This window comes from Rheinheimera aquimaris (assembly GCF_020531985.1).
In the GTDB taxonomy this organism is placed as follows: domain Bacteria; phylum Pseudomonadota; class Gammaproteobacteria; order Enterobacterales; family Alteromonadaceae; genus Alishewanella; species Alishewanella aquimaris.
Map to the genome: position 1 here is coordinate 346029 of NZ_JAJAVQ010000003.1, position 230686 is coordinate 576714.

Below are 230686 nucleotides of genomic sequence, written 5' to 3' on the forward strand. Positions count from 1 at the left end.
GATTGCCGCCAAGGCTGCAGTACTGCTTATGCCACTGGCGCTTAAATATATTGTTGATGCGCTGGATAGTGGCCAGCATACGTTGGTGCTGGTACCGGTAGTGTTGTTGCTGCTATACGGCGGTCTGCGCTTTGCCGGGGTGTTTTTTGGTGAAGTACGCGATGCACTGTTTGGCCGTGTTACCGAGCACGCCATGCGACAGCTTGGCCTTAAAGTGTTTCAGCAGCTGCACAGTTTAGAGCTGGCATTTCATCTGGACAGGCAAACCGGCGGCATCAGCCGCGATATTGAGCGCGGCACCAACGGCTTAAGTTTTTTAATGCGCTTTCTGATGTTTAACATCGCACCAACGCTGTTTGAAATTCTGGCAGTGGCGGTAATTTTCGCCACGCTGTTCTCGCCGTTGTATTCCGTGGTTACTGTACTGGCCGTTGCGCTGTACATTTTTTTTACGGTGGTGATTACCGAGTGGCGCAATAAATACACCCGCGAGGCCAATCAGGCTGATAACACCACTAACAGCCGCGCTATCGACAGCCTGCTGAACTACGAAACGGTAAAATACTTCAATAATGAGCACTACGAAGCCCAAACCTACGACAGTTTTTTAGCCAAATGGGAGCAGGCACGGTTAAAAAACCGTTTAAGCCTGCTGGCACTGAACTCGGGGCAGGCTTTTATAATTGCCGCCGCCATCACCGCGCTAATGTGGCTGGCCGCTGATGAAGTGGTCAGCAAGCAACTGACATTGGGCGATTTGGTGATGGTTAATGCCTATATGATCCAGCTGTTTTTACCGCTTAACTTTTTAGGTTTTGTTTACCGCGAAATTCGCCGCGCCTTAACTGACTTGGAGAACATGCTGGGCTTATTAAAACGTAAGCCACAAATAACCGACCATCCAGACGCCGCAGAGCTGCAGTTGAAAAAAGGCGAGCTGCAATTTGCCGAGGTGAGCTTTGGCTATCAAGCCAGCCGCCCTATTTTGCGCCAGCTGAGTTTTCGGGTAGCGGCCGGCACTAAAGTGGCGGTCGTTGGTGCCAGTGGCGCCGGTAAAAGCACGCTGGCACGTTTGCTGTACCGCTTTTACGATGTCAGCGCTGGCAGCATCCGCATTGATGGTCAAGACATCAGCCGTGTTACGCTCGACAGCCTGCGCCGCGCTATTGCAATAGTGCCGCAGGATACCGTGCTGTTTAACAGCAGCATCCGTGACAATATCCGCTATGGCCGCCCCGATGCCAGCGATGAAGAAATCGACCATGCCATAGAGCTGGCACATTTAACCGGCTTTATTGCCAGCCTGCCCAAAGGTGACGCTACCGAAGTGGGCGAACGCGGCTTAAAAGTGTCCGGCGGTGAAAAGCAGCGCATCGCTATTGCCCGCGCCATCTTAAAACGCTCGCCAATACTGGTGTTTGATGAAGCCACTTCCGCGCTGGATTCTGCCGCTGAGCAGGCCATATTGCAGGCCATGCGCGAGGTGGCTCGTAATCATACCAGCCTGGTCATAGCGCATCGCTTATCTACCATTACCGATGCAGACAATATTATCGTGCTGAAAAACGGCGAACTGGCCGAGCAAGGCACGCATGATGAGCTGCTCGCAGCCAAGGGTGAATATGCCCGCATGTGGCAGTTACAGCAAAAACAGCAGCACTGAGCTGCTGTATACTGGTTTGCTTATAGCGCTGTGGCTATACTGGCAGCGCTAATTACAATAACGATATACCAGGGGATACCTATGACACCTTTTAAACTCTCGCTGACAGCAGCCTTAGTTGGCTCAGCGTTACTGCTGGTCGGCTGTGGCGACAAACCACAAACCGCCGCCCCCGCTAAAGCGGAGCAACGCGCCTTAACCGAAGCCGATGCGGTCGCTTTTTTAGATGAAACGGCAACCAAGCTCGAGCAGCTGTACTTAGAATCTAACCGCGCCGAGTGGATTTATTCTAACTTTATTACTGAAGATACCGCATCACTGGCGGCTGATGTCAACGAAAAGCTGACAGTAGAAATGGTAAACCTGGCCACGGCAGCGGCGAAATTCGACCAGGTAGCATTGTCGGATGACAGCCGCCGTAAGCTGGATAAACTGAAACTGGCCCTGACCTTACCGGCACCGCAAGATGCAGCAAAAACCGCCGAGATGGCGAAAATCGTCGCCGAATTAGGTGGCCTGTATGGCAAAGGCAAATATTGCAAAGCCGATGGCAAATGTTTATCACTGGGCGATATGTCAGCCATTATGGCCAGCAGCCGTGATTACGACGAACAGCTGGAAATGTGGCAGGCCTGGCGCGAAATCAGCAAACCCATGCGCCCGCTGTACACGCGGTTAATTGAGCTGACCAATGAAGGTGCGAAAGAGCTGGGCTATGCCGACACCGGCGCGATGTGGCGCTCTAAATACGATATGCCGGCCGATGATTTTGCCAAAGAGCTGGACCGGGTATGGGATCAGGTAAAGCCATTGTATGAAGCGCTGCACTGCCATGTGCGCAGCAAGTTATCCGAGCAATACGGCGCCGACAAGGTACCGCTGGATAAACCTATTCCGGCGCATTTACTGGGTAATATGTGGGCACAAAGCTGGGGCAATATTTACGATATCGTTGCACCTAAAGATGCCGATCCGGGCTACGATGTGACCAAACTGCTCGAGCAGCATAACTATGACGAAATTAAGATGGTTAAAGGCGCAGAAGGCTTCTTTACCTCGTTAGGCTTTGCCCCGCTGCCAGAAACTTTTTACCAGCGCTCGCTGTTCTTAAAACCGGCCGACCGTGATGTGGAATGCCACGCCTCCGCCTGGGATTTAGACGCCAAAGACGACTTACGCATTAAAATGTGTATTCAGCGTACCGGCGAAGAGTTTTCGGTTATTCACCACGAGCTGGGGCATAACTTCTACCAGCGCGCTTACAAAGACCAGCCGGTATACTTCCAGGAAAGCGCCAATGACGGTTTCCACGAAGCGATTGGCGACACTATCGCGTTATCAGTGACACCGGGTTATTTAAAGCAGATTGGCCTGCTGGATAAGGTGCCGGATGAGAGCAAAGACATCGGCCTGCTACTTAAAATGGCGATGGATAAAATTGCTTTTGTGCCTTTTGGCCTGTTGGTAGACCAGTGGCGCTGGAAAGTATTTAACGGCGAAATTACGCCCGAGCACTACAACGAAGCCTGGTGGCAGCTGCGTGAAAAATACCAGGGCGTAGCAGCGCCGGTAGCACGTTCAGAAGCCGATTTTGACCCGGGCGCCAAGTACCATGTGCCAGGCAATGTGCCTTACACCCGTTACTTCTTAGCGCATATTCTGCAGTTCCAGTTCCACAAGGCACTGTGTGATATCGCCGGTAACGAAGGTGCTGTGCACCGCTGTTCAATTTACAACAGCAAAGAAGCCGGCGCTAAGTTAAACCAGATGCTGGAAATGGGCTCAAGTCAGCCATGGCAGCAAGCATTAGAAGTAGTAACCGGCAAGCCGGAGATGGACGCCACCGCGATACTGGATTACTTCGCCCCGCTGCAAGCCTATCTAGACGAGCAGAACAAAGGCCAGCAATGCGGCTGGTAAGCTAGTCGGCTAAAGTAAAAAGCCCGCACAAGCGGGCTTTTCTTAGTAAGTTAGTCCTTGAAGCTTAATTACGCTTTTCATCTGCTCGACACTATCATTTTCAGAGCACTTAACCTGCCATCAGTCTCCATCAAGATTTTGAAAATCTTGCAACGTTTTCTGCATAAAAAGTATCATTGTTCTTTGAGTATCTAGCGCAATGTCGTGGCGCCTCTCATTCAAGAGCTTATAAGCTGGGGTCTTAACTAACTCAATGAGTTGTCTAAGCTCCTCCTCAGAGAATTGTCTTTTATAAACTTCGGCTTTGGATCTTCTATATTCCTCAGATTGAAGTGCTTTGACTAAAAATGCATGTATCTTATGTATTTTGGATTCATCTCCAGCTGCATGCATTTCAATTAACGGCATCTTGCTGTCCACAAAAGCTAATTTGTCTGAAGAACTACTCAAATCTTCGAAAACTAATGCCAATCTCAAATGCTCATCATCTGCCAGCAGCGCTGGCGGAAGCACCAATAGTAAAATAAAAAATAAGCGAATCATTCTGTAAACCCTCTGGTTCAGCCGACGCATCTTATCAAAACCAGGTGTATCTTCGAACGCAACTAAGCTTCTTGTGCAAGTGGCTAATAAAGCTGCAATTTTTCATTTTTGTTTAATCCCGTAAATTCCCATAGGTAATTAGCCAAATTGTACAGCCCGACTAGACCTCTTTCTTCATAGTTAACACTAGGCGTCCAAAAGCAGGCTTTTGTATAATTAATTCCTCTCTGACTTTCTAAACACCATGTAGAGCCATCCACTCCCATAACATCATCTAAAGTGTTATAAGACAAAGCTTTTTTATAGAGGGAAGCAACTTGGGCATATTCTTGTTCGAACAACTGAATTCTATATCGCGAAGCACGACTGGCTAATGGCTGGCTTTCATCTACCTTTACAAAATCAATTGTAGAGACAACTAAATACTTTTGAGATTCAGATTTACATAATTTGAACTCTGACGTTCCATGAAATGACGTGGCGATACTTAAAGAGAACAATTTTCCTGTGTAAGCTCCGTAACGACCACAATCTTCATCTAGCCAATCTATTGCAAAAGCTGACTGGCTGAGCAAGCTCAAAACTGCGAAAAAATATCTTACGTGAATTCTGCTCATCGAACGTCTCAATAATTTCACTTTAGAGGTATATCATTCTCTATCAGCTAAATTCCCGCAGCTGAATCACATTGCCGTCTGAATCTGTGATATTGCACACGGTAAAAATTGGATTTGACCATTCGCCATCAAACGCCTTACCACCAAGTTGCTGCGCTTTTTCCCTTGCCGCTACCAGACTATCGACCGTCATAAACAGTTTCACCGCACTGAATTGCGCCGCTGGCATATCAAATGGCGGGGTATGAATAACGATATTAAAACCATCTTTCACTAGGCTAATCAGCTCGGGCGTTTCGCGGGCAATCTGCATGGAAAATAGGTCAATGTAAAACCTTGCCAAGGCTTAAATATCAGATGAATACACTATAGCGCCGTACTTTGCTGGTAAGAGGTTCATGTTAGCGATGGCTCTTTAGTTTTCTCGAAATCCAATAAAACACAAAACTCACTAATATTGACCACAACAGATAGGCTGGTAATGTTGTCTGCAGCATCAATAAACCGCTTTCTACCCGCTGCTCTTCCACTAAAAAAGGCGTAGCTTGCTGGTTAAAGGAATAATTAAAAATAAAAAAACACACCGCAAAGTTCAGTAATGTCAGGCCGGTATATACCAACAATGTTTTCATAGGCTGATTATTTCACCTCCCAAAACCAAATTTCTTTTGCCTGATTTAAATCACTTACTCGACCGAAAAACTCTAAAATACTGCGGGTGAACATAGACGAGCTGGTTATCTGATCTTTGTTCCATAAATCAATGTGATCGCCACTCCGACTGGCAAAAGATTCATTGCCCCGTGTCCAATAATCTTTGAAAAAGATGATGCCAGTGCGGCCTTCCAGTTTCTCCTGAAATTCAGCGGGCAAGATGCTTTCTCTTTTTCCAAGCCCTTTTATATTGCTTTTGAACAACCAGTCTGCCATCTGTTCAGCTAGCAAAATATGCTTCATGCCCGCATGTGACCAGCATTTGTTTGCTCCAGAACTCGCTGTTGAAACACCTGAACGTATCAAGGTCTCACTGAGTAAAATGGCACAGTAATCACTAAAAGGTTGCGACGTGTTTTGCTGTTTGTTAAAGCATCTTCCTTTTATCTCATTTTTCTTGGGGAAATCTGACCATAGCTTTTCGAAATTTAACATAAAGGACTCCCTGTCGGCTTATTCCATACGAGTTTGTTTTTCGGAAAATTAAACTAACCAACAACGCCAAATCAATCAACCTTTAATTTACTTAATTTAAACATGAAATGAAAATCTTATACCCCAGCACTAAAGTGCTATGGTGCATTTTTCAGCAGCTGCTTAGCTTGTGTTGCAACCCAACAGGAGCTAACACCATGTATAACTATAAAAATATCGTCCTTACTACCCTCTTTAGCCTTTTCGCCAGCTGCAGCCTGATGCTGCAGGCAGCTTGTGTTGATGCCGTAGTGCTGGTGCACGGCAATACCGCGACGCCGGCCAGCTGGAACAACACTTACAACTACTTAATCAGCAAAGGCTATAGCAGCAGCGATATTTACCGGCCAGACTGGGGCTCGAAAAGCTGCGCCGCCTGTAATGACCACAGCGGCAGTGAAGAAACACCGGTACGCAATGCTTTGCAACAGGCCTTAGCCAGTTCCTGCACCGGCAAAATAGATGTTATCGGCCATTCAATGGGCGCAACATTGGCAGCGCAGCAAATTGATAAGCTGGCTATTGCGTCACAGGTGAACAGTTTTGTCGGTATTGCCGGTGCGTTTCGCGGCTTATTAAGCTGTGGCGTGTACCCGTACAATGTGTGGAACTCTACCTGCGGCAGTGCTGGGCTGTCGGTATCGAGCCCGTTTTTAGATGGCTTGTACGGCACCCGCTTTGGCCAGAAAGTGTATTCAATAAAAAGCTACAGCGATCAGGTAGTATGCTCAACCGGCAGCTGCCTGGTGTACGGTATACACAGCAGCAGTATCTGGGGTGAAAATGGCAGTTATACCTATGTATTGGGCCATTTTGGTTTACAAACCGATACCGCTGCACAGCAGTATCAGCTGATAAAATAGCCAGAAAAATTACAGAAAGCTGCAGATTTGCTCCAGGCTTTTCTTTTTCAGCGCATGCACCGGCACAGTGGCATCTGCTGCCGGATAGCCGGTAACAATCAGCATATATGGCCGCTCATTGTCGTTATCGCGGCCGCATATTTTGCTTAAAAAGCTCATCGGTTTCGGTGTGTGGGTTAAAGTGCCCAAACCGGCGTGGTGCAGTGCCTGCAGTAAAAAACCGGTAGCCAGACCAACCGATTCGTGTACGTAGTAATTGGTTTTATCGTCCTGATCTTCAACACCGCCGCGCTTTTTACTGAATACAGCTATCAGCCAAGGCGCTGTCTCTAAATAGGCTTTGTTGGCATTTGTCCCCAACGGTTTTAATGCATCCAGCCATTCTTCGCCGGCGCGGCCAGCATAGAAACCCTGCTCTAGCGCTTCTGCTTCGGTGCGAATTTGCTGCTTAACCTGCTGGCTTTGAATAGCAACAAAGTGCCAGGGCTGATGATTGGCGCCGCTTGGTGCTGCGCCTGCCGCCAGTATGCATTGCTCTATTAGTTCGCGTGCAACCGGCCGGTCAGAAAATTTACGGATAGAATGGCGGCGACGGATGTCAGCCAGGTGCTCCGTAGCCCGGGCCAGCATTTGCTCTGGCGGATATTCAATAAAATCGGTCAGCGGTACGTGTTGCTCAGTCATAGCAGTGGCTCTGGCAAAATGAAGTTATCGGCGTTTATAACGAAAATTCGCTCACTTTGCCAGCCAGCACTTAAGCACTTTCCCCCAACAGCCACTGCTGCAGCTGTGCCAGCGAGCTGACTTCGATATGCGGCGTGATGCCCTCTGGCCGTGCTGCGCCGTGGCGGTTGAGCCAGCAGGTATCGATACCGGCATTGATACCGCCTTTAATATCGGCGTGCGGGTTATCGCCAACCATTAGAATATGCTGCTTGGGCGGGTGGCCCATCAGGGAGAACGCATGGTTGAAAATATCAATATGCGGTTTGGCCACACCGACCTGCTCAGAAATCACCAAAGGTGAAAACACATCGGCAAAGCCGGTGCGCTCCAGCCGGATTTGCTGCAGCTCGGTAAAGCCGTTGGTGATAATGCCCATCTTTACCCGGCCTTTTAGGGCGCCAATCAGCTCTGCCGCCCCCGGCAGCGGGGTACACACATCGGCCATCGCCTGCATAAAAGCGCTGTTAAGTGCCGAGGCTGTGGTACTGAGCTTATCAGCCCAGGGGGTAAAACGGTTTACCTGCAGCTGTTTTGCGCTGATCTCACCTTGCTGGTACTGCTGCCACAGCGGCAGGTTGATTGACTGATAATAGTCGTACTCGGCGGTATCAAACTGATAGTCATGGCGGGAAAACATTAACTGTAAACCGGCAAAGGCATCAAAATGAAACAGGGTTTCATCGGCGTCAAATAAAATCCACTGATACTGCAATGTGTTCTCCGTTGGCTGGTGTTACGGATAAAACTGTGATGACAGTCATAACCGCTTACACTTTGTTGCTGGGTTAACACCGCTTGCGGCGCTAACATTGTGCTAAATCAAAATCGCGGGGCTGCACAAGGGTATAGTACCCCAACGCACTCCTCTGCGTGTTTAGTGGCCGGTCAGAACCCCAACCTTCTGGCTGGTCTTTTTTTTGGGTTTATCATTCAGCCGCCTAATTGCTGCACGACATACTCACATAACTGATGGCTACTGAGCGCACGTTTGTTTTCTGTCACGTTGGTACCGCCCTTCTCCAGTTGGCTGATAAAGGCTTGCAGCATGCTGACAAAACCACGCCGCTGCAGGGTGCTGTGCCAGTCGTGCTGCGCTAACCGACTGATCTGGCCCGCTTCTGCGAAATGCCCCTGTACCAGATTATCTACCTGCCAGTGCTTATTGTGACCGTAGTATTCCAGCCGCTCCATATTAACGCCTGACAGCCGGTTCATCGACACCGATACGGTAGTTTTACCCAGTTGCCAGTTTACCTGCACCGCCCCCAGCAGTTTGTTGCCGGCCTGGCTGGTATCAAACTGGCCGTACACCACCGGAGTAAAGTTACCTTTGTTATGCATCACCGTAGCGTAATGGGCAAAATCGAGCAGGTGAATAAAGTCGTCATAGACAAAAGTGCGTGTATCAGCGGGCAGATTATAGCGGTGTTTCTGGTAGTGCAGTTGCACTGGCAATTCCGCGAGCGGCTCCTGATACAGCGGAACATAGCGGCGGTTAAAGCCAACAAATAATGGCAGGTTGCGCCGCTCGGCAAATGTCAGTAACTGCTCACACTCATCCAACTGGTAACTGATAGGCTTGTCGACAAACACCGCTATGCCGGCCTGTAACAACTGCATGGCGATGCTAAAGTGACTGTCGGTACTGCTGTGGATCATCACCGCATCGGGCCGGGCTGCAATCAGCTGTGACAGCTCAGTGTAACCTTCGCGAATGCGGTATTGCTGCATCAGTTTCTGCAGCAGCGCGGCCTGGCGGGTGCAAAGCAGCGGTGTTACCCCCGCCATACTGCTCAGTAAAGGTAAATACGCTTTTTGCGCAATATCGCCAAGCCCCAGCAACGCTATTCTCATACCGCACCCTTGTCAGTGAAATTACTACACAGGGTACGTAAAGCGGCTGCTGCATACAAGGTGCAGCAACGGCTGCACAGTTAAAATAGCTGCTGTAGCGCTATTCCAGCACCGTTTTCTGGCATTGCAGCGCCGCCGCGCCGTAGCCCCAAATCAGCATGATGCCATCTTCCTGTTGCCACAGGCTTTCATTTGGCCCTTCGTAGCGATAGCCACTGCCGGTTTCAGTGTGATACATCAGCACTGTTTTATCGCCCCGCTCTGCCAGCAGCGTTGGCGGTACTGTGCTGAAAAAAGTGACCACCACTTCGTCGGCTACTGAGGTACCACACTGAAACCTGACAGGCCCGGTAAAGTTGGTCAGCCGGTAATGTGCCTGTAGCTCGGCAATACGTCTGTTGTAAGCGGCTTTAACACAACCGGCTTTATCCTGGCTTTTCCAGCAGTCATTGCGGCCTTTTATCCAGCCACGCTGCTCGGCTTGTAGCTGGTTGGGTTGCTCGTTTTGTGCCTTTTCCAGTGCACTGGCGTACACGGCAGCCAGCTGGTTGTCCAACTCAGCCAGCTCAGCCTGCTGGCAAATCAGCTGCTCTATACTGTCACTTGCCACATCATCACAGCTAAACGATGGGTTACTGCGCGCTTCTGTTTGCCTGGGCAAGCTGTAATCAACACTGTGATCGCAGCTGCCATCATTTTCACAATCGTTAATACCATCCTGATCCAAATCCCAGCTTGGGTGCATTGTTTTTACTGCTGCGCCGTCAGCTTGCGGGGGTGCTGCCGGCGGCGCGGTTTTGCCACAGCTTTGTAGCGCCAGAGCCAGCAGCAAAGCCACCATGCAGGTTACAGTTTTCATAATTTTTGCCTGTTGTAGGAGTAAAGTTAACTGCGCAGATGCTGGTTAAAAAATGCCAGCGTACGCTGCCACGCCAGTTCAGCCATGGGTTCATTGTAACGGGCTGTCGAGTCATTATGAAAACCATGATGTGATGCTTCATAGCGCTCGATTTTATAGTTAATATTGTGTTGTTTCAGCAAGACTTCAGCATCCGGCCACATCGCATTAACCCGCTCGTCCAGCTCACCCAGTTGCACCAGTAGCGGCGCTTTAATGGCGCTGATACTGTCAGCCGGTGGCGGCGAGCCGTAAAACGGCACAGCAGCATCCACGGTATCCGGCAGCTCTGCAGCCAAACGCCCGGCCATAGCGCCGCCAAAGCAGAACCCTACCACACCCAGCTTGCCGTTACCGCCTTCAAGCTGCTTTAACCAGCTGGCCGCGGCCTTAAAATCGGCAATAATTTTGCCTGGTTCAAGGCTGCGCTGCATTTGCCGGCCATCATCGTCATTGCCCGGGTAACCGCCCAGCGGCCACAAAGCATCGGGGGCAAAGGCAATAAATCCGGCTTTAGCCAAACGGCGGGCCACATCTTCAATATACGGGTTTAAGCCGCGATTTTCGTGCACCACTAATATTACCGGCACGGCAGCGCGGGTATTTTTCGGCCTGACCAGATAACCACGCCCTTCGCCGTGGCCATTGGGGGCAGCAAACTTCTGGTAGCTGGCACTAATATCAGGGTCGTTAAACGATACCTGCTCGGCCAGCGCATAATTGGGCAGCATACTGTTAATAAAACTGGTTGCCAGCGTGGCATTAACAGCCAACGCACTCATACTGGCAAAGAAAGCCCGCCGGCTCATCATGCCGTGGGCGTATTTATCATATAACTGGTAAGCCTGCTCTGGTATGGCAGGTGTCTGACGTGGTTCAGGTTTTGTCATGCTATTGCTCTTCTGTTTGCGTTAAAAACGGGACGAAAAATAAACAGCAATACGCGTTATAGTACAGAACAGATCCACTGTCAGTATTTACTGCTACTTCAGCGTCAGCGGAATTTTGATATAGCTGACACCATTAGCTTCAGCTTTGGGCAACTGCCCGCCGCGGATATTCACCTGCACCGAGGGGTAAATGAGCCGCGGTACTGCCAGGGTTTTGTCGCGCGTTTCACGTTTTTGCACAAACTCCTGTTCCGGCGTATCGGCTTTGACATGAATATTGGCCGCCTTTTGCTCTGCGACACTGGTTAGATAGCGCAGTTCCCGGCCATTTGGCTGATAGTCATGGCAGATAAAAATGCGGGTATCTTCGGGTAGCTGATAAATACGCTGAATAGAATGGAATAAAATGTGCGCATCGCCGCCGGGAAAGTCACAGCGCGCGGTGCCGGCGTCCGGCATAAACAGCGAGTCGCCGACAAACAGATTACCGGCTATCAGATAGCTGACACTGTCATTGGTATGGCCCGGCGTATTGATGACCTGCGCATCTAAACTGCCAATAGCAAATGTTTCGCTGTCACTAAACAGCTTATCAAAGTAATCACCTTTTGCAGTTAACTCATCATCGCCGAGGTTAAACACCAGTTTAAAGGTTTGCTGCACTTTTTTTATGCCCTCGCCAATCGCAATCGGGGCACCGGTTTTACGTTTCAGGTAATCGGCAGCGGATAAATGGTCGGCATGGGCGTGGGTTTCTAAAATCCACTGCAGCGTAAACTGCTGCTGCGCCAGGTAAGCTAAAATGTTATCTGCGCCGTCGGTTTTAATGCTGCCGGCAGCGGCATCGTAATCCAGTACCGGGTCAATCACAGCAGCCTGCCGGCTGTGTGTATCTGCCACCACATAACTAAAAGTTGAACTGTCTTTATCAAAAAACATTTCGATATGCACATTCGCCGTACCCATACGCACCTCGTAAATTAGATTTTTCTAAATTTAGATTGCAGCTTAGCCAAAACCATCCTAGAATGCAATTACTGTTATAAGCATATTCCACTTAGTTATATAAGGTAAAGCCATAATGTTAGCCTTAGTCGGTGCCATTGTTATTGGTGTAAGCCTGGGCCTGTTTGGTTCCGGTGGCTCTATTCTTACTGTACCTGTACTGCTGTATTTACTGCATATGCCAGCACAGCTGGCGATCGCCTCGTCATTACTGATTGTCGCTGGCATCAGTTTATTCGGTTCAGTGCGTAACGGTTTGCAGCGGCTGATCAGTTGGCGCCACGTGCTGTGGTTTGGGGTGCCGGGTATGCTGGGTACCTATGGCGGAGCCTGGCTTGGCACACTGGTGGACGCCCGCTGGCAACTGTTGGTATTTGCACTTTTGATGTTGGTTGCTGCGGTGATGATGTGGCGCAGCAAAATAGGCGAGCACAGCAGCAAAGCTTTTAAGCCCATAAAAATAGTTATCGATGGCTTGCTGGTTGGGTTAATAACCGGTTTTGTCGGCGTTGGCGGCGGCTTTTTAATTGTACCGGCACTGGTGTTACTGGGTGGGTTAAGTATGCCGGTTGGCGTGGCCACCAGCCTGGTCATTATTGCGATGAAATCTTTTGTCGGCTTTGGTAAATACTACTGGGTGATGGCGGCACAAGGTGCGGTATTTGACTGGCGCAGTATAGGCCTGATGATTATCGCCGGCATTATTGGCAGTTTCGTGGGTTCGGCACTGGGTAAACGTTTGCCCAAACAACAGTTGCAGCGCGCCTTTGCGGTGTTTTTAGCCATTATGGCCGCTGTCGTCATTTATCAGTCTGTACTTTAAACATCAGCACAGGAGCTTGATATGAAAACATCGCAACAATTAATCGCAGAGGCTAAAGCCGTAATACAGGAAATCAGCGTAGCGCAGCTGCAGCAGGTGCTGCAGCAAGACAGCGAGGCGGTACTGATTGATGTACGTGAAAGCAGCGAATTTCAACAGCAACATATTTTGGGTTCGGTAAATTACCCGCGTGGCGTACTGGAGATGACTATTCATAATCACCCCAAAGTCGCCGCTGCCGGCTGTGAGCCTGCTATAGCACTGAAGCAACTGGCCACACAGCCTGTTTACCTGATTTGCCGCTCGGGGGGGCGCAGTGCACTGGCGGCCGAATCGCTGCAGCGTATGGGTTTTGCCAAAGTGTACTCGGTGGCAGGTGGCATGCAAGCCTGGCTTGATGCCGCTTTACCGGTTAAACACTAAACCGGAGGTAATATGGAAAACTTTACGCCAGTATCCGCATTAATCGGCGGCGCGCTAATTGGCCTTGGTGCTTTGCTGCTGTATATGTTCAGTGGCCGTATTGCCGGTATTTCCGGCATAGCAAGCAATACGCTGTTCAACCGCGATGGCCGCAGCTGGCGTCTGGCATTTGTTGCCGGCATTCTAATTGGCCCTTTGCTGGTTGGCTTAGTGAGCAGTAATTTTAACTACAGCACCCCCGAGTTTAACTGGCAGCTTATTGTCGGCGGCTTACTGGTAGGTATTGGCACCGGCTGGGGCAGTGGCTGCACGTCAGGCCACGGTATTTGTGGTATCAGCCGTTTGTCTGTCCGCTCGATCGTTGCCACGCTGATTTTTATGCTGGCAGGCATGCTTATTGCCACCCTGTTGCACTGATTCATTCACACGGATTAGAGGACCACTACCATGCCTGTGTTAATCGCTTTAGTTGCCGGAATATTAATGTCAGCCGGCATTGCTTACTCACAAATGATCGACCCGGCAAAAGTGCTGGGGTTTCTTACGCTGAATGAACACTGGGATCCCAGCCTGATGCTGGTGATGGCCGGCGCGCTGGCTGTATATGCCAGTGGCTATTGGTTATTTGCCGGCAAACAGAAACCCTTGTTTGCAGAACATTTTCATCTACCGTCCAAACGTGAGCTGGATAAACCCTTAGTACTTGGTTCAGCGCTGTTTGGTGCCGGTTGGGGCCTGGTTGGTTATTGCCCCGGCCCTGCACTGGCAGCACTGAGCAGCGGCAGCAGTGCCACACTGGCGTTTTTGGTGGCGATGATAGCAGGCTGGTTTATCAGCCGGCGCTGGTCAATCTGACCAGCTGTTGTTTCAGATCAAGCTGTTATGCGTCGTTGTAGTCGCAGCTGAACTATTGCTATGTTATGCTGAATTTATTTCGTTTAACCTGGCAGGACTATTAACCTTATGAATGGTTTTACTTCGCTGTACCTGTTTGTTGAGCGCACATTTTTCGGCACCTTAAGCCGTAAAATCGTGGGTAATATCAGTTTTCTGGCGCTGTTCTTTTTACTGGCGCTGTATATGGCCTATCCCGAAGGCGGCGCTAACGGCCACTGGTGGGCTCTGTTACTGCTTGGTATTGGCGCCTTTATTTTTACCATCGGCTATATGCATTATCTGATTGTGCGGCCGGTAAAAGCACTGGTTAGCGCACTGCATGATACCAACCGCAAAGGCACCGATCTGAATCACCGCTTGCCGGCATTTACCTTTGATGAGTTTCGCACTTTATCAGAAGAGTACAATCAGTTTGTCAGCCAGCTGGGGGTGTTACTTAGTGACATTCACCAGCAGGCCCATGAAACACATCAGGTGAATGAGCAGGTATCAGGAGCCGTTAACAGCACCCGTAGCCACTTGCAGGACACCGAAAAACGCAGCGGCCAGATCCGCCGCGAAAGTGATCAGGTACTGCAATATCTGGCAGACATTGTGCAGCACGGCGATGAAGTCAGTCAGGTGTCCGGCGTGGCCGTGGATAAAGCCAAGGTTGCCAGCAACCAGATGCAACAGTTAACCGGCCAACTGTCAGGTATTGTTAAGCTGCTCGACAGTTTCGGCGCCACCATTAATGGCCTGCACAAAAACTCGGAAAATGTGCGCCAGATCCTGGTCATGGTAGAAACCTTTTCTGATCAAACCAACCTACTGGCACTGAATGCGGCAATAGAAGCGGCCCGTGCCGGCGATGCTGGCCGGGGTTTTGCTGTGGTGGCTGATGAAGTACGTACGCTGGCCGCCAAAGTAAATGACGCCACCAAACAGATATCCGGCTTTTTAAATGAGATGGAGCAGTTGGTTAGCGAAACCCGCAGCGAGTCGCAAAGCCTGAACCAGCAAGCGCAGCAGGCACAGCAGCAAATTGGCGATACCAGCACAGAGTTTGCTGTACTGCAAAAAGAGCTGCAGCAGGCGAAAACCGGTATTCAGAGTATTAACCAGACAGTGCTGGAACTGGAACAACGCTATCAGCAAACCCATCAGCATTTAAGCGCCATTGAACAAGTGACCAGTGACGCTTACAGCCAGATGTCATCTATAGATCAGGCTGCCAAAGATCTGCTGACCGGCACCGCCCGCACCCAGCAACAACTGGGCCGTTTCGCCCGTAGCTAAATTCGCCGCCAGCTTAGCCCTGTCTTTGTTAAGCTGGCTATATTTGCTTACAGTTGTCAGCTTGCTGCCATCTGTTGCTGTCAGTATATTCCACATTATGTGACACACTGCTCCCCGCTTTTGCCGTCAAGGATTTTGCTATGTTAAAAAAACTGTCGTTCTCGCCCGTTATCATCGCCGTAATACTCGCAGTTGCGCTGCTGCTATGGCTGTTCAGCGGTGATAATTACAGTGCAAAACAGCAGGCTCCTGCCGAGCAGCAAGTGCCTAAAGCCGAAATTGCGGTAGTGGAAACAGAGTGGTCTGATGCTAAAGCCTATCAGGCGACACAGGTAGCTCAGGGCCAGGTAATGCCGTGGCGCAGTGTCAGCATTAAAGCACAACAGGCAGGCACAGTTGAGGCAATACTCAAGCAGCAAGGGGAGCGCGCCAAACAGGGTGACAAGCTGATCAAACTGTCAGATGAGGGCCGCGCCGCGTCCTTAGCACAGGCTAAAGCAAACCTGGTACTGCGTAAAAGTGAGCTCGACAGTGCCCGTGCGCTTGGCAAAAACAAGTTTTTATCCGCTACTGAACTGACGCGGCTGGAAAGTGAGCTGGCCAAAGCGCAGGCTGAATTAACCGCGGCAGAGCTGGCCGTAACGCAGCGCGAGCCGGTGGCACCTTTTGACGCTATGGTCGACCGCCGTCATATCGAAATTGGGTCACTGGTGCAACCCGGTACCGAACTGATGCAACTGGTACAAATAGACAAACTGAAGGTAACCGCCCAGGTGCCGCAGCAACATGTGTCGGCGCTGGCGCTGGGGCAACATGTTTCTCTGCGTCTGCTCGATGGCCGTAAACTCGACGGAGAACTGAGCTTTATCAGTTACGCTGCCGATACCGCCACCCGCAGTTTTTATATTGAAGTGACTGCCGAAAACCCGGAATTGTGGCGCATTGCCGGTGCCAGTGCCACTGTAGAAATCGCGTTGGATGCGATACAGGCACACCATATATCGCCTGCGCTGCTAAGCCTGGATAACAGCGGCCAGTTGGGGCTGTCAGTGGTGAATGAGCAAAAGCAGGTAGAATTTTACCCGGTAACCCTGCTCAGCGCAGATAACGACGGTGCCTGGGTCAGTGGTTTGCCTGAACGGGCACAGATCATTACCCAGGGTGCCGGTTTTGTTAAGACAGGAGACACAGTACGCATCGCCGGAGCCAAAGCATGAATACCATTATCCAGGCGGCGATACAGCGCAGCCGTGCCAGCATTATGCTGCTGATATTTTTATTTATTGCCGGTATCAGCGCCTATCAGTCCATCCCGAAAGAAGCCAACCCCGATGTGGCTATTCCGATGATGTATGTGTCGATGTCACTGGATGGCATCAGCCCGGAAGATGGTGAACGCTTACTGATACGGCCGATGGAGCACGAGCTGCGGTCGCTTGAAGGCATTAAGAAAATGACCTCTACCGCCAGCGAAGGCCATGCCTCGGTAATGCTGGAGTTTGATGCTGGCTTTGATGCTGATCAGGCACTGGCCGATGTACGGGTGAAAGTCGATGCCGCCCGCTCAAAATTGCCAAGCGAAGCAGAAGAGCCGGTGGTCAATGAAATAAACGTTGGTTTATTCCCGGTATTATCAGTCGGTTTATCAGGCCCGGTATCAGAAAACCAGCTGGTGTACATAGCCCGTCAGTTACAGGAAAACATCGAAGCGATACCGGAAGTACTGGAAGTCGATATCGGCGGCGACCGTGAAGATTTGCTGGAAATTGTCGTCGACCCGCAGGTGCTTGAAGGTTATGGCCTGGATTATCAGCAACTGTTTAATCTGGTATCAAACAATAACCGTCTGGTCGCTGCCGGTAGCTTAGATACCGGCGCCGGGCGCATGTCGATGAAGGTTCCCGGTGTTATTGAAGATCTGGATGATGTGTTATCAATGCCAATTAAGGTTGACGGCGATACAGTGATCACCTTCGCCGATGTGGCTACCATCAGCCGCAGTTTTAAAGATCCGCTTGGTTTTGCCCGTATTAATGGCCAGCCGGCCGTGGTGCTGGAAGTGAAAAAACGCAGCGGTGCCAATATCATTTCCACCATTGAGCAAACCAAGGCGCTGATTGATGAAGCCAGTAGTCGGTTTCCTGAAGGTATGCATATAAATTACATCATGGATCAGTCCAAAGAAGTAAAAAGCATGCTGTCGGATCTGTTAAACAATGTACTGACCGCTGTGGTACTGGTGCTTATTCTGATCATCGCCACTATGGGTGTGCGCTCGGCGGTGCTGGTTGGTATTACCATACCCGGCGCCTTTTTTGCCGGCATTTTAATGATTGCAGCCCTGGGCTATACGATGAATATCATCGTGTTGTTCGCGCTTATTCTGGTAGCAGGTATGCTGGTAGACGGTGCCATAGTGGTCAGTGAACTGGCAGATCGGCATCTGGCAGAAGGACAAACACCAAAACAAGCCTGGGCCAACGCAGCCGGCCGTATGGCGTGGCCAATTATCGCGTCAACCGCCACGACACTGGTGGTGTTTATGCCGCTGCTGTTCTGGCCTGGCGTAGTTGGCCAATTTATGAAGTATCTGCCGGCGACAGTGATCCTGTGCCTGCTGGCATCGCTGTTTATGGCGCTGATATTCCTGCCGGTAATGGGCAGCCTGAGTAAGGCCAAAACCACGCCGCAGGATACGCAGCAAAGCCGCGCTGGCAAAGCGTACCGCGGCTTACTTGGCCGCCTGCTGCACCGGCCGGGCTTTACCTTTATTGGTATGCTAGGTGCCATGGTGCTGATCTTTCTCGCCTACGGTAAATATAACCACGGCGTGGAGTTTTTCCCGTCAGTAGAGCCTGAGTCTGCGCAGGTCTGGGTGCGTGCCCGCGGCGATATGTCAATATACGAAAAAGACGCGCTGCTTAAGCAGGTAGAACAGCGCCTGCTGGGTTTGTCAGAAGTTAAAGCACTGTATGCCCGCTCTATGGCAAGCAGCAGTGGCGAGTTGGCAGCAGATGTGGTCGGCACCTTGCAGTTTCAGTTTATCGACTGGTATGACAGACGCAAAGCCGCGCAGATCCTGGATGAAATGCGCAGCCTTACGGCTGATATTCCCGGCATCATTCTGGAGTTTCGTCAGCAGGAAGAAGGCCCTTCAGGTGGTAAACCAATAGAGCTGCAGGTAAGCAGTATGGAAAGCGCGGCAACCGACAAAGCAGTCGCGAAGATCATCAGCCAAATGCAGCAACTGGGCGGCTTTGTCGATATTGAAGATGACCGCAGCCTGCCGGGTATTGAATGGCGGCTTGAAGTAGACCGGGCAGAAGCGGCCCGCTTTGGTGCTGATGTGCTGACCGTCGGCAATGCGGTACAGATGATCAGTAACGGCCTGCTACTGGCAAAATACCGGCCGGAATATGCCAGTGATGAAGTGGATATCCGCGTACGCTTTCCACAAAGCTGGCGCTCATTGGATCAGCTGCAGCGCCTGACTATTCAGACATCACGCGGCCAGGTGCCACTGAGTAACTTTGTTGAGCTGGTGCCAGCACCTAAAACCAGCATTATTAAACGTATCGACAGCAACCGTGCGGTAACGATAAAAGCCGACTTAGCGCCGGGCTTTCAGGTAACCGAGCGGCTAAAAGCCTTGCTGGGCAGTGATATAAAGCTGCCAGACAATGTGCATGTGAAAACCGCCGGTGAAAGTGCCGACCAGCAAGAGGCGATGACATTTCTGCTTGGCGCCTTCGCCACAGCGATCTTTCTGATGCTGATGATTTTGCTGGTGCAGTTTAACAGCTGGTATCAGACGTTACTGATCCTGTCAGCCATCATCTTTTCCACCGCAGGTGTGCTGCTGGGGTTGCTGGTAAACGGCCAGAGCTTCGGCATAGTGATGGTAGGCATGGGTATCATTGGTCTGGCCGGTATAGTGGTAAACAATAATATCGTTCTGATTGATACCTATAACCAGTTACGCGACAGTGGTTTATCTGCGTTTGAAGCGGCACTGGAAACTGGCTGCCTACGCCTGCGACCTGTGCTATTAACATCAATCACTACCGTGCTGGGTTTAATGCCAATGGTACTGGCAGTGAACGTTAACCTGCTTGAACCCAGCCTGGGGTTTGGTGCGCCTTCTACCCAGTGGTGGACACAGCTTTCCAGCGCTATTGCCGGCGGGTTAACTTTTGCAACGGTGCTGACACTGTTTTTAACGCCCTGTATGCTGGTACTGGGCGAGAAGCTGCGCCCGCGCAAGGTTAAGCCGGCTACTGCCGCTATACCAAACAGCGGCGATGATATAGCGCTGCTGCTGAAAATGCGTGCCTGACGTAACCAACCGTCGCTAGGGTAAAGCCTGCGCCAGCTGGCAGTCATTACAGTCGGGTGGTAATGGGTTACGGTACAGCTGCTCGCGGTACAACAAAGATGGCAGTAGTACCTGCGCCAGCGCCCTGCTCTGCTGCGTAGCAGAAACCGGCTGTGTTGACGTCGTCAACCGGCGACTAACAGGGTTGTAAACGGCATGCACGGGCGCCTGCTGCGGCCGGAGAATAGTCAGATCTTTATCCTCCATCAAAGCAAAATACTGGTCAAACTGCAGCAGGGCACGGCCCGGGCTGCTCGCATCACGACTAAAATCGCGGCCTATCAGCGGGGTTTGCGCCGAAATACCCAGCAAGGACAGCAAAGTCGGCGCCAGGTCTATCTGGCTGGCAACCGGGCTAATATTTTTGGCTTCAATATCCGGCCCCAGTATCAGTGCCGGAATATGAAATTTCTCTACCGGCACCAGGTTATCTCCATACACCCGGTTATCATGGTCGGCAACAATCAAAAATATCGTATCCTGCCAGTATGCTGACTGCTTTGCCTGAGCAATAAACTGCCCCAGTGCGTAATCGGCATATTTGACCGCATTATTAACGGTATTTTTTGGCTGCTCGTGCAGGCTGATACGGCCATCGGGGAATTCAAATGGCTCGTGATTCGAAGAGCTGAAAATCAGGCTGAAAAAGGGTTTGCCAGCCGCATGCATCTGCTGTAAATGCTGGTCGGCAGTACGAAACAGATCTTCGTCGCTGGCGCCCCAGCTACCGACAAAAACCGGTTTGTCGATTTTTGGCATATCAATCACTTCGTCAAAGCCATTGCCGGTAAAAAACGCGCGCATATTGTCAAAATGCGCCTCGCCACCATAGACAAAGCTGGTGTGATACCCCTGCTCTGCCAAAGCACTGCCCAGGGTGTAAAAATGCTGCTGCGCCAGAGATAGCTTCACGACACTTTGTGCCGGCGTTGGCATAAAGCCACTGACAACTGCCTCTATACCACGCACAGAGCGGGTGCCGGTGGCATACATATTTTCAAACCACCACCCCTGTTGTTTTAGCTTTTCAAGCTCAGGCGTAACAGGCACGCCGCCGAGTGATTCAACAAAAGTGGCACCTAAACTTTCTTCCAGTACGATAACCAGATTAAGCGGCCTGGCCCGCGGTCGTGTGGCCTGATGAAAATGCGATGTCGGATAATTTTCATCAAACTGCAACTGTTGCAGCCACGGCCAGTCGAGCGCATCGGACACGATCTGCTGACGGCTTAGCTTACCGTAAACCTCGCTGGCATTGGCTTCATGGCGCAGACTGTAAATGGCATAAAGTACCGAATAAGGTGAGCTGATTACCAGAGAGTTAACCATGGCATCGCCGGTTACAGCAAAAAAAGCCGGGTTGGCAGGCCGGTGATCGGTAGTGGAGCGCACCATAGCAAATACTAAACAGACCACCAGTGGCCAGCTAAGCCAAAGCGTGCGGTTGCGATAGGCGAAGGTATGGTTTTTCGCTGAGCGCAGTACCCGGTTAGACAGCACCAGTAATACCGCTGTCAGCATTATGCCGGCTAACAGCATGGCGCGAAAACCGTGCCATAAGGTGCTAAACACTTCGCGTGGGTACTTCAGATACTCGACATACAAGCGGTTGGGCCGGATATCATATTGCAAGATAAACTGCGGCGTGGACAGCTCTATAAAAATAATCACAGTTAAGCCAAGTAAGGCCCAGCCATGACAAAAACTACGCCAACGATTGATGTTGCCAGCCGTGGCAAGCGCCGGAGCCAGTAATACCGGCAACACCAGCCATAATCCTACAAGGATCAAGTCAGCCCTTATGCCCTGCAACAACAGAGGCAAGATATCAGCTGCAGCTGCAACCCGCTCGTACTGCCAGATAAACAGCCCCACCCGGCTGAAAGACAGAATCGCCAGCATCAACAATGCCATCACAACTAACGGATAATAAGGGCCTGACAAGCGGTTTACAGATATTTTCATCGCGGTACAGCAGCTTTGCAAAACAACAATTGCCGCCAATGCTAGATGTATAAGCTTAAGATTTTCTTAAGATTGCCCAATCATAATAAACAGGTGTTTAAACAACCGATATTCGGCGCGCCAAAGCTGTGCAGGTAATATTTAATTATGCTTATTAAACAATTCGTCAGCGATAGCAGTGTGCACCGGCTGCTATTTTTATATGTTATTGCCTGGCTGTTACTGGATGTTGCCGGCGGCGATATCTGGCTGGCCAGTAAAATATACGCAATGGAAGGGTATCAATGGTCACTGCAACAACACTGGCTGACAGAGAGTATTCTGCACCGCGGCGCGCGGCAGTTAAATTATGTCTGCTGTGCTGTCGTGCTTATTGCGACAGTCGTTGCCAACTTTAAACGCGCTAAATACAAACAGCTGGCCGACAGCCTGCTGGCATTGAGCCTGGCACTGCTTAGCGCTTTTGTGCTGGTAGCTTATCTTAAAGCAATCACCAATATTGCCTGCCCCTGGGATCTGGCCGTGTTCGGGGGGACAGAGCCTTATATCCATCTTTTGCAAAAGCGCCCCTCCTATCTGCCTTACAAACAATGCTTCCCGGCAGGGCACGCCAGTGTCGGCTATGCCTGGGTTGCTCTGTATTACTTTTTAAAACAGGTAAAACCCGGCTGGCGTTTTGCCGGGCTGGCAACAGGCCTTATCAGTGGACTGGTTCTGGGTATTGCCCAACAGCTGCGCGGCGCGCATTTTTTATCACACGATATCACGACGTTACTGCTGAGCTTACTTTGCGCTAAGTTTTGCTTTATGCTCATTTCAGAGACACCGACCACCAAAGAGAGTACTTATCTCTGATGCGCATTTTACTGGTTGAAGACAATGTTACGTTAGCAAAAGGCATGATTACCAGCTTAAAGCGCCTCGGCTACCAGATAGAACATTGCACTCAGGGTAAACACGCGCTGCAGGCTTTATCGTGCAGCGAGTTTTCGCTGCTAATTCTCGATCTCGGTCTTCCCGATGGCTTTGCCATCAGCGTGATCAAAACCTTGCGTAAAGCTGGCAACACCATACCGGTATTAGTACTGACCGCGCAGGATGCACTGGAAACCAAGCTCGATGCCTTTAACAGTGGCGCTGACGATTATGTGGTGAAGCCGGTGGACGTATTGGAACTTGAGGCAAGAGTCAGGGTATTAAGCCGGCGTAATACCCTAAGACGGGACGATGTGCTGGCCGTAGCAGAGGTGTGTTTAGACGCAGCTAACATGCAATGCTCTTATCAGGGTCAGGCTGTCAGCCTGACGCGACGCGAATTTATGCTGTTAAAAGACTTTATGCTGCATCCAGACCGCATTTTGTCGCGGCGCTATCTGGATGAACTGTGCCATGGCTGGGACGGCGAAACTGAAAGTAACGCGCTGGAGGTGCATATTCACAGCTTGCGTAAAAAGCTGCATCCACAACTGATTAAAACCATACGGGGGTTGGGTTACATGCTCAACAGCCACTATGCAGATTAACAGTATCAAAGTCTGGCTACTGATTGTGATCAACCTGATCGTTATTTGCAGTCTGAGTTTTACTGCGTTGGTATCGTATAAAGATGCAATGCATGAGCTGGATGAAATTTACGATGCCCAACTGGCCCGTAACGCCCGCCTCGTTGCAACGATGCTAACAGCCATGCCGGTGCAGCCTGATGCGAACCCATTGGTGGTCAGCGTACCAGAGTTCACGGATACCGGTGAAAACCTGACGTCGGCGCAGGAGCGCCGTCAGGGCGGCCATAAGTATGAGCAGAAAATAGCGTTTCAGGTCTGGCAGGACAACCGGTTAGTTATGGCATCAGAAAATGCCGGGCAGTTTCCCGAGCCGATGACAGAGCAAGGTTACCATGAGCTGTTAGAGCAAGGTGTACACTGGATCAGTTTCAGCCTGCCGCAGGGCAATGGCTTATGGGTATTCACCGCACAGCGGGAAGATGTGCGTCAGGAAATGAGCGAGCATATTGCACTTGCCCAAATCAGACCGATTCTGGTGATGATGTTGCCGCTTAGCATCCTGATTTATCTGGTGGTAAAACTGATACTACGGCCGTTGAACCGCCTGCAACATAGTGTCGCAGCCCGCCAGGCTGAGCAGCTAACTGAAATATCGCTAAAGCAACCGGCGGAATTGCAACCGATCCAGCAAGCGATAAATCAGCTGATCCAAAGGGTCAGGCACTATATTCAGCAAGAGAGACGCTTTGTCGCCGATGCTGCGCATGAACTAAGAACGCCGCTTAGCATATTGCAGCTACATGCACAGAATCTGCAAAAAGCCACCAGCACCGAAGAACAACACGAAGCCATTAGCGCTATTATTGACGGCAGCAAACGTATGACACACCTGGTAAACCAGCTGCTTACCTTAAGCCGGCTTGAGCGGATACAGGATATCCATTGCAGCCGCGCAGCATTAGTTTCTGTAGTTGAAGATGCACTCTCGCAGTTACCATTACCCCTGCTGGACAAAGTCAGCTGGCAGCTGGACATTGCCAGCAACATTGTCATAAGTGGTGACCATATTCTGTTGCAATCGGCCTTGCGCAATATTTTTGACAACGCCAGCAAATACGCCAAAAACAATAGCCTTATCAGTGTCGTAGCAACTGTAACTGAGGCATCAAACCTGACTTTGACTGTACAGAATCAAAGCGCTGTTCTGCCGGAACCGCAGCGTATGGGTAACCGGTTTTTCCGTCATCAGGGCCACCAGCATATCGACGGTTCAGGCCTGGGCTTGTCAATAACACAGCGTATTATCGAGCTGCATGGCGGTACCATCCAGTTTGAGGTGCAGCAGCCGGATCAGGTCATCGTTACGTTAGCATTGCCTGTTGCTTTAGCTTGATATCACCGTGCCGGTTTTAAGCTTTGCTTAAGAAACCCCCTTTACACTGCTGCTAACTTCGTTACCCGGTGCAGTATGTATGTCATCAAGTGTGTTAACTACGATAACGCTGTCTCTTCCGTCCCGCCTGCGTCCGGCGGTGTCATTTTTATTTTCCAACCTGGCGGTCGCCGCCTTGTTGACGCTGGCATTTAACCAAAGCTTTATGCGCAGTATTTTGCCTTTAGGTGGCTGGCCTGTCGCCTGGCCTTTGATCAGCTTACTGTTTTTGTTGAATTTGTTTATCTGCCAGCTATTTGGCATTGGCAGGCTACAAAAAGCCTGGTTGATAATACTGATCACCATCTCTGCCGTCAGTCAGTACTTTATGCTGCAATACGGTGTGCTTATTGACAAAGGCATGCTAATAAACGCTATTGAGACCGATAGCCATGAAGTGTATGCGCTGCTCAGCGCGGAAATGCTGCCTTACTTTATCTGCTATTTACTGTTGCCTGCCGTATTGGTGGTCCGGGCAAAACACCATACTGCGTCACCTGGACGTAAACTAAAGCAATATGTATTTAGCATGATATCAATCATCAGCCTGATACTGCTGCTGGTCATGACGCAATATCAGAATCTGGCAGGTGTAATGCGTGAGCACCGCTCACTGAAACATCAGGCTACCCCGTTCAATGCATTGAATGCTGTTAGCGGTGTTGTCCGCAGCGAAATACTGCATCCGGTGATACCGGCATTTAAACACTATGCACAGGATGCCCGTCTGGTACCGGCCACCGCCAAACCCCAACTGCTAATAATGGTACTGGGGGAAACAGTGCGTGCAGATCATCTTGGCTTAAATGGCTATCACCGTAATACGACGCCGCGGCTGGCCAAGCGTAATCTGCTTAATATTGGCGCCATAGATGCCTGCGGTACGGCTACAGCAATATCGGTCCCCTGTATGTTCAGTTACCTTGAACACGATAACTATGATGAAATAACCGCCAAGCACTCTGATAATCTGCTGGATGTACTGCAACGGGCCGGTGTAAAGGTGCTGTGGCGGGATAATAATTCAGGCTGCAAAGATATGTGTAACCGGGTAGAGCAGGATCAGAGCTTTGCACTGGATTGTGTAGCAGGTGAATGTCAGGACAGTGCGCTGTTAAATGGCCTGCGGCAAAAAATTCTGACGACAGCTCAATCAGCCGCCCCTATGCTGGTCGTGTTACATCAACAGGGTAATCATGGCCCTGAATATTACAAGCGTAGCCTGAAACAGCAAAAACAATTCCTGCCCGAGTGTGAAAACAATTTACTGGTGCAGTGCCAGACTGAGCAAATTATTAATGCCTATGACAATGCATTACTGGCAACAGATGAACTGCTGGATAACACCATAGCGCTGCTGCAATCACTGTCTGATACTTATGATACCTCCATGCTGTATGTGTCTGACCATGGCGAATCGTTGGGCGAGAACGGCGTGTATCTGCATGGTCTGCCTTACTGGATGGCACCAGAGGCGCAAACTAAAGTGCCAATGTTAATGTGGTTATCTGCGCAAACTGTGCGCCGTAACATGATTGATACCCGCTGCGTACAACACAATGCCGAGCAGGCCGGTAGCCACGATATGCTATTTTCGTCGTTATTAGGCTGGATGGAAGTAAAGTCTGCAGCAATTTTACCGTCGCAAAATATCTTTGAGCAATGCAGTGGTCAGACGATAGCGAAAAGCAGCTGAAAAGCACGCGGCCAGCTTGGTCTACACACCGGACTAAGCTACTATATCAGCGTGTAATTAAGCAGGTGCTGATATGCGATTTTTCGTGCTGGTATTGTTTGCCGTGAGTGCAGTAGCCCAAGCTTCTGCTGACGAAATACGCCTGGGTGTACATAACTTTCCACCCTATTTTGTATCGACAGGCAACGGCCACTGCGGCGGGGAAGCCGTAGAGCTTACGCGCAGTATTTTGCAAACCGACAGCCTTACCGTGCGGACGGTTTGTGCCACGCCGGCCCGTTTATACAAAATGCTGCAAAGCGGTGAAGTGGATTTAACCATCAATATCAAGCAAACCCAGGCATTACCAGCAGATGTCAGCTTTGTTGCCCCACCCTATGTGCAGTTGTCTTTAGTGTTGCTGACGCACGGCGCGGCCGTAGCGCGGGAAAAACAACCAACAATAGCGGCAATCCGTGGTTTTGATTACCATGGCCAGCGTCAGCAACTTAGTGACAGTGGTTACAGTTTTATTGACCTGCCAGACAGCATCAGTGCAGTAGAGATGTTTATCAAAGGCCGCAGCAGTGCGTTACTGACCTATGAAGCACCGTTTAACTATTACCTGCAACAACAGGCGCTGCCCTTTGCCAGCCATTATCAGCGCCGCCTGCTCGATACCATAGACGCCTATTATGTGGTATCCCCTCAGTCAAAGCACCTGGGCTATATCAGCACAACCTTAAATCATTATGCAGAAACTGAGCAACTGAGCTACTTTTCACACTGAGCCGTCGGACTGCTGGGTTAAACTCTGCTCAATTTCAGCCAGACCAGCAGGCCTGGCAAAGAAAAAGCCCTGGCCAAACTCACAGCCAAGTTCAGTCAAAAGTTCATGCTGCTGTTGCGTTTCAATACCTTCTGCAATTACGGCAACCTCAAGTGCCTGCGCCATTGTCAGCATGGCTTTAACCAGACCGAGATTTTTCCCTTGCTCCAGGTGTTGAATAAAAGCACGGTCTATTTTGATAAAGTCTATCGGTAAGGTTGTCAGATAAGATAACAATGAGTAACCGGTACCAAAATCATCAATCGCGACTTTGATACCGGCACTGCGACAGGCTGACAGGTTGTCCTGAATTGTCGGCGAGTCATCCATGACCACGCCTTCAGTAATTTCCAATTGTAAGCAGTCCGCTCGCAACCCCAGCTTGCTAAGTTTGGCTTCAATAAAGTTGTACAGCGCAGGGTCAGAGAAATGTTTGGCAGTGATATTTACTGCTACCGGTTTTGGCTGCAAGCCCATACTCTGCCAGCTCTTGATCTGATTAAGTACTGTTTTAATTACCCAGCAATCCAGTGCTTTGCCAAGGTTGACGCTTTCTGCCACCGCCACGAAAATATCCGGTGGTACTGTGCCAAGTTCGCTGTCATGCCAACGTAACAACGCTTCGTAGCCAATCAGGCTCTGATTGGTCAGCTGATATTTCGGCTGCAGTACCAGCTGCAGTTTGTCTTGCTCCAGCGCACGTCGCGGCCTATACCAATGATCTTGGCGGGCCCGCCACTTTTATAGTTTTGTATAATAGCCATCATGCTGCCGGGCGTGAGCCTGCGTCATCAACATGCTGATATTTTGCCAATCACTTCCTGTTTGTTGTAGCCAAATAACAGCTCGGCACCACGGTTGAAGGTTTGCACAATCCCCCATTCATCAATAGATGATAATGCCGTCGACTACAGCTTCAAGCAACGCATCCTGTATTGAACGTAAGCGGCGGTGAGCTTTAACGCTGGCCTGATAAGCCGTTAAGTCATGACAGATGCCGACGAAATAGCGGGCATTATCCGTATTGGCTTCGCCAACCGATAAATGCATCGGAAAAACGCTGCCGTCTTTACGCTTGCCCTGAACATCACGCCCTATGCCGATAATTTTTGCGCTTTGGCCGTGGCTGACATAGTTAGCCAGGTAAGTATCATGCTCACTGTGAAAAGGCTCAGGCATTAACATGCGCACGTTGTGGCCGAGACACTCGGCAGCACTGTAACCAAACAGCGTCTCAGCTGACGGAGAAAAAAAACAGATCTGGCCGCGCTGATTAATCACAATGATGGCGTCAACCGCGGAATTGACTATAGCATCCTGCAGCTGACTTAGCTCAAAAGTATCCATACCGGGTGTAACCTTGTTGTTATCAGCAAGAACAACACTTATGCATCTAAGCTGCTATTTATTGACAAGAGTTACAACTTTAGAAGTGAAGTTCCCTTTTTTCCAGACAAATCATTTAAATAATTGCTCAGACTGTTGCTAGAGCAGGAATAGACGTTAAATTTCAAACCGATATTCATGTAACCTGTAAAAAGTTCGTATAACATAAACTGACGGCTTTAATATGCAGCTTGGTTTAATACTAAACGGACTATAGTTATTCACTACGACAATTATATCGAAGCAAGGCATATTTCCCGACTATAGGGACCTAACAACTGACGTAAAGCATCTGACTATTTTGATTAACCATAATTTCGCCCCTAGGGATGTGTATAGCACTATAAACCTGGTCATATAAATACAATTGTACGTTTATATTTCTATAAATAATTGAATTTATCCGGAGGATGGAGAGATTGTTTTACTTAGAATGTATTACAACTCTTGTAACTGTTGTCTTAATTGTGGGTCAGAAAATAAATCCAGCACGTTCGGTGGGATCTTACCATTGTTCTCCGCAGCACATTTAGCTAGAAATAACAGCAACGAAAGGTTTTGCCTTGAATATACCCAGTTTGGCGCTGCACTCCATAACAATGTTTGACATACCTGCTCACTGTAGCCCCATGAAGTAAGAAAGTATGCCGAAACTGCTGCTGTCAGTTTATATCTAGGCCAATCAGCAAAAGTATTAGCATACTTACCTTGCCAAATACTGGTTGATATCACCAATTCACCAATAGCAGATAACAATGCTGTCGCAAATAACTCCTCTTGCACACCTTTGCTTAGATCCAGTAATTCACCAAGCCGTTTTGTATATGATGCAACACTGAATGCATGCTCATTTATTCTAATATGTTCAGCTCTCTCCAGTAGCGCTGCCGTTGCCTGTTCAACAGCTATTGCAGATATAATATTACACGTCAACCTAACGCCCAAACGCTTTACTGCTTCTTCAATCGATAATGTCGATTTATTAAAACCAAAAAACGCAGAGTTAGATAGTTGTAGTATACGAGCGACAATGAGCGGATCATGTGAAATAACAGCGATAATATCAGACACCCTAAATTTATCATTCTCCAATATCACTCTAACTTGTTTAACCAAATCAGGTTGAGGTAACAAAGATGAGCTAGCAATTAATATTTCACGAACAGAGTTCGAAAATGGCAATGCATGTATTCGTTCAATACAAGTAAATAAATATACTATATCTTGCTCATTAAATGGCTTACTTAATATAAAGTGAGCTATTTTACCTGAAGTTAAGATAACCTCTTCAGTTGGGTCGCCGGTTAGCAGAGCTCTGATTGCCGATGGTTGCGTTTGAGACACCTCTGCAAGCACTTTTACACCATTCATGTTAGGCATCTGATAATCGCATATCACCAGATCCAACTTTATTTGTTCAGTTAACAACTTATTCCAGCGACTTGCGTCCTGCTCAGCCAAAAAATTCCACTCAGGTTTTAGTCGTTTTGCCATACGTTGTAACGCGTGTAGCATAGAACTATCATCATCTATGAAAAGGACATTAAACATTTTCAGCACCTTGATTAACCAGAGTTAGTCCAATGTTGGGCTGAGATAGGAATTTGACATAATTCTGTTCGGATAAGGGCTTAGATATATAGTAACCTTGGATAAGGTCGGCTCCCATTCTATTAACTATATCCAATTGCGCGGTAGTTTCTACACCTTCCACAACCACTTCTAAATGAAGGTCATGTGCCAATCGAATCACATTTGCTAACACACTCTGAGTACTTATATTACAGTCCAAATCAGTGACCATAGAGCGATCAACCTTCAACACATTAACTGGGAGCTTGTATAAATAACTCAATGAAGAATACCCAGTGCCAAAATCATCTATTGCGATACTGATACCCAACTCAGCCAACGCTTTTAATTTTGCGATGCAATCATCGAAATTATCTAATAAAAAAGTTTCTGTAAGTTCAAACTCTAATTGCTCCGGAAGCACACCAGTCTGCGTTATATTATGCTCTACCCAGTGTAAAAAGTTTTGCTCCATTAATTGTCGGCCCGAAATATTTATTGCCATTTTCCCAACATTGAGGCCTTGGTCACGCCAGGCTGAAAGCGTCTTAAAAACATTTCTTAATACCCAGTAGCCAATATCTATAATTTGACCATGTTGCTCCGCTAACGGAATAAATAATGATGGCGACACCATGCCGAAATCAGGATGTCGCCAACGCAGCAACGCTTCACCACCTGACACACTATTCTTCAATAAATCGAATTTGGGCTGATAACACAAAAACAGCTGTTTATCTCTGATCACGTGATGCAAGGCCTGACTGAGTGATAACTGATACCTCTTACGCTCTACTGCCTGCCTGTCATATCGAATAAACATACGCACTGAGCTTTCAGCTATCATCACATTGCCCAACAACAAATTATTTAGTATTGCTCTTGGTTCATTTCCATCTTCTGGCATTAAACAATAATTTACTGCAAAATCCACTACTCGTTTTGCCATATTGCAATGCTGCCTAACATAGTCAAGTATCTCTGAGATCTGTTTTATCACCTGCATTTCGCTGCATAAGTTAGGAAAACACATAACAAACTGTTCATTAGCAAGAAACGCTAAACTTCCCACCTTGTTGACAGCCGTGAGAAGTTGTTCAGCCACTAACTCAAGAGCACATTCAGCTTCGTTATAACCAAGAATGCTGCTCCACATATCGAAGCTTCTTACTTTCAGAGCGACTAAAGTTACTGAGGAACGAGCTTCAATTTGACGTTCAATCAAGGACACTAGTTGTCGATAGTCCAGCAAGGTCGGGAGATCAAATATTGTATTTATTAATGCGCCGACAGCTACGGGTTCTAATAAAAGCACCACACCGGTGGGCCCTTCCAACTGGCAGCTAACTTCCAGTTCAATGCTATTCCATAGAGTCAATGGCACGCTATCGCCATTCATATATGAAACTACGGCGACTTTCTCTTTATCATGCGCCTCTACAAAATCACTCAAAAATTTTCCGTTTATGTCTTCGGCACGCCCTAGTAGTTTTTTAGCGTGAGGATTGGCACATAAAATTTGTCCGCTTGACGATAGTTCGATAAAGGCATCAGTACTATCAAACATCATTTTTTGTGTTTGCTTTTGAAAATAGTGTTGTTCGTAGTGTTGAAAGGCAAGCTCAATTTCAGCCAACAGCTCATCTTCACGCCACGGCTTTTCCAGGAACTTGAATGCGGTCCCCGCGTTGAGCAATGTCCTAACTGAGGAAAAATCGGCATAACCGCTGATAACAAGTGCCACAATGTCTGGGTATTGGCGACGTACTAACGCCAGCAAAGCTGCTCCATCATTATCTGGCATTCTGAAATCAGTCAGTATCACTTTACATGCATAAGTTTTCAGAATAGCAAGCGCTTTTTCAGCGCTATTTGCAGTTTTTATGGTGTAGCCATTTCGAATCAGCAACCGAGAAAGAGCATTGAGAACTCCCACTTCATCATCAACAATCAGTAAAGATCTCTCCATTTACCCATCCTCACCTTAATCAAGTAAAAGGCTAACCCAATGAGAAAACTTCTACGCTCAATTAATTTACTATTAGCACAACTCTAACTCTGTTGCTAAAACTTTAAGATTTAAATTCAATAATTCTTCAAGTCGTACAGATTTGTCCCTAAAGACCTGATATCAGATTTGCGAAGCATTTGGAATACGTTACACAGTACCACCCGACCTTGCACTGTAAACAAAGCACATAGGCGGTTTTCTGTCGACAAACTTGATTAGTTATTGGGTATAACATATTTTTAAAAAACAGCATAAATGCAAAAGGTTATAGAATGCCTGCTCTACCTGAAAACACTAAACCACGGCTCCTATGTGTTGATGACGAAAGCAGCATCCTGAAGTCATTGCAGCGACTTTTTCATGCGACCGAAGCTGATATATTAACGGCTAGCAGCGGAGCGGAAGCACTGGAGTTGATGCATCAGTACAGAGTTAATGTAATTATTACCGACATGCGCATGCCAAATATGACAGGTGCAGAGTTTTTAGCTTTGGCAGCACAACGTCAACCAGACGCTTACCGCATTTTAATGACAGGGTATGCTGACCTTTCTTCTACGATACAAGCTGTAAATCTTGGTAAAATTCATCGTTATATCCAAAAACCTTGGGACAATCGGGAGCTAATGACAGCAGTGGAAGAAGGCCTGTCGTTATATCATCTGGTAAGACAAAATAAAGTACTAACAGCTAAAGTCGCAATACAAAATAAACAGCTCAAAGAGCTAAATCATTCTTTGGAAGAAATTGTCCAGCGCCGAACTATCCAGCTCAGAAATACGTTGACTAAGTATAAAGATCTGGCGGCACAACGCGAAAAAGAAGAAGCTGCCACATTGGAAGTGCTTTACAACATTATCAGTAGTTATCCTCCATTAAGTGGCGAGCTTGCTCAGAAAATAAGTACTACCTGTGAAAGTATTGCGAAAGTTATGAAGTTACCGGCCGAACAAATAAATTTTGTAACGAAAGCGGGACTGTTCTGTGAGATTGGCAAAATTGCTCTACCGCTTAACATTATCCAGACTTCGTACTCAAGACTGGATGGCAGTGAACGTCGGCAATTCAACGAACACCCGCAATTTGCGGAAGAAATTCTGCTTCCAGCCCAGCACCTGAGTGATATGGCGCTCATTATAACTAACCAGTTAGAGCGTTTTAATGGGGGAGGAGAACCAGCCCAAAAAGTTGGTTTAGACATACCTCTTGGTTCAAGAATTCTGGCAGCTGCAAGAGATTTCTGGTTGTTGGTTGAAGGACGACTGGATGGAAAAAAAATGACTCTTAGGCAAGCATTTGATGTAATAAAATTACAGCAAGGCAGCAATTATGATCCTGATGTTGTCAAGGCATTGATGACAATTGTTATCAATAATGAACTGGACCTAGTACGAACATTACAACATGGTAAAGATGTAGCTCAGCTCAGAGTTGGGATGAAGTTAAAGCAAAATCTTTATAACCATAATCATATATTATTACTACCTAACGGCCATGTTCTGACTGAAAAATCTTTAGGTAAGTTAGTAGAATATCAAAACAGGCACAAAGAAGTGTTGTATGTCACTGTAGAAACATTCGATACAACTAACACAGAATAATTGGTACCCTTCGCAAGGCATCTCATGGTTGGAAAGAGGCGGCGTCTGCCGCCTGATCTAGCTGATAATCTTCCGGTGCCAGAAATGGCAGCTGTAACGTAAAACAGCTGCCCTCATTAAGCGTAGATTCTACTAATATCTCACCCTTATGTTTTTTTATAATGCTATACGATAATGACAGACCAAGCCCTGTTCCCTGCCCCACGGGTTTTGTTGTAAAAAACGGCTCAAATATTTTTCGTAAATTGTCCGGGGCAATGCCCGAACCGGTGTCCCGAATAGCAACGTAAAGCATCTCTTTTGTTGCAGAAACATCAATAAATATATCGCCTTTATTTTCGATAGCCTGAGCAGAATTAACCAATAAGTTAAGAAATACTTGATTCAACTGCATGGGCTGACAATATAACTTTGGTAAGTTCTCCTGATAGTTACAGTGCATTGTGGCTTTATATTTAATCTGGTTAACAGCTATTTTTAGCGTGTTCTCAAGACCTTCAACGATATCCGCAAACTGCCATTCACTATTGTCGACATGAGAAAATAACTTTAAATTCTTAACTATGACAGCTACTCGCTCTAACCCATCTATTGATTCTCTAATTAACTCGGGTAAATCACTACTGACAAACACATACTGCTGGCGTTGCAACATGTCTTTTTCCAAGGCTAAATATGTTGGGTTATTAATTTTTTGTATCAATTTACGATAAAAATGAATCATCTTAAATAATTTAGCATTATAGTCTTGCAAACTCTGCAAGTTAGAACTGACGAAGCCTACCGGATTATTAATCTCATGAGCCACACCAGCAGCTAACTGACCAATAGCCGCCATCTTCTCTGATTGAAGTAGCTGGTTCTGAGCTGCTTCAAGTTTTTTATTAAGTTCAGTTAGCGCTTTGTGTTCTTGCTCTAATTCTTCAGACAACGCTCTCTGCGCTCGGTAATAACTGGCTAACTCTGTCACATCCTGAACGACCACGCATACAGTTTCGACACTATCATGGAGAATATCGAGAGGAAAAAACTCAATGTTTTGATACATTAGTGTTTCTTCACCTGTAATAGGCCGACTGCTACTAAAATTAAATACATGTGGTTTATGCTCCCAATACGAAAAACTAGCATTATTCAGTACAAACACGCTATTAATTTTCTTAGCCAAATATTTTGCGGCTTCTGGATATAAGTCTAAAAGATTCTTATTATAAACATCACCACCAACATGACGTAAACGATCTGTAAAAAAATCATTCAAGTAGACAATCTGGTACTCTTTATTTACAACGCAAATACCAAGAGGTAAACGAGAGGTCAGTTTTTGCAGCAAAACTTGGTGACTCATAATCACTCCAACAATTGCTGCAAAGTTGCCAAAAGAGTCTGTACTGAAGCCTCCTCAAGACAAATTACTATTTTTGAATCAAAATGACTGGCTTCAACTTTAAACTCTACCTCCATTATTAGTGTACTCGCCCAGCGGTACTGCTCCACACGCAGCGCCGCAGGCATAAATATTGTAGGCATACTTAACTTAGCCTTTAAAGATAACTGCTCAGCGAATCCCGCCAAGCAAGCCCCGGCAAGGATATTAGCCAACTCTAACAACAATTCATTCAGAGTATCTTGCGTTAGTGGTAGATCGTAGTCCATTAGCAGTGCTATGGCGTCGCAACCGTCTTTAGATAAGATTGCAACGACCTCACCTTTGATAGCACCGAGAAATGATTGTCGAGTGTACCAAACAGTTCTTTTTGTCAACATAGCCAAAAATTTATGCGGTGTAACAGCACTTATTTTAGGTATAGACAGTGTAATTTTTGCAGATATCAAACGAGCAAGCGCGTTGGCCGCTTGGCCCATAGAAATATTCATTAGTTCTTGTAAAGCGTCGCGTTGCTCCTCGGATAGTAAGGTATTCATATTAATCCCACTTCAAACAATACTTCTCTTAATTGTTCTGATTGAAGTGGTTTCTGCAAAAATCTAAAAGCTCCCAATGAATCAACTAACCTCTTGGCTTCAGGTTGAATATCAGCACTGATAACTATTACAACGGTTTTAGTATGATGTTCATGTAAATATTTTAATACACCAAAGCCATCCAGTTCAGGCATAGTCAAGTCAAGAAACAATACTTCAGCCTTACCGGACTCTACAGCCGCTAACGCTTGCTTGCCATCACAAGCCTCTGTAATATCGACTTCCCATTCTATCGGAAATGCCCGTCGGACAGCTTTTCGCGACATCAAAGAGTCATCTGCAATAGTCACTGGTATAGGCATGTAGCCCCCAATTAACATTAATGTTTAGTTTTTCTCATATTAGACGCTTTTCACTTGCCGTCAATATTTAGCAAAACACAAGATGCAGCCAACTCTAGTGCATGCGACTACTAATTAAATCATTCTTCAGTCAATGTTGTTAATAGCTAAGCGCGATGACTTTGGCTGCAACCATTGCAACTTTTCACAAGATAGAACGGCGAAATCATTGACAGAAAAGGTAGCTGAACTGCTATCGGTCCTCTGCTTCAAAAAAGGCTAACACACTACCTGTTTATATAACTCCGCCGACAGGATTAAAATCTGTAAAATGACAGGCAGGCTAAGCTGATATTGGAATGCAACCTACTGAGCTGCAGCGCAAGGACAAACTATGAAAAGCAAAAAAAATCGCAAGATACTGACTTACCGTACCAAAGCCTCCAGAGCTTAAACCCGCGAACATTGTGGCGTATGGCACGACAAGCTGGCTAAACTCTTAACAGAAAGCGATCGACTGAACTACCACTGCTAAAAAAACAAAAACCAGCAAAATGCTGGCGTAAAGTGGCGGAGCGGACGGGACTCGAACCCGCGACCCCCGGCGTGACAGGCCGGTATTCTAACCGACTGAACTACCGCTCCGCGCTGGAGTGATGAGCTTATGCTCAAATGGTGACTTACTGAAGTGGCGGAGCGGACGGGACTCGAACCCGCGACCCCCGGCGTGACAGGCCGGTATTCTAACCGACTGAACTACCGCTCCGGATCAGGAAGCTTAATTCGATACATTGGCGGAGCGGACGGGACTCGAACCCGCGACCCCCGGCGTGACAGGCCGGTATTCTAACCGACTGAACTACCGCTCCGGTGTGTATCGAAAATTGGCGGAGCGGACGGGACTCGAACCCGCGACCCCCGGCGTGACAGGCCGGTATTCTAACCGACTGAACTACCGCTCCGCACCAATTACACTACAGAATTTCATTTGGGTATCCTGCAGTGCGGCGGGAATGATACGGATTAGCCGATAGGCCGTCAACACCTTTTTTGCCGCTTTTGCCTAATCCTTAATCATCCGGTAAAGTCAGGTCGAGAATGTCATCCATATCGTTGTTTTTTTGTGCATTTGCGCTATTTTTCTCAGCAACATCCTTGGCTGGCTTGCCCGCTGTTGCCTCCGATGCCTGAGCTGGCTCTTTTTTACGCCAGAACATCAGATCAGCAACCTTACGATCTGTCATGACAAACCAAATCGCAAAACCGCCACCGACTAAGATAACCAGATTAATACTTATCACCAGCCCCCACGGGAATTCCGGTTCAGGCTCAGCCTGCTCAGCCGCAATTTCATCTTTAATACTTTGTGGCAGTTCCTCCAGTACCGGAGCTTCAAACACCGGCCGGTTTACCACAAAACTGATCTCGGGCAGGTTCAGCATAAATTCGCGACCATCCTGCATAGCACCGTAGGCTGAAACATCCAGGATGTAACTGCCATGGCCACGGTTGTGCAGCTCTAATTGCCGTGGTGTCATACCCGGTTCGTTTAGCGCAAAGTCTTCCACCTCGCCGTTGGGGTAGCGTACCCGCCCCTGCAGTAATACCGACGCTTTATTGACGCTGTCATCAGTGATCCGAAACAGCACCTGATGCGGTTGTGCCGGCTGTTCCGGCTTTAATTCATCAGCCGCTGGGGCAGCGGTAATATCGGCAATTATCGGCGCGGGTTTAAGCACAACGGGCGGCTGTTCCACTTCCCGCGTGTATAAAGGTGTACGCACGACATATTTAGGTATCCATTCTCCGGCGACAAACCTTAGCTGAAATTCACCGGTAAACACGCCGTCGCGGGCTCGCTCGTCGTAGCCTTTCCCATCATCGCGAAAATGTGCCACCTGCACGACACCACGGCCGAAATTGTCATAATCTGCATTGTTGGTGCTGACAAAAATCACTTCCAGCGCCAGAACCTCGCGAAAATCTTTCGCATTAATAGGCTCTTCACCATTGGTTAAACGGGCGGTTATTTTTACGGTTTCACCGACTAGCAGGTTATCAGGTAAGGGATCAACGCTAAGTTTTATGTCGGTCAGTACCATAATGCGGCTATTCGGCAGCAATTTACCAATCGCTTGCCACGGCCCCGGAGTGGGGTTTTTAATCTGGATCAGGTCATAGCTACTGGCATCATGCCAGCGTACCTGTTGCTGCTCTGCGGTATTAAAATGAATTTTACTGCCGTCTGGCCGCACCAGCACGACGGAGGCCGAACCGCGTTTTCGAAACAATAGCAGTGTGATTTCGTCAACATTGTCGTCAATGCGAAACCTGTTATCAAACAGTGGGATCTGGTTTTTGGTTGGCAGGTCTTCCAATAACGCAAAGCCGCTGCTAAAGGGGCTTTCGTCTTCTTCTGAACCGGCTTTGGGAGATTGCAGTAAATCGGTGCTCGCTATTGTATCGGCATTGAATACTGCGCAACCAAGCAACAGACATACTACTGTTATCCATTTCGCCACAGGCAACTGCCTCCTTTTTTCTGCACTAAGTCCAACCTGGTTTCATGGGCTGCCAGCTCAGCATCTGTTGCCCGCAGCACTTTAAGCCGGCCACTACGCTGTATTACTGCCGGGCCTGACTGGCCATCCGTGCCGTCCTGCTCGTTCGCCAGATTAAGACTGACCTGACCACCTGTCATCAACAGATATACATCTGCCAGAATTTCCGCGTCGAGCAAAGCGCCGTGCAAAGTACGGTGACTGTTATTAATGTCGTAACGCCGGCACAATGCATCCAGATTATTCTTCTGGCCAGGATGCAGTTCGCGTGCCAGCATAAGAGTGTCAAGAATAGTACAGTACTGCTCTACCGGCGGCAGCACAGGATGCAGCATAGAAAATTCGTGATTAATAAAGCCAACGTCGAACGCGGCGTTATGGATCACCAGCTCTGCTCCCTGAATATAGTCGTAAAAACTTTTGGCGATATCACGAAACTTAGGTTCATGCGCCAACCGTTCATTGGTAATACCGTGCACTGCCACAGCCTCAGCGTCAATAATTCGCTCCGGGTTAATATAGACATGGAAGTTGTTACCAGTAAAACGCCGGTTAATCAGTTCAACACAGCCAATTTCAATGATACGGTGACCATCTTTAGGGTTAATACCTGTGGTTTCAGTGTCGAGAATAAGTTGTCTTTTCGCCATTGTCGTTTCGCTTTTTACTGCACTTGGGGTAGATTATACGCCGTTTGGGTTTGAGGAAAGGCTTTATGCGTAAAACTGTTGCAATCTACACCGATGGCTCTTGCCTGGGCAATCCGGGCCCGGGTGGCTACGGTGTGGTGCTGAAATATAAGCAGCACTGTAAAGAGCTAAGCGGCGGTTTTCGTTTAACCACCAATAACCGTATGGAACTGCTGGCCGCTATCGTTGCGCTGGAAACATTGAAAGACAGCTGCGATGTTGACCTGACAACTGACAGCCAGTATGTGCGCCTTGGTATTACCCAGTGGCTTGCAGGCTGGAAACGCAACAACTGGAAAACCAGCCAGAAACAGCCGGTTAAGAATCAGGATTTATGGCAGCGGCTGGATCTGGCAAGCCAGGCTCACAACGTCAGCTGGCATTGGGTGAAGGGCCATGCCGGCCATCCGGAGAATGAACGCTGCGATGTCCTGGCCCGCACAGCGGCTGAAGCTAAACCTTCGGCTGTCGACCTGCCATTTGAACAAAGCCAGAGCACTGAAGCTTAGCCACAACGTAACAGGCAGCCCAATTATGGCAAGATACACCGTATTTTTTCACACCATCAGCCGTTTTGGCGGGCTATGTTTGCTGAGCTTACTGTGGTTTTCGGCCAGCGCGCAGGCACAGTGGCACCGGCAGGCTTTTCAGACGCTCGGCACCCAAGCCTATATCGAGTTGTGGTGTGAAGACGCCAGCCAGGCTTCTGATTTAATTAATCAGGTGCAGGCCGAGTTTGAGCGGATTAATCAGCTGATGAGCCCCTATATCAACAGCAGCGAACTCAGCCAGCTTAATCTGCTGGCAGCGCAACGTCCAGTGCAGGTATCTGCTGAGTTGTATCAGCTGCTTAAGCAAGCCAAACTTATCTCCAACCTGAGCCAGGGCGCTTTTGACATTACTTTTGCCTCAGTCGGCTTCTACTATGACTACCGTGCCCATAAAAAGCCCGATGCCAGTCAGCTACAACGAGCCCGGCAATACGTTAATTACCAGAGCATTGAATTGCTGCCAGACAATAAAGTGCATTTTGCCCGCGACGGTGTAAAGATTGATTTAGGCGGCATTGCCAAAGGTTATGCGGTTGAGCGCGGCATTAATCTGCTGGCACAGCAGGGTATTTTGCATGGACAGTTAACCGCTGGCGGCGATAGCCGTTTACTGGGAGATAAACGCGGTAAACCCTGGCTGGTGGGCATAAAACACCCGCGACAGGAAGATAAGTACGCCGCAACATTACCATTGGCGAACAGCGCTATCAGCACATCTGGCGATTATGAACGCTACTTTATTGAAGACGGAGTGCGTTACCATCATATAATAGATCCGAAAACCGGCTTAAGTGCCAGCGGGCTATTCAGCGTGTCCGTACTCGGGCCAGATACTACCCAGACCGATGCACTTTCAACCACACTATTTGTGCTGGGCTTGCAACATGGCATGGAGCTGATCGAGCAGATTGATAATTATGAAGCCATTTTTATCGATGCTGACAGGAAGATGCATTTCTCCAGTGGCCTTGGCCAGTAACCCTGTTAAAGTTCAGCTGTGCATCCGGGAAAATATCAGGTAGATTCTGTATTATTGGTTTAAGTCGGGCTGTGCCAGAGTACATTATGCGATCATGGCATTTACTGTTAACCAGCGCCCTGTTGTTATCAGGCGCTGCAGTACCTTTAGCTGCGGTAGCTGAAGAACAAGCCTGCACACTGCGTATGTCCGCCGAAACCGACTTCCCGCCACACCTGATTAAACAGAATGATAATTGGACCGGCCTTAGCGTCGAACTGATGCAGCGCCTGGCCGATGAAGTACATTGTAAACTCGAATTCATTAACAGCCCCTGGCTCAGGGCTTTACAACAAAGTGAGCAAGGACAGCTGGACGTACTCAGCCATTTGTCATTCAGTGAGCAGCGAAAAGGCCAGTTTGCTTTTATCGGGCCTCATCACATAGAGGCAATTTATCTGGTAGGCGATCCGGCTACCTTACCTGCCAGCAGCCAGTTATCGGATCTGATTGATAAAGTCGATTATGGCCGCATTGCCGTGTTACATGGTGCTTATTATGGCGAGGACTTTGCCCGGTTAAGCCGGCAACCCGCGGTACAGCGTCAACTGGTGGAGATCAGCAGCATTCAGGATAAACTGGCACTGCTACGCGCAGGTCGCGTCAATGCGATCCTTGAAGATATCAGCGTGCTACACTACTGGCAACGGCATCACTACCCTGACGCTGACAAGTATCAGCCACTATTAAAAGTATATCAAAGCCCGGTGTATTTCGGTTTCAGTAAAACCTCGTTACCCGCATCAACACTGACTACGCTGGCAGAAGCCTGGCAGAAACTTTACCGGCAGGGCGACCTGGCGGCGATTTATCAGAAGTACCAGATCAGTAATTACGCTGAACTTATTCCGGCGTCAATTCTATAGCTATCGTTCGGGTATAATGGACGCAGGCTCCGGCAGCTGCCAGCGGTATTCTGCTAACTGATAGGTTTGTAAAATGGCTTGTAAAGTACCTTCTGCGTATAATTTTTGCCATGCCTGCTCTAATTGTTTTAACTGAATCACACTTAACGTTTTGCGGTTAAAACCAAAAAATACCGGGCTCTGATACACCGGAAACAACGGCACATAAGCAGCCGTTGGCAGCTCAGACTGCTTTTTCCAGTAATGATAAGCCGCTATATCTTCCAACACGCCATGCACACGGCCATTAAGCAGCAGTGCTTGCTTATCCTCATTGCCGCGGATAAACACAAAACGGGTGCGGTTTTTCGCATCGTTCAGCACGGATTCCAGCTCTTCGCCGTAGTAAGCGCCATTTAACAGCGCAATAATGCCCGAGGTGCCGGCTTTTCTCAGCTGCGAAACCGAACTTAAACCGGAAAACGCCTGCGGCAGCCCGACCAGATAAATCTTTTCCAGCTGATGTGGGCCAATAAAAGCGAAGCTCTTGCTGCGCTCATCGTTGTAACTTAAGTGGCTAAGGACATCCAACTCCCCCTGTTCGATAAGCCGCAGCGACCTTAACCAGGGGCTATGAATAAACTCCAGCTCACAACCAATTTCCTGCGCCAAGCGCTGCAACAGCTCGACATTGACGCCTCGCCAGCTATTGTCTTGCTGAATAATATAGGGCGCAAAGCTGGTTTCTATTCCCATCCGCAGCACACAGCTATATGAAGGTAAACTAAGTAATAAACACGCTACGTAAAACGTCAGATAATGCATGCGTTAACTGCTTCTGCTGAACCCGTTCATTCTACTATAAATGCTGTTAATACTTTTTGCCGCTGTGGATGCATAAATTCTGTTTATGCATCAGACGATAGGCGCAAATGCTGTTAAGCGGTCAAGACTGGCTGCATTACCAAGGCCATGAAACGGTGCGACCTCGGCAAGCCGGCCCTGCTCACCATGCAGCGCCAAATAGTTCAGCAGCACAGTTTGCACCAGCAGGTTAACGTTATTTGCCGACGCGGCTGAGCCGGTTTCGACCGATGCATCCGGGCGCATAAAGCCAATTTGCTGATGCCTGGCTTGCTCTGCCGCCGATCCGCCCAGTAATGCAGGACGGCCATTCGGGCTATAAACCAGCATATAAGATGCCGCAGTGGACGAATTATCGCCAGTCCACTCGCCTTTGCCACGGCCAGCTTCTGAGTCATCAATACGACCATTACTGGCAACCGAGCCATCGCTGTATACATATACCATCAGTGGCTGGTTCATTCGGGCGGCGTATTCAAGACAGGCACCTATGCAGCGCCCGGCTCGCAAGTCTCTGAGCTCGCCGGTGCCGCGCTCACCGGTATGATAGTCATAACCGCCTATGGTTACCGAGCCAGCGCCAGCAAAGCCATTGACCACCAGTTTCATCACTGACGCCGTTTTACGAAATTCTGCATCGTCATTGAATTCCTGTGCGGAGAAAATACCGGCGGCGCCGACGATATCAGGATCAGCGGCAGGGTCTAACGTCGCAGGGTTACCAAAGCGGTCGGCCAAATCAGCACTTTTTACATAGCCGCAGCGAATAAGATCTTTAATCACATCGTCGCGGCTGATATTGGTATTAACCCGGCCAAGCTTACTGTCACTGATACGCTGCACTGACTCCATCACGGCAACGGCATCGCTCTGGTTTAGCAAACCAAACAAATCCCCCACATCCACTAAACCGGTCACATCACCGGGCCGATCGATTTTTGTCGGCCTAAGCTCGGGGTTATAAAACTCGGCCGGCGTCATTGAGTTGGCACCTGAGTCGGAGTTACGCGAGCCAATCAGCGGCATTAACGAGCCATTGGCGCCGGCTTTAGCGATGGCGAACATCGGATTATGCGGATTATTACCGGTATCGTTTTCGGACCGCGATGGCAGAACCGCACCATTGGTCATCGCCTGTGTGGCCAAGCTGGTACGCTCTAAAATACCAGCCAGCATTTGCGAGTCACTGTGAAAAGCCAATCCCAGCTGGTTGTTGATAAAGCCGGCAGCCGGGTCGGCAGCATTGACAGCCGTCGGTACCTGATCAGCAGGTAAACCCAGCTTGCTGTAGCCTTGCACTGACAGAAAATCGAGTTGACCACCAGCACCACCTACCAGCACATTGGAACCGGCGATATTGGCACCACCGGCCAGATCAAAGCAGATAAACGGAATTTTACCGGCGCCCTGCACATTAATGCCGCACAGCTGTTTCAGCGCTTCTAAATCGGGCGATAGCTGGGCATGTGCCTTATTCGGGTTGGCAAAAAGCCCCAGTACTGAACCACTGGTCAGCACGGCTGCACCATAGCTTAAACCACAGGCAATAAAATCGCGGCGGCTAACCGGCTTGCTGTGGCAGGCATGCAGTAATGGGCTATCGGGGTGCAGCGGTTGCTTTCTTTTCATTTTCATCTCCTACTGCAACAAAAGTTCTGCACTGGCCAGCACTGCGGTGCAAGCTGCTTTGGCAATAGTGCGGCTGCGATCGCTGCTACAGCTGCCGTTACAGCTGCTTAGCCGGTTGATCAGCGCATCCAGCTCGGTCTCTGCATCAGCGCGTAGTACAGAGTTTTGCGGTGATAAAGGTATCAGCCTGTCGAGCAATGGCTGGATAAAAGCAGGCCGGTTGGCCATGCTGTACGTCACGCCCGGGCTGGCATTAAAATCAACACCACTGAACCAGTTTTGACGAATAGCGCTGTCTTCTATCGCGGCATTGCAGTAGGCAATGGCCAGTTGGGTGATGGCCATTTGCTGCGCCGACACAAAGGTATCGACAGTATCTGCTGAGGGCAGCTGGCGCTGAATGGTCTGGTAAACCTGGGCCACGGCCGCTTGTTGCTGTGCAACCCCGGTCAGCGCACTCATACTGGCATGCACTTCAGCAAAGGTTTTAAGGCCGATATCACTGCTTTGACTACCGGAGGCAATAATACTTTGTACCGGTACGCTGATGCCGGTACGCACGTTCTGCCGCTCACCAATGCGGCCAAAAGACAAAAAGAATTCATCGGACGCGGCGCCAAGCTCTGCTCCTATGATGGTACCCTGGGTTGACAGCACAGCGCCGGTATCCAGTGCAGTACCAGAAGCCAGCTCAAACTGTTGCTTCAGCCAGGCCTGGCCGGTTAGTGCTTCTTTGCCATTAATGCCAATCGCCATATCGCTTATCGTCAAGCTTTGTGGCAGCGCCCGCCCTTCCAGATTAACCAGATAAGGTGCATTAAACAGGTAGGAGTAATTATCAAACTGCGCGACTTCAAACACGATATAGCTATCGGCTAAATCGATCAGCTCACCTATGCTAAACAGCAGATAAAATTTCTGGCCTACGCCCACTTCATAGTTTTGCCGGATTTGAGCTGCGCTTAGCGCTTTATTATGAATAGCCAGTAAACGGATACTGCCCTGCCACTGCCGGTTGCCATTGGCTTCGTTGCCGATGATCAGCGCATAGGTATCATCCCAGTTGCGAATAGCATCAGCAGCTGAGCGCACGCCGGTATCATTGCCGTTGACATAAATACGCTGGCCGTTTACCGGGTCTTGTGTCAATACCACATGCTGCAACGTTGCCTGCAGCACTTCATCAGCATCGGGCGTGCTGAGCGCCGGCATACCAGCGAAATCACTGCCGCTGCGACGCAGTAAAAAGTCATAGTTGTACTGGGTCTGGCCCAGCGTAACGTTGCGCTCAGTACTGCTGCCAGCATAGCTGACAATGGCGGCAGGGCCTTCCTGCACCACATTGGCCGGCACGACCCAGGCTTCGACGGTCATTTCACCGGTAGCACTTATCAGCTGCGCCAGCTTAGCGCTGTTTTGCGTGCTGGCTTGCGCCCGGCCACTGTTAATCTGTAGTCCCCAGCCGGTTACCCAGCTAATATCGCCTTGCAGGCTTAAATTAGCCGCCGGTTCAACCCCGGAGGTGTCATAGGCAATAACGCCGCTGCCGGTTTTAAACTGATAAAACGCTATCTGGTTGGCTTCAAAGCGGCCGCCACTGGAGGCCACGACACCATCGCCCAGCCGCAAGGCTTTGGACGGTACCAGAGCCGGATCCAGTTCGGTTAGCTCGACACTGTCCGCTATTTGCCTGATGGCAGCGAGCATCGTCGCAGCATCGCTGTCACAGCTGGACCAGCAGTTATGAAACTCGCCACCAAGCCGGGCAACAAAGCGCGAGAGCTCAGGTTGATCCAGATTCAGTAACTTGCGGCTGGCGTCATAAGCGGCGCTCAGATCACTGCCGGCAAAAAACGGCGCTTGCGGCTGCGCAGCATCAGGTGCATGGCAGTTAACACAAAACTGGCGCAGCAGCGGGTATACCGTGTTACCAAACAGCGCTGGCGATTCAGGTAAGGCTTTACTGGCGCCGGGCTCACGTATTGGTGGTGCCACTAGTGTTACTGTAGCGCTTTCGGTTTCGCTGCTATTGGCCCAGTTACGGATCCACTGCGTTAGTGTATCAGCACAGGCAGTATCGCTGGCTAACCAACAGTTATGGCCGCCGGCAATTTTACTGACCAGAGCCGACTGCGCCGGATCGGCCAGATTAACCAGAGGTACCGCGGCGGCGTAAGCCAGATTAATATCATCATTACGCACAAACGCCGGTGCGGTATTGCCCTGCACATGGCAGGCACCACAACGGTTGTTAGCGGCAATATTATCCCACAGTGTCAGTTTAAACAGCTGAATATCGGCGGTTTGCGGCGCCGGACCGTTGTAGTTGGTATTATCTTCCTGCACCGGCGGCGGTGGGTTCTGCTCTACTTCGGCGCCGCCGCAACCGGCCAGCACAAGGGCACCCAGCAGCAACAACGCTTTGAACAACATTTTTGCTGTTAACACAGTTTGCATAGAAAACCGCATCTTTAGTCTCCCATACAGTAGGTGGCGGTATCGGCAAATACCTGTTTCAATACATAGCCTGTGGCACGGAAACTGTCGGTAATGCTGTGCAGCGCATTAACATCAGACAGGCTTTGCGGTTCTCGCAGGCACACAGCCCGGAATACCTTTTTCACCTGACACTGGGCAAAAACGGTGGTGTTTGCCAGCTCCTCGCCCAGGCTTTTTGCACCACTGCCGCTGCCTGGTAAGCTATTATCCCAACCTAATGCCTGGTTCTGGCCTTCTCGCCAGTAATTAACCCAGCTATCGTCCGGTGTGCGGTAACCATAAGGGAAACTACCGGCGTTAATATGGTACTTGGGCTGCACCCGGCTTTGCGTAGTGGCATTCTGGGTACCACTTTGCTGATAAAAAATGCGGCCATTACTGCCATCTTCATCGCTAAACTGGTAGTCATAATATGCAAAGGCCTGCGCCATAGGATCCATACCGGCATGGCAGCCGACACAGCGGTTATTAAAAATACGGCTGTCACCACCCGGGCTGCGGCTGACATCCTGCCGGATGCGTCCGGTTGGCATGGTAATATCCTGTAGCGGCTCTAAATCCGTACACAACTGGTTCATCAGTGTAAAACGGAACATGGCGCGGTTAGTGCCAAGATAAAAAAAGGCTTTAGCCGCCGCCCGGCTCGTCATCACACCGGCCGCCGCCTCAGCTGGAATATTGTTCAGGCTGCTTTGCGAGCGGGGTTCAAGATACTGTGCTAAATCAACCGCCTGACGCTCCAGCGCCAGATAGTGTTCATTATTGTTACTCTGATAGGGCGGTAATCCCAGGCTGTCTGCACCGACATACAACACATCCGTTTGCAGGATCTGCCGAAAATCCACCCCATCGCGCACCAACCCAATCACCGTAGCGCTATAGTCATTCAGCGGCTCAAACACATCCTGCTCACGGTTAGTGGCGACAGAGGCAAATAGCTTCAGCGTTGTGCGATAAAAATCCGGATGCTGCATCGCCAGCTCTGCAGCAGCAGATGCATTGCCCGCATCAATCAGAGCCTGCATCTGACTTAATGTCACAGCGTCGGCCGGCACACCGGCAATACGCTCATGCAGCCGCTTGGCCTGTTCCAGTGACCCGGCCTGAGCACTGGCTGCCAGCAACACTGCGCTGACGCTCAACGCTCTAATAAAGGCTAAATAATGCATCTACACCACCTCCGGCTGATTATCAGCCCGGTAAAAACTCGACTGTCCACTGCGAACGGGTTAACGCCACCGGCTCAGCACCAAAATCGACCGAGCGTAATCTCAGCATCAGCTGACGCTCCAGCTTGGTATCGTTTAATTCGCTGCGCACTATGTTGACTTCAGCCAGACTGCCGTCGGCATTAATCACCAACTCAAACACCACCTTACCTTTCAGTAACGGATTGGCGCGAAGCGCCCGGCTGTACAGGGTGTATAAGCTGCTTTTATTTGCTTCCAGTATGCGCCTGATTGCCGCCTCTGAGCGCCCCTGTGGCCCACTGCTATTGGCATCAGCGCGACTGTCATTGCGGCTTTGGCCAGTGCTTTCACCGCGACCGGTAGATGACAGCCCTTTCATCTCGGTCTCTGCCAGCGCAGTCGTGCCGGTGTCTGCCAGTTCAGAACGGGCAATATCACCGGCGACCGCTGCCGCTTCACGGCTGGCAAACTTTTTGTCTGCCTCATTGCGCAGCAATTTACGATCTACCTGAGTCGCCTGTTGCTCGCCGCGGCTTTTCACACTCGGCGCCGTATTATTAAGCTGAAAACTCTGCCTGAGCTCGGCTAAATCATCCCGCATCGCCAGCAACCCGGCTTGTTGTGCCTGCTCTCTGGCCCGTTGTGGATCTGGCTTTACCGGTTCGGCGACAGCCGCCACCGGCTCAGGCTTGGGTTCTGGCTTAGGCTGCTCTATCACCTGCTGCTCTACCGGCTCTGGTTCAGGCGGCGGTGGCGCTTTGCGCTGCTCCAGTACCACTTTTGCCAGCTGCGGTGGCAGCTGTTCCATCACCTCACGGCTGGGTTCCGGTACTTTCAACGCCGGCACCAGCACTGCAAAAATCAGCCATAAGGCAAAGCCAAGCCACAACAAACGGTAAAAGCGTTTATCTTCAAACTGCCAGCTGTCAGCTTGGTTAATCGCCAGCGTGGTCATGATGCCCCCTCTGGCGCTGCCGCAGCGGTTGTCGCTTCAACGGCCAGCGATAAATCGCGGTACTCAGTTGCGGCGCAGATTGCCATCAACTGGCGCAGCACGGCGTAAGGTGTTGCCGCGTCGCCAAGAATGGTCAGAGCCCGGCCTTGTTGCTGCTGCTCTTGCGCTAACGGGCCAGCGCGCTCAGCCAGATAGGTCAGCTCAGCCGTCAGCGCCTGTGTCAGATCTTCCAGCCAGACATCGCTATCTTGCTGCCAGTCGCCCTGCCATACCGGCTTACCCTGCACCAGCACGCCGTTGGCAGTAATGGTCAGCATGACTTTTTCGCTCGGCAGTTGCTCTGATACAGAGCGCGGCAGGCTGATGTCTTTATTGCTTTGCAGCACTTTGACTTCAGACTGGTTTACCATCAGAAAGAACACCAGGATGGTAAAAATGTCCATCAGAGCAACCAGGTTCAGCTTACCTGCCTGCGCCAGACGTTGGTTTTGCCGGTCGAGCCGCTTGGCACGAAATGACATTTTCATTGTCCGGCCTCCTGCTGCGGCAGCTGCCCAAGCGAAATCTGCGGGAACAGTTCAGCATCTACCACCTGGGCGGCCACTACGGCTTTAAACGAGCGCACTGTGTCCATCGCCGTCACCAGTGTCTGGTAATCCAGCTCGTCCGGCGCCAGCAAGGTGATATCCTGCTTTTCTATTTGTTTTTGTGAAAAGGTCAGCTTCAGGTCCTGCAAAAACAGGCTTAGCGCGGCGAAATCGAGTTTGCCGTCGTCAGTCAGTTCAAATACCCGCAGCGGTTCGCCGGCCGGATAATTCAGCCGCAGACGATCGGCATGAATTTCCAGCTCCAGTTGCTGTGGTTGTTCCTGCTCCTGCTGCAGTTGCTGCTCAGTCAAAGGCGGTAGCTGAATATTCAACACCCGGATCTGGGCAAACACCAGGCTGAGTAACAATACCGGCACCAGCACGATCATCAGGTTCATAAAGGACGTGATGTCCAGCTCAGCGTCGGCCAGAGGAACTTTACGCCGCTTTATCATCCGAACCACCATCTGCTTGCTTGGCAATACTGTTCATCAGCTTAATACCGACCATTTCCATGGTGTCGATAATACTGGCGGTTTTGCCCTGTAGCAGCGCATGCACAAATACCAATGGAATAGCGGTGATCAAACCAAAAGCAGTCGTGTTCATCGCCACCGAAATACTGGACGACAGCAAGCTGGCTTTCTCTGACGGATCGGCATTGGCCACGGCCGAAAATGCCGCGATAAGCCCCATAATGGTACCGAGTAAGCCGAGCAAGGTTGCCACGTTAGCCAGCGTGGCCAGAAACGGTGTGCGCTTTTGCAGTCGCAGGCTGTATTCCAGTACCACTTCTTCCATTGCATATTCCATGTCCTCGCGACGCGAAGATGAACGCAGCCGGTTGACACCACTGGCCAGCATTGCCAGTAGCGGAGCGCTGCTGCTTTCGGCCAGCTGCAGAATACGCCGGGTGTCAGCCTGCGCTACCGCCGGTTGCACCTGCGCCATAGCCCGCTGGTTTACCGCATAGACTGAGCGCAGAAACCACCAGCGTTCAACGGCAATCACGATGCCAAGCACCAGGATAAAGGCAATAGGGTAGATAAATACGCCGCCTTCCTGTAAAAACCGTACGATGCCGTTTATAAAATCCATGAAAAACATCCTCTTATTGCTTTTTTGGGTTAACTTTCTCTGACGTCAGCGATGCTGAAGTGCTTTGCTCAATGGCGATAAAACGTAAAAACTGCTGCCGGTCCAGCGGTGACACACCCAGCTGCTGTTGCGGCAGCGGCTGCCCGGGTATCCGGATCACACTGACCGGGCTTTGCCAGGGCAGCACATAAATGGTTTTAGGCTGTTCCTGGTTACCACGGATGGTGCTTTCAACCTGTACCCTGGCCGGCTGCTGCGCCGCGGCCAGCACAGCGAACAGGCTGATACTGAGCAACAAAGTGTTATAAATCAGTTTGCTCATGCTTTTCTTCCTGTGTCAGTTGTTGTTCAAGCAGTACCAGCCAACCTTTAGCCTGTTCATCCGCAGTCAACTGGTAGTACTGCTTATAGTGGTAATGCGCCTGTAACAGCTCGCCCAGATACAGCTCGTATAAAAAAGCCAGGTTTTTATGTGCTATGGCGTAGCTGGCATCAGCTTGCAGCGCACGTTGAAAGTGACGCTCGGCCTGACGAAAATTGCCCTGTTGCCGCGCCAGTACACCGAGTAAATTATGCGCAGCAGTGTAATCCGGCGCCACACCGACCACCTGCAGCAGGCGTTGCTGTGCCGCCTCCAGATTACCACTGTGCCATTGCGCCAGCGCCAGGTTATAACCTACCCCAGGCGCTGCAGGCACAGCCTCTGCCAGTTGCTGCAAAACTGCAACCGCAGCGGCGTAGTCCTCAGCCTGTAACAGGGCTTTGGCCTGTTGAAATTGTTGTTGCTCAATATCACTCAGTGATGCTGGTACTGGTGCTGCCTGCTGTTGAGCAGTTAGGGGCACTGACACACTGGGGGCAGGTAGCTGGCTGCAAGCGCTCAACCCCAGCAATACTGCGCTACAAAGCAGAGCCCTAATATGCATCTTCTGCTACCCCACTATAGGCTTCTGTTTTATCAAACCGGGCAGGCAGCAGTGTCGCCAGCCGCTGAAAGCTCTGCTGTACCCACTGATCCCACACCTGCTGCTGGGTTAAACGACTATTTTGCTGATATATGGCAATCGCTTGTTCTTCAAACGGATAAGCCTGTTCCTGCAGCAGCAGCTCATACTCTTCCAGCGCCAGCTCATCCAAGCCTTTGGGCCGGTCTGATGCTAGCAGCGCAGCCGCCATTTGCTGATATAACTCACCAACGTGAAACTGGGCTTCGGTTAACATAGTGGCAATGCCGTATTGCATACTTTGCTCGTAGTGCTTTATCGCTGCACTCATATGCTGGCGTTTTTTCTGCAGACTTTGCTTCAGCGGGTGGCTCAGCTTTACCTGTGCGAACAAGCCACTTTCATGCCGCCCAAGCTCGAGCAGTGCCTGTGCCGCCAGATAACGGCTGCGTTCATTCCCCTGCGCCGCGTTTCTCTGTTCGAATACCGCAATTTTGTCGCGCCAGAAATTCTGCCGGTACAGATCCTGCTGCAGTTGATACAGCTCAACTAATTGCAACCGCGCCTCCTGCGCCAGCAGGTGCGGCTGCGGATAGCGGTTGGCATAGCTGCGCCAGCTATCCAGTGCCCGGGCATTGTCACCACTGCGCTGATAATATTGTGCTGATAAATACAGCGCTTCGCGCTGCTGCTCTGGATCGTTACTTTCTGCGGCTACTCTGGCCAGTTCAGCGGCGGCTTTATCCCACTGCTGTGCCTGTTCATAACTGTCGAGCAGTTGTGCTTTAGCGGTGCTTGTTCTTTCAGTATCCGGATAACGCTGCAAAAAGGTGGTCAGTAAGCTTATTGCTGCAGCGTAGTCACCGGCGCTGCGTGCCATCTCAACTTGCTGATAAGCTGCAGCCTCGTGGTACGCTGAATCCGGTAACACAGAGAGTAACCGCTGCAGATGCTGCTGTACCGCTGCAAGCGGTGCATCGGGCTGCTGGGCCTGCTGATAAATACTCGACGCCAGTTGCTCAGTCAGCAATTTACGCCTGTCGGCACTGAGATCAGCTGCACCTTGACTCAGCAAAGCGCTGATACTGTGCTCAGCAGCAGCATACTGCTGCAATGCCAGCTCACTCTGGCTATGCAGAAATTGCGCTTCCTGTACCAGTGCACTCTGGCTCTGTGCTGGCAGAGGCCAGTCTGTAACAGCATTGCTGTGCTGAATGACGCCATAGTAATCCTGCTCGCTATAACGCTGCTGTAGCTGTTGCAACGCGACCTGTTGCGCCGCCGGATGTGACCTGTGCACGTTGACAAACTCAGTTTGTAGCTGCCAGTGGCGCTGTGCTGTGCTGGCATGTTGCTGTGCCAGCTTCTCACTGAGCAGCAAGGCTTTGTAGGCCGCGTCCTGCGCAGTAAATAACGTACCGGGCTCTGTTGCTGTAAAGCCAAGTTGGGTGTAAAGCGCCAGCGCATCTTCCTGTAAGGTGGCACCGGCATAAGACTCTGCCAGCAAATAGCGGATATCAGCAGCAGAATAATCCCCGGCTGCCTGCTGTTTTTGTAATAGCGGCTCGTCCAGCACTGCCAGCATTTTTTGCCACAAAGGCACTGCGTCGGCGAACGCCTGCTGCCGCGCCTGCCCACTTAATGTTAACGCACTGGCATAGCGGTTACGGGCAAAATAGTCCAGGTATTGCAACAGCGGCGGTGTGGTTTCGGCCAGCTCAGTTACAGTTGCCCGCTGCCAGAATAAGCTGCCCGGGCCAAACAATTCAATGTAGCGCTGCTGTGCCGCTAACGCTTGAGTGGCATCAGCATCGTCCAGGTAATGGCGGATAAGCTTTAACTGAAACTGTGCTGCGAGCAGCGTATCAGGGTACTGACTAATAAACAGTTGATAGGTTTCCAGGCTGGCCGCAAGCAATTTTTTCTCTGCCAGAAAATCAGCCAGTCGCTGATACAGCTGCGCCACCATTACTAACGGCCGCTGCCCCGGTGGGTAAGGTACCCGTGCCAGCAATGCCTGTAAACTGTGGCCCTGCTCCTGATAACTCAGTGAAATACTCAAGGTTTGCAGGACTTCATCGCGCAAACTTTGCTGCGGCTGTTGTTGCTCAGTCAGCAGTAACTCAGTGTAACTGTGATCCAGTACCCGCAAAAACTGCTCATCTGCCTGCTCAAATTCTTGCAGCTTAAAATAGCTCCAGCCCGCCATATAGCGGGCATGTAGCTCAAGCGAGGCGTCATTATTGCCAAGCACGGCCAGATACGCCTGCAACGCCTGCTGATACTGGCTCAGCGCGTAGTGAATATCGGCTTTACGAAACCAGACTTCGGCCGCCAAATCCGACTGTGGATACCGCTGCAAAAAGGCATCCAGCTGTTCTAGACAAGCTTGCTGCTGCCCTAGCAGATCATAGCTGCGCGCCAGTTGGTAGCGGATAAGCTCGTTATTCGGATCGGCCGGATAATCCGCAAGCAGTTGCTGGTAACGTGCTATTAGCTGCTGCAATGCCTCGCGTTCTTGGGCAGGCGGCAACTCTTGCTGCTCCAGCTGGCGGGTGTGCATTTGCGACAACCGGTACAGAATTTTCTGCCGCGTCTGTGGTGCTGGCTGTAATGTCAGGATTTGCTGATACAGTAAGTCGAGTTGCTGTTCATTTACCTCAGGCGGTGTCAGCAACATACTGCGGTCAAACGCCGGTAAATCGGCCAGCCGCGGCCGCTTGATATTGTCGGGCGCGACACTGCAGCCAGACAATAACACAGCACAACACAGCGCCAGTGTCGTCAGCGGATAACGCTCAATGACGGTTAACCTCATAAGCCGGCCCCACTGTTGTCAGTGCCACTGCTGAGCAATACGCGTTCCATCACCCGCGCCATCGATTCTTTATTGTGCCGCTGTAAGTCATTAAGAGTTGCCAGTTGCTGCTGCAGCCGTTGCTGCAATTGCTGATTCAGCTCAGCCAGTAATTGCTGCTGCTTACTCAACAACGCCAGATTCAGCTGTTGCTGATGGTTACTCAACTGGGTAAGACGCTGCTGCACCTGTTGCAGCCGCTCCGTTTTATTTCCCTGCCGCGCCAGTGCGGCCATTTGCAACTCCAGTTGTTCAAGTACACCGGCTGTTTGCTGCAGTTGTTTTTGCCGCTGCCAGCGCCGCTCTGCAGCACTATTACTGTACTGCCACTGCAATAGGCCGCGCAGGCGGTTGAGCCTTTGCGGGTAATTCTGCAGCGGTTGCTGATGCTGCTGCAGCACTGCCAGCCGCTGCTCAGCACGGTCTAATCGTTGCAGTTGCTGATAGGGTTTGCCTTGCCATAGTGACAACGGCATGGGTTGCTGCTCGGCTGCACTGATCTGCTGTTGCAGCTGGCTAAATTGTTGCTGTAACGCATCGCGCTGCTGACGCAGCTGTGGCAGGCGGCTACTGAGCAATTGCCGTTGCTGTGTCAGCTTCAGGTTTGTCACATCCTGCAATTGTGCCAGGCGCAGTTGGCGCTGTGCAGCGGCAGTTAAATGTTGCTGCACAGAGAGAATATCCTGCTGCAAGTGAAATAACTGACTGTCATTGCTAATTTGTAATTGCTGCCAGGCCGACAAGCCCTGCTGCAACTGCCCAACCTCGACCGGACGGGCCTGTTGTTGCATCTGCTGCGCTTGCTGGACGTAGTATTGATCAGCCCAGCGGTACGCCCCGAGTGCATCATCAACCTGCAATACGCGCTCCAGTTGCTCGCCGATACGGGTTGCCGCCAGCCAGGCCGTGTGACTGAACGGCTGCAGCCGGATCTGTTGCTGCAATACCGCCAGCAATGCCGGCACATGCCGCTGTTCGGTCAGAATATGGCTGTACAGCTGCAATGCATTGCGGTTTAGCACGCTGTCAGCGGCAAAGTTACTCAAAATGGCATCGGCTGCAGCAAATTCCTGACGCTGAATATGCAGCTGAGCCTGTGTCAGCGCGACGTAATCAGACAGAGCTTCGTGCTCAGCACTTGGGTAAATAAAACCGTCCGGCTCACTTAGCAAGTGCCACTGGCCACTGAACAACAACTGCCAGAAGCCCTGTCCTTCACTGGTTTTTAGCTGCTGCCGGATTTGCGCCAGCCAATCAAGCGCAGTGTCAGAATGATCAGTCTGCGCCAGCACCAGCGCCTGATTGCTAATGATATAAGGCATTTCAGGCTGATGACGCAAGCGTTCAAACTCAGGTGCCGGCGGCAGTGTAATATCGGGCCAGTTGATCAGTTGCTCCAACAGCAATTGCTGGCCTAACCAGGCATTATCGTCGGTGATCTGTACCTGCTTAAGATAGTCTCTGGCCGGTGTTTTGTTGCCTTGCTCTAACTGATAACGGGCAAACTGCAGCAGCGCGACATTTTTCAGCGCTTGCGGCAAGGCACCTGGGCTGGCCGCGGTGTCGCTTAGCAGCGTATCAATCAGCGCGATAGCATGCTGCGGCATACTCAGCTGTAAATATAAACCGGCTTCCAGTAAGCGGGTTCTGGCGTCATGCTGCGGTGCCAGTTGCAGCGTTTCCAGCGCTTGTGCCGGCTGCTGTAAATAAAACGCCCAGGCCGCCTGACGATAGTGCTTCTCGGCTATGGTTGCCGGTGTCGCTGCAGCCTGCGCAGAAGCTGCCGCCTGAACCAGTAGTGGCAGCAGCAACAGCAATGCGCAACTCAGTCGTTTGACCATGGCTGCACAACAAAATCGGGTTGGTAATCGCTGCTGCGATCGTTAATTTGCAGCTCCAGCAACACGGCATCGTCAGCTTTGGCAAAACGATAATTCACTGCGCGGCGATAATCACGGTTGTCGGGCCCTTTACCAACAAACACAGCGGTAAGATTGTGCTCGCCAGCTTTCACATTGCCTTTGTACAACGGCTGAATAGCACCGCGCTTTAGCGCATCCCACTGCTGCGCAGTGTATAAGTGCGCCCCAACCGGTTTATCATTCAGAATAAGTTCTACACTATCGAGCTGAAAAAACTGCCCGGTATCCGCTGATAAAAACACCGCCAGCTGGGTTTGCGGTGGAAACAATAATTCTTCTTCTAACAAAAACAGCTCGCGGTTAAGCTGAATAACCTGCTGCTTTAACTGCTCCAGCTGATCGCTGACCGGTGCTGTTTCAGCACTGGCCAGTAAACTAAACCACATTAACACGCTGCACAATAGCACTCTCATGATGACGCCCCGCTAAAAGTAAAGGCTGAAAAACGCCCGTATCACATTGGCATCCAGCCGGTACAGTGGCTCCAATCCGGCCTCTGCATCTGTTACTGTGACATTACGAAAGTTTTTGTAATTAAAACGAATATGATCCCACTGCAGCGTCAGCTCCGGTGTCGCTTCTGGCCAGAAGCTCCAAACCGGTAGAGCGTAACTGGCGCCGATACCTAGCGTCAGATTGTTAAACTCGCTTAACTCTTTATCGCGCGCCATAAAATTCTGCTGGCTGGCAAAATCAAATAAGTCGCGGTAAAAATCGGCCTGGCCCTGGCTATACCAACGCAGTTTGCCTTCCAGCGTCCAGTGCTGTGTCAACGGGTGCACATACTCCACTTCGGCGTCCAGCGCGCGGATATCCCAGCTGTCCTGGTAATGCCGCAGGTTAAAACTGAGCGCGGCACGGTAAGGCAAGTACACTTTATTCACCAGCGACACTGCGAAGGCATTACGGGTATCGGGGTAAACCTCACGCTGGTAGGCATACCCTCTGGGATCGCTGGTGTCGCGGTAACGCACGCTGCGATAAGGGTTATTCAAAAAACCTTCATCCAGGTCAACCTGCATATTAAGCGCGGCTATCCAGCTACTGCTCAGCACCTGCGTCCAGCCGAGTTTGTAGTTGTAACGTTTTACGCTTTCACTGAAGCTGTCGTCGCCGTTACGGCCAACTTCATCATCGCCAAGCCCGGCTTCCAGGCTCAGTGTCGTCATGCCGCCGAAGGTATCGTGGGAAATGGCAAAGCTTATTGATTTGGCGTTGTAGTCATCTTCGTCACTTTGCGCATAGTTCGCGCTGAGAATACTGTTACCGGCCAGATAATCGACCCCCAGCCGCTTTTCCTGCCGGGTTTCGCTGTAGGCTGATGCTGTTGCCTGCACATCAACTGAAGCACCGGATACCGTATCAACATAGTAGTAGGCTGAAACTGATACCGACTGACCGGCTTTTTTCCGCAGCATCACGGCCGGGCCGTCAATAGACACACCGCCGCCCTGATAGGAGTGGTACATCAGATCAGCCCTGTCCTGTGGCAGTATTGCCGCTTGCGCCGCAGCACCACAGATAAGCAGTAGCGATATCAGTAGTTTAATTACAGCCACAACCACCGCCCCCGCTACCATTTGCGCCTTTGGCGGCCTCACGCGAATCGCGCACATGCGCTATATGCTGCTGCGCCACCGGATGACGGCCAAACGCCATAATAGGATCGGCCAGCTTGTCGCGCTCGTACGGCTTAACCCAGGGCTGAACCGTTGTACAGCCTGACAGCATAACCAGTAGCGCACTGATAATCAGCCAGGGCCTACTCACGCAGCAGGCCTTTAATATCTTCTTCATATTTTTTCTCAACGCCAGGTTTGTAACCCCGGTGCACACTGCGCACCTGGCCGTCTTTATCCAGGATCACTGTGGTTGGCATAGCTTCAACCTGATAGGCTTTGGACACTGCGTTGTCCTGATCCAGCAAAATAGGAAAACCGACACTAACCTTATTCAGATACGCTTTAGCTGCACTGCTGTCGCTTTCTACATTGACGCCCCATACCTGCACACCGAGCGGCTGATACTTTTGCGCCAATTTATCCAGCTGCGGCATTTCCTGAATACAGGGGCCACACCAGCTGGCCCAGAAGTTAATCAGCATAATGTCGCCGCGTTGTTCAGCCAGCCGCAGGTTGGTGCCATCAAGGGCTTTCAGCGTAAAATCCGGTGCTTGCTCTGCTGCCGCAACGCCATTGATTGCCAAAGCTAGAGCCAGCGCGCTGTATTGAATAAATCGTTTCATGCTTACCTCTTTACTACCTGATGCTGACTAGCTGCAGCTAAAAGTACACCGCTACGCCCAGCGCCAATGCCAGGTTGTGCGTTGTTTTGCTGCGTGCCAGTATCGTCGTTTCAAACACGTAGTCGCTGAAAGTCAGCTCTACTGCCAGCCAGTCAGTAGCGTACAGTCTGAACTGACTGCCAAACTGCAGTGCAAATACGTTATCACCGGCAAAATCTACGGTACCGGCACCGGCAAATACCGATAAACCACTGTTCATCGCATAATCCCGGCTAAGAAACACTTCGCCTGGTAACAGCATATAACCAAGCTGGCCGCCGTAATAACGCCACTCACGCTCACTGTCGGTTAAAAGGGGCGCAGCGCCACTTAACTCTTCAAATGACGTTCGGCCGGCTTTTGCCATGGCGTAATCGGCTGCCAGATAAAAATCCTCATTGATGTGATATGTCAGCTGTATTGCCGCCAGCGCACTACTGCCAAAATCTTCGATACCCAATACACCAACTTGGGCGCTGAACAGCCAATTCTCACTGTCCAGTAAATCCTCCGTGACCACTTCTCGCGGAATATCAGGTTCAACCTGCTGCGCAGCTGCCGCTGCGGAGGCTAAACTCAGAGCTAAAAAAATACGCTGAAGCCAAGTTTCCATGTATCGATCTCTTCATTATCATTTCGGTCAGTCACAATTACGCTACGCCGGTAACCGGCTCTGGCAATAAAATTCCGGCTCAGGTAATAGCGTAGCCCAAGCTCCATACTGGCAAGACTATTGTTACGATCCTGGGTTTGTACCAGTATCGTCCTTGGTGTGGTACGCAGCACGCCACCGCCGATACCAAAATATGGCGATATACGCCAATGCGGCATAGGGCTCAGATAAACACTGAGCTCAGCCGACAGGTTATCGGCCTGATCGCCATTGGCCTGGCCTATTGCCAGTTCAGTTTGTATGTAGGGGGTAAAGTTATAAGCCACGGACAGCTGGTATAAACTACTGCCGTTGAAATCGCCCAGCAGCAGACCGGCTTCCAGCGACCGTTGCTCATATGCCGCCAACCGATCATCACTGAGCGAAAATGTCTGTTGCTGTAATGTCATTAGCTGTGTCAGATCAGCACGCGCCAGCCAGTATTTTTGCTGCTTAAACTCTACCTGCACCCAATCGGTGCGCCGTGTCAGTAGCGTTAGCTGCTCGCCTTTTAAGGCAACCTGCAGCACCGGGTAGCCGCGCCCTGCACCAGAGTGCAGATTAACGAAATCACCACTGACTTTGACGGCTACTGGCTCTGCCAGCAGCGGCCAGGTTATAAGACATAAACACAGTAGCAGGTATCTCATCGTCTACTGCTCCGGCACCACAAAAGGTGAGTTGTAATACTGGGCACCAATATCAAGCCAGTCGGCAATTAGCTTAAGCTCTGCCGAAGATAAATAGCCCTGATGTGTTGCGCCGGCGCTGAATACGCTGAAAAATGCACTGCCCGCCGCATTACCCGCGCGCATACTGCCAGGTACCGCTACCGGCACCAGCACTGGGATCGGATTACCGTCATCGTCCAGCACTAAGTCACCGTTTTCGTCGGTTACAAACACCGGGTTGCCATCAGCGTCTGTTGCCTGAACCTGCCGGTCAACCAGCACGCCGCCGATGAGCTCCTGTTCATTGTCGCCGCTTAGCAATTCACGATAACTACGATACTGAGCCGGCTCCAAATCGGAAGGCTCTGCATCCAGTTCGAGCTGAGCAACCGGCACACGGGCATTGCCTGCCGCATCGGTGCGGCTATGACAGCTAACACAGGTATTATCCTGCAATACGTCGCCGCTAACCGGGTCAAGCTGACGCCGCTCCATAGTCCACAGCGGCTGGATATGGCTGGGATAATCAATACGGATACGGCAACTGGCCAGCCATTGGCTAAAACATTCAACACCAGCCGGTAGAGGGGTTGTAAGGCTGTTAAAACTGGTTAACTGCTCGGCATCAGGCGTACGCAGAGAAGGATCAGTCCAAATGTCTAAGTAATGCAGGGCTTCATTAAGCTCAGGAGTACCGTTGATGCGGGCAGCCGTTTGCGCCATAGTCTCACCGGCCTGCGCCAGTAACTGCGGATTGGTGTTAGGGAACCGGCCATCACTGCTCAGGCCAGGGTTGATGCTTGCGGCCTCGCCTGCCAGCCGGCCATGCGGTGCTGTGCTTTGCGCGCTATGGCAACCGTTACAACTGCGGGTTTCGCCAGGCCGCAGCGTGATCCACTGCTGATGTAGCGGCGATATTGCCTGCCCCTGCGCATTCAGTAGCGCCAGGTTAAAAGGCACATTGGCCGGCACTTTAACCCGTACCGACCCATCGGGTTCAATGGCAACAGTGCCGAGGATCTCTCTCATCAACTGCCGTGCACTTACCCCGAAAGCAAACCCGGGCACGTCGATAACCTCTTCCGGCGGCTGTGGTACACCCCGCACCAGCCGCAGATAACGCGCAGGTCTGTCCGCTGCAGTAGTTTGCATCGGGTCCGCCAACGCGGCCAAATTAACATTGCTGCTGCCGGCAAAATCATACACGCTGCGAATATCCAGCACTGCAGCATTTTCAGCCGCAAGCTCAGCGTTAAGTTCAGGGTTTTGCGGGATAAAAGCAGGCTCGGTATAAGGCTGTAACACCACAGGTTCAGTAACCAACAGGCCTTCCTGTCCCGGCCGCACTGGCACCTGAGTTTGCTTTTGGGTATCAAATAACCACAGCCCGTACAGGGGGGCTGCCAGTTCCGAGTCGTTATCCGGCTCTGCCTGAGCACAACTGAGTACAATTTGCTGTTGCACCACGCGGCACGGTGACCAACTAACCAGATAGCGGCCGGTACCGTCTTTCAGTGCGGCATAACTGTTTATCGCACCGGCCCGCTGTGGCTGGTTGCTGTTGTCAAACGCCCACGGAAACAGTGGCGTTTGAGCTGGCATATTCAATACTTCACCCGCCAGCGGTTGCTGATTGTCGCTGGCTAATGCCAAGGCGACCCGCTGTGGCCAGCTGTTATAGTAAGGCGCATCGACGCTGCTCAGCGCCAGCGACACAGCGCCATCGTCCAGCACAACCGCTTTGGTAAATTCCACCCTTGACGCATCAATGCCACTCTGGTGCGAGTGCCAACCATACACCAGCTGGTTTTCTGAACCATCTGGTCGCATTTGATACCAGTTAAACATCGAACGATCACTCTGATTATCCCAGCGACTGTACAACACATAGCCGTTATCCAGCACTACCGGATAAAGATCATGACTCAAATTGAAACTGAGCTGAGTGATATCCGTGCCGTCACTGTTCATCACGTGCAGGTTAAATGCGGGCGAGTTTAAGTCTTCATCAACCGCGGTGTATTGCGGTTTAAATTCATCTAACAGAATCTGGCGTGACGTGGTTTGACGGCTGGAGCTGAAAATAATGCGGCCATCCGGTAAAAATGCCGGGCTGATATCATGGCCACGCTGTGCTAACTGCGCATCACTTATCAGTGGGCTGACGGTTTTACTGAGCACATCGTAACGCCACAGATCCCACTTAGGTTGCAGCTCCTCTGCTACATTAGCCAACTGCGGCGCGCGCAGGGCAAATAATAAGGTTAAGCCATCAGGCGACGCCACCAGGTCTTTAACGTCATACAGGCTGTCTTCATCAAACAAGGCGGCAGTGAGATCAGTTTCTGCCGACTCAGCAAATGCATTTTGTTTTAGTATTAAACGGGCACCGGGGTTAAAAGCTGCAGGGTCGGTCAGACGGGTTTGATAAGCACTATCGTCGGGTAATAAAAGCGGGCGTTCTACAAAAGCCAGGGCGATTTCCTGCACTACCGGGTCGGTCGGTTCGTCGCGAACACTGATATCAGCGTCACAGGCAACCAGCAAAGCTGCTGCAGTGATAAGGCAAAGCCTTGTTATTATTATCATTATTATAGGTACCGGCTACCAATTACTGCATGTTGCGTTAAGGGAGCTGCCGTAAAGGCGAAGTCTCAGCTTAGCGCTGGCTTAACAACAGAGCAAGTGAAAATTTCTAACAAAAAAGCCAGCATAAGCTGGCTTTATTAACGTCAGATGAACAGTTTTTATAAATCGGCTTCAAATGCCTCAGGAACACTTTCTTCTATCGGCTTTTCACCCGGTTTCAGCAGTAAGCGGCTACGCAGTTCTTTTTCGATTTCATCTGAAATGGTCTGGTTATCCTGCAAGAATTTCATTGCATTCGCTTTACCCTGACCAATCTTATTACCCTGATAGGCATACCAGGCACCGGCCTTATCTACCAGGCCTTGTGCGACACCTAAATCAATCAGCTCGCCCAGCTTATTAATGCCCGCGCCATACTGGATAATAAACTCAGCTTGTTTAAACGGCGGTGCAACTTTGTTCTTAACCACTTTAACCCGGGTTTCATTACCGGTAATTTCATCGCCTTCTTTTACAGAACCGATACGACGTATATCTAAACGCACTGACGCATAGAACTTTAACGCATTACCACCGGTAGTCGTTTCCGGGTTACCGAACATAACACCAATCTTCATCCGGATCTGGTTAATGAAAATACACAAGGTGTTAGAGCGCTTAATGTTAGCCGTTAACTTACGCAGCGCCTGCGACATCAAACGGGCCTGTAAGCCCATGTGGCTGTCGCCCATGTCGCCTTCAATTTCGGCTTTAGGTGTTAATGCGGCTACCGAATCGACAATCACCACGTCTACTGCAGCTGAACGCACCAACATGTCGCAGATTTCAAGCGCCTGCTCGCCGGTGTCTGGCTGCGATACCAGTAACGCATCGACATTGACACCCAGCTTTTTCGCATACACCGGATCCAATGCGTGCTCCGCATCGATAAAGGCACAGGTTTTACCGGCACGCTGCGCTTCGGCTATAACCTGCAGTGTTAAAGTAGTCTTACCTGAAGATTCAGGACCATAAATTTCGACAATCCGGCCATAAGGCAAACCGCCAATACCCAGAGCGATATCCAGACCCAGTGAGCCGGTTGATACCGCCTCAATGTCCAGCGCTGTACTGTCGCCCAGACGCATAATAGAGCCTTTACCGAATTGACGTTCAATCTGACCTAAGGCGGCTGCGAGCGCTTTTTGTTTGTTATCGTCCATTTTAATATCCATGGTTGAGCCGGGCTTGCCGGACAATTAACACTGTATGCTCGTACAGTAGTCTAGTTTGATAAGGCTGTCAACAGCTCGATGCTTTGTTTAAGCGCAAAATTGATGGCTTGCTGGCGTACTTGCTGCCGGTCGCCGGCGAACACCAGGTGGCTGCTGGCAACGTGGCCGGCCAGGTAAAAACCAAAACAGACAGTGCCTACCGGCTTATAGGCGGAACCGCCATCAGGCCCGGCAATGCCAGACACGGCAATGGCAACATCCGCTGCGGCCGCCTTGGCTGCCCCCTGCGCCATTTCACGTACGGTTTCTTCGCTAACGGCGCCAAACTGCAATAATGTTGCACTACGCACTGCAAGTAACTGCTGTTTGGCTTTGTTGCTATAGGTAATAAAACCACGGTCAACATAGGCAGAGCTACCCGGCACAGCGGTTAACCAGTACCCTATACCACCACCGGTACAGGACTCCGCCGTCGTAATGCTCCACTTTTTTTGTAACAGTAGCTGGCCCAGTTCTGTCGCCAGCTGCAGGCTGTCTGCTGCGACCGTCATATATTATCCAACAGAAAATACACAGCACCCATTATGCCGTCAGAGATGAAAGCGGGGCAAGAGGCAACTGCCAGCTTTGGCAGCACCCTGTTCGTACGACCTACGCAGCTGACTAGTTCGCCGATAGCTTCTCGTTTTTAAACAGCAATGCAAATAACACCAGCACGACGGCGGCAAAACCTGCCGGGAACAGCCAAATGTTAAACCAGTTGTGTCCGGCCATAGCACTATACTGTTCGGTGATATAACCTGCCACACTAAAGCCAACCAACATACCCACGCCATAGGTGGCCAGCGTGATCAGGCCTTGCGCAGCGCTTTTAACCGCCGGACCGGCTTTGCTGTTAGTATAAATCTGCCCGGAGACAAAAAAGAAGTCGTAACAGATACCGTGCAGAGCTATGCCAACCAGCAGCAGAGCAACACCTTCACCGGAATCGCCGTATGCGAATAATACATAACGCAGTACCCAGGCGAACATGCCAAGCAGTAATGTCAGTTTAATGCCAAAGCGGCCAAGGAAAAGCGGTAATGCCAGCATAAACAACACTTCTGACATCTGCCCCAAAGTCATTTTGCCGGTAGCATTGGCAACACCAATTTCGGTCAGAAACGGATTGGCATTCTGGTAATAGAAGGCCAACGGAATGCAAATTAACACTGAGCTGGCAAAGAACACCGCAAAGTTCTTATCTTTTAACAGCTTCAGTGCGTCCAGCCCCAGCAGTTCACCCAAACGCAGCGGTTGCCCCCGCCCGGCAGGCAAGGTAGCCGGTAACGTAAAGCTGTATATACCCAGCACCAGTGACGCAATCGCCCCCATCAGAAATGTGTACTTCAGTGCACCGGTACTTATACCAACCTGGCTATCCCAGCCAAACACAAAACTGATCACCAGCCCGGCGACAATCCAGCCAACAGTGCCCCACACCCGGATCTGGCCAAACTCGGCCTCAGGCCTGGCCAACTGCGCGAACGACACTGAGTTCACCAGTGCCAGTGTTGGCATATAGGCCAGCATATACCCCAACACTAACGGATAGAAACCGGCAAAATCTACCGTGTGATACATCAGATACATTAATACCGCACCGGTAAGGTGCAGCATGGCAAGCAAACGTTCAGCATTGAAAAACCGGTCGGCCACCAGGCCAATAAATACCGGTGCAATGATGGCTCCCCAGGACTGGGTAGAAAATGCCAGCGCTGTTTGCGCACCACTGGCTGCCAGGTTCTGTGCCAGAAAGGTTCCCAGGGTAACAAACCAGCCTCCCCAGATAAAAAACTGCAAAAACATCATCAGGCTTAAACGTAGTTTAATTATGCTCATGTCAATCCCCGTCGATCGCCCTGTCGGCAGGGCTTGTTATAGAGAGTTTATTGGTATTTGTTATTGTCAGTCTGTCAACCCGAGAATACGCCTGTTACGCGCGGTATCTGTGTTACTGCCGGCAAAGTCGTCAAAGGCACGATCGGCCTTTTTAATCAGATGCTGCTGAATAAAAGGTGCGCCTTCCTGTGCTCCCTGCACAGCATCTTTCAGACAGCACTCCCACTCCAGCACCGCCCAACCGTCGAAGCCATATTGGGTTAGCTTGCTGAAAATGCTTTTAAAATCTACCTGGCCATCACCCAATGAGCGAAACCGCCCGGGCCGGTTAACCCAATCCTGATAGCCGCCATAGACGCCGCTCTGACCGTTTGGTCTGAACTCGGCATCCTTCACATGAAACATTTTTATCCGCTGATGGTAACGATCGATAAAGTCGAGGTAATCAAGCTGCTGCAGGACAAAATGGCTTGGGTCAAACAGAATATTGGCGCGCCGGTGGCCGCCAACAGCGCCAAGGAAACGCTCGAAGCTGGCGCCATCGTGTAAATCTTCTCCGGGGTGGATCTCATAACACAGGTCTACACCTGCCTCATCGAACGCATCCAGAATGGGTAACCAGCGCTTTGCCAGCTCGGCAAACCCTTGCTCAACCAGTCCGGCAGGCCGCTGTGGCCAAGGGTAAACCAGGTGCCACAACAGCGCGCCGGAAAACGTCGCATGCGCGGTTAAACCAAGCCGCTGGCTGGCTTTTGCTGCCAGCTTCAGCTGCTCAATAGCCCATGCGGTGCGCGCTGCCGGTTTGCCCTTTAATGCGGCAGGGGCAAAATTATCAAACAATTCATCATAAGCCGGATGCACGGCAACCAACTGCCCCTGCAAATGCGTAGACAGCTCAGTGATCTCGACACCTGCTTCACGGCAGCGGCCTAAAATCTCATCGCAGTAATCCTGACTGGCTGCAGCCTGGGTTAAGTCAAACAGTGCGCTATCGTTGGTGGGAACCTGAATGCCGCGATAGCCTAAATCTGCCGCCCACTTAGCCATACCGGGTAATGAATTAAAAGGTGCTGTGCTGCCAGCAAATTGCGCCAGAAAGATGGCGGGTCCCTGAATACTCATGTTTTGCTCCTGTATCAGCTTAGGCGGTAACCGGCACGTCCAGCCATTTTTCACTGCTGGTGCTGCTTTGTGTTACGGTTTCAATAAAGGCCATGCCGCGTAAACCGGCTGAAATACCCGGTACACCTGCAGGCGTGCCCTGTTCAGCACGGCGAATTGCAGTGGCAAAATCACGGTACAGATTCGCCATGGCTTCAAGGTACCCCTCCGGGTGTCCTGCCGGTAACCGGCAGCGTTTGAGAGCTTCATCAGTAAGCCCGGCCTGACCTTTGCCGGCCCGCAGCAACTGAACAGGGGCTCCGTGTGGCCGCAACACCAGAGTGTTTGGTTCCATCTGCTGCCACTCCAGGCCGCCTTTGCTGCCATACAGGCGGATTTTCAAAGCGTTTTCTTCGCCGGCGCACACCTGGCTGGCAATTAGTACGCCGCTGGCGCCACCGTCGGTCTTAAATAACGCTGCGCCATCATCATCAAGCCTGCGCCCTGTTATATGCGTTGCCAACTCTGCACACAATTTAGTGATACGCTGACCACTGATAAACTCTGCCAGACCGAAAGCATGGGTGCCGATATCAGCCATACAGCCGCTACTACCAGCTTGCGCCGGATCGGTGCGCCAGCTCGCTTGTTTAGCCTGCTGCGCTTCAAGATTATCTGTCAGCCAGCCCTGCGGGTATTCAACATAAACCTTGCGCAGCACTCCTAACTCACCGCGGCTGACCAGCTCTCTGGCTTGCCATACCATAGGATATCCAAGATAAGTATGCGCCAGTCCGTACAACAAACCGGAAGCAACAAGCACTTCGTGCAGCCGTTCGGTTTCTGACAGCGTTACCCCGGCAGGCTTTTCACTGAATACGTGAAAACCGGCCTGCAAAGCAGCAATGCTTATTGGCACATGTAACTGATTTGGCGTCACTATCACCAGCAACTGCATGCGCTGCTCAGCGGGTAACGCCGCTTCTTGTTCCAGCAACTGCTGCCAGCTGTCATATACACGCTCTGGCGCAAGCCCAAGCGAAGCACCAGTACGCTGGTTATTATCAGCATCCCGGCTAAACGCACCGCAAACCAGTTCAGTCTGGCCATCCAGGGCTGCAGCATGACGATGTACAGCACCGATAAAAGCGCCCTCACCGCCACCTATCATGCCAAGGCGAATTCTTTGTTGAGAAACAACAGCCATAAAGAGTCCTTATCAGCCAATATCAAAAACTTGCTGGGAACAGAAACCTCAGCATTATCACTCTGCCTGCGCCAGACAACAGATGTAACGGATTACATTTAAACTTGTCAAGCCAACCTCTGACCAAAACCCACCAAATCAGCCTAAAAAACCGGCAAAAATCAGCTTAAGGCATAAATAAAGTCGCAGTTTTTCGCTTAAAGCACTTTCATTTTAAGTCTATTTCACCTATAACAGCAAATAAAATGATATCGGTTACATTTTAGTTATGTCTAACATCCGTGAAGTGGCCCGTCTGGCCGAAGTGTCCGTTGCCACTGTATCAAGAGCCTTGCAGCAACCGGAGCTGGTGTCTGTTAAAACACGCAATAAAGTGCTGGCTGCGGTAAAGCAGGCTGGCTATCAACCGAATTTGCTGGCAGTAAAATTCCGTTCAGGCAAAAGCCATAATCTGGTGGTGCTGGTACCAACCGTCGCCAATGTGTTTTTTGCCAGAGTGATTAGCGGCATGCAGGAAGCGGCCCAACAAAGGCGTTACTCGTTGCTGCTGGGCAACACTATGGCAGATGATAACGCCGAAATTGCTTATGCCCGGCTGGTACAAACCTCTCAGGCTGACGGCCTGATCCAACTGCGCGCCTTTGACCCTTTTGCCACTTTGGATATGACAACAGAGCGTCTGCCGATGGTTAATGCCTGTGAAGTGCTGGACAAAGCCCCCTGCCCGGTAGTAACGCTGGATAACAGAGCGGCCGCCATGGCAATGACCGAGCATTTACTCAGCCTGGGGCATCGCAACATTGCGATGATTAAAGGCCCTGCTCGCAGCCCTCTGACGCGGGACAGAGTTGCAGGCTATCGTGATGCACTTGATGCTGCAGGCGTCGCGTTTGACGAAACCCTGCTATGCCCCGGTAACTTTACACTGCAGTCAGGTCATCAGGCTACCGCTCAGCTCTTGCAGCGCAAACAAAGGCCTACCGCTATTTTTTGTGAAAACGATGAAATGGCCATTGGTGCTCTTCAGTGCCTGAAACAGCATGGTTTAAAAGTGCCTGAAGATATTTCAGTGGCCGGTTTTGACGATATTTCTTTTGCCGCCTTTTCTGATCCTCCACTGACCACCATTGCCCAGCCAGCCGAAGAGTTTGGCCGTACCGCGGTTAATTTGCTGATTGATGTACTGGAGCAGAAGCTGACGCTGTTGCCTAAAGTTATCCTGCCATTTGAGCTGGTACTACGTGGTAGCACCGGCCCGGTAAAAATGTCTGAACCGGCAACTGATACGCCAGCTGTGCATTTGACCTAACACATAACAACAAGCACTACGACAACAGGAGAACGACCGTTATGACCAGATTTTATCTACCCGCGTTACTGCTGGCATTTAGCAGTTTCAGTGCTTTGGCTGCTGATAATCAGCTAAGTGCAGAGGAACAGCGTAACGGCTGGCAGCTGCTGTTTGATGGCAAAGACATGTCGCAGTGGCGTAACTTTAAACAGCAAGGCCTGAGCAAGCAGTGGATCATCGAAGATGGCGCAATGAAGCTAAACGGCAAAGGCGGCGGCGATATTCTGACCAAAGCACAATACCAGAATTTTGATTTGAAACTGGATTGGAAGATTTCAGAGGTTGGCAACAGCGGTATTTTTATTCTGGCTGACGAAACAGGCCAACAAATTTACTCTCACGCGCCGGAAATTCAGATCCTCGACAATGAGCGCCACCCCGATAACAAGCTGGCCAGCCATTTATCCGGTTCTTTATATGACCTGATTGCCTCCCCTGCCGCCTCGCATAAAAAAGCCGGTGAGTGGAACCAGGTACGGGTGTTGCTAGAAGACAACCAGCTGACCATCTGGCAAAACGGTGTGCAAACCGTCTCAGTAAAAATTCAAAGCCCACAGTGGCAGCAACTGGTGGCCGAAAGCAAGTTTGCTAACTGGCCAGGCTTTGCTGCAAAAAGCAGCGGTCACATCGGCTTGCAGGATCATGGCGATGTGGTGTGGTTTAAAAATCTGAAAATTAAAGAGCTGAAATGATGGACGATTTTGCTTACGAAGTACTGATTGTCGGCTCCGGCGCCGGTGGTGCTATGGCAGCGTATGAATTGACGCGTCAGGGCCACAAAGTACTGCTGCTTGAAGCTGGCCGTAACTACGACCCGAAAACCGAAACACCGATGTTCAGACCCAATTCAGCCGCACCGCTGATGGGCGCATCGACGCCGGACAAAGATTTTGGCTTTTATGATTCCACCGTAGATGGTGGCTGGCAGGTACCGGGTGAACCCTACACCAAAGCCGAAGGTTCCGACTTTCTCTGGTGGCGCGCGCGCATGCTGGGCGGGCGCACCAACCACTGGGGGCGCTACTCGCTGCGTTTTAGCGAACATGACTTTAAAGGCAAAAGCCGGGATGGCCTAGGGGCTGACTGGCCATTTGAATACAATGACATTGCGCCCTGGTACGACAAAACAGAAGCGTTAATTGGCGTATGTGGCACCAACACCGGCCTTGACGATATGCCGCCCTCTGGCGAGGGTATATTGCAACCGCCACCAACGCCCAGGGTACCGGAGCTATTAATTGCCGCGGCGGCGAAAAAACATGGTATCACTGCTGTACCTATGCACCGCGCAGTACTGACAAAACCATTGGATAGCAGAGCGGCCTGTTTTTATGCCACACCATGCGGTCATGGTTGTTCAATCGGTGCAGCCTTTCAAACCACAACCTCGTTACTGCCGATGGCGCAAGCAACGGGCAACCTGCGCATTATTACCGATGCAATGGTCAAAACCGTTACAGTCGATAGTAGCGGCAAAGTGACGGGTATCAGTTACATCGACAAGAAAACCGCGACAGAACAGCAGCTAAATGCCAGGGTGATTATTCTGGCTGCCAGTGCCTGCGAGTCAGCACGTATTTTGCTGAACTCTAAAACTACCACCCACCCGAATGGCCTGGCTAACTCCAGTGGCCAGGTCGGTCGTAATCTGATGGACTCTACCGGTGCCGGCCTGTCAGCACTGGTGCCTGCGCTGATGAACCGCCCACGTTACAACGAAGATGGTCACACTGCGAATCATTTGTTTATTCCATGGTGGGGCCATAAAGCACAGGCGAATAAAGAGCTGGATTTCCCGCGCGGTTATCACTTTGAGCTCGGTGGCCGTTTCAGTGAACCAGGTGCCTATGTCGGCGGTAATTTGCAAGGCTATGGGCCAGCACTGAAACAGCAGGTACGGGCAAACTATGGTGCTTATGTTAGTTTTGCGCTGCGTGGTGAAATGCTGCCAAACGAGCACTGTTACATGGATATCGACCCTGAAGTAAAAGACAAATGGGGTATTCCGGTGGCACGTTTTCACTGGCAATGGTCAGAGCACGAGCTTAAACAGGTCGAACATGGCCTGAAAACCGCCAAAGCCATTCTGGAAACCATGGGGGCTGAAGTTGGCGAGCTGCCAGCGGCAGAAGATGCCATTAAAAAAGGCGGCGAAATTATCCACGAAGTCGGCACCACCCGCATGGGCAGCTCCAGTGCTGACTCGGTAACCAACCAGTGGGGACAAAGCTGGGATTGCCCGAATCTGTTCGTTATGGATGGTGGCGTGTTTGCCTCTAACCCACATAAAAACTGTACTCTGACCATTATGACACTGGCGATGCGTAACAGCGCCTGGCTGGCTGAACAGTTAAAAGCGGGGAAATTATAATGAAAAAACCAGGCTTTATGCATACAACCGCCGGCGATGACTTACAACGAGACCCTTCGCCGGCTTACACCAACCGTTTAAGCAGGCGTGACTCATTAAAGCTGCTGGCAGCGCTGGCCGCCAGCACTATGCTGCCGGCGTTATCAGGCTGTGAACCGGTACCCACAACGACCCAAACGGGCAACGCTACTGGCACTGAACACTGGCCAGAGCTAAAGCTGCCGGCCATTAACGCTAAAGGCTATGGCAAAGATCCTAACCTAATTATGCCACCCGAAGCGCCCTGGCCATTAACCTTGACACCGGCACAGCTGACGACGCTGGCGCTGCTGTCAGACATTCTGGTGCCACAGGAAGGCGATTCGCCTTCGGCATCGCAGGTACAGGTGCCTTCTGTGGTCGATGAATGGGTCAGCGCACCTTACCCCAGCCAGCAGCGTGACCGGCTGACGATACTATCGGCACTGGCCTGGATTGATGACGAAGCGCAGCTGCGTTTTAACGGGCAGTTTAGCGCCCTGACTGCAAAACAGCAGTTGGCTATTGTTGATGATATTGCCTATGACAACGAGAACACTCCGTTGCAATTTCAGCGCATTGCCAAAGCGTTTGCGCGGCTGCGTAATCTGGTACTGGCTGCGTATTTCTGCACGCCACAAGGTATTAAAGATATTGGCTATCTGGGCAATGTGCCTATTGCCGGTGTATACCCGGGCCCAACAGCAGAGGCTTACGCCCACCTTGATAACACTCTGGCACAGCTTGGGCTGACTGAGTTTGCTTATCAGGTTGCTTAAGCAAATAAAATACGGCCGCTGATGCGGCCTTGTTTTTATTGTATGGACTGGCGTAATGCCGCGTCGTGCGCAGCGAAAAACTTCTGTTATAATCCCCTGCTTTATCAGCACACCTAGCCGCGGATCAGACTATCTGTATGACCATAAGTAAAGACCTGAGCGCCCACACCCCGATGATGCAGCAGTATCTGGGGCTTAAAAGTGAACACCCTGATATCCTGCTGTTTTACCGCATGGGTGATTTTTACGAGTTATTTTTTGACGATGCCAAGCGTGCAGCTGCCCTGCTGGATATCTCGCTGACCAAGCGTGGTCAGAGTGCCGGTACGCCTATTCCGATGGCAGGTGTGCCTTATCATGCCGTAGAAGGTTATCTGGCACGGCTGGTACAACTCGGCGAGTCGGTCGCGATCTGCGAGCAGATAGGCGATCCGGCAACCAGCAAAGGCCCGGTTGAGCGCAAAGTGGTGCGTATCGTCACCCCGGGTACAGTAACTGACGAAGCACTACTGAACGAACGTCAGGACAATCTGCTTTGCGCCATTACCCAGTTACGCGGCCAGTTTGGTTTAGCCCAACTGGATATCAGCAGCGGCCGTTTTTTACTGAATCAGGTTGATAACAGCGATGATTTAGCCGCCCTACTGCAACGGCTAAACCCGGCCGAACTGTTATATCCGGAAGATTTTGCCGAACACTATCTGGTTGAAAAACGCAAAGGTGCGCGCCGCCGGCCGGTGTGGGAATTTGAGCTCAGTACGGCACGGCGTTTATTGTGTCAGCAATTTGGTACCAAAGATTTGCTGAGCTTTGGTGTCGACGACGCGCCGGTGGCGCTGATGGCGGCCGGTTGTGTAATGCAGTACGTTAAAGATACCCAGCGCGCTGCTTTGCCGCATATCCGCGCCGTGGCACTGGAGCGTGCACAGGACAACATCGTGCTGGATGCCGCCACCCGGCGTAACTTGGAACTGACGCAGAATCTGGCCGGCAATTACGAACACACGCTGGCGGCTGTGCTGGACCGCAGCCAGACGGCGATGGGCTCGCGCCAGCTTAAACGCTGGATCCACGCCCCGCTTCGCGATCAACATGCCGTGAATGCCCGCCTTGATGCGGTAACAGAACTACGGCAGGAATACGATGACCTGCAAAGCGCGTTAAAACAGATTGGCGATATCGAGCGGGTTATTGCCAGGCTGGCTCTGCGCAGTGCCCGCCCGCGGGATTTCGCCCGCCTGCGCCAGGCGCTGCAACAACTGCCTGAACTTGCGCCGGCATTGGCTCAGCTAAATGCGGCACAGCTGGTGCAGATCAGCCACGCAGCCAAGCCGGTACCAGAGCTTTGTCAGCTGCTGCAACAGGCTATTGTCGACACGCCGCCGGTGCTGATCCGCGACGGTGGTGTTATAGCGCCAGGCTACAATGCCGAGCTTGACCAGTGGCGCGCACTGGCAACGGGTGCCACCGATTATCTGGAGCAACTCGAACAGCGCGAGCGCGAGCGTACCGGCATCGCCTCGCTGAAAGTCGGTTTTAACAAAATTCATGGCTATTACATCGAAACCGGTCGCAGTGCGGATACCAAAGTGCCGCCTGAATACGTGCGCCGCCAGACACTGAAGAACAATGAACGCTACATCATTCCTGAACTAAAAGAGTACGAAGACAAAGTGCTGGGCAGCCAGAGTAAAGCACTGGCACTGGAAAAACAGTTGTACGAGCAGTTGTTTGACTTAACGGCACCCTACCTGGCGCAGCTGCAACAGCTGGCCCAGGCGCTGGCAGAGCTTGATGTACTTTGCACCTTTGCCGAACGGGCTGACAGCTTAAACTACTGCCGGCCAACGCTGACTACCACAACCGGCATTGTGTTGGAACAAGCGCGGCACCCGGTAGTAGAGCAGGTACTGACCGAACCTTTTATCGCTAACCCGTTAACACTCAATAGCACACGGCGCATGCTGATGATCACCGGCCCTAATATGGGCGGTAAATCAACCTATATGCGCCAGACCGCGCTTATTGTGTTAATGGCGTATATTGGCTGTTTTGTGCCGGCACAAAGTGCCAGCATCGGCCCGGTAGATCGTATTTTCACCCGTATCGGCGCGTCCGATGATTTAGCTTCAGGCCGCTCGACCTTTATGGTGGAAATGACAGAAACAGCCACCATTTTGCATCATGCTACCGAACATAGTCTGGTGCTGATGGACGAAATTGGCCGCGGCACCAGCACCTACGATGGCCTCAGCCTGGCCTGGGCCTGCGCCGATTATCTGGCAACAAAAATCAAAGCCCAGACCCTGTTCGCAACCCATTATTTTGAGCTGACCGAACTGGCCGAGCAGCTACCAGGGCTGGCCAATGTGCATCTGGATGCGGTAGAACACGGCGATGATATTGTGTTTATGCACCATATTCAGGAAGGCGCTGCCAGCAAGAGCTTTGGCTTGCAGGTTGCTCAACTGGCGGGTGTGCCTAAGCCGGTTATTCAGCGTGCACAGCATAAACTGCTGGAATTGGAACAGCATGCTAAGCCGCAAGTATCAGGCGCTAACATAACGGTGTCGCCCCAAAGCGCATTAACACCTCAACTTAGCCTGCTGGAGACCGAGCACCCTATTATCGAACAATTGCGGGATATAAACCCGGACGATCTAAGCGCGCGCCAGGCACTGGAGCTGCTGTATCAGCTAAAACAACAGTTATAGCTTGACTTAAAATGTATACATTTTAAATTAGGTATACTTTTTACGTTCAGGTGTAGTTATGCAAGTAAAAGACATCAGCCTGTCAGCCATAGTGGCAGGCTTTGTGGCAGTATTAGTGGGCTTTGCCAGCTCGGTAGCGATAGTGCTGCAGGCCGCAGCGGCGGCTGGCGCCAGCCAGGATATTATGGCGTCCTGGTTGCTGGCGCTGGGTATTGGCATGGCACTGACATGTATCGGCCTGTCGTGGTATTACAAAGCCCCTATTATCACCGCCTGGTCAACGCCGGGCGCAGCCTTACTAGCGACCAGCCTGCAAGGGTTAAGCATTAATGAAGCCGTTGGTGTGTTTATTTTTACCGCCGTACTGGGGTTGCTGATAGGCATTAGCGGCTGGTTTGAAAAGCTGACCCGTCTTATTCCATTGCCACTGGCCAGCGCGATGCTGGCAGGCATTTTACTGCAGTTTGGCTTGAATATTTTTACCTCATTACAAACCCAGTTGCTGCTGGTTGGTTTGATGTGCTTAAGCTACTTACTGGCTAAACGGTTATCACCGCGCTATGCCATTTTATGGGTGTTAGTGACAGGTTTAGTTACCGTATTGCTGCAAGGCCAGTTTAATTATCAGGCTGTGACACTAAGCCTGACGACGCCGGTCTGGGTGACACCGCACTGGTCACTGAGTGCTTTATTGGGCGTTGGTTTGCCATTGCTGCTAGTGACAATGGCATCACAGAATATTCCGGGCGTTGCTGTGCTGCGCACCAGCGGCTATCAAACACCGGTTTCGCCACTTATCAGCCATACCGCGCTGTCAACACTGCTGTTGGCGCCCTGGGGCGCATTTTCGATTAATCTGGCGGCCATAACCGCCGCTATCTGTACCGGCAGCGAAGCGCACCCGGATAAAGACAAGCGTTATATTGCCGGCATAGCAGCAGGAGTGTTTTACCTGCTGGCCGGGCTGGCTGGGGCTACTGTTGTCGCCCTGTTTGCAGCTTTTCCGCGCGAAATGATTGCTGCTCTGGCGGGGCTTGCGCTGCTTGGCACTATCGGCGCCAATCTGGCAGTAGCCACTGCTGAGGGCGAACACCGCGAAGCAGCAGTGGTCACCTTACTGGTTACCGCCAGTGGCGTCAGCTTTTTCGGCGTCGCATCTGCCTTTTGGGGCATAGTTGCCGGTGCGGTCACTCTGCTTATCATCAACGGCTTACGCGGTAAAAACTGATGTTAAAAAAACATCAGCTGTATCAGCAGCTCAAGCAGGATATTCAACTGCTGCAGTGGCTACCAGGTACAGTGTTAACGCAACAACAGCTGGCGCAGCACTATGGCGTCAGCCGTATTGTTGTGCGGGATGTGCAACAAAGTTTGCTCAATGAAGGCTGGTTGCTGGTGCATGGCAAGGCGGGCATGCAGGTACCGGGGTTTAGCGCAGCAGAAGCCGAAGAGCTATGCTTACTTCGGCTGCAGCTGGAGCCGCTGGCACTGCAGTTAGCCGCCGCTAACATCAGCTTCAGCCGGCTTGGTCAGGCGGAAGATATGCTGGCCAGCATTGATGCCGGAACAACCTTACCGGCCTATCAGCGCGGCGAGCTGAACTGGCAGTTTCATCGTCTGCTGTATCAAGACTGTGGCAAACCGCATTTACTGCGTTTGCTGGATCAATTACATCAGCAGGTCTCGCGCTATCTGGGCTATCAGGAACAGGCGCTGGCCTATGCCGGCACCAGTGCAGCAGAACACCGCGAGCTCATCAGCTTACTGCGTGGCGGAAACATCAGCACCGCCTGCGAGTTATTGATCAGCCACATCAGTTCCGCCAGCAAATTGCTGGTGCAATACCTGCAAAAAAACAAGGCGCCGTAAGGCGCCTTGTTTTTTATGGAGAGTTCTATTCCTGAAATAAGGTTTCGATATTCAGGCCCTGATGCGTGACGATTTCACGTAAACGCCGTAGCGCCTCAACCTGAATTTGTCGCACCCGTTCACGGGTTAAGCCGATTTCATGGCCAACATCTTCCAGCGTCGAAGGCTCATAACCCAGCAAACCAAAACGCCTTGCCAGTACCTCACGCTGCTTCGGGTTCAGCTCGTTAAGCCACACCACCAGATGCTGACGGATGTCCTCATCCTGTAGCTCGGTCTCTGGCCCCAGCTCTTTTTCATCCGCTATCACATCAAGCAACTGCTTTTCTGAAGCGCCGGCAACCGGCGTATCAACAGAAGTAATTTTCTCGTTTAGCTTGAGCATCTTACGAACTTCATCTACCGGGCGATCCAGCGCTGAAGCGATCTCTTCCGGCGTCGGTTCGTGGTCGAGCTTCTGCGATAATTCACGTGCCGCGCGTAAATAGATATTAAGCTCTTTCACGACATGGATAGGTAAACGGATAGTGCGGGTCTGATTCATGATCGCCCGTTCAATGGTTTGGCGGATCCACCAGGTGGCATAGGTAGAAAAACGGAAACCGCGCTCCGGATCAAACTTTTCTACCGCCCGGATAAGGCCCAGGTTGCCTTCTTCAATCAGGTCAAGCAGTGCTAATCCGCGGTTGATATAACGGCGGGCTATTTTTACTACCAAACGCAGATTACTTTCGATCATGCGTTTACGGGCTGCCTGATCGCCTTTTAATGCCAGGCGGGAAAAATACACTTCTTCTTCGGCAGACAACAACGGTGAAAAGCCAATTTCTCCCAGATAAATCTGCGTGGCATCCATCGCTTTCTGACTGTCATCGCGGGCAAAAATTTCATCATTACTGCTTTCTTCAGCAGCGAGAGCGGCGGCATCCGGCTCTGCTTCGTCGTCAAGTAAGCCCTCTTCGACCAACTCATCTTCTTTAAATTCTAATACATCATCTTCACTTTTTTGTCCCATATCCTTTCTCCCACGTCTATAGGGTGCTGGGGCTGACCAAGCGCTATCACTTCCATTCCTGATAAAACTTGTGTTTCGATCTTATTATTGTGGTAAATATTTTAGTGGATCAACGGAGCTGCCACGGAAACGGATCTCAAAATGCAGACGGGCATCAGTAGCATCTGTGCTACCCAGCTCTGCAATACGCTGCCCTGCGGTAACCATTTGCTTTTCGGTAACCAGCAGTTTGCGGTTATGAGCATAAGCACTTAAGTAATCATCATTATGCTTAATAATAATCAGATTACCGTATCCTCTTAACGCGTTACCTGCATATACCACCTGCCCACTGGCGGCGGCATTAACTCTGTCACCCTCACGCCCGCTGATATCAATGCCCTTGTTGCCCTGTTGCTGGTGCGAAAAACCAGAAATAATTTTCCCTTTCACCGGCCACTGCCATTGCACAAGGTTCCCATTCAGGGTAATATTCGCGGTTTTATTATTTTTATCCTGCGTTACCTGAACATAACCCTTTTGATTTTTCGGTGCAACTGCTTTCACTGGTTTTACCGAACTATTTGATTTTGTTTGGCTTGAATTATTCTTATTTGTATTTTTAGCCACTGTGGTGGTAGCGGGTTTCTTTACTGGCTTAGTGTGTGCTGAAGCTGGCTTACCGCTTAGTCTGAGCGTCTGATTGGGGTAGATGGTGTAGGGGCTGGCAATACCATTTAATGCGGCAAGCTGACGAACATCTTTACCGGCCCGAAATGCAATGGAATATAAGGTATCACCGCGTTGCACTTTATAGCTGCTGGCGGTCAGTGTGCCGCGGTTACGCTGCTGATAAAAGTTTTCCCGCAGCTCCAGTGTCGACACCGGAGCTGGTGCTGAACGCGAAGAACAGCCCGCCAGCAATGCTGATAACAGCAACAACAGTGCATAGCAGCCATGGCGCCAGTATTGTGTTTGTACTAGATAACTGTTGTCAGAACAACGGATACCCGACTCCTTATTGAACTGATTTTGGCCCTGAGTTTACCACTGGCGGTTTTAACCACTTTTCCAGATTAAGTAAACATAGCATCAGTACTACTCCTGCCAGCGCACTGCCTAAAGCAAGCAATATATCCGCCTGACCGACAGCAGAGGCATAGTCCCAGGGAGAGTACAGCCGCTGCTCATGCTGCCACGGCCAGATGCGGTAAAGCGCACCTATCACTATGCCAATTAGCAGTGCCAGGCTGGCATCGTGATAATGCTTTAATAACCAGTTCAACAACCGGCTAAAGCTCAGTAAGCCTATAATGCAACCAAGCATAAATAATAACAAGACACCCAGCTGAAGCTCTGTCACTGCCAGTAAAACCGGCGCATACATGCCTGACATCAGCAAAATAAAGCTGCCGGAAATGCCCGGTAGGATCATGGCGCAGATGGCCACTGCACCGGCAACAAAAAACATCCAGCTTTGCGGCTGTAATTCTCTTGGTGTTAGCGAACCGACCGCAACTGCCAGTGCAATGCCTATCATACATAATACCGCCCGCCAGCTACTCCAGCGGATACTGCGGCATAAATGCGGTAAAGCAGTGACAATAAGCGCGCAAAACAGTGCCCAAAGCGGAATTGGCCGATGCTGCAACATATAGGTGATAAGGCCGGCCAATGAAAAAATGCTTAACAAGATGCCGCCAAACAGGCAGACCAGAAAAGTACCGTCTATATGTTGCCATAACGCCGTAATCCGGCCGCGCAGTAACAACCTGACAGCCTGTAAATCACAGTGACTGATCGCCGCCAGCAAGCGCTCGTAAATACCCAGAATAAAAGCCAGCGTGCCGCCGGATACACCGGGAACCACATCTGCGGCGCCCATTGCCAGGCCTTTGATTATCCATTGCAGATACTGCATTGTCTTTCCTTACGTCGCCACTGCGTTAAGCTTTGCAGTTTAATATCAGTATGTTAACGCCAGATGAAGCTAGGCTAGCTCGCCCGGAACCAAGGGAACAAAGCGTACAGCTTCAATATCGCGGCTGATAAAATCATCGCCGGTACGCTGGTAAACTCGCAGCACCTGCTCATGTAACCCCACAGGTATCACTAAACGACCACCTTCATTTAATTGTTGTAACAGGGCTACCGGCACTTCGGTAGGCGCAGCAGTCACAATAATGCTGTCAAAGGGTGCCTTACTGGGCCAGCCTTGCCAACCATCGCCATGTTTCATCGACACGTTGTGTAAATCAAGCTGCTGCAGGCGCCTTTTAGCCTGAAACTGCAGCGCTTTAATACGCTCCACACTACAGACATGAGAAAATAACCGCGCCAGGATGGCTGTCTGATAACCCGAGCCGGTACCAATTTCGAGTATTTTTCCAGGTGCTTTATCTTCAAGCAGCAGTTCGGTCATACGGGCAACAATATAAGGCTGCGAAATCGTCTGGCCCTGACCAATCGGTAAAGCGGTGTTTTCATAGGCTTTATGTGCTAGCACCGCTTCGACAAAAATATGCCTCGGCGTATTGGCGATAGCATTAAGTACCTGCTGCTGCGAGATGCCTTCGCTTTGAAGTTTTTGCGCCAGTACCGCGGCGCTGCGTGAAGTTGCGACGGCCATACTACAAACGTATCCCCTCTAGCCATTGTTGTAATCTGTCCATGCTTTTATAAGCTGACATATCTATCTGCAGCGGTGTAATGGACGCATAACCATTTGCCACTGCGTGAAAATCTGTGCCCTCACCGGCGTCCAGCTCCGGCCCTAACGAGCCATACCAATATATTTTACGACCCCAGGGATCTGTGGCACTGGTCATGGTTTCGGCTTTATGCCGGCGCCCGAGCCGGGTAACCTGAATACCTTTTAGCTGTTCGATTGATACTGAAGGCACATTGATATTCAGGATCTGATCTGCAGGTAACGGGTGCGATTTAAGCTTTTTAATTACCTGCACTGTAACGTAGGCCGCGGTGGCGAAATGTTCTTCTTCACGTCCGGCTAATGACACAGCAATGGCCGGCAGCCCCAGATGGCGGCCTTCGGTCGCTGCGGCGACAGTACCGGAGTAAAGCACATCATCACCCAGATTAGCGCCATGGTTAATACCGGCGACGACTAAATCCGGCGTAAAATCCAGCAACTGGCTGATAGCCAAATGCACACAATCGGTAGGTGTGCCGTTTACGGACAAAAAGCCATTTTCCATCTGCTGCACCCGTAGCGGGTTTATCAGTGTTAACGAATTGCTGGCGCCACTACAGTTCCTGTCTGGCCCCACAGTGGTGACATCCGCGATTTGGCATAATGCCTGTTGCAGCACCTGCATGCCTTTAGCATGCACGCCGTCATCATTACTTAGTAAAATCCGCATCTTTCACTCCATGTCTGCCGTCTGACGGCCGCAGTCACGATAATTAACTAGCTCGCGCAGTACACTGGTGGCAAAACATCCCGCCGGTAACGCAAAGCTCAATACCATGTCTTCGCCCTGCTGTTGCATTGTCAGCTGCTGCGGCAGCAAACGTATGGCCCGTCGCTCGGCTTTTAAGCGGTAATCTTCAAGCCCGCTGACTAAAGCATGGTAAGGTAACAGCGCATGTTGTTCAAACTCAGCCGCCGCTGAACTTACCATCGGCTCCCCTAATCCTGCCAGCACGGCGGTAATATGCACATCCTGAGTATCAAGGCGTTGTTGTAGTTGTTGGTCTGCCTGAGTGGTGCGAAATACCGAACCTGAGCCATTGAGCTGCAGCACATCACCATCAATTACCGTGTTAAACAGGCCCGCAGCAATACGCGCCGAAATCTGCTGATTGAATAAAAATGAGCGCGCGGCGGATAATGCCAGGCCCCTCAATTTGCGATCACTGATACTACCACCGGCAAACAGCTGCTGTGCCAGGGTTAAATTGCCGCCGTTAATACCAAAACGCTGTTCACCATAATAATTTGGCACGCCTTGTTTCAGCTTGTCGGCACGTTGCAACACCTCGTTGCAATCAGATACCTGGCGTAGCCGTATCGTAAAGCGGTTTGCCCTTAATGCGCCAAGCCGCAGTTTACGGTAATGCCGCTGCATACTGAGAATGGTGCAACCGGTCAGTTGCCAGCTTTGCCAGTCAAGCGATTGTTTTATTGGCCATTTAAAGCAAAACCATTGCCGTGTAACGGCATGGCGGTCTTTCAAACCGGCATAACTGATATCCCGGGCACGCAAACCGGTAATTTCTGCCAGTTGCTTTGCCACAAACTGAGTATTCTGGCCGGTTTTTTCGATATGCAGCAGCACGTGTTCACCGGCGCCGCTGGGAGTAAAGTTTAACTCTTCATCAACAATAAAGTCGTCAGGCTGTTGGCGCAATAAAGCTGCTGCTGTCGGTTCGCTATACAAATACGCTAGGGTCTTGCTGCTCATACACCTACCAGCAGCACCACCGCCTCTGCTGCTATCCCCTCTTTACGACCGACAAAACCTAACTTTTCAGTGGTGGTGGCTTTAACATTAATCTGTGATATATCTGCATCGAGATCATCCGCTATACAGCGGCGCATTACATCGATATGCGGTGCCATTTTCGGTGCCTGCGCCATAACAGTAATGTCGACATTACCGACTTTGTAGCCCGCTGCAGATACATCGGCAAACACTTTACGCAATAGAATACGGCTGTCGATGCCTTTAAACGCGTCATCGGTATCCGGAAAGTGATGCCCGATATCGCCAAGTGCAACAGCACCTAGCAGCGCATCAGACAACGCATGCAGCACCACATCACCATCAGAATGCGCCAGTAACCCCTGGGCATAATCAATTTTAACGCCACCAAGCGTTACTGGCCCTGGGCCACCAAAGGCATGCACATCAAAACCGTGCCCTATACGCAATTTCATTCAGTTACCTGCTCCAGATAAAACGCCGCCAGCGCCAGATCAGCCGGCTGCGTAATTTTAATATTGTCGCTGTGGCCCTCTACCAGCATTACCCTGTGACCGGCCCACTCCATCGCCGACGCCTCATCGGTGACATTCACGCCAGCCTGTATTGCATCATGCAACGCCGCTTTTAACATGGCGGTGGGGAAAAACTGCGGCGTCAGTGCATGCCACAGGTGTTCACGGCTGACGGTTTCAGCCACATAACATGCCCCACGCTTCATCGTATCCCGCACCGGGCTGGCCAGAATACCGCCCTCGCCCTGCTGCAGACATCGCGTTATCAACAGCTCGATATCCGCTTTGCGCACCAGTGGTCTGGCGGCATCATGCACCAACACCCAGGGAAACTGATGCTCATCAATAAACTGCAATGCATTTAACACCGAATGCATACGCTCGGCACCACCTTTGACGCGGTTAATATCACTGTGTGTCAGTTCAGTAGCATCAAAATAAGGATCATCAGCAGCAAGTGCCAGCCAGATTTGATTAACAGCACTGACAGCGCGTAATTTTGCCACGCTGTGTTCAAGCACGGTTTTACCGTGCAGCTTCAGGTATTGCTTTGGTACCGCACTTTGCATCCGTTTGCCAATGCCAGCGGCAGGCACTACTGCAGCAATAGCTGGCACAGAAGTATCAGTCATTGCTCACTCCGGCAGGGCTATCTTTAGCGTTGCCGCTTTGACTGAACATACGGAAAAACACTTCATCTTCGCGGATCAGGCCCAGCTCATTGCGGGCGCGTTCTTCAATAGCGTCCAGGCCTTGCTGTAAATCTTTAACGTCGGCACGTAACACCCGGTTACGCTTTTCAAGTTCCAGATTACTGGCCTGCTGGCTTTTCAGCTCTTCCTGCTGACGAAAATAGTCAGCAATACTGTGCTGCCCAAACCACAATCGGTATTGCAGCAGGCCCAGCAGCACTATCAGCAGTAAGGTGAGTATTCGCATAACATTACTTCGTTTATCCGGCTGCGGCTATTATGAAGCCTTAGCGAATGAATGCAAAGCGGGAAACTGTGCATCAGGGTAATAACGCTGGCAACGGCTTGGCGAAATTCTGCCAGTTTAGCCTACTGGCCAGCAACAGTTCGCGTAAGCTGAGCAACCGCGGCGGCTTTTTATCGCCATTTAACCACTGATGGCCACAGCAGGCGGCAGCCATAATACTTTTAACCGGCTTAAGCAGGAATTTATCGCTGTTTTGCTGCTCGAGCGGTGTGCCGGAGAAACTGAACCAGCCGTGTTCATTGCAATGCAGGCGTAATCCAGCCATGTCTACTTCATCAACACTGTCCAACAGGATGTGCTCATGAGTCAGCTCGGTAATGTACACAGGCACAATCAACCCGGGCTTAGCGTAGCGCTGATAAAAACTGTCTATCGGATCAGCTTGCTGCTTGCGCGCCGGGCAAGTGCCCGCCTGACGGCAAAACCAGGAGGCATTCTGGCTGTCAAGCTCCAGCGTTGAGTGTTGCTGCAGTATATTGGTCGCGGCGCGGCGGATATAAAATGGCAGGCTGGCCAAGCGGTTAGGTAAGCGTAATAACTGCTCGCTACTTAGCTGAGATAAACGCAGCAGTTCACGCTCATACAAAGCATTACACAGCTCGGTATAAGTCTGGTTTTCTCTGGATACCTGCCAGAAATGCGGTTGATTAGCGCCGGTCTCAGTCATGGCCAGATGTTAGCCAATTGCTTGCGCTTTGCAAAGCGAAAACCCCTGACTGTGTTTAAGTTTATTGCTGCAAGCTGGATTTGCGCTAAGCAAACTATCGCCTAACAGCACCTGATGCTGTTACATTAGCAGCTGAGCCCTGGGTTAGCTTCGCAGACTAATACAATGAACAGACGTAAATTTTTGCAGGCCGCGCTGATTACGCCGGTTGTTGTTTTTGCAGGTGTAAAAACGGTTGCCATGGCACGGCATTATCCGCTGGATGAACTGCTGACACAGCTAAAACGTTTACCGCCAGATAAGCTATTTAGCAGTGGTGATTGGAGTGTCAGTATGATTTTGCAGCACCTGGCGCAGAGCATTCGCTACTCGCGCCTGGGTTACCCGCAAGCAAAGTCAGCGCTATTCCAATATACCGCAGGCGCAGTGGCGTTAAATGTGTTTACAGCCTGCGGCAGTATGACACACCGGCTGGACGAAGCCATTCCCGGTGCACCGGCACTGATAAAAGCGGTGCCCAACGATGTTGCAATGGCTGAACTTATTGCTGAGATATCTCAGTTTATTGCCTGGCAAGGTGAACTGGCACCGCATTTTGCCTATGGCAATTTAACCAAAGCCCAGTATTACAACGCCCATTACCTGCATATTCAAAATCATTTAAGCGAAATCAGTCTCGGGTAATACAGTATTCAGGCCGTTTTGGCAGTTATCGGGGGCGCGTCTTTTATTAACGAAAATGCTGGAACCGGTTTGCTTCTTCGCTTGCTGTTTTGCGGCAGACGCCAGCGCTGCCACATCATGATGGCTGCGACACAGCAGTGGATCTGGTGTTGCCAGCCCAATCGATAACGTAATTAACGGATAAAATGATGCCACACCCAGCCGGTCCATCGCGCTGAACCCGCCCTGTTGCACATGTTCGGGCAGGTAATAGTGTTTTACCCGCTGCTCAAAGCGCTTCAAAATCCGTGCTGAGGTGGCTTCAGCGTGGTCGCTGCCAAACAGCACAATAAAATCATCACCACCGATATGACCGATAAAATCAGCTACGGTGTCAGATTCGCTTTGAATAATCTGCGCCAGAAGCTCAATAACCAGATCACCTTTACTGTAACCGTACTGATCGTTGTAGGGCTTAAAATTATCTATGTCGATATAGGCGATGGTAAAGCTTTGTTCCTGCTGCAGTAATTTATCAATCTGTGTATTAATCGGCACATTGCCGGGCAATAATGTCAGAGGATTAGCGTAGCGCGCCAGCTGAATTTTATGCTCGCTGATCTGGCGTAACACCTTACGAACCGAGCCCAGGCCATAGTACTTAGCGTTGTCGGTGACAATAAAATACAAACTGGCATCTTCATTGGCTTCAGCACTTAAAATAGCGCTGACATTGTCCATCGACAGTTTACGCTCTACCACTACCGGCGCCTGTTCCATACAGTGCTTAATCGCCTTTTTTTCATATAAAGCACGGCCAAACTGATGCGAAAAACGCTCGTTGATCATACTTTTACTAACAATACCTACCGGCTGTTGCCAGGCATCGACCACCGCAACACAGGGTAAATTTTTATCATTGGCAAACATCAACGCCACCTGCTTGGCGGGGGTTTGCTCATTAACAGCAGCAACTTTACTGATCACCGGTTCAAGCGACTCATTAAAGGGCAAACTTTTTTCAATCCGTAGCAGCTGTGCCGCTTTGGCCGACACATCACGGCATTCGGCTTCCGGCCGGCCAAGCAAATACCCCTGCCCCAGTTCTGCGCCCAGTTCTTTACAGGTAATCAGCTCTTCGCTGGTTTCAATCCCTTCGGCCACTATGCTGGAGCCGGTATTTTTAGCAATTTCAATAATGTTTTTAACGAAGGCTTTTTTAATCGGGTCGCGGTGTAACTGGTCAATAAAATAGCGGTCAATTTTTACAATATCTGGCTGCAATTCAGACCACAGCTTCAGGCCTGAAAAGCCACTGCCCAAATCATCAATCGCCACCTTAAAACCAAACTCACGGTAATGTTTTACCGCGCTGATAAACAGCTCAGTGTCTTCTACCTGAAACTGCTCAGACAGCTCAATAACGATGCGATCAGGCTGCAAACCGGCCTGCTGGATAAAGCGTTTGGTTAAGCCTGATGGATGATCAGAAGTCAGCAGCAATTTAGGGTTCACATTCAGAAACAGAAAACCCTCTACCGCCGCCTCAGCAAAGGCATTGATACTAAGCTCACGGCATAGCATCTCCAACGGTTCCAACAAATCAAACGCCAGTGCCGTTTTGAACAGTAATATTGGTGAGTGCAAGGCGCTATCTGACGGGCCGCGGATCAGCGCTTCATATCCCCAGATCTGGCCGTTTGTTAATGTAACCAGAGGCTGAAACAACGGCGTGAGCAGCTTATGCTGCAAAATCCGCAGTAATTCATTGCGATGAAAATCACTTAATCCCAAAACATCAGCCTGAGTAATACAAGTTTATGCCCGCACCTTCATTGGCGTTAAGTGTCTTCCTGACAGCTGAGCATCATAAGAGGTTACTGTGACTGATTTATTACAGCACGCACTTAGCGTCGGTTCGCGATTCTGGCAACAGCCTGCTGCAGGCTGACAATATTTTCACCGGCAGGTATTTGCTTCTCTGGCTGGGCATTATCGGCTGTTAACCCGTGCAGCCGCTGTCTGATCTGATGCAGGCTATCCTGTTGTGACGCATCTGCTGCCGTCGTTTGAGTGTCGGCGGTTAAAGCGCCAGCCAGCCGCTGGCGTACCGCGGCCAGCGGATCTGTTGCCGGTTCAACCAGCCCGAGCTTTTCCAGCGTCAGTCCCTGCTCGGCCATCCGCTGTAGCAGTTGCTCTGACGGCAAGCGCAGCGCTGTGCAGGCAAACTCAAGCTGCTCCCGCACGCTGGTTTGCTGCGCCAGGTTTAACGCCTGTATCGCGGCAGACAACTTTTGCGCAGATAAAAACAGCGACCGCATATGGCTGCGTAGCACCGTATCTGAACACTCAGGCAACTCAGATACAGCAGGCGCTGGCGCAAATTCGGCCAGGTCCAGGCCCTCGGCGCGCATTTGCCGCAGCAATTCTTTATCCGGGATGCCAAGCTGTTTAATCACCGCCTTGATATTGTGCTGAACCTTTAATGCCTCAGCCGCACTGTAACTGGCGAAGACCTGCTGTAAGTTTGTCAAATCGGTCAGAATACGGAACATACACTTTCCTTAGCCAAGCTTTGCTAAATTACCCAAACTTCTACCCTGCGGTTGCGCTCACGGCCGCTTTCGGTGTCGTTATTGGCGACAGGTAGCATCTCACCGTAACTCTCTACCGCCATCACCGGAATACCACGGGCTGTAAGCTCACGCTCAACCGCTTTCGCCCGCTTTAACGCCAGTTCAGCATTTTTAGCCACAGCGCCAACCGCATCAGAAAAGCCCATCAACACTAAGCGACGGCCGGAATTCTGCTCCATAAACCTGACCAGACGCTGTAAGTCACGCTTACCTTTGTTATCCAGCTCGTTGTCGCCATAGCTAAAACGGAAATTCAATGATAAGCGTTGCCCCTGGCTGGCATAGCTGTTGTAGCTTTGCGGCGCATTGCTTATCGGGTACACCTGCTCGACGCGGATATTCTGTGAAATCAGGCCGGTCTGTTCGACCAGATGCTGGCCTTCATCCGATATCGCAAACTGAGCAAAGTCTTTTGCTACCTGTGACGCGGCGGTAGGCGTATACAGGTATAACCGGCGCGACAATGCATAGTCTTCGGTACTGATGGTAAAGCGGGTTGGGTAGATGGGGGTGCTGTCTGCACCTTCTGAAATGGCCAGCGCCTTATTAAACGAGATGTAGTTTAAGCCGATAAAGCCGATGGCATATTCATCCTGCGATACCTTTGCCGACAATTCAGAGCTTGACTCAAACCGGCTGGCGTTGCTGCTTAGCTGCTTACCAAACTTGTCCAGTACCAGGCTTTTAAAGGTATCAAAAGTACCGGATTTATCATCCCGGGCATACAGCGTGATGGGCTGGTCTGCGCCGCCAAGCTGAGACCAGCGGCTAACGTCACCGGAGAAAATTTTTGCCAGCATTTCCGTCGAAATGGCTTTAAGCGCATTGTTCTGGTTGACGATCACGGCCAGGCCATCCAGTGCGACGATATGCTCGTTACCTATTTTGCTTAAATCACCCAGCTGTGGCTTTAGCTTTTCGACTTCATCCGCACTTATCCGCCGCGACGCCATACCAATATCGGCTTTACCGCTGGCCAAATCTTTAAAGGCCGTGCTGGAGCCGTGCGCATGCAACTCTACCATCTGGGGTGTGCCAGCTTTGTTAAAGTTCAGTATGCGTTCAACCGGTGACTGCGCCTGCTGCCAGGCAAAACCTTCCGCCTGCTGCTGTTGCAAAAAGGCCTGTAATAAAGCCGGTGCCAGCTTTTCGCCAACGGTGTTAGAGCCATGCAGACGAAATAACAGCTGTGCAGCAGCAGGTTTGGCCACCGGCACCGTATTAACAGTGACAGTAGTCGACATTTTGGCTGTCGGCTGCGCTGGTGGTCCAGCAACAACTGCAGCAGGTGACTGATTAAACCACCAGTAAGCACCGCCCGATACCAGAGCCACCAATACTGCAGCGACAGCCCACAGCAGTGTTGGCCGGCGTTGAGCAGTAACTGCTTTGGCTTCGGTGTTGGCTTGTTGCTGCAGCTTTTGCTGCACAGCAGCCAGCATCGCTTCCAGTTGCGGCTGGCGGATTTGTGATAGTTCCTGTAGCACCAGTTGGCGATAAGCAGCGTCATCACGCATTTTCTGCGCAGAGACAGCAATATCAAACTCGGCTTTGCACAACTGTTCAAGCTGTTGCAGCAAAGGGTATAGGGTGGCAGCATCCTGCATTTTTTCAGTCACGGCTTACATCTGTCAGATTTCTCAGGTGCCGACAAGTGTAAAAACCTAATATTTCAACGCCATGACAGAAACAATAAAGCCACCCGAAGGTGGCTTTGATTATTCAATCAGTATTTACGCAAGCAGTAATTACTGGCCTTTAATTTCGCTGCGGCCCTTGTACGGTGCCTTGCTGCCAAGCTCCTGCTCGATACGCAGTAACTGGTTGTACTTAGATACGCGGTCTGAACGGCACAGTGAACCGGTTTTGATCTGACCGGCTGCAGTACCTACCGCTAAATCTGCGATAAAGGCATCTTCCGTCTCACCGCTACGGTGCGAGATAACAGCAGTGAAGCCAGCATCTTTTGCCATTTTAATCGCAGCCAGCGTTTCGGTTAATGAACCGATCTGGTTGAACTTAATCAGGATAGAGTTACCGATCCCCTGCTCAATACCACGGGTTAAAATTTTGGTGTTGGTAACGAATAAGTCATCGCCCACCAGCTGTACTTTATTACCAATTTTATTGGTTAAGTCTTTCCAGCCATCCCAGTCGCTTTCGTCCAGGCCGTCTTCAATTGAAACAATTGGATAACGCTGAGTTAAACCGGCCAGATAGTCGTTAAAGCCGTATGAATCAAAGCTCTTGCCTTCGCCGCTTAACACGTACTTACCGTCTTTGTAGAACTCAGACGCGGCACAATCCAGTGCCAGCGTTACGTCTTTATTCATTTCGTAACCGGCAGCTTTAACTGCTTCCACGATCACTGACAGCGCTTCTTCGTTTGATTTCAGATCTGGTGCGAAACCGCCTTCATCACCTACAGCGGTGTTCAGGCCACGCTTTTGCAGCTCTTTTTTCAGGCTGTGGAAAATCTCAGCGCCCATACGCAGCGCTTCGGCAAAGCTTTTAGCGCCTACCGGCTGCACCATGAATTCCTGGATATCCACGTTGTTATCGGCGTGCTCACCGCCGTTAATGATATTCATCATCGGAACCGGCATGCTGTACACACCAGCTGTGCCATTCAGTTCAGCAATATGCTGATACAGCGGGATTTTCTTATCGGCTGCTGCTGCGCGTGCTACCGCTAATGACACGGCAAGAATCGCGTTGGCACCCAGTTTGGTTTTCATGTCAGTGCCGTCTAAGTCGATCATGATCTGGTCGATTTCAGCCTGCTTGTAAGCGCTTTTGCCTTTCAGTGCTGCCTGAATTGGGCCATCAATATTGGCAACGGCTTTGGTTACGCCTTTGCCGAGGTAACGGCTTTTGTCACCATCACGCAGCTCTAAGGCTTCACGTGAACCGGTAGAGGCACCTGATGGCGCACAACCACGGCCCATGGCGCCGCTGGCTAAATACACATCGGCTTCAACTGTTGGGTTACCGCGTGAATCCATGATCTCGCGGGCAATAATTTTTACAATTTCAGACATGTTTAAGTTCCCTGTTAAAACGAAAAAGCCGTGTAATGACACGGCTTAGCACAAGTTATACGCGTTGCTGCTTTTGCGCTTTAAACGCTGCGGCAACAAAGCCCTGAAACAGCGGGTGACCGTCACGCGGTGTCGAGTTAAATTCCGGGTGGAATTGCCCGGCGACAAAAAACGGATGAGACGGGATTTCAATCATCTCAACCAGTTGGTTATCGGCCGATAAGCCTGACACTACCAGTCCAGCCTCTTCTAATTTAGGCCGTAAGTGGTTATTCACTTCGTAGCGGTGACGATGCCGCTCCTGAATCACCGCTTTGCCATAAATGTCGTGGGCTTTAGTATTTGCAATAAGGTTACAGTTTTGGCTGCCCAGGCGCATAGTGCCGCCAAGGTCTGATTTATCAGTGCGTTTTTCCACTGAGCCATCAGAGTCCAGCCACTCGGTAATTAAACCAACTACCGGGTAAGGGGTTTCTTTATTAAATTCAGTTGAGTGCGCGCCGGTAAGGCCAGCTACGTTACGCGCATATTCAATCAGCGCCACCTGCATGCCGAGGCAAATACCCAGGTAAGGCACATTGTTTTCGCGGGCATACTGCGCCGCCAGAATTTTACCTTCGACACCGCGCTCACCAAAGCCGCCCGGCACCAACAGGCCATCTACACCAGCCAGAATGCCGACACCTTTGCTTTCAACATCCTGCGAGTCGATATATTTGATATTTACCGTGACACGGTTTTTCAGGCCCGCATGGCCCAGTGCTTCGTTCACCGATTTATAGGCATCAGGCAGTTCAACGTATTTACCGACCATACCAATAGTAATCTCACCGGTTGGGTTCGACTCCTGATACAGTACCTGTTCCCACTCGGTTAAATCCGCTTCCGGTGCTTCGATATAGAAACGGCGACAGACTAAATCGTCCAGCCCCTGTGATTTTAACAGCGCCGGAATTTGATAAATGCTTGATACGTCTTTCAGTGAAATAACGGCTTTTTCTTCTACGTTGGTAAACAGTGCAATTTTCGCCCGCTCGTTGGCCGGAATCGCCCGGTCTGAACGGCACACTAAAATATCCGGCTGAATACCGATAGAGCGCAGCTCTTTTACCGAATGCTGGGTAGGCTTGGTTTTAATCTCACCCGCAGTGCCTAAATATGGCACCAGCGTCAGGTGCATAAATAACGTGCGCTCACGGCCAACTTCGGTGCCTAACTGGCGGATAGCTTCTAAAAACGGCAGTGATTCGATATCGCCGACAGTACCGCCGATTTCGACGATGGCAATGTCATAGCCTTCAGCTCCGGCCACCACACGGCTTTTTATCTCGTTAGTAATATGCGGAATAACCTGAATAGTAGCGCCTAAATAGTCACCACGGCGCTCACGGCGCAGAACATCGGCGTAGATGCGGCCCTGAGTGAAGTTATTCAGCTTGCTCATTTTAGTGCGGATAAAGCGCTCATAGTGGCCTAAATCCAGGTCGGTTTCAGCACCATCTTCAGTAACGAACACTTCACCGTGCTGTATCGGGCTCATCGTGCCCGGGTCAACGTTAATGTAGGGGTCAAGCTTAAGGATGGTAACTTTCAGACCACGCGCTTCTAAAATAGCGGCTAAAGACGCAGCTGCAATGCCTTTACCTAAGGAAGAAACCACACCACCCGTCACAAAGATATATCTTGTAGTCATGAGACCCCTGGACCATGTTAATCAATAAATGAATACCAAAACTGAAAAACACTAAGCGCCCGGTGCCTAAACACTGGGGTACAACGGTTGTTCAAGAATTGGTATCAGGACGGGAGGAAAGTATAGCAAAGCCAGCCGATGCACTCAACGCAAAGCTGCAACCAAGTGCAATTTAACCATTAAATGCAGTGCAAACTGGCGGCACCGCGCCCACAGTCTGTAGTTGTTAGATCACCAACAACTTCTTTGATGTGCTTAGCACATGCTTCGGGTTGACTCTGCAGAATAAAGTGCGGCCCTTCCAATTCTATTACTTCTAAATTAGGAAACATTTTCCTAAATTCCGCTTCCCTGTTACTTACGAGAATATCCTTGGTTGGTCGTATATATGTAGCTTTGCTGTTGAAGCTATTACCAGAGTTCTTTATAGAAGCCATATAGCGCAGTCTAGCACGAAGTATCTTCGGGTCTACCTGGTAGAGCGCTTCACGGAATAGCTCAACAGTCTCGGCGCTTGCATCCCGCCCTAACAACAGAAACCGAATAAAGAAGCTTGAAACAAGTGGTATTGATGCTAATAGCCGCAATGGAAGAAAAGATGCAAGCGTGGCCCGAAATCGTGAAGGTCTGGACAGAAAGGAGGCCACGAAGATTACATGCCGGATATTGTGTGTTTTGTCCTGAAGCAGGGCTTTAGCAATCCCTCCTGAGAATGATTCAGCCAATAACACGTAATCTTGTTGATTAATACGCTTAGCTATTGCACTTGATATAGAATCGTAATCTTGAGGCCCTTCACTCGGTAAAGAAATTACCTCAGCCTCCACGCCATCAAGAAACTGAAGAAGTGGCTTAAATAAAAGCCCTGTTCCATCCATTCCCGGTAGTAAGATGAGCTTCACCCAATCTATCCTACCACATAAAGCTCGCCTAAACGGCGAGCAACTTGTTGCGAGTCCTGCGGCCGAAGGTCGCGATGTTTAAGGCGCTTGTTATGTAACACTTATCTCGAGCCTTTCATGATGTTTTGATTTAATTGCTCAAATTCTTGCATCAGTTTGTCACAGTCTACTTTTTTAGCTTGGCAGAGGGCAGACATTTGAATGTATATCTTTTGGTTTTTCTCAACAACTTTGCGCTTTATTGCGGCTGGGTGAGCTGGATGCGAATCAGGAGTGAATGACCACAAAACCAAGTTTGAATCCTCTTTATCCTCAATTATTGTCCAGCCGCCCTGGATGCTTAGATTTGTGCCCTCTTTACTTTTGAGCGCATTTAGTGCGAGCTCCACTGTTTTATATCCGATCGAGCTACTCTCAGAGGCGAAAGCGGAAAAAGCAATCGAAATGCTCAAGAACGCTAAAGGTCTAATTTTCATTAAACTCTCCGTGTTATATAACGCCAAGATTTGCGGTGCGAATCATCCGCAAGACTGTTTTGTTATGCATTTTTCCCTAATTCTGAGATAACTTTTTCACCTTCAGAAGTCCATATTCTAATTTCTCTAAATCTGTATTTTGGCGATTTGTAACGAATGCCCGAGGAAAATATGCCATTTGCATTTTCAACGAATAGAGAATTTCTTGGCATTACGTAGCTACCACCAAAGAATTTTATTACGACGATTGATTCATAGACACTATGCCGAACTAGCGGCCACGTGTAGTTGATCATATTAAATCTACCGCCACATATTTCTTCAAATATAGGTTTGAGACCGTCTTCGTCGTTCAGCTTGATTAAGGGAGATCTTATGACACGTGTAACACACCAAACCACACATATTAAAAGCACTACAACAAATATTCCCGGCAACAAAGTCATTTTGTCTTTCTCTCCTGTAATGCATAACGCTCGCAGCACAGGCCGAAACCCGCGCAGCGGTTGAGGTCCAGGCCACGCAGTGGCCGCTTATGACTGCGCTTGTTATATAACATGCTAATTTTTACCACCCACAAACTTGCCAATGACAACCAATATTGCCCCAACAACTAAAGCTGGTAACCGAAATTGGGCCCAATCAAAAGAGCTTTCATTAGTAGGCGCAATTTTTAAGTAAGAATCATTAGATGACGATTGAAACGCATCAACTGGCAAGAAGTCTACCGCGAAGCCTGCAACCGCATATAAAAGAACTAAACAGCCAACGATGATCAGGGCTTTACTCACGTGAATCTGCCTCTTGTTATATAACGCCGCCAGCACAGGCCGGAGCACGCAGTGCGGAGGTCCAGCCCACGAAGTGGGCGATTGTGCCTGGCCTTGTTAAGCACTGAACCTCTCCGACAGTGATTTACATTGGGGCAACGAGAATTCCTTTGCCCATTTTATTGATTCTTGAATTTCTGGCTCATGGCGCTCAAGAGCCTCTTTAGACCAGTATTGCCTAGGCGCACCTATTGGCAGATGATCAATTTCAGAAGCGACAGCTGTGAATACTAAAAAATCTTGATCGTCTTCTGATACCTCAACCTCGAATCGAAGTGAGGACAATTCAATCGCACCTTCAAGATAATGAATAGATCCATCAAGCATGCGCGAGGCAAGCTCGTGAACTCTTGCCCTCTTTTTCTCGACGTATTCTTCGTGGCTCATTTTCATAGGGTGCTTAACGCACAGCACACGGGCGGAAAAACGCGTTAGCGTTTGACGTCCCAGCGACCAACGGGAGCGCGTGATGCGTATTGTTATGTTTTGTAGAGGTTAGCACTAAGTTCATAGGTTTAAATAAGCCTCAGTTTTAGCCGAATCCAGATCATGAAAAAAACCGCCGATTCCCGACGGCGACCAGTATCCTTCACCAATATATTCCCAATCAGTGATATCCCATTTGTAAACATAATACGTATAAGCACCATCGGTACGCTGGCCAACAACAGCTACGCTTTGCTTTGAGTTGGAATATTTCCTCTCGATTTCGTTGAACCCTTCATGGGAGCCGGTGAATTCACGATACTCTGGTACTTCAGCCATACTTCGCCTCCAAAACATAACGCCCGCCTAAACGGCGAGCAACTTGTTGCTAGTCCGGCGCACGAAGTGCGCATTTTTAAGGCGCTTGTTATGGAGCATTACAGATGATCTTTCCAAAGACACTTGCCCTTATGACTTCGCATTGCTGTTTACCACCGATATCCTCAACGGCATCGCCGCAGGCTTTATCCCTGACTAGCGGTTGGCCTTGTGGTTCAATTCTATTAATACCTTTAGGACAAAGGCTGTGTGCTTTCTCATACCAGGGTTCAACTAAATCCGATCCCACTGTACCAGAGCCAGAAACAGTGAGGAGGTGAACCGTGCCAAGCTTATTACTATGCACTTCGAAGTCCAGGTTACTGCCGATGCTCGTGGTAGAAAGTAAAAGAAATACCGCAGGTAAAGTTAATTTCATAGAGCTACATAACGCTCGCAGCACAGGCCGAAATCCGGGCAGCGGTCGAGGTCCAAGCCACGCAGTGGCCGTTGGTGACTGCGTTTGTTATACATTATTTACCACCTTTGAATTGAAACGTAGGCTGTTCATCATTAGTGGCACGAATTAGAAAATGACAGCCTGTACTTTGAACAGCTTTATCATTGCAAATAAAAAAGGCATCCCATTGCTGATATGTGAAGTCATATGTTATGGATACATCATACTCTACGAGGTTGACGCCTGAGTGTTCAGTTATTAGATACTGAATAATTAATTCGTGTGCTTGATTTGGGCTCAGTACTGGCGATTTAAAATTAGGAACAGCAGTAGCGTCAGCTACTGATAACGTAGAAAATCCAAGTGCTACCAAAGCTAATAAATTTCTATACATTTTCGCTAATCCCGGATTTATGTATAACGCTTGGTTAAGGGGCCGGCTTTAGCCGGTCCCGAGTGAGCGAAGCGAACGACTTGAACCATTTGTTAGGCATTGGAGACGGGGGCGTCGGTTCTCGCAATACGGACGACTTTAGGGGAAAGTGCATCCATGAACATAAAGCATCGCCCATAGAGCGCTTTTTTACCAAAATCATTAAAGACATTGTGGCCCAATGGGGTAATCAAGACCTCATGGGTTGCTAATGCCCGTTGATGATTGAGGTCAATTTCGTTCCAATGTTCCATGGCAAAGTCGTTGACTACAATGTTAGCTACATTGTTTTTGTAGCCAACCAAAATATTTCCATCATCCATGTCTCGGGGGTTCATGTCTGGGTGAGAGTGGAATACCCCATGTAGCGCCTCTAGAGCGCTAGAGGTTGCCTCTTCAGCACTCAGGCCTTTGGCAAGAACTACAATTGTTCCGTGCTCGAATATGGCCAGGTCATGTTTTCCGTTTGTGTAATAGCTGGCTATTTCAATAATCTTGTCGAGTTCTGGAGCAAAATTTGGTTGCCAATCTGGAACTGGTGGAAGCTGTCTTGGCTGCTCCGGTGGAGGAGTCTTTTTCTTAAATAGATTAAACATGGTAATTGCTCAGTTTCAAAATTGCCTAACATTTTATTATTGTGCATGCTCGTTTTCTCATTTCCGATAGAGGAAACAGTGATATGCACATCGTTGTAAAGTAAAACTAATTTTTTGTATTTCGTTCTCTCGAACAGGCAAAACAAGCATGCGTCATATTTCGAGCGCTGTGCATGATATTTCTGCACACCCTCAATTTAAGTACCTAATTTATAGCATGTAAATAAATGCAGCAATGTGCTTATGTGCAATGTTAACGGGATATTTGACCTGAAATGGCTAATATTTGAAATAGCACTGCATATAAATACAGTTGCATTGCTATTCGCTTGAATTTGAAAAGAAGGCGGAGTCTTCGATCGCTCTTCGGCACTTAACGGTTATATATTACGAGGCTTTCAACAGGGGATAACTGCAGGTGTTACTGCTGGGTTTGCTTTTTTACCTGATTCCACAGCGCATCCATTTCAGCGAGATCAGACTGCTCAGGCGTTTTGCCCTGCTCTGCTAAAGCTTGTTCAACAGCGCGAAAACGTTTTTCAAACTTGCTATTGGCGGCGCGCAGCACGGCTTCAGGATCTAACTTGTGCTTGCGCACTACATTTACCAGCGCGAACATTAAATCACCCAGCTCTTCTGCGAGTTCTTCACTGCCGGTTTCGGTTTGCTCAACTTCGATAATTTCTTCTTTTACTTTATCCCAACAGCCTTCGACTGTCGGCCAGTCGAAACCAACATTGGCACAGCGTTTTTGTAGCTTGTAAGCTCGGCTAAGCGCTGGCATGGCCTGCGGTATATTGTCCAATACACTGTGCTGGCCGGCGTCTTTACGCTCGGTGCTTTTTAATGCTTCCCAGTTTTTCAACACCGTGTCTGCGTCATCAGCAGTCAGATCGCCAAACACATGCGGGTGACGCCGCTCTAATTTATCGCAAATAGCCGCGACACAATCATCAAACTCAAACCGGCCCTCTTCTTTGGCAATTTGGGCATAAAACACCACCTGAAACAGCAAATCGCCAAGCTCATCTTTTAGCTCATCAAAGTTTTCACGGGCAATGGCATCCGCTACTTCATACGCCTCTTCCAGCGTATAGGGCACGATAGTGGCGTAACTTTGCTTTAAATCCCACGGGCAGCCGGTCTGCGGGTCACGCAGCCGGCTCATAATGTTTAACAGGCGGTTGATATTGTCTGACACGAAACTCTCTTTCGGTTACTAGTGATGAAAGCGTTTTGCTTCCACCACATCATCTATCTGGCTGATTTTACTCAGCAGCTTATTTAACGAATCGAGGTTATACAGCTCCATGGTCATATTAATCACCGCTGTCTGGGCTTTAATATCAGAGGTGCTGCTCATCTTGGTCACATTGGCCTTTTCATTGGCCAGAATACTGGTGATATCGCGCAATAAACCGTTGCGATCATGTGCGACGATACGGATATCCACTTCATAACCGCTGGCATATTTATCGCCCCAGGTGGCATCGACCACCCGTTCCGGGTGACTGTCCTGCAGGGTTTTAAACTGATCACAATCATCACGGTGAATAGCTATACCGCGACCCTGTGTAATGTAGCCGATAATGGCATCACCCGGCAGCGGGTGACAGCAGCCGGCCATGTGGGTTAACAAATTACCCACGCCCTGTACCACAACATCACTTTTCGCTTTTGCCGGTGACAATGGCTTGGTAATTAACCGCGGGTCGATTTCCGGCTCTTCTAATTTGGCACTCTGGCTCTGAATAAAGTGCACAACCTGGGTCACTTTAATCTCACCGCCGCCAATGCCCACCAATAGCTCGTCCATACTGTTGACGTTAAAGCGCGACAATACCTTGCCCGGATGCTCCATCACCAGATTCAGCCGGGTCAGTTCGGTATCGAGCAACTCTTTACCGGCAGCGATATTTTTATCCCTGTCCTGCAAGCGGAACCAGTACTGCACTTTAGAGCGGGCACGGCTGGATTTTAAATAACCCAGATGTGGGTTTAGCCAGTCGCGGCTGGGGTTAGGTTCGCGCCCGGTCAGTATTTCTACCTGATCACCGGTCTTCAACTGATAGGTAAAAGGCACTATGCGGCCGGAAATTTTCGCACCTATACAGCGGTGGCCGACATTCGAGTGCACGTAATAGGCAAAATCGAGCGGGGTTGAGCCCATCGGCAAGTCGACAATGTCACCTTTGGGTGTAAACACATAAACCCGGTCTTCGATAACCTGATTACGCAGCTCTTCGGCCAGATCAGCGCTTTCAACAACATCTTCCTGCCATTGCAGCAGCTTACGCAGCCAGCCAATCTTTTCATCATTGGCGCCATCTTTACCGGCAACTGAGCCTTCTTTGTAACGCCAGTGCGCCGCTACCCCAAGCTCAGAGTCTTCATGCATCTGCCGGGTACGGATTTGTATTTCTACCGGTCGGCCAAGCGGGCCGAGTACCACGGTATGAATAGACTGGTAACCATTTTGTTTTGGCGTAGCAATATAGTCATCAAACTCTTTTGGCAGGTGCCGCCAACCGGTGTGCACTATGCCAAGCGCGGCGTAACAGTCTTGTACCCGCTCAGTGATGATCCGCACGGCGCGGATATCATACAGCTGATCAAACGCCAGCTGCTTTTTCTGCATTTTTTTCCAGATACTGAAAATATGCTTGGGCCGGCCATACACGTCGGCCGTTAAATTTGCATCCGCAATTTTCTGCCGCACAGAGGCGACAAACTCCTGCATATACTGCTCGCGGTCGAGCCGCTTTTCTTCAAGAAGGCTGGCAATTTGTTTGTAAAGCCTGGGGTGCAAGTAACGGAAGGCTAAATCTTCAAGCTCCCATTTTAACTGACCAATACCCAAGCGGTTTGCCAGCGGTGCGAAGATGGCGTTGGTTTCTTTCGCCGCTAATACCCGGGTTTCTTCATCGGCGTTTTTCACTTCGCGCAGATAACAAATTTGGGCTGCCAGTTTAATGACCACTGCACGCACGTCTTCTACCATCGCCAGTAACATGCGGCGCAGGTTATCTGCCTGTTGCGGGTTTACACTCTGGTTCGGCCCGGTTGGAATGGTACGGATAGCTTCCATTTGCTGCACGGCCTTGAGCATTGCAACCACATTGGCGGGAAATTCGGCTTCAAGTTGCTCGGTGCTGACCAACTGCGCTTCCAGTAACGGAAACAGTAACGCCGCCAGCAGCGAGTCACTATCCATCCGCAGCTCAGCCAGGATCTCAACCATTTCCCAACCGGTGCGCACTGCAGCAATGGGTTCTATCAGCTGATGTTGCTTCAGCCATTCAGCTGCATTCATCACGCTGTTTATTTTCTTCTCGGTCAGCCCCAGCGAACATAACCACTCCAGCGTTTCACCACTGTTGTAATCAGTACTATGTGACTGACGAACCCTTACCATGTGCTGTTCCCTCTATAATTTACGACCGGCTGAACAACGCCATCAATTCCAGGTGGTTAGTGTGTGTAAACATATCCACACCACTGATCTTGTGCAGACGATAACCACTTTGCAGCAATATCTTCGCATCACGGGCAAAAGTAGCAGCGTTGCACGACACGTACAATATCTGTGCCGGTTTTAGCTTAATAATTTGCTCTGTAGCACCGACGGCACCGGCCCGGGCCGGATCCAACAACACCTTGGTATACTCAGGCGTATTCCAACTGGCTTTAGGCCAGCTCAGATGTAAATCAGCCTGATAGGCTTCCACGTTGCTAAGACCGTTTAACTTAGCATTGGTTGCCAGCTGTTGCACCATTTTGGCCACACCTTCAACTGCACGCACTGTTTTTGCCCGTTGCGCCAGCGCCAGCGTAAAGTTGCCTATACCAGCATATAAATCCAGTACGGTGTCATCCGCATTGACCTGCAGCCAGTCAAGCGCCTGATTTACCATCTGCTGATTCAGCTCAGCATTTACCTGAATAAAATCATCCGGCGAAAATTGTAATCTCAGACCCTGCTCTGCCAGAGGGTATTCCGGTATCACGTCTTGCTGCCAGTAACTGAACTGGCCCTGCTCTGCTTCACCCAGCCAGATAGCCTGCGGCCAGGCATCGACAAATAACTGCCTATCCGATGCACTTAATGGCCGGATATGACGCAAAATAACAAACGGAAGCTGTTCTGCCAGCAACACTTCGGCATGGGTCACCGCTGCCGGGTCTTTTAACTGAGGTAATACCTGTTGCAATACATTAAACACTGGCGAGAGTGGCCCTGATAACACCATGCAGTGTTCAACCGCCACAATCTGTTTATCTGCCTGGCGACGAAAACCAATATCAAACCGGCGCTGCTTTTTGTCATACCAGATACCAATGCGGGCGCGACGCCGGTAGCCCGTAGCGGCTGATTCCAGCATAGACTGCCACGGCAACTGCGTCAGGTTGGTCTGGTGACGGATCAGGGCGTCAACGCCTTTCAGTTTGAGTTCACGCTGTGATTCTGGCGACAGATGCTGTAACTGGCAGCCGCCGCATACATTGGCGTACACACAAGGCGGCGCAATCCTCAGAGGGGATGGCGTTATTACGTTAACTGTTTGCGCTCTGATAAAGCCGGCTTTATCTTCCACTACTTTGGCTTGCACCTGCTCACCGGGCAACGCCGCAGCAACAAAGACAATTTTCTGCTGGTGCTTACTGATGCCCTGCACCTCGTAGTCACTGTTATCTATGTCGAAGTTTAGGGTTTTTCCCAGCAGGCTGGCTTTAGGTTTGGCTTTGTATATGTTAAGCATGGTGTCTCTGTCAGGTTGTAGGCAAGAACGACGTCTTATGTCATTATCGGGGCAATACTCATTCTATCGCAGCGGCAACAATGACAAAAATTGGATTGCGCTCCTGGTTACTGCTTTGCAGCTTACTGCCGGCACTGCTGGTCAGTGTATTCTGTGCCGGCTATTTTAGCTATGTTCGTTATCAGGAGTTAGCACTTTCTTTTTCCCAAAAGGCACAACATATTGCCCTGCCGCTGTCGATCAGCAGTCAGGACTTACTAAGCAGACAAAATACTGCCGCTTTGGAGCAACTGCTTAGCAGTGCACACCGGCTCAACTCGCCGCTCGTTAGCAATATCAGCCTGTTTGATACCAACCATCAGCCGCTTATTCATACCAACCCGCAGCAGTTCAGCCGGGCGCTGCAGTTAAGCAGCACGCAGAAACTGGCGCCCACCGGCTTACTGGCTGAAAATGCCAATGAACTGGTGTTTTATCAGCCTCTTCCAACCACTGACGATAGCGGTATTCAGGGTTATCTGCTGCTGCAGTTGCCCAAGGCACAATTGCAGTTACAGCAACAACAGCTGCTGCTGCACGTCATCTTAATAACTGTTGGTTGTCTGCTGGCGTTTATGTTGCCAACACTGCTGTTGCTGCGTCGGGTACACCAACCGGTGCGGCAAATATTACGTAATCTGCAATTGTTGTTAAACGGCCAAAAAGCTGAAACCGGCAGCGGCAATACCGGCGGCATAGTGCGTGAACTCACACAGCTGCAGCACAGTCTGAATCTGCTGGGTACCCACTTCAATGTGCAGGAGCAGGAAATGCAACAGCAAATTGAACAGGTGACCAGTGATTTGCAGCAAAGCATGGAACAACTGGAGGTGCAGAACATCGAGCTGGATTTTGCCCGTCGTAAAGCGCAGGAGGAAAACCGGCAGAAATCTGAGTTTCTAGCCAAAATGAGCCATGAGCTGCGCACACCGCTAAATGGCGTTATTGGCTTTACCCGGCAATTGCTGAAAACCCAGCTGTCGTCGAACCAGCATGACTACCTTACAACAATCCAGAAGTCAGCCAACAGCCTGCTGCACCTGGTTAACGACGTGCTGGATTTCTCCAAGCTGGAAGAAGGCCGGCTATCCATTAACCCGGAGCCCTTTTCGCTGCGGGATATGTTAAACGATGCGACTGAGCTGCTGGCCGCCAATGCCTTTGACAAGCATCTAGAGCTGGTACTGATGGTCGAGCCGTCCTGCCCGGATGATCTGGTCGCCGATCCGGCCCGCTTTGTTCAGGTACTGATGAACATTGCCGGTAATGCGATAAAGTTTACGGATCACGGCAGCATTGTTATCCGGGTATCGGCAGCCTTACTGAATGAAGATCAGCTTATTCTGCATTGCTCGGTACAGGATACCGGCCGCGGCATCAGTGAAGAGCAGCAAAGCCAGTTGTTTCAGGGTTTTAGCTACAACGACTCTCGCAGCCATCAAAGTGGCTCCGGCCTTGGGCTAATGATTTCACAGCGCCTGGTAAAAGCAATGGGCGGCAACATAGGTTTTGAAAGTAAACAGGCGGAAGGCTCAACCTTCTGGTTCACAATCAAATGCCTGCGCCATCACATCGCCGTCGCCGACAGCCTGCCGCTGGATGTACTGGAGAATAAGCATTTGCTGTATTTTGAACCCCAGCAACATTCGCGCGAAGCTACACTGTCACTGTTACACAATTGGGGGCTGCAGGTCACTGCCTGCGCGACAAAAGGCCAGCTACAACAGGCGCTGGCGCACCAGCAGCACTATGATATTGGCCTGATAGGCCGCACTATTGCCCTGAATCAGGTCAATCAGGTATTGACGCTGATCAAACAAATCAAGCCACAGTGCAGCCATACCTGCCTGTTGGTAAACACACTGTCGCCGCACCTGCGCGAGACGCTGCTCAGCTCGGGCGCCGATGCCTGCCTGTCAAAGCCGCCGCATTTGCGAAAGCTGGCTGCAGCATTGGCTCTGCCCTATCTGCAGAAAACTCAAACTGTGGATGAAACAACAGGACCACGCCAGGGTAGCCTTAAGGTGCTGACTGTCGATGACAACGAAGCCAACCTGAAACTGATTAATACCTTGCTGGCTGAACAGGTTGAACAAATCGACTCTGCCCGTGACGGCGCAGAAGCCTGGCATAAAGCGACACAACATGTATATGACATTATTTTTATGGATATCAACATGCCGGTTATGGATGGCATTAATGCCTGCCAGCGTATCCGCCAGAGTTCACTGAACGAACACACGCCCATCATAGCTGTGACAGCACATGCGGTAGACGGCGAGCGTGCCCGCTTGCTGACGTTGGGTTTCAATGAGTTTTTAAGTAAACCGCTGGACGAGAACATGCTGCATTGTAGTTTGCAGGAGTTCTGCCCAACCAGCCGGCCGCAGAGCCCACCGGCAAGCTGGCCGGCAAGTAAGCTGGTAAACTGGCCGATGTCGCTGGAACGCGCGGGCGGTAAATGCAGCCTGATGAAAGAAATGCTGCAGATGCTGGTAAGCAGCATTCCGCCAAGCCGGGCTGCGATACAACAGGCAGTTACTAGCCAGGATGTTACCCAATTATTGCAGCAGATCCATAAGTTAAACGGGGCCTGTTGTTACACCGGTGTGCCCAGATTAAAACAATTGTCTGAGCTGTTGGAAACCCAGCTCAAACAAGGCAAAAGCCTGACAGAGCTGGAACCGGAATTGCTGGAGCTGGACGATATCATGCAGGGGCTCTGGCTGGAGAGCCAGCACTGGCAGTGGCAATAAACAAGGCATGCAAAGCGGCTACTGTCGCTCCAGGATCACGGTAGCGGCTGCATAAGCCTGCTCATCCGTAATCGATAACCAGATATGGCTGACACCAAGCCCGGCAGCCAGTTCTGAGGCAAAATCGGTCAGCGCCAGCTGAGGGGCGCCATAAGTATTGTTGCTGATATGAATATGTTGAAATGACACGCCTCGGCCAATACCTGTGCCAAGCGCTTTCGCAGCTGCTTCTTTCGCTGCAAAACGTTTAGCAAAATAGCGCGCCGCATTACCCGGATGGTTTTGCGCCATCGCCTGAAAGATCTGCTGCTCGTTCTCTGTCAGCACACGCTTTATCAGCGCTGGGCTTCGGGACAGGCTTTGTTCAATGCGGGCAATTTCGACAATATCTGTCCCCAGGCCAACGATTGCCATCAGCGCCGGGCCTCAACCATCAGCCGCTTCATTTCCCGCACTGCACTGTCCAGCCCGCTGAACACCGCCCGCGCCACTATCGCATGGCCGATGTTCAGCTCGTGCATCTGCGGTATCGCTGCTATCGGCTGCACATTATGGTAATGCAAACCGTGCCCCGCATTTACTATCAGCCCCAGCGAAGAGGCATAGGCGGCGGCATCACTGATACGTTTTAGCTCCGCCCGCTGCACTGCCGCATCCTGAGCTTCGGCATATTTGCCGGTATGAATTTCAATATAAGGCGCGCCAGCTGCTGCTGCCGCTTCGATCTGGCGGTGATCGGCATCGATAAACAGCGATACCAATATATTCTGTTCACGCATTTGTGTAACAGCATCGGTAATACGCGTTTGCTGCCCGGCCACTTCCAGCCCGCCTTCGGTCGTTAACTCCTGGCGTTTTTCTGGTACAAAGCAGGCAAAATGCGGTTTTAGCTCAGTGGCAATTTGCAGCATTTCATCCGTAACCGCCATTTCAAAGTTCAGCCTGGTGGCGATGGTCTGACGCAATACGAATACATCGCGGTCAACAATGTGTCGCCTGTCTTCGCGTAAATGCACAGTGATACCATCTGCCCCCGCCTGCTCGGCCATTAACGCTGCATGCACAGGTTCCGGGTAATAAGTCCCGCGGGCCTGGCGCAACGTTGCAACGTGATCAATGTTCACACCAAGAAAAATAGGGTTATGCATACCTGACTCCACAGATAAAATTGAGGTTATTCTGACGCAAACAAGGCTCTGCTAGCCAGGGGTTTTGCGCCTAATAAAGGTGACAACAGCTGTCGGCTAAGCTGCTTGGCACAGCGCTTGGTTTCTGCAGCTTGCCACAGACCCTGCCCTATATTCAGCAGTGAGGCTCCGCTATAGCCATAGATTGCGGGCATAAAGCCGGCCTCGCTTTGCCACTCGTAGCTTGCCGTTGCATTGATAGCCTGTCCATTGGCGTCATACTGCCAGTCAATCGGTTGCCCCAATTCTGCCAGTAAGGCAAATTCAAACCGGCGCAAACAAGGCTCCAGTTCAGTGCCGGTGGCCTGCACACTGTCAAGTTGCTGCAAACCAGCCTGATATAACGCAAACAGTTGCTCAGACGCTAAATTGTCCGGCCACAGGCGGCAAATTAATTCATTGAGGTAAATAGCGCTGTATAGCACCTTACCGCTAAATATATGGCCCACAGCCGCTTCGTCGATATTTTTTACGGTTTTTAGCTCACTTTTGCCGCTAAGCTCGAGCATAAACAATTGAAACGGCTGCAACGTTAAGCGCTGCTTGCCCTGCTTCCTGCGCACTACGGCTGACAACCGGCCCTGCTCAGGCAGCAGCAACTGTAATATCAGTTTGGTGTCGCTCAGCGGACGGCTGTGCAAAATATACGCTGGCCAGAACGCTGATGACATCGGCAGTTAGTCTTCGCCGTAGCCCAGGCTGCGCAGCGCCCGCTCGTCATCCGCCCAGCCCGATTTTACTTTTACCCAAATTTGCAGAAACACTGGTTGCTCCAGCATGGCGGCCATGTCCAGACGCGCCTCAGTGGCGATCGTTTTTATCCGTTCACCTTTGTTACCAATCACCATTTTCTTCTGGCTGTCCCGTTCGACCAGCACCAGCGCAGCAATATGGTAATGTTTCTCTTCCCATTTAAAGCGCTCAATTTCCACTGTTACTGAATAGGGCAACTCATCACCAAGGAAGCGCATCAGTTTTTCACGCACAATTTCTGCTGCCATAAAGCGCATTGAGCGGTCGGTAACATAATCATCCGGAAAGAAAAACTCGCACGGCGGCAAATGCTGTTGCACCACGGTTCGCAGCGCATCGATGTTGTCGCCGGTTTCAGCAGACAGCGGCACCACATCAATAAAATTCAGTTGCTGACCTAACCACTGTAAGTGCGGTAGCAGCGTGTCTTTATCGCGATACAAATCGACCTTATTCACCACCAGTACCACCGGCTTCTTCGCCGCAATAAGCCGGTTTAGCACCATCTGATCATCATCCGTCCAGCGCGTGCCTTCAACGACAAACAGCACAAATTCAACATCGAGAATAGAGCTGGCCGCTGCTTTGTTCATTAAACGGTTTATCGCCCGCTTTTCTTCACTGTGCAGGCCGGGCGTATCGACATATACCGTTTGATAATTATCACGGGTGTCAATACCGACAATGCGGTGCCGGGTAGTTTGCGGCTTCTTCGAGGTGATACTGACCTTTTGCCCGACCAGCTTATTGAGTAACGTCGATTTGCCAACGTTAGGCCTGCCAACAATAGCGACCAGAGCGGCGTAGGTTGGCAGGGTATTATTTTCTGTCATGCTTAATTTTTTCCAGCGCCATATGAGCGGCGTCCTGCTCTGCCTTGCGGCGTGAACTGCCGCTGGCGGTAAATGGGGCCATGCCCGCTATGGTACAACGTACAGTAAAGGTTTGCTGATGCGCCTCGCCTTCAGTGGCAATAACATCATATACCGGCAACGCTAAGCGTAGCCCTTGCAGGTATTCCTGCAACAATGTCTTAGAGTCTTTCTGCTCGCCCGGCGTAATAGTTTCTATGCGCGAGCCGAACCAGAATAAGATACGCTCTTTACAGGCCTCCATGCCAGCGTCGAGATAAATCGCGCCGAGAATAGCCTCAACTGCATCGGCCAGAATAGACTCACGGCGAAAACCGCCACTTTTCAGCTCGCCAGGCCCTAAGCGCAGATATTCTGATAACCGCAGTTCCTGAGCAATTTCGGCCAGCGTCACGCCTTTTACCAGCGCCGCGCGCATCCGGGTTAAATCACCTTCACGGGCTTTAGGAAAATTGGCAAACAATGTTTCAGCAATCACCAGGCTCAGCACGGCATCGCCCAGATATTCCAACCGTTCGTTGTGCTGCCCTTTGCAACTGCGGTGAGTCAGAGCCTGTTCCAGTAAGGCAGGCTGTTGAAACTGATAGCCCAGACGGGCTATCAGTGGAGATAACGATTTTTGCATGCTTGTCTCTTAACGGTGCCGTATCTGAGCTCAGCGGATACTGCCAAGACGTTCAAAACGTACACCTGTTGGTACCCAACCTGGCAACCAGCTGTTCGGATCGGTATTAAACTCAAAGCTCATCCAGATAAATACCGCTTTACCAACCATATTGTCTTCTGGCACAAAACCCCAGAACCGGCCATCACGGCTGTTATCGCGGTTATCGCCTAAGACAAAATAATGCCCTTCCGGTACAACAAACTCATCAATAGCCGTGCCGCGCTGTTTAAAGAAGAACTCGGTGTGCTCACGCCGTGCCGGTGTCTGCAGAATATCGTGCTCTACATCGCCCAGCTTTTCGGTATAGCGCCGCTGCGGGTATTGCTCCTGATAATACTCACCTTCATTTTTCAGGTTAAGCTCTATCATTTCAAGCTTACCGCAGTCGGTTTGTTGTGCATCTGTGCAGGCTTTTTCAATAAACAGCTGTTTATTGCGGTAAATAATGCGGTCGCCCGGCACCCCAATTACCCGCTTGATGTAATCAACGGTAGGTTGCTCCGGATACTTGAATACAGCAACATCACCGCGCTGCGGTTTATTGTTGCTGTACAGCGTTTTGCGCCATACCGGATCTTTGACATCATAAGAGAACTTCTCAACCAGGATAAAATCACCCACCAGCAAGGTTGGCATCATTGAGCCTGACGGGATCTGAAAAGGTTCATAGATAAAAGAGCGGAAAATCGTAATTAAGGCGATTACCGGAAAAATCGACTTTGCAGTTTCGACCAGCTGCGGCTCTTTTAACAGCTCCGCTCCTGCTTCCTCCGGTAAGCTACCGCCACCGGCGGCTGATTGAGCCAGGGCAAGCTTTTGCTGGCGCTTAGGCGCCAGTACCAATGCATCCAGTAACCAGACTAAACCACTGGCGAGTGTCAGCAGCACCAGAAAAATTGCAAAGTAACCTGCCATGTAAAACCCTTAATTATTTACCAACTTTCAAAATCGCCAGGAAGGCTTCCTGTGGTACTTCCACATTACCTACCTGTTTCATGCGTTTTTTACCTTCTTTCTGCTTTTGCAGCAGCTTTTTCTTCCGGCTAACGTCGCCACCATAACATTTTGCCAATACGTTTTTACGCATCTGTTTGATGGTCGTACGGGCAATAACATGGTTACCAATCGCCGCCTGAATGGCAATGTCGAACATCTGCCGCGGGATCAGCTCTTTTAATTTCTCGGCCAGTTCACGGCCGCGCCCCTGGGCAAAATCGATATGACTGATGATCGCCAGTGCATCCACCCGCTCACCGTTGATCAGGATATCAACCCGCTGCATGTTCGAGGTTTGGAAACGCTTAAACGCGTAATCCAACGAAGCATAACCACGGCTGGTGGACTTTAAGCGGTCGAAGAAGTCCATCACCACTTCCGCCATCGGCAGCTCATAAGTTACCGCGACCTGACGGCCGTGGTATAACATATTGGTTTGCACACCACGCTTTTCGATACACAGCGTAATAACGTTACCCAGGTACTCCTGCGGCACCAGTATATGTGCTTCAACGATAGGCTCGCGAATTTCATCGATATCATTTACAGCAGGTAACGCACTGGGGTTATCTACCATCACGATATCGCCGTTCTTTTTCACCACTTCATACACTACTGTCGGTGCCGTGGTAATAAGATCCAGGTCATACTCGCGCTCTAAACGCTCTTGGATAATTTCCATATGCAGCATGCCAAGGAAGCCGATACGGAAACCAAAGCCCAATGCACCGGAGTTTTCCGGCTCATAAAACAGTGAAGAGTCATTCAGGCTTAGCTTGGCCAGCGCATCACGAAAATCTTCATAATCATCGCTTGATACCGGAAACACACCGGCATAAACCTGCGGTTTAATGCGCTTAAACCCCGGCAATGGTTTTTCAGCGCTGTTTTTTGCCAATGTCAGCGTATCACCTACCGGCGCACCTTTTATCTCTTTGATACCGGCAATAACAAAACCTACTTCACCGGTTCTCAGCTCGCCAGTATTGGTGGCTTTAGGGCTGAAGATCCCCACTTTATCGACTTCATAAGTTTGGCCGGTCGACATGACTTTAATTTTGTCTTTGGCTTTGATACTGCCGTGCTTCACACGGACCAGTGACACTACGCCCTGATAAGCATCAAACCAGGAGTCGATAATCAATGCCTGGGTTGGCTGCTCTGGCTCGCCTTCCGGCGCCGGAATTTTCTTTACGATAGTTTCCAGCACATCTTTAATACCGAGGCCGGTTTTAGCAGAACATTGCACAGCGCCAACAGCTTCGATACCGATGATATCTTCAATTTCCTGCGCTACCCGCTCTGGGTCGGCCTGGGGTAAATCGATTTTATTTAGCACCGGCAGAACTTCTAAATTCATATCCAGCGCGGTATAGCAGTTAGCTACTGTCTGCGCTTCTACGCCCTGCCCCGCATCCACAACCAGTAAAGCACCTTCACATGCCGCCAGCGACCGGCTTACTTCATACGTAAAGTCTACGTGACCCGGCGTATCGATAAAGTTCAGCTGGTAGGTTTCGCCATCATCGGCTTTGTAATGCAACGTAACGCTTTGTGCTTTAATCGTGATGCCGCGCTCGCGCTCAAGATCCATCGAGTCGAGTACTTGTTGCTGCATTTCACGGTCAGACAAGCCGCCACAGTACTGAATTAACCGATCAGACAGTGTCGACTTACCGTGGTCGATATGAGCAATAATAGAGAAGTTTCTGATGTGATTTAGTTTAGGCATGTTGTCCGCAAAACAGTGGGCGCAACGCAAAGCAGCATACTTGATAACAACAAGCGGCAACCTCCGGCGTCAGCGCGGGTTATTTTTGAAAATTAGCGCGAATTGTACTCTATCCGGACTCAGCTTGCTATGTGTTATTAACTGGCATAGCACAGGCGTTCGCCGCTTACATCATGGCAGTTTAGGCTGCACACCTAAGGAGGGTAAAACTTCAACAATATGAATATCAGCGCGTTTTTCCTGATAACGCCCATACAAACGCGCAATAGCAAAGCCACATGTGGCGCCAAACGCGGCCAGCAGCATTTGCATACCTTCGCTCACGCCTGCAGCGCTGGCGGGCACTGCGAACAATAGCATCAATAGCAGCGGTAGCAGATAAACCATGGCAGCTGCCATCAGCAGGTTTTGCTCAGCTATACCTATTTTCACCTGTTCACCGGCTAACAACTCAAGTTCAGACGCAACGAAAAAGTGCAGTGTTTTTGGCGTCAGGGTTTTCGCCACTATGCCGGTACCACAATCTTCGCTGACCTGGCAGGCATTGCAACTGGCAACGGGCGTCGTCGTCAGCCAGACGCCTTTTTGCTCAACGGATACCACAGTGGCAATTTCTTCGACCATCAGTGCACCCCTGCAGCCAGCTGGCGTGCAGTTTCGATGCTGACAGGGCCAATCACCGTCACTTCCAGCTGATTGGCATTTTGCACATAAATAGTCGTAGCGCCATCACGATAAGCCTGTGTCGGCAACCGCTGTGCCTGTTGCACAAATACTGACACCTGATGTAGACCATCACTTAATAACCAGTAACTCAACAAGCTACTTTCCAGCTGTGGAATATTGGCGGGCTCTTCCACCTGTGTGTAGCCTTGTGGTAGCCAGGTAAGTTGATGACTACTGGCAACTGCGCTGCGGGGTACGCTGTCGCCGGGTGCAGGTAACTCAGCCTCCATCAGCGAGCGTAAATTCTCCGGCATCTCAGCACTTATCTGCATATGGGTAACCAGCCAGCGCTCCAGCGCATTTTGCTGCTCTGATAAAATATCGATACGCAGCGGAAAACCTGTTTCATCATCCAACCACAACCAGTAATTGTAACGGCTGGCGTCTTTTGCGGTCAGCCGCAATAACTGAGCACTGCGGCCGGACATCACTGAGCTACTGCCGGCCACCGCGTTGTACAGGCGCTGAATATTTTCTTTCGGTTCAAAAAACAATGCTGGCAACTCAGGAATACTGTGGCTACGGGTAACAAAAGCAGGCCTGTCGGTTAGCAAATAATACACCAACGCATCGCGGCGCAAAATGTCTACGCCACTGGTATCTAACGGGATGAGATGTTCGATTTCCTGGCCATCAGCACGGCCATGCAACCAACGGTAGGTGTCAACATTAGTTCCTTTTAATACAACAAAGGAGGTATCAAAATTATACTGTTTAACGGCACTCTGCACTTTATCGAATAAGGCCCAGCCAGCTTGTTCAGCCTGGGCCAACGTAGAAAACACTACCAATACTATGGCACTACATACGCCAGAGAATCGCATCATTGCTGCTCGTTTTGTTCAGGCCCGGTGTTTGCTTCAGCTTTATGGTTTGCCTGCTGTGCCTGCTCCATCACCCGTACTTGCTGACGGTGTGCGTTAAGCAAAGCCTGCAAGCGCTTTTGCTGCTCAAGCATAGCTTGCTGCTCTTGCTCTGCAAAGCGATCAGACACGGTAGTCTGGCTTAAACTGACCGGTGTCGCGAAACCAGCAATAGGCTGAGTTTGCAGCAGAGGCTGTGGGCTTAACATATCTTCGGGTTGTTGCTGGTACTGCTGCACGCCAAACACGGCCATTAACGCTACACCGGCGGCAATAGCGCCTTGGGCAACAGGTTGCAGCCAGCGTCCATTTGCTGCAGCCGCTACAGACGCTTTAACACGCTGCAGCAAACCACGATCTGTTTTCAGTTGATAAGCAGGTTCAGCGTCAATTTCCGCCATGATAGCGGCCGTAAAATCAACCGGCAAAGGACCTGAAGTTTCACGGCGTATGGTGGCACCAATAAGATGATAACGCTCAAGCGTAGATTGCAGCTCTGTATCAGTTAGCAAACTATCAAGCTGTGCTTTGGTCAGTGGCTTGTTGTCACTGGCGGCAGAGAGCCAATCCTGATGTTCTGACGACATAATGTTTCCTGTCTTAATTACTGGTTGTTGCCCTGACAGCTAGCTGATTAACGGCTTCAGCTGCACATCAATTGCTTCACGCGCCCTGAAAATACGGCTGCGAACGGTGCCTATAGGGCAACCCATTACATCCGCAATTTCTTCATAGCTTAACCCTTCAAGTTCACGCAACGTAATAGCAGTGCGTAACTCGTCAGGTAGTTTTTCTATGGTGCTAAACACCACATGGCGGATTTCATCAGATAACAACAACTGCTCTGGTGAGTCCTGTTCTTTTAACGCGTCACTGCCTTCAAAATACTCGGCATCTTCCGCGTCTACATCAGTTGCCGGTGGCTTACGGCCATTAGCAACCAGATAATTTTTCGCGCTGTTAACCGCGATACGATACAGCCAGGTATAAAAAGCACTTTCACCTCTAAAGCCCGGAATAGCACGATAGGCTTTAATAAAGGCTTCCTGCGCCACATCAGCTACGTCTCCGTGGTTAGAGACATAACGGGAAATTAAGTTCGCAATCCGGTGCTGATATTTTCTTACCAAAACATTAAACGCAGCTTTATCGCCTTGCTGTACGCGCTGGACAATCTGCCAGTCCAATTCTTGCTCGCTCATGTTCGAGCCTTTCCCCTGTAATACTTGTTCGTTGTGCTAACTGGCGCTGGTCTAGCTTGCTGGTATGACTGTACGCCGCAGAAATAGTTCTGTTAATTATGGCAAAAAAGCTACAATAGCCCGACATTGACTGATGGCAAGTGTATCGCATGACGCAAGCAAAAGAATATCTTTGTGACGTTTTAATTATTGGCAGTGGTGCAGCGGGGTTGTCGCTGGCGCTGCAACTGGCCGACAACGCCAACGTGCTGGTACTGAGCAAGGGCCCACTACGCGAAGGCTCTACACTGTATGCTCAGGGCGGTATTGCTGCCGTTTTTGACGAGAACGATAGTATAGCGTCACACGTGAATGATACATTAATCGCAGGTGCGGGTTTGTGTGAAGAAGCGGCTGTGCAGTTTACCGCCGGCAATGCTAAAACCGCGATGGAATGGCTGATTGCCCAAGGCGTGCCATTTGACCAGTATAAAGATGAAGACGGCAGTCTGAAGTACCATTTAACCCGTGAAGGTGGCCACAGCCACCGCCGTATTTTGCACGCCGCTGATGCCACCGGTCAGGCGGTGCAGATCACACTGGTAGATAAAGTTAAAGCCCACCCGAATATCCGCCTGTTAGAAAACTACAATGCAATAGATTTGATTAATGGCCGCAAGATTGGCAAGGATCCGAAACGTTGCTATGGCGCTTATGTCTGGAATAAAACCGCCGCTAAGGTTGAGCTGGTAAAAGCCCGCTTTATTGCGCTGGCAACAGGCGGAGCCAGTAAAGTGTACCTTTATACCAGTAACCCTGACGTGGCCAGTGGCGATGGTATTGCGATGGCATGGCGTGCAGGGTGCCGGGTAGCGAATATGGAATTTAACCAGTTCCACCCCACCAGCCTGTATCATCCGGACGCGCCTAATTTTCTTATTACCGAAGCAATGCGCGGCGAAGGTGCCTATTTAAAACGGCCGGATGGCAGCCGCTTTATGCCAGATTTCGATGAAAGAGCTGAGCTGGCACCGCGTGATATCGTGGCCCGGGCCATTGACTATGAAATGAAGCGGCTTGGCGCAAACTGCGTGTATCTGGATATCAGCCACAAAGCTAAAGATTTTATTCTCGAGCATTTCCCAACCATTTATGCCAAATGCTTAAGTGTCGGTATTGATATCACTAAACAGCCGATACCAGTAGTGCCCGCTGCACACTATACCTGCGGCGGTGTAGTGACTAATTTAAACGGCCAGACTGACATTGATAACTTATACGCCATAGGTGAAGTGGCTTATACCGGTTTACACGGCGCCAACCGCATGGCCAGTAACTCATTGCTGGAATGTGTCGTGTTTGCACAGGCTGCGGCCAAACATATCCTGGCACAACTGGACGCAACCAGCAGCCTGCCAGATTTGCCGTCCTGGGATGACAGCCGTGTCAGTGACTCAGATGAAGAAGTCGTGATCACCCATAACTGGCATGAGTTACGGTTATTTATGTGGGATTACGTTGGCATAGTGCGCACCAACAAACGGTTGGAGCGGGCGTTACACCGGGTAGAATTACTGCAGAGGGAAATTCAGGAATATTACAGCCACTTTCGTGTCAGCCATAATTTACTGGAGCTACGTAATCTGGTGCAGGTCGCTGAACTGATTATCCGCTGTGCTATGCAGCGCCGCGAAAGCCGTGGCTTACATTACAACCTCGATTACCCGGCGCTGCTGCAAGATAGCTCACCCACAATGCTCAAACCCGGCAATTACGTATTATCTGAATAACGGGTATCCGGCCCGCCTGCCGACCAGTTGCTCTGGTTTACCAGGCGGGCCAATGTACGATACTGCAGTTCGTCACATTGATCAGCAAACACCCAGCTGTGCCGGCGCTTACCAGCGCTATCGCACCAGTTCAATCTGACAAAATACTGCGCCACCAGCCCACCGGCAATCAGTTGGCCAGAACGCTTGTGCGGGCCAAACCAATGTAATTGACCACTGTCAGTCAACGTCAGCTGCTGGCTCTGACGTAATTGTGTAAAGTGACTGTACCACTGCCAGTAGTAAATAAATGCCAGCAACACCAGCAGAAACAACCATTGTCCGGTAACTGGCGAAACAGCCAGCACCAGTGGCGGCATTAGCGCCAACAAACCCATACCGGCCTGAGCCCAGACCGACGGTTTTAAACGGATATTAAACGCGGACACGATCCAGGATCAGCTGTACCAGCGCCTGTAATGCCGGATCGGACGACTTCGCATGCCCCATAAACCAGGCGAATAAATCCGGGTCGTCACAGGCCAGCAAGCGCTCAAAATCCTGCTTTTGTTGCTGCGTCAGGGCGTCATAACCCTGCTCAACAAAAGGCGCCAGCAATACATCCAGCTCCAGCATACCGCGCCGGCACGCCCAGCGCAGCCGTGGTTTGGTCATTAACTCTGCCATATTAATCCTTGTAAACAACAACCTGCTTTGTCAGGCCTGACGGTTTTGTTGCAGATTCTAACAAAAATTAGCAAACGGGGTTGAGCTTTTAGTACATTCGCCCAATCATAGCCTTATAAACTGGCGACACTTTACCGAGTAAACACTTTTATGCATACATCCTGGTTAACTGCTGAACAGTACGCATCCTTATCCAGCACAGTAACAGGCGCTTTTATTGCCCCTTTGCCTGCTTTTGACAGTCTGCTTATATCAGGCGCCGATAACCGCAAATACCTGCAGGGGCAAACGACCTGCGATCTGGACAGCTTAACTGATGATAACTTCCTGCACGGCGCGCATTGCGATGCCAAAGGCAAAATGTGGTCACAGTTTTATCTGGCCAGTATCGGCGAGCAATTAGTTACCGTCGCGTTTCGCGATGAGCTGAACGCCTCAGCAACTCAGTGGAAAAAATTTGGCGTGTTCTCCAAAGTCAGTTTCGAAGCCGGCCAGCAGCACTATGCCGTATTCGGTATTGGTGGCGGGGATGCAAACTCACTGGTTAGCAAGCTTGGTTTTTCACTGCCACAACCCGGTGGCCTGAGCCGGCATCAGGGGGCTTTGCTGATGGCACTGGCACAGCATCATTTTCTGCTGTTAATGCCACTTAACGATGCTAAAACACTGATGACAACATCCTTGCCCTTTGCTGCGCCCAACGTCTGGCTGGCCCAGCATATACAGCATGGTTTCAGTTATCTGGAACAGGAATTAATTGGCGCCCTGGTGCCTCAAATGCTTAACTTACAGGCACTCAATGCCATCAGCTTTACTAAAGGCTGCTATATTGGGCAAGAAACGGTCGCCCGGCTGAAGTATCGTGGCGGCAATAAAAGAGCGGCCTATATTTTACAGGCAGACACAACTGAATTGCCCGCTGCGGGCACTGATATAGAATTACAACTGGGTGATAACTGGCGCCGGAGCGGCCAGGTTGTCAATGCTGCAAATATTAACAACACACTATGGTTAATTGCAGTGTTACCAAACGACATAACACCGGCAGATCCATTACGGCTAAGCAGCGAAAGTGCCACGGCACTGCGCTTTGTGCCGTTACCCTATTCAATCAATTAAAGAGGTTTTCATGACCATTTCTCAGGACAAAGTTGTCGCCATGCACTATACCGTTACCGACCCTCAGGGTAACGAGCTGGATACTTCGGCCGGTGGCGAGCCTTTAGTCTTTCTGTTTGGCCACGGTTCACTTATTCCGGGCTTAGAACAAGCATTAGCCGGTAAAGCTGCAGGTGATAAATTTAAAGCGGACATTCCCGCTGCCGATGCGTACGGCGAACGTCACGACGCACTGACGCAGGCGGTACCTAAATCGATGTTTGAAGGTATGGACGTCGCAGTTGGTATGCGTTTTCGTGCTGCTGGTCCGGACGGCCGCGAACAATCTGTTATCGTGCTGGAAGTCACTGAAGATGAAGTGGTGGTTGATGGTAATCACCCGTTGTCAGGCATTGACCTGAGCTTTGACGTTGAAGTGGTGATGGTACGCGATGCCACCGACGAAGAGCTGGACCATGGCCATGTGCATGGTTTAGACGGCCACGCAGGCCACTAAGTAAAGTGCAGGCGGGCGAAACAGCTTGCCTGCCTTTAACACCGGATGCTAACTCTGTTACCCGACAATAAGCTGATTGATAGCAGTGGCCTGCCAAAGCTTGGCCATTTTGACACACCTGTCACTGAGCTTGGGCTGGCAGATTTTGCTTACCGCACAGTGATGGACAAACCCACCTCCGCACTGGCGCGCTATTTTCACTACAAACAGTTTCAGTTTATCAGTATCTGCCATAGTGACTGGCAAATAGGTATCGCCATAGCTGACATCCGCTATGCGGCTAATGCGTTTTGCTATTTTCACGACCGCAACCAGCAGCAGTTGGATCAAATTAGCCTGCTAAGACCCCTTAGCGTCGGTGTACAGATGAGCCACTCCCCTACCGCAGGTACCGCGTCGATAAAAGGCAAACAACAGATCTGCATTACACCGGCAGGATACGACTGGCAGCTTAAACTGAAAGGCGAGCGGCTAAATGGCGAGCTAACGCTTCAGGCTGGCCCTGCACCACAACCTTTAGCTTTATGCACTGCAACCGGCTATAACGGCTGGACCTACACCCAAAAACACAATGCGCTAAAAGTTACCGGTTCACTACAATATCGTGGCAAGCCTTTGGATCTAAGCCGGGCACTGGCAGGTTATGACTTCTCTGCCGGTTATATGCGCCGTGAAACCACCTGGCGCTGGGGTAGCATCAGTGCGCTGCTACCAGAGGGGGCATTCGGTCTCAATCTGGCCTGTGGTGTAAATGAAACCGGCACGACGGAAAACTGCCTGTGGCTGAATGGCGAAAAACAGCTGCTGGGATCGGTCAATATTGCCCTTAACCGGCAGCACGGCACACAGCCCTGGCAATTCGGTAGTGCCGATAACAGAATTAACCTGCAATTCTTTCCGCAGCAATGCCGGCAGGAACGGTTAAATCTGGGCTTGTTAGCCAGCAATTTTCGCCAGTATTGCGGCGAATTTTCCGGTGAAATACTGCTAAACAGCGGCAAAAAACTTAAATTAGATCAAATACCCGGCCTGGCTGAAGACCATTTTGCCCGTTGGTAACAGCCTGTTAGCAATGGCAGTAAATTCTTGACACCGGCTGCAAAGCCACATATTTTTAGCCCCTTGTGCAGTCAACTACCATTGAGCGAAGTCCGGCCCGAATGAAAGATCGTATTATCATTTCTGTTTCGACAATCAATGGTACCCGCCATTTTAATGTCAGTAAGTTATTTAAACGTAACGCAATTATTGCAATGTGGATGTTGCTGTTTGGCTTGCTGATTACCGCCGCCGTCATTGAATACCTGATGCGCTCAGTCGACCAGAGCCAGGCGCAGCGCGCGCATTTATCAGCTCAGGCCAGTACGCTACGGGATGAAATCAGTGCTCTGCAAGACAGCAAACAGCAGCTGGAGCAAGAATTGAACCTGAAGCAGGATGAAATGCTACAGGTAATCAACCGCGTTGGCGAAATCGAACTCGCGTTAGGGCTGGAACAGCAATATCCGCAAAATTTGGAAAACCGGCTTGATACCGCCAGTATCAACTCATCCGCTCGCCATACTATCTTGCAATTGGTGCCAAATGGTTCACCGCTGGAGTTTAATCGCCGCTCTTCGCGCTTCGGTTTGCGTCAGCACCCGATTGTCGGTAAGCAACAACACCACAAAGGTATTGATTTGTCGGCCAGCCGCGGTACCCCTATTTATGCACCGGCTGATGGCGTAGTTGAAGTAATACGCAGCAGTAAACAGGGCTACGGTAATTTACTGAGAATCCGCCATGCCTTTGGTTTCTCTACGCTGTATGCCCACCTTGATAGCTTTAAAGTGAAAAGTGGCTACTTTGTTCACAAAGGCGAGCTGATAGCAACGTCAGGTAATACCGGCTTATCTACCGCACCACATTTACATTATGAAGTACATTTCCTTGATCGGGCGTTGAATCCGCAAAGCTTTATGGATTGGGATTCTTCTAACTTTGATCTGGTGTTTGAGAAGGAAAGGAGCATTAAATGGGATTCTTTGGTAAGCATGCTGGAAACGAAGGCAAGCACACAGTTGCAACTGTCATCGCACAAGGATGTTCAGTTAACGGCAACGTCAGACTAAGCGGCGACATACAGGTTGATGGTTACATTGAAGGCAAAATTGTCTGTGACCGCTCGTTGATCATCAGTGCTTCAGGCCGGATAAAAGGTGAAGTCACTGCAGATAAAGTTATTATCAATGGTTTGTTCGATGGTGAATGCTACGCCAACAGCGTTGAAATACTGCCGCAGGGTAAAGCGCACGGTGTGATTCACTGCGATGACTTAAGTATTGAGCGTGGCGGCAGCTTCTTGGGTAAAACGCTGCCAACCTCGTCTGATCAGGTTATCAGTCTGCCCAAAAACGAGGCTGACACTAAAACCAACCCGTCACTGGAAAATAAAGCCGAAAAAGGTTAACAACGCGGCACTATTGCTGTTGGTCGCAAAGGCTGGCGTTTTTTAAACGCCAGCGGTAGGTTAAACAGAATGTTTAAACCTTTGGGCACAATAACAATGAAAAAAACGCTTCTCGCCACTTTACTCACTTTGGGCAGTCTGTCTGCGGCTGCGACGCCTTTGTCTGATCAGATCCAGCAAGATTATCAGCAGCATCTCGGCGCACTGTTTACCCACTTCCACCAACATCCTGAACTTTCTCACATGGAAACCCAAACGGCAAAACGCCTCGCCAAAGAGCTGCGTGCGGCAGGGTTTGAGGTAACCGAAGGCGTCGGTAAAACCGGCGTGGTCGCTATGCTGAAAAACGGCCCGGGGCCTTTGGTGATGATGCGGGCAGACATGGATGGCTTACCGGTGGAAGAAAAGTCCGGCTTGCCCTATGCATCTAAAGCCAAACAGACCGACTGGGACGGTAATGAAGTGCATGTCATGCATGCCTGTGGCCATGATGTACACATCACCAGCCTGGTTGGCACTGCGCGGCGGATGGCAGCGATGAAAGACAAATGGTCCGGCACGCTGATGCTGGTCGGCCAGCCGGCGGAAGAACGGGTTGGCGGCGCTAAAGGCATGATGGAAGATAATATCTGGGGCCGCTTTGGTCAGCCCGATTATGCGCTGGCCTTTCATGTATCGTCGGAAATCGAAGCCGGTAAGATTGTGGCGGTAGAGGGATCGCCGTATTCGGGCGTAGACAGCGTCGATATTATTATTCATGGTGTTGGTGCGCATGGCGCCAGCCCACACCGCGGTAAAGACCCCATAGTGTTAGGTTCACAAATCGTACTGGCGCTGCAAACTATCGTCAGCCGCGAAATTGCCCCGAAAGAACCAGCGCTTATTACCGTTGGCGCTTTTCACAGTGGCACCAAGCACAACATTATCTCTGATAAAGCGCATCTGCAGCTGACGGTGCGTAACGACAACTGGGAAACCCGCGAGTATTTAATGGCGGCGATTAAACGGGTTGCCGAGAACATGGGCCGGGCAGCGGGCTTACCGGAAGATAAACTGCCGGAAGTGCGTATCAGCGATGAACCCACTCCACCAACAGTAAACGATATTCCACTGACCAAACGGCTGAAAAAGGCCTGGACGGCCAGTATGGGCCAACCGGTATTTGACGAAAACTATAAGCGCTTAGGTATGGGTGCTGAGGACTTCCCGTTTTTTACCACTGAGCCGTATATCCCCAGCACTTACTTTGCGGTAGGCGGCACGCCAGCGGCTGACTTCGCTGCCGAGAAAGCTGGCGGCCCGGCTGTACCCAGCCATCACAGCCCGTTGTTTAAAATCAGCCCCGAACCTGCAGTAACCAAAGGTGTCGAGGCAACAGTAATCGCATTGCTGGATTTAATGCCGAAGCAGTAAATCATTCCTTGTAAGGATACCACCAGGCAGCAATTAAGCAGAATCGGTATACCCTAAACCAACCGTCTCAGCCCCGGACGGGCTGAGAGGAGCCCCCAGGGATGGGTTTACGGCGTGTTGGTGCAGGTATACCGATTCGGCGGAACTGTCTGACTACCGTAGATAAACAGTAGCTGTTTTTTTCAGCAGTGAAAGATGCAAAGCCACAGCATTCTGCTACAATGCCGCCCCTTTTGCAGGCTTAGGCCCGCAGTATTCAATTTTGCGGAGCGCCAATGAGCAACACAGCATTTTCTACCCTCGCCTTACCTGCAGCATTGCTGGGCAATCTGGCCGACCTTGGTTACAGCAGCATGACCGATATTCAGGCCCAGGCCTTGCCAGAAATCCTGGCAGGTAAAGACGTTATCGCCCGTGCTAAAACCGGTTCAGGTAAAACCGCCGCCTTTGGCCTTGGTTTGCTGGCTAAGCTGGATGTGAAATACTTTCGTGTACAAAGTCTGGTGTTATGCCCTACCCGGGAACTGGCCGATCAGGTGGCGGCGGAGCTACGCAAACTGGCGCGCAGTATTCACAATATTAAAATTCTTACGCTGTGTGGCGGTGTACCGATTGGCCCGCAAATAGGATCGTTAGAACACGGCGCCCACATTATTGTCGGCACACCGGGACGGGTCATTGATCATCTGGAAAAAGGCCGTTTAAGCCTGGTTGATTTAACCACACTGGTGCTGGATGAAGCAGACCGCATGCTGGAAATGGGCTTTAGTGCCGATCTTGATGCTGTAATCGCCAAAGCACCGGCCCAGCGACAAACCTTGTTGTTCAGCGCAACTTACCCGGATGCTATCGCCAAACTCAGTGAGCGTTTACTTACTGCACCGGTTCAAATCACGGTAGAGCAGCAGCATAATACAAGCAGTATTGAGCAGCTGTTTTTCCAGGTGACAGACAACAATACGCGCTTAGATGCACTGCACCAGTTACTGCTTAATTATCAGGGCCAGAGCAGCATGGTATTTTGTAATACCAAACGCGAAACGCAGGATGTTGCTGATGCCCTGCACGCTTTTGGTTTTAGCGTACTGGCACTGCATGGCGATATGGAGCAAAAAGATCGCGACCAAACCTTAGTACAATTTGCCAACGGCAGTGCCTGTATCCTGGTAGCCACTGATGTGGCCGCACGGGGCCTGGATATCAGCAGCGTAGATGCGGTATTTAACTATCAGCTGGCACACGATGCCGATACCCATACTCACCGTATTGGCCGCACCGGTCGCGCTGGCCAGAGTGGTATTGCCTTGAGCATATTTACTGCCAGCGATGCCGGTAAGTTAGTGACACTGGAAGATGGCCTTGGTGTAGCGATTACGCCAAAGCCACTACCGCCGGCCAACGCGGCACTGACACCAGCCAAACCAACCCTGGCCACCCTGCAGCTTGATGGTGGCAAAAAGCATAAGATCCGCGCCGGTGACATCGTCGGCGCTTTAACCGCCAGCAAGCAGCTAACCAACGACGACCTCGGCAAAATTCAGCTGCACGATATCTGGAGCTTTGTGGCGGTAAAGCGCAGTAAAGTGAAACTGGCGCTGCAACTGCTGCAACAGGGCAAGATTAAAGGCAAAAGTATCCGCGCCAGAATGCTGTAAACTGCGACAACAGCGTATCTGCCAGCCTGACATTGATGCCGGAACCGGTACTGATAAATAAGCAAAAATTTACTGTGCTACTGACATAGGGTTGTCAGTAGCACGTTTCACAATGATGTTGTCAACGTTCGGAGGACAGCATCATGCACCAGTTGGAACCTGCCATCGCACAATTTATTCAGGCACATAACCGCCACGATACCGCAGCCATAGTGTCGTTTTTCGACCCCGAAGCCGTCGTACTGGCGCAGGATCAAATATGGGTAGGGCATGCTGCAATTTGCCGCTGGCAACAGCTGCAGCCTGCTGACCACACCCTGGAAATTACTGCCGTGCGGCGCCATTTTGGCGAGTTTTATCTGCAAACCCGCTGGCGCAAAGCGGCAAATGACGCCGATGATTGCCAGTATGTATTTGCGCTGCAAGATGGCAAAATAAGCCGATTAATCGTGCAGACCAGGAGCAACATCAGGTGAACCGGGTAGACCGGCTGCTAGCCATTATTTTGTATCTGCAAAGCCGCCGCTATTGTACCGCTGAGATGATGGCCGACCATTTTGGTTTAAGCGTCCGCACTATATACCGCGATCTGGCCGCGATAGCGGAGGCTGGCGTACCGGTAATGGCAGAAGCGGGCTTAGGCTATCGGTTGATGAAAGGCTACTTGCTGCCGCCGGTCAATTTCTCCGAACAGGAAGCAATGGCACTAAGCACCGGCCTGATGCTGGCACAGCGTATGACCAGCCAAAGCTATCTGCAACTGATGCAGAGCGCGCTCGACAAGGTTAAAGCCGTGCTGCCGGGCGAAAGTAAAAGCCGGTTAGAGCATTTAGCCGATGCGATGGCAACACCCACCAGTGCCCCACCGATGCAGGCCGATCTGAGCTTACTGCAACAAGCGATTGCCAGGCGCCAGCTGGTACAGTTTTGTTATCAAAAGGCCGATTTAAGCCAGAGCGAACGCCTGGCCGAACCCGCCGGGTTAATCTATTATCTTGGCCGCTGGCATTTTATCGCCTGGTGCCGGCTTCGCAGCGCCTACCGGGATTTTCGTACCGACCGCATCAGCCAGCTGAAATTGCTGCCAGATAGTGTGGCAAGCCGCGAGAGTTTTAATGCCCGCGATTTTATCCGCCAGAGTATGCCCGATGCGCCTTTACAAGCCACCATCAGCTTTACACCGGCAGCCGCAGACCGGGCAAAACGTGAATGGTGGCAAGGTGTCAGTGGCGAAATTTATCAGGCCGATACCGTGCAACTTACACTTAACTGCAGCGACTGGCGCAGCCTGGCCAGTTGGCTGCTTAGCCTGGGTGACAATGCTACCGTGCTGGCACCAGCAGAATTAATTGATGAGATGCGCCAGCAAAGCCAGGCAATACTGGCACGATATCCGGCTGGTTAACGGCTCTAGCTATCCGGCTTCTGTTGACGCAGCGCCTTGGTAGCACCGCGCTGTTTTTTCTTTTCCAGCCTGCGCTGCTGACTGCCGTAAGTGGCTTTAGTGGCAACACGCTTTTTTGCCACCTTTGCCGCAGACTGCACCAGTTCAATAAACTGCGCTAAGGCCTGTTCACGGTTCATTTCCTGGCTGCGGCTTTGCTGGCACTTGATAATAATCTTGCCACTTTGCGTAATACGGTGGTCGGCTTTTGCCAGCAACCGCTCTTTATAAAACGCCGGCAAACTGGACGCATTAATATCAAAGATCAGCTGCGCGGCAGTAGAGACTTTATTCACATGCTGCCCGCCCGCCCCACTGGAGCGGATAAACTGCCACTCCAGTTCAGTGTCGTTCAATACCACCACATTTGAGATTTGAATTGCCATCAGTGGCCTTTGTTAATTCAGCGTAATGCGATCAGACCATAACCCTAGCCGTGTTACAAGGTTAGAAGCCCACAGCTGCTTATCGTCGCATGCAAGCCGTGATATACGCCTAAAGTCTATGCACCTTAAGTCTAAGTTCGTTAACACTGCTTTTTAGCTACAGTAAGGCAAAAGCCATTTACCGTTATCGACGCGAGGATGCAATTATGGCAGATAAATCTAACAGCCTTTATCAGCAACACTACCAGCAAGCCAGCACGACACCAGAAGCGTTCTGGCAGCAGCAGGCAGCTGCACTTAGCTGGTATAAAACACCCAATGCCGTATTAACACAGCAAGATGAAGATCATTACCAGTGGTTCAGCGACGGCGTTTTGAATACTGCTTATCTGGCACTGGATCACCACATTGAGCAAGGCCGCGGCGAACAGGCCGCACTGATTTATGATTCCCCGGTAACGGGCGATAAGCAGCGCTTCAGTTACCGTGAGCTACGTGATGCCGTAGCCCAGTTTGCAGGTGTACTGAAAGCTCTTGGCGTACAAAAGGGCGACCGGGTGGTGATTTACATGCCGATGATCCCACAAGCTGCGATCGCCATGTTGGCCGTTGCCCGCTTAGGTGCCGTGCATTCAGTCGTATTTGGTGGTTTTTCCGCACATGAACTGGCGCTGCGCATTGACGACGCCCAGCCCAAAGTGGTGGTCAGCGCGTCCTGCGGTATTGAGGTGAACAAGTTAATTGCTTACAAGCCCTTGCTGGATGATGCGATAAGCAAAGCGACACACAAACCGGATTACTGCGTTATTTACCAGCGGCCGCAACTGCAGGCCGACATGCAAACCGGCCGCGATCTGGACTGGCAACAAGCCGTAGCCAAAGCGGAGTCAGCCGCTTGCGTGCCGGTTAAAGCCACCGATCCGCTATACATTCTGTACACATCGGGCACCACAGGCAAACCCAAAGGAGTAGTGCGCGACAACGGCGGCCACGCCGTAGCCCTCAATTACAGTATGCAGGCGGTGTATAACGCCAAAGCCGGTGATGTATTCTGGGCAGCCTCTGATGTAGGCTGGGTCGTCGGCCATTCTTACATCGTATACGGCCCGTTGATCGCTGGCTGCACCAGCATTTTATATGAAGGCAAACCGGTATTTACGCCGGATGCCGGCGCATTCTGGCGCGTATGCGCTGAATACGGCGTCAATATTTTGTTTGCCGCGCCGACCGCGTTTCGGGCTATCCGTAAAGAAGATCCGCACGCGGCATTACAACACTACGATTTATCGCAGCTGCGCAGCATTTTTATGGCCGGCGAACGGCTGGACCCGGCGACGTATCAATGGGTAGTCGAAAAACTGCATAAACCGGTGATTGACCACTGGTGGCAAACCGAAACCGGCTGGCCCATTGCGGCTAACCCGACCGGTTTAACCCAATTCAGTGCCAAGCCGGGCTCATCCTGCATGCCGGTACCCGGTTTTAATGTGCAGATCCTCAATGAAAGCGGCAAAATACTGCGGCCCAATGAGCAGGGTTATATTGCGCTGAAACTGCCCTTGCCGCCTGGCTGCTTAACCACTATCTGGGGCAACGATGAACGCTTTGTTGATGGTTACCTGCGTAGCTTCAGTGGCTACTATGCCAGCGGCGATGGCGGTTATATCGATGAAGACGGTTATCTGTTTGTGATGGGCCGCACCGATGACGTGATAAACGTTGCCGGCCATCGCTTATCAACCGGTGAGATGGAGCAAATTGTTGCCGGCCACCCGGCCATTGCCGAGTGCTGCGTGATCGGTATTCCCGAACCGGTAAAAGGCCAGCAGCCGCTGGCACTGGTACTGATTAAAAACGGCGTTGAGGTGGATGAAACCATATTGCAGGCAGAGCTGGTGGCAATGGTGCGGCAGGAAATAGGTGCCCTGGCTTGCTTTAAACAAGCCATTATTGTGCAGCGGCTACCTAAAACCCGCTCGGGTAAAATTCTGCGCAAGTTATTGCGGCAGATAGCCGATGGCAGCAAGTACAGTGTGCCATCCACAATAGATGACCCGGCCAGCCTGCCGGAAATAGCCACTCTAATGGCAGCAAGAGGCTTAATCAGCGCGCCCTAAACGCTACAGCCCGCTGCAGCTGTCACTAAATCGGTATTACCGATAGTGATGGCTGCGCCGCTCTGATAAGCTGACGTCATATATACATCCTGTGGGACAAGGCCCAGCCCTTATCATGCTTTTGCTGAAAAAACAGATTTCCGCCAAAAACCTGCTGCTGCAACTGGCAGAGCAGCTGCAACGTTACCCCGGCCTGATGGCAGTGCTGGCGTTTGCTTCCGGCATCGCCAGTTATGTGCTGGTTGATCGCAAAGAATCACTGGCACAGTTAATTGCACTATTTCTGCTGTTCAGCTGGTTATGGCTGCTACTGGATAACTGGCTGCGGGAGCGTATCGAGCAGCGTTTTGGCATAACATTATCCCCCACGCTGGTGCGGTTTGTACTGCAAATGGTGCATCAGGAAAGTCTGTTTTTTGCCTTGCCATTTTTTCTTGCCGTCACCAGTTGGAACCACGGCCAGGCTGTTTTCACCGCACTGATAATGCTGTGCGCATTAATCTCGCTGATTGATCCGCTGTACTACAAAAAGCTGGCACCCCGGCGCACCTTGTTTGTGGTGTTCCATGCTTTTTCGCTGTTCGTTGTGTTACTGGTGATTTTACCAATACTGCTGCAACTGACCACCAGTGAAAGTTTAGCCACCGCGATGGCCATCGCCGTGGTACTGAGCTTCCCAAGCCTGGGTACCTTGCTGCCAAATGGCTACTGGTGGCGCATGCCGGTAACGATGTTGTTACTGGCTGCACTGTGCGCTGGTTTATGGCAGTTACGCAGCTATGTGCCGCCTGCAGCACTGCGCTTAACCACGGTAGCCTTGTCACACGAAGTGGATTACCAGCAACGTAAACCCGGCCCCGGCATAAAACAGCTGGATGCGGCAACATTGCACCGCCAGGGGCTGTTTAGTTTTACCGCTGTCAAAGCACCGCGCGGGTTAAACGAAAAGATTTACCATGTCTGGCTACAAAACGGCAAAGTGGTTGATCGTATCTTGCTGGACATCAGTGGCGGGCGGGAACAAGGCTACCGCGCCTGGACCCATAAACAGAATTTCCCGGCTAATGCAGAAGGCCACTGGCAGGTTAAAGTGGTGACAGAATCCGAACAACTGATTGGCCTGACCCGGTTTACTGTCACGCCCGCGCCAAACCAATAACAGCCGCGGCTGGCGCTGGCGGCGCTTTCACCGGCTGGCGGCAATGGGCTTTTAACAGCCGCAGCAACTCCTGCTCACGCGCCTGCAATTGCTTACCTTGCTCCTGCGTGTAAGGCTGGCGTAATTGCCGGCGGATCTCCCGTCGCTCTGCATTTAGTTTTTGGCATTCTTGCTGACTAAACTGCGGTAGTGCCACCACTGTGGTCGGCAGCAACAGCAAACAAGCTAAAATAATGCGCCTCATAGTCTCCTTTCGTTTGTCATGGCAGTTTTTACGGCAGTGGCATCCGCAGCTAAACAGTAACACTGTCTTGCCAGGCTGACAGAAAAACATCCGGCATTTAAATGCAGCGATGGATGAAATTTTGTACCTATTTGCATAGTATTAATGGCGTTTAATTTATCTTATTGGTTATCAAAATGAAAATGACCTCTTGCCTAATCCTTGCCACGGCCTTTTCTGCTCTGGCTTCTGCAAACGTGTATAAGTGTGATATTGATGGTGTCATAACTTACAGTCAAATTCCGTGCAACCACGATGCACAGATCACAGAATACACCACAGAACAGCTTAGCAGCACATCACAGCCACAAACTAATCAGTCGGCGGCAGAAGCAAAGGCGACGATGGACCGGCTAAGTGAATCGATAAAGAAGCGGGATTTGCGTATTGCCATAAACCGGTTGAAATCGGATAAGGCCAGGCTGCAAAGCCAGCGCGATAACAAAATAGCAAAACTGAAAAGCGCTAAACGTTCTGCCAACAATAATCTGGCAGGCGCGGTGTGGGAAGACAGCCTGTCAGAAGAAATGGCGGCAATAGCAGTACAGTATGATACGGATGTCAGAGCAGTTGATGCTGAGATAGACCGTTTAAATGATGAACTAAAAACGCTTTAGCGTGTTTTACGCCAGGCCAGGAAAAAAATTTATGCCAGCCGGTTGCGTGCTTTACTGCGCTACAGTAAGTTAGCGCAGTAACTGATGCGGGCGTCGTATAATGGTAATACCCTAGCTTCCCAAGCTAGAGCCGTGGGTTCGATTCCCATCGCCCGCTCCACATTGCTGGCCCAGGTACGGGCCAGCCAGAGCCTGAAACTTACCCTTTTCGTAGCCGTAAGATATCACGCAGCACTTCCCACAGCGGGAACATGGCTGTAATCACTAAGCCGGTTACCGCAGCACGTTCCAGCTGATGCAGTTCAAACACACGTTGCCAGGCACCCGGATCCAGATTTAACAAAGGGTCCACCGTTGCGAGCAGCAATATGGCGATGCCAAACGCAGCATTCAGCAGCACATTGGCAATCAGCATTTGCTTGTTCCACAGCCGCTGCCGCAGCTGCCACAGGCTATTAGCAATGCCCAGAAGTGGCAATGGGCTGGCCCATTTCAACCATTGATGCGCACTGTCGGTCAGCAGAAACCGGCTGGCTTCCAGTTGCTCCTGCGATAACCACAGTGGATGCCAAATCACGATCAGCAAAAACAGGTAAGTCGCCAAATCGGTAAAAATATCCTGCAGCGGAATATGCTGCCATCCCGGGCCTGCTTCGGGTAATAACTCTGGCTGCCAGTTTTGCTGGTACTTGCGATCCTGAGCCGGGCTGTAGCGCGACATCATCCAAAATGCGACCGTGATACTGGTAAAAGCCAGCACCACATCCTCGATAAAACCACTGGCCAGGCTATGTAAATAGCCAATCAGCCCCATCTGGCTACTAAGCCAGGCAGAAGTGCTATCAACAACCTGCAGTAAAAACAGTATGCCCAGCACCATAAATAAGGTGTGTTTGTATAACCGCATATAACTTTGACTGATAAGCGGCTGGGGTGGCACAAACTGTTCGGCAACGGCGCGTGGGTGGCCCATGCTTTTTAGTACCGCGGCAATATCAAAGTCCGTCAGCAGGCCCTTTTGCTCTTGTAACGCATCAAGCTGATCCATAATGTTGGCATGTAACTCACGGCCTATTTCGTCACGCTTGGTATCGGGTAACTCACGCTGCACTGCAGCAATATAACGTTTAACCAATTCCATTATTGTTTCTCCTCAGTTGCACCACCCAGCAGAGTTGCCAGCGCTGAGTTAAGGTGTTGCCATTCATCTGTCAGCTGTGCCAGCAGCGTCGTGCCCAGCTCTGATAACTGGTAATAACGCCGCTCACGCCCCTCTCCCTGTTGCCATTCACTGTCCAGTAAGCCTTGATCAGCCAGGCGGCGGATCAACGGGTACAGCGTGCCTTCGTCAATGTCTATACCGCCATCCTGCAACTGCTTGCGCAATGAATAGCCATAGTGCGGCTGCTTAAGCGAGCCCAGCACCGCCAGCACCAACACACCCCGGCGCAGCTCAAGCCGCATTTTGTCTAGTTGTGCAGTCGTCATAAATTCTCCCTATACTGTGCATCGCATACTGTGCGACGCACACCATACGGCATATACTATGCGTCATACAGTAAAAAGGCAAGTTTTTGCTTAAAAAAAGATCAACTGTGTTGAGCGTCAGATAATTCTGGAATCCAGTTCTAACGATGAGGTATTTTTGCAAAACTGGTAGAGCGAGTTTAAACGCGCCGACCATTTACAAATTTAAAAATGCTCGGGATGAAGATAATTAGAAGTAGGAAGCCTGGCTAATTGGCTGCCGCAGCGTAGTCAGCCCCGTGATAGATTCAGGCCACGTAGTGGCCATTTGTGACTGCGCCTATTGGACGAACAATTACAGCCCATGGTGGCGTCTTATATGCTTTATTTTGCCATTATCGTTGAATTCTAAAGACATGATATTAATGGCAGTGTACTCAATAGGTTTATCCATGTGACCTGGTTGTCCTTTGACGTGTTCTTTGAATTTTACAAAGGTAACATTGCGGCCGGTCATTATTTCTAGAATATCTATGTTACTGAAAAGTATTTTGTCTTTTAATTTCGCGAGCATACGTTCTCGCAGTTCTTCTTTGCTGGAAACTATAACATTGAACTTTACATGGTCATCAAGGAACTCTTCGGCCAAAAACGACAGAAAATACTCTACATCTTTTGCAGTAGAATCAGGTTGCTGGCGAGCATTTTTTGCAGCGATAAATTGTTGCGTTAAATCCTTTAGTTGTTCTTCAGACAGAACAGTGTCCGCGCCTGCGGAAACTGAAAAGAGGGAAAGCAAAAGAAATGTAATTACCTTTTTCACGATAGTTTCCTTATCCATCTATAGCTTGCAGTTGGGGTGAGTGCAGCTGTTGCTCGGTGAGGTAGCTATAATAGTTCTCCTATGATGAAGGAAGTTTAATTACGGTTGTCTCGAATGAGCCAGCAGTTTAAGTAGTCGCTCTTTACGCGCAAGATAAACTTCATAACCATCATATCCTTCGCCCGATAAGGCCAGCGCTTTGTTTACCTGTTCGAGTGACTCTTCGTACTTCCCACTCTGCTCGTACCCATAAGCCAGACCGTTATATGCGTCTGGTTTTTCGGGATAGAGCGTTATACCGTATTTAAAAAGCTTTATCGCTTCGTCGAGATTGCGATTATTTACGAAGCTGTAACCCAATTCACGAACCCCCCATTCCGGCGGAGGTGTCTGTTCACCATATTGCTTTGATAGCCGGTTGTAATAATCTGAGATTGAGCGGGTGTCGCCGGTATAGGCTTGTATTGGCATCCGTAACGGTAAAAACAGATTGTGATAGGCATTAAAAATGCCAGCAGCTGACGTTAAACCGTGTGATACAGCATCGAACTTCTCACTGATAAAGGTTAAGCCGCTGGGCGTATTGGACGATATGAAGTTTTGCAAATCATCGTAGCGCTCTCTCATAAAGCCGCTTTCTTCACCGATGTTCATATATAAATAGTTGTCTAAATTTTTTGTGTTAGACATGAATGCTTTAGTACTGCTTGCCGTTGCCCCGTAGTTCCACCAAACCGCTGCACTGTAAGCCAGATGTGCCTGAAAAAGCTCTGGATTGGTTTGCAAAGCGTAAAGCACGAATACGCCGGCAGCGGAGGCACCCGCAATGACTTTAAAGTTATGAGTTCGGTATTTTTTATCGACGAAAGGGATAAGTTCGTTTTCTATAAAACTTAAAAACTTTGGCGCGCCACCACCGATGCCAACCGGCCCTTGTGGTTCTTGATTGATTGTTGGATATAAATCTCTCAGCCTGTCGGTATTTTCAAGTGCAACAATGATAACTTCAGGTGCAGCGTTTGCGTCTTGCAGTCTTTCTAAAACCGCAGTAATTAGCGGAATATTGCCTTTACCATCAAGCCGATAGATAACCGGATATTTCTTATCCGGCGCACTCCCATAGCTTTTGGGAAGTTGTACTGTAATAGTTCGGTTCTCATTGAGAACTTCAGAATGCAGTGTATCTGTCAGTAACTTGTACTCTCCATTCGAATCTGATGCCTGCTGAGCGACAACAGACGAAGTCAGCACCGAGAAAACTATAAAAGTAGCTATTCTTTTAACAGCATTACTTTTCCTCATTATTTTTCCATTTATTTCCATATGTTTCACGAAGTTAGCATGTAGGTGCATATATTGAAAGACTTCGTGCCGTAGCCATATACTGAATTTGAGAGCTATAACAAAGTTAGTTGTTACGTCCGCTCTTGCCGCTAAGCTGCCAGGCCGCAGCGTTCAGCTATTACGTACACCAACCCACTCACTATAAGGCCCTTGATAAAACCGGATCCCAGAATTACCTGACGCTCTACATATTCTTATATCGTTCATAAAAACTGAATTAACCATCAATATTTTGGGGTTTGTTTAAGAAATGCTGACTGCTTATATTTCACTCACTGCCTACGAGTTAGCCTTGTGACTTAAGTTACTCATCGCATGTAGGGTAGATTTTTTTAGCATGCTGCGCAGTTCACAACAGTAGACGCGACAGCCAAACCCAACAGAACCGGAGTTATTTATGAACAGATTTACCAACAAGACAGTGTTAGTGACAGGTGGCAACAGCGGCATTGGTTTGGCAACCGCCATTCAATATGCTCAGGAAGGCGCCCGTGTAGTGATCACCGGCCGCGATCAGGCAACATTGGAACAGGCCAAACATCTGATTGGCGCCAACACTGTCGCTTTGCAAAACGATCAGGGTGATATTAAAGCTGCTGGCAAGCTTGCCAGTACGCTGACAGAACTGGGTATTAAACTGGATGCTATTTTCTTAAACGCCGGCATTGCGAAGTTTGCCCCGCTGCCGGATATAGACGAAGCGTTGTGGGACCAAACCTTTAACGTTAATGTTAAAGGTGCGTTCTTTACGATACAGGCATTAACGCCATTACTGAATCGCGATGCTGCCATCGTATTAAACGGCTCTATTAATGCTCATATCGGCATGCCCTCCTCTTCTGTGTATGCTGCCAGTAAAGCCGCGCTGATTTCTTTTGCGAAAACGTTGTCTGCAGAGCTGTTGCCGCTGGGTGTGCGGGTGAATGTGGTTAGCCCGGGCCCGGTTAGCACGCCGCTGTACAGCCGTTTAGGGATGGAATCTGCACAGCTGGAGCAGATGGCAAAGGCTATTCAGGAGCAAATTCCGCTGAACCGTTTTGGTACCTCAGAGGAGCTGGCTAAAACAGTGCTGTTTATGTCTTCGTCAGACTCAGCCTTTATTGTCGGCACAGAATTGATTGCTGATGGTGGTATGAGTCAACTATAAAATGGCAGGGCCTGAAAACAGGCCCTGGTTTTTCTGCAGTTTAAGTAAATACCCCACCAGGCTAGTAGCGAATTAACACCCTAACGCATTTTTTCAGTCAAAGGCTTAGCCAGGCTGCGTTAGCTTAGTTTTTGTTATCTGTTGTTTTATCCCACGGGGCGGTTCCGGCAAATGCTTCTACCAGAAAGTCGATCATCATCCTGACTTTAACGCTTAAATGCCGCCGGCTCGGATACATAGCCAGCACATCGATGTCAGGTAATTTGTAGTCAGGCAGTAAGGCCACCAAGGCTCCGGAGGCTAAATCTGGGCCTATCAAAAATGTGGGTTGCCAGATAATACCAGCGCCACACAGCGCCATGGCGCGTGCCGTATCGCCATTGTTAGTGTGCACCTTGCCTTTTACTTTTATCTGATGGAGTTTGCCGCTATTGTCGGTGAAACTCCATTCATCACCGGAATAGGTGTAAGTGATACATTCATGCTCTTTTAGATCCTCCGGTGTATGGGGTAAGCCGTGTTGCTGCAAATACGCCGGAGAGGCACATAACACATTGTGTGAACTGGCCAGTTTACGTGCTGCATGGTTAACTGAACCTGCGCGGGAGATACGGATAACCAAGTCATAGCCTTCTTCCACTATGTCGACCACCCGATCAATCAGTGAAATATCCAGCTCCACCTCAGGATAACGGCGGATAAACTCCGGCCACAATGGCGCCAGATGTAAAATGCCAAAACTTAAAGGTGCGTTAATTCGCAAGCGCCCGCGCGGCTTGACAGAATTAGAAGATACCAGCGCTTCCGTTTCTGCTACATCTGCCAGTATCGACTTACAACGTTCGAACAGCGCTTCGCCACTCTCTGTCAGTGACAGCTTACGTGAGCTGCGATTCAACAGCCGGCAGCCTAAATAGGTTTCAAGATCATTCACATAGCGGGTTACATTCGCCGGCGATGTATCAAGCAGATCCGCCGCTTTATTGAAGCTGCCCCGGCTCACCACCGTCATAAATATTTCGTACGCCCGTAGTCTGTCCATTCCAGCACCGTTTAATTCATAAAAGATGAATAATACCTTCACATTCTCCACCTTTCTCCACAAAAAGCTATTCAATATAGTAGATCCCAGCAGGTCAGATGGCCTTGTTTAACTAAATCTGAGGAATACATCATGCAAAAATTAGTGGGTAAAGTAGCCATAGTCACAGGTGCAAGTTCAGGCATTGGCCGTGCAACAGCATTGCTGTTCGCCCGTGAAGGTGCAAAAGTGGTCGCTGGTGCGCGACGCGAAAATGAGCTGGCCAGTCTGGTAGCGGAAATAAAAGCCGCAGGTGGCGAAGCCATTTCACTGGCAGGCGATGTGGTATCTGAAGACTACACAAAAGCGCTGGTTGCGTTAGCGGTCAGCCAGTATGGACGTTTGGATATTGCCTATAACAATGCTGGTACTTTAGGCGAAATGGGCGCCAGTACAGACGTGTCCGCACAGGGTTTTGCTGACACAGTACAAACCAACCTGACCAGTGCTTTTTTGGGGGCTAAGCATCAGGTACCTGAAATGCTAAAGCAAGGCGGCGGCTCGATTATTTTTACGTCGACTTTTGTCGGTTACAGTTTTGCTTTTCCGGGGGTTGCGGCCTACGCTGCCAGTAAAGCAGGGTTGATTGGTTTAACCCAGGCATTAGCCGCAGAATACGGGCCGCAAAATATTCGGGTGAACGCGGTATTGCCGGGTGCAGTTGATACCCCAATGTACAGAAGTATGAATGACAGTGCAGAAGCACAGGCTTTTGTAACTCAGTTACATGCCTTAAAACGTGTTGCCACTCCGGAAGAACTGGCACGCTCAGTATTGTATCTGGCGTCAGATGATTCTTCTTTTGTTACCGGCACGGCGTCATTGATCGACGGCGGTGCTTCGATCACACGCAGCTGAGTGGCAGCGTTATAGCTTGCAAGTCACGTTGATATTAATAGTATCTTCATTGCACAGAGCCCGTCTTCACCAGGACAGACGGGCTACTACACGTTGTTTATCTGCTCGCAGTGAGAACGACCAGCCGTTGCGCTCACACAGGCGCTCTACTATGCCAAGCCCCAAACCATAGCCGTGAGATGAAGCATCAGTTGGTGAATGCTGCTCAGTGCTACTTAACTGATTGGCGACCAGCAGTTCGCGCGCGTCAATACGGATGGTAATGGGCCCCTGACCAGTCAGCGTATGCTCGAATGCATTTCGTACCAGATTATTCACCGCTATAGCAAACGCCTGCGGGTGGCCGCAGACGCTGGGGTTGGCAAGATGCTCGATATCAACAGCGACCTGTTTTCGGCTTAGCAGGTGGCGCTGCAGCTCTATCGCGTTGCTAACCAGCGGAGCTACCAAAAACTGCTCTTGATACAAACCGTCGTCGGTTTCACGGGCCAGGCACAAGAACATTTCAATAGTGGTCTTCATATCAAGCGTGGCACGGCGCACCCTATCCAGCGCTCTGGCATCGCTGTGTGACAGCTCGCTTTGCTCCAATAGCTCCAGCGCGCCGGTAATAACCGTAATGGGTGTGCGCAGTTCATGGCTGGCTGAACTGGTAAAGTAGCGTTCTCTGGCGACAAAGGCGCTGATCCGCTCCAACGTCTTTTCAATCGTCGCAGCAAGTACACCCACTTCATCATCACCAAAACGGTTGGACTCAACGCGTTTATAATCTTCGGTTGATATATGTTCAACGTCGATGTCAGCCACTGCTTTGGCCAGCTGCACCACAGGGGCGACGGCCCTGCGCATTACCAGCACACCAAGGCCAAACCCAAGCACTCCAAGCGTACCCACAACACCGGCGATAACCAGCAGTAACCACCAGTCCTCAGACGAGGCAGCCTCGATACCGGCCACGTCGAACACAACATAGGCGCGCTGTTCTTTACCGGCACTGATTACCGTTACATGCAGCTCTTCGGCTTCAAATTCGTACACTCCCACGGCAGGGTTGGTTTGCGCCCATGCCTGCAGCGATTGCGGCAAGCTGGCAACCGTTTCGTAACCACGCAGGTTAGCCGGCATTACAGGATAACTTTGCGCAGCCAGCTCAAGCTGCTGTGTCAGCACCCGATCTTCACTCAGCCTGACAGCAGCCAAAAAGGCAAAGCCCCAGACAATGCTCAGTCCTGCCACGCAGATCGCAAAGGCAATGGCGACGCGCTTACGTAAACTGTGGCGGTACATTTTTACTCTGTATCCTCTGCAATGCGGTAGCCAATACGATGCACGGTGTGGATCAGCGGGCGATCAAACGGCCGGTCAATCGCCTGGCGCAGTTTATACATATGCGAGCGCAGCGCATCACCATCGGGCCGCTCGTCTGCCCATAATAAAGTTTCCAGTTCATCGCGCATCACCACAGATGGCGCCTGCTCCATCAGACGTTGCAGCAGCTTCAGACAGGCCGGGTTAACCTCGACCCGCCGGCCTGCCCGATGCACCTGCAAAGTGGACTTGTTCAGCGTCAAATCGGCCACGCTTAGCAGGTTGTCGGTTTTGCCGTGACTACGCTTGTACAGCGCCTGCAGCCGCGCATGCAGTTCTTGCAACGCAAAGGGTTTAATCAGATAGTCGTCAGCCCCGGCGGCAAAGCCTTTAAGTTTGTCGTCCAGCGTGTCGCGCGCGGTCAGCATCAGCACCGGCGTTTCAACTTTGGCCTCAGTGCGCAGCTTGTGGCAGAAACTCAGGCCATCCATGCCCGGTAACATCAGATCCAGCACGATAACGTCGAACGGCTGAGTTACTGCCAGGTACATCGCGCTGATGCCGTCATAGGCAAAATCCAGCACATAGCTATGCTTTTCAAGATAACCGGCAATGTTATCGCAGATGTCGCGGTTGTCTTCGACAACCAGTAATCTGACCGGCATTGTCGCAAGCGCCTGTACCATAAGTTGTTCCCCTTACCTGCCCATCTGCCATGCCTGTCTACCAGGCATAGTCCAGTCGCAAACCAATTAACGGTTCTGCTTCACTGTCGTCCTGCACCAACACACCACGGCGATAGTCAAACTCGGTATCATCGCTGGACGAGGCAGACGTCACGTTAATCACATCCAAAAAGGCGGTGACATCTATCGGACCAAAAGCGCGTCGGTAGTCAACGCGAACGTTCAGGATGCCGGAGCTGTCTTTGCGGCCCACATTACGCTCTGTGATCTCTTTTGAGTAGCGTAGCGGCTGTCCCGGGCCCAAGACGTCTGCGTGAATAACAAAGGTATCATCTGGCGCTCCGGAAAGGTATTTATAACGTGCGGCGACTTTCCAGCGGTCGCTGATTTCCCAGGTCAGGCCCAGCGTTGCAACATGCTTGCGGTTAAATTCCGCCGCTACATCCCCGCGCCCGTCTTTACGGTCGACAACCGCGTCGTTGTACGAATAGGTTGCGCTGGCGTACAGTCCTTCAAAAATAGTGCCGTTAACCACGATATCGACGCCGTATGAGCTGCCATCACCGATATTGGCAAAGGTGCCGCTGGCACGGTCAAGGTCGACCACCAGATCGTCGAGGCTCTGATAATAGGCCTCAGTTAACAGCGACCAGTTGCTGCTGGGGAAATATTTAAACCCGATGCTGCTGTGGCTGATTTTTTCCATCTTAAGCTTGTTCGATGCGTTGGCGGCAAGCTCTAAATAACGTGGCGACTGATGATAAAGCCCGGCGCTGGCAAAGTATCGGACTTTTTTACCTGGCTGCCAGTTCACGCTGAACCTGGGCGCAACCACGCCCTCATCGGCAAAGCCATCGCGTTCAAGCCGTAAGCCGGTGCCAACATCCCAATCGCCAAACTGAAATACCTGCTCGACGTAACCGGCGTAGCTGGTTTCTTTCTGCTTTAAGGCCGAATTGATGCTTTCAGGCTCCAGCACAATATAGCGCTGCTGCGGGTCAGCCCTGAAATCATCGTCGTCATAAACAAAGCGGATCCAATCACCATCCAGCACCGTGCTGTAGTCCAGCTCAATCTGTGTTAAGCGCACACCGGCACTGAACAGCCCCCATTTATTCACGGTCTCATAATCGCTGCGCCAGCCAATCTCGGTTTCATCTTCAGCGATAGTAATAATGTCCTCCCGCAGCGGGAAACTGGATGCCGGCGAGCCTTCAGGTACCTGATCAGGAAAGGCCTCGCCCTCGCTACTTAGCTTGTCGCTTTTGCGATAGTACAGTTTATTGGTCAGCACCGCTTTGTCACCGATTAATGAACGCAGTGTCATGCCGTATAAATCGCTGTCCTGCTTGAAATCCAGCAATGCAGCATCTTCAAAATTGGGCGAGGCGAACACGTGCGTGACATCGCGGATATAATCTTCCTGCGTATCGACCAGCAGAATTTCAACAGTGTGGTTTTGGTTTACCGGGATCACCGACTTGACGATGACATCCCTTAACACCGGGTCGCCAATGTCCAGCTCGTCAATGGTTTCAAACAAGGAACCGAAGTCCAGCCGGCGGGCAGACACCAGCATAGTGGCATCATCCGTGATACCGGCCGGGCCGTCGTAACCTACTTCATAGCCAGCAAGATCAAGCCGTAAACTGGCCGACGGGCTGGGGTTGCCGTCGGCAACGTCTAATTTGAGTAACGATGCCGCCCGGCCACCATAGGCCGCGCCCCAGCCACCTGGCGAGAATTCTGCGCCACTTATGACATTGGGCGCGAAGATCGAAAACCGGCCACCACCGCCAACATCTTCCTCTTCGCCCAGCGTGGCATCAAAGTGCACCGCTTTATCAAACGGAAAGTCATCGACAAATATCAGGTTATCCCGTGGCCCACGGCCACGTACGCTAAAGCTGGCAAATTCACTGGCAGAGGCCAGGCCAGGCAAACCATCCAGCGAGAGCAACGGGTCTGCGCCACCGCCGACAGCACTGCGCAGCGTTTCTCTGTCCAGATAGGTGCTGGAGCCCGAGGCAAAGGTATCCGTTTGCTGCGCCCTGACTTCTACTACTTCAATAGCTTGCGGTTTCAGCTCGAAAGCTACCTTAATATTTTTGCGCGTTACCACCCGCACGCTTGGCTCATACACCGACGCGAAACCGCTTTTGCTCAGGTTGATAGAATAAAGCCCCGGGTCAAGCTGCTCTACCACGATACGCCCCTGGGCATCACTGGTTAAGGTTTGCGTGGCTGACGTTTCGCGCTCGGTTAGCGTGATTTGAACGTCTGATAGTGGCCGGTCAATATTTTGATCTTTGACGATGATCGTCAGCGCACCGGGCGCCTCTGCTGCCTGGCTAAGAAATGGCCAGCTCAACAGCAACGCCGATAGCGTCAGCCATATTAGTTGTCTTAACTGCCGGCTCATATTACGCCCCCTCCAACAGTTAACCTCGATACCTGCCCCAATTGCGTGCTCATATGTTGTCCTCCAACAATCCGCTGTATGTTTTGATGAAACGCAGGCAGGTTAACAAAGCTATTGTGACTAAAATGTCGCTAAGAGGTGAAAGCTTGGTCAGGAGCCGGCGGCTTGATATCTTGTGCGGCGAAAGTTGGCTTTTGAGGCGGAAATGCCGTGACCCTGCTTTTTGGCTTTGCACGAGTTATCTGAATAAACATTTGCCAATTAAACAAACAGAGAATTGCAAGGTTACAACAAGGTGATACCTGTAAAAGGTTACGATTCCCGTAAATCCGGTAGCGTCGTTTTATCGGTTGTTGTGGCATCAAGCACCACCAGCCAGCTGGGCGTTTCAGGTAAGTGCAGCGCTATAATCTTCAGGCAAACCAGCAGCGGAATCGCGATAAGTACGCCGACAACACCCCAGATCCAGCCCCAGATAAACATCCAGATCACCAGCACCAGCGGGTTCATATTAAAACGCCGGCCCAACGCCAGAGGGGTAATAAGCTGCGATTCAATCACATTCAGTAGTAAAAACACACCCGGCAACATTAAGATCTGCCCCGTTTGCTGATACTCAAAATAGCCAACTCCGGTCAGCAGCACCGTCAGTACCAAAGGGCCAACATAAGGTGCAAAGTTGAGCAAGGTAGCCAAAGTGCCCCATAGCAGCGGATCCGGCACATCCAGCAGAAACATCGCCAGCGCAGTGGCTAACCCCAGCCCCACATTAATTGTACTGACGACCAGCACATAATGTGACATGTCATCCTGCACCGCATGAAAGGTAGACAGCAGGTTTTTCTTCGCATGAAGCGATGGCAAGGCCCGCACCATATTGCGCAGCAAAGCGTCACCAAAGACCAGAAAGAAATAGGTAAACATCACCACAGCGGCAAGCTGAAACAACATAATCGCTGTAGTCTGCGCCAATACAGACAGTAACGGCATAATACCACTGCTTACCGCCGACTTTATCGATTCGGTAGTGGACTTACCCGGCGCCACACTGTCTTTTAGCACGTCAATAGAAGCGGTAACATCTTCCACCTGCTCAGCTAAGCGTGAACCCAGCAGCGGTAAACGTTCCAGCCACTGGGCTGCGGGTTCATACAGCAGACTAATGCCAGCACCTGCTAGCGCCAGCATTACCATGATGATCAACGCTGCAGCTAAAGGTTTTGGCAGATAGCATTTTCCCAGCAGCCTGACCGCCGGTGCGGCAAACAGCGCAAAAAATGCTGCAATCATCAGAGGCAGAATCAGCCCGCGGCAGAAGTAAAAGGTGTAACACAGTGCCAGTAGCGCCATCAGTTTCATGGCGACAGTAGAAGCATAGCGGCGCTGCTGAGCGGAATAGGCTGTCATTCGATCCTGCCGGCTTACAGCAATGACCTTAGCCAGCGCAGGCCAATAACACTGCGCAAGGTTTTAACGGCACTGTTGTGCCGCAGCTGAAACAATACACCCGCGCTGAAACTTAACGTCAGTCCCGGCGCCGAGCCAATAAAGCTTTTAGCACGCTGCTGTAGCAACCAGCTTTCCGCCTGCAACACTTTTTGCCGCTGATGACCTTCCTGAGCCAGCCGCTCTACTTCCAACCGGCGGTGGCGTAGTAATTTATCAATCAGCATCAGATGCTCCTTCAGCTTTTAACAGCAAGCGTTTCAGTTGGCGCCAGGTTTCACCAAACCCAACTTGTGATAACACATAATCCAGGCTGCGCCAGCACCAATAAAGCACGGCGAGCTGCAACACCATCAATACCGCAGAACTTAACAGCACTGATCCGGAAAAGTGAAAAATCACATATCCTAACGCCAGCAGCAGACTGAACCACATCAGTACCATGCCTGCACCAAGACAGACAATGAGACCCGCAGCAACAGTCAGGCTGCGCCCTGTTAACTTCAACTCAGCTTTTGCTGTTTGACCCGATAATTTGATTTGCTCAGCATAACGCTCAGACACCGACCAACTCAGTGCAGCCATTTCTGAAATCTGGTTTACCGCACTTTGCAACACCGTTTTATCAGCATCAGGCTGAGCTGCACCCGGTGCAGTTCCGGGTGCCTGCGCTGTTGCTTGAGCGGCTTCCTTGCATTGCATGGCAAAAGCCTTAGCGACGACGCAGTAAAGTGGTTACCAGCATACCGGCAACAAAGGCAATGCCTGCTGTCGCCAGCGGGTTCTGCTCTGCCAGAGAACGGGTTTTGCTGTAGCTGCTTTGCAGTTGCTGTTTAATCTCTTCCTGCTTATGCGAGATAGCCTCTTTCGATGTCGCCGCAGTTTTACGCAGCGTATCTTCTGCTGCAGATGCTTTCATCGCCATACTATCTACCGCATGATGCGCGGCCTCTGAAGCCCGCTCGGTAACCGGCGCATTTAACGAACCATTACCTATAGTGCTGGTTTTAGCGGTTGTTTGTTGTGAACTGGCCATGTGATGCCTCCTTTTAAACAACGTTACGGCAGCCTAAGTGCTGCCAGATGCAGAATAGTTGTTGCAATGGTCAGGCCATTAATAAAATTAATTAAAATCAACATATTATAGAAATACGCAGTAAAAAACAGACATAATAGACTGTAGAAGTTACCCGCGCTTAGTAATCTTTACAGGGTAAGAAAAGTAAAAGCCAGACACGAGGTCTGGCTTTTCTGATTATTAAGACGAGTTTATTTATCGTGATGTAAACGCATATGCGGGAACAGGATAACGTCGCGGATTGAGGCGGCGTCGGCCAGTAACATGACTAAGCGGTCGATACCGATACCCTGACCTGCTGTTGGCGGTAAGCCGTGTTCCAGTGCTGTGACGAAATCATCATCATAGAACATGGCTTCGTCGTCACCGGCGTCTTTTTGAGCGACCTGCTCGCGGAAACGCTCGGCCTGATCTTCAGCATCGTTCAGCTCGCTAAAGCCGTTACCCAGTTCGCGACCACCGATAAAGAATTCGAAGCGGTCGGTAATTTCCGGGTTATGGTCGTTACGGCGTGCCAATGGCGATACTTCTGCCGGGTACTCGGTAATGAAGGTTGGGTGGCGCAGCTTGGTTTCTACCAGCTCGTCAAACACTTCCATTAAAAGCCGGCCATGGCCGTAGTTTGGTTTAACTTCAATGTGCAGTGTTTTGCACAGTGCTGCTACCGACTCGCGCGTGGCCAGCTGCTCTTTAGTAATTTGTGGGTTGTGGTGCAGAATCGATTCGGTTACCGACATGCGCGCGAACGGCTTGCCGAAGTCGAAAACTTCACCCTGATACGGCACTTCAGTGCTGCCCAGTACGTGCTGCGCTAAACCGCGGAATAACTTTTCAGTTAAGTCCATCAGGTCGTTGTAATCGGCATAGGCCCAGTAGAATTCCAGCATGGTAAATTCCGGGTTATGGCGGGTTGATACGCCTTCGTTACGGAAGTTACGGTTTAGCTCGAACACTTTTTCAAAGCCGCCGACGACTAAACGCTTTAAATACAGCTCTGGTGCGATACGTAGGAACATTTGCATATCCAGTGCGTTATGGTGCGTTTCAAACGGACGCGCTGACGCACCGCCTGGAATGGCCTGCAGCATTGGCGTTTCTACTTCCAAAAAGCCTTCTTCGTTGAAGAACTTACGGATGTAAGCCACCGTTTTGCTGCGCACTAAAAAGGTATGGCGTGACTGATCATTTGAGATCAGATCTAAATAACGCTGGCGGTAACGGGCTTCGTTATCGGTTAAGCCGTGGAATTTATCCGGCAGCGGGCGCAGCGCCTTGGTTAATAAGCGGATTTCAGTCGCCCATACTGTCAGCTCACCAGTCTGGGTTTTAAACAAGTGGCCTTTAACACCTAAGATGTCGCCTAAATCCCACTTTTTGAACTGGTCGTTGTATAAGCCTTCAGGCAGGCTGTCACGCGCCACGTAAACCTGGAACTTGCCGCCCATATCCTGAAGTGTAGTGAAGCTGGCTTTACCCATAATACGGCGTGTCATCATACGGCCGCCCAGGCTGACTTCAATTTTCTGCGCTTCCAGCTCTTCTTTGCTTAAGTCGTTGTACTTGGCCAGAACTTCATCAGAGATATGCTCACGGCGAAAATCATTCGGGAACATAAAGCCGTCTTCGCGTAGCTGCGCCAGCTTATGTTTTCGTTCAGCAATCAGTTTGTTTACGTCCTGAATTTCGTCGTGTTGTTGCTGTTGGTCAGACATAGTGTATTTCCTGATTGATGTCGAAGTTTTAGTTAAATCTTTGCTACAGGCTGTTGCCTGTCAGTGAGCTACGCTAAAGAACCGGTTTAACCACGCCAACACGCCGTGGATACATCCATGTAGGCTCAGTTCCGGCATCCATGCCTTCAACGGTTAGCTAAGGCTAAACCGGTTCACGCTTAAAAAGTGTGTATCAACAATTAAAGGCCGGCTTTTAAGCTGGCCTCGATAAATTTGTCCAGATCGCCGTCTAATACCGACTGGGTATTACGGGTTTCGATACCGGTGCGTAAGTCTTTGATACGCGAGTCATCCAGTACATAAGAGCGGATCTGACTGCCCCAGCCGATATCCGACTTGGTGTCTTCCAGTGCCTGCTTTTCTGCATTTTGCTTTTGCAGCTCAAACTCGTACAGTTTGGCACGCAGTTGCTTATAGGCATTGTCACGGTTTTTATGCTGTGAACGGTCGTTCTGACACTGCACCACGATATTGGTGGGCAAGTGGGTAATACGCACCGCGGAATCCGTCCGGTTTACGTGCTGACCACCGGCGCCCGAAGCGCGGTAGGTATCGATACGTAAATCGGCCGGGTTAATTTCAATTTCGATATCGTCGTCAATTTCCGGCGACACGAACACCGAAGCAAAGGAGGTATGACGGCGGTTTCCACTGTCAAACGGGCTCTTGCGTACTAAACGGTGCACGCCGGTTTCGGTGCGCAGCCAGCCGTAAGCATATTCACCGCTAAATTTGATAGTACAGCCTTTAATACCGGCGACATCGCCGTCTGTAACTTCATACAGTTCAGGTTTAAAGCCTTTATCTTCGCCCCAGCGCAGGTACATACGCATTAACATGCTGGCCCAATCCTGCGCTTCAGTACCACCAGAACCGGCCTGAATGTCGAGGTAGCAGTCGTTTGCATCATGATTGCCGGAGAACATACGGCGAAACTCCAGCAGGCTCAACTGTTTATCTAAGTCGGCCAGTTCGGCTTTGGCTTCTTCGAAAGTGTCTTCATCTTCGGCTTCCACCGCCAGTTCAATTAAGCCTTCGACGTCTTCCAGGCCTTGATCCAGCTTATCAATGGTGCCAACAACCTGCTCCAGTGCAGAGCGCTCTTTACCCAGTGCCTGGGCTTTATCCGGCGTGTTCCAGATCGCAGAATCTTCTAATTCGCGGGAAACTTCTTCTAAGCGTTCTTTTTTGCCATCGTAGTCAAAGATACCCCCGAAGCACGTTGGTGCGTTCAGTGAGATCTTTGATGCTGTTGTACACTGGATTAACTTCAAACATGCTGTTGTCTGTAACCTTGAAATGCCAGAGAAAAAATAGGCGGCGATTGTAGCAAATTTATTGCTGCTGATGCAGCTATCCGTAGGCAATATTTGCTTAATTAAGCATGATTCCAGCTAATTTTGTCTACTATGCGGTGTACATTCTGCAGGCTTTTCTATAATTTGGCACTATTCTGTTCGTTTAAGCTTTGTTCAGGTTATGTTTAAACCAAGCGCAATGCTGATGCTGGCGACCAAAGCTAATATTGTTGGCTACTGTGCTGCTATGCTTATGGTGTCTGCAGCCTTTGCTGCACCAGAGCAAGCACCAGGCTCGGAAAAGACCGCCGTTATCTACGCCTGGTCAGAAGCTATGGCTGATGATCCCAGAGGCCACTACCCTATTGATCTGCTCAAACTTGCACTGGCCCGCTCTGGCGAGAATTACATTGCCCTGCCCAGTAAGCATGAGCTTGGCCAATACCGCACGCTGCGGCATGTGCAGCTTGAACGGGATTTAGACGTCGTCTGGACATTTACCACCACTGCGCGCGAACAAGAGCTATTGCCGATACGGATCCCAATAGATCGCGGTTTGCTGGGTTGGCGGTTACTGCTGATCAATAGCCAGGACCAGCAAAAGTTTGACAGCCTTAGCATGGATGAACTGAAACAGCTGCGAAGTGGTCAAGGCCATGACTGGCCAGATCTTAATGTATTGCAGCAAAACGGTTTCAATGTTTTCCCAAGCTCCAGCTACAGTGGCCTGTTCTCAATGTTAAAACGCCGACGTATTAGTTATTTTCCGCGCTCAGCTACAGAGATCTGGCCAGAGGTAACACAGCACCACGAAGATGGTGTTAGCGTTGATAGCCACTGGGCACTGTACTACCCTGCGCCACTGTACTTCTTTGTCAGCCATGGTAAACCACAACTGGCAGCAGCTATCGAAAAAGGTTTACGGGCAGCTATGGCAGATGGCAGTATGAAACTCTTGTTTCTTAAACACTTTTCTGACTCAATTGATAAATCAGCTTTGCACTCGCGTACTGTAGTAACGCTGACTAACCCAGATTTGCCCAAGGCGACACCGCTGACAGAGCCAGAGCTATGGTTTAATCCACAGCTTGGCTACTGAGACAGCCTGTATTAAGGACAGTCGATGCCCATAGCACAAGTTAGACGTAAGCTCAGTGTCTATTTCGTTGTTATCACGCTCAGTTTCACTGCACTGATGGCAGTGATGGTGACCGGCTTACAGATTTACCTGACTTATAAAAGCGAAATGACCGCTTTGCGGGACCGGTTTGACCAGATAGAAAAAAGCTACATTCCCAGCCTGAAAGAGAGCATGTGGGCAGTCGATGAGCAACGCATCAATGTGCTGCTGGATGGTTTGGCAGCCTTGCCAGGTATTGGCAGTATTACCTTGCTGGACGATATCGGTACCCGCTGGCAACGCAACAACAGCGCTAAAAACCAGGCATTAGACAGCCGACGCTTTGCGCTGCAGTATCATATCGGCAATGATCACTACTTGCTTGGTGAGCTGCAAGTGGCACTAATGGATGATGCCATTTACCAGTCGCTTAAAACCAAAGCCCTCGCCATCAGCATCACTACCTGCTTATCTTTACTGGTTGCCGCGCTTATTCTGCTGTATTTATTCCGTCATGCGATTAGCCGGCATCTGGAAAATATGGCGGGCTACGCAGCAACTCTTGACAGCAACAATATGGATCAGCCGCTTAGCCTGAACCGCCCGGCTACCAGACAACCTGACGAGCTGGATATGGTTGTCGAGGCGATAAACAAAATGCGGCAAAATATTCTGGATGATTTAAACAAACGCACTGAAATTGAAATGGAGTTAATCCGTCACCGCCAGGATCTGGAAAAACTGGTGTCGGAACGGACAAAAGAACTGGAGCAAAATAACCAGACGCTACTGCAACAATCAGCAGAACTGTCTGAACAGAATGCCGAGTTAAATGCCTACGCCCACACCGTAGCGCACGATTTAAAGCACCCGTTAACGGCATTACTGGGGCAGACAGCCTTATTACAAGGTGCAGCCAGCGCCTTGTCTGAGCAACAACGCAGCGGCCTGCTGCAAAGTATTCATAGCAGTGCTGAAAAGATGAATAACATTATTAATGCCTTGCTAATGCTGGCCAGTGTCCGCCGCACTGATAATATCGCTACTGAATTACTTGATATCAAAACCATCGCAGCATCAGCCGTCAACACCCTATCCAGCTTCGCCAGCGAACATAATGCCAATATCCGTTTTACCGAATACTGGCCTAAAGCAATGGGATTCTCGCCCTGGTTAGAGCAGGTGTGGGTAAACTACATCTCTAACGCCATTAAATACGGCGGTGAGGCGTCGGCAGTAGTATTGGGGGCTAATGAACTGCCAAATGGCCAGATCCGCTATTGGGTGAAAGACAGTGGCCCCGGCATTGCACTGGAAAAACAAACTGCTCTGTTTGCCCAGTTCAACCGTCTGGATACCAAAAAGGCCGACGGACACGGCCTGGGCTTATCGATTGTTGCCCGAATTGTGCAGCGCCTGGGCGGTGAAACCGGTTATGAGGCTCCACCAGATGGCGGCAGCCTGTTCTGGTTTAGCCTGCCAGCAGAATAGCAGCTACTGGCAGGCCACCATATGCCGCACGATAAGCTGCAGGTTTTGCTTGTCGCGAAATTCGTTAATATCCAGCTGATACGCCAGCTGTACTTTTTGCACGTTGACATCAGGCCAAGCTTTGTTGTCTGCGTTGAACCAGATTGCGTCCACTAACTTACCACTTGCAGTTTGCAATACCATCTTCAGATGCTTGTCTGACAGCATTTTTTGGCTGATTAGGCTGAACTCACCATCGAATACCGGTTCAGGAAACGCCTGGCCCCAGGGCCCGGCTTGTTGCAACAATCTGGCGAAATCCAGCTCAAAGCAATCTGCCGGCAACTCGCCATCAGTATAAACGACGGCAGTCAGTTGCTCTGCTGTCAGATGCTTCTTGGCTGTTAACGACAACGCCAACTTAAAGGTATCAAGCCGCTCGGCACTGATGGTTAACCCGGCGGCCATCGCATGACCGCCAAACTTCTTGATTAAACCAGGATACTGTGTAGAAATTTCTTCAAGCAAATCGCGGATATGCAAGCCATTTATTGAACGGGCTGAGCCTTTCAGTTCGCCATCATCGCCTTGTGCAAATACAATCGTTGGCCGGTGAAACTGCTCTTTTATCCGTCCGGCTAAAATACCAATCACCCCCTGATGCCAGTCATGCCGATACAGGCACAGGCATTCGGGTAGCTCCTTGCCATCAAAAGATAACTGGCTTAAAAATGCCTGAGCTTCAGTTTGCATGCTTTGCTCAATCGCCCGGCGTTCGACATTTAAACTGTCCAGTTCAGCAGCGTATTGCCTTGCTAACCCAAGCTCTGGAGCCAGTAAACAGCTTATGCCCAGTGACATATCATCCAACCGGCCAGCGGCATTTAGCCTCGGCGCCAGCGCAAAACCAAAGTCACTGGCAGTGAGCTTTTGCGCATTGCGGTTTGCGACATCAATCAGTGCCTGAATACCGGGGCGGCATTTACCGCTACGAATTCGCATCAGCCCCTGGTGCACCAGTATACGGTTATTACTATCCAGTGGCACCACATCGGCCACCGTGCCAAGAGCGACCAAATCCAGCAGCTCGGCTAAATTAGGCTCGCTTTGCGTTGCACTAAAATACTGCCGCTCACGTAATGCTGCTCTAAGCGCTAACAGCAGATAAAATGCCACACCTACGCCGGCCAGTGCTTTACTGGCAAAGCTGCAACCGGGCTGATTAGGGTTCACTATTGCATCGGCATCAGGTAATTCATTGCCCGCCAGGTGGTGGTCGGTAATAAGTACTTTGACACCGGCTTTTTTTGCCAGCGCTACACCGTCAACAGCAGAAATACCGTTATCAACGGTAATAATCAGCTCGGCTCCCTGCGCGACAGCCAGCTCGGCCATTGGCGGCGTCAGGCCGTAGCCGTACTCGAAACGGTTTGGTACCAGATATTCGACATACTTAAAGCCCAGCGCTTTGAGGCCGGTTAGCAGTACAGCGGTACTGGTGGCACCATCCGCATCAAAATCACCAACGATTACCAGATGTTGCTGCTGTGACAATGCCTGTACCAGAAGCTCTACCGCTGCATCGATGCCTTTTAGGCTGTTAAAGGGTAATAAAGCCGCAGCACCACGCTCAAGTTCGCGCATGTCGGTTATGCCGCGGCTAATATATAAGCGCTGCAACACCGGATGTTGCACACCGGCTAAGGTTGGTAAAACGCCGGGTAAAGCCCGGCGCTGAATAAAACGGTTTACTGCAGACATAACAGGTTATGCATCTGTTTTCAGTTGTTCCAGTAACGCTTTCACCGGTTGATACCCCGGAATTAACCGGCCGCTGGGCAGAATAATGGCAGGTGTACCGCTGATACCAAAAGACTGACCCAATTCATATTGTGCCTTTACCGGGTTTTGGCACATTGCCGGTGTAATATCTTTACCATTTTTTGCAGCGGTAAGTGCAGACTGACTATCTTTGCTACACCAGATATGCTGCATCTGCAGATAGGTGTCAGAACCCAGGCCATTGCGCGGAAAAGCCAGATAGCGCACGGTGATACCTGCATCATTATATTGCTGCATTTCCTTGTGTAACTTGCGGCAATAACCACACGTCGGGTCCGTAAACACGTTAATCACATACTTTTCATTTTTGGCTTTGTATTCAATAGTGTCGTTTTCACTTGCTGCAAGCTGTTTCTGAATATAAGGCCGCATTTGTTCATCGTTTACCAACACCTTATTTTTCAGATCGTAAATATTACCTTCGATAAAGTACTGGCCGTCTTTTGAGGTAAAAAACAGCCCTCTGTTGGTAAATACCTGCAATAGCCCATCCAGCGGCGCATCAGCCACGGCTTTGACTGTCAGATTCAACTGGCTGAACTGCTCACGCACCTGCTCATATTCGGCCTCCGGCGCTTTTAGCTGCGCTTGCGCTGAGGCGATAAATCCGATACTGCATAAGGCTAAAACAAACTTCTTCATATACTTTCCTGCTAAACGCCTAAGGGCGCGGATGATGTTGCTGGTGCAAGCTTTGCAAACGTGCCTGCGCGACATGGGTATAAATTTGAGTCGTAGACAAATCACTGTGGCCTAACAACATTTGTACAACGCGCAAATCGGCACCATGGTTTAGTAAATGGGTTGCAAAAGCATGACGCAGCGTGTGTGGCGACAGCTCAGCCTGAATGTGCGCTACTTTGGCATAAAATTTAATGCGGTGCCAGAAGGTTTGCCGCGTCATTTGCTGCGCCCGGCTACTGGGAAACACCACATCCAGCAGCTGGCCGCCCAGCAGCAATACTCTGCCCTGCTGCAGATAAAGCCGCAACCAGTGAGCAGCTTCTTCGCCCATCGGCACCAGCCGCTCTTTCTGGCCTTTACCGGTTACTCTTACCAGACCGTGTTGCAGGTTAATTTGTTGCATCGATAACCCAACTAATTCCGATACACGTAAACCGCTGGCATACAACAGCTCAAGCATCGCCTTGTCCCGGAACTGAATGGGGTCGTTAATATCCGGCGCACTGAGTAAGGCGTCAACATCCTGCTCAGACAGCGTTTTTGGCAAACTGCGGCCAATTTTGGGGTTTAATAACTGGCTTAGCGGGTTCTGCGCTATTTTGCCACTTTGATGCACATAAGCATAAAACCGCCGCAGGCTGCTCAGCGCCCTGGACGTACTGCGCGGGCTGAACGCTTTATCTATGCGCTGCGCCAGATAGCGGTTTAGCAGCTGGCTGTCGGCATCAAGCAAGTTCTTTTTTTGCTGCGCCAGAAAAAGCGCAAACTTTCTTAAATCAGTACCATAAGCACTGAGAGTGTGTTCACTGACACCTTTATCCAGCCACAGCTGATCAAGAAACTCAGTAATAAGCCCAACATCAGATGCCTGCAGTTGGGCTGTTTGTTCTGCCATATCTGTCCGCCTGTAAAACCCCGGTAATGGTACCTTAAGCTCCGCCTGCGGCAAAGCCGGGATTTTGTAACACCCGCGAATCTGCTACACTGCGCGCACTTTTACCGCCCAAATCCAGTAATGAGAACGGTATGAAAATTGGCTTATTTTATGGCTCAACCACCTGCTACACCGAAATGGTGGCCGAGAAAATTCAGGCGCTGATTGGCGCTGATACCGTTGAGCTACACAATATAAAACACGTGCCGCTTAGCCGGATGGCTGACTACGATATTCTGATCCTTGGCCTGTCTACCTGGGACTTTGGCGAGATACAGGAAGACTGGGAAGCACACTGGGATGAAATCAGCAGCGTAAACCTTGGCGGCAAAATGGTCGCCATCTACGGTATGGGCGATCAACTTGGCTATGCCGAATGGTTTATCGACGCAGTCGGCATGCTGCACGATGCCATAGCACCACAACAGCCTGTGCGGATTGGTTTTTGGCCAACGGCAGGTTACGACTTTATTGCCTCTAAAGCGCTGACGGCAGATGGTGAATTATTTTACGGTTTAGCATTGGACGATGAAAACCAGTACGACCAGACCGACGAAAGGCTAAATGACTGGGTTAGTCAGGTACTACAGGAAATTGCTCAGCACTTATAAAACAGCTAGATATGTCAGTTCTGTTTACAATTGAAGCCGCCAAATCCGGCTGTACATTTGTAAACAGATGAAATGTTAACAGATTTTATTTCAGGCACAGAAATTGCTGTTATTACGCAAGCGCAGGCTGTTTAAACAGCGCGATTCTCAAGGATAAGGAGTCGGATATGAGTAACGTTTTACAGTTCGGGCTGGCAGCAGTACTAATCGCGGGTAGCTTTCATGTGCAGGCAGCTTTGCCTGCTGGCACAGCGCTTTGCGACATTATGGATGTACAGGTAACAAGCTATCAGAAACAAAATGGTTCAGGTTTAATTACGCTTGATCCCACTATCCCTGCCAGTGCCTGCCTGGGTGCTTATGCAGGTAATGACGCTAATGCCAGTTCGCAAGGTATTGGTGATAATCTCGGTTATGATACACATGGCTTTTTGAATGATAAAAGCCTGTTTGCCGATTACGGCGCTTTTATTGCCGAGAATGAAATGCAGGATCTTGAGTTTGAAGGTAACTTTAAAGATCCGGGTTGGATTTACGTCGGCAAGCAAGATATGGGAGGCAGCTTCGATGCCGGTGTTGTTAAAAAAGGAGCAGATTCTTATACCTTTTCATCTGACATCTTAACGATGCAAAATTGCAAAGATAAAGACGGTGCAGCTACCAGTTGCAGTGCAGACGCCGTATCGGGTGAGTGGGTGTACAAACCACCACAATTTAACCCCGCACTGCTATTAGACTTACTGGGCATGGATAAATTTTTTGATCAGGTTGCAGTGGTATTTAAATCGGGTACTCAGTATGCAATTTATAACTTTAAATTATCAGATTTTGGTTTGCCGCCGGTGCTGGGCACTATGGACGCCAACTACATCTTCACCGGCACCTGGGATATGTCGGACACCTTGCTGATGGAAAAAAAATGCAAGAAGAATGAAGTAGGTCCTTGCTATAGCAGCCCAGGGTTATCTCACGTGTCATTGTGGTTACGTGACCCAACCACAGCACAGGTGCAAGTACCAGAGCCTGCTACTGTAGCCATTCTGGGTTTAGGTTTATTGGGGCTGCGTTTACGCCGTAAACACTAAGCTCTAACCAACACAAAAAACCATCGTGATAAGCGGTGGTTTTTTTATGCTTGTAGATATTGTAAGCGCCTGTAGCGCTGCTTTAGCAGCGTGTCATTGCATGACACCAGCTTCCAGCGCACACAGTCGTTAAAACGGGTGTAAGCTGCCACGGCCTGCACAAAAGCCTCAATAAAACTGCTACTCACCAAGCCGAGACTATCGTAAGCGCTCTCTTCCAGCGTCAGTTGCTGCAACAATAACGTTTTGCTGGCCCGGTCGGCCTTTACATCTACCCGGCCAACCATTTGCGTCTGCCACAAAATCGCCAGGCTGTAATAACCAAAGCGGCGTTTCTCAGCGGGTACGTAAACCTCAATCTGGTAGTCAAAATTAAACCACTGCTTTAACCGTTCACGCTGGATAAGCACATTGTCAAACGGATTGAGTAACCAGACAGTATTACCTGTGCCAACAGCCGAAGTGGTGATTTCAGGTAAAAAATAATGCATTTTGCCCTGATAGCTAAACTGCGCCAATTCGCCCTGCTCCAGCATATGATTGAGCTCTGTTTGCAGCGCGGCTTTAATATTCTTGCGCAGATACCCCATCTGGGTTGCAGTGCCGAAACCATGCGCCTGCAGATAACGCAGGATAAGATAACGACAAAACTCCGCCTCGTCCGGCAACCTTGTATCCACCGTTGCTGGCAATACCCGTTCGGTCAGGTCATACACTTTCTGAAAATTATCGCGCCGCAGTGCCATTACATCGCCTTGCATAAATAGCTGCTCCAAGGCTTTTTTCGCCGGCTTCCAGTCCCACCAACTACCGCGGCTTTTCACCTCGTCATTAAAATCAGCCGCGGTAAGTGGTCCCTCCTGTCGTAACCTCGCCAACACCTGTGCCATCATCCTTTGATCAGGCTCATGCCAGTGCAGCTCGCCCTGCTTCAGCTGCTGTTTACGGTATAAACTGAAGCGATAATCCGCCATCGGCAGATAAGCTGCAGCATGCGCCCAGTATTCAAAGACCTGTCCACTGGCAATGGCATCGTCGAGCATTTGTGGCTGGTAATGTGACAGACGGCTGTGCAATACATGATGGTGAGCGCGCTGTACCACATTGATAGAATCAATCTGCACATAGCCCAGCTGCTGCACTGCAGCGTCAAGTGACACCGGCGGCTGCAACAGCCCTTGTTGCCGCAGCAAAATATGTATCCATTCTTGTGCTGAAAAGGGGCTGTTTTTCATATGGTTGACCGGGGCTCATCAGGGAATTTCAGATAAAAAGCGCTAAGTAACTGCTGGTACTGTATAGAGTAAGCGCCATTGGAATCATGGATATGCAGCTGTGTCTGCTGCGGTTTAACGCCATGGCTGCTTCGGCCCAAACATAACAAACTGCGGTGCGCTTTTGTCGGCTTAGTGTAAACGGTACAGCTGTGCTGCAATTGCCAGCCAGCAGACAACGCCAGGCCAATGAAATAGTCATGCACACTAAAAGGGATAACGATGGCAAAAGTTCCGCCGGAGCTTAGCAAAGCCGCCGCAATATTGAGCAAGCTGGCAAAAGGTAAGCTATCCGTATGCCTGGCCTGATGCCTTTTGGCATCCTGCGCCGGAACAGCGTGCTGAAAAAACGGTGGGTTAGACACAATTAAGCGGTAACGTTTATCACTGCGATAGGTTAGAATATCGCCCTTTATCAGCCTGATTGCTTCTGGCCAGGGGCTGTTGGCGACATTAATTGCGGCTTGTTCTGCTGCAGCGGCATCAAGTTCAACAGCGTCAATCGGGTTGGCGCCTGCGGTGCGCTGAGCTAGCATAAGGCTTATCAGGCCAGATCCAGCACCGATATCGAGAATAGCGCCGCCTGCAGGTGGCAGCGGGGCGAAAGCGCCAAGCAATAAACCGTCAGTGCCGACTTTCATCGCGCACCGATCATGGGCTACAAAAAATTTTTTACATTGAAAACCGGCTGACATCAGTACCTCCGCCGCCAGTTTACGGCGAAGCAGACGAACTGTCACCGGGCAGGCAATAATGCTGAGGACTACATGACAACATTCGCAGAATTTCAACTGGATGACGATATTAACCGCGCCATTAGCGAGCGCGGCTTTGAACAGCCCACGCTGATCCAGGAAATGGCGATCCCACTGGCGCTGGACGGTAAAGATATTCTGGCCAGTGCACCAACCGGCACCGGAAAAACCCTGGCCTTTGTACTACCGGCTATACAGTATTTGCTCGACTTCGGCCGTAAAGATCCGGGTTTTGCCCGTGTCCTGGTGATGACCCCGACCCGCGAACTGGCATATCAGGTGTATGACGAATTTAAACACTTCACAAAACACACGACGCTAAATGTCGGTGTGATTACCGGCGGCATTAATTACGGCAGCCATAAAGATACGCTGGAAAAAAACAACGACATTCTGGTCGCCACACCAGGGCGCTTAACGGAATACCTCGACGAAGAGAGTTTTCAGGCCGATGAGGTGGAGGTGCTGGTGCTGGATGAAGCCGACCGTATGCTGGATATGGGCTTTATCGGCGAAATGAACCGCATTGTGCTGGAAGCCCGTCGCCGCCGGCAGACATTTTTGTTTTCTGCCACGCTGGAAGGTAATAATCTGGAACGTTTTGCCGAGCGCGCTTTGAAAGAGCCTGAGCGGCTGGAAGCTATACCTTCACGTAAAGAAAAAGCCAAGATTTTGCAGTGGGTACATCTGGCAGATAATGCCCAGCATAAACTGGCGCTGCTTATTCACTTGCTAAAACAAGCTGATGTCAGCAAGGCTATAGTGTTTGTGAAAACCCGCGAGCGTCTGGCCAGCTTAACCGGTCAGCTTGAAACCGCCGGTCTGCGCTGTGGTTGGTTACAGGGCGAAATGCCGCAGGACAAACGGATGCAGGCAGTAGAGCGCTTCAGTAGTGGCCGGGTAAATATTCTGCTGGCAACCGATGTCGCTGCACGTGGGCTGGATATTGATGATATCAGCCACGTGATTAACTTTGATATGCCCCGTACTGCAGATGTCTATGTACACCGCATTGGCCGCACCGGCCGGGCCGGAAAAAAAGGCATAGCCATTTCACTGGTAGAAGCACACGACATGGCGATTCTGGCGAAAATAGAACGCTACAGCGAACAAAAACTGAAACGCCGCGTTGTTGACAGCTTGCGCCCTAAGAACAAGGAAGCCAAAGTACCGGTGAAAAAGAAAAAGCCTGGTAAAGTGGCGGCCAAAAAAATCGTTAAAAAGACCAAAAAATAACCCGCACTGAGTTACCGCCGCCCGTAAAACAGGCGGCAGTTGTCGCATTTTTACGCTACCGTCTTGGAATTTTTTAGTAAAGCTGCTATTGGTATGCTGAATAAATTATTACAAACGTGGAGCCGTCAGATGGATAAAAGACAATTTATAAAAAACTGCGCGCTGGCTGCCAGCCTGATACCTTTGGCCAGCTGTGCCAACGTCATAGCGGCACCGGCTGCCAATAAGGGCAAGCGGTTGTTGCCGGTGGCGTTGAACCCGGGCGATACTGTCGCACTGGTAAGCCCGTCAAAAGCCACTGACAACAAGATAGATTTGCAAATTGCTACCGAAGTTATGCAGGCGTTGGGGCTAAAAGTAAAAACCGGCCAGCACCTTGCATCACGCCGTGGCCACCTTGCCGGTACTGACCTCGAACGCGCAAGCGATATCAATGCCATGTTTGCTGACAAAGAGGTCAAAGCCATCATTTGCTTACGTGGCGGCTCAGGTGCTGCCAGGGTATTGCCGTTGCTGGATTACAACCTGATCCGCAACAACCCGAAAATTCTGCTTGGATACTCCGACATAACTGCTTTACATAACGCTATTCATGCCCAGACCGGGCTGGTCACTTTTCACGGCCCTAACGGCACCGGTAGCTGGAATAGTTTTAATGCCGATCAGTTCCGCCGGGTATTTTTTGACCGCGAATTAATGCACTACCAAAACGTGATCGATGCTAAAGACGAGCTGGCGCCCAGACAAAACCGCACCATCACCATCACCGGTGGTAAGGTGCAAGGCGAATTGATTGGCGGTAACCTTACCGTACTGACCGCCCTTGCCGGCTCTCCTTACCTGCCCGATTTCAGTGGCAAAATTTTGTTTGTCGAAGATGTCGAAGAAGCCCCGTACCGCATTGACCGCATGTTAAGTACCTTAAAACTGATGGGCGCGCTGGATAAAATTGCCGGTTTTATTTTTGGTGAATGTACCGACTGCCGTCCAAGTGGCGGCTATGGCTGGCTGACGATGGATCAGATTTTTGATGATCATATCAAGCCGCTGAATATTCCGGCGTACCGTGGTGCCATGATAGGCCATATAAAACAGCAATTTATCGTGCCGGTTGGCGGCCGGGTTGAACTGGATGCTGACGCCGGTAACTTCCGTTTACTCGACAACGTGTTTCAAAACGCCTAAACCCAGTCACCTGCCGCCGCTGGCGGCAGGTATCCTTTGCTACAGGTATTTACTGCCACTTCGCCCTGCACTTTACGCCATGCTGTGCTAGGGTGTGGTAAACCCGCTACTAAAAATTCGATGTTATGCGCCTAATATTTGTTATCAGCTCCGTCGCCATATTGTTACTGGTAGCCACACTAAGCCTACGCTGGCCAGCGCTCTGGTGGGCGTTGATTTTCATCGTACCACTTATCCTGCGTGGCGTGTACGATATGTTGCAAACACGCCATAGTTTATTGCGTAATTATCCGCTGATTGGCCATGCCCGTTGGTTGATGGAGTTTATCCGGCCCTATGTGCGTCAGTACCTGTTTGAATCAGAAACTGATGGTACCCCGATAAACCGGATGTTCCGCTCGGTGATTTACCAGCGTGCCAAAGGTAGCCTGGATACTAACCCTTATGGTACTAAGCTTGATACGCAGCGCGTTGGCTACGAATGGATAGGCCACTCTATTGCTGCCCGTCATCATGCACCACACGATCCCGAGACAAAAATAAGTATCGGCGGACCACACTGCAGCCAGCCTTACCAGGCCAGCATCTTTAATATTTCGGCAATGAGTTTTGGCGCGCTTAGCAATAACGCTATTCTGGCCCTGAATAACGGCGCTGCGCTGGGCGGCTTTTATCATAATACCGGCGAAGGCAGTGTCAGCGATTATCACCTGCAATATGACGGAGACTTGGTATGGCAGATTGGTACCGGCTATTTTGGTTGTCGCGACGAACAAGGCAACTTTGACGCCGCATCCTTTGAGCGTGTGGCAACTAAACCTTCGATCAAAATGATCGAGATTAAATTGTCCCAGGGTGCCAAACCCGGCCATGGCGGCATTTTGCCTGCAGACAAAAACACCGCTGAAATTGCCCGTATCAGGCTGGTGCAGCCAGGTACCCGGGTAGATTCACCACCGGCGCACAGCGCTTTTGGCACGCCCTTGGAGATGATGCAGTTTATTCAGCAACTGCGGCAGTTATCGGGCGGTAAACCCGTCGGTATCAAGTTAGCAATTGGCCGCGCCAGCGAGTTTGTGGCGATATGTAAAGCCATGGTTGAAACTGGCCTCGCGCCTGATTTTATCACTGTCGATGGCGGTGAAGGCGGTACCGGCGCCGCGCCGCTGGAGTTTTCCAACTCTGTGGGTATGCCGCTACGAGAGGCATTGGCGTTTGTCTGTGATGTGCTGACAGGGTTTGGCCTGAAGCAACAAGTTAAAGTGATCGCCAGTGGTAAAGTATTCACCGGCTTTCATCTGGTAAAGAATCTGGCATTGGGCGCCGATATCTGCAACAGCGCGCGCGGCATGATGATGGCACTGGGCTGCGTACAGTCGCTGGTATGCAATACTAATCGCTGCCCGACCGGTGTTGCCACACAAAACCCGGCACTTACCCGGGGCTTGGTGGTACCGGATAAAGCCAGCCGGGTGGCCCGCTTTCATCAGGAAACAGTACGTGCCTGTATGGAGATTATTGCCAGTGCCGGCCTCAAGCATACGTCGGAGCTAAACCGCTCACATATTTTTCGCCGCATCAGTGAAACAGAAGTACGTCGCTTCGATGAAATTTACACCGATCTGGAACCGGGTTGTCTGCTAAATGGTAAAAGCCCGGTTAAATTTGCTCAGGCACTGCATGAAGCCAGCGCAGACAGCTTTGCCCCTAAACGTTACATTGCTGAAACTGAGCAGGGGCTAAAAGCGCTGCAGTCATAAAACTCAGCGCTCCCAGTACGCTTCTTCCAGGCTATCCTCGCGCTCTGGCAAGCCTTTGGATAGCCTCGGAGCGTTTTGCACCAGAATTTCGTAGCTGACACGGTTAGCGTATTTACAAATCTGGGCAAAAGACGAATACGCCAGATAAGGCTGTTCATGCTTGCCTGATAACGGCTGAACCTGTTTATGAAAGTGGTTCGCTGCCATATCATGCAAAATGGCCGACAGCGCACCATCGCCGGCACCATTAGTGTTCTTAATCCGCTCCGGACCACCTAAATACGGGTCGATATGTGAGTAAACTTTCAGTGGCTGTTCGCAGTTGGCGTGTAACATCGGACGACTAAATTCATACTGGTTAAAATCGGCCAGACTGGCTGACTTTATCGGATTGCTGCTTTCGCGCTTGACGCTGTCATCGGTATGGCCACACAGATACAAACCTTCCGGCCCGGCGGTGATTAATACCATGTCAGTGTGATCCAGGATTGCCTCGGCCGCTTTTAGCGGATCGGCAAAGCCGGTTAATGCTTCAGCTTCCAGCTCATTCATCGCCAGCACATTGACGTACTGCTTAATCGTCGCCAGGATTTGTTCGCGGTTTTCCTCTACCAGATGCCGTGTGCCCAGGCTCATTACCACCGGTACGTTATGCGTTTTGGCATCCTCCAGCGCTTTTAACATTGCCTGCTGAATAGGTTTACCCACTGCGCGTAGTGGATAAGCGCTAACCACAAAAGCAGCGGCGCCGGCGATAATGTCTGTCGGAATATACTCGTGGCTCAGCTCGTCCATATCACTGGGGTCGATAACAAAGGTGCGCTCGCCATCGGGTGTAATCATGGTAATACCACGACCAATATCACCGGAAACGCCTTGCAGGTGGTTCATATCCACCTTCGAGCTGGTATGACAAACATAATGATAAGCTGGCGAGCCAAGCGCGATATTGGCTGACATCACGCCAAGCAGTACCGACTTATCATCGGCCAGCACCGAGTAGTTGTGAATGGTATTACCGATAGTACCACCGGCGAAATGATCAGAAATAGCCTGCTGCGCCACCAGCTCCTGATAGATCAAATTGGCTTTGCCGTGCTCGACCAGGTTAGATAAACCTTTACGGATAGCGTATTTATTCAGAAACTCATCGCTGACACTGGCCACCACATCAACAATAGTTTGATCCAGGCCGACAATATAGGTATCCAGCTCTGGCCGCACTTCAAAACTGGGCAGCTGTGGCTTGGGCTGGGATACCGGAAAATAATGTTTAATCTTACGCAGGCCGGGAAATTTCATCTGTAATACCGCTGTTATGCCGGAAGAAGCAAAGCGCGCATTGTAACAAAAAAGCCGGCGCTGGCGCAGTGCTTATTCAGTGCTGTGACGCAAAAATACCGGTTCATCGGCGGATGATTGTTCCGCACTATATTGATATCCAGCCAAATCAAAGCCTTTTATTTGCTCTGCTGTGCTAAGGCGCTGTTCGATGATATAGCGCGCCATCAGGCCCCGGGCTTTTTTCGCGAAGAAGCTGATAATTTTATACTGACCGTTTTTGAAATCTTTAAATACCGGCGATATCAAACGGCCCTGCAGCAGCTTAGGTTTAACCGCTTTAAAATACTCTTGCGACGCCAGATTGACGACGATATCAGTCTGCAACTCACTCAGCTGCTGGTTTAACTGTTCGGTAATGCTGTTTTGCCAGAAGGCATATAAATCTTTGCCATGCGGGTTTGCCAATTTAGTGCCCATTTCCAGCCGGTAAGGCTGCATCAGATCAAGCGGGCGCAATACACCATACAGACCACTTAAAATGCGTAAATGTTGCTGGGCATAAGCAATATCATCGTCAGTTAGGCTGCCGGCATCCAGGCCCTGATACACATCGCCATTAAAAGCGAATAATGCTGCTTTAGCGTTTTGCTCGGTAAAAGGTAGCTGCCACTGGGCAAAACGTGCTGCGTTTAAGCCTGCCAGTTTATCGCTGATGTGCATTAACGAGGATAAGTCAGCCGGGGTTAAACCTTTGCAAATATCAGCCAGTTGCCGGCTCTGCGCCAGCATAGCAGGTTGGGTAACGTTTACCGGCTTTGCCAAAGGCTGAAAATCAAGATCTTTAGCGGGCGATACTAACAACAACATAAAAAAACGTCCGTTCTGGTATGAAAAATTAATCGAGATACAACTGCGGTAATTGCGGCAGTAACTGTGCCAGCCGCTGCTGGTTAGCGGCCGACTTGGTGCTGAACTCCAGCGCTGCCATCGCTGATTTCGCCAGCGGCTTTAATGTTTTATCAGCTGGCAGCTGCGTAAGGGTTTGCAGCAGATTCAGCACCAGCGCAGCATTACAGGGCATAAACACAAATGCCTGACGCAGCAAAGTTAACGCCTGCTCAGGTTTTCCTGTTTGTGCCTGCTCCATGCCAGCCTGATTCCACTGCCTGATTTGGCCTCGCAATTGCTGTTCTTGTTGCAGCAGATATTGTGCGGTTAAACGCTGGCATTCTCCGGTTAAATCGGCTTTAGCCGGTATAAAATCTTTTAACATCGCGAGAAAAGCATCTGCCTGCTTCATCTCGCCAAGAGCAAATGCCAGTCTGGCACTATCTACAATCGCTTCGGGGTCTACCGGAGTATAATCAGCAACCAGTTGCATAAACTGCTGCCGCGCCTGGGCGATATTACCCTGCAGCAAACTTAGCCTGGCACGCAGAACCGTCAGTTCAGCTTCAGTAGTTTCATTAACGAGTTTTTGCGGCATCAATGCCAGTGTATCAACCGCTTTTTTTAACCTGGTGCTAAACTCCTGCGTTGCAGCCCGCTGGGCCTGTTCCAACTGCAGTCGGGTCAGAATAAAATAATAGTCAGCCTGGTCAAAGGCTGAAAACCGGTATTGCTGGATCTGCTTTTGCCAATACTTGCTGCTTTCTTCCTGCTGGCCTTGCAGCAGCATTATGCAACCATTCGCTTTATGCGCCTGTACACTGACATTGTTTAACTTCATCAGTTCAGCTAACTGCTTAGCCGCCAGCTCAGTTTTGCCCTGGCGCAGATACAGGCAACACAGCCATTCCAGCGCTTCTGGCCGGGTATCATCCTGCTCTATTAATGACATCAGGCGGGATTCAGCTGCCTGGTATTCCTGCAGTTGCAGCAATGCCACGGCCTGTCCCAGCAGGGCCCAGCTGAAATCGCGCTGCTGCGTAACCTGCTCATACAGCTTCAGCGCAGCGCTATAGCTGTGATCAGCCATTAATACCTCAGCCATCAGCCGCAAAGCTGGCAGTGATGAGGAATTAACAGCGTTAATGACCGGGTCAAGTTCTAACTGTGCAGTTTTATAGTCCTGCTGCTGTACAGCCTGATACGCCTTACGCAGTTTTACCCGGTTATTCCAGGCTTTAGCCAGGCGCTTTTCTAACTCAACATATGAAAAGGGTTTAAGAATAAACGCATCAGGCGCACCTTGCAGTAATCCAAGCACAGGCATACGCCTTGGCTCTGCACTCATCAGAATAAAACAGCACCCCACGCGTAAGACCGCTTGCTGACTCAGATCAGCAAAAAACTGCAATGCATCTTTGCCACTACCAAGGTCAAAATCAGCCAGAATAAAATCAAAGCTGTCTTTACTCGCCATTGGCATAGCCTGCGCAGCATCTGCAACCGTGGTAATATTGTCGAAACCAATTTGCTGCAGCATACCCTTAATAGAAGCTCGCACTGGCTCACAGTCTTCGATTAGCAGAAGTTTTTTGCTTTTATAAAAGCTGGCTTGAAAGATCATCGAGATCCTGTGCTAATTTACATTAATGACATAACGCCGGTCATGTCCGGCACAACAAACGGTATAGTAACTTACTTTATGTATACAAGGCTATCGGGGTTATAGTTCTATGAAGCTCTGTAAGCTGTTGTAATATTCCTACATTAATTGCTTATTAAACACTGAATCACTAGAATGTGATCAAAAATACGGTAATAAAACAATATGAGCGACTTACTTAGCCAACTGAAAGCCGTGACCACAGTCGTTGTGGACAGCGGAGATCTGACTGCCATCGAGCAGTTCCGCCCGGTCGATGCAACCACTAATCCCAGTTTGCTGTTAAATGCCAGCCAATTGGAGTTTGCCAAACCGATTTTGAGCAATGCCATTGCTTACGCGAAAAGCAAAACCAGTGACAGTGCAGAACAGCTTAGCCTGGCTTCTGACAAATTTGCTGTCGATATTGGTACCGCCATTGCCAAGCTGGTACCTGGCCGCGTATCAACCGAAGTTGATGCCCGCCTGTCTTTCGACACCGACGCTACGGTTAACAAAGCGCTGCAGCTTATTGCTCTGTACAAAGAGAACGGCGTTGCAACCGAACGTATCCTGATCAAAATAGCCTCTACCTGGGAAGGCATTCAGGCGGCCCGCGTGCTGGAGCAGCAAGGTATTCAGTGTAACCTGACGTTGTTATTCCATATGGCCCAGGCCAGAGCCTGTGCCGAAGCCGGTGCGTACCTGATTTCACCTTTCGTCGGTCGCATTCTCGATTGGTATAAAGCCAGCACTGGCAAAGACTACACTGCTGAAACAGACCCAGGTGTATTATCAGTGCGTGACATATACCGTTTCTACAAACAACACGGCTATAAAACGGTTGTAATGGGTGCCAGCTTCCGCAACACCGGTGAAGTACTGGCGCTGGCAGGTTGCGATCGTTTAACGATCAGCCCGGCATTACTGGCCGAGCTGAGTCAGCAACAAGGTGAACTGACAGTACATCTACGCGACGAAGGGGCGACAACAACCGCTCCGGCTGCGCTGACTGAAAGCGAGTTCCGCTGGGCTCTGAATGAAGATGCGATGGCAATAGAGAAACTGTCTGAAGGCATCCGCAAATTTGCAATCGACCAGCGTAAGCTAGAGCAGGTTATTCAACAAGCACTTTAACTACAACATTACAGGGGATTAGAGTATGTCCGTTTCGTCATGGCCCGGATTAAAAGCACTGGCAGCACAGCAAGGCTCGTTACGTCAGGCCTTTGCTGAAGATCCGACGCGGGCTGAGCAATTTAGTACTCAGGCTTGTGGCATCACGCTGGACTACTCGAAAAACCTGATCAACCGTCAGAGCTGGCAGGCATTGCAGCAACTGGCTGCACAGAGCCGGATAAAACCTGTGCTCAACGCCATGCTAGCTGGCGAGAAAATTAATAACACCGAGCAGCGCAGTGTCTGGCATATGATGCTGCGTAAAACAGATGTATCCGGCCTGATGCTTGATGGTGAAAATATTGGCGACGCCATTCATGATTGCCGCAAGCGGATGACAGCGTTGGTCAGCCAGCTACATAACGGTGAATACCTCGGTTACACCGGCAAAACCATTACTGACCTGATATGGGTAGGGATCGGCGGCTCGCTGCTGGGGCCGCAGATGGCAGTTGAAGCCCTGACCCCTTACCACTGCAGTCCGGTTCGTTTGCATTTTGCCGGCAACATCGATGGTGCCGTGGTATCCGATATTGTTAAAGGGCTGAACCCTGCAACAACACTGGTCTTTGTGGCGTCCAAATCTTTTGGCACCGAAGAAACCAAGCAAAATGCACTGGCTATCCGGCAGTGGTTTAAAGACCACGGCGCCGATGGTGCAGCTATCGCCCGGCATTTCTGGGCAACCTCGTCAAATATCAGCGCAGCGACAGAGTTTGGTATCGTTGAGCAAAATATTCTGCCGATGTGGGACTGGGTTGGCGGCCGCTACTCGTTATGGTCTGCGATTGGTTTTCCGGTCGCGCTGATGATAGGCAACGCGCACTTCGCCGAGCTGTTAAAAGGTGCAGAGGCCATGGATACCCATTTTACTGAAGCGCCGTTCAGTGACAATTTACCGTTAATCTTGGCGCTGCTGGGTATTTGGTATATCAATGGTTTTGGTTGCCAGGCGCAGGCGCTGTTGCCATACAGCCATTATTTGCGCTTACTGCCCTCTTATGTGCAGCAGCTGGATATGGAATCTAACGGCAAAAGCGTTGATGTCAACGGCGTTGCGGTAACGGATGCCACAGCCCCTGTGATTTGGGGTGATGCCGGCACTAATGGTCAGCATGCCTATCATCAGTTGTTACACCAAAGTGCACTGGCCGTGCCGGCTGATTTTATTCTGCCGGTAAAACCTGCGCATAAGCTGAGCGATCAGCATCAGCGTCTGGCAGCGCACTGCTTTGCACAGACCCAGGCATTAATGCAAGGCAAAACGCTTGATGAAGCCACCGAGGAATGTCTGGCAGCAGGAATGAGCGGCGCTGAGGCTGCTGTACTGGCACCGCATAAAGTATCACCGGGCAATAAACCCAGTAACACACTGCTGTTACCGGAACTGTCGCCCTATTATCTCGGTGCCTTAATTGCTATGTACGAGCACAAAGTATTCTGCCAGGGCGTGCTGTGGAACATTAACTCTTTTGACCAATGGGGTGTGGAGTTGGGTAAACAACTGTCAGGCCCGATATATCAGGCATTGTCAGGCGCTGCAGCAGATAAACTCGATAGCTCTACGCGGGCGCTGATTAAGGTATTTACAGAACAAAAATAATTCAGTAAAAGCAATTTTGTCATCGTATGGTCACTTAGTTGTTTTATTTTCAGACAAAGTGTGGTAAATCATTTGTTGAAAATAACAACAACAACTATCAGAGAGGCCAAACAATGGAAAGCTTCGAAGACTTACTGAATATGTTGGAACGTCCTGCCGCTAAACCCCGTGCGGTAAAACGTAAATGGCGCGAAATAGAACAGTTGAAAGAGCGGCAGCGCTTGAAAAAAGAGCTCAGCGACATCGACTGGACGATTGAACCGGAACTGGCCGATATCGAATTATAGAACAACGCCCGCTGTGATAAGCGGGCGTTGTCGTTTTCGGCTATAGCTTAAAGCTGCCAGTTAATCGGGGTTTTGCCCTGCTTAACCAGCAGCTCGTTGGCCTGCTTAAAATGGCCACAGCCCAGAAAACCGCGATGTGCAGACAGCGGTGACGGATGCGGTGCTTCCAGCACATAGTGTCGTTGCCGGTCGATAAAGCGGCCTTTTTTCTGAGCGTGCGAGCCCCACAACAAAAACACTATGCCCTGACAGTGGGTACTGATCTGCGCTATCACTTTGTCTGTAAATTGCTCCCAGCCCAAATGCCGGTGTGAATTGGCCTGAGTCGCCACGACCGTTAATACGGTATTGAGCAGCAATACACCCTGCTTTGCCCAGTCCTCAAGACAGCCATGGGCTGGGATCACAAACTCCGGATACTCCAGTGCCAGCTCTTTATACATATTTTGCAGTGATGGCGGTACGCGCACGCCGTGGCGGACAGAAAACGCCAGACCATGTGCCTGATTCGGCCCATGGTAAGGATCCTGCCCCAGCAGCACCACTTTCAGGTTATCCAGCTCCGTCAGCTTAAAGGCATTAAACACATCGCTTTGTGGCGGATAAATAACCTGACCGGCTTGCCTGGCCTGTTCTACCTGGGTCAGCGTATCAACAAAATAAGGCTGACGCTTTTCTTCACCCAGTAACTGCTGCCACGACATCAGCGCTGCTCCAGTTTCAGCAGCTCTTGCTGCAATACAGCAAAATCAGCAGGAATATCAATGCTTAATCCCTGCTCTGCTGCACAGCGGGCCAAGGCTTCAGGCAACGCCAAAGGTGTACCAAGGATATTCTCTACCTGCTCTTTAAACTTGGCAGGATGTGCAGTACCGAGAAAAATACCGTATTCACCATCCTGCAGGCTGCGCTTTAACGCTTTATAAGCAACAGCCGCGTGTGGCTCGCTGACATATCCCAGCTGTGATAGCAATCGCACACCAAGCACGGTATCGTCTTCATCTACCATTGATGTTTCGATATCACTGCGCGCAATCATTCCTTGCGCCAGCAACGCCTCTACCCTTGGCCAGTTATTCGGTGCAGCTACATCCATCGCATTGGACAAGGTTGCCACTGTCGGTTTAGGTTGCCATTGCCCCGAGCGCCAGTAGCGCGGCACCGTGTCATTGGCATTCGTCGCTGCGACCATGCGTTTGATTGGCAGACCCAGTGCTTTGGCAATTAGCCCGGCTGTCAGATTACCGAAATTACCGCTTGGCACAGCAATAACCACCTGACTGCGTTTTTCGGCTGGCACCTGGGCAACGGCTTCAAAGTAATAACAAATTTGCGCAAATAAGCGGCTGATATTAATAGAGTTAGCCGAGTTAATGCTGAGCTTCTCGACTAAGGCTTTATGATCAAACACCTGCTTAACCAGCGCCTGGCACTGATCAAAGTCTCCTTCCACCGCCAGCGTAGTAATGTTTTCACCTAAAGTCGTAAACAGCTTCTCCTGCAACGGGCTGATTTTGCCTTTCGGAAATAAAATAACCACCTGCACCCCTGGCTGCTTATAAAAAGCATGGGCTACTGCTGCACCGGTATCACCTGAGGTTGCGGTAACGATCGTGGTTTTTCTGCCCCCTTGCGCTTTGGCTAAGGCCTGCGCCATAAAGCGGCCACCAAAATCTTTAAACGCCAGGGTCGGGCCATGAAACAGTTCAAGGCAACTGATATCATCTGTAACCGGCGCCAGCGGCGCAGCAAAGGTAAAAGCCTTTGCTACCATCTCACCTACTTCGGCTGCGCTTAACTCGTCACCTATCAACGCCTTTAAAATAGCAGCACTGCGTTCGACCATTGGCATCGCCAGCAAGGCTTCAATGTCCAGCTTAGGCCAGCTGGTTGGAAAAAACAGGCCTTGCTGTTGCCCTAATCCCTGCCGTACGGCCTGTAAAAAACTAACCTGCTCGGCAGGTACTTTAATATTGCTTAACTGCATGTCTTTATCCTACAGCGCTCTGGCGCCGCCTTGTGACAAGCGACAAATTTGTGTTGTCGCATCCTGATTCTTTTCATAATGCCGCGATAAATAATCAGCAGCAAGCTGTGCCTGTTCATCATTACTGCATAAAGCGAACAATGTCGGCCCGGCGCCGGAAATCCCCAGATGCAAAATCCCCTTTCCGGCAAGGGCGGCTCTTAATCCGGGTAGTTCTGGCAATAATGGCGTCCGGGCGGGTTCCGCAACCAGATCCTGCAGCGCAGCCACAGCATCGGCTTCATCTTTTGCATACAAAGCGCTGACGAAGCGGCTTAACATACCAGCAAAGGCAATACTCTGACCCAGGCTGAGTTGCTGTGGTAATACAGCACGGGCAGCCTTAGTCGATAGCACAGTACCCGGGTAACTCAGTACAACCCGCCATTGTGCAAACCAGGGCAGGCTGCGGCAGATTTGCGCGCTTTGTGGCAACATCAGCTGTAAACCGCCGAAATAAGAAGGTGCTACGTTGTCATAGTGCACACCGCCACTTACGCCACCTTCAGCTTCTGCCATCAGTTGCAGTAATTCAGCTTCGGATAATGGTTTACCGAAGTAGTCATTAAATGCATAGCACGCGACAACAATGGAACAGGCACTGGAGCCCAAACCACTGCCGACCGGTAAGTTTTTATGCAGTCTAAGCGCCAGCTTTGGTAAATTGTGGCCAACTTTGCGTTCGAAGGCATCAAAACAGCTCAGCACCAGATTGTCGTTATGATCAGCAGGTAACTGATGTACATAGCGCCCCACTATCGTCAGTTGCATATCAGCTTGTTCAGCAACAATATCCAGTACATCGCCAAACAGCTCACCACTGACAGGTTCAAATGCCGCGCCGAGCAAATCAAAACCAACGGAGAAGTTGCCGGTAGAAGCCGGCGCGTAATAACGTTTCAGATAAGCGCCCGGCGCTAGTTCAGATGTAATTTGCATAATGATTACACCTGCTGCTGCCAGCCAAGCGTGCGCATGACATCACTGAACACACCGGCAGATGTCACTGCGGCACCTGCGCCGTAACCACGCAGCACAAAAGGTATTGGCTGATAATAACGGCTATGGATCGCTAGCGCATTTTCACCGTCTTTCACTTTCGCCAGCGGATGAGACAGGTCTAAGGCTTTTATTGCAACTTTACATTTGCCCTCAACAATCTCACCGATGTACCTGAGCACTTTGCCTTCTGCCGCGGCTTGCGCTATGCGCTCAGCAAAAGCACTGTCTAATTGTGGCAATTGCGCTATAAAATCATCTGTAAGCGCATTTTGGGCGAAACCTGCAGGTAATACCGACTCAACCTCAACATCACTTAACTCCAGCTTCATGCCTGCTTCCCGGGCTAATATCAGCAGCTTACGGGCAACATCCATACCGGATAAGTCATCACGCGGGTCTGGCTCGGTAAAACCCATCGCTTTTGCTTTGCGGGTAACCTCTGACAACGACACACCCGCTTCCAGTTCACCAAAGATATAGGACAGCGAACCGGACAATATACCTTCGAAGGCAACCAGTTCATCGCCGGCGTTAAGCAAGCCCTGCAGAGTGTCAATGACCGGTAAGCCCGCACCGACGGTTGTTTCATATAAAAATCTGCGCCGGTGCTGCTGCGCAACATGCCTAAGCTGCTGATAGTAAGCCAGCGACGCGGTATTGGCTTTCTTATTAGGGGTGACCACATGGAAACCGGCCGCCAGAAAATCGGCGTATTGGGCCGCAATCTGCTCTGAACTGGTGCAATCGATCAGTACCGGATTAGTCAGGTGCTGCTGCTGAGCAAACTGGCTCAAGGCGGCTAACGAAAACGGCTGATTCACACCTTGCAACTGTTGCTGCCAGTGTTGTAAATCAATACCGTCGTTGTCCAGCAACAGTGCCTTGCTATTGGCGATCCCATAAACCGTGACTTTTACCTGCCGGCTGTGTAAAAACGCCTGCTGACGCTGAATTTGTGCCAGTAATTCGCTACCGACTACGCCACAGCCAACCAGAAATACATCAATGCTCGGGATATGGCTGAAAAAGTTCTCATGACACACCTTCACCGCATTTTTGCAGGCCGCCTGCTCCACTACTGCAGAGATCGACCGTTCACTACTGTCCTGCGCTATTGCCACCACGTTAACTCTGGCTTGGGCCAGCGAGGCAAAGAACTTCGCCGCCACACCACGGTGCTGACGCATGCCATCGCCCACCAGACTGACGATAGCCATGTCAGATAAAATATTCAGCGGGCGCAACAGGCCGGTTTGCAGCTCAAGCTCAAACTCCTGCTGCAGTGCTTTTTTAGCGGCACTCAGGTGCAGTTGCGGCACACAAAAGCTGATACTGAACTCAGAAGATGATTGGGTAATCAGACTAACCGATATTTGCGAGCGCGCCATAGAGGCAAATACCCGGCTGGCCATGCCTACCACGCCTTTAAGCCCCGGTCCGGATACTGTTATCAGCGCCAGATGTTCCAGGCTGGAAATCCCTTTAACCAGTGCATCACCTTCGCCGGCGTTATCAATACAAGTACCCGGAGCCGATGGATTAAGAGTATTTTTGATATAACAGGGAATATTGTAACGAGCCAGAGGGCCTATCGTTTTCGGGTGCAGCACCTTGGCACCAAAATATGACAGCTCCATTGCCTCATCATAAGATAAGCGGTCAATCAACTTAGCATTTTTAACCTGCCGTGGATCTGCGCTATAAACACCATCGACGTCAGTCCAGATCTCGCACGCCTCAGCGCGGATACTGGCAGCGACCACAGCACCGGAATAATCAGAGCCATTGCGCCCCAGCAGGCAGGTTTCGCCCTGAGCATTACTGGAAACAAAACCCGCGATGACATATACCTGCGCATTCTGGGCGGCAATCGCCTGAGACAGTGTTACCTCAGAGGCTGCAACATCAGCAGTGGCATTTAAATAGTCACCACTACTTTTAACCAGCGAGACAGCATCTAACGCCACTGTTTGTACCTGACTGGCGTTTAGCATCGATGTCATCAGTGCCACACTAAACTGCTCTCCAAGACCCAGGATCTGCGCTTTGATATGATCCGGGCAGTGTTTTAGCAGTGAAATACCGGTTAGCTGAGCATCCAGCTGCGCTAACTGCTGTAGCGCAATTTGTTGCACCTGCTCTAATGTCGCTGCGGGAAAAGCCGCTGCTGCATCTTCAGCTAACTGCTGATAACGTTGCTGAAGCTGCTGCAGTACAGGCCTGAAATCAGAGCCAAGATAGGCTAAATCGGTCAGCTCAACCAGGGTATTGGTGACACCTTGCGGTGCAGATAACACCAGACATATACGATCCGTAGTAGTCAGTTGCTGGACAATTTTTGCAACCTCGGCAAAACGCTGAACTGACGCCAGCGACGATCCACCAAACTTGAGCACTCTCATTTTAAACTCCTTGCGCATAATTAATTGTTATTGTCCGTTATCGTACTACCTGGTTAAGCAACAATAGCCCCGTATGCCGAAGCCAAAAAAAAGACCCGTGACATTTGAGGTCACGGGTCTTTTTCAAAGACAACACACCGCCGACCTCCTACCCCGAAGGGGTGGTGGTAATAATAATGGTGGTGAGTACAGTCGTTTTTATTTTCATGGCTTTCACTATGCACAGACTTTTAGACGTCTGTCAATGGCTAATTCTTGCAAGCGGCTATTTTACCTGTTTTAGATAGACTTCAGCAGGCTCCTGCCAGGCTACAACTCTGTTGCGCCCCTGACGTTTCGCGTTGTACAACGCCATGTCAGCCTGCTGAATAAGTTCGTCCGCCGTCTGACCTTTATAGCTGCTGACGCCTATGCTTACCGTAACGTTAAGGGTCTGGCCATTAAACAGCAGCTGATGCTCTGCCACCGCTTTACAAATACGGTTGGCGACCAGAACAGCCCCCTGCAAATCTGTTTCAGGCAATACCACACCAAATTCCTCTCCGCCGTAACGGCCAAGTAAGTCAGTATCACGTAGCAAAGCACCAATGACAGCAGAGAGCTCAACCAACACCGCATCCCCGCCCTGGTGGCCGTATTGATCATTCAGCTGTTTGAATTTATCAAGATCAAACAGTAGCAGCGCTAAAGAATGCTGATAACGAACAGCCCTTGCGACTTCGTAACCCAGCTGTTGCTGCCAGTAACGGCGGTTATAGACACCGGTTAAGCCATCAGTACGATTGGCCAGCTCTAATTGGGCCATGCTTTGCTGCAGCTGAAGCTGATATACATAAGCGTCTGTAGCGTCTTCAATCAGCATGCAGACGTAGTGTGAAACGCCATCCGGCGCGGTAAGCGGTAGCATAGTGCAATTCTGAGCCATATAGAGGCTGTCACTGCTAAGCGGGCGAAGGTGCGGTAACTTCAGAATATATTGCCGTTGTTCCCAGCTACTAAATGCCGGAGCCTGTAACGACAACACGCCATCTAATTTACGTTGTAGCCAGGCTCGGGGTAAATCATCAAACACATCGTATACCAACTGGCCCTGAGTATGCTCAAGCCGCTTGTCCGCCCGTCGGGCAATAAATTGATTGAAAAACACTATCTGGTGCTGGTCATTCAGCACCAGCACTCCGGTATTCAATTGGGCAAGTAGCGGTTGCAATAACCAGTCTAACTGCATCAGAAGCTAGCCAGAATTTGATCCAGTATTAAACGCAGCCGCAGTACTGCTTCACCTGGGATCAGTAAAATCATGTCACAATTAAAGCTATAGTCGGTCAGCTGATAACGGATATCGACCTGCAACGCCAGCTGCCATTGCTCTGCTGTAGAGGCAAGTTTTTCCGCAAAGTGCTTATCCCGGCTGGACAAGATACGCGGAGCGGCGTAGGAGAAACTATTGTCCAGCTGTTCTGCCAGACCATTAAGAAATGTAGTCGTTAATACTGAGCTGATATCCGTTAGCATTTCTGCTTCTGAGCTGTCATCATCGCTGTAACCCAGCAATTTAGCGATCACGCCGACATTCTCCAGCTGATACAGCATGATGGTTTCACCACGCAGTCCCTGATCGCCAAAAAAGCCAAGACTAATCATGGTGACACTTTGCTGCTGATGCCGGTCGGCGAAATGCTCAGGCAGCTGCTCCGTCTTCACCAGCTTAATAGCCGGCACCTGCAAATGCACCAGTGTATTAAGATAGCGCGCCAGCTTATCGCTGGCTAACCCCATAGCAACATTCACCAACTCTTGCAGGCAGTCGCGCTGCTCTTCACTAAATTGGAAATCTGTCATATTAAACCGTACTTATGCATCACATCGGCCAGCTTCGCTGCGCTGGCAGGTTTCTGGATAAACGCCAGTGCCCCCAGCTCCATTACCCTTTTTTGCATCTCCGGCTGAATATCCGCTGACACCACTATCACCAGACAATCCATGGCGTCTGCTTTGATAGCTTCCAGCACACCTATACCGTCAAGTTCCGGCATCGTTAAGTCGAGAAACACCAGCCCTATCTCCTGTGAGCGTAACGTGGCTAACGCCTCAACACCATTGCTGGCGGTCACAATATTGGCATCGAACTCTGCGGGAAGGGACTTCTTTAATTGGTTGCGGGCGAGTAAAGAGTCATCACAAATTAACGCGTTTAAAGCCATGTCTGCTGCCTGTTTGTTATAGTGGTTCTTGGCAATATCTGGTCAAAAAATATATACATTACGCCACTATAAAGCAATATCTACGCTATAAATAGCCCAGATCCACATGCGCTATTTGCAAACAGCCGGTTATTGGTTATCGTAGAGCCATAAAAGCAATTTTAATTCGCCACAAGGTACCTTCATGCAGCACAAAAGCTTATCCCGTAAGCTATTAACCAAAGTATTGTCGGTCTACTTCATCCTGACATTTGTGGTTACTCTGGGGCAAATTGTTGCTGAGTACTTTAATACTAAAGATCATATCAACGGCGAACTGGAAACACTGCAACAAACGTTTTCCGGCAGCCTGACCCGCGCCATTTGGGAGCTTAACACCCAACAGGCAATGATTATCGCTGATGGCCTGCTGGCCATCCCGGCGATAGAAGGCATTATCGTTCGAGATGACAGCGGTGCCGTCATTACGCAGCTTGGCCGTTATATCAATATCCAGGAAAGATTCAGTACACAGTTGGTACGTGAAGGTGTAAGGCTGACTGAACAACAATCTGGCATCTTTGGTTACACCTTTCCGCTTATTTTTGAATTTTCGGGCCGTGCTACCCAGGTAGGCGATGTCACGCTGTTTTCAAGCCGGGCGGTAGTTATAGACAGGATAAAGGTGGGTATTTACTTTCTGGTCGGTAACGCGATGCTCAAAACCACCTTTTTGATCATTTTGTTTTTGATGGCGTTTCGCAAGCAGCTGACATTACCACTGACTGAGCTGACACAACAGATTGAAGATTTAGAACTGGATCAGCTTGATGGCGCCAAAGTGGAAATTCAGCACGATGACACCTCTGAGCTGAGCGTAATGGCTGACGCCTTTAACCGGCTGATTGGCAGGGTTCAGGATTATAAGAATCAGCTAGAGACAACACAAAAACAGTTACTGCTATCTAATGAAAAACTGGATCAGCAAAATCTGATGCTGGAGCAGGAGGTTGCGCGTAAAACATCAGGTTTAAGCCAGGCAATGATGGATCTGCAGCAGCAAAAACAAGAACTTGAAGTTAAACAACAAAGCTTACGTGAAGAAATTGAACGTCGCCGTCATACAGAAGGCGCGCTGCGTGGCAAGCAAACTGAGCTGGAGAAAATTGTCGACGATTTAAAACAGGCGCAGGATCGCTTAGTGCAATCGGAAAAAATGGCTGCACTGGGCGGTCTTGTTGCTGGCATAACACATGAAGTGAACACCCCGGTTGGTATTGGCGTAACAGCAACCAGTTTTCTGGCTGAGAAATTACAGGCATTGTCAGTAGCCTACGCAGACAAAACGCTGACACCTAAAATGCTTGAGCACTTTATCGAAGAAGCAAGCCAGGGCACCGAACTGCTACAATCTAACCTCATACGTGCTTCAGAGCTGATTGCCAGCTTTAAACAGATAGCAGTGGATCAAACCAGTGAAGCCGTGCGTACTATTAATCTGGCGGATTACCTGCACGAAGTTATCCGTTCATTGCAACCTAACTTTAAAAAGACCCACCATCAGATTGAAGTTAATTGTCCGGACAATATCGTGCTAAGTTGCCCTGCCGGTGCGATCTCACAGATTTTTACCAATTTACTGATGAACTCCTTAATTCATGGATTTGAAGACATGGAAGATGGTTTGGTGCGCATTACCGTGTTAGATGAAGACGATAATGTTGACATTAAATACAGCGACAATGGTAAAGGCTTAAGCCCAGACCAACTGGAGAAACTGTTTCATCCTTTCTTCACTACCAAACGTGATCAGGGTGGCAGCGGCCTGGGTACACACATTACCTATAACCTGGTGCGCCAGACGTTAGGCGGTAGCATTCAGGTAAGCAGCGAACCCGGTAAGGGCCTGCATTACCATATTTGCTTTCCAAAAAACCTGAAAATCCAGAGCTAAACCACGTTATACTGCCTGCCGAGTTTTTTTGTGTAGGTTAAATTATGTGGTTTAAAAATATCCGGGTTTACAAACTCAGCGCGCCGTTAAGCACAGATCCCGCCGTTTGGGAGCAGGCGCTGGCAGAATTCAAATTCACCCCGCTCACTGCACAGGAAGCGGTCAGAAGCGGTTTTAGCTTTCCCCTGCATGCCAGCATTAAACAGTATTGTCATGCTTGTCAGCATTTGTTGTTTTTCGCACTGAAACGACAGGAAAAAATATTGCCTGCTGCCGTGATTAACGAAGAAATGCAGCCGAAACTGGAAGCAATGGAGCAGGAAAAGGGCCGCCCGCTGAGCCGTAAAGAGAAACAAAGCCTGAAGGAAGAATTGCAGCTGAGTTTGCTCCCCCGGGCATTTAGCCGTTCCACTCTGACCCAGGGTTACTACGATCCAGAAAATCAGTGGCTGGTCATTAACAGCGGTAGTGCTTCCAAAGCTGAAGACGTACTGGCATTGCTGCGTAAAGCGCTCGGTTCTTTGCCAGCCCTGCCCTGGCTGGACAACCATAAACTCAATACACACCTGCAGTTATGGCTGCAGAATCAAGCGCTGCCACAAGGGTTTGTGCTTGGTAGTGATGCTGAGCTAAAAGCGCCGGATGACGAAGGCGCGAAAGTAAAGTTCAGCAACCATTTGTTAAGTGCTGATGAAGTGCAAAGTCATTTACAGGATAAACTGGTTACCAGCATAAGCCTGGAACAGGCTGACGCCATTTCTCTGGCCATAACTGACGACGGCGCTATTAAACGCATTAAGTTTCATGATGTGCTGACCGGCCAGAATGATGAACTCGGCTGGGAAGATTTAACCGCCCGCCTTGATGCCGATTTAATGCTGATGGCATCTGCGCTAAACCAGGCCTTACTCAGTATCAGCCAACAGGTTGGCGCCGCAGAGTAAAGCTGCAGCTTAACTGAACATTGCCCTGACATCCTGATATACGGTTTGTATGTCAGGATGTTGCATAAAGTCAGGTTGCGGCACCAGCTGCAAATTCACATAATAGGCTAACAGCCGCTGCTGTAAATCCTTGTCACTGTAACCATCCCTGGCTATTACGGCCAGCCTGATAAAATCTGTGTAACCCGGGCCTGGCTTTTCAGGTTGCAGCTTCTGCCAGTTCAGTGCAACCTGATGAAAAGGTTCATCAAAACTCCAGGCAAACAGGATTCTGACACTGACATCTGTTGCCAAACGTGTAGCTATAAATAATAAGAAGCGTGAATCCCCTAATAAGTCCTGTTGCCGTTCAGCTTCGGTAATAAGCGGCAAAGCGCCAATGTTATGCACCAGCGCCATCAGCGTCAGCACATCTTTATTTAAGCCCGTTCTTGTCACCCGTCCGTTGTAATAGGCCAGGCATGCCGCTGCAATACAGGCCACATCGATGCTGCTTTGCCAAAGCATATCCAACTGCTGCTGCACTTGTTTGTGTTTTGATACAAACACCTGCTCCAGCGCCATTGCCACAGCTATATTACGGATTTGGCTAAGACCAATGCGTGTGACGGCCTGGTTCAATGTGTTGACCTTGATAGAACGCCCCATAAAAGCACTGTTCGCCACTTTAATCATTCTGGCTGCCAGTGCCGGATCCTGGGCAATAATATCGGCCATTTCAATTAAGCTGACATTTGGATCAGCAGACCGTTGTCTGACCTTCAGTGCTATATCCGGCAGTGTCGGTAGCACCAGCTCATCGTGTTGGATTTTATGCTGCAGGATCTGCAGTAACTGCTGCTGTGCGGTCATTCTATCTCCTTAGCACGCCAGAATCATTGAGCAGCAGGCACATGCCGGCTGATGATCTGCGCCATAGCACCGAGTAATGTTTCAGATTCGCCGGGCAGTTGCTTGTTGGCACTGCGCTCCAGTTTGCCCGCCAGTTCAGTCAGTTCAGGGTATCCCATGCTGCCTGCACTACCTTTGAGACTGTGTGCAGCATAAGCCAGATCTCGCCAGCGCAAAGCGTTAAAATGCTGCTCTAGCTCAGTCAATAGTTGTGGTAACTGAGCGGTGAATTGCTGCTTAAGCGCCAACATCTGTGGGTCAGAGGCGAGCTGCTGCGCCAGTGTATCGGCCTGTAATGTTATACCTGAGCCATACTTGGTCAATATAGCCAACAAATCGGCCTGAATCACAGGTTTGGGTAAAAGCCCCTGACAACCAGCCTGTCGGTAACGCTCTAAATCTTCCGACATCACGTTAGCTGTTACCGCAATAACGGGTGTATCTATACCGGCATGGCGGATAAGACGGGTAGCTTCTTCTCCTCCCATTAGCGGCATCTGCATATCCATAAAAATCAGGTCAAATTCCTCCGCCAGTGCTCTCTCAACCGCTTTGTGGCCATTATCAACCAATTCAGCGCTGGCATTAGCTTTTTCCAGCATCAGTTGCAGTAGCAATTGATTATCCGGGTTATCTTCGGCGACCAGAATATGCAGCTGATGTTGTGCTACAGCTTGCTTTGTATCAGCACCGCTTGGTGTCGTCTCTTTAACATAGCTATCCAGCAATAGCGTCTGAGCCGAGCTGCAATCAAACACCAGCTCAAAACAGCTGCCAATACCTTTGACACTCTCCACCCGAATGTCACCGTTCATCTGCTGCATCAGCTTTTTCGATATACATAAGCCGAGCCCTGTACCGCCAAAGTTGCGGGTTACTGTGGCATCGGCCTGGACAAAGGGTTGAAAAATGCGGCTGAGCTCATCGGCAGTCATGCCTATCCCGCTGTCTTTAACTTTAATGGACAATTGGCTGGTTAACACGTCAAAGGACACATCAATGATAATCTTGCCTTTCTGCGTGAATTTGACAGAGTTACTGGTCAGGTTTAATAGTACCTGGCGAAATCGCAGTGCATCGTTATACAGTTTTGCCGGCAACGGGAAATGTAAATTCAGTAAGCACTGTAACCCCTTACTTTCCGCCTGGCTTCTGGTCAGTAAAAACACGTCTTCGATTAGCGTCAGACAATCGAATGGTTCGTAATTCAGCTCCAGCTTTTCGGCTTCAATTTTTGATAGGTCCAGAATATCATTGATCAGATTAAGCAGATGATCGCCGCTTTTTAACACCCGCTGCAGATAATCCTGTAGTTTACTGCTATCACGCTCACCTTGTGCCTGCTCAGAAAAGCCGATAATAGCAGTAAGTGGTGTGCGGATTTCATGGCTCATATTGGCCAGAAACACACTCTTGAGCCGGTTCGCCTGTTCAGCCGCTTCCCGGGCCAGAATAAGTTCCTGGTTGGCGGCAGCGAGATCGTCGTTGGCCCTTGCCAAATCTTGCGTCCGGCGCAACACCTTGTCCTCCAGTTGCTGCTTATACGCCCGTTCGCGCTCACGATAGACCCTAAGCTGACGAACCATCACATTAAACGCAGCAAACATATCACCGAGCTCATCCTGCTTTTTCACTTCCAGCAAGGTGGATAAGTCTCCACGGCCCACTGCTGTTTTTGCAGCCGTCAGTTGCTTGATAGGTTCAAAAATGTTGCGGATCAGCAACCAGTACGCCAGCAAAGGCAAAATCAAGCTCACCATCACGGTTAACAAGATCAGCACCAGTGATAACGTACGCTGCTGGCGGGAGATTTCGTTTTCATCTAAGCCATAAAGCAGCTGGTAGCTTCCCGGCAAACTCTTGCCCAGCAACATACGCTGCTGCCCCAACAATAGCTCTGGTGAAAAGGTGTTTGCATCGATACTGCGCTGTATAGCTCTGAAGTTGGTCGGTGCAAAAGCACTGCCAATCAGCGCCGGATTATCAGCATAAGTAATAGTAGCCGCTTTACTGATCAGTAAAGTGACACTGTTAGGGGTATGGCGATAGCTGACAACTTCAGCAAAGATATCGGGGTTTACCACTATCACCAAATAACCCCATAACCGCCTGGACTCTGTTACCGAACTACCATAAAGCTTATGGGCGAAGAATAACTGTAGCTTTTTACTGTCTATGTCCTCCGCCAGAAAGTACCCTTCTTTATCGACCTGCGCTTGCAGTGACGAAAAATACTCATTACGAAACCGGTTTGGCAGCGTGGAATATTCTGTTCGGGCTGGCAACTGCAACTCATAATCACCGTTGAGATTGATCAATTTCAGTGAAACAATTCTGCGATCCGTACTGACAAATTGCTTAAACTGCTGTTCAACGCCACTAAGGTTGTCTGAAGAGGACTGCTTAATATACTGCTGTAACAAGGGACTTTGCGCCAACATTGCCAGACGGATTTGCTGCTGCTGCAAGAAATCACTTAACTGCAATTGCTGTGATGTTAACGCCTTGTCAGCCTGAAAATAGGCCTGTTGCTGAAGATAGTCTTTACTAAACTGGTACGCCAGATAGCCAAATGCCATTACCGGTAGCACCAGCAACGGCAACATATAAGCTACTAGGGTCTCACGTAATTTCATCCTTGTCCTGACGTGTCTGCTAAGCAATGCTCAGCACGTTAATATACTGCTACAGCATAACCAGCATACATCACTGCGACAAGTACTAGTTTAAGCGCAGGCATCAATACGACCCAGTATCTTATTCCCAGATAAATTTGCTAAGAAATACCAGCGCAAGCACCCAAACACTCAGTGTTGTTTGCTGCAATTTACCGGTCAGCAAACATAACAGTGCATAAGTAATAAAGCCCATACCTATGCCATCGGAAATAGAAAATGTCAGCGGCATCATAATCAGAACCACTGATACCGGCACGGCCTGAATAACATCGTCCCATTGGACGTGCTGCAAACTGCTCAACATCAGCGTTGCAACGTACAACAGTGCACCTGCAGTGGCATATGCCGGCACCATCGCCGCCAACGGAGCGAACCACAGTGCAGCCAGAAACAGGCCTGCGGTAACAACAGCCATCAGGCCAGTGCGTCCACCTGCTGCAACTCCGCTTGTGCTCTCCACATAGCTGGTCGTCGTCGATGTTCCCAGTAATGCCCCTGCGATACTGGCTGAGCTGTCAGCTATCAGCGCTTTACTTAGATCAGGGACTGCTCCGTCTTTCTGCATCAGGCCTGCTTTGTGAGTAACCGCAACCAGCGTGCCCGAGGTATCAAACAAATCCAGAAATAACAGGCTAAGAATAACGGGCAACATACTAAGTTGTAATGCGCTGGCAAAGTCCAGCTGCATAAAAGTCGGCAGCAATGACGGCGGCACAGATATCACACCGCTGTATTTTGTATCCCCCATCAACAACGCAGCGACAGTCACCAACAAAATACTAATAAGTACTGCACTGTGCCAACCCCGGTGCGCCAGCGCAAAAATCAGGAAAAAACCTGCAACGGCTACCAGAACCTGGGGGCTGTGCAGATCACCCAGCTTCACCAGCGTTGCCGGACTAGCGACAATAATATTGGCAGTTTTCAAGGCGATTAGCGCCAGAAACATGCCAATCCCCGCAGCAATCCCCATCTTTAATGGCAATGGAATGCTGTTGATAATCCATTCCCGTATCTTAAAGATACTCAGTAACAGAAACAGGCAGCCAGAGAAGAAGACTGCTGCCAATGCAGTTTGCCAGCTATGCCCCTGCTCCAGCACTATCACATAAGTAAAAAAAGCATTCAGCCCCATACCCGGAGCCAGCGCGACCGGCAAATTTGCCAGCAGCCCCATCACCAGACATCCCAGAGCTGCAGCCAGGCACGTGGCTACAAACACCGCACCATGGTCCATTCCAGCCTGAGCCAACATCGATGGGTTAACAAACAGTACGTAAGACATCGCCATAAATGTTGTAATACCGGCGACGACTTCCCGCTTCACTGTTGTACGGCGCTCAGTCAGCAAAAAGAATTTATTCAGCAAAGGCCTTTCCCCGAAAAAACAAAAAAGCTGGCAACACGCCAGCCTTTCATTTTACTAAAACCGAACAATCAGACAATTTTATTCTGTTGCCAGAATTTTTCCTTTTCCATGCGTTTTTGTCTTTTTTCACAAGGCTTATCGCAATCGCAGGCTTTTTCGATGCCAATTTCGCCGAGGCCACCACAGCTACCGGCAATAGTCTTGCGCTGCAGCAGAAAGCCAGAGGCCATTGCTACCACTACCAGCAAAAACAGGCCAAAAGTCAGTAAAAATAGGGTCATAGCTGCCTCCGCTTACTCAGTCAGAAAAGGTTTAAACGCGTCCGATGCCAGCTCAGTAAAACCATCTTCGGTTTTCACTACCAATAACGCAGCAATATTATACCGGTTTGCAAAAGCAATTGCTTCCTCTGACGGCATAACATTTAGTGCAGTAGCATAACCATCTGCCGTCATACACGAGGGATGTAGTACAGTAGCTGACACTGTCTTATGTTGTATCGGCTGCCCACTACGAGGGTCGATAAGATGGGAATACCGGATGCCGCCCTCTTCAAAGTAGTTACGGTAATCACCCGACGTAGCAACGCCCATATCACCAGTTTGCAAAATGCGCTGTACCGAGCGCTCGGCATTAACTGGTTTCTCAATCGCAATCTTCCAGGGCTGCGAGTCTGGCTTATTGCCTTTTATCCGCATTTCACCGCCGATTTCAACCAGATAATTATCGATACCATTATGCTCCAGAATCTCAGCGACTCTGTCTACCCCATACCCTTTAGCGATGGTCGATAAATCGACTGCCAACTGCGGCACTGATTTAGTCAGGCCGTCAGCCGATAATGTCAGCTTCTGATAACCTACCACTGAGCGCGCGTTATCAATATCAGCCTGATCCGGTGCGTGCTCGATGCGGCCATGGGCACCAAAGCCCCACAGCTCAACTAAGGGTCCGACAGTAACATCTAATACACCATTGGTTTGCTCAGCAAGACGTAATGCTTCAGCCACCACTACCCGTGTCTGTTCTGACAATGGAAACGCCTTGCCAGAGTCGAAACGGTTGAAGCGCATTAGCTCAGACTCTGGCCGGTAAGTTGACATCAAATCATTGACCAGTTCTAACTCGGTATCAATTTGCTGTTGTAGTGCTGCGGTATCCAGCTCGTGTGCGCTGTATAGCTTGACGACATAATAGGTTCCCATCGTGCTGCCATTAAGCTGTACTTGTTCGTTACCAGGCTTAGCCGGGCTGCACGCAGTAATGACGCTTATGATGATGCAAATAAAGCAGAGTTTGACAGAAGAAAGTGTATGCATAGCAGTTCCAGATAGCAGAAGGGGCAGCCTTGCGGTCGCCCCTTTTGTTGTCACATTAAATATTAGCCGCCGAAGTCGTCTAACAGGATGTTTTCATCTTCAACGCCAAGATCTTTAAGCATATTGATCACGGCCTTGTTCATCATCGGAGGACCACACATGTAGAATTCGCAATCTTCAGGTGCTTTATGGTTTTTCAGGTAGTTCTCATAAATGACGTTATGGATAAAACCGGTATAACCGCTCCAGTTGTCTTCCGGCTGCGGATCAGACAAAGCAACATGCCATTCGAAGTTGTCATTCTCAGCCGCCAGCATGTCAAAATCTTCCACATAGAACATTTCACGCTTCGAGCGGGCACCGTACCAGAACGTGATCTTACGCTTCGACTTTAACCGACGCAGCTGATCGAAAATGTGTGAACGCATTGGCGCCATACCAGCACCACCACCGATAAATACCATTTCTGCTTCGGTTTCTTTGGCGAAGAACTCACCAAATGGGCCGGAAATCGTCACTTTATCACCTTTTTTCAGGCTCCAGATAAAGGATGACATCTTACCACAAGGCAGCGTCAGGTTATTTGGTGGTGGCGTAGCGATACGCACGTTCAGCATGATAATGCCTTCTTCTTCCGGATAGTTCGCCATTGAGTAAGCGCGGATAGTTTCCTCGTCTACTTTTGACTCCAGGCTGAAGAAGTTAAAGCGTTCCCAATCACCACGGAATTGCTGCGGAATATCAAAATCTTTGTACTTAACATGGTGCGCAGGTGCTTCAATCTGAATATAACCACCGGCACGGAACGGAACCGATTCGCCATCCGGGATCTGCAGCTTAAGCTCTTTAATGAAGGTCGCTTTGTTATCGTTAGAGATAACTGTACACTCCCATTTCTTGATGCCGAAGATTTCCTCTTCAACTTCAATTTCCATATCAGTTTTCACGTTAACCTGACATGACAAACGGCAGCCTTCGCGCGCTTCGCCTTTAGTGATATGGCCCAGTTCTGTTGGCAGAATTTCGCCGCCACCTGATTTAACATGCACGCGGCACTGACCACATGAACCACCGCCGCCACAAGCTGATGATAAGAAGATCCCTTTATCAGCCAGCGCGCCTAACAGTTTACCACCAGCTTTGGTTTTAATCGCTTTACTCGGGTCACCATTAATGCCGATGGTAACGTCACCTGAGGCAACCAGCTTAGATTTAGCCGCTAAAATGATAACGACTAACGCCAGAACCACCAGGGTAAACATGCCAACGCCAAGAAATATGTCTAAATTTTCCATCTTGTCTGCCTTTACCCCTTACAGTGAAACACCAGAGAAAGACATAAAGCCTAACCCCATTAAGCCAACCATTAAGAAGGTAATACCCAGACCACGTAAACCGTGTGGAATATCTGCGTATTTTAACTTCTCACGAATACCTGCCAGTAACGTAATAGCCAACATCCAGCCAATACCACTGCCGATACCAAATACCACGCTCTCGCCAAAGTTGTAGTCGCGCTCAACCATGAAAGCTACCGCACCGAAAATGGCACAGTTAACCGTGATTAGCGGTAGGAAAATACCTAAAGCGTTGTACAGCGCCGGGAAGAACTTATCTAAAATCATCTCCAGGATTTGTACTAACGCAGCAATAACGCCGATATAGGTTAAGAAACCCAAAAAGCTCAGGTCAGCTTCCGGGAAACCGGCCCAGTCCAGCGCACCTGGCGCCAATAAGTTTTGGTATACCAGATTGTTCACTGGTACTGAAATACCTAACACCACTGTTACCGCAACACCCAGACCAAAAGCCGTGGTGATTTTTTTCGATACAGCGATAAAAGTACACATCCCAAGGAAGAATGACAGTGCGAGGTTTTCAATGAAAACCGCACGAACGAATAAACTAATATAATGTTCCATCTAATTCTCCTTAGGCCTTCTCTACCTGTTCGGTACGGAAGGTGCGCAGTATCCAGATAAAGCAGGCGATGATGATAAATGCGCTAGGTGGCATTAACAGTAAGCCCATAGGCTGATACCAGCCGCCATCTTTTACCAGAGGTAAAATTTCAACACCAAATACTGTGCCCGAACCGCCCAGCTCACGAATAAAGGCAACCGTCATCAATACAACGCTGTAACCTAAACCGTTACCGATACCATCGAGGAAACTGATACCCGGAGCGCTTTTCATAGCATAAGCTTCTGCACGCCCCATTACGATACAGTTGGTAATAATCAGACCAACGAATACCGACAGTTCTTTTGCCACATCATAAGCAAAGGCTTTCAGTAACTGGTCAACGACGATTACCAAAGATGCGATAATTGTCATCTGCACAATAATACGCACGCTTGATGGAATATGATTACGGATCAATGAAATAAAGAAGTTTGAAAAGGCCGTTACCAAAGTAAGTGCAATACACATTACCAAGGCTTTATCCATTTTCGTCGTTACTGCCAGTGCAGAACAAATACCCAGTACCTGCAATGCAATAGGGTTATTGGCAAAAACCGGCCCGAAAAGAACCGTTTTAATCTCTTTTGCGTTAGCCATTGTTTAATGCTCCATCGCGAACTTTGGCCAGGAACGGGGCAAAGCCCTTAGCACCTGCCCAGAAATCGAAAGTATGCTGTACACCGTTACTGGTTAATGTCGCACCAGATAAACCGTCTACTTCAAAAGCAGAATCTGCACTGGCGTTGCCAGGCTTAACCACTTTAATAGCAGGCTGGCCTGACTGATCCAGTAGTTTCTTACCAACGAATTGCGCAGACCATTTCGGGTTCTGTACTTCACCACCTAAGCCAGCAGTTTCACCTTGCTCGTAGTAGTTCAGTCCCTGAATGGTAGTACCGTCCGGCCCTAACGCCAGGAAGGCATGCATGGTAGACCACAGACCATAACCGTGAATTGGCAGTACTATTGCAGACAATTCACCAGACTCAACACCGTTTTCATAAGCAAAGTAAACCGGTGCTACGTTAGCACGGGTTTTAATTGAGGCAATATCCTCATCTCCCGATAAACGCTCGCTGGTAGCAGGGTCTTTCATCGCTTTGCGGTAGTCATAATCTTTTGGCTTATCAACCAGCTCACCGCTGTCTAAATCGACAAAACGTTCTTCAATATGCTTGCTGTATAAAGCAGCAATGTCTGAACCTGACAGTAAGCCTGTTACAGCCAGCACGTTTTTCTGGGAGTCCAGCAACTTATTTGCAGTTTGTTGTGGGCGTAGTTGTACAGCAGCAGTAGATACGATAACTGCACACACCAGACATAAAGAGATGACTACAATCAGCGTTTTGCTGATGCTATCGTTATTACTAGACATTACGTGCCAGCCTCCGCTTGATATTGGCCTGAGCCACGAAGAAATCGAATAGTGGTGCAAACAGGTTTGCAAACAGTATTGCTAACATCATACCTTCTGGGTATGCAGGGTTAACTACTCGGATCATCACAACCATGAAACCGATAAGCATACCGTAAGCCCATTTACCTTTGTCGGTGAAAGAAGCAGATACCGGGTCAGTCGCCATGAAGAACATACCGATGGCAAAACCACCTAATACCAGATGCCAGTGCCAAGGCATGGCAAACATAGCATTAGATTCTGAACCAATGGCGTTGAACAGATAAGATGTCAGCACCATACCCACCATTACACCGGCAACAATACGCCAGGATGCGATACGGAAGTAAATCAGTGCCAGGCCGCCAACTAACAGCGCCAATACTGAGGTTTCACCAACTGAACCCGGGATAAAACCATAAAACGCATCCCACCACAGTTGCATGTTAGAGGCATAGTCTAAATCACCCGCAGCGGCTTTACTTAACCAGGTTGCGCCTGAATAACCGTCAGCGACAGTCCAGACCGCATCACCGGAAATTTGCGCCGGGTAAGCGAAGAACAAAAATGCACGGCCAGCCAGAGCCGGGTTCAAGAAATTACGGCCTGTACCGCCAAACACTTCCTTGGCAATAACCACACCGAACGTGATACCTAAGGCAACCTGCCACAGCGGAATAGTGGCTGGCAGAATCAATGCAAACAGGATAGAGCTAACGAAGAAACCTTCGTTGACCTCATGTTTACGCACAGAGGCAAACACGACTTCCCAGAAGCCACCGACTACGAAAGTGACAGCATAAATCGGCAGGAACCATACAGCACCGTACCACATTTTACTGCCCCAACCCGATGCAGCACTTAAGTCACCACCTAAAGCATGGAAAATAGCAACCTGCCAGGTGTCTGGTGTACCAAAACCGGCCTGCAGTGCAATAACAGCCTGATGACCTACGTTATACATACCAAAAAACAGAGCTGGAAACAGTGCCAACCAGACAAAAATCATGATCCGTTTCAGATCGATACTGTCACGTACGTGCGTACCGTTCTTGGTAACCAGACCCGGAGTATAAAGAATAGTGGCAACAGCTTCATACAGCGCATACCACTTCTCATATTTACCGCCCTTCTCAAAAGACGGCTCAATGCGCTCTAAAAAATGCTTCAAACTCATGATTAGCCTTCCTTCTGAATGATCGTCAGGCAGTTACGTAAAATGGTGCCGTAATCATACTTGCCAGGGCACACAAAGGTACATAGTGCCAGATCTTCTTCGTCTAATTCGAGACAACCCAATGACTGAGCACTGTCGGTATCACCCGAAATCAGATCCCGTAGCAATAACGTTGGCAACATATCCAGCGGCATAACACGCTCATAGTTACCAATAGGCACCATGGCACGGGAAGAGCCGTTGGTTGTCGTGGTCATGTTAAATAAGCGCTTAGGGCTCAAATGAGACAGATAGGCACGAGTTACTGAGAACTTGGTTGCACCAGGTGCAATCCAGCCTAAAAACTCTTTATCGTAGCCTTCAGCCAACACCGACAACTGAGTATGGAACCGGCCAACATAGCCATGCACACCATGAGCTGTAACGCCAGACAATACTGAGCCTGAGATGATACGATTCTGACCGTCAGCCAGTTCACCTGCTGTCAGTTGAGCAACAGAGGCTCCCTGTACAGTTTTAACTAAACGAGGGTTATTCACTGCCGGGCCAGCCAGAGAAATAACACGTTCGCTGTGCAGCTCGCCGGTAGTAAACAACTTACCGATAGCAATGACATCCTGATAGCCAATGTGCCAAACCACTTTCTTCGCGCTGACAGGGTCAAGCAAATGAATATGGGTACCAACCAGACCGGCCGGATGCGGGCCATCAAACTCGGCAACTTCTGCTTTGCTCACTGTCGGTACATTTGCACCAGCTTTTTTCGACAAATAAAGCTTGCCATCCGTCAGTGCCGTCAGAACCGTCAGACCCTGAGTAAAGGCTTCGCTGTCAGCCGCAATAACAACAGCCGGGTCTGCTGCCAGCGGGTTGGTATCCATTGCATTGACGAAAATCGCACGAGGTGTGCTATCAATTGCCGGAGTCTGGCTGAAAGGACGGGTACGAAATGCCACCCAAAGCCCTGAGTCAACCAGGTTCTGTACGACCTGTTCGCGGTTTAATGTTGCTAACTGATCAGCGCTATACTTGGCGAACTGAACAGCATCATTGCCAGAGGCTTCAATCACCACCGACTGGAGCACCCGCTTCGCACCACGATTGATTTCCGTGACCGTACCCGCCAGCGGTGCAGTAAACTTCACACCTGGTGTCTTTTTGTCTTCAAAAAGTACCTGGCCTTTTTTTACCGTATCACCAACTTCAACCGCCATCGTCGGACGCATACCAATATACTCTTCGCCTAATACAGCGACAGTGGTAATGGCATTGCCCGTACTGATCTCTTGTTTAGGACTGCCCGCCAGGGGAATGTCCAAGCCTTTTTTGAGTTTTATCATACGTACTTGCACTACTATTTTGGGAAGAAACAGGGCCTAGTTTTTCAGCTGCTCTGAGCGCAGCGCATCCGGCGTTTTTTATTCAGCATCAAATACTGTTTATTTTTGCGACAGATACACGTATTAAAGTCGCGGATTCTATCATCATTACCGCAGCCTATCTATGCTATTAGATAAATTTTCCAGCAATCCGGCTGGGCAATTCCGCCATTGGTCTAACCCGACGGCGCGGCGACTTTAGCTCGTTACCAACGCAAATTCTAGTCAACTTTAGTCCATTCGCAGATAAACAAAAGCCGCCCAACGGCGGCTCTAATATTTTATCCGGCGATATTATGCAGTGGCACCATAGGCGATACGTCTGCATCATAATCAACATGGTTGTAACCAAAGCCAAATAGTCTCAGGAATTCATTATGATAGCCTTTGTAATCAGTCAGCGTATCGATAGTGTCAGTGGTTACCTGGCCCCACAGATCTTTCACAGCTTGCTGGATATGCTCACTTAATTCTTTGCCATCCATCCGCAGACGACCAGCATCATCCATCAATGGTGCATCACTGTATAAGCCCTGGCGGAATAAACCATTAATCTGCTCAATACAACCTTCATGTGTGCCCTCTTCTTTCATCACCCGGTACAACAATGAAATATAAAGCGGCATGATAGGAATGGCAGAACTGGCTTGGGTAACTAACGCTTTAAGCGATGCCACGTAAGCCTTACCTTTTTTTGCACTTAGTTTATCAGTAATAGCTGATGCAGCCCGATCCAGATCTTCCTTGGCTTTACCAATGGTAGCTTTACCGTATATTGGCCAGGTTAATTCTTTACCAATGTAGGTGTAAGCAACAGTCTGGCAGTTATCTGCTAATACGCCAGCAGCATTTAGCTGATCCAGCCAGCGCTCCCAGTCTTCGCCACCCATGACTTTCACTGTCTGATAAATTTCATCGTCGTTTGCTGGCTCTACGGATACTTCTTCAATTTCACGCTTGCTGGTGTTCAGTGTCCGGGCTGTATATGACTGACCGATGGGTTTTAACACTGAACTGAAGACTTCGCCGCTAACAGGGTCTTTACGTCGTGGTGCGGCCAGGCTGTACACCACCAGATCAATCTTACCCATTTCTTTGCTGATAATATCAATTGCCTGACTTTTCAATTCATCAGTAAAGGCGTCGCCATTCAGGTGTTTATTCCATAAACCAGCAGCATTTGCCGCCTGCTCAAAAGCCGCAGTGTTATACCAACCCGCAGAAGCCGTTTTGTTCTCTGTTGGCTCTTTTTCAAAGAAAATACCTAATGTTTTCGCTGCTGAGCCAAAAGCCGCAGTAATACGTGAAGCCAGGCCATAACCGGTTGAAGACCCTATAACCAGGACATTTTTAGGCCCGTTAGCGACGGGCCCCAGCGCTTTAACATACTCAATTTGTTCTTTTACGTGCTCGGCACAGCCGACAGGATGAGCGTTTGTACAAATAAAACCACGAATTTTCGGTTGAATAACCATGACAGCTCCTGCTGTTGTATCGACAAAATTGACGCTAGTGTAAAACTTTACCGCAGAAAACAGGTCTGATCAGCCATTTTCGTGGAATAAATGCCTGGATTAGATTTGGCAGAAAAAAAGCGTCATACCGACGCTTTTTCGTTATTTTCCAGTTTGCTACCACCATAGCAACGGGGTGATGCCGGTGGCTTCTCTGCATAATACTCATACCATTCAGACGGAGTATAGGTATGCAAAGCTAAAGCATGAATTTTCTCGGCCAACTCTTCAGCAACAACTGCATTAACGGCTCGATGCCGTTGCAGCAGACGCATGCCGTCAAATGCCGGCGTAACAATAACCACTTTAAAATGCGACTCAGATCCCGATGGCACATTATGCAGATGGCTTTCATTAACCACCTCAAGGAACACAGGATCAAACGCACTAAGTAACTTCTGTTCAATAGCAGTATGAATCAACATAGTTCTAATCCTTTTTTATTCCTTCTCAATAACTCTAGATGGCAGCACTAAACTTGCCAGCACAGTTCGCTGTCAAGTTAATTAATCAGAAGTAACGGGCTGGCCAGCCTACTAAAAATAAATTTGTCTAAGTTTAAGCGGCGATATAACGAAAAGTCAGATTCACTCTGCTTTGTGTTATCCGGCTTTGTTTTGGCAAACGATGCAACCAGTGCAGCTGGCAGGCACCGGCCATCAGCAATAAACTGCCTGATGGCAAATCCCACGCCAGCTGCCAGGGTTGGTGCCGGTGTTTCAATTCAAATCGCCTGGTACTGCCCAGACTAAGTGATGCGATAACAGGGTCGATACCCAGCTCCCGCTCATTGTCTGCATGCCATCCCATGTGTTGCTGCCCGTTTTGATATAAATTCAACAGCACACAATTAAAATGGTACCCGGTAAAGTCGCTTATCTCTTCTGTCAGCTGCTTAACCAATGGATGCCAGGGCTGAGGAGAAAACGTCATACCAGAATAGCGATATTGACAATGCGGCTCTCCCATCCAAACTTGCTGACGAGGTATTTTAACCGGCTTACCAAACATCATGATACTGTCCTGAGCCCAGCGTAACTGATGCTCCAGCTGTTGTTGTAAAGCATCACTGTTTGAGCGCGGTAACCAGTCAGGCCATAGCTGAATATCAGCATTGGGCACACTAAAATGTTCAGCAGCCTTTTGTCGGTTGTCGCTGCCTGGCTGCCGTGTCAAAATGCTCATCTTACTTCACCGATAATGTCATTATGAATACCACTTTTAGTTTTGCCGGCGGCAGCCTACAGCTACATCGCTGGCCGTTAGAACAACCGAACACCAGTTTACAGGCATGGGATGCCGCTGACGAATTATTATTACAACATGGTCAGACCGCCATCAGCGAATTTCAAAATCAGCATAACAAGCAACCCTCACTGCTGATTATTAATGACAGCTTTGGTGCCCTGTCCTGTGCATTGGCAGCTTATCCTCAAGTGCAGATAAATGACTCCTACCTGGCAGAACAAGGTACCCGCTATAACCGCCAGCGTAATGGTTTGGGGTTTGACAATTTGCAGCAGCAAACAAGTTTGCAGCCTTATCCACAGCATGCCGATATCGTGCTGCTTAAACTGCCAAATAACCACAGCTACCTGCAATACATTCTGCAGCAGCTGGCGACAGTTGTAACGACGGATACTGTTGTATTGGCTAGCGCCAAAGCCAAAGACATTAACCGAAATGTTCTGGCGATATTTGAGCGGGCTATCGGTCAGGCTAGTGCTTCTTTAGCCGTTAAAAAATGTCGTCTGATTCACTGCACCGTCAGTGCCCAGCAGCACGAGGTATCAGACTTCCCGCTACGCTGGCCATTGGAACAAACGCCTTACACGCTGGTTAATCACGCCAATGTATTCTCCCGGGAGAAGCTTGATCAGGGCGCGCGCTTCTTTTTGCAACATTTACCCGAAACCCCAAATGGCGATCTGGTTATAGATTTGGGTTGCGGCAACGGCGTTTTGAGCCTTGCTCTGCTTAGCCAAAATAATGATATTCAGCTGATTTGCGCCGATGAATCCTACATGGCCGTGGAATCCGCCCGGCTGACTATTGCAGAAAACCTGCCGGAGCGTTTGTCCCAGTGTCAGTTTTTTGCAGACGATTGCCTGAGCCGTCAGTCAGACAAAACTGCTGATTATATTTTGTGTAACCCACCTTTTCATCAGCAACACGCCGTTACCAGCCATATCGCCTACCAAATGTTTCAGGATGCTAAACGGGTACTGAAACAGGGTGGCCGTTTGCGTATAGTAGCGAACAGGCATCTGGACTATGCTCAGATGTTAAAACGTCTTTTCGGTAACTGTCGGCAACTGGCTGCAGATCCCAAATTTGTTATTTTAGAAGTGATAAAAAGGAGTTAATTATGCGCTATGTGCTATTCGCCGCCTTGTTACTGGCAGGCTGCAGCAGTCAGGTACCAAACTTTATTCTTGCCCCTCAGGTGTATCCTGTAGCCTCCAATCAGTTGAGTCAGGCCCGGTTTGCTTTTGCCGTCAGTGATGAAAGAGGCATAGCCTACACATTACGCCTGAAAGACGGTGATAAAGTAAAACAAATCATGACGAGTAATGATGTTCGCAGCCAGCTGGAGCAGACGCTTTCTCAGGCTTTGACAGAACAGGGTGCAGTGTTGGATATCAACAGTAATACCCAGATGACCGTCAAGATAGCGCAGCTACAGGCGTTAGTGGATCAACGTACGCTTGAGCACGTGGTGACAAACCAGGTAGCATTTAAAGTGTATATACAAAATGCGCAAGGCACATTCAGTAAGACTTATTCCGGCGACAGCAGCTTTACGGCGCCGTTTAAAATGGATGTCGCAGCTGTTGAGCGCGAATTGCGGCTGCTGACAGAGCAGGTATTGACACAATTACTGCAGGATAACAGTTGGCAACAGGCTGTCAGGGGGTAAGATGCGCAATGTGTTTTTCAGTGTGCTGCTGACGCTGATAGCGTTCAACACTATGGCGGATGCCGGCCAGTTTATTCAACCGAACAACTTGTACCCTAAAGTAAAGCTGATGACATCTTTTGGCGACATAGTCGTTGAACTGGACCGTAGTAAAGCCCCCATTACAGTGAACAATTTTCTCAGTTACGTGAAGAACAAGCACTATGATGGCACGCTGTTTCATCGTCTGGAACCTGAATTTGTGCTGCAAGGCGGTGGCTACGATATAAATTACAAGCCGATTGAAGAAGCCAAAGCTATTTTCAATGAATCCGGTAATGGCATGAAAAATCAGCTGGGCACTATTGCCATGGCCAGGCTAAATGATCCACACAGTGCCACCAGTCAGTTTTACTTTAATCTGGCAGATAATAGCCACCTCGATCCGGGCCGGAATTGGGGCTATGCGGTATTTGGTTACATCACCGAAGGCATGGAAGTGCTAGAGAAAATACGTGCAGTTCAGACAGATACGTCGGTCGAGCTAGGCTGGCCGAATGTGCCGGTAGAAAAGGTTATATTAAAAACGGCTATCGTGCTGCCAGAGCAGTAAAACCGGCTATACTTGGCTTTGACGCATGAATGAAAGGGTGCTGAAAAGCCAGGTATGCCAGACCAATTTATCGAGCAGAAATCGCAACAGCTGATTTTTTATATCTCACGCTATTTGCGCGGACGTTTGCCGCACAGTGAGCTGCACCTGTTTGTCTGGGATACGCTGGAGGAATGGGCGCACCTTAATCACACAGTACATCTTCCCTACACCAACAGAGAACGGGTTTTCTGGCATCTGATCCATCAGCTCGAATGCTGGCCTGATGCCACTTTGCGTGAGAGCAAAACGCTACGTAGAAATATTCAGGATTGTATCTGTTACCTGAAAGGTCGCGGAATAGCGCCTTTGGATTGCGTTGGCGTAAGGCCATAAATAACTGAGCCACAATACTTGACCCATCGACGGTGACAGGTAAGCTACATCAACTTGTTGTAGTCATCCGGTGTTGCTGTTGCCTAATTATCTGAACTGGCTAAAAAGCCTTAATATCTATTTCCAGCGTAGAGTTCTGGCTATTTTTGCACTGGGGTTTTCCAGCGGTTTGCCACTGATGCTGGTCTTTGGTGTTTTATCCTTCTGGCTGCGGGAGGCTGGAGTATCACGAGCAGACATCGGCTATTTCAGTTGGGTAGCCCTTGCCTATGCGATTAAATGGCTTTGGTCACCGCTGGCCGATCACCTGCAAATTCCTTATCTGCATCATAAATTAGGCCGGCGCCGTAGCTGGTTATTGTCGTCGCAACTGGCAGTTGTACTGGCGATAGTGTGCATGGCAATGATGGACCCGCAAAAGGACCTGGCTGTGATGGCCGCTTTTGCCGTTGTACTGGCTTTTGCATCAGCGACTCAGGACATCAATGTTGACGCGTTTAGAATTGAAAGTGCTCCGGAAAAACTGCAAGCCGCACTTGCCGCCGCTTACCTTGCAGGATACAGGCTGGCCATGATCCTGGCATCAGCCGGTACACTCTGGCTGGCCGCCGTATTTTCAGATAGCAACAAGGCGTCAGACAGCAGTTACGATTTATCCGGCTGGCAAACCGCCTATATGTTTATGGCGTGTTGTATGCTGCCGGGCATTCTGACCACCTTACTAAGTAAAGAACCAGTCAGCCAGCTACAACAACATCAGACAAGCACCGGTCGTGCATTAAGCCGGTTTTACCAGTGGCTAAAGCAAGCCGTTGTAGCCCCTTTTATTGATTTCTTTCAGCGCTACAAGTGGCAGGCACTGCTGATCCTGGCACTGATCGCCTGTTATCGTTTAACCGATATCGTAATGGGCGTGATGGCTAACGCATTTTATGTCGATATGGGATACAGCAAAGAAGAAGTTGCCAGCATATCTAAAATATATGGTGTCATCATGACCCTTGCCGGAGCCGGTTTAGGTGGGGTACTGATTAATCAGTTTGGTACAGCCCGGATTTTGTTTCTGGGTGCTTTGCTAAGCGCAGCAACCAATCTGTTGTTTGCCGCGCTTAGCCAAATCGGCTATGACCTTGCCTGGCTTACCCTGATTATCTCTGCCGACAACCTGAGTGCCGGTATAGCCACCAGCGCGTTCCTGGCCTACTTATCTTCGCTGGTAAATCTGGCATTTACGGCAACCCAATACGCGATATTCAGCTCTTTGATGTTGCTACTGCCGAAATTTGTTGGCGGCTTTTCAGGTAGTTGGGTAGAACAGTTAGGCTACAGCCAGTTTTTCACAATGACAGCATTATTAGGCATACCCGCTTTGGTATTGATTGTACTAATTGAACGCTGGCGTGCGCATCAATCCTAATTCTGTATAAAACAAAACGCCGCTGGTTAGCGGCGTTTTGTTAATAATCAGGCTGACAAGACCTGCTTTAGACCTTCTTTAGGATCGACATCCAGTGCCTGGCAATAACGGACATATTCAATTACGTCCAGCCTTCTTTCCTGATTCTCTACTTTACCAATAAAAGAATGAGGTGTACCTAAAATTTCAGAAAGACTACGCATAGTGTGGCCTTTTTCCTGACGCTGTCGCTTCAGCCAAACACACAGGCGCTTGTTTTCATCAGAAATAACGCTTTTTGTACCTTTCATGTTTTTTCTTCTCCCAGCGTGTTACGCTTTTATTATTTAAAATACTTCCTGCAAAACTCAAACCCTATTGCAAACGCAATAAGCAATAAAAATCGGTTAATTAAACCACAGGATGCGACAAGCGTACAGCTACAAGCGTTAAAAACTGTAAAAGGCCTTTACAATTTAAGTTGGCTTAGAAAAAAAATGCTTAGACGTCGATTTTTGAGTGTTGCAACTTCAGTTGCCCGGATGAGAAAAAGATCATGATAAAGCTACTGTTTCTGCTACCTGTCGTTATGTGTGCTGTCTGGTACTGGTATTTGCAGCAAAACGGCTGGAGCATAAAACAAGGCCGCAAAGGCTTTGGTTACATCATCGGTTTTAACCTGACCATAGCCATATGTCTATGGATAATTATGCTGCTGACACAGCGTTAACGTGCTGCCAGCAGCATATTTGCATCAAAAATTTTACATAAAATCTAAATAGTTACACCGAAAACGATGAACCACAACCGCAGGTGGTTGTTGCATTAGGGTTTTGCACAATAAAGCGACTGCCCTGCAGCCCCTCAGTGTAATCGACCACGCCACCCATCAGGTACTGTAAGCTCATTGGGTCTACAACCATAGACACACCTTGCTTCTCTACAACAAAGTCTCCTTCGTTCACTTTTTCGTCGAAGGTGAAACCATACTGAAAACCTGAACAACCACCGCCTGTGATATAAACCCGTAATTTCAGATCTGGGTTTTCCTCTTCACTTACCAGCAGCGCCACCTTACGTGCCGCCGCTTCAGTAAATTCTATTGGTACAGCTGGTTCTGACATAACAACTCCACAGGTTTCGCTAAGGCGCAAATTATCTAATACCTGACTAATTTATTCAAGTATTAGGCCGTAATGCCGCTTTATCATTAAATAGCCAGATATTAAAGCTGAATAGTCAGCAACTTATGTTAAACTCTGGTGTACATATTACGGGTGTTATGGCTTATGCAGCGCTGGCAAATCTGGCTTCCGTCGTTACAACGCCGTCTGGCGTTACCACAAACCTCATTGCAACTATGTATCTTAGGTATGCTAGGTGGCCTTGCCGCTGCCATTTTGATTATTTTATTCCGCCTGGCAATTATCGGTCTGCAACTGTTCTTTCTCGAACGCACAGATGATTTTTCAACCGTTGCAGCTGATATCCGCTGGTTGTTACCGTTATGCGGTGCTGCACTGGTTGGCTTAATCGCCTGGATAACCGGCTACAGACATTATCGTCTGGGCATCCCTTTTGTTATCCACCGTATTAAACTGAAATACGGCACCATGCCAACCCGCAATACGCTGAACCAGTTTTTTGGCGGTATTCTGGCGCTTGCCAGTGGCTTTTCAGTAGGACGCGAAGGCCCGTCAGTTCACCTTGGGGCTTATGGTGCCAGTACTATTGGTAAATATCTGCAGTTACCCTTCAACAGTATTCGCATATTGGCAGGCTGTGGCATTGCTGCTGGTATTTCAGCATCGTTTAACACGCCGTTGGCCGCCGTAATTTTTGTAATGGAAGTGGTGCTGCGGGAATATCGGGTGCATGTTTTTATTCCCATTATGCTGTCTTCCGTTGTTGGTGCTCTGGTGACTCAGAGTGTGTTTGGTAATGTAAATGAGCTGGCCCTGCTGAATATTAACCCGATAAGCGGTTGGCACCTGCCTTATCTGGTGCTTTGCGGTATTGTGTTTGGTGCAATCGCTTTCGTATTTAACAAAAACATGATGCGACTAATCAGGTTGTTCAAAAATTGGCCACTGATACTCAGGTTAGCGTTGGCAGGTGCGGTAACCGCAGCCGTTGGTTATCTGATACCACATGCGATGGGGGCTGAAACAGGCGCCATTTTCTATGCCGTTAACGCACCGAATGATGTCGCGCTGCTGCTAACCATCTTTATAGGTAAAATGTTGCTGACGCTATTTGCGTTAGGGCTGGGGGTACCAGGCGGTGTTATAGGCCCGGTGTTTGGTATAGGCATCGTTTTGGGTACTTTGCTGGCAATTATTCCGTCAGCTGTGATGGGTGATAGCAGCATAGCCGGCACCTACGCCGTGCTAGGCATGGCGGGATTAATGGCAGCGACTATGCATGCTCCACTGGCTGCACTGGTGGCGGTGATGGAGCTGGCGCATAACCCGGGTATTATTGTTCCGGCTATGCTGGTAATTGCTACCGCCTATATTACCGGCGTACAGTTTTTCAATAACAAATCGATTTTCCTGCTACAGCTTGATTTTCTGCAGATGCCATACAAACTGTCGCCTGCCGACGATGTGCTACAGAAAGTCGGAGTGTTGGCACTGCTGGACAATCAATATCAATTACTGGATGCCCCGGATGAGCCGCAGGTGCTACAGGCGCTGGATAAACTTGAACCACCGCAGCAACTGTTGGTAAAACGGCAGTCTGAAACAGGGCATGAGTATCTGTTGGCCAGCTACGACGTGCAGCTATCAATGACCGGTGCCAGCGCAGTGCAATATCTGCCGCTGCAGGGGGTAAATCATCAGGCAACGATGGCGGAAGTGTTTGCAATTCTGGAAGACAAGCGTGAAGGTGCAGTTTATGTTTTCCGGGAGCAGGATCCTGCTCAGCTGATAGGCATTATCCGCTGGGATCAGGTACGCAGTTTATTGGTTAAACAGAACAACCTATTATGACAACTTTACTCGTTTTCAAAGCGTTACACGTGTTTTTCATGGTTGCCTGGTTTGCAGGTATCTTTTATCTACCCCGGTTATTTGTCTATCATGCCAGCAGCCAGAGTGCCGAGTGTCATGAAGAGTTTAAGGTGATGGAAAGGCGCTTATTGTATTTTGTCACGCCTTTCGCCGCGCTGACATTAGTATTTGGTTTGTTGCTGGTCTATAGCTACGGCAGTAGCTGGTTTAACGTGAGCAGTTGGTTGCATTACAAACTGGTGTTAGTCAGCTTGCTATATATTTATCATGGTTATTGTTTCAAATTACTGGCGGATTTTAAACACAACCGTAACCGGCGTAGCCCCCGTTTTTATCGTATTTTTAATGAGCTGCCGGTACTGGTTTTGCTAGCCATCATTTTATTGGCCTATCTTAAACCTATGTAGTGCGGCATTCGCTTTTATACGCTGAATTAGCATATAATACGCCGGTCCACAGCCGGTTCCGGCCTCTGTTAATCTCAGCGTAAAAGAGCACAGACTATGAGCTTTAAAGGCGAACACATCCTCTCGGTAAACCAGTTTGATCGCGACACCATTCAGCAGATCTTCCAGATCGCACGCAATATGCAGCCCTACGCCAGCCGGCAAAAACGTACTAAAGTGCTTGAAGGCGCTATTTTAGGTAATCTGTTTTTTGAACCCAGTACGCGCACCCGCGTCAGTTTTGGCTGTGCCTTTAATCTGCTTGGTGGTGAAGTACGCGAGACTACCGGTATGGAGTCATCGGCTCTGTCCAAAGGCGAGTCTTTGTTTGATACCGCCCGCGTGATTAGCAGCTACAGTGATGTTATTGCAATGCGCCATCCGCAAGCAGGTTCCGTTGCTGAGTTTGCAGTAGGCAGCCGGGTACCGGTATTAAACGGTGGCGATGGCGCAAATGAACACCCGACTCAGGCGCTGCTTGATCTGTTTACTATCGAGCGGGAGCTGGCTGCGTCTGGCCAGACTATCGATGGTATGCATATTGCGATGGTGGGTGATTTAAAATTTGGCAGAACCGTACACTCATTATCCAAGCTACTAAAGCTGTATAAAAACCTGCGTTTTACACTTATTTCACCAAAAGAGCTGGCCATGCCAGACGATATTGTCAGTGCAATTGAAAATGCTGGGCATCATGTAACCGTTACCGACGTACTTGAGGGCCACCTGAACGCGGATATTGTGTACCAGACCCGTATTCAGGAAGAGCGTTTTCCTTCAAAAGCAGAGGCCAATTTATATCGCGGTAAATTCCGCCTTAATCAGGAAATTTATACCCGCTACTGCAAATCCAACACTGTCATTATGCACCCGCTGCCACGGGATTCACGAATGGAAGCGAACGAACTCGACAACGATCTCAACTTACACCCTAATCTGGCTATTTTCCGCCAGGCCGACAATGGCATCCTGGTCAGAATGGCCCTGTTTGCACTTACGCTCGGGGTAGAGAACATCGTCAGTGATTATGAATGCGCTGTGCCATGGTACAGCAACAAACACAGTGGTTAATCTTTCATTAACCTGTGTTTCCTTAACAACCGGAATTTGATTTATGTCTTTATCTGCAGAATTATTTCAACGGGCTCAGCACACTATTCCAGGCGGCGTGAACTCACCAGTGCGGGCGTTTAAAAGTGTTGGTGGTACACCTGTGTTTATCGACCGGGCTGACGGAGCCTATTTGTTTGATGTCGATGGCAAGCGTTATATCGACTATGTGGGCTCATGGGGGCCGATGTTGCTGGGGCATAATCACCCGACTATCCGCAATGCCGTTATTGAAGCAGCGCAAAAAGGCTTAAGCTTTGGTGCGCCCTGCCCGGCTGAAGTGACGATGGCAGAGCTGGTGAGTAAGCTGGTACCCAGTATGGAAATGGTGCGTATGGTCAGCTCAGGCACTGAAGCTACTATGAGTGCTATCCGTTTAGCCCGCGGCTATACCGGCCGTAACACCATAGTAAAATTTGAAGGCTGCTACCATGGCCATGCTGACTCGCTGCTGGTAAAGGCCGGCTCTGGCGCTTTAACACTGGGCGTACCTAATTCCCCCGGTGTACCGGCTGATTTTGCTAAGTACACGCTGACAAGCGAGTTTAATAATCTGTCGCAGTTACAACAGCTGTTTGCACAGCATGGCGATGATATAGCCTGTATTATTGTTGAGCCGGTAGCGGGCAATATGAACTGTATTCCACCTGCCCCGGGCTTTTTGGAAGGCCTGCGTCAGTTGTGTGATCAGTATGGCGCAGTGCTGATTTTCGATGAAGTCATGACCGGCTTTCGCGTTGCTCTTGGCGGTGCTCAGGCGGTATACAATGTAACACCTGATTTAACGACGTTAGGCAAAATTATCGGTGGTGGTATGCCGGTAGGCGCCTTTGGTGGTAAGCGCGACATCATGCAGCATATAGCGCCACTGGGTGCGGTATATCAGGCTGGCACCCTGTCAGGTAACCCTATCGCTATGGCGGCTGGTTTAGCTGCCCTGACAGAAATCAGTAAGCCAGGGGTGTATCAGGCGCTGACGGCAAAAACCACAGAGCTTCTTAACGGCTTCAGTGCTGCTGCCGCCAGGCATGGCATTCCACTAACGACGAATCAGGTCGGTGGCATGTTTGGTGTTTTCTTTACCACCGAGAAACATGTCAGCAATTTTGCTCAGGCGACACAATGCAATATTGATGCTTTCAAACGCTTTTTCCACCTGATGCTGGATCAGGGCGTATACCTTGCGCCATCCGCTTATGAAGCAGGCTTTTTGTCACTCGCCCACAGCGCCGAAGACCTGGCATACACTTTACAGGCAGCAGAACAAAGTTTTAAACAGCTTTAACGACGGTTCTGCAACCAAACGATATCTGTGTCGTGTGGCCTCGGCCGCACGACATAGCCGATACCATGACCACCGGAGTATATAGCGACCGGCCATGCCGATGTCCAGGCCTCGCGCATTATCGTACCGTCAGACCAAGAGTAAGCATTTACTGTTCTGTTTTCATTTTCTTGCCAGTAAATACCGGTGTCATCAACAAACCATTGCTCAGCAGTTTGCTTACGCCAGTCAATTAACACAGGTAGTGTTGTCACAGTACCGTCTGCACTAAGCAGCAATAGGCTATCACTCTCATTTTGCTGCAATACCAACGCTTGCTGTGGTGCACACCGCACATCAACGGCCCCTTTGTGCACTAGCTGCTTTTTATTATCGGTTTCGGTAAACAACTGCCAACCATCATCAGTAAGTTCGGTCCAGTACAACCTTCCCTGACAGCTGGCATAACGGCCCGGGTTATCAGGCTGCAGCGGGTACAGAGTCAGGGCACTACTTTGCGGCTCAAGCCGGTACAGTTCACTGTTAATCAGTACCAACAATGATTTCCCATGCCACAACAGCTGCTGCACCTGCTGATCCTCGTTCAAACGCGTCAGTTGTATACTGTCTCTTCCCTGCTCCAGCCAAATCTGGCTATGCCCTGCCCGTTCCGATACAAAAGCCGTTTGTTGTTCTGCCACAGCCAGTAAGCGCTCACTGCGGTTGCTGACATGCCAGGGCACAAAAATCGCATTACTGTCATCAGAGGCTTTAGGCTTAAGCTGAAATATATCTGTTGTATAGTCGAGAAACTGCGTTGCCAGTACCTGTCCCGGATACCTTACGGTCTGAGTTAAATCACGTGTCAGCGCGCCAAGCCCCTGCCAGTTCAGGCTGTTTATATCGAGGATCTGCAGCTCCTGGCTTTGTGGAGCCAACAACAACTGCGTTTCATCCCACCAGGAAAAATGACTAACAATAAAGGGGAAGCGCATCACCTGTTCAGGCGTACCATCAGGTAATGCCAGTTTCAGTAAGATACTGTTGTTCTGAGTTTCCTGCGCCAACAGATAAAGCGTGTCATCAGATATCAGTATGTGCTGCACCGCACGCCATCCGCCTGACAAGGTTTGCAATAATTGTGCTTCAGAGCCAGGCTTAGCAAGCCACAGTTGAACCTGGTTTTTCAGATCGGTATCGAGCCATAGCCAGCTATCCTGCCAACGAACAGTCGCTTGCGGCAGCACCTTATGACAAGGCCACAATGATATAGGCTCAGAAACAACCGGCTGTAATTGTTGACTATAGAAAAAACAACCCTGCCCCGGCTTATTGGCCCTGAACAAAATGCGCTGCTCGTCCTGCCATAGTGCCTGAGAAATCTGCTGGTAGAGCTGTGGTAAATGCGTCACACGCAAATCGGTCAAGTCTTGTATGCTCCAGTTCGACAGCTTGCTGTCGGGAGCCTTGTGCTGATATATCACCTGCGTTTGGGCAGCATTAAGCACCGGCCAGTATTCCTGGCCACTCAACGCACTGATTGGCGCTATGGTATCCGGCAATTTAACCAAAGGTGCAGCGGTATACTTTGCCAGAATAAATGCCAGGCTCGCACAGCCTACCAGTATTGATAACGCAGTCACTGCAATAAACCGCCATGGCCGCTGCTGAGCTATGTTGTCATCAACCACTGCAAACTGTTGGTATTCATCAGCAGGTAAGGAGGTAGTGGCTGGCAATGAAACGGGTAAAGAAACAGGCTGAATTTTCGCCAGCCAGCAGTATCCCTTTTTGGACACGGTAGCAATATAACTTGGCGTCCTGACATCATCGCCAAGTAGTTTACGCAGTGCGCCGACTGCACGCATAACAGCCGCATCTGTGCCTTCATCAGCTGGCCAGACTTTCTCTATCAGGGTGTCTTTTGCCAGCAATACATCAGGATTTTGCAGAAAGAAATTTAGTAAACTGTGTAAGCGGGGTTCAAGTCGGATCATATGATCTGTAGATGGCTGTGCGCCAGCAGGCCACAGCTGACCATAGATCACCTGATAGTACCAGTCGCCAATTTGTACCACAGGGTCCAGATTTGACATTAAGGTCCGCCCGACTTCAAAGTATCTGGGCGGAGTATACCTTAACTATTGGAAATGTTTAGCGTTTCTATTTGTAAGACAGTATTTCAGGCTAGTTTTTCGTTTTTGGTATCCTGAGTCTCTGTTTTAGATTTTGAATCTTTGGGTGTTGCTAATGGGCTATAAACATCCGGATCGCCACAAGCTGGGTACCATACACAGGCTAAGCTATCGGAAAACTTTGCACTGCCATTGTGCGATATAGTTGAATCTGTCTTTGCCAATCCTGTAATAGCAATTAAAACTGTCAAAAATGCAAGCTTGTTCATGTTATTCGCTCTCATGTGTGTTGATAGACGAAGTAACACTAGTCAGCCCGTAGTTGATTATCCCGATGATTTTAGTATAAAAAAATTACAAATAATCTATGGCAACTTGACAGAGGCTACATCAAAGTCCCCTCTAACGGCTTCAAGAATGTAGATAAACTTTTCGTCAGGAGTCAGACTAAATCTACTATGGTAGAGATAATCGACAGTTACAGCATTGCTAATTTCACCGTTGTCAAAGGAGTAATACTTTAAAGAGTACTTAATTTCATCCACTAAATAGGCAAAATAGACCCCTGATTTTGTGGTCTGAAATTTCAGCCAAGCCTGATTTTCAGGCAAGGTAATCGGTATTTCTTGAGGGATTTGTGTATCAAATCGTTGCATATAAAATTTCTTCGATATGGCATCCCGCCAAATACTGTACTTCCCATCATAACTTTCTATGTACAACTCGCGATCGACTGCAAAAACGATAGGGGTGAGTAAATTATCACTAACTTCGTGACTTACGATGTGCCAGCGACCACTTTTAGATTCAGCATAGTAGATCTTTTTTCCATCGTAACTCCACGCTGGCTGACTAATTAGATTGTCGTTGTTTTCAGATAAACGCACCGGGGCTTTGCTATCAGATAATAACCAAATCTCATTATTGATTTGCGCCAACAGCTCTTTGCCACTGGGAGAAAACACTAAACTGCGGAAGCGTTCGTTTTTTTCAAAGAATGTAATCTGTTTTTGCTCTCCGCCGGGGTAGAACAACCAAACCTGTGGTAATCCTGAACGGCGGGAAACGACCGCGGTTGGTCCTTTTGGCAAGGGGTTTGCTTCGGCTAGAGTCTCATTTCTATTTGAGCTGAAAACCGTCGTACTATCCGAAACTGGATTAGTGATCTGGTTCGCGACCTTCTTTATGTTCACATGCGAGAAGTTTCCTACTGAAGCGTAAACAGTATTACTTTTTGCAACCTGTATTTCATGGGCATTAACGTCGGTGTAAGCTAAAACCCGGATATTCCCAGTACGAACTTCGACCTGACTGATAGTATTGGGCGCGGACGGATAAATAATATATCTATCATCATTCGTCCAATCTATATTACCTGGTAATACATCAGTCACCTTAACTAACATTGATGTTTCACGACTGGACAAATCCAGTACCCAAATTTGGGCAGATCCAGCAGCCTCCCTCAAAAAGACCAGCTTGTTGCCTTGATTTGAAAATCTGGCGACATAATCACCGAAGCTGGTCGGGGGCGGTGTCGTTAGCTCTTCAGCGGCACCTCCAGAAACACGTTTAAGCATTAAAATAGTCTGTCTTTTATCACTCATAGTAGGATAAACAAGATACGCACTGTCTGGAGACCATGATAACCTTGACGAAATAGAGTTATCTCCGCATGACACGAGCAATTTATCGTTGGTTATAGTAAAGGAATCACCGTTAAAATCCGCTACCCGTATTTCACATTTACCATCAGGATAAGCACGATGGTATGCTAATTGGCTTTCATCTGGGCTAAATGCAGCACCGAAACTGCTGTATGACGAATCTGTAATTTGGATACGCCGATGCTCTTGTAAATCTTCTAACATCAGCACTGTTACGTTTTCCTGTTCCGGGCTGGCGTAGCTGTATACCAGATACCTCTCATCCTCAGACACATTATGATAAAACTCCAGACCATCAAGTGCAGTGACAGGCTTATACCGCAACATGGGAATATCTGACGCAGTTTTATCCTGTAAATCCGGCGTCGCCGGCCATAACCACCAGGTAATAGCCGCAATAAAAATGAACGCAAAGCCAAGATACCAAGGCCAGTGTGCTTTTTCCTTTTCAGAGCGGTTAATCCCCATCTGAGCTGGTGGGTCATTTTTATCAAACGTAACCTGAGGTTCCAGCACCGTTACCGGGGCAATAAAACGGTAACCTCGTTTAGGAATGGTTTCGATATAGCGAGGCTCGCGGGTATCATCCCCAAGTGCTACACGTAGTACTCTAATTACCCGGGTAACACGCCCGTCTGATACATCCCGGATACCCCAGACATCATGCAGCAGTTCGTCTTTAGTGATCAGCTTGCCCGCATTAGCAATAAAATAATTCGCTACTTTCTGCGACAGGTTATCCAGATCGGCGGTAACGGCAATTTTACCGTCGGCAGCCAGCTGCACCAGCTTGTCCTGCTCTGGTACATATTGCCAATCGCCAACCTGCAATGGTTTATCTAGTTTTATCGCCATAGTGTCAGACAAGTGCTGTTATTCTTCTGTACATTCGGACATTACAGGCATTTCAACCGAAATCGCTGGTAATAACAATACGTTAAAGCAATTTTGTGGTTGGGCATAACCTGTTTTTAACGAAAATGCCTGTAAAGATACCTGTTCAGGCATAGGCCGCAGTAGTGAGCTTACACCTAACTGACTGTATAAACGGCTAAAAACGCTCAGAGCGCCGGTAGAGCCCGTCAGGCCGATAGCTTTATTATCATCCCGCCCCAACCAAATCGTTGTTAGGGTGTTCTGATCAAAACCAGTAAACCAGCTATCGCGGTAATCACTGGAGGTGCCGGTTTTACCTGCAATGCTAAGCCCCGGAAAAGTTGATTGCAGCACTTTGCCGGTACCTGTTTTTGTCGCCTGCATTAACGCATATTGCAACAGATAAACTTCCTGCTCGTTATACCGCCGCGTTAATTCATGCTCGCGTAAATACAAAGCATGGCCGTCGTAGCCTGCTACAGCATGAATGGTTGCCAGTTGCTGGTGCAAACCATTGTTGGCAATAGTCTGGTACAACTGGGTAACTTCGAGCGGGCTTAACTCAACGGCACCTAATAAGGCCGCTGGATGCAGTTTTACTTTTCGTCTGAGACCAAGCCTGCGCAACCCGTCACTGATAGCAGGCAAGCCCAGTTGCAGCCCAAGGCGCACCGTTGGAACATTCAGTGAGTTAGCCAGTGCATCTATCAACATAACAGGCCCGCGGAACTGCTTGTCAAAGTTCTGTGGCTGCCAGTCCTGATCATTGCTACGCAGTCTGATTGGCACATCTTCCAATATTGATGCCAACGTATAACGTCCGCGCTGGGCCAGGGCTTCCAGGTATATGACCGGCTTTATAATACTGCCGATCTGCCGTTTCGCATCGACCGCCCGGTTGAAACCGCCCTGTACTGCATCTTTGCTGCCCAGCATGGCTATTATCTCCCCATGCTGATAATTAGCGGTGACAACTGCAGCCTGAAGCTCTGGGTCCAGCTTGGCAAGCTGATGCTGTACTGCTGTTTCTGCGGCATACTGTGCCTGCGTATCCAGGTAAGTGAATACCTTTATGCCCTGCTCTTTGTCGGCGGCATTAATATCAAGCTGGCGTAACTCTTTTTTTACGGCATCAATGTAAGCGGCATAACCGCTATTGAGGTACTGAGCCCGCGGAATAACAGAGACCGGCTGAGTTACCGCACTTTCGTACTGCGCTTTGTCCAGCAGATGCTGCTCAAACATTAACCTCAAAACAAGATCACGCCGCTGCCGGGCGCGCTCGGGGTAACGACGTGGATCGAAATAAGACGGCCCTTTTAACAAACCAATCATCAGCGCATATTCTGCCGGTTGCAGCTCGCTCACTGGTTTACCAAAATAAAACCGGCTGCCAAGCCCGACACCATGCACCGCATTTGCGTAGTTCTGCCCGACAAACACTTCGTTCAGGTAGGCTTCCAGAATTTGGTCTTTGTTAAAACGGTAATCCAGTACCAGCGCAATCATGGCCTCATTTATTTTTCGCCATAGGGTACGATCGCTGCTCAGGTACATATTTTTAGCCAGCTGCTGCGTCAGCGTAGAGCCCCCCTGTACAGTGCGACCAGCCAGCGCATTGACCCACAAAGCACGTAGCACCGACAACGGCGATACACCATGGTGATGATAGAAGTCACGGTCTTCCACCAGCAACAATGTGTCTTTAAATAGCTCGGGCACCTGCTCCAAGCGCACCAGCTCGCGGTCTTCCTGCTGCGCCGCAACCAGATGCTCTATCAGCTGCGGTTCCAGCCTGGCGAAGTTTAGTGGTTCTTTTTGCTGGCGCTGGGTGATCCGGTTAATGCCGCCGCGATTAAATTCAACACTGAATAACTGCGCAGCTTCAAAACCGTTGATATAGGTAAAAGACCGGCGATATACCGTGACATGATTACGGGAAACACTGTACTGGCCAGGTGCAGACAAAGCGGCATTACGCTGATATTGCAGGCTGTTGAGCTGGTTAATAAGCTGCTGCTGGCTAATAGTCGCCCCCGGCAGTAACTCAGTGCTGCGGGCATAAATCTGTGCCGGTACCTGCCATTTCTGGCCGCTGAACTTCTTGCTGATTTTGCTATCCAGATACACCAGATAAAACAGCAGGATCAGTACCAGCACACAAAGCACCTTCAGCAGCAGTACTGCCGTTTGGCGGAAAAAACGGATCACGGCAGAGGATGAGGTGTTTTGCGAAGGGGCTTTAGAGCGGCCTTTTTTCGCCTGACCGGCATTTTTTGTTTTACTCATTTCAGCATCGCCTTTTTCGTTTTTGTTGTTGGCATTGCCTGTGCCGGATCTTCCGGCCAATAGTGTTTCGGATAACGCCCACGCATTTCTTTTCTTACTTCCTGCCAGGCATTTTGCCAGAAACTGGCTAAATTCTGTGTCAGCTGTAATGGCTGCCGCGATGGCGACAATAACTCAATCGTAATATTGATCCGGCCTTGTAGTACCGACGGAGACTGCATCTGGCCATACATTTCCTGAACACGCACTGAAAGCCGCGGCCCGCCCTCTGCCAGATAGTCAATGCTCAAACGCGACCCGGTAGGTGCTTGCCAGTGGCTGGGCAGCAACTGTTGCAACTGTTGCTGCTGCTGATAACTGAGTTGCTGCAACAACGCATCGTACAGTGGCAACTGTGCCAGCGCCGCACTTTTACTTATTTGCGAAAGCTGATGTCCTAACCAGCTTTCCAAACTATCGAGTAATGCCTGATCAGAAAAATCCGGCCACTCTGTATCACTCTGATACTGGCGTAGCAGCGCAACCCGCGCTTTTAACGACAAAGCAGCCTCCGACCAGGTTAAGCAGCCCAGGCCTTTGCTGCGGATATAATGCAGCCAGGCCTGCAGCTTTTGCTCGGCCGTTAGTTGCAGTGCGGCGGGCTTGGCAGAGAGTACACACTGACCAAAATTCAGTTGCTGTTCGCTGATAAAGCTGGCACTTCTCTCATCCCAGAAAGTACGGGTTTCCCAGTGCAGTTGCGCCTGCCAGTCTTGCAGAATTTGCTCCGGCGTAATACTAAATGCATGATAAATCTGGTTTTCACGGCCAAACTGCTGCAAATGCAATACAACCAGCCACGGCTGCGCGCTAAGGCTGTGGTTATGCTGCAAAACAGCGCCACTGCCATTTGCCAGTTGGTAACCCTGGCCCCGTCTTTTTGCCAGTCGGTCTGGAAAGGCCCGCAAAGCCAGTACCGGCGCAAGTTCTAGCGGTAAAGCTGTCGCCAAATCAACACCCAGCATGCGCGCAAAACTGCAGGCCTGCTGCCACTGCTGCGGTAAGGCATGTTTTAGCCTGCCGAGCAAACTGTATATATCACCCTGCAGTGCACGGGTGTCTTCTAATATTGCTGCCAGCAAACACGCCAGAGCTGTCGCGCCGCGACAGCCTTGTTGTTCAAGCTGTTGGCTGTGCAGCAACATAGCAGCAAAACGGGGGGCTGTGCCCAGGCTGTGTGCCTGCCGGCCAAGGCTGGTAATATTCAGGCTATTGTCTATCAGACCCAGCTGTTGCAATAACTGCTCTGCAACCGAAAGATGCGCGGAGGGCGGTGCAGTCAGCCAGAACAAATCTTCAATTTTGCAGCCCCAGGCTGCAATTTCCAGCCGCAGCGAACTCAGATCACTGGTTTCAATTTCTGCCGCAGTAAACCGGGCCCGGCGTTGCCATTTTTCTGCCGTATCTAGCCGATAACAAATTCCGGCACTGAGCCTGCCTGCCCTGCCGGCTCGCTGTATCGCTGCGGCCTGGCTGATGGCGCAGGTCTCCAGCATACTGACACCGCTGCGTGGGTTAAACCGGCTTTGCCGGCACAGGCCACTGTCAATAACAATACTGATGCCCTCTATCGTCAAACTGGTCTCGGCCAGATTGGTCGACAGTACTACTTTTCGCTTGCCAGCAGCTGGCGGCGCTATGGCTTGCTGTTGTTGCTCAAGCGACTGACTGCCTTGCAATACATACAGCTGCACATCAGCAGCTAAATCCTGCTGTTGCAGCAACTGTAATGTCTGCTGAATTTCATGTTGACCGGGTAGGAATACCAATACACTGCCAGAGTGTCGGCTCAGAGCTTGCTGTACCATACGGGAGATTTGTGTCGCCAGTGGCTGGTTTTCAGGTGTAACGTAAGCCAGCTCTACCGGGTAACTGCGACCGGCACTTTCCAGCACGGGCGCACCGAGCTTATCTGCCAGCAAAGCCATATCCAGTGTGGCAGACATGATAAGCAGTTTGAGATCGTCCCGTAATTGCTGCACTTCCAGACACAGCGCCAGTGCAAGGTCAGCATGCAAGGAGCGTTCATGAAACTCATCGAACAAAATGAGGTCGATATCTCTGAGTTCCGGGTCTTGCTGTAACTTACGTGTCAGTACGCCTTCGGTGACGATCAATAAACGTGTTTGGCTGCTGCTGCGCTTTTCCTGCCGGATCTGATAACCAACAGTCTCTCCGACCCGCTCACCTAACTGCGCACTGAGATAGCTGGCGATGCTTTTCGCTGCTATACGGCGCGGTTCAAGCATCAGTAATTTTTTGCCTGCAAAAGCAGCATCTTGTAGCAGATAAAGTGGCAGGTAGGTCGATTTGCCGGCACCAGGTGGCGCCGACAAGATAATCCTATTATGCTGCTGCAGTAACGTCAGCAGCTGTGGCAGTATTTCCGCGACAGGTAACACAACTTAACCCGTTTTACGCACTAAGGCTGACCATCATCATGTTTAACCGGCAAATTGCGGCCAACTCAGGCCTCGGCCAGTAAAATAGCGCTGATAGTGCGGATACCCTGTCCGGTGGCGCCAGCCGCCCAATAGGCATTGTTGGTATTGTTAAAAGCTGCAGCTAAATCAAAATGCAACCACCCCTTACCTTCATTTGGCACAAAGCGGCTTAGAAAGCCGGCGGCATTACTGGCGCCACCAGCACCGCCACCTTTAACCGGCCGGCTGTTCGCTGTGTCTGCGTAGGCAGAAGGGCACTGCTGCTGATGCCAAAGTTCAAGCGGTAACTGCCAGGTGAGTTCCTGCACGGTTTCGGCGTAAGACAGCGCCTTTTGTGCCAGGGCTTTATCCAACGCAAATAGTGCAGTGTACTCACTGCCTACCGCTGTAACAGCAGCGCCGGTCAGGGTCGCTGCATCAATAATAAGCCCGGCACCACTTTCTGCAGCACACATTAAACCATCGGCCAACACCAGACGTCCTTCCGCATCGGTATTTACAATCTCGACTGTAGTGCCATTTTTATAGGTAATAATATCGCCAAGCTTATATGCATTGCTGCTGATCAGGTTTTCAGCGCAGCATAAAATCAGCCGCACCCGTTTATTCAGCCCTTGCAGTATCGCCAGCGCTAAGGCCGCAGTGACAGTCGCTGCGCCGCCCATATCACATTTCATCGTCAGCATGCTTTCGGTAGCTTTAATTGAATAACCACCACTGTCAAAAGTAATACCTTTACCAACCAAAGCAGCACTGACAACGGCAGAAGCATCCCCGGTCGGATTGTAATCCAGCACCAGCATTGCTGGTTTTCTGGCACTGCCACGGCCAACAGCGTGCAGACCATTCCAGCCTGCATCAAGCAATTGTTGGTCCAGCAAAATTTCACTGCGTACTGTGCCTTTAGCCGCAACGCTTTCAATAAAAGCCAGTGCAGATTTCGCTAATTGTTCAGGGTATAAATCATCCGGCGACTGGTTAGTCACTTTTTTAGCCCAGCTAAAGCAGCGGGCTAAATACTCAAGCTGCATCTTAGTGCTATCGTCACCGCAAAAATGCACAGTGCCGCTTTTCCTGGCTGAACAGAAGCCCTGATAAAATGCCCATTGCAGCTCTTGTGTCCACAGCTCACCGGTTAACTTAACCTCAGTTAGTCCCAGATTGTCTAAACTCCGGCTGGCTTTTTGCACGCTGCGCAGAGCGTCCTGCTGTTTCAAATGGATCTGAAAACCGTTATTTACCGGAGTAAATAACGCTTTTCCCCACTTCTCTGCAGCGCCACCTTGCTGCAGTGTGATCTGCACCACATCTGACATAATCTGCCCTTTTATCACTGTCGTTAAAGGAATAATGCTGAGTGTACCACAAGGTTTTCGTGACAAAACACCGCTACGTTATTTTGCTGCTGCAGCACGGCCAACACTAAGTGATGTTAGCCAGATGAAAAAAGATGACGTTACTGCAAGCAATCTGTATACTTCCGCGTCTTTTAAATCTGATTGCGATGCCAGCAATATTCTGCTATCTATAGCCGCCACATTTTTTTGCTTGGCATTATACAGGAGATGATTATGCCAGAGGGCAATACTACCAAAACGCTGGGCTTACTCGCCCTTGCAGGCGTAGCGCCATATCAGGAAGCTGTCGGGGAAGAGTACATGAACCCGAAGCAACTGGAACATTTCCGCCGCATTCTGGACGCCTGGCGTCAACAGCTGCGCGAAGAAGTCGATCGCACAAAGAACCATATGGCTGACGAAGCCGCAAACTTCCCTGACCCGGTCGATCGCGCGGCTCAGGAAGAAGAGTTCAGCTTAGAGCTGCGTGCCCGTGACCGTGAACGCAAACTGCTGAAAAAAATTGAAAAAACACTGCAGAAGATTGAAGACGAAGATTTCGGCTACTGTGATACCTGCGGCATCGAAATTGGTATCAGACGCTTGGAAGCCCGGCCAACAGCAGATCAGTGTATCGACTGCAAAACCCTGGCAGAAATAAAGGAAAAGCAGTTGGGCGGCTAATATGCCCGGACTCTCCCCCGCTTACACCGGCCGGTTTGCGCCTTCGCCTTCCGGCCCGCTTCACTTCGGTTCTCTCATCGCTGCCCTGGGCAGTTATCTGCAGGCAAAAAGTCAACAAGGTCGCTGGCTGGTGCGGATGGAAGACATCGATACACCCCGTATGGTACCGGGTGCAGACAGCGACATCTTACGCACGCTGGAGCAATTTGGTTTGCACTGGGACGGCGAAGTGTTATATCAAAGTCAACGCCTGGAGCGATATCAGCAGATATTTGCGCATTTACAGCAGCTAAAGCTGCTGTATGGTTGCGCTTGCAACCGTAAACGGGTCAATGAGCTTGGCGGCATCTATGACAACCATTGTGCCACGCTAAACAACCAATCGGGTAACCTGGCATGGCGTCTGCGTAGCCAGGGTGTAAAAACCGGATTTGCCGATTTGGTATTTGGCCAGCAGAGCATTCCTGCTGCGCTGGCAAATGAAGACTATATCATCAAGCGACGTGACGGGTTATTTGCTTATCAGCTGGTCGTCGTGGTTGACGATATTGATCAGGCGATAACAGAAGTAATACGTGGCGCCGACTTGTTAGAGATGACACCCAGGCAGCAGGCATTATGTAACCTGCTCGGTGCCAGGCCACCGGCATATGGTCACCTGCCATTAGCAGTGACAGCGCCCGGCTTTAAACTGAGTAAACAAAACCATGCAGCCGCTGTCAGCGAGTGGCATGTTACCGAAACGTTGCATCAGGCATTGCGATTTCTCGGCCAGCAACCACCGCCTGAATTATACCGAGTAACGGTTGATGAATTGCTTAGCTGGGCGATAGCGCATTGGAACCTGACAAAGGTACCAACACAACTTGAAATAAACAGTACAGAATTTCAATAAGCCCGGTTGGTTTCATTCTTTTTTAAATGCAGCTGCGGTATTATTAGCCGTTTTTTTTGTGCTGCACCTAGCAGCATTGTGCAGGAGAATTATCATTATTTCGCGAGTGTTAGATTTTTGCCGCCGCACCTTTGGCGGTAAGGCCAAAACAGCTAAAACTGTAAAGCCTCATCAGAATGCTGTTGCTGGCAAAGTTCAGCGTGCGCCACGTCAGGCCCCATCTGCCAGTTTGCTACCTGCTGTACAGCGTTTAAGCCGCGACCAGCATGCTATTTCGCGCAAAGACATCAGCCCAAATGCATTGAAAGTTCTGTATCGCCTCAAAGATGCCGGTTTTGATGCTTATCTGGTTGGTGGCTGTATCCGTGACTTATTGCTTGGTATTAAGCCTAAAGATTTCGATGTGGTCACTAATGCCCACCCGGAACAGGTAAAGCAGGTATTTCGTAATTGTCGGCTGATTGGCCGTCGCTTTCGCCTGGCTCACGTGGTGTTTGGCCGTGAGATTATAGAAGTCGCCACCTTTCGCGGCCACCACAGCGGTGCCGATGACGAAGCCGATACCGCACCTAAGCTAAAAACAGCCAGCTTAAGTGACCACGGTCAGATTTTACGCGACAACGTATACGGCACCATTGAAGAAGACGCAGAGCGGCGTGACTTTACCATTAACGCGCTGTATTACTCAGTGAATGACTTTGCCGTATACGATTTTGCCAACGGCACCCAGGCAATAGCTGAGCGCAAAATAGAACTGATTGGCGATCCGGAAACTCGTTACCGTGAAGATCCGGTGCGAATTTTACGTGCTATCCGTTTTGCCACCAAGCTGAATATGCATATAGCCCCGCCTACTGCAGCGCCAATACCACAGCTGGCGGTGCTGTTGAAAAATATCCCGGCGCCCAGGCTATTTGATGAGCTGGTGAAACTGCTGCTTGCCGGTAAAGCCTTTGATAATTTTATGCTGATGCGCGACATGCGCGTATTAAAGCAATTACTGCCGCAACTGGATAAGCTGTTAAAACAAGAACCCGAAGGTAAAGCGTTTCAGCTGGCAACCAAAGCCCTGCAGGATACCGACGCCAGAGTTGATGCAGATAAACCGGTAACTCCGGCGTTTATCTTTGCGGCTTTGCTGTGGTATCCGGTAGAGCTTCGCAGTCAGGCACTGGTGACTGATGGGTTAAGTGAAATAGATGCGATGAACATTGCAATGACAGAGGTGCTGGATGACGTTACCCGCACTATTGCCATTCCTAAGCGTTTTACGCTGTCAATGCGTGACATCTGGGCCTTACAAAGCCGCCTGACTAAGCGCGCCGGCCGCCGGGCGTTTAAACTTTTAGAGCAGCCAAAGTTTCGCGGTGCCTTCGATTTCCTGCAGCTACGCGCTCAGGCCCAAACTGACGACAACAGTTTAACCGAGCTGGCTGTATGGTGGGAACGCTTTCAGTTTGCTGATGAAAGCGGCCGCCTGGCGCTGATTAGCCAGCTAGGCAAAGAAGGTGTAGACAAAGGCCCACGGCGCCGGCGCAGCTATAAACGTAAACGCACGGCAGAATAATGACTAAAGCGCGAGTCTATATTGGCCTGGGGGCCAACCTGAACCAACCGGTACAACAACTGCAGCAGGCTATTGAGGCGCTGCAGCAGCTACCGTGCTCTGAGTTGATAGCAGTATCTTCCTTATACGGTTCTAAACCGATGGGGCCGCAGGATCAGCCAGACTATGTTAACGCGGTTGCCGCATTGGATACCACGCTTGAAGCCGAAGCTTTGTTAGATGCGCTGCAGCAGATAGAGCAACTGCACGGCCGTCAGCGTAAAGCTGAGCGCTGGGGCCCACGCACGCTGGATTTAGACATTCTGCTGTACGGCACCTTGGTAATTAACAGCTCTCGGTTAACCGTGCCTCACTACGGCTTGCATCAGCGCGAATTTGTGCTGTATCCGCTTTATGAAATTGCACCACAACTTCAGTTGCCCGATGGTACTGTACTATCTTCTTTACTTGCGCAAGTTCCGTTAAACGGCTTGCAAAAACTTCCAAGCAGTTGCAGCTGAGAGCACTTTGTGCCATCTTGCGCCACCTGCGTTAATGGTCAGATGAGATTAAAATGGCTAAGATCACCACCGCCGTATTACAGAAAATGAAACAACAAGGTAATAAAATCAGCATGCTGACAGCTTATGATGCCAGTTTCGCTAAATTATTTGCCGAGCAAGGCGTTGAAGTTTTATTAATCGGCGATTCTCTTGGCATGGTGCTACAAGGGCATGACGATACGTTACCGGTAACCGTCAGCGATATCGCCTACCATACCCGTGCAGTTCGCGCAGGTGCACCGGATGCCTTTGTGATTGCCGATATGCCGTTTATGAGTTACGGCACGCTGGAGCAGGCATTGCAGAATGTTGTACCTTTGATGCAGGCCGGTGCCAACATGGTGAAATTGGAAGGCGGAGATTTTCTGCTGCCCACAGTAAAGGCCCTGACAGAACGTGGCGTACCGGTATGCGGTCACCTGGGGCTGACACCACAGTCAGTGCATGTTTTTGGTGGTTATAAAGTACAGGGTAAAACTGACGCAGCTGCCGATGCTATGGTAGCGCAGGCAAAAGCCCTGCAAGAGGCCGGCGCCCAGCTGCTGGTTCTTGAGTGCATTCCAACTGCATTGGCTAAACGTATTACCGAGGCCTTGTACATACCTGTGATTGGTATCGGCGCCGGCAACGTCACTGATGGTCAGGTACTGGTGATGCACGATTTGCTTGGCATCAGCAGCGGCTACATTCCTAAGTTCTCGAAGAACTATCTGGCGCAAACCGGCGAGATCAGAAGTGCCATTGCAGCCTATGTCAGCGAAGTAAAAAGCCGGACTTTCCCTGCTAACGAACATAGTTTTTAATACCGATGAACTTAATTTCCAGTATCGACACACTTCGCCAGCAAATTAGCAGCTGGCGTCAAAACGGCCAGAGCATTGCCTTTGTGCCTACTATGGGAAACTTGCACAATGGTCACCTGCAACTGGTCGATGTAGCTAAAACACGCGCCGACAAAGTGATAGTCAGTATTTTTGTCAACCCGATGCAGTTTGGCAAGAACGAAGATTTAGCCAGCTACCCACGCACGCTGGAAGCCGACTGCGCCGGTTTGAAGCAACATGGTGCAGACGCCGTGTTTACTCCGACACCCGAAATGATGTATCCACGCGGTCTGGACAATCAAACCTTTGTTGAGGTACCCAAACTTGGCGATCTGCATTGTGGCGCCAGCCGGGCCGGCCACTTCAGAGGCGTGTCGACGATTGTTTGTAAACTGTTTAATCTGGTACAGCCTGATGTTGCCTGTTTTGGCCAGAAAGACTATCAACAACTGGCCATTATCCGCCAGATGGTGACGGATTTGTCACTACCTATTGATATTATCGGCGTGCCAACAGAGCGTGCCAGTGACGGTCTGGCGCTGAGTTCACGCAATGGTTATTTAAACGCTGAACAACGTGCGATTGCACCGAAGCTATATCAATTGTTGCAACAGCTACATAACACCATTCTGGCCGGTAATCACGATTACCGTGCGCTGGAACTTGAGGTCAGACAGCAACTGACACAGGCTGGCTTTACACCAGACTATATAGATATTTCAGACCGACATGATTTAACGCTGGCAACGTCAGCAGAGCAGGAAAAAGTCATTCTGGCGGCTGCCTGGCTGGGAACAACCCGTCTGATAGACAACCTTGAGGTTTAAACAACTTAGGTTGTCGCTAAACAGTGACAGCCTAAGCTTTTGATCTAAATAACATTCTTAAATATCTGTCGCTAAGTGACGCTAATTAGCGACAGCAGCCAGCCTACCGAGACGCTGCGTCATCCTCAAGAACACACCAACTTATTGATATTTATAACTTATTATTTTTGGCACAACTACTGCTAACGGTATTACCAGTGCAATGAGACTGCGTTTTGCAGGAGGCTGACTAATGAAAAAAGTAGTATTAACCACACTATTATTGTTGAGCGCTAACCTGGTGCTGGCGAATGAGTTTTTGCAGAAACTAAATCATCACAGCACCGAGCACACCGCATTGTCACAGGACGAGTTGGCAGCTCAGCAAGCGCTGTCAGCGGCCTTAACCGCAGAGACAACAGCGCTGTAGGATGATAAAAGCCATCTGTTATAAGGTGGCTCTGAATTTTGCCGCGTCAATAATGGCCCATAAGTGTGCGATAGCGGCAACGATCGCCGGTACCACCAGAAACCACAACGCATAACCTGCTGCACAGACTACAAAAAACAGGATAGCAGCCAGTATACGGCCCTGTACCAGTTGTCCTAACCCCGGAATAAATACATTACATAGCGCGGCAATAACATTGCCCCCTGAGCCCTGACCTGCCATAAGCTTTCCTCCATTAATATTTCTTAGAATTAATTTTCAATATTTTAAGCGCTTTATTTACTGCTTTAACGTTGCAACAAACTGCTCTGACTGTGCAATCGCTTTATTCATTTCAGCGATCAGAAGGTTAATGTCTTTCTGCACGGAATTAAACTCCCCTTTTAACGCCCCTATCGCTTTGGCATTAAGGTTATGTTTTAAATACAGAGCATTATCTTTAAGTGATGACAACACAGGTTGCATAGTCTGCTCTGCCCGGCGCATCGTTTTCAGCAAACTGGCATATTGCCGTTTGGTTTCGGCAAGCTTTTTGGCGCTGTCTTGCTTTAACTTAGCATTACTGTATTGCTCCAACTCGTCCTGCCACTCATCAAACAGCGCATCAGCCACTGCCTCAATGCTGTCAATGCGGGCACTCACATCTTCTGCGGCTTTGCTGCAAGCCTGATATTCGCTATCAGTCGCTTCGTACATACGCTGTAAATCACCGCCGTCAAACTTGATCAGGCTGCTGAATTGTTCCAGTGCCGATTTAAACTGCTGCTGGGCATCCTGTTGCGATTGCTGGGCTTCTTCTACCCGGTCAACCAGAATGTCACGTTTATGTACGCCAACTTTCTCCATTGCCGAATAGTAAGCACTTTGACAGCCGGCGAGCACCAACAGTAAAGGCAGGGTAAACAATAAATTACGCATAAAAACAGTCCGCTGTTGTAACAGTGTGGTTGGATAATAGCCTGTTAGTTAGCTCAGAACAAACTAACGCTGGCAGCTGTACAACTGTTTTTCCAACGCCATTAATTGCCTGACACCCGGGGTCAATGAAAATCCAAACTGAGGAGGTAAGCCAAGCTGTGCGCGTTTATACTGCCACTGCGCATAAAGATCCCGGTATATCTGCTCATATTCCTGCGGCTCAAATGGCAGACCGCTGGCGCCTCCGGCCTGAAAATGCTTTATTTTCATTTCCAGCGGCAACAGTATATCGGTTAACTGCGGCATCACATCAAAAGCTAACTGCATATAAGCCGCCAACTGATATTCCAAATCCCTTATCTGTACAGCCAGCTCGTTTGCAAGTTCGGGTGATTCATTTAGCTGCTGTGTTAATTCAGAAATTTCAATGCTATAGGTGAAAGCAAAGCCAAAAAAAGCACCTACGTAACCATGTAACCCGGCCTGCTCATTCCAATAACGCGACTGGGCCAGTGCCGATCTGTCTTTAAGTCTTTCATCAAAAAGACTTTTATCAGGTTTGCTATAACTCTGAAATTGAGCATACCGAAGATACTTTTCAGACAACATCCGCATGGCCGATACATTCGCTGTCTGGGCTTCTGCCAAAAGCTCATCCATATTCAGCTGCTCGTAGTAACTGTCAATTAACTCGGACGATAAACTCTGGTTAAACTGCCGAAACTCTTCTGCTGCCGGGTGCGTGTTTATCTGCTGTTGAATGTCGTCGCATTCCACTTGCACAGACTGTTGCGCAGAGTCAGATGATATGTCGCTTGCCATAGTCGGTCCTTCTGTGACCGGCTTAATCGGCGTCTTGCTGTTTTCAGCAATCTCAATGGTGGGCGTGACGGTGCCTTTGCCTGTGTCCGCAATTGAATCAGCCGGCGAGGAATTGTCATGCCAAAACCAGCCCGACACAGCCACACTGAGCACAACCGCAACAGTAAACAGCCATGCCCTGCTTATCATAGCCTTACGCCGCCAGCTCTTTAGCCAGTTGCAGCAACTTGGGGTAAAACTCTTTGTCCAGTTGCGCTATCTGGTCTTGCTCAACCAACACATCGTGCAGAATTTGCTCTGTTGTCAGCGGGTTAGCAAGTACGACTCTGAATACTATCGTTTCCTGCCGGTTGTAACGTGCGGGTGTCAGACGGGTACGGGACACGAAAGATTTACCCTCTTCGCGCTGGCGTTTCTGGATAAACTTGGTCAGGCCATTTAGCAATTCGTTAAAACGCTGCAGTTGCTCAGCATCAGCACCCGCCATCGCTTTTTGCACCTGAGCTGGCACGTAGCGGTATGTCAGTAAACACAGCTCTGGTTCAGTGATAAGTTCAAAATCGATATTGTGGGCGATTAGCGTGGCAAAATAGCGGGCTTTTTCCAGGCTACGGTTAATCAGTATTTCATAGCCGTCACGGCCGATAACCTGTAAACAGGCGTGCACCAGCATTGCCATACCCGGGCGTGATCCCTCCAGCGTCTGGCTGCCTAAATCTTTTGAACCTTTACGCAGAATGTACTCGGCGTGGTGTTCAATTACATGCGCTGCTGATGGGTGTTTAAATACCACCATCCCCGCGCCCATCGGCACATACATTTGTTTGTGAGCATCAATAGTGACGGAGTCGGCACGCTCTATACCACTTAGCAGGTGACGGTACTTTTCCGACAATAAGGTCGCACCGCCCCAGGCGGCATCGACGTGGAAATGACACTGATACTGTTCAGCTAAGTCGGCCAGTTGATGTAAAGGGTCAACATTACCGGTTTCGGTAGTACCCGCCACGCCGACAATGCCCAGCACGCGGATATTCGCCGCTTTAAGCTCAGCCATTTTTTCCGCCAGCAGCGCAGTGTCAATTTTGTTATTGGCGTCAGTCTTTACCGCGATCAGCGACTCACGGCCAATACCGAGCACATCTGCCGCTTTACCCAGCGAGTAATGGCCACGCTCTGACACTAAAATCGCCAGGCCATCATAACCGTAATGTTTCATGGCTTTAAACAAGCCTTCGCGGGCAATACCTTTAAAGTCGCCATCGGCTTTTAACAGGCGGTTACGCGCTATCCACAGCGCAGTAATATTAGCGATGGTGCCGCCAGAGCAAAATGCGCCCAGCGAATGATTGGCGCTATGCATCCACTTTTTATAAAAGCCTTCGCCCTCGCCATACACCAGATGGTGCATCATCCCCAGCACCTGGCGCTCCATTGGCGTAAAGGCTTTTGAGGTTTCAATCTTTACCAGATTCTGGTTAAGCCCCACCATCATCTTCGACAGCGACAGTACAAAATAAGGCAGCGCGGATGTCATATGGCCAATAAAACTTGGTGCAGCAGTATGTACCGAATGCGCTACCAGCTTTTGCATCAGGCTTTCGGCATAATCTGATACAAAGTTTGGCATTTGCGGGATCTGATGCGCCTGAAAATCGCGTTCGATCTGCCATAGCGGCTTTTCTACTGCAACAATACTTTCGCGCAGAAAACCAGCCAGATTCTGCGATAAATTCTGTTCGATGATACTCAGCGTAGAATCAGGTGCTTCAGGTACAGTAAAGATACGCCATAGCGCTTCTTCTGATGCGATTGCCTGTCTTTTACTCGATTCTGTCATGCTGTTATTACTCTGCAAACTGATTTAGCAGTTACTAAAACGGTCGGGAAAAGGCGCTCACTTTACTGCAAGCGCCGAAAAATGTCTGCAAAAAAATAGCTCTGCAAGTGCACCCTCAGCGGCTCTGGCTAGCTACGTAAACCTATACCGCGGTTTATTAAGTACAGAGCAAAGCTGAACAGCACAATGATAAAGCCGACAACGACAGTAAGAGCCAATGTCAGGCTGACATCCGATACCCCCAGAAAGCCATAGCGGAACGCATTGACCATATATACAACCGGGTTTAGCGCGGCAACATGCTGCCAAAAGCCCGGCAACAGTGTTAATGAGTAAAACACGCCACCGAGGTAAGTCAGAGGGGTCAGCACGAAGGTCGGAATAATACTGATATCGTCAAAGGTCTTGGCGTAAACGGCATTAATCAGGCCTCCCAGTGCAAACAACATGGACGTCAGCGTGACGGTAATCACTATCACCGCCAGATTATGGATCTGAATAGTGACGAAGAACAGCGACAGTATCGTAACGATAAGCCCTACCAGCATGCCGCGAGCCATACCACCGCCGACAAAACCCAGCACAATAATGTAATTGGGTACCGGTGCCACCAGCAGCTCTTCGACGTTACGCTGAAATTTAGCGCTGAAAAAGGATGATGCCACGTTAGCATAGGAATTGGTAATCACCGACATCATAATCAGGCCGGGAACAATGAACTCCATGTAAGTAAAGCCACCCATATCACCGATACGTGAACCAATAAGGCTGCCGAAAATCACAAAGTACAGTGTCATGGTAATAGCAGGTGGCACCAGGGTTTGCACCCAGATCCTCAAGAAACGGTTGGTTTCTTTATCGAGAATACTTTTTAGCGCTACCATGTAATTGGCTTTAATCATTTTGCACCTCCGCGGCCATGTTCAACCAGGGTGACAAATAATTCTTCCAGCCGGTTCGCTTTGTTGCGCATTGATAACACCTTTATACCCTGCTCACTAAGTTGGCTAAAAATGGGGTTTAAGCCCTGACTTTTCTGCACATCCACTTCAATACTATGGTCATCCAATGCGCGCCAGTTGAACTCATCTAAACACAGATTTGCTGGCACATCGGCTAAATCCAGCACAAAGGTCTCTACCGTCAGCTTGGCCAGTAATGCCTTCATTGTGGTGTTTTCAATAATCTGACCTTTGTCGATAATAGCGATATTGCGACACAGCATTTCAGCTTCTTCCAGATAATGCGTTGTCAGAATAATCGTTACGCCCTGCTGATTGATGGTGCGCAAAAATTCCCACATCGAGCGGCGAAGCTCAATATCTACGCCTGCGGTAGGCTCGTCGAGGATCAGCAGCTTAGGTTCATGCATTAAAGCTCTGGCGATCATAAGTCGGCGTTTCATGCCGCCGGAGAGCTCACGGGCACGGGCATGACGCTTCTCCCACAGTCCAAGCTGACCGAGGTACTTTTCTGCCCGCTCAATGGCTATTTTCTTCGGTACGCCATAGTAACCCGCCTGATTCACCACTATCTGCAGCACCGTCTCAAACTGATTAAAGTTAAACTCTTGCGGTACCAGCCCGAGTTGACTTTTGGCTTGCTCCAGCTGGCTGTCGATATCGAAGCCGAACACGCTGACTTTGCCGCGGGTTTTATTGACCAAAGAGCTGATCACGCCAATAGTGGTACTTTTACCGGCGCCGTTCGGCCCCAGCAACGCAAAGAAATCGCCCTGCCTGACCTGTAAATCTATACCACTAAGCGCAACTGTTCCGCTTTTATACACCTTATGCAGGCCGGTAATATCCAAGGCTAAACTCAATGTTACTCTCCTGTCTGTGTTGTTTCGCCGCTGTAACCCCAGCGGTTAAGTAACTGATGCGGCACCTGTAAATGATCTAAAATACGCGCCACCATAAAATCGACTAAATCACTGATTTGCTGTGGCTGATGATAAAACCCCGGTGCAGCCGGCATAATGGTGACACCAAGCCGGGCCAACGCCAGCATGTTTTCCAGATGGATGGCGCTAAGCGGGCTTTCCCGCGGTACCAGTATTAACTGGCCTTTTTCTTTTATTACCACATCTGCCGCACGCTCAATTAAATTGTCGCTTGCACCTGTGGCAATGGCTGATACAGTACCGGTTGAACAGGGGCACACCACCATCTGGCGCGGAGCGGCAGAACCCGACGCCACCGGTGAAAACCAGTCATCCTTGCCATAAACCTTTAGCAGTGCCTTATCGCAGCCAAAATACTGCTGCAGGTATTCAGTACATTTTTCCGGCGCGGCCGGTAGCTTAATATTGTGCTCAGTAGCAAATACCACGCGGGCAGCACTGGAGATAAGCAAATGCACTTTTATGCCGTGCGCCAGCAGCAGCTCCAGCAAACGCCAGCCATAAGGCGCGCCAGAGGCACCGCTAAATGCCAGCGTGATCTGTTTTTCGGTGCTCATTTGTGCTCCCATTTCGCTGTCAGTGCCTTGATAAGCTTGTCGTGAATACCACCAAAGCCACCGTTGCTCATGATCACTATGCTGTCTCCGGGCATGGCTTGGTCGGCCAGCAGTTGCACCAGAGCATCAATGTCACGGCTTAAACTGGCTTTTGGCGCTAACGATCTGGCTAACGCATCTAACGACCAGTTCGCATTGGCTGGCTCATACAAATAGACCTGGTCAGCCAACGCCAGCGCCAACGGCAACGCCGCCTGATGCACACCCATACGCATAGTGTTAGACCGTGGTTCAAGCACTGCCAGCACACGCTTGCCACCCACTTTATTGCGAATGCCCTGTAAAGTGGTGCTGATTGCCGTTGGATGATGGGCAAAATCGTCGTATACCCTGATATCTGCGATATCTGCCTTTAGCTCCATCCGCCGTTTCGGCGCAACAAAACGCGCCAGGGCTTCCAGTGCAATCGTTACCGGAACACCGGCATGCCTCGCCGCGGCAATAGCCATCACTGCGTTATCAACATTGTGCTGGCCGTTTAATTGCCAGCTAAGTTCACCGAGTTTTTCCTGCTGATAATACAAAGCAAACTGGCTGCCATCTGTCTGTAAAAGCTCTGCAGTCCAGGCGCTACCATAGCTTTGCCGTTCGCTCCAGCAGCCCATATCCAGTGTCTGCTTTATCGCCGGTGTATCTTCCGGTGCCAACACCAAACCATTTGCCGGCACCATCCGCAGTAAATGATGAAACTGACGCTGTATCGCCGCTAAATCAGGGAATATATCTGCATGATCGTATTCCAGATTATTGATCACCAGCGTACGTGGCCGGTAGTGCACGAACTTAGAGCGTTTATCAAAGAATGCGGTATCGTATTCATCGGCTTCGATAACAAAGAAAGGCGACTCGCCAAGCCGGGCAGAACAGTCAAAATTTTGCGGGATACCGCCGATCAGAAAGCCGGGCTTAAGCCCGGCATAATCTAAAATCCAGGCCAGCATAGTACTGGTGGTGGTTTTGCCGTGGGTACCTGATACGGCCAGCACCCAGCGGTCATGCAACACTTGCTCGGCCAGCCACTGCGGGCCTGAGGTATAACGCAGGTTAGTATTCAGCACATGCTCTACTGCGGTATTACCGCGCGATAAGGCATTGCCAATAATCACCAGATCGGGGGCCGGTTCCAGCTGTGCCGGATCCCAGCCCTGTGTGAGCTCGATGCCCAGTTGCTCAAGCTGGGTGCTCATTGGCGGATAAACGTTTGCATCTGAGCCGGTTACCTTATGCCCCAATGCCTTGGCAATAGCCGCAATACCACCCATAAAGGTGCCACAAATACCGAGAATATGAATATGCATACCAAATCCTGAAAGTTAACTGCCGCCATTGTAGCAAATGCGAACTTGTTGGCAGTAACAACTGCAATTTACACAGAAATTCATTAAACTACGCCGCCTCTGCAGCTAACACAACAACAGATAAGGAACCTTCACATGCGCCGCATCTCGCCCGTACTACAACAGGATGGAGTCGACAGCGACCTGATAGCTCTGATCAAAACCATACTGGCAGCTTGCCGGGAAATATCGTTCCGCGTAAGTCAGGGTGAACTGGCTGGTGTATTAGGTTCTACCCTTGGCGAGAATATTCAAGGGGAAACGCAGAAAAAACTCGATATTATTGCCAATGAGCTGCTAAAAGAAGTCATTCTGGAAACCGGCGTCGTTAAAGCCATCAGTTCAGAAGAAGAAGATGACACCGTCGCCGGTAATCCAAATGGTAAGTACCTGGTGACCTTTGACCCGCTGGATGGCTCCTCTAACACCGACATCAACAGTTTAATCGGCACCATTTTTTCTATTTTGCCGGCGCCGGCAGACAAAGATGCTGCAGATGCCAGCATGTTTTTGCAACCGGGCACAGCGCAACTGGCGGCAGGTTACGTTTTGTACGGCCCGTCAACTATGCTGGCGCTGACTACAGGCAAAGGTACCCGCATTTATACGTTGGATAAAACCTATGGTGGTTTTCTGTTAACCGAAGAGCAAGCCACCATACCGAAATACACTGCCGAGTTTGCCATTAATATGTCAAACCAACGCTACTGGCAGGCACCGATGCAAGCCTACATCAATGATTTACTACAGGGCAAAGATGGTCCGCGTGGTAAAAACTATAATATGCGCTGGATAGCCGCCATGGTGGGTGATGTGCACCGTGTATTATGCCGCGGTGGTATCTTTGCTTACCCGCGAGATACTAAAGATGCAAACAAACCGGATAAGCTGCGGCTAATGTATGAAGCCAACCCGATGAGCTTCCTGGTAGAACAGGCCGGTGGTGCAAGCTCAACCGGGTACGAGCGTATCATGGAGGTTGTGCCGGTAGATATTCATCAGCGCATTGCCGTCATTCTGGGCTCAAAACATGAAGTAGAAAGCTGTGTAGCCTATCATCAGCGATAGCCATTTTTAATTGCGGCGCTATAATAAGCGCCACTTTTTCGAAGCGATTTTAACGAACTAAAGGACCAGGCCATGAGCTTAAGTGATGTAGCCGCAGGTAAGAACCTGCCAGAAGAAATTAATGTCATTATTGAAATTCCGGCCAATGCCGACCCGATTAAATATGAAGTGGATAAAGACACTGGTACCGTCTGGGTTGACCGTTTTATGGCAACACCAATGTTCTATCCATGTAACTATGGCTTTGTTAACCAGACATTATCGCTTGATGGTGATCCGGTAGACGTATTGGTACCAACACCATACCCGCTGGTACCCGGTGCAGTAATCAAATGCCGCCCGGTTGGTGTATTGTTTATGTCTGATGAGTCAGGTGAAGATGCTAAAGTCATTGCCGTACCGGTAAGCAAACTGACTAAGTTGTATGACCACGTTAAAGACATTAACGACGTGGATGAACTGCTGAAAAAGCAAATCCAGCATTTCTTCGAGCGCTATAAAGAGCTGGAACCTGGCAAGTGGGTGAAAGTAAACGGCTGGGGCGATGCCGAAGCTGCTAAAGCCGAGATTATGACCTCATTTGAGCGTGCGAAAAAGTAATTTCCCCAAAGGCCCGGCTTCACCGGGCCTTTGCATTTTATGCGTCTGAACACCAACAACTACAAGCATTTACGTCAATAAAGCACTATACTGCGCAAAAACATACTCTCATAATAATTATTCAAACTCACAGAGGCATGCTGTATGGATGTGTTACGACGTCTGTCTATCGCGAAAAAAATCTATTTAATCCCTGTCATTGGTACTCTCAGTTTCGTTATCTATCTCATACTCGCCAGCATAACTGCGCTCAATAACGTTAAAACGCTGGAACAAACCCGTGACATCCAGTTTCCGGTATTACAGGCATCCCAGCATGCGCAGGTACTGCTTGAACGGGTAAAAGACTCACTGGCCAGTGCCGTAACAACCGGAGACAGCGAGGCATTAGCCGGCGCTGCCACCTTTCGCAGCTCACTGACCGAGGCGCTGAATAATATCAGCCGGTTAAACAACGATTACGCCAGTGACATTAACAACATAAAGCAGAGTTTTGATAGTTATTATCAGGCTGCTTACAGCGTTTCTGAGCAAATGATTAATAATACTGCAGACTTCAGTACACTGGCGCAGCGCTCTGCAGCAATGAACTCAGACTATGACAATACTGCCCGTTTACTAAGCCGATTCAGCAATACCAAGCTAAGCCAATTTACCACATCAATTGATGATGCCAGTGAACAGGCCGGCACCCTGATTACTGTCGGTATCGTCATGGGCATTATTACCACACTGGTGCTGTTTGGTACGGCTTTTCCAATCGCACACGGTATTCAGAACAGCCTCAGCAGCATGATACGTTCGCTGCAAAGCCTGGCAAAAGAAGACGGCGATTTAACGGCCCGCATTCATACCAACAGTAAAGATGAGCTGGGCGACCTGGCACACTGGTTTAATACCTTTATGCAAAAGCTACAGCACGTGGTCAAAGACATCATTAACACTGCGGTGCCATTATCAAAACTGGCAAAAGATCTGCATCAGCTAACTGACGATACCAATAAAACAATATCTAATCAGCGCAGCGCGGCTAACCAGGCTAAGCATGCGGTAGATGACATGAGCGCCAGCGTTGTCGCGGAGGTAGCCAGCGCCAACGAAGCTGCAGCTGCTGCAAACCAGTCCAGCGATGCTGCCGATCAGGGCCAGAAAACGGTTATTCTGACGGTAGAGAATATTCAGCAGTTAGCTGGCAATGTGCAAGAAGCATCTGACGTCATTACCCAATTGGAAAAAGATGCCAACCAGGTCGGCACTGTGCTAAGTGTTATCAAAGGCATTGCTGAACAAACCAACCTGCTGGCATTAAATGCCGCCATAGAAGCCGCCCGTGCCGGTGAACAGGGCCGCGGCTTTGCGGTGGTGGCGGATGAAGTGCGCACCCTGGCATCACGCACACAAAAGTCGACCGAAGAAATACAGCGCACGATTGAGCAGCTGCAATCGGCCGCACGCCTGTCAGTACAGAAAATGCAGCAAAGTACAGCCCAGGCCGGCAATAGTGTGCAATCGGCCAATCAGGCCGGTGATGCACTGCAGCTAATCACACAAAGCATTGCCCAAATCCGCCTGATGAATCAGCAAATTGCCGACGCAACAGACGACCAGCAGAAAATGGCCAGCGACATCGTCGGCCATGTAGATGCGATCTTCAAAAATACCGAGCACAGCTCACAGAGTGCTGGCCATATCGCTAAAGCCAGCAGTGAACTGGCGACACTTGCACATAATCTGGAAGACATCACCCGCCTGTTCAGGGTCTGATGACAGGAAAAAGCCGGCTTATGCCGGCTTTTTATTGCTTACCTTGCGTAGTAGCCATCCGGTACGTTCAGTTTCGCCACCCCCGAAGCCACTGCGGCTTCTGCCACAGCACGGGCAACCCTTGGCAGTAACCTCGGATCCATCGGTTTAGGTATAATGTAGCTGCTCCCAAAGCTCAGCTCACCGACTTTAGCGGCAGTCAGCACTTCCTGCGGTACCGGCTCTTTAGCAATAGCACGGATGGCATGCACTGCTGCCAGTTTCATCTCATCATTAATTACGCTGGCGCGTACGTCCAACGCACCGCGGAAGATAAACGGAAAGCACAGCACGTTATTCACCTGATTCGGGTAGTCTGAACGGCCTGTCGCCATAATGATGTCATTACGGGCTGCATGCGCCAGCTCCGGCTTAATTTCCGGATCGGGGTTAGAACAGGCAAAGATAACCGGCTTTTCAGCCATTAGTTGTAATGCCTCAGGAGGCAATACATCCGGCCCGGATACACCAACAAATACATCAGCCCCGGTTAATGCATCTTCCAGCGTGCGCTTATCGGTATTGTTGGCAAACAGCTGTTTATACTGGTTGAGGTCGTTACGGCGGGTATGGATCACCCCTTTGGTATCCAGCATGTAGATATGCTCGCGCTGAGCGCCGCATTTAATCAGTAGTTCCATACAGGCGATAGCTGCTGCGCCCGCCCCCATACACACAATAATCGCTTGCCTGATGTCTTTGCCCTGGATTTCCAGCGCATTTAACATCCCTGCTGCTGTCACGATGGCTGTACCGTGCTGATCATCATGAAACACCGGTATTTTGCAGCGCTTAATCAGCTCTTTTTCAATCTCAAAGCACTCTGGCGCTTTAATATCCTCCAGGTTAATACCACCAAAAGTATCAGCAATATTAGCAACGGTATTAATAAACTCTTCTGTTGAACGATGTGTTACTTCGATATCAATCGAGTCAATATTGGCAAAACGTTTAAACAGTAAAGCCTTGCCTTCCATCACGGGTTTGGACGCCATAGGCCCCAGATTACCCAGCCCCAGAATAGCAGTGCC

222 protein-coding genes, 5 tRNA genes and 1 pseudogene (2 of these 228 only partly in view) are annotated in these 230686 nt (G+C 49.9%); 76 read left to right on the forward strand and 152 right to left on the reverse strand.

Annotation, left to right across the window (positions count from 1 at the left end; genetic code table 11):
- Positions 1-1663, forward strand: the 3' portion of a protein-coding gene (locus LHL18_RS10735) for an ABCB family ABC transporter ATP-binding protein/permease (RefSeq protein ID WP_226767074.1). Its footprint begins 140 nt before the window's first position; 1663 of the gene's 1803 nt are visible here — the last part of the coding sequence; the start codon falls outside the window, past its left edge; it ends in the stop codon at positions 1661-1663.
- Between the two features lie 81 nt (positions 1664-1744).
- On the forward strand, positions 1745-3583 hold the full coding sequence (locus tag LHL18_RS10740; protein ID WP_226767075.1) for a M2 family metallopeptidase: 1839 nt from the start codon (positions 1745-1747) through the stop codon (positions 3581-3583).
- 120 nt (positions 3584-3703) lie between these two features.
- Here the strand turns inward: LHL18_RS10740 and LHL18_RS10745 are convergent, their stop codons facing one another.
- The 5 genes from LHL18_RS10745 to LHL18_RS10765 all read right to left on the reverse strand — a co-directional run bounded on the left by LHL18_RS10745 (position 3704) and on the right by LHL18_RS10765 (position 5892).
- Positions 3704-4126, reverse strand: a complete 423-nt coding sequence (locus tag LHL18_RS10745) for a hypothetical protein (protein ID WP_226767076.1) — start codon at positions 4124-4126, stop codon at positions 3704-3706.
- Between the two features lie 83 nt (positions 4127-4209).
- Positions 4210-4743 (reverse strand): hypothetical protein, encoded by a 534-nt coding sequence (locus LHL18_RS10750; RefSeq protein WP_226767077.1) that lies wholly within the window; start codon positions 4741-4743, stop codon positions 4210-4212.
- Positions 4744-4786: 43 nt separating this feature from the next.
- A complete protein-coding gene (locus tag LHL18_RS10755; RefSeq protein ID WP_226767078.1) occupies positions 4787-5056 on the reverse strand; it encodes a VOC family protein in 270 nt (89 codons plus the stop codon).
- A gap of 88 nt (positions 5057-5144) precedes the next feature.
- Positions 5145-5375, reverse strand: a complete 231-nt coding sequence (locus LHL18_RS10760) for a hypothetical protein (protein WP_226767079.1) — start codon at positions 5373-5375, stop codon at positions 5145-5147.
- Between the two features lie 7 nt (positions 5376-5382).
- The gene (locus LHL18_RS10765; protein ID WP_226767080.1) at positions 5383-5892 is read right to left on the reverse strand and encodes a type VI secretion system amidase effector protein Tae4; all 510 of its coding nucleotides are present in this window, start codon (positions 5890-5892) and stop codon (positions 5383-5385) included.
- Between the two features lie 197 nt (positions 5893-6089).
- Between LHL18_RS10765 and LHL18_RS10770 the strand changes: the two genes are divergently transcribed.
- On the forward strand, positions 6090-6794 hold the full coding sequence (locus LHL18_RS10770; RefSeq protein ID WP_226767081.1) for an alpha/beta fold hydrolase: 705 nt from the start codon (positions 6090-6092) through the stop codon (positions 6792-6794).
- A gap of 9 nt (positions 6795-6803) precedes the next feature.
- Here LHL18_RS10770 and LHL18_RS10775 read toward each other — a convergent pair whose 3' ends face one another.
- The 6 genes from LHL18_RS10775 to LHL18_RS10800 all read right to left on the reverse strand — a co-directional run bounded on the left by LHL18_RS10775 (position 6804) and on the right by LHL18_RS10800 (position 12128).
- Positions 6804-7478: a nitroreductase family protein gene (locus LHL18_RS10775; protein ID WP_226767082.1), complete on the reverse strand. Its 675-nt coding sequence runs from the start codon at positions 7476-7478 to the stop codon at positions 6804-6806.
- Positions 7479-7548: 70 nt separating this feature from the next.
- Positions 7549-8232 carry a pyrimidine 5'-nucleotidase gene (gene yjjG / locus LHL18_RS10780; protein ID WP_226767083.1) on the reverse strand — a complete coding sequence of 228 codons (684 nt, stop codon included), beginning with the start codon at positions 8230-8232 and terminating at the stop codon, positions 7549-7551.
- A gap of 218 nt (positions 8233-8450) precedes the next feature.
- Positions 8451-9374: a Gfo/Idh/MocA family protein gene (locus LHL18_RS10785; RefSeq protein ID WP_226767084.1), complete on the reverse strand. Its 924-nt coding sequence runs from the start codon at positions 9372-9374 to the stop codon at positions 8451-8453.
- 100 nt (positions 9375-9474) lie between these two features.
- Positions 9475-10233: an MliC family protein gene (locus LHL18_RS10790; protein ID WP_226767085.1), complete on the reverse strand. Its 759-nt coding sequence runs from the start codon at positions 10231-10233 to the stop codon at positions 9475-9477.
- Between the two features lie 26 nt (positions 10234-10259).
- The gene (locus LHL18_RS10795) at positions 10260-11162 is read right to left on the reverse strand and encodes a dienelactone hydrolase family protein (RefSeq protein WP_226767086.1); all 903 of its coding nucleotides are present in this window, start codon (positions 11160-11162) and stop codon (positions 10260-10262) included.
- A gap of 93 nt (positions 11163-11255) precedes the next feature.
- Positions 11256-12128, reverse strand: a complete 873-nt coding sequence (locus tag LHL18_RS10800) for an MBL fold metallo-hydrolase (protein ID WP_226767087.1) — start codon at positions 12126-12128, stop codon at positions 11256-11258.
- Between the two features lie 115 nt (positions 12129-12243).
- Here LHL18_RS10800 and LHL18_RS10805 point away from each other — a divergent pair, with 115 nt between their 5' ends.
- The 7 genes from LHL18_RS10805 to LHL18_RS10835 all read left to right on the forward strand — a co-directional run bounded on the left by LHL18_RS10805 (position 12244) and on the right by LHL18_RS10835 (position 19924).
- A complete protein-coding gene (locus LHL18_RS10805; RefSeq protein WP_134056502.1) occupies positions 12244-12990 on the forward strand; it encodes a sulfite exporter TauE/SafE family protein in 747 nt (248 codons plus the stop codon).
- Between the two features lie 21 nt (positions 12991-13011).
- Positions 13012-13413: a rhodanese-like domain-containing protein gene (locus LHL18_RS10810; protein ID WP_226767088.1), complete on the forward strand. Its 402-nt coding sequence runs from the start codon at positions 13012-13014 to the stop codon at positions 13411-13413.
- Positions 13414-13425: 12 nt separating this feature from the next.
- Positions 13426-13830, forward strand: a complete 405-nt coding sequence (locus tag LHL18_RS10815; RefSeq protein ID WP_226767089.1) for a YeeE/YedE family protein — start codon at positions 13426-13428, stop codon at positions 13828-13830.
- Positions 13831-13860: 30 nt separating this feature from the next.
- Positions 13861-14268: a YeeE/YedE family protein gene (locus LHL18_RS10820; protein WP_226767090.1), complete on the forward strand. Its 408-nt coding sequence runs from the start codon at positions 13861-13863 to the stop codon at positions 14266-14268.
- A 108-nt stretch (positions 14269-14376) separates the two neighbouring features.
- On the forward strand, positions 14377-15588 hold the full coding sequence (locus LHL18_RS10825) for a methyl-accepting chemotaxis protein (protein ID WP_226767091.1): 1212 nt from the start codon (positions 14377-14379) through the stop codon (positions 15586-15588).
- A 140-nt stretch (positions 15589-15728) separates the two neighbouring features.
- The gene (locus LHL18_RS10830) at positions 15729-16805 is read left to right on the forward strand and encodes an efflux RND transporter periplasmic adaptor subunit (RefSeq protein ID WP_226767092.1); all 1077 of its coding nucleotides are present in this window, start codon (positions 15729-15731) and stop codon (positions 16803-16805) included.
- A complete protein-coding gene (locus tag LHL18_RS10835) occupies positions 16802-19924 on the forward strand; it encodes an efflux RND transporter permease subunit (RefSeq protein WP_226767093.1) in 3123 nt (1040 codons plus the stop codon). Before LHL18_RS10830 ends, LHL18_RS10835 begins: the two co-directional genes overlap by 4 nt.
- Positions 19925-19939: 15 nt before the next feature.
- Here LHL18_RS10835 and LHL18_RS10840 read toward each other — a convergent pair whose 3' ends face one another.
- Positions 19940-21928 carry an LTA synthase family protein gene (locus tag LHL18_RS10840; protein ID WP_226767094.1) on the reverse strand — a complete coding sequence of 663 codons (1989 nt, stop codon included), beginning with the start codon at positions 21926-21928 and terminating at the stop codon, positions 19940-19942.
- A gap of 147 nt (positions 21929-22075) precedes the next feature.
- Here LHL18_RS10840 and LHL18_RS10845 point away from each other — a divergent pair, with 147 nt between their 5' ends.
- From LHL18_RS10845 to LHL18_RS10865, 5 genes are all read left to right on the forward strand, one after another.
- Positions 22076-22783 carry a phosphatase PAP2 family protein gene (locus tag LHL18_RS10845; protein ID WP_226767095.1) on the forward strand — a complete coding sequence of 236 codons (708 nt, stop codon included), beginning with the start codon at positions 22076-22078 and terminating at the stop codon, positions 22781-22783.
- A complete protein-coding gene (locus tag LHL18_RS10850; protein ID WP_226767096.1) occupies positions 22783-23451 on the forward strand; it encodes a response regulator in 669 nt (222 codons plus the stop codon). The genes LHL18_RS10845 and LHL18_RS10850 overlap by 1 nt, the downstream gene beginning before the upstream one ends.
- Positions 23441-24826, forward strand: coding sequence for a histidine kinase dimerization/phospho-acceptor domain-containing protein (locus LHL18_RS10855; RefSeq protein WP_226767097.1), 1386 nt, complete (start codon positions 23441-23443; stop codon positions 24824-24826). Before LHL18_RS10850 ends, LHL18_RS10855 begins: the two co-directional genes overlap by 11 nt.
- Before the next feature lie 79 nt (positions 24827-24905).
- A complete protein-coding gene (locus LHL18_RS10860) occupies positions 24906-26561 on the forward strand; it encodes a phosphoethanolamine transferase (RefSeq protein ID WP_226767098.1) in 1656 nt (551 codons plus the stop codon).
- A gap of 73 nt (positions 26562-26634) precedes the next feature.
- Positions 26635-27330: a transporter substrate-binding domain-containing protein gene (locus tag LHL18_RS10865; RefSeq protein WP_226767099.1), complete on the forward strand. Its 696-nt coding sequence runs from the start codon at positions 26635-26637 to the stop codon at positions 27328-27330.
- Here the strand turns inward: LHL18_RS10865 and LHL18_RS10870 are convergent.
- The 5 genes from LHL18_RS10870 to LHL18_RS10890 all read right to left on the reverse strand — a co-directional run bounded on the left by LHL18_RS10870 (position 27322) and on the right by LHL18_RS10890 (position 32296).
- A complete protein-coding gene (locus LHL18_RS10870) occupies positions 27322-28065 on the reverse strand; it encodes an EAL domain-containing protein (protein WP_226767329.1) in 744 nt (247 codons plus the stop codon). The two genes, LHL18_RS10865 and LHL18_RS10870, sit on opposite strands and share 9 nt — an antisense overlap.
- 95 nt (positions 28066-28160) lie before the next feature.
- Complete coding sequence (locus tag LHL18_RS19865) at positions 28161-28241, reverse strand: hypothetical protein (RefSeq protein ID WP_404817935.1); 81 nt, start codon at positions 28239-28241, stop codon at positions 28161-28163.
- A 13-nt stretch (positions 28242-28254) separates the two neighbouring features.
- Positions 28255-28716, reverse strand: coding sequence for a PAS domain S-box protein (locus LHL18_RS10880; RefSeq protein WP_226767100.1), 462 nt, complete (start codon positions 28714-28716; stop codon positions 28255-28257).
- 477 nt (positions 28717-29193) lie between these two features.
- Positions 29194-30306, reverse strand: coding sequence for an HDOD domain-containing protein (locus tag LHL18_RS10885; protein ID WP_226767101.1), 1113 nt, complete (start codon positions 30304-30306; stop codon positions 29194-29196).
- Entirely contained in the window at positions 30299-32296 is a 1998-nt protein-coding gene (locus LHL18_RS10890) for an EAL domain-containing protein (RefSeq protein WP_226767102.1), read from the reverse strand. Before LHL18_RS10890 ends, LHL18_RS10885 begins: the two co-directional genes overlap by 8 nt.
- 314 nt (positions 32297-32610) lie before the next feature.
- Here LHL18_RS10890 and LHL18_RS10895 point away from each other — a divergent pair, with 314 nt between their 5' ends.
- Positions 32611-33939, forward strand: coding sequence for an HD domain-containing phosphohydrolase (locus tag LHL18_RS10895; protein ID WP_226767103.1), 1329 nt, complete (start codon positions 32611-32613; stop codon positions 33937-33939).
- 22 nt (positions 33940-33961) lie between these two features.
- Here the strand turns inward: LHL18_RS10895 and LHL18_RS10900 are convergent, their stop codons facing one another.
- From LHL18_RS10900 to dnaQ, 9 genes are all read right to left on the reverse strand, one after another.
- Positions 33962-35287, reverse strand: a complete 1326-nt coding sequence (locus LHL18_RS10900; protein ID WP_226767104.1) for a sensor histidine kinase — start codon at positions 35285-35287, stop codon at positions 33962-33964.
- A 2-nt stretch (positions 35288-35289) separates the two neighbouring features.
- The gene (locus LHL18_RS10905; protein ID WP_226767105.1) at positions 35290-35865 is read right to left on the reverse strand and encodes a chemotaxis protein CheX; all 576 of its coding nucleotides are present in this window, start codon (positions 35863-35865) and stop codon (positions 35290-35292) included.
- Complete coding sequence (locus LHL18_RS10910) at positions 35862-36227, reverse strand: response regulator (RefSeq protein WP_226767106.1); 366 nt, start codon at positions 36225-36227, stop codon at positions 35862-35864. The genes LHL18_RS10905 and LHL18_RS10910 overlap by 4 nt, the downstream gene beginning before the upstream one ends.
- A 547-nt stretch (positions 36228-36774) precedes the next feature.
- Positions 36775-36851: transfer RNA gene (locus LHL18_RS10915), tRNA-Asp, on the reverse strand.
- A 44-nt stretch (positions 36852-36895) separates the two neighbouring features.
- Positions 36896-36972 (reverse strand) — tRNA-Asp (locus tag LHL18_RS10920).
- A 26-nt stretch (positions 36973-36998) separates the two neighbouring features.
- A tRNA-Asp gene (locus LHL18_RS10925) sits at positions 36999-37075 on the reverse strand.
- Between the two features lie 16 nt (positions 37076-37091).
- A tRNA-Asp gene (locus tag LHL18_RS10930) sits at positions 37092-37168 on the reverse strand.
- Positions 37169-37276: 108 nt separating this feature from the next.
- Positions 37277-38728, reverse strand: coding sequence for a TIGR03503 family protein (locus LHL18_RS10935; RefSeq protein ID WP_226767107.1), 1452 nt, complete (start codon positions 38726-38728; stop codon positions 37277-37279).
- Positions 38713-39417 carry a DNA polymerase III subunit epsilon gene (gene dnaQ / locus LHL18_RS10940; protein WP_134056526.1) on the reverse strand — a complete coding sequence of 235 codons (705 nt, stop codon included), beginning with the start codon at positions 39415-39417 and terminating at the stop codon, positions 38713-38715. The genes LHL18_RS10935 and dnaQ overlap by 16 nt, the downstream gene beginning before the upstream one ends.
- A 65-nt stretch (positions 39418-39482) precedes the next feature.
- On the opposite strand from dnaQ, the gene rnhA reads away from it, so the two are divergent.
- The 3 genes from rnhA (at position 39483) to LHL18_RS10955 (ending at position 41891) form a co-directional block, all read left to right on the forward strand.
- Positions 39483-39965 carry a ribonuclease HI gene (gene rnhA, locus LHL18_RS10945; protein ID WP_134056528.1) on the forward strand — a complete coding sequence of 161 codons (483 nt, stop codon included), beginning with the start codon at positions 39483-39485 and terminating at the stop codon, positions 39963-39965.
- A 25-nt stretch (positions 39966-39990) separates the two neighbouring features.
- Positions 39991-40986 carry an FAD:protein FMN transferase gene (locus LHL18_RS10950; protein WP_226767108.1) on the forward strand — a complete coding sequence of 332 codons (996 nt, stop codon included), beginning with the start codon at positions 39991-39993 and terminating at the stop codon, positions 40984-40986.
- 86 nt (positions 40987-41072) lie between these two features.
- Positions 41073-41891 (forward strand): substrate-binding periplasmic protein, encoded by an 819-nt coding sequence (locus tag LHL18_RS10955; RefSeq protein WP_226767109.1) that lies wholly within the window; start codon positions 41073-41075, stop codon positions 41889-41891.
- On the opposite strand, the gene LHL18_RS10960 is transcribed toward LHL18_RS10955, so the two are convergent.
- From LHL18_RS10960 to LHL18_RS11075, 24 genes are all read right to left on the reverse strand, one after another.
- Positions 41892-42695 carry a substrate-binding periplasmic protein gene (locus LHL18_RS10960; RefSeq protein WP_226767110.1) on the reverse strand — a complete coding sequence of 268 codons (804 nt, stop codon included), beginning with the start codon at positions 42693-42695 and terminating at the stop codon, positions 41892-41894.
- A gap of 90 nt (positions 42696-42785) precedes the next feature.
- Entirely contained in the window at positions 42786-44363 is a 1578-nt protein-coding gene (locus tag LHL18_RS10965; protein ID WP_226767111.1) for a general secretion pathway protein GspF, read from the reverse strand.
- Positions 44364-44372: 9 nt separating this feature from the next.
- Complete coding sequence (locus LHL18_RS10970; protein WP_226767112.1) at positions 44373-46820, reverse strand: LamG domain-containing protein; 2448 nt, start codon at positions 46818-46820, stop codon at positions 44373-44375.
- 14 nt (positions 46821-46834) lie between these two features.
- On the reverse strand, positions 46835-48031 hold the full coding sequence (locus LHL18_RS10975; protein ID WP_226767113.1) for a hypothetical protein: 1197 nt from the start codon (positions 48029-48031) through the stop codon (positions 46835-46837).
- Between the two features lie 22 nt (positions 48032-48053).
- Complete coding sequence (locus LHL18_RS10980) at positions 48054-49007, reverse strand: AgmX/PglI C-terminal domain-containing protein (protein WP_226767114.1); 954 nt, start codon at positions 49005-49007, stop codon at positions 48054-48056.
- On the reverse strand, positions 49004-49534 hold the full coding sequence (locus LHL18_RS10985; protein ID WP_134056542.1) for an ExbD/TolR family protein: 531 nt from the start codon (positions 49532-49534) through the stop codon (positions 49004-49006). Before LHL18_RS10985 ends, LHL18_RS10980 begins: the two co-directional genes overlap by 4 nt.
- A complete protein-coding gene (locus LHL18_RS10990; protein ID WP_134056544.1) occupies positions 49531-50049 on the reverse strand; it encodes a biopolymer transporter ExbD in 519 nt (172 codons plus the stop codon). The genes LHL18_RS10985 and LHL18_RS10990 overlap by 4 nt, the downstream gene beginning before the upstream one ends.
- Entirely contained in the window at positions 50033-50692 is a 660-nt protein-coding gene (locus LHL18_RS10995; protein WP_134056546.1) for a MotA/TolQ/ExbB proton channel family protein, read from the reverse strand. Before LHL18_RS10995 ends, LHL18_RS10990 begins: the two co-directional genes overlap by 17 nt.
- A 13-nt stretch (positions 50693-50705) precedes the next feature.
- Positions 50706-51014: a hypothetical protein gene (locus tag LHL18_RS11000; RefSeq protein ID WP_134056548.1), complete on the reverse strand. Its 309-nt coding sequence runs from the start codon at positions 51012-51014 to the stop codon at positions 50706-50708.
- Entirely contained in the window at positions 50995-51618 is a 624-nt protein-coding gene (locus LHL18_RS11005) for a tetratricopeptide repeat protein (protein WP_226767115.1), read from the reverse strand. Before LHL18_RS11005 ends, LHL18_RS11000 begins: the two co-directional genes overlap by 20 nt.
- Complete coding sequence (locus tag LHL18_RS11010) at positions 51608-54454, reverse strand: tetratricopeptide repeat protein (protein ID WP_226767116.1); 2847 nt, start codon at positions 54452-54454, stop codon at positions 51608-51610. Before LHL18_RS11010 ends, LHL18_RS11005 begins: the two co-directional genes overlap by 11 nt.
- Complete coding sequence (locus LHL18_RS11015; protein ID WP_226767117.1) at positions 54451-56334, reverse strand: coiled-coil domain-containing protein; 1884 nt, start codon at positions 56332-56334, stop codon at positions 54451-54453. Before LHL18_RS11015 ends, LHL18_RS11010 begins: the two co-directional genes overlap by 4 nt.
- Positions 56319-56828, reverse strand: a complete 510-nt coding sequence (locus LHL18_RS11020; RefSeq protein ID WP_226767118.1) for an AraC family transcriptional regulator — start codon at positions 56826-56828, stop codon at positions 56319-56321. The genes LHL18_RS11015 and LHL18_RS11020 overlap by 16 nt, the downstream gene beginning before the upstream one ends.
- Positions 56829-56840: 12 nt before the next feature.
- A complete protein-coding gene (locus LHL18_RS11025) occupies positions 56841-57974 on the reverse strand; it encodes a DUF3570 domain-containing protein (protein WP_226767119.1) in 1134 nt (377 codons plus the stop codon).
- The gene (locus LHL18_RS11030) at positions 57961-58185 is read right to left on the reverse strand and encodes a DUF4266 domain-containing protein (RefSeq protein ID WP_226767120.1); all 225 of its coding nucleotides are present in this window, start codon (positions 58183-58185) and stop codon (positions 57961-57963) included. Before LHL18_RS11030 ends, LHL18_RS11025 begins: the two co-directional genes overlap by 14 nt.
- Positions 58178-58660, reverse strand: a complete 483-nt coding sequence (locus tag LHL18_RS11035) for a TlpA family protein disulfide reductase (RefSeq protein ID WP_134056562.1) — start codon at positions 58658-58660, stop codon at positions 58178-58180. The genes LHL18_RS11030 and LHL18_RS11035 overlap by 8 nt, the downstream gene beginning before the upstream one ends.
- A 37-nt stretch (positions 58661-58697) precedes the next feature.
- Positions 58698-59312: an outer membrane beta-barrel domain-containing protein gene (locus tag LHL18_RS11040; RefSeq protein WP_226767121.1), complete on the reverse strand. Its 615-nt coding sequence runs from the start codon at positions 59310-59312 to the stop codon at positions 58698-58700.
- Entirely contained in the window at positions 59282-60001 is a 720-nt protein-coding gene (locus LHL18_RS11045) for an SH3 domain-containing protein (protein ID WP_226767122.1), read from the reverse strand. Before LHL18_RS11045 ends, LHL18_RS11040 begins: the two co-directional genes overlap by 31 nt.
- A 3-nt stretch (positions 60002-60004) precedes the next feature.
- Entirely contained in the window at positions 60005-62611 is a 2607-nt protein-coding gene (locus tag LHL18_RS11050) for an HzsA-related protein (RefSeq protein ID WP_226767123.1), read from the reverse strand.
- 158 nt (positions 62612-62769) lie between these two features.
- A complete protein-coding gene (gene recA, locus LHL18_RS11055) occupies positions 62770-63813 on the reverse strand; it encodes a recombinase RecA (RefSeq protein ID WP_134056771.1) in 1044 nt (347 codons plus the stop codon).
- A gap of 62 nt (positions 63814-63875) precedes the next feature.
- Complete coding sequence (locus LHL18_RS11060; protein WP_226767124.1) at positions 63876-64376, reverse strand: CinA family protein; 501 nt, start codon at positions 64374-64376, stop codon at positions 63876-63878.
- A gap of 112 nt (positions 64377-64488) precedes the next feature.
- Positions 64489-65706 (reverse strand): nucleoside permease, encoded by a 1218-nt coding sequence (locus LHL18_RS11065; protein ID WP_226767125.1) that lies wholly within the window; start codon positions 65704-65706, stop codon positions 64489-64491.
- Positions 65707-65772: 66 nt separating this feature from the next.
- Entirely contained in the window at positions 65773-66828 is a 1056-nt protein-coding gene (locus tag LHL18_RS11070; RefSeq protein ID WP_226767126.1) for a sugar phosphate isomerase/epimerase family protein, read from the reverse strand.
- Between the two features lie 19 nt (positions 66829-66847).
- Positions 66848-68014, reverse strand: coding sequence for a Gfo/Idh/MocA family protein (locus LHL18_RS11075; protein ID WP_226767127.1), 1167 nt, complete (start codon positions 68012-68014; stop codon positions 66848-66850).
- 268 nt (positions 68015-68282) lie between these two features.
- Between LHL18_RS11075 and LHL18_RS11080 the strand changes: the two genes are divergently transcribed.
- From LHL18_RS11080 to LHL18_RS11110, 7 genes and pseudogenes are all read left to right on the forward strand, one after another.
- Positions 68283-69323 (forward strand): LacI family DNA-binding transcriptional regulator, encoded by a 1041-nt coding sequence (locus tag LHL18_RS11080; protein ID WP_226767128.1) that lies wholly within the window; start codon positions 68283-68285, stop codon positions 69321-69323.
- A 41-nt stretch (positions 69324-69364) separates the two neighbouring features.
- Positions 69365-70057, forward strand: a complete 693-nt coding sequence (locus tag LHL18_RS11085) for a 3-keto-disaccharide hydrolase (RefSeq protein WP_226767129.1) — start codon at positions 69365-69367, stop codon at positions 70055-70057.
- On the forward strand, positions 70054-71736 hold the full coding sequence (locus tag LHL18_RS11090; RefSeq protein ID WP_226767130.1) for a GMC family oxidoreductase: 1683 nt from the start codon (positions 70054-70056) through the stop codon (positions 71734-71736). The genes LHL18_RS11085 and LHL18_RS11090 overlap by 4 nt, the downstream gene beginning before the upstream one ends.
- Positions 71736-72533 carry a gluconate 2-dehydrogenase subunit 3 family protein gene (locus tag LHL18_RS11095; protein ID WP_226767131.1) on the forward strand — a complete coding sequence of 266 codons (798 nt, stop codon included), beginning with the start codon at positions 71736-71738 and terminating at the stop codon, positions 72531-72533. Before LHL18_RS11090 ends, LHL18_RS11095 begins: the two co-directional genes overlap by 1 nt.
- Before the next feature lie 137 nt (positions 72534-72670).
- The gene (gene mutS / locus LHL18_RS11100; protein WP_226767132.1) at positions 72671-75247 is read left to right on the forward strand and encodes a DNA mismatch repair protein MutS; all 2577 of its coding nucleotides are present in this window, start codon (positions 72671-72673) and stop codon (positions 75245-75247) included.
- Between the two features lie 49 nt (positions 75248-75296).
- Positions 75297-76475 (forward strand): annotated as a pseudogene (locus LHL18_RS11105) (benzoate/H(+) symporter BenE family transporter); the annotation flags it as partial.
- Positions 76475-77116, forward strand: a complete 642-nt coding sequence (locus tag LHL18_RS11110; RefSeq protein WP_226767134.1) for a GntR family transcriptional regulator — start codon at positions 76475-76477, stop codon at positions 77114-77116. The pseudogene LHL18_RS11105 and the gene LHL18_RS11110, both read left to right, overlap by 1 nt.
- Before the next feature lie 25 nt (positions 77117-77141).
- On the opposite strand, the gene rpoS is transcribed toward LHL18_RS11110, so the two are convergent.
- The 10 genes from rpoS to LHL18_RS11160 all read right to left on the reverse strand — a co-directional run bounded on the left by rpoS (position 77142) and on the right by LHL18_RS11160 (position 84739).
- Positions 77142-78131, reverse strand: coding sequence for an RNA polymerase sigma factor RpoS (rpoS, locus tag LHL18_RS11115; RefSeq protein ID WP_226767135.1), 990 nt, complete (start codon positions 78129-78131; stop codon positions 77142-77144).
- An 84-nt stretch (positions 78132-78215) separates the two neighbouring features.
- Complete coding sequence (locus tag LHL18_RS11120) at positions 78216-79052, reverse strand: peptidoglycan DD-metalloendopeptidase family protein (RefSeq protein ID WP_226767136.1); 837 nt, start codon at positions 79050-79052, stop codon at positions 78216-78218.
- A gap of 76 nt (positions 79053-79128) precedes the next feature.
- Positions 79129-80031 carry a DUF368 domain-containing protein gene (locus tag LHL18_RS11125; RefSeq protein ID WP_226767137.1) on the reverse strand — a complete coding sequence of 301 codons (903 nt, stop codon included), beginning with the start codon at positions 80029-80031 and terminating at the stop codon, positions 79129-79131.
- 69 nt (positions 80032-80100) lie between these two features.
- Complete coding sequence (locus LHL18_RS11130) at positions 80101-80739, reverse strand: protein-L-isoaspartate(D-aspartate) O-methyltransferase (protein ID WP_134056592.1); 639 nt, start codon at positions 80737-80739, stop codon at positions 80101-80103.
- 1 nt (position 80740) lies between these two features.
- The gene (surE, locus tag LHL18_RS11135) at positions 80741-81493 is read right to left on the reverse strand and encodes a 5'/3'-nucleotidase SurE (protein ID WP_134056594.1); all 753 of its coding nucleotides are present in this window, start codon (positions 81491-81493) and stop codon (positions 80741-80743) included.
- Positions 81494-81496: 3 nt separating this feature from the next.
- The gene (truD, locus tag LHL18_RS11140) at positions 81497-82537 is read right to left on the reverse strand and encodes a tRNA pseudouridine(13) synthase TruD (RefSeq protein ID WP_226767138.1); all 1041 of its coding nucleotides are present in this window, start codon (positions 82535-82537) and stop codon (positions 81497-81499) included.
- Positions 82534-83013, reverse strand: coding sequence for a 2-C-methyl-D-erythritol 2,4-cyclodiphosphate synthase (gene ispF, locus LHL18_RS11145; RefSeq protein WP_264190160.1), 480 nt, complete (start codon positions 83011-83013; stop codon positions 82534-82536). The genes truD and ispF overlap by 4 nt, the downstream gene beginning before the upstream one ends.
- Positions 83010-83705: a 2-C-methyl-D-erythritol 4-phosphate cytidylyltransferase gene (ispD, locus tag LHL18_RS11150; protein WP_226767139.1), complete on the reverse strand. Its 696-nt coding sequence runs from the start codon at positions 83703-83705 to the stop codon at positions 83010-83012. The genes ispF and ispD overlap by 4 nt, the downstream gene beginning before the upstream one ends.
- A complete protein-coding gene (gene ftsB / locus LHL18_RS11155) occupies positions 83698-84012 on the reverse strand; it encodes a cell division protein FtsB (RefSeq protein WP_226767140.1) in 315 nt (104 codons plus the stop codon). The genes ispD and ftsB overlap by 8 nt, the downstream gene beginning before the upstream one ends.
- Before the next feature lie 73 nt (positions 84013-84085).
- Positions 84086-84739 carry a hypothetical protein gene (locus LHL18_RS11160; RefSeq protein ID WP_226767141.1) on the reverse strand — a complete coding sequence of 218 codons (654 nt, stop codon included), beginning with the start codon at positions 84737-84739 and terminating at the stop codon, positions 84086-84088.
- 165 nt (positions 84740-84904) lie between these two features.
- Between LHL18_RS11160 and LHL18_RS11165 the strand changes: the two genes are divergently transcribed.
- On the forward strand, positions 84905-85423 hold the full coding sequence (locus LHL18_RS11165) for a DUF1569 domain-containing protein (protein WP_226767142.1): 519 nt from the start codon (positions 84905-84907) through the stop codon (positions 85421-85423).
- Here LHL18_RS11165 and LHL18_RS11170 read toward each other — a convergent pair.
- The 17 genes from LHL18_RS11170 to rlmD form a co-directional block, all read right to left on the reverse strand.
- Positions 85400-87196 carry a GGDEF domain-containing protein gene (locus LHL18_RS11170; RefSeq protein ID WP_226767143.1) on the reverse strand — a complete coding sequence of 599 codons (1797 nt, stop codon included), beginning with the start codon at positions 87194-87196 and terminating at the stop codon, positions 85400-85402. The two genes, LHL18_RS11165 and LHL18_RS11170, sit on opposite strands and share 24 nt — an antisense overlap.
- Before the next feature lie 113 nt (positions 87197-87309).
- On the reverse strand, positions 87310-87957 hold the full coding sequence (locus LHL18_RS11175; protein ID WP_226767144.1) for a hypothetical protein: 648 nt from the start codon (positions 87955-87957) through the stop codon (positions 87310-87312).
- A gap of 23 nt (positions 87958-87980) precedes the next feature.
- Positions 87981-89657, reverse strand: coding sequence for a phosphate ABC transporter substrate-binding/OmpA family protein (locus LHL18_RS11180; RefSeq protein ID WP_226767145.1), 1677 nt, complete (start codon positions 89655-89657; stop codon positions 87981-87983).
- Between the two features lie 129 nt (positions 89658-89786).
- Complete coding sequence (eno, locus tag LHL18_RS11185; protein ID WP_226767146.1) at positions 89787-91079, reverse strand: phosphopyruvate hydratase; 1293 nt, start codon at positions 91077-91079, stop codon at positions 89787-89789.
- A 55-nt stretch (positions 91080-91134) separates the two neighbouring features.
- A complete protein-coding gene (locus LHL18_RS11190; protein ID WP_134056614.1) occupies positions 91135-92772 on the reverse strand; it encodes a CTP synthase in 1638 nt (545 codons plus the stop codon).
- Between the two features lie 179 nt (positions 92773-92951).
- Entirely contained in the window at positions 92952-93674 is a 723-nt protein-coding gene (locus tag LHL18_RS11195; protein WP_226767147.1) for an alpha/beta fold hydrolase, read from the reverse strand.
- 101 nt (positions 93675-93775) lie between these two features.
- Positions 93776-94150, reverse strand: coding sequence for a hypothetical protein (locus LHL18_RS11200; RefSeq protein WP_226767148.1), 375 nt, complete (start codon positions 94148-94150; stop codon positions 93776-93778).
- Between the two features lie 62 nt (positions 94151-94212).
- The gene (locus LHL18_RS11205) at positions 94213-94596 is read right to left on the reverse strand and encodes a hypothetical protein (protein WP_226767149.1); all 384 of its coding nucleotides are present in this window, start codon (positions 94594-94596) and stop codon (positions 94213-94215) included.
- A gap of 114 nt (positions 94597-94710) precedes the next feature.
- Positions 94711-94941: a hypothetical protein gene (locus LHL18_RS11210; protein ID WP_226767150.1), complete on the reverse strand. Its 231-nt coding sequence runs from the start codon at positions 94939-94941 to the stop codon at positions 94711-94713.
- A 96-nt stretch (positions 94942-95037) separates the two neighbouring features.
- Positions 95038-95367 carry a DUF2489 domain-containing protein gene (locus tag LHL18_RS11215; protein ID WP_226767151.1) on the reverse strand — a complete coding sequence of 110 codons (330 nt, stop codon included), beginning with the start codon at positions 95365-95367 and terminating at the stop codon, positions 95038-95040.
- 120 nt (positions 95368-95487) lie between these two features.
- A complete protein-coding gene (locus tag LHL18_RS11220; RefSeq protein ID WP_226767152.1) occupies positions 95488-95745 on the reverse strand; it encodes a hypothetical protein in 258 nt (85 codons plus the stop codon).
- 88 nt (positions 95746-95833) lie between these two features.
- A complete protein-coding gene (locus LHL18_RS11225) occupies positions 95834-96163 on the reverse strand; it encodes a hypothetical protein (protein ID WP_226767153.1) in 330 nt (109 codons plus the stop codon).
- Between the two features lie 94 nt (positions 96164-96257).
- Complete coding sequence (locus tag LHL18_RS11230; protein WP_226767154.1) at positions 96258-96578, reverse strand: hypothetical protein; 321 nt, start codon at positions 96576-96578, stop codon at positions 96258-96260.
- A 92-nt stretch (positions 96579-96670) separates the two neighbouring features.
- The gene (locus LHL18_RS11235; RefSeq protein WP_226767155.1) at positions 96671-97213 is read right to left on the reverse strand and encodes a hypothetical protein; all 543 of its coding nucleotides are present in this window, start codon (positions 97211-97213) and stop codon (positions 96671-96673) included.
- A gap of 421 nt (positions 97214-97634) precedes the next feature.
- Entirely contained in the window at positions 97635-98414 is a 780-nt protein-coding gene (mazG, locus tag LHL18_RS11240) for a nucleoside triphosphate pyrophosphohydrolase (protein ID WP_226767156.1), read from the reverse strand.
- 18 nt (positions 98415-98432) lie between these two features.
- Positions 98433-100628, reverse strand: coding sequence for a GTP diphosphokinase (relA, locus tag LHL18_RS11245; RefSeq protein ID WP_226767157.1), 2196 nt, complete (start codon positions 100626-100628; stop codon positions 98433-98435).
- Positions 100629-100647: 19 nt separating this feature from the next.
- A complete protein-coding gene (rlmD, locus tag LHL18_RS11250; RefSeq protein WP_226767158.1) occupies positions 100648-101973 on the reverse strand; it encodes a 23S rRNA (uracil(1939)-C(5))-methyltransferase RlmD in 1326 nt (441 codons plus the stop codon).
- A gap of 80 nt (positions 101974-102053) precedes the next feature.
- Here rlmD and barA point away from each other — a divergent pair, with 80 nt between their 5' ends.
- Entirely contained in the window at positions 102054-104768 is a 2715-nt protein-coding gene (gene barA / locus LHL18_RS11255) for a two-component sensor histidine kinase BarA (RefSeq protein WP_226767159.1), read from the forward strand.
- An 18-nt stretch (positions 104769-104786) separates the two neighbouring features.
- Here the strand turns inward: barA and acpS are convergent, their stop codons facing one another.
- The 11 genes from acpS to rpoE form a co-directional block, all read right to left on the reverse strand.
- On the reverse strand, positions 104787-105182 hold the full coding sequence (gene acpS, locus LHL18_RS11260; RefSeq protein WP_226767160.1) for a holo-ACP synthase: 396 nt from the start codon (positions 105180-105182) through the stop codon (positions 104787-104789).
- Positions 105182-105916 carry a pyridoxine 5'-phosphate synthase gene (gene pdxJ / locus LHL18_RS11265; protein ID WP_226767161.1) on the reverse strand — a complete coding sequence of 245 codons (735 nt, stop codon included), beginning with the start codon at positions 105914-105916 and terminating at the stop codon, positions 105182-105184. The genes acpS and pdxJ overlap by 1 nt, the downstream gene beginning before the upstream one ends.
- 26 nt (positions 105917-105942) lie before the next feature.
- Complete coding sequence (gene recO, locus LHL18_RS11270; RefSeq protein ID WP_226767162.1) at positions 105943-106626, reverse strand: DNA repair protein RecO; 684 nt, start codon at positions 106624-106626, stop codon at positions 105943-105945.
- A gap of 6 nt (positions 106627-106632) precedes the next feature.
- A complete protein-coding gene (era, locus tag LHL18_RS11275) occupies positions 106633-107541 on the reverse strand; it encodes a GTPase Era (protein WP_226767163.1) in 909 nt (302 codons plus the stop codon).
- Positions 107528-108205 (reverse strand): ribonuclease III, encoded by a 678-nt coding sequence (rnc, locus tag LHL18_RS11280; protein ID WP_226767164.1) that lies wholly within the window; start codon positions 108203-108205, stop codon positions 107528-107530. The genes era and rnc overlap by 14 nt, the downstream gene beginning before the upstream one ends.
- A gap of 30 nt (positions 108206-108235) precedes the next feature.
- Positions 108236-109162, reverse strand: coding sequence for a signal peptidase I (lepB, locus tag LHL18_RS11285; RefSeq protein WP_134056643.1), 927 nt, complete (start codon positions 109160-109162; stop codon positions 108236-108238).
- 13 nt (positions 109163-109175) lie between these two features.
- Positions 109176-110975 (reverse strand): translation elongation factor 4, encoded by a 1800-nt coding sequence (gene lepA, locus LHL18_RS11290; protein ID WP_134056645.1) that lies wholly within the window; start codon positions 110973-110975, stop codon positions 109176-109178.
- A gap of 171 nt (positions 110976-111146) precedes the next feature.
- Complete coding sequence (locus tag LHL18_RS11295) at positions 111147-111599, reverse strand: SoxR reducing system RseC family protein (RefSeq protein WP_226767165.1); 453 nt, start codon at positions 111597-111599, stop codon at positions 111147-111149.
- Entirely contained in the window at positions 111599-112528 is a 930-nt protein-coding gene (locus tag LHL18_RS11300) for a MucB/RseB C-terminal domain-containing protein (protein WP_226767166.1), read from the reverse strand. The genes LHL18_RS11295 and LHL18_RS11300 overlap by 1 nt, the downstream gene beginning before the upstream one ends.
- Complete coding sequence (locus LHL18_RS11305) at positions 112525-113151, reverse strand: sigma-E factor negative regulatory protein (protein ID WP_226767167.1); 627 nt, start codon at positions 113149-113151, stop codon at positions 112525-112527. The genes LHL18_RS11300 and LHL18_RS11305 overlap by 4 nt, the downstream gene beginning before the upstream one ends.
- Positions 113152-113190: 39 nt before the next feature.
- Positions 113191-113766 (reverse strand): RNA polymerase sigma factor RpoE, encoded by a 576-nt coding sequence (gene rpoE / locus LHL18_RS11310; RefSeq protein ID WP_134056651.1) that lies wholly within the window; start codon positions 113764-113766, stop codon positions 113191-113193.
- Between the two features lie 149 nt (positions 113767-113915).
- Here rpoE and nadB point away from each other — a divergent pair, with 149 nt between their 5' ends.
- On the forward strand, positions 113916-115535 hold the full coding sequence (nadB, locus tag LHL18_RS11315) for an L-aspartate oxidase (RefSeq protein ID WP_226767168.1): 1620 nt from the start codon (positions 113916-113918) through the stop codon (positions 115533-115535).
- Here the strand turns inward: nadB and LHL18_RS11320 are convergent.
- Positions 115517-115963: a protein YgfX gene (locus tag LHL18_RS11320; RefSeq protein ID WP_226767169.1), complete on the reverse strand. Its 447-nt coding sequence runs from the start codon at positions 115961-115963 to the stop codon at positions 115517-115519. The genes nadB and LHL18_RS11320 overlap by 19 nt on opposite strands.
- Positions 115950-116201, reverse strand: a complete 252-nt coding sequence (locus LHL18_RS11325; protein ID WP_226767170.1) for an FAD assembly factor SdhE — start codon at positions 116199-116201, stop codon at positions 115950-115952. The genes LHL18_RS11320 and LHL18_RS11325 overlap by 14 nt, the downstream gene beginning before the upstream one ends.
- A gap of 150 nt (positions 116202-116351) precedes the next feature.
- Here LHL18_RS11325 and ygfZ point away from each other — a divergent pair, with 150 nt between their 5' ends.
- The 9 genes from ygfZ to LHL18_RS11370 all read left to right on the forward strand — a co-directional run bounded on the left by ygfZ (position 116352) and on the right by LHL18_RS11370 (position 124738).
- Entirely contained in the window at positions 116352-117320 is a 969-nt protein-coding gene (ygfZ, locus tag LHL18_RS11330; RefSeq protein ID WP_226767171.1) for a tRNA-modifying protein YgfZ, read from the forward strand.
- A 10-nt stretch (positions 117321-117330) separates the two neighbouring features.
- Complete coding sequence (locus tag LHL18_RS11335) at positions 117331-117816, forward strand: FKBP-type peptidyl-prolyl cis-trans isomerase (protein WP_134056661.1); 486 nt, start codon at positions 117331-117333, stop codon at positions 117814-117816.
- A gap of 45 nt (positions 117817-117861) precedes the next feature.
- Positions 117862-118875: a DUF2804 domain-containing protein gene (locus LHL18_RS11340; RefSeq protein ID WP_226767172.1), complete on the forward strand. Its 1014-nt coding sequence runs from the start codon at positions 117862-117864 to the stop codon at positions 118873-118875.
- 101 nt (positions 118876-118976) lie between these two features.
- Positions 118977-119927, forward strand: coding sequence for a M23 family metallopeptidase (locus tag LHL18_RS11345; protein WP_226767173.1), 951 nt, complete (start codon positions 118977-118979; stop codon positions 119925-119927).
- A complete protein-coding gene (locus LHL18_RS11350; protein ID WP_226767174.1) occupies positions 119831-120265 on the forward strand; it encodes a bactofilin family protein in 435 nt (144 codons plus the stop codon). The genes LHL18_RS11345 and LHL18_RS11350 overlap by 97 nt, the downstream gene beginning before the upstream one ends.
- A gap of 96 nt (positions 120266-120361) precedes the next feature.
- The gene (locus LHL18_RS11355; RefSeq protein ID WP_134056669.1) at positions 120362-121678 is read left to right on the forward strand and encodes an amidohydrolase; all 1317 of its coding nucleotides are present in this window, start codon (positions 120362-120364) and stop codon (positions 121676-121678) included.
- 275 nt (positions 121679-121953) lie between these two features.
- The gene (gene dbpA / locus LHL18_RS11360) at positions 121954-123333 is read left to right on the forward strand and encodes an ATP-dependent RNA helicase DbpA (protein WP_226767175.1); all 1380 of its coding nucleotides are present in this window, start codon (positions 121954-121956) and stop codon (positions 123331-123333) included.
- Between the two features lie 143 nt (positions 123334-123476).
- Complete coding sequence (locus LHL18_RS11365) at positions 123477-123809, forward strand: nuclear transport factor 2 family protein (protein WP_134056673.1); 333 nt, start codon at positions 123477-123479, stop codon at positions 123807-123809.
- The gene (locus LHL18_RS11370; protein WP_226767176.1) at positions 123806-124738 is read left to right on the forward strand and encodes a helix-turn-helix transcriptional regulator; all 933 of its coding nucleotides are present in this window, start codon (positions 123806-123808) and stop codon (positions 124736-124738) included. The genes LHL18_RS11365 and LHL18_RS11370 overlap by 4 nt, the downstream gene beginning before the upstream one ends.
- A 5-nt stretch (positions 124739-124743) precedes the next feature.
- On the opposite strand, the gene arfB is transcribed toward LHL18_RS11370, so the two are convergent.
- Positions 124744-125163, reverse strand: a complete 420-nt coding sequence (gene arfB, locus LHL18_RS11375) for an alternative ribosome rescue aminoacyl-tRNA hydrolase ArfB (protein ID WP_226767177.1) — start codon at positions 125161-125163, stop codon at positions 124744-124746.
- Between the two features lie 176 nt (positions 125164-125339).
- On the opposite strand from arfB, the gene LHL18_RS11380 reads away from it, so the two are divergent.
- Both LHL18_RS11380 and LHL18_RS11385 read left to right on the forward strand, forming a co-directional pair.
- Positions 125340-127280 (forward strand): propionyl-CoA synthetase, encoded by a 1941-nt coding sequence (locus tag LHL18_RS11380; RefSeq protein WP_226767332.1) that lies wholly within the window; start codon positions 125340-125342, stop codon positions 127278-127280.
- A 115-nt stretch (positions 127281-127395) separates the two neighbouring features.
- A complete protein-coding gene (locus LHL18_RS11385; RefSeq protein ID WP_226767178.1) occupies positions 127396-128439 on the forward strand; it encodes a DUF5924 family protein in 1044 nt (347 codons plus the stop codon).
- On the opposite strand, the gene LHL18_RS11390 is transcribed toward LHL18_RS11385, so the two are convergent.
- Positions 128417-128683, reverse strand: a complete 267-nt coding sequence (locus tag LHL18_RS11390; RefSeq protein ID WP_226767179.1) for a hypothetical protein — start codon at positions 128681-128683, stop codon at positions 128417-128419. The genes LHL18_RS11385 and LHL18_RS11390 overlap by 23 nt on opposite strands.
- Before the next feature lie 176 nt (positions 128684-128859).
- Between LHL18_RS11390 and LHL18_RS11395 the strand changes: the two genes are divergently transcribed.
- Together LHL18_RS11395 and LHL18_RS11400 are read left to right on the forward strand one after the other, a co-directional pair.
- The gene (locus LHL18_RS11395) at positions 128860-129339 is read left to right on the forward strand and encodes a DUF4124 domain-containing protein (protein WP_226767180.1); all 480 of its coding nucleotides are present in this window, start codon (positions 128860-128862) and stop codon (positions 129337-129339) included.
- An 86-nt stretch (positions 129340-129425) separates the two neighbouring features.
- Positions 129426-129499 (forward strand) — tRNA-Gly (locus tag LHL18_RS11400).
- A 39-nt stretch (positions 129500-129538) separates the two neighbouring features.
- Here the strand turns inward: LHL18_RS11400 and LHL18_RS11405 are convergent.
- From LHL18_RS11405 to LHL18_RS11420, 4 genes are all read right to left on the reverse strand, one after another.
- Complete coding sequence (locus LHL18_RS11405) at positions 129539-130480, reverse strand: HAAS signaling domain-containing protein (protein ID WP_226767181.1); 942 nt, start codon at positions 130478-130480, stop codon at positions 129539-129541.
- Entirely contained in the window at positions 130480-130827 is a 348-nt protein-coding gene (locus tag LHL18_RS11410) for a PadR family transcriptional regulator (protein WP_134056685.1), read from the reverse strand. The genes LHL18_RS11405 and LHL18_RS11410 overlap by 1 nt, the downstream gene beginning before the upstream one ends.
- A 334-nt stretch (positions 130828-131161) precedes the next feature.
- The gene (locus LHL18_RS11415) at positions 131162-131629 is read right to left on the reverse strand and encodes a hypothetical protein (RefSeq protein ID WP_226767182.1); all 468 of its coding nucleotides are present in this window, start codon (positions 131627-131629) and stop codon (positions 131162-131164) included.
- Between the two features lie 99 nt (positions 131630-131728).
- Entirely contained in the window at positions 131729-132931 is a 1203-nt protein-coding gene (locus LHL18_RS11420; protein WP_226767183.1) for an alpha/beta hydrolase-fold protein, read from the reverse strand.
- Positions 132932-133370: 439 nt separating this feature from the next.
- Here LHL18_RS11420 and LHL18_RS11425 point away from each other — a divergent pair, with 439 nt between their 5' ends.
- The gene (locus LHL18_RS11425) at positions 133371-134120 is read left to right on the forward strand and encodes an SDR family oxidoreductase (RefSeq protein WP_226767184.1); all 750 of its coding nucleotides are present in this window, start codon (positions 133371-133373) and stop codon (positions 134118-134120) included.
- 124 nt (positions 134121-134244) lie between these two features.
- Here the strand turns inward: LHL18_RS11425 and LHL18_RS11430 are convergent, their stop codons facing one another.
- On the reverse strand, positions 134245-135162 hold the full coding sequence (locus LHL18_RS11430) for a LysR family transcriptional regulator (RefSeq protein ID WP_226767185.1): 918 nt from the start codon (positions 135160-135162) through the stop codon (positions 134245-134247).
- A 132-nt stretch (positions 135163-135294) separates the two neighbouring features.
- Between LHL18_RS11430 and LHL18_RS11435 the strand changes: the two genes are divergently transcribed.
- Entirely contained in the window at positions 135295-136059 is a 765-nt protein-coding gene (locus LHL18_RS11435; RefSeq protein WP_226767186.1) for an SDR family oxidoreductase, read from the forward strand.
- Between the two features lie 66 nt (positions 136060-136125).
- Here the strand turns inward: LHL18_RS11435 and LHL18_RS11440 are convergent, their stop codons facing one another.
- The 9 genes from LHL18_RS11440 to prfB all read right to left on the reverse strand — a co-directional run bounded on the left by LHL18_RS11440 (position 136126) and on the right by prfB (position 146010).
- Entirely contained in the window at positions 136126-137346 is a 1221-nt protein-coding gene (locus LHL18_RS11440; protein WP_226767187.1) for a sensor histidine kinase, read from the reverse strand.
- Between the two features lie 2 nt (positions 137347-137348).
- Complete coding sequence (locus tag LHL18_RS11445) at positions 137349-138053, reverse strand: response regulator transcription factor (RefSeq protein ID WP_134051667.1); 705 nt, start codon at positions 138051-138053, stop codon at positions 137349-137351.
- 37 nt (positions 138054-138090) lie between these two features.
- Positions 138091-140475, reverse strand: a complete 2385-nt coding sequence (locus LHL18_RS11450; RefSeq protein ID WP_226767188.1) for a TonB-dependent receptor — start codon at positions 140473-140475, stop codon at positions 138091-138093.
- A 312-nt stretch (positions 140476-140787) separates the two neighbouring features.
- Positions 140788-141882, reverse strand: a complete 1095-nt coding sequence (locus LHL18_RS11455) for an AI-2E family transporter (RefSeq protein ID WP_226767189.1) — start codon at positions 141880-141882, stop codon at positions 140788-140790.
- Positions 141883-141896: 14 nt separating this feature from the next.
- Positions 141897-142148: a hypothetical protein gene (locus LHL18_RS11460; protein WP_134051682.1), complete on the reverse strand. Its 252-nt coding sequence runs from the start codon at positions 142146-142148 to the stop codon at positions 141897-141899.
- Positions 142138-142623: a hypothetical protein gene (locus LHL18_RS11465; RefSeq protein ID WP_134051687.1), complete on the reverse strand. Its 486-nt coding sequence runs from the start codon at positions 142621-142623 to the stop codon at positions 142138-142140. The genes LHL18_RS11460 and LHL18_RS11465 overlap by 11 nt, the downstream gene beginning before the upstream one ends.
- Before the next feature lie 10 nt (positions 142624-142633).
- Positions 142634-142957, reverse strand: a complete 324-nt coding sequence (locus tag LHL18_RS11470; protein ID WP_134051690.1) for a DUF883 domain-containing protein — start codon at positions 142955-142957, stop codon at positions 142634-142636.
- Between the two features lie 233 nt (positions 142958-143190).
- Positions 143191-144711, reverse strand: a complete 1521-nt coding sequence (gene lysS / locus LHL18_RS11475) for a lysine--tRNA ligase (protein ID WP_226767190.1) — start codon at positions 144709-144711, stop codon at positions 143191-143193.
- A gap of 200 nt (positions 144712-144911) precedes the next feature.
- Positions 144912-146010 (reverse strand): peptide chain release factor 2 gene (prfB, locus tag LHL18_RS19870; protein ID WP_343834817.1). Its coding sequence is split into 2 segments (ribosomal slippage): positions 144912-145934 and positions 145936-146010, totalling 1098 coding nucleotides; the frame shifts between segments, so codons are not numbered across the junction.
- Positions 146011-146211: 201 nt separating this feature from the next.
- Here prfB and LHL18_RS11480 point away from each other — a divergent pair.
- Both LHL18_RS11480 and LHL18_RS11485 read left to right on the forward strand, forming a co-directional pair.
- On the forward strand, positions 146212-147129 hold the full coding sequence (locus tag LHL18_RS11480) for a transporter substrate-binding domain-containing protein (protein WP_226767191.1): 918 nt from the start codon (positions 146212-146214) through the stop codon (positions 147127-147129).
- 24 nt (positions 147130-147153) lie between these two features.
- Positions 147154-148641 (forward strand): sensor histidine kinase, encoded by a 1488-nt coding sequence (locus LHL18_RS11485; RefSeq protein ID WP_226767192.1) that lies wholly within the window; start codon positions 147154-147156, stop codon positions 148639-148641.
- Positions 148642-148644: 3 nt separating this feature from the next.
- On the opposite strand, the gene recJ is transcribed toward LHL18_RS11485, so the two are convergent.
- The 3 genes from recJ to xerD are packed head-to-tail and all read right to left on the reverse strand — an operon-like array spanning position 148645 to position 152041.
- Positions 148645-150381, reverse strand: a complete 1737-nt coding sequence (recJ, locus tag LHL18_RS11490) for a single-stranded-DNA-specific exonuclease RecJ (RefSeq protein WP_226767193.1) — start codon at positions 150379-150381, stop codon at positions 148645-148647.
- Positions 150382-150387: 6 nt separating this feature from the next.
- Positions 150388-151104, reverse strand: a complete 717-nt coding sequence (gene dsbC / locus LHL18_RS11495) for a bifunctional protein-disulfide isomerase/oxidoreductase DsbC (RefSeq protein ID WP_226767194.1) — start codon at positions 151102-151104, stop codon at positions 150388-150390.
- Positions 151105-151123: 19 nt separating this feature from the next.
- Positions 151124-152041 carry a site-specific tyrosine recombinase XerD gene (gene xerD / locus LHL18_RS11500; RefSeq protein ID WP_226767195.1) on the reverse strand — a complete coding sequence of 306 codons (918 nt, stop codon included), beginning with the start codon at positions 152039-152041 and terminating at the stop codon, positions 151124-151126.
- 131 nt (positions 152042-152172) lie between these two features.
- On the opposite strand from xerD, the gene fldB reads away from it, so the two are divergent.
- Both fldB and LHL18_RS11510 read left to right on the forward strand, forming a co-directional pair.
- Positions 152173-152691 carry a flavodoxin FldB gene (gene fldB / locus LHL18_RS11505; protein WP_226767196.1) on the forward strand — a complete coding sequence of 173 codons (519 nt, stop codon included), beginning with the start codon at positions 152173-152175 and terminating at the stop codon, positions 152689-152691.
- A gap of 167 nt (positions 152692-152858) precedes the next feature.
- Positions 152859-153776 carry a PEP-CTERM sorting domain-containing protein gene (locus LHL18_RS11510; RefSeq protein WP_226767197.1) on the forward strand — a complete coding sequence of 306 codons (918 nt, stop codon included), beginning with the start codon at positions 152859-152861 and terminating at the stop codon, positions 153774-153776.
- Between the two features lie 44 nt (positions 153777-153820).
- Here the strand turns inward: LHL18_RS11510 and LHL18_RS11515 are convergent, their stop codons facing one another.
- Positions 153821-155011, reverse strand: coding sequence for a winged helix-turn-helix domain-containing protein (locus LHL18_RS11515; RefSeq protein ID WP_226767198.1), 1191 nt, complete (start codon positions 155009-155011; stop codon positions 153821-153823).
- Entirely contained in the window at positions 155008-155745 is a 738-nt protein-coding gene (locus tag LHL18_RS11520) for a tRNA1(Val) (adenine(37)-N6)-methyltransferase (protein WP_226767199.1), read from the reverse strand. Before LHL18_RS11520 ends, LHL18_RS11515 begins: the two co-directional genes overlap by 4 nt.
- Before the next feature lie 72 nt (positions 155746-155817).
- Between LHL18_RS11520 and srmB the strand changes: the two genes are divergently transcribed.
- The 3 genes from srmB (at position 155818) to LHL18_RS11535 (ending at position 159986) form a co-directional block, all read left to right on the forward strand.
- Entirely contained in the window at positions 155818-157041 is a 1224-nt protein-coding gene (gene srmB, locus LHL18_RS11525; RefSeq protein ID WP_226767200.1) for an ATP-dependent RNA helicase SrmB, read from the forward strand.
- A gap of 129 nt (positions 157042-157170) precedes the next feature.
- Positions 157171-158226, forward strand: a complete 1056-nt coding sequence (locus tag LHL18_RS11530; RefSeq protein WP_134051738.1) for a S66 peptidase family protein — start codon at positions 157171-157173, stop codon at positions 158224-158226.
- Between the two features lie 125 nt (positions 158227-158351).
- Positions 158352-159986, forward strand: a complete 1635-nt coding sequence (locus LHL18_RS11535) for an FMN-binding glutamate synthase family protein (RefSeq protein ID WP_226767201.1) — start codon at positions 158352-158354, stop codon at positions 159984-159986.
- Positions 159987-159989: 3 nt separating this feature from the next.
- Here LHL18_RS11535 and LHL18_RS11540 read toward each other — a convergent pair whose 3' ends face one another.
- From LHL18_RS11540 to LHL18_RS11550, 3 genes are all read right to left on the reverse strand, one after another.
- Positions 159990-161288 (reverse strand): inosine/guanosine kinase, encoded by a 1299-nt coding sequence (locus tag LHL18_RS11540; protein WP_226767202.1) that lies wholly within the window; start codon positions 161286-161288, stop codon positions 159990-159992.
- A 72-nt stretch (positions 161289-161360) separates the two neighbouring features.
- Positions 161361-162137 carry a peroxide stress protein YaaA gene (gene yaaA / locus LHL18_RS11545; RefSeq protein ID WP_134051748.1) on the reverse strand — a complete coding sequence of 259 codons (777 nt, stop codon included), beginning with the start codon at positions 162135-162137 and terminating at the stop codon, positions 161361-161363.
- 28 nt (positions 162138-162165) lie between these two features.
- The gene (locus LHL18_RS11550; RefSeq protein ID WP_226767203.1) at positions 162166-163782 is read right to left on the reverse strand and encodes a response regulator; all 1617 of its coding nucleotides are present in this window, start codon (positions 163780-163782) and stop codon (positions 162166-162168) included.
- Between the two features lie 204 nt (positions 163783-163986).
- Here LHL18_RS11550 and tal point away from each other — a divergent pair, with 204 nt between their 5' ends.
- The 3 genes from tal (at position 163987) to LHL18_RS11565 (ending at position 166869) form a co-directional block, all read left to right on the forward strand.
- Entirely contained in the window at positions 163987-164937 is a 951-nt protein-coding gene (gene tal / locus LHL18_RS11555; protein ID WP_226767204.1) for a transaldolase, read from the forward strand.
- A gap of 25 nt (positions 164938-164962) precedes the next feature.
- Positions 164963-166582: a glucose-6-phosphate isomerase gene (pgi, locus tag LHL18_RS11560; protein WP_226767205.1), complete on the forward strand. Its 1620-nt coding sequence runs from the start codon at positions 164963-164965 to the stop codon at positions 166580-166582.
- A gap of 113 nt (positions 166583-166695) precedes the next feature.
- Positions 166696-166869: a DUF3545 family protein gene (locus tag LHL18_RS11565; protein ID WP_134051760.1), complete on the forward strand. Its 174-nt coding sequence runs from the start codon at positions 166696-166698 to the stop codon at positions 166867-166869.
- Between the two features lie 47 nt (positions 166870-166916).
- Here LHL18_RS11565 and ung read toward each other — a convergent pair whose 3' ends face one another.
- From ung to LHL18_RS11600, 7 genes are all read right to left on the reverse strand, one after another.
- Positions 166917-167573, reverse strand: a complete 657-nt coding sequence (ung, locus tag LHL18_RS11570) for a uracil-DNA glycosylase (RefSeq protein ID WP_226767206.1) — start codon at positions 167571-167573, stop codon at positions 166917-166919.
- A complete protein-coding gene (gene thrC, locus LHL18_RS11575; protein WP_134051766.1) occupies positions 167573-168856 on the reverse strand; it encodes a threonine synthase in 1284 nt (427 codons plus the stop codon). The genes ung and thrC overlap by 1 nt, the downstream gene beginning before the upstream one ends.
- 9 nt (positions 168857-168865) lie before the next feature.
- Positions 168866-169834, reverse strand: a complete 969-nt coding sequence (gene thrB / locus LHL18_RS11580) for a homoserine kinase (protein ID WP_226767207.1) — start codon at positions 169832-169834, stop codon at positions 168866-168868.
- Between the two features lie 5 nt (positions 169835-169839).
- Positions 169840-172299 carry a bifunctional aspartate kinase/homoserine dehydrogenase I gene (gene thrA, locus LHL18_RS11585; protein ID WP_134051773.1) on the reverse strand — a complete coding sequence of 820 codons (2460 nt, stop codon included), beginning with the start codon at positions 172297-172299 and terminating at the stop codon, positions 169840-169842.
- A gap of 265 nt (positions 172300-172564) precedes the next feature.
- Complete coding sequence (locus LHL18_RS11590) at positions 172565-173527, reverse strand: sensor domain-containing diguanylate cyclase (RefSeq protein WP_226767209.1); 963 nt, start codon at positions 173525-173527, stop codon at positions 172565-172567.
- Positions 173527-174141 (reverse strand): chemotaxis protein, encoded by a 615-nt coding sequence (locus tag LHL18_RS11595; RefSeq protein WP_134051779.1) that lies wholly within the window; start codon positions 174139-174141, stop codon positions 173527-173529. The genes LHL18_RS11590 and LHL18_RS11595 overlap by 1 nt, the downstream gene beginning before the upstream one ends.
- Positions 174138-174503 (reverse strand): response regulator, encoded by a 366-nt coding sequence (locus tag LHL18_RS11600; protein WP_134051783.1) that lies wholly within the window; start codon positions 174501-174503, stop codon positions 174138-174140. Before LHL18_RS11600 ends, LHL18_RS11595 begins: the two co-directional genes overlap by 4 nt.
- Before the next feature lie 184 nt (positions 174504-174687).
- Between LHL18_RS11600 and LHL18_RS11605 the strand changes: the two genes are divergently transcribed.
- Complete coding sequence (locus tag LHL18_RS11605; protein ID WP_134051786.1) at positions 174688-176436, forward strand: sensor histidine kinase; 1749 nt, start codon at positions 174688-174690, stop codon at positions 176434-176436.
- A gap of 44 nt (positions 176437-176480) precedes the next feature.
- Positions 176481-177380: a recombination-associated protein RdgC gene (locus LHL18_RS11610; protein WP_226767210.1), complete on the forward strand. Its 900-nt coding sequence runs from the start codon at positions 176481-176483 to the stop codon at positions 177378-177380.
- A 9-nt stretch (positions 177381-177389) separates the two neighbouring features.
- Here the strand turns inward: LHL18_RS11610 and LHL18_RS11615 are convergent, their stop codons facing one another.
- The 14 genes from LHL18_RS11615 to LHL18_RS11680 all read right to left on the reverse strand — a co-directional run bounded on the left by LHL18_RS11615 (position 177390) and on the right by LHL18_RS11680 (position 192253).
- Positions 177390-178232, reverse strand: coding sequence for an HDOD domain-containing protein (locus LHL18_RS11615; RefSeq protein WP_134051792.1), 843 nt, complete (start codon positions 178230-178232; stop codon positions 177390-177392).
- 23 nt (positions 178233-178255) lie between these two features.
- Positions 178256-180907 carry a hybrid sensor histidine kinase/response regulator gene (locus tag LHL18_RS11620; protein WP_226767211.1) on the reverse strand — a complete coding sequence of 884 codons (2652 nt, stop codon included), beginning with the start codon at positions 180905-180907 and terminating at the stop codon, positions 178256-178258.
- Positions 180908-181028: 121 nt separating this feature from the next.
- Positions 181029-182318 (reverse strand): NCS2 family permease, encoded by a 1290-nt coding sequence (locus tag LHL18_RS11625; protein WP_226767212.1) that lies wholly within the window; start codon positions 182316-182318, stop codon positions 181029-181031.
- Positions 182319-182386: 68 nt separating this feature from the next.
- Positions 182387-182599: a (Na+)-NQR maturation NqrM gene (gene nqrM / locus LHL18_RS11630; RefSeq protein WP_134051802.1), complete on the reverse strand. Its 213-nt coding sequence runs from the start codon at positions 182597-182599 to the stop codon at positions 182387-182389.
- Between the two features lie 12 nt (positions 182600-182611).
- The gene (locus LHL18_RS11635) at positions 182612-183637 is read right to left on the reverse strand and encodes an FAD:protein FMN transferase (RefSeq protein WP_226767213.1); all 1026 of its coding nucleotides are present in this window, start codon (positions 183635-183637) and stop codon (positions 182612-182614) included.
- A 62-nt stretch (positions 183638-183699) separates the two neighbouring features.
- Positions 183700-184932 carry an NADH:ubiquinone reductase (Na(+)-transporting) subunit F gene (nqrF, locus tag LHL18_RS11640; protein ID WP_226767214.1) on the reverse strand — a complete coding sequence of 411 codons (1233 nt, stop codon included), beginning with the start codon at positions 184930-184932 and terminating at the stop codon, positions 183700-183702.
- An 18-nt stretch (positions 184933-184950) separates the two neighbouring features.
- A complete protein-coding gene (gene nqrE / locus LHL18_RS11645) occupies positions 184951-185559 on the reverse strand; it encodes an NADH:ubiquinone reductase (Na(+)-transporting) subunit E (protein ID WP_134051808.1) in 609 nt (202 codons plus the stop codon).
- A gap of 10 nt (positions 185560-185569) precedes the next feature.
- Positions 185570-186199: an NADH:ubiquinone reductase (Na(+)-transporting) subunit D gene (locus LHL18_RS11650; protein ID WP_134051810.1), complete on the reverse strand. Its 630-nt coding sequence runs from the start codon at positions 186197-186199 to the stop codon at positions 185570-185572.
- Positions 186192-186977: a Na(+)-translocating NADH-quinone reductase subunit C gene (locus tag LHL18_RS11655; protein WP_134051812.1), complete on the reverse strand. Its 786-nt coding sequence runs from the start codon at positions 186975-186977 to the stop codon at positions 186192-186194. Before LHL18_RS11655 ends, LHL18_RS11650 begins: the two co-directional genes overlap by 8 nt.
- Entirely contained in the window at positions 186970-188175 is a 1206-nt protein-coding gene (locus tag LHL18_RS11660; RefSeq protein WP_134051814.1) for an NADH:ubiquinone reductase (Na(+)-transporting) subunit B, read from the reverse strand. The genes LHL18_RS11655 and LHL18_RS11660 overlap by 8 nt, the downstream gene beginning before the upstream one ends.
- A gap of 2 nt (positions 188176-188177) precedes the next feature.
- Positions 188178-189515, reverse strand: a complete 1338-nt coding sequence (locus LHL18_RS11665; RefSeq protein WP_226767215.1) for a Na(+)-translocating NADH-quinone reductase subunit A — start codon at positions 189513-189515, stop codon at positions 188178-188180.
- Between the two features lie 320 nt (positions 189516-189835).
- Positions 189836-191029 (reverse strand): enoyl-ACP reductase FabV, encoded by a 1194-nt coding sequence (gene fabV, locus LHL18_RS11670; RefSeq protein ID WP_226767216.1) that lies wholly within the window; start codon positions 191027-191029, stop codon positions 189836-189838.
- Between the two features lie 122 nt (positions 191030-191151).
- Entirely contained in the window at positions 191152-191493 is a 342-nt protein-coding gene (locus LHL18_RS11675) for a BolA family protein (RefSeq protein ID WP_134051821.1), read from the reverse strand.
- 133 nt (positions 191494-191626) lie between these two features.
- Entirely contained in the window at positions 191627-192253 is a 627-nt protein-coding gene (locus LHL18_RS11680) for an alpha-ketoglutarate-dependent dioxygenase AlkB family protein (RefSeq protein ID WP_226767217.1), read from the reverse strand.
- Positions 192254-192276: 23 nt separating this feature from the next.
- Here LHL18_RS11680 and LHL18_RS11685 point away from each other — a divergent pair, with 23 nt between their 5' ends.
- From LHL18_RS11685 to LHL18_RS11705, 5 genes are all read left to right on the forward strand, one after another.
- Entirely contained in the window at positions 192277-193434 is a 1158-nt protein-coding gene (locus LHL18_RS11685) for a methyltransferase (RefSeq protein ID WP_226767218.1), read from the forward strand.
- Between the two features lie 2 nt (positions 193435-193436).
- Positions 193437-193988, forward strand: coding sequence for a YajG family lipoprotein (locus LHL18_RS11690; protein ID WP_134051826.1), 552 nt, complete (start codon positions 193437-193439; stop codon positions 193986-193988).
- A gap of 1 nt (position 193989) precedes the next feature.
- On the forward strand, positions 193990-194580 hold the full coding sequence (locus LHL18_RS11695; protein ID WP_134051830.1) for a peptidylprolyl isomerase: 591 nt from the start codon (positions 193990-193992) through the stop codon (positions 194578-194580).
- 54 nt (positions 194581-194634) lie between these two features.
- Positions 194635-194955 carry a hypothetical protein gene (locus LHL18_RS11700; protein ID WP_134051833.1) on the forward strand — a complete coding sequence of 107 codons (321 nt, stop codon included), beginning with the start codon at positions 194635-194637 and terminating at the stop codon, positions 194953-194955.
- A 79-nt stretch (positions 194956-195034) separates the two neighbouring features.
- Positions 195035-196372 (forward strand): AmpG family muropeptide MFS transporter, encoded by a 1338-nt coding sequence (locus LHL18_RS11705; RefSeq protein WP_264190162.1) that lies wholly within the window; start codon positions 195035-195037, stop codon positions 196370-196372.
- A gap of 47 nt (positions 196373-196419) precedes the next feature.
- Here LHL18_RS11705 and LHL18_RS11710 read toward each other — a convergent pair whose 3' ends face one another.
- Positions 196420-196662, reverse strand: coding sequence for a helix-turn-helix domain-containing protein (locus tag LHL18_RS11710; protein WP_134051839.1), 243 nt, complete (start codon positions 196660-196662; stop codon positions 196420-196422).
- 245 nt (positions 196663-196907) lie between these two features.
- Here LHL18_RS11710 and LHL18_RS11715 point away from each other — a divergent pair, with 245 nt between their 5' ends.
- Positions 196908-197081 carry a hypothetical protein gene (locus LHL18_RS11715; RefSeq protein WP_226767220.1) on the forward strand — a complete coding sequence of 58 codons (174 nt, stop codon included), beginning with the start codon at positions 196908-196910 and terminating at the stop codon, positions 197079-197081.
- Positions 197082-197133: 52 nt separating this feature from the next.
- On the opposite strand, the gene erpA is transcribed toward LHL18_RS11715, so the two are convergent.
- Positions 197134-197475: an iron-sulfur cluster insertion protein ErpA gene (erpA, locus tag LHL18_RS11720; protein WP_226767221.1), complete on the reverse strand. Its 342-nt coding sequence runs from the start codon at positions 197473-197475 to the stop codon at positions 197134-197136.
- A 165-nt stretch (positions 197476-197640) separates the two neighbouring features.
- On the opposite strand from erpA, the gene LHL18_RS11725 reads away from it, so the two are divergent.
- From LHL18_RS11725 to hemL, 4 genes are all read left to right on the forward strand, one after another.
- Positions 197641-199347 carry a chloride channel protein gene (locus LHL18_RS11725; RefSeq protein WP_226767222.1) on the forward strand — a complete coding sequence of 569 codons (1707 nt, stop codon included), beginning with the start codon at positions 197641-197643 and terminating at the stop codon, positions 199345-199347.
- Positions 199344-199775 (forward strand): CopD family protein, encoded by a 432-nt coding sequence (locus tag LHL18_RS11730; protein WP_226767223.1) that lies wholly within the window; start codon positions 199344-199346, stop codon positions 199773-199775. The genes LHL18_RS11725 and LHL18_RS11730 overlap by 4 nt, the downstream gene beginning before the upstream one ends.
- Before the next feature lie 96 nt (positions 199776-199871).
- The gene (locus tag LHL18_RS11735; protein WP_226767224.1) at positions 199872-200885 is read left to right on the forward strand and encodes an aspartate carbamoyltransferase; all 1014 of its coding nucleotides are present in this window, start codon (positions 199872-199874) and stop codon (positions 200883-200885) included.
- 43 nt (positions 200886-200928) lie between these two features.
- Positions 200929-202209, forward strand: a complete 1281-nt coding sequence (gene hemL / locus LHL18_RS11740; protein WP_226767225.1) for a glutamate-1-semialdehyde 2,1-aminomutase — start codon at positions 200929-200931, stop codon at positions 202207-202209.
- Here hemL and LHL18_RS11745 read toward each other — a convergent pair.
- The 6 genes from LHL18_RS11745 to pepB form a co-directional block, all read right to left on the reverse strand.
- Positions 202206-204284 (reverse strand): winged helix-turn-helix domain-containing protein, encoded by a 2079-nt coding sequence (locus LHL18_RS11745; protein ID WP_226767226.1) that lies wholly within the window; start codon positions 204282-204284, stop codon positions 202206-202208. The genes hemL and LHL18_RS11745 overlap by 4 nt on opposite strands.
- A gap of 86 nt (positions 204285-204370) precedes the next feature.
- Positions 204371-204592, reverse strand: coding sequence for a hypothetical protein (locus tag LHL18_RS11750; protein ID WP_134051853.1), 222 nt, complete (start codon positions 204590-204592; stop codon positions 204371-204373).
- A gap of 96 nt (positions 204593-204688) precedes the next feature.
- Positions 204689-206845, reverse strand: coding sequence for a winged helix-turn-helix domain-containing protein (locus LHL18_RS11755; protein ID WP_226767227.1), 2157 nt, complete (start codon positions 206843-206845; stop codon positions 204689-204691).
- An 18-nt stretch (positions 206846-206863) separates the two neighbouring features.
- Positions 206864-209155 (reverse strand): penicillin-binding protein 1B, encoded by a 2292-nt coding sequence (mrcB, locus tag LHL18_RS11760; RefSeq protein ID WP_134051857.1) that lies wholly within the window; start codon positions 209153-209155, stop codon positions 206864-206866.
- Positions 209152-211596: an ATP-dependent helicase HrpB gene (hrpB, locus tag LHL18_RS11765; protein ID WP_226767228.1), complete on the reverse strand. Its 2445-nt coding sequence runs from the start codon at positions 211594-211596 to the stop codon at positions 209152-209154. Before hrpB ends, mrcB begins: the two co-directional genes overlap by 4 nt.
- Positions 211597-211661: 65 nt before the next feature.
- Positions 211662-212954, reverse strand: coding sequence for an aminopeptidase PepB (gene pepB / locus LHL18_RS11770; protein WP_226767229.1), 1293 nt, complete (start codon positions 212952-212954; stop codon positions 211662-211664).
- Between the two features lie 255 nt (positions 212955-213209).
- On the opposite strand from pepB, the gene dksA reads away from it, so the two are divergent.
- From dksA to LHL18_RS11805, 7 genes are all read left to right on the forward strand, one after another.
- A complete protein-coding gene (gene dksA, locus LHL18_RS11775; protein WP_134051863.1) occupies positions 213210-213659 on the forward strand; it encodes an RNA polymerase-binding protein DksA in 450 nt (149 codons plus the stop codon).
- Between the two features lies 1 nt (position 213660).
- Positions 213661-214554 (forward strand): tRNA glutamyl-Q(34) synthetase GluQRS, encoded by an 894-nt coding sequence (gene gluQRS, locus LHL18_RS11780; RefSeq protein WP_226767230.1) that lies wholly within the window; start codon positions 213661-213663, stop codon positions 214552-214554.
- A 106-nt stretch (positions 214555-214660) separates the two neighbouring features.
- Positions 214661-216121, forward strand: coding sequence for a polynucleotide adenylyltransferase PcnB (pcnB, locus tag LHL18_RS11785; protein ID WP_226767231.1), 1461 nt, complete (start codon positions 214661-214663; stop codon positions 216119-216121).
- The gene (gene folK / locus LHL18_RS11790) at positions 216121-216621 is read left to right on the forward strand and encodes a 2-amino-4-hydroxy-6-hydroxymethyldihydropteridine diphosphokinase (protein WP_226767232.1); all 501 of its coding nucleotides are present in this window, start codon (positions 216121-216123) and stop codon (positions 216619-216621) included. Before pcnB ends, folK begins: the two co-directional genes overlap by 1 nt.
- A gap of 53 nt (positions 216622-216674) precedes the next feature.
- Positions 216675-217466 (forward strand): 3-methyl-2-oxobutanoate hydroxymethyltransferase, encoded by a 792-nt coding sequence (panB, locus tag LHL18_RS11795; RefSeq protein ID WP_226767233.1) that lies wholly within the window; start codon positions 216675-216677, stop codon positions 217464-217466.
- Between the two features lie 5 nt (positions 217467-217471).
- Positions 217472-218314 carry a pantoate--beta-alanine ligase gene (gene panC, locus LHL18_RS11800; RefSeq protein ID WP_134051873.1) on the forward strand — a complete coding sequence of 281 codons (843 nt, stop codon included), beginning with the start codon at positions 217472-217474 and terminating at the stop codon, positions 218312-218314.
- A 232-nt stretch (positions 218315-218546) separates the two neighbouring features.
- Positions 218547-218723 (forward strand): hypothetical protein, encoded by a 177-nt coding sequence (locus LHL18_RS11805; protein ID WP_226767234.1) that lies wholly within the window; start codon positions 218547-218549, stop codon positions 218721-218723.
- A gap of 18 nt (positions 218724-218741) precedes the next feature.
- Here the strand turns inward: LHL18_RS11805 and LHL18_RS11810 are convergent, their stop codons facing one another.
- The 8 genes from LHL18_RS11810 to mpl form a co-directional block, all read right to left on the reverse strand.
- On the reverse strand, positions 218742-218966 hold the full coding sequence (locus LHL18_RS11810; RefSeq protein ID WP_226767235.1) for a hypothetical protein: 225 nt from the start codon (positions 218964-218966) through the stop codon (positions 218742-218744).
- 57 nt (positions 218967-219023) lie between these two features.
- The gene (locus LHL18_RS11815) at positions 219024-219662 is read right to left on the reverse strand and encodes a DUF2959 domain-containing protein (RefSeq protein WP_134051877.1); all 639 of its coding nucleotides are present in this window, start codon (positions 219660-219662) and stop codon (positions 219024-219026) included.
- A gap of 63 nt (positions 219663-219725) precedes the next feature.
- The gene (locus tag LHL18_RS11820; protein ID WP_226767236.1) at positions 219726-220673 is read right to left on the reverse strand and encodes a hypothetical protein; all 948 of its coding nucleotides are present in this window, start codon (positions 220671-220673) and stop codon (positions 219726-219728) included.
- Positions 220674-220677: 4 nt separating this feature from the next.
- Positions 220678-222324, reverse strand: coding sequence for a pyridoxal-dependent aspartate 1-decarboxylase PanP (gene panP / locus LHL18_RS11825; protein WP_226767237.1), 1647 nt, complete (start codon positions 222322-222324; stop codon positions 220678-220680).
- A gap of 128 nt (positions 222325-222452) precedes the next feature.
- Positions 222453-223226, reverse strand: a complete 774-nt coding sequence (locus LHL18_RS11830; protein WP_134051883.1) for an ABC transporter permease — start codon at positions 223224-223226, stop codon at positions 222453-222455.
- Positions 223223-224149, reverse strand: a complete 927-nt coding sequence (locus tag LHL18_RS11835) for an ABC transporter ATP-binding protein (RefSeq protein WP_226767238.1) — start codon at positions 224147-224149, stop codon at positions 223223-223225. The genes LHL18_RS11830 and LHL18_RS11835 overlap by 4 nt, the downstream gene beginning before the upstream one ends.
- Before the next feature lie 2 nt (positions 224150-224151).
- Positions 224152-224787 carry a flavin prenyltransferase UbiX gene (locus LHL18_RS11840; protein ID WP_226767239.1) on the reverse strand — a complete coding sequence of 212 codons (636 nt, stop codon included), beginning with the start codon at positions 224785-224787 and terminating at the stop codon, positions 224152-224154.
- Positions 224784-226145 carry a UDP-N-acetylmuramate:L-alanyl-gamma-D-glutamyl-meso-diaminopimelate ligase gene (gene mpl / locus LHL18_RS11845; protein ID WP_226767240.1) on the reverse strand — a complete coding sequence of 454 codons (1362 nt, stop codon included), beginning with the start codon at positions 226143-226145 and terminating at the stop codon, positions 224784-224786. Before mpl ends, LHL18_RS11840 begins: the two co-directional genes overlap by 4 nt.
- Before the next feature lie 135 nt (positions 226146-226280).
- On the opposite strand from mpl, the gene LHL18_RS11850 reads away from it, so the two are divergent.
- The 3 genes from LHL18_RS11850 to LHL18_RS11860 all read left to right on the forward strand — a co-directional run bounded on the left by LHL18_RS11850 (position 226281) and on the right by LHL18_RS11860 (position 229616).
- Positions 226281-227252 (forward strand): class 1 fructose-bisphosphatase, encoded by a 972-nt coding sequence (locus tag LHL18_RS11850; protein ID WP_226767241.1) that lies wholly within the window; start codon positions 226281-226283, stop codon positions 227250-227252.
- Positions 227253-227324: 72 nt separating this feature from the next.
- The gene (ppa, locus tag LHL18_RS11855; RefSeq protein WP_134051893.1) at positions 227325-227852 is read left to right on the forward strand and encodes an inorganic diphosphatase; all 528 of its coding nucleotides are present in this window, start codon (positions 227325-227327) and stop codon (positions 227850-227852) included.
- Between the two features lie 144 nt (positions 227853-227996).
- A complete protein-coding gene (locus tag LHL18_RS11860; protein WP_226767242.1) occupies positions 227997-229616 on the forward strand; it encodes a methyl-accepting chemotaxis protein in 1620 nt (539 codons plus the stop codon).
- Positions 229617-229654: 38 nt separating this feature from the next.
- On the opposite strand, the gene LHL18_RS11865 is transcribed toward LHL18_RS11860, so the two are convergent.
- Positions 229655-230686, reverse strand: the 3' portion of a protein-coding gene (locus LHL18_RS11865) for a malic enzyme-like NAD(P)-binding protein (RefSeq protein WP_226767243.1). 213 nt of this gene lie beyond the right edge of the window; only the last 1032 of its 1245 coding nucleotides appear in the window; its start codon lies off the right edge, out of view; its stop codon occupies positions 229655-229657.

Coding starts and splice junctions, on each gene's coding strand:
- LHL18_RS10740 (WP_226767075.1), top strand. CDS start 1,745: ATGACACCTTTTAAACTCTCGCTGACAGCAGCCTTAGTTGGCTCAGCG.
- LHL18_RS10745 (WP_226767076.1), bottom strand. CDS start 4,126: ATGATTCGCTTATTTTTTATTTTACTATTGGTGCTTCCGCCAGCGCTG.
- LHL18_RS10750 (WP_226767077.1), bottom strand. CDS start 4,743: ATGAGCAGAATTCACGTAAGATATTTTTTCGCAGTTTTGAGCTTGCTC.
- LHL18_RS10755 (WP_226767078.1), bottom strand. CDS start 5,056: ATGCAGATTGCCCGCGAAACGCCCGAGCTGATTAGCCTAGTGAAAGAT.
- LHL18_RS10760 (WP_226767079.1), bottom strand. CDS start 5,375: ATGAAAACATTGTTGGTATATACCGGCCTGACATTACTGAACTTTGCG.
- LHL18_RS10765 (WP_226767080.1), bottom strand. CDS start 5,892: ATGTTAAATTTCGAAAAGCTATGGTCAGATTTCCCCAAGAAAAATGAG.
- LHL18_RS10770 (WP_226767081.1), top strand. CDS start 6,090: ATGTATAACTATAAAAATATCGTCCTTACTACCCTCTTTAGCCTTTTC.
- LHL18_RS10775 (WP_226767082.1), bottom strand. CDS start 7,478: ATGACTGAGCAACACGTACCGCTGACCGATTTTATTGAATATCCGCCA.
- LHL18_RS10785 (WP_226767084.1), bottom strand. CDS start 9,374: ATGAGAATAGCGTTGCTGGGGCTTGGCGATATTGCGCAAAAAGCGTAT.
- LHL18_RS10790 (WP_226767085.1), bottom strand. CDS start 10,233: ATGAAAACTGTAACCTGCATGGTGGCTTTGCTGCTGGCTCTGGCGCTA.
- LHL18_RS10795 (WP_226767086.1), bottom strand. CDS start 11,162: ATGACAAAACCTGAACCACGTCAGACACCTGCCATACCAGAGCAGGCT.
- LHL18_RS10800 (WP_226767087.1), bottom strand. CDS start 12,128: ATGGGTACGGCGAATGTGCATATCGAAATGTTTTTTGATAAAGACAGT.
- LHL18_RS10805 (WP_134056502.1), top strand. CDS start 12,244: ATGTTAGCCTTAGTCGGTGCCATTGTTATTGGTGTAAGCCTGGGCCTG.
- LHL18_RS10810 (WP_226767088.1), top strand. CDS start 13,012: ATGAAAACATCGCAACAATTAATCGCAGAGGCTAAAGCCGTAATACAG.
- LHL18_RS10815 (WP_226767089.1), top strand. CDS start 13,426: ATGGAAAACTTTACGCCAGTATCCGCATTAATCGGCGGCGCGCTAATT.
- LHL18_RS10820 (WP_226767090.1), top strand. CDS start 13,861: ATGCCTGTGTTAATCGCTTTAGTTGCCGGAATATTAATGTCAGCCGGC.
- LHL18_RS10825 (WP_226767091.1), top strand. CDS start 14,377: ATGAATGGTTTTACTTCGCTGTACCTGTTTGTTGAGCGCACATTTTTC.
- LHL18_RS10830 (WP_226767092.1), top strand. CDS start 15,729: ATGTTAAAAAAACTGTCGTTCTCGCCCGTTATCATCGCCGTAATACTC.
- LHL18_RS10835 (WP_226767093.1), top strand. CDS start 16,802: ATGAATACCATTATCCAGGCGGCGATACAGCGCAGCCGTGCCAGCATT.
- LHL18_RS10840 (WP_226767094.1), bottom strand. CDS start 21,928: ATGAAAATATCTGTAAACCGCTTGTCAGGCCCTTATTATCCGTTAGTT.
- LHL18_RS10845 (WP_226767095.1), top strand. CDS start 22,076: ATGCTTATTAAACAATTCGTCAGCGATAGCAGTGTGCACCGGCTGCTA.
- LHL18_RS10850 (WP_226767096.1), top strand. CDS start 22,783: ATGCGCATTTTACTGGTTGAAGACAATGTTACGTTAGCAAAAGGCATG.
- LHL18_RS10855 (WP_226767097.1), top strand. CDS start 23,441: ATGCAGATTAACAGTATCAAAGTCTGGCTACTGATTGTGATCAACCTG.
- LHL18_RS10860 (WP_226767098.1), top strand. CDS start 24,906: ATGTCATCAAGTGTGTTAACTACGATAACGCTGTCTCTTCCGTCCCGC.
- LHL18_RS10865 (WP_226767099.1), top strand. CDS start 26,635: ATGCGATTTTTCGTGCTGGTATTGTTTGCCGTGAGTGCAGTAGCCCAA.
- LHL18_RS10880 (WP_226767100.1), bottom strand. CDS start 28,716: ATGGATACTTTTGAGCTAAGTCAGCTGCAGGATGCTATAGTCAATTCC.
- LHL18_RS10885 (WP_226767101.1), bottom strand. CDS start 30,306: ATGTTTAATGTCCTTTTCATAGATGATGATAGTTCTATGCTACACGCG.
- LHL18_RS10890 (WP_226767102.1), bottom strand. CDS start 32,296: ATGGAGAGATCTTTACTGATTGTTGATGATGAAGTGGGAGTTCTCAAT.
- LHL18_RS10895 (WP_226767103.1), top strand. CDS start 32,611: ATGCCTGCTCTACCTGAAAACACTAAACCACGGCTCCTATGTGTTGAT.
- LHL18_RS10900 (WP_226767104.1), bottom strand. CDS start 35,287: ATGAGTCACCAAGTTTTGCTGCAAAAACTGACCTCTCGTTTACCTCTT.
- LHL18_RS10905 (WP_226767105.1), bottom strand. CDS start 35,865: ATGAATACCTTACTATCCGAGGAGCAACGCGACGCTTTACAAGAACTA.
- LHL18_RS10910 (WP_226767106.1), bottom strand. CDS start 36,227: ATGCCTATACCAGTGACTATTGCAGATGACTCTTTGATGTCGCGAAAA.
- dnaQ (WP_134056526.1), bottom strand. CDS start 39,417: ATGGCGAAAAGACAACTTATTCTCGACACTGAAACCACAGGTATTAAC.
- rnhA (WP_134056528.1), top strand. CDS start 39,483: ATGCGTAAAACTGTTGCAATCTACACCGATGGCTCTTGCCTGGGCAAT.
- LHL18_RS10950 (WP_226767108.1), top strand. CDS start 39,991: ATGGCAAGATACACCGTATTTTTTCACACCATCAGCCGTTTTGGCGGG.
- LHL18_RS10955 (WP_226767109.1), top strand. CDS start 41,073: ATGCGATCATGGCATTTACTGTTAACCAGCGCCCTGTTGTTATCAGGC.
- LHL18_RS10960 (WP_226767110.1), bottom strand. CDS start 42,695: ATGCATTATCTGACGTTTTACGTAGCGTGTTTATTACTTAGTTTACCT.
- LHL18_RS10965 (WP_226767111.1), bottom strand. CDS start 44,363: ATGAAAAGAAAGCAACCGCTGCACCCCGATAGCCCATTACTGCATGCC.
- LHL18_RS10970 (WP_226767112.1), bottom strand. CDS start 46,820: ATGCAAACTGTGTTAACAGCAAAAATGTTGTTCAAAGCGTTGTTGCTG.
- LHL18_RS10975 (WP_226767113.1), bottom strand. CDS start 48,031: ATGCATTATTTAGCCTTTATTAGAGCGTTGAGCGTCAGCGCAGTGTTG.
- LHL18_RS10980 (WP_226767114.1), bottom strand. CDS start 49,007: ATGACCACGCTGGCGATTAACCAAGCTGACAGCTGGCAGTTTGAAGAT.
- LHL18_RS10985 (WP_134056542.1), bottom strand. CDS start 49,534: ATGAAAATGTCATTTCGTGCCAAGCGGCTCGACCGGCAAAACCAACGT.
- LHL18_RS10990 (WP_134056544.1), bottom strand. CDS start 50,049: ATGATAAAGCGGCGTAAAGTTCCTCTGGCCGACGCTGAGCTGGACATC.
- LHL18_RS10995 (WP_134056546.1), bottom strand. CDS start 50,692: ATGGATTTTATAAACGGCATCGTACGGTTTTTACAGGAAGGCGGCGTA.
- LHL18_RS11000 (WP_134056548.1), bottom strand. CDS start 51,014: ATGAGCAAACTGATTTATAACACTTTGTTGCTCAGTATCAGCCTGTTC.
- LHL18_RS11005 (WP_226767115.1), bottom strand. CDS start 51,618: ATGCATATTAGGGCTCTGCTTTGTAGCGCAGTATTGCTGGGGTTGAGC.
- LHL18_RS11010 (WP_226767116.1), bottom strand. CDS start 54,454: ATGAGGTTAACCGTCATTGAGCGTTATCCGCTGACGACACTGGCGCTG.
- LHL18_RS11015 (WP_226767117.1), bottom strand. CDS start 56,334: ATGGTCAAACGACTGAGTTGCGCATTGCTGTTGCTGCTGCCACTACTG.
- LHL18_RS11020 (WP_226767118.1), bottom strand. CDS start 56,828: ATGAGAGTGCTATTGTGCAGCGTGTTAATGTGGTTTAGTTTACTGGCC.
- LHL18_RS11035 (WP_134056562.1), bottom strand. CDS start 58,660: ATGAAACGATTTATTCAATACAGCGCGCTGGCTCTAGCTTTGGCAATC.
- LHL18_RS11040 (WP_226767121.1), bottom strand. CDS start 59,312: ATGGAAACTTGGCTTCAGCGTATTTTTTTAGCTCTGAGTTTAGCCTCC.
- LHL18_RS11045 (WP_226767122.1), bottom strand. CDS start 60,001: ATGAGATACCTGCTACTGTGTTTATGTCTTATAACCTGGCCGCTGCTG.
- LHL18_RS11050 (WP_226767123.1), bottom strand. CDS start 62,611: ATGATAATAATAACAAGGCTTTGCCTTATCACTGCAGCAGCTTTGCTG.
- recA (WP_134056771.1), bottom strand. CDS start 63,813: ATGGACGATAACAAACAAAAAGCGCTCGCAGCCGCCTTAGGTCAGATT.
- LHL18_RS11060 (WP_226767124.1), bottom strand. CDS start 64,376: ATGACGGTCGCAGCAGACAGCCTGCAGCTGGCGACAGAACTGGGCCAG.
- LHL18_RS11065 (WP_226767125.1), bottom strand. CDS start 65,706: ATGAGCATAATTAAACTACGTTTAAGCCTGATGATGTTTTTGCAGTTT.
- LHL18_RS11070 (WP_226767126.1), bottom strand. CDS start 66,828: ATGAGTATTCAGGGACCCGCCATCTTTCTGGCGCAATTTGCTGGCAGC.
- LHL18_RS11075 (WP_226767127.1), bottom strand. CDS start 68,014: ATGGCTGTTGTTTCTCAACAAAGAATTCGCCTTGGCATGATAGGTGGC.
- LHL18_RS11080 (WP_226767128.1), top strand. CDS start 68,283: ATGTCTAACATCCGTGAAGTGGCCCGTCTGGCCGAAGTGTCCGTTGCC.
- LHL18_RS11085 (WP_226767129.1), top strand. CDS start 69,365: ATGACCAGATTTTATCTACCCGCGTTACTGCTGGCATTTAGCAGTTTC.
- LHL18_RS11090 (WP_226767130.1), top strand. CDS start 70,054: ATGATGGACGATTTTGCTTACGAAGTACTGATTGTCGGCTCCGGCGCC.
- LHL18_RS11095 (WP_226767131.1), top strand. CDS start 71,736: ATGAAAAAACCAGGCTTTATGCATACAACCGCCGGCGATGACTTACAA.
- mutS (WP_226767132.1), top strand. CDS start 72,671: ATGACCATAAGTAAAGACCTGAGCGCCCACACCCCGATGATGCAGCAG.
- LHL18_RS11110 (WP_226767134.1), top strand. CDS start 76,475: ATGTTAAAAAAACATCAGCTGTATCAGCAGCTCAAGCAGGATATTCAA.
- rpoS (WP_226767135.1), bottom strand. CDS start 78,131: ATGGGACAAAAAAGTGAAGATGATGTATTAGAATTTAAAGAAGATGAG.
- LHL18_RS11125 (WP_226767137.1), bottom strand. CDS start 80,031: ATGCAGTATCTGCAATGGATAATCAAAGGCCTGGCAATGGGCGCCGCA.
- LHL18_RS11130 (WP_134056592.1), bottom strand. CDS start 80,739: ATGGCCGTCGCAACTTCACGCAGCGCCGCGGTACTGGCGCAAAAACTT.
- surE (WP_134056594.1), bottom strand. CDS start 81,493: ATGCGGATTTTACTAAGTAATGATGACGGCGTGCATGCTAAAGGCATG.
- truD (WP_226767138.1), bottom strand. CDS start 82,537: ATGAGCAGCAAGACCCTAGCGTATTTGTATAGCGAACCGACAGCAGCA.
- ispF (WP_264190160.1), bottom strand. CDS start 83,013: ATGAAATTGCGTATAGGGCACGGTTTTGATGTGCATGCCTTTGGTGGC.
- ispD (WP_226767139.1), bottom strand. CDS start 83,705: ATGACTGATACTTCTGTGCCAGCTATTGCTGCAGTAGTGCCTGCCGCT.
- ftsB (WP_226767140.1), bottom strand. CDS start 84,012: ATGCGAATACTCACCTTACTGCTGATAGTGCTGCTGGGCCTGCTGCAA.
- LHL18_RS11160 (WP_226767141.1), bottom strand. CDS start 84,739: ATGACTGAGACCGGCGCTAATCAACCGCATTTCTGGCAGGTATCCAGA.
- LHL18_RS11165 (WP_226767142.1), top strand. CDS start 84,905: ATGAACAGACGTAAATTTTTGCAGGCCGCGCTGATTACGCCGGTTGTT.
- LHL18_RS11175 (WP_226767144.1), bottom strand. CDS start 87,957: ATGTTCCGTATTCTGACCGATTTGACAAACTTACAGCAGGTCTTCGCC.
- eno (WP_226767146.1), bottom strand. CDS start 91,079: ATGTCTGAAATTGTAAAAATTATTGCCCGCGAGATCATGGATTCACGC.
- LHL18_RS11190 (WP_134056614.1), bottom strand. CDS start 92,772: ATGACTACAAGATATATCTTTGTGACGGGTGGTGTGGTTTCTTCCTTA.
- LHL18_RS11200 (WP_226767148.1), bottom strand. CDS start 94,150: ATGAAAATTAGACCTTTAGCGTTCTTGAGCATTTCGATTGCTTTTTCC.
- LHL18_RS11205 (WP_226767149.1), bottom strand. CDS start 94,596: ATGACTTTGTTGCCGGGAATATTTGTTGTAGTGCTTTTAATATGTGTG.
- LHL18_RS11215 (WP_226767151.1), bottom strand. CDS start 95,367: ATGAGCCACGAAGAATACGTCGAGAAAAAGAGGGCAAGAGTTCACGAG.
- LHL18_RS11220 (WP_226767152.1), bottom strand. CDS start 95,745: ATGGCTGAAGTACCAGAGTATCGTGAATTCACCGGCTCCCATGAAGGG.
- LHL18_RS11225 (WP_226767153.1), bottom strand. CDS start 96,163: ATGAAATTAACTTTACCTGCGGTATTTCTTTTACTTTCTACCACGAGC.
- LHL18_RS11230 (WP_226767154.1), bottom strand. CDS start 96,578: ATGTATAGAAATTTATTAGCTTTGGTAGCACTTGGATTTTCTACGTTA.
- LHL18_RS11235 (WP_226767155.1), bottom strand. CDS start 97,213: ATGTTTAATCTATTTAAGAAAAAGACTCCTCCACCGGAGCAGCCAAGA.
- relA (WP_226767157.1), bottom strand. CDS start 100,628: ATGGTAAGGGTTCGTCAGTCACATAGTACTGATTACAACAGTGGTGAA.
- rlmD (WP_226767158.1), bottom strand. CDS start 101,973: ATGCTTAACATATACAAAGCCAAACCTAAAGCCAGCCTGCTGGGAAAA.
- barA (WP_226767159.1), top strand. CDS start 102,054: ATGACAAAAATTGGATTGCGCTCCTGGTTACTGCTTTGCAGCTTACTG.
- acpS (WP_226767160.1), bottom strand. CDS start 105,182: ATGGCAATCGTTGGCCTGGGGACAGATATTGTCGAAATTGCCCGCATT.
- pdxJ (WP_226767161.1), bottom strand. CDS start 105,916: ATGCATAACCCTATTTTTCTTGGTGTGAACATTGATCACGTTGCAACG.
- recO (WP_226767162.1), bottom strand. CDS start 106,626: ATGTCATCAGCGTTCTGGCCAGCGTATATTTTGCACAGCCGTCCGCTG.
- era (WP_226767163.1), bottom strand. CDS start 107,541: ATGACAGAAAATAATACCCTGCCAACCTACGCCGCTCTGGTCGCTATT.
- rnc (WP_226767164.1), bottom strand. CDS start 108,205: ATGCAAAAATCGTTATCTCCACTGATAGCCCGTCTGGGCTATCAGTTT.
- lepB (WP_134056643.1), bottom strand. CDS start 109,162: ATGGCAGGTTACTTTGCAATTTTTCTGGTGCTGCTGACACTCGCCAGT.
- lepA (WP_134056645.1), bottom strand. CDS start 110,975: ATGCCTAAACTAAATCACATCAGAAACTTCTCTATTATTGCTCATATC.
- LHL18_RS11295 (WP_226767165.1), bottom strand. CDS start 111,599: ATGGTCGAAGAAATTGCCACTGTGGTATCCGTTGAGCAAAAAGGCGTC.
- LHL18_RS11300 (WP_226767166.1), bottom strand. CDS start 112,528: ATGATGCGATTCTCTGGCGTATGTAGTGCCATAGTATTGGTAGTGTTT.
- LHL18_RS11305 (WP_226767167.1), bottom strand. CDS start 113,151: ATGTCGTCAGAACATCAGGATTGGCTCTCTGCCGCCAGTGACAACAAG.
- rpoE (WP_134056651.1), bottom strand. CDS start 113,766: ATGAGCGAGCAAGAATTGGACTGGCAGATTGTCCAGCGCGTACAGCAA.
- nadB (WP_226767168.1), top strand. CDS start 113,916: ATGACGCAAGCAAAAGAATATCTTTGTGACGTTTTAATTATTGGCAGT.
- LHL18_RS11325 (WP_226767170.1), bottom strand. CDS start 116,201: ATGGCAGAGTTAATGACCAAACCACGGCTGCGCTGGGCGTGCCGGCGC.
- ygfZ (WP_226767171.1), top strand. CDS start 116,352: ATGCATACATCCTGGTTAACTGCTGAACAGTACGCATCCTTATCCAGC.
- LHL18_RS11335 (WP_134056661.1), top strand. CDS start 117,331: ATGACCATTTCTCAGGACAAAGTTGTCGCCATGCACTATACCGTTACC.
- LHL18_RS11340 (WP_226767172.1), top strand. CDS start 117,862: ATGCTAACTCTGTTACCCGACAATAAGCTGATTGATAGCAGTGGCCTG.
- LHL18_RS11345 (WP_226767173.1), top strand. CDS start 118,977: ATGAAAGATCGTATTATCATTTCTGTTTCGACAATCAATGGTACCCGC.
- LHL18_RS11350 (WP_226767174.1), top strand. CDS start 119,831: ATGGGATTCTTTGGTAAGCATGCTGGAAACGAAGGCAAGCACACAGTT.
- LHL18_RS11355 (WP_134056669.1), top strand. CDS start 120,362: ATGAAAAAAACGCTTCTCGCCACTTTACTCACTTTGGGCAGTCTGTCT.
- dbpA (WP_226767175.1), top strand. CDS start 121,954: ATGAGCAACACAGCATTTTCTACCCTCGCCTTACCTGCAGCATTGCTG.
- LHL18_RS11365 (WP_134056673.1), top strand. CDS start 123,477: ATGCACCAGTTGGAACCTGCCATCGCACAATTTATTCAGGCACATAAC.
- arfB (WP_226767177.1), bottom strand. CDS start 125,163: ATGGCAATTCAAATCTCAAATGTGGTGGTATTGAACGACACTGAACTG.
- LHL18_RS11385 (WP_226767178.1), top strand. CDS start 127,396: ATGCTTTTGCTGAAAAAACAGATTTCCGCCAAAAACCTGCTGCTGCAA.
- LHL18_RS11390 (WP_226767179.1), bottom strand. CDS start 128,683: ATGAGGCGCATTATTTTAGCTTGTTTGCTGTTGCTGCCGACCACAGTG.
- LHL18_RS11395 (WP_226767180.1), top strand. CDS start 128,860: ATGAAAATGACCTCTTGCCTAATCCTTGCCACGGCCTTTTCTGCTCTG.
- LHL18_RS11405 (WP_226767181.1), bottom strand. CDS start 130,480: ATGGAATTGGTTAAACGTTATATTGCTGCAGTGCAGCGTGAGTTACCC.
- LHL18_RS11410 (WP_134056685.1), bottom strand. CDS start 130,827: ATGACGACTGCACAACTAGACAAAATGCGGCTTGAGCTGCGCCGGGGT.
- LHL18_RS11420 (WP_226767183.1), bottom strand. CDS start 132,931: ATGAGGAAAAGTAATGCTGTTAAAAGAATAGCTACTTTTATAGTTTTC.
- LHL18_RS11425 (WP_226767184.1), top strand. CDS start 133,371: ATGAACAGATTTACCAACAAGACAGTGTTAGTGACAGGTGGCAACAGC.
- LHL18_RS11430 (WP_226767185.1), bottom strand. CDS start 135,162: ATGGACAGACTACGGGCGTACGAAATATTTATGACGGTGGTGAGCCGG.
- LHL18_RS11435 (WP_226767186.1), top strand. CDS start 135,295: ATGCAAAAATTAGTGGGTAAAGTAGCCATAGTCACAGGTGCAAGTTCA.
- LHL18_RS11440 (WP_226767187.1), bottom strand. CDS start 137,346: ATGTACCGCCACAGTTTACGTAAGCGCGTCGCCATTGCCTTTGCGATC.
- LHL18_RS11445 (WP_134051667.1), bottom strand. CDS start 138,053: ATGGTACAGGCGCTTGCGACAATGCCGGTCAGATTACTGGTTGTCGAA.
- LHL18_RS11450 (WP_226767188.1), bottom strand. CDS start 140,475: ATGAGCCGGCAGTTAAGACAACTAATATGGCTGACGCTATCGGCGTTG.
- LHL18_RS11455 (WP_226767189.1), bottom strand. CDS start 141,882: ATGACAGCCTATTCCGCTCAGCAGCGCCGCTATGCTTCTACTGTCGCC.
- LHL18_RS11460 (WP_134051682.1), bottom strand. CDS start 142,148: ATGCTGATTGATAAATTACTACGCCACCGCCGGTTGGAAGTAGAGCGG.
- LHL18_RS11465 (WP_134051687.1), bottom strand. CDS start 142,623: ATGCAATGCAAGGAAGCCGCTCAAGCAACAGCGCAGGCACCCGGAACT.
- LHL18_RS11470 (WP_134051690.1), bottom strand. CDS start 142,957: ATGGCCAGTTCACAACAAACAACCGCTAAAACCAGCACTATAGGTAAT.
- lysS (WP_226767190.1), bottom strand. CDS start 144,711: ATGTCTGACCAACAGCAACAACACGACGAAATTCAGGACGTAAACAAA.
- LHL18_RS11480 (WP_226767191.1), top strand. CDS start 146,212: ATGTTTAAACCAAGCGCAATGCTGATGCTGGCGACCAAAGCTAATATT.
- LHL18_RS11485 (WP_226767192.1), top strand. CDS start 147,154: ATGCCCATAGCACAAGTTAGACGTAAGCTCAGTGTCTATTTCGTTGTT.
- recJ (WP_226767193.1), bottom strand. CDS start 150,381: ATGTCTGCAGTAAACCGTTTTATTCAGCGCCGGGCTTTACCCGGCGTT.
- dsbC (WP_226767194.1), bottom strand. CDS start 151,104: ATGAAGAAGTTTGTTTTAGCCTTATGCAGTATCGGATTTATCGCCTCA.
- xerD (WP_226767195.1), bottom strand. CDS start 152,041: ATGGCAGAACAAACAGCCCAACTGCAGGCATCTGATGTTGGGCTTATT.
- fldB (WP_226767196.1), top strand. CDS start 152,173: ATGAAAATTGGCTTATTTTATGGCTCAACCACCTGCTACACCGAAATG.
- LHL18_RS11510 (WP_226767197.1), top strand. CDS start 152,859: ATGAGTAACGTTTTACAGTTCGGGCTGGCAGCAGTACTAATCGCGGGT.
- LHL18_RS11515 (WP_226767198.1), bottom strand. CDS start 155,011: ATGAAAAACAGCCCCTTTTCAGCACAAGAATGGATACATATTTTGCTG.
- LHL18_RS11520 (WP_226767199.1), bottom strand. CDS start 155,745: ATGTCAGCCGGTTTTCAATGTAAAAAATTTTTTGTAGCCCATGATCGG.
- srmB (WP_226767200.1), top strand. CDS start 155,818: ATGACAACATTCGCAGAATTTCAACTGGATGACGATATTAACCGCGCC.
- LHL18_RS11530 (WP_134051738.1), top strand. CDS start 157,171: ATGGATAAAAGACAATTTATAAAAAACTGCGCGCTGGCTGCCAGCCTG.
- LHL18_RS11535 (WP_226767201.1), top strand. CDS start 158,352: ATGCGCCTAATATTTGTTATCAGCTCCGTCGCCATATTGTTACTGGTA.
- LHL18_RS11540 (WP_226767202.1), bottom strand. CDS start 161,288: ATGAAATTTCCCGGCCTGCGTAAGATTAAACATTATTTTCCGGTATCC.
- yaaA (WP_134051748.1), bottom strand. CDS start 162,137: ATGTTGTTGTTAGTATCGCCCGCTAAAGATCTTGATTTTCAGCCTTTG.
- LHL18_RS11550 (WP_226767203.1), bottom strand. CDS start 163,782: ATGATCTTTCAAGCCAGCTTTTATAAAAGCAAAAAACTTCTGCTAATC.
- tal (WP_226767204.1), top strand. CDS start 163,987: ATGAGCGACTTACTTAGCCAACTGAAAGCCGTGACCACAGTCGTTGTG.
- pgi (WP_226767205.1), top strand. CDS start 164,963: ATGTCCGTTTCGTCATGGCCCGGATTAAAAGCACTGGCAGCACAGCAA.
- LHL18_RS11565 (WP_134051760.1), top strand. CDS start 166,696: ATGGAAAGCTTCGAAGACTTACTGAATATGTTGGAACGTCCTGCCGCT.
- ung (WP_226767206.1), bottom strand. CDS start 167,573: ATGTCGTGGCAGCAGTTACTGGGTGAAGAAAAGCGTCAGCCTTATTTT.
- thrC (WP_134051766.1), bottom strand. CDS start 168,856: ATGCAGTTAAGCAATATTAAAGTACCTGCCGAGCAGGTTAGTTTTTTA.
- thrB (WP_226767207.1), bottom strand. CDS start 169,834: ATGCAAATTACATCTGAACTAGCGCCGGGCGCTTATCTGAAACGTTAT.
- thrA (WP_134051773.1), bottom strand. CDS start 172,299: ATGAGAGTGCTCAAGTTTGGTGGATCGTCGCTGGCGTCAGTTCAGCGT.
- LHL18_RS11590 (WP_226767209.1), bottom strand. CDS start 173,527: ATGCAGTTAGACTGGTTATTGCAACCGCTACTTGCCCAATTGAATACC.
- LHL18_RS11595 (WP_134051779.1), bottom strand. CDS start 174,141: ATGACAGATTTCCAATTTAGTGAAGAGCAGCGCGACTGCCTGCAAGAG.
- LHL18_RS11600 (WP_134051783.1), bottom strand. CDS start 174,503: ATGGCTTTAAACGCGTTAATTTGTGATGACTCTTTACTCGCCCGCAAC.
- LHL18_RS11605 (WP_134051786.1), top strand. CDS start 174,688: ATGCAGCACAAAAGCTTATCCCGTAAGCTATTAACCAAAGTATTGTCG.
- LHL18_RS11610 (WP_226767210.1), top strand. CDS start 176,481: ATGTGGTTTAAAAATATCCGGGTTTACAAACTCAGCGCGCCGTTAAGC.
- LHL18_RS11615 (WP_134051792.1), bottom strand. CDS start 178,232: ATGACCGCACAGCAGCAGTTACTGCAGATCCTGCAGCATAAAATCCAA.
- LHL18_RS11620 (WP_226767211.1), bottom strand. CDS start 180,907: ATGAAATTACGTGAGACCCTAGTAGCTTATATGTTGCCGTTGCTGGTG.
- nqrM (WP_134051802.1), bottom strand. CDS start 182,599: ATGACCCTATTTTTACTGACTTTTGGCCTGTTTTTGCTGGTAGTGGTA.
- LHL18_RS11635 (WP_226767213.1), bottom strand. CDS start 183,637: ATGCATACACTTTCTTCTGTCAAACTCTGCTTTATTTGCATCATCATA.
- nqrF (WP_226767214.1), bottom strand. CDS start 184,932: ATGGAAAATTTAGACATATTTCTTGGCGTTGGCATGTTTACCCTGGTG.
- nqrE (WP_134051808.1), bottom strand. CDS start 185,559: ATGGAACATTATATTAGTTTATTCGTTCGTGCGGTTTTCATTGAAAAC.
- LHL18_RS11650 (WP_134051810.1), bottom strand. CDS start 186,199: ATGGCTAACGCAAAAGAGATTAAAACGGTTCTTTTCGGGCCGGTTTTT.
- LHL18_RS11655 (WP_134051812.1), bottom strand. CDS start 186,977: ATGTCTAGTAATAACGATAGCATCAGCAAAACGCTGATTGTAGTCATC.
- LHL18_RS11660 (WP_134051814.1), bottom strand. CDS start 188,175: ATGAGTTTGAAGCATTTTTTAGAGCGCATTGAGCCGTCTTTTGAGAAG.
- LHL18_RS11665 (WP_226767215.1), bottom strand. CDS start 189,515: ATGATAAAACTCAAAAAAGGCTTGGACATTCCCCTGGCGGGCAGTCCT.
- fabV (WP_226767216.1), bottom strand. CDS start 191,029: ATGGTTATTCAACCGAAAATTCGTGGTTTTATTTGTACAAACGCTCAT.
- LHL18_RS11675 (WP_134051821.1), bottom strand. CDS start 191,493: ATGTTGATTCATACTGCTATTGAACAGAAGTTACTTAGTGCGTTTGAT.
- LHL18_RS11680 (WP_226767217.1), bottom strand. CDS start 192,253: ATGAGCATTTTGACACGGCAGCCAGGCAGCGACAACCGACAAAAGGCT.
- LHL18_RS11685 (WP_226767218.1), top strand. CDS start 192,277: ATGAATACCACTTTTAGTTTTGCCGGCGGCAGCCTACAGCTACATCGC.
- LHL18_RS11690 (WP_134051826.1), top strand. CDS start 193,437: ATGCGCTATGTGCTATTCGCCGCCTTGTTACTGGCAGGCTGCAGCAGT.
- LHL18_RS11695 (WP_134051830.1), top strand. CDS start 193,990: ATGCGCAATGTGTTTTTCAGTGTGCTGCTGACGCTGATAGCGTTCAAC.
- LHL18_RS11700 (WP_134051833.1), top strand. CDS start 194,635: ATGCCAGACCAATTTATCGAGCAGAAATCGCAACAGCTGATTTTTTAT.
- LHL18_RS11710 (WP_134051839.1), bottom strand. CDS start 196,662: ATGAAAGGTACAAAAAGCGTTATTTCTGATGAAAACAAGCGCCTGTGT.
- LHL18_RS11715 (WP_226767220.1), top strand. CDS start 196,908: ATGATAAAGCTACTGTTTCTGCTACCTGTCGTTATGTGTGCTGTCTGG.
- erpA (WP_226767221.1), bottom strand. CDS start 197,475: ATGTCAGAACCAGCTGTACCAATAGAATTTACTGAAGCGGCGGCACGT.
- LHL18_RS11725 (WP_226767222.1), top strand. CDS start 197,641: ATGCAGCGCTGGCAAATCTGGCTTCCGTCGTTACAACGCCGTCTGGCG.
- LHL18_RS11730 (WP_226767223.1), top strand. CDS start 199,344: ATGACAACTTTACTCGTTTTCAAAGCGTTACACGTGTTTTTCATGGTT.
- LHL18_RS11735 (WP_226767224.1), top strand. CDS start 199,872: ATGAGCTTTAAAGGCGAACACATCCTCTCGGTAAACCAGTTTGATCGC.
- hemL (WP_226767225.1), top strand. CDS start 200,929: ATGTCTTTATCTGCAGAATTATTTCAACGGGCTCAGCACACTATTCCA.
- LHL18_RS11745 (WP_226767226.1), bottom strand. CDS start 204,284: ATGTCAAATCTGGACCCTGTGGTACAAATTGGCGACTGGTACTATCAG.
- LHL18_RS11750 (WP_134051853.1), bottom strand. CDS start 204,592: ATGAACAAGCTTGCATTTTTGACAGTTTTAATTGCTATTACAGGATTG.
- LHL18_RS11755 (WP_226767227.1), bottom strand. CDS start 206,845: ATGGCGATAAAACTAGATAAACCATTGCAGGTTGGCGATTGGCAATAT.
- mrcB (WP_134051857.1), bottom strand. CDS start 209,155: ATGAGTAAAACAAAAAATGCCGGTCAGGCGAAAAAAGGCCGCTCTAAA.
- pepB (WP_226767229.1), bottom strand. CDS start 212,954: ATGTCAGATGTGGTGCAGATCACACTGCAGCAAGGTGGCGCTGCAGAG.
- dksA (WP_134051863.1), top strand. CDS start 213,210: ATGCCAGAGGGCAATACTACCAAAACGCTGGGCTTACTCGCCCTTGCA.
- gluQRS (WP_226767230.1), top strand. CDS start 213,661: ATGCCCGGACTCTCCCCCGCTTACACCGGCCGGTTTGCGCCTTCGCCT.
- folK (WP_226767232.1), top strand. CDS start 216,121: ATGACTAAAGCGCGAGTCTATATTGGCCTGGGGGCCAACCTGAACCAA.
- panB (WP_226767233.1), top strand. CDS start 216,675: ATGGCTAAGATCACCACCGCCGTATTACAGAAAATGAAACAACAAGGT.
- panC (WP_134051873.1), top strand. CDS start 217,472: ATGAACTTAATTTCCAGTATCGACACACTTCGCCAGCAAATTAGCAGC.
- LHL18_RS11805 (WP_226767234.1), top strand. CDS start 218,547: ATGAAAAAAGTAGTATTAACCACACTATTATTGTTGAGCGCTAACCTG.
- LHL18_RS11810 (WP_226767235.1), bottom strand. CDS start 218,966: ATGGCAGGTCAGGGCTCAGGGGGCAATGTTATTGCCGCGCTATGTAAT.
- LHL18_RS11815 (WP_134051877.1), bottom strand. CDS start 219,662: ATGCGTAATTTATTGTTTACCCTGCCTTTACTGTTGGTGCTCGCCGGC.
- LHL18_RS11820 (WP_226767236.1), bottom strand. CDS start 220,673: ATGATAAGCAGGGCATGGCTGTTTACTGTTGCGGTTGTGCTCAGTGTG.
- panP (WP_226767237.1), bottom strand. CDS start 222,324: ATGACAGAATCGAGTAAAAGACAGGCAATCGCATCAGAAGAAGCGCTA.
- LHL18_RS11830 (WP_134051883.1), bottom strand. CDS start 223,226: ATGATTAAAGCCAATTACATGGTAGCGCTAAAAAGTATTCTCGATAAA.
- LHL18_RS11840 (WP_226767239.1), bottom strand. CDS start 224,787: ATGAGCACCGAAAAACAGATCACGCTGGCATTTAGCGGTGCCTCTGGC.
- mpl (WP_226767240.1), bottom strand. CDS start 226,145: ATGCATATTCATATTCTCGGTATTTGTGGCACCTTTATGGGTGGTATT.
- LHL18_RS11850 (WP_226767241.1), top strand. CDS start 226,281: ATGCGCCGCATCTCGCCCGTACTACAACAGGATGGAGTCGACAGCGAC.
- ppa (WP_134051893.1), top strand. CDS start 227,325: ATGAGCTTAAGTGATGTAGCCGCAGGTAAGAACCTGCCAGAAGAAATT.
- LHL18_RS11860 (WP_226767242.1), top strand. CDS start 227,997: ATGGATGTGTTACGACGTCTGTCTATCGCGAAAAAAATCTATTTAATC.